The 230686-nt window shown below is 50.2% G+C and carries 218 protein-coding genes, 1 tRNA gene and 3 pseudogenes (2 of these 222 running past the window's edge); 104 read left to right on the forward strand and 118 right to left on the reverse strand.

All coding sequences use genetic code 11. From position 1 onward, the window contains the following. The 9 genes from grpE to fba all read left to right on the forward strand — a co-directional run. A protein-coding gene (gene grpE, locus NWAT_RS01360; RefSeq protein WP_013219357.1) for a nucleotide exchange factor GrpE crosses the window boundary here: on the forward strand, positions 1–257 show its end. 376 nt of this gene lie to the left of the window's left edge; 257 of the gene's 633 nt are visible here — the last part of the coding sequence; the start codon falls outside the window, past its left edge; the stop codon is at positions 255–257. 106 nt (positions 258–363) lie between these two features. Further along, on the forward strand, positions 364–2286 hold the full coding sequence (dnaK, locus tag NWAT_RS01365) for a molecular chaperone DnaK (protein ID WP_013219358.1): 1923 nt from the start codon (positions 364–366) through the stop codon (positions 2284–2286). Positions 2287–2449: 163 nt separating this feature from the next. After that, the gene (gene dnaJ, locus NWAT_RS01370) at positions 2450–3592 is read left to right on the forward strand and encodes a molecular chaperone DnaJ (protein ID WP_013219359.1); all 1143 of its coding nucleotides are present in this window, start codon (positions 2450–2452) and stop codon (positions 3590–3592) included. A gap of 112 nt (positions 3593–3704) precedes the next feature. Beyond that, the gene (dapB, locus tag NWAT_RS01375; RefSeq protein ID WP_013219360.1) at positions 3705–4520 is read left to right on the forward strand and encodes a 4-hydroxy-tetrahydrodipicolinate reductase; all 816 of its coding nucleotides are present in this window, start codon (positions 3705–3707) and stop codon (positions 4518–4520) included. Positions 4521–4711: 191 nt separating this feature from the next. Further along, positions 4712–6709 carry a transketolase gene (gene tkt, locus NWAT_RS01380; protein ID WP_013219361.1) on the forward strand — a complete coding sequence of 666 codons (1998 nt, stop codon included), beginning with the start codon at positions 4712–4714 and terminating at the stop codon, positions 6707–6709. Between the two features lie 100 nt (positions 6710–6809). Then, positions 6810–7823 carry a type I glyceraldehyde-3-phosphate dehydrogenase gene (gap, locus tag NWAT_RS01385; RefSeq protein WP_013219362.1) on the forward strand — a complete coding sequence of 338 codons (1014 nt, stop codon included), beginning with the start codon at positions 6810–6812 and terminating at the stop codon, positions 7821–7823. A 148-nt stretch (positions 7824–7971) separates the two neighbouring features. Beyond that, complete coding sequence (locus tag NWAT_RS01390; protein ID WP_013219363.1) at positions 7972–9150, forward strand: phosphoglycerate kinase; 1179 nt, start codon at positions 7972–7974, stop codon at positions 9148–9150. A gap of 75 nt (positions 9151–9225) precedes the next feature. Then, a complete protein-coding gene (gene pyk, locus NWAT_RS01395) occupies positions 9226–10677 on the forward strand; it encodes a pyruvate kinase (protein WP_013219364.1) in 1452 nt (483 codons plus the stop codon). A gap of 133 nt (positions 10678–10810) precedes the next feature. Continuing rightward, entirely contained in the window at positions 10811–11875 is a 1065-nt protein-coding gene (gene fba / locus NWAT_RS01400; RefSeq protein ID WP_013219365.1) for a class II fructose-bisphosphate aldolase, read from the forward strand. A gap of 108 nt (positions 11876–11983) precedes the next feature. Here the strand turns inward: fba and NWAT_RS01405 are convergent, their stop codons facing one another. Beyond that, positions 11984–13138 (reverse strand): MFS transporter, encoded by a 1155-nt coding sequence (locus NWAT_RS01405; protein ID WP_013219366.1) that lies wholly within the window; start codon positions 13136–13138, stop codon positions 11984–11986. Between the two features lie 195 nt (positions 13139–13333). On the opposite strand from NWAT_RS01405, the gene mdh reads away from it, so the two are divergent. Then, entirely contained in the window at positions 13334–14269 is a 936-nt protein-coding gene (gene mdh, locus NWAT_RS01410; protein WP_013219367.1) for a malate dehydrogenase, read from the forward strand. Between the two features lie 185 nt (positions 14270–14454). On the opposite strand, the gene mgtE is transcribed toward mdh, so the two are convergent. From mgtE to NWAT_RS01485, 15 genes are all read right to left on the reverse strand, one after another. Continuing rightward, complete coding sequence (mgtE, locus tag NWAT_RS01415; protein ID WP_013219368.1) at positions 14455–15813, reverse strand: magnesium transporter; 1359 nt, start codon at positions 15811–15813, stop codon at positions 14455–14457. Between the two features lie 169 nt (positions 15814–15982). Further along, positions 15983–17731 carry a phosphoenolpyruvate--protein phosphotransferase gene (gene ptsP, locus NWAT_RS01420; protein WP_013219369.1) on the reverse strand — a complete coding sequence of 583 codons (1749 nt, stop codon included), beginning with the start codon at positions 17729–17731 and terminating at the stop codon, positions 15983–15985. Positions 17732–17782: 51 nt separating this feature from the next. Continuing rightward, positions 17783–18052 carry an HPr family phosphocarrier protein gene (locus NWAT_RS01425; protein WP_013219370.1) on the reverse strand — a complete coding sequence of 90 codons (270 nt, stop codon included), beginning with the start codon at positions 18050–18052 and terminating at the stop codon, positions 17783–17785. Continuing rightward, positions 18039–18455: a PTS sugar transporter subunit IIA gene (locus NWAT_RS01430; protein WP_013219371.1), complete on the reverse strand. Its 417-nt coding sequence runs from the start codon at positions 18453–18455 to the stop codon at positions 18039–18041. Before NWAT_RS01430 ends, NWAT_RS01425 begins: the two co-directional genes overlap by 14 nt. After that, on the reverse strand, positions 18452–19297 hold the full coding sequence (gene rapZ, locus NWAT_RS01435; protein WP_013219372.1) for an RNase adapter RapZ: 846 nt from the start codon (positions 19295–19297) through the stop codon (positions 18452–18454). Before rapZ ends, NWAT_RS01430 begins: the two co-directional genes overlap by 4 nt. Positions 19298–19356: 59 nt before the next feature. Beyond that, positions 19357–19875 (reverse strand): HPr kinase/phosphorylase-related protein, encoded by a 519-nt coding sequence (locus tag NWAT_RS01440; RefSeq protein ID WP_232420176.1) that lies wholly within the window; start codon positions 19873–19875, stop codon positions 19357–19359. Between the two features lie 35 nt (positions 19876–19910). Continuing rightward, the gene (locus NWAT_RS01445) at positions 19911–20396 is read right to left on the reverse strand and encodes a PTS sugar transporter subunit IIA (protein WP_013219374.1); all 486 of its coding nucleotides are present in this window, start codon (positions 20394–20396) and stop codon (positions 19911–19913) included. A gap of 13 nt (positions 20397–20409) precedes the next feature. Beyond that, entirely contained in the window at positions 20410–20736 is a 327-nt protein-coding gene (gene hpf, locus NWAT_RS01450) for a ribosome hibernation-promoting factor, HPF/YfiA family (protein WP_013219375.1), read from the reverse strand. 29 nt (positions 20737–20765) lie between these two features. After that, positions 20766–22214, reverse strand: coding sequence for an RNA polymerase factor sigma-54 (locus tag NWAT_RS01455; protein WP_013219376.1), 1449 nt, complete (start codon positions 22212–22214; stop codon positions 20766–20768). Between the two features lie 77 nt (positions 22215–22291). Continuing rightward, complete coding sequence (gene lptB, locus NWAT_RS01460) at positions 22292–23017, reverse strand: LPS export ABC transporter ATP-binding protein (RefSeq protein ID WP_013219377.1); 726 nt, start codon at positions 23015–23017, stop codon at positions 22292–22294. Next, entirely contained in the window at positions 23014–23832 is an 819-nt protein-coding gene (gene lptA / locus NWAT_RS01465; protein WP_013219378.1) for a lipopolysaccharide transport periplasmic protein LptA, read from the reverse strand. Before lptA ends, lptB begins: the two co-directional genes overlap by 4 nt. Continuing rightward, positions 23810–24361, reverse strand: coding sequence for an LPS export ABC transporter periplasmic protein LptC (gene lptC / locus NWAT_RS01470; protein WP_013219379.1), 552 nt, complete (start codon positions 24359–24361; stop codon positions 23810–23812). The genes lptA and lptC overlap by 23 nt, the downstream gene beginning before the upstream one ends. 19 nt (positions 24362–24380) lie before the next feature. Further along, positions 24381–24902: a 3-deoxy-manno-octulosonate-8-phosphatase KdsC gene (gene kdsC / locus NWAT_RS01475; protein WP_013219380.1), complete on the reverse strand. Its 522-nt coding sequence runs from the start codon at positions 24900–24902 to the stop codon at positions 24381–24383. Positions 24903–24922: 20 nt separating this feature from the next. Then, positions 24923–25915 carry a KpsF/GutQ family sugar-phosphate isomerase gene (locus tag NWAT_RS01480; RefSeq protein ID WP_013219381.1) on the reverse strand — a complete coding sequence of 331 codons (993 nt, stop codon included), beginning with the start codon at positions 25913–25915 and terminating at the stop codon, positions 24923–24925. Positions 25916–26027: 112 nt separating this feature from the next. Continuing rightward, on the reverse strand, positions 26028–26855 hold the full coding sequence (locus tag NWAT_RS01485; protein ID WP_013219382.1) for an MlaA family lipoprotein: 828 nt from the start codon (positions 26853–26855) through the stop codon (positions 26028–26030). A 448-nt stretch (positions 26856–27303) separates the two neighbouring features. On the opposite strand from NWAT_RS01485, the gene NWAT_RS01490 reads away from it, so the two are divergent. The 10 genes from NWAT_RS01490 to hisC all read left to right on the forward strand — a co-directional run bounded on the left by NWAT_RS01490 (position 27304) and on the right by hisC (position 35339). After that, entirely contained in the window at positions 27304–28188 is an 885-nt protein-coding gene (locus tag NWAT_RS01490; protein ID WP_013219383.1) for an ABC transporter ATP-binding protein, read from the forward strand. Further along, on the forward strand, positions 28185–28967 hold the full coding sequence (mlaE, locus tag NWAT_RS01495; RefSeq protein WP_013219384.1) for a lipid asymmetry maintenance ABC transporter permease subunit MlaE: 783 nt from the start codon (positions 28185–28187) through the stop codon (positions 28965–28967). The genes NWAT_RS01490 and mlaE overlap by 4 nt, the downstream gene beginning before the upstream one ends. Positions 28968–28970: 3 nt before the next feature. After that, complete coding sequence (mlaD, locus tag NWAT_RS01500; RefSeq protein WP_013219385.1) at positions 28971–29438, forward strand: outer membrane lipid asymmetry maintenance protein MlaD; 468 nt, start codon at positions 28971–28973, stop codon at positions 29436–29438. 60 nt (positions 29439–29498) lie between these two features. Next, positions 29499–29870, forward strand: a complete 372-nt coding sequence (locus NWAT_RS01505; RefSeq protein WP_013219386.1) for an STAS domain-containing protein — start codon at positions 29499–29501, stop codon at positions 29868–29870. Positions 29871–29993: 123 nt separating this feature from the next. After that, positions 29994–30638 (forward strand): MlaC/ttg2D family ABC transporter substrate-binding protein, encoded by a 645-nt coding sequence (locus NWAT_RS01510; RefSeq protein WP_041350385.1) that lies wholly within the window; start codon positions 29994–29996, stop codon positions 30636–30638. Between the two features lie 98 nt (positions 30639–30736). Continuing rightward, entirely contained in the window at positions 30737–30964 is a 228-nt protein-coding gene (locus tag NWAT_RS01515) for a BolA family protein (protein ID WP_013219388.1), read from the forward strand. Positions 30965–31030: 66 nt separating this feature from the next. Beyond that, positions 31031–32326 (forward strand): UDP-N-acetylglucosamine 1-carboxyvinyltransferase, encoded by a 1296-nt coding sequence (murA, locus tag NWAT_RS01520; protein WP_013219389.1) that lies wholly within the window; start codon positions 31031–31033, stop codon positions 32324–32326. Further along, on the forward strand, positions 32319–32960 hold the full coding sequence (gene hisG / locus NWAT_RS01525) for an ATP phosphoribosyltransferase (protein WP_041350830.1): 642 nt from the start codon (positions 32319–32321) through the stop codon (positions 32958–32960). The genes murA and hisG overlap by 8 nt, the downstream gene beginning before the upstream one ends. Further along, the gene (gene hisD / locus NWAT_RS01530) at positions 32953–34254 is read left to right on the forward strand and encodes a histidinol dehydrogenase (protein WP_013219391.1); all 1302 of its coding nucleotides are present in this window, start codon (positions 32953–32955) and stop codon (positions 34252–34254) included. The genes hisG and hisD overlap by 8 nt, the downstream gene beginning before the upstream one ends. 2 nt (positions 34255–34256) lie before the next feature. Then, positions 34257–35339 (forward strand): histidinol-phosphate transaminase, encoded by a 1083-nt coding sequence (gene hisC / locus NWAT_RS01535; protein WP_013219392.1) that lies wholly within the window; start codon positions 34257–34259, stop codon positions 35337–35339. A gap of 16 nt (positions 35340–35355) precedes the next feature. Here hisC and NWAT_RS01540 read toward each other — a convergent pair whose 3' ends face one another. Then, entirely contained in the window at positions 35356–36234 is an 879-nt protein-coding gene (locus NWAT_RS01540) for an SDR family oxidoreductase (RefSeq protein WP_013219393.1), read from the reverse strand. Positions 36235–36258: 24 nt separating this feature from the next. Next, positions 36259–37428 carry a DesA family fatty acid desaturase gene (locus tag NWAT_RS01545; protein ID WP_013219394.1) on the reverse strand — a complete coding sequence of 390 codons (1170 nt, stop codon included), beginning with the start codon at positions 37426–37428 and terminating at the stop codon, positions 36259–36261. 294 nt (positions 37429–37722) lie between these two features. Here NWAT_RS01545 and NWAT_RS01550 point away from each other — a divergent pair, with 294 nt between their 5' ends. After that, complete coding sequence (locus tag NWAT_RS01550; protein WP_013219395.1) at positions 37723–39270, forward strand: bifunctional GNAT family N-acetyltransferase/carbon-nitrogen hydrolase family protein; 1548 nt, start codon at positions 37723–37725, stop codon at positions 39268–39270. Between the two features lie 252 nt (positions 39271–39522). Here the strand turns inward: NWAT_RS01550 and NWAT_RS01555 are convergent, their stop codons facing one another. Genes NWAT_RS01555 through NWAT_RS01570 form a run of 4 tightly spaced genes read right to left on the reverse strand, consistent with a single transcriptional unit; the run spans position 39523 to position 45671 of the window. After that, on the reverse strand, positions 39523–41196 hold the full coding sequence (locus tag NWAT_RS01555; RefSeq protein WP_013219396.1) for an ABC transporter ATP-binding protein: 1674 nt from the start codon (positions 41194–41196) through the stop codon (positions 39523–39525). 30 nt (positions 41197–41226) lie between these two features. Next, positions 41227–42414, reverse strand: coding sequence for an ABC transporter permease (locus NWAT_RS01560; protein ID WP_013219397.1), 1188 nt, complete (start codon positions 42412–42414; stop codon positions 41227–41229). A 3-nt stretch (positions 42415–42417) separates the two neighbouring features. Beyond that, positions 42418–43794, reverse strand: coding sequence for an ABC transporter permease (locus tag NWAT_RS01565; RefSeq protein ID WP_013219398.1), 1377 nt, complete (start codon positions 43792–43794; stop codon positions 42418–42420). Positions 43795–43811: 17 nt separating this feature from the next. Beyond that, positions 43812–45671 carry a peptide-binding protein gene (locus NWAT_RS01570; protein ID WP_013219399.1) on the reverse strand — a complete coding sequence of 620 codons (1860 nt, stop codon included), beginning with the start codon at positions 45669–45671 and terminating at the stop codon, positions 43812–43814. 524 nt (positions 45672–46195) lie between these two features. Here NWAT_RS01570 and NWAT_RS01580 point away from each other — a divergent pair. The 6 genes from NWAT_RS01580 (at position 46196) to NWAT_RS01605 (ending at position 54017) form a co-directional block, all read left to right on the forward strand. Further along, a complete protein-coding gene (locus NWAT_RS01580) occupies positions 46196–46870 on the forward strand; it encodes a hypothetical protein (RefSeq protein WP_013219401.1) in 675 nt (224 codons plus the stop codon). 12 nt (positions 46871–46882) lie between these two features. Continuing rightward, on the forward strand, positions 46883–48196 hold the full coding sequence (locus NWAT_RS01585) for a hypothetical protein (RefSeq protein WP_013219402.1): 1314 nt from the start codon (positions 46883–46885) through the stop codon (positions 48194–48196). A gap of 24 nt (positions 48197–48220) precedes the next feature. Continuing rightward, a complete protein-coding gene (locus NWAT_RS01590; RefSeq protein WP_013219403.1) occupies positions 48221–49882 on the forward strand; it encodes a hypothetical protein in 1662 nt (553 codons plus the stop codon). A 24-nt stretch (positions 49883–49906) separates the two neighbouring features. Then, a complete protein-coding gene (locus NWAT_RS01595; RefSeq protein WP_013219404.1) occupies positions 49907–51004 on the forward strand; it encodes an aminotransferase class I/II-fold pyridoxal phosphate-dependent enzyme in 1098 nt (365 codons plus the stop codon). Then, entirely contained in the window at positions 50988–53039 is a 2052-nt protein-coding gene (locus tag NWAT_RS15535) for a peptidoglycan-binding protein (RefSeq protein WP_013219405.1), read from the forward strand. The genes NWAT_RS01595 and NWAT_RS15535 overlap by 17 nt, the downstream gene beginning before the upstream one ends. A 168-nt stretch (positions 53040–53207) precedes the next feature. Then, complete coding sequence (locus NWAT_RS01605; RefSeq protein ID WP_013219406.1) at positions 53208–54017, forward strand: amidohydrolase family protein; 810 nt, start codon at positions 53208–53210, stop codon at positions 54015–54017. 34 nt (positions 54018–54051) lie between these two features. Here the strand turns inward: NWAT_RS01605 and NWAT_RS01610 are convergent, their stop codons facing one another. The 5 genes from NWAT_RS01610 to NWAT_RS01630 all read right to left on the reverse strand — a co-directional run bounded on the left by NWAT_RS01610 (position 54052) and on the right by NWAT_RS01630 (position 60129). Continuing rightward, the gene (locus tag NWAT_RS01610; protein WP_013219407.1) at positions 54052–55464 is read right to left on the reverse strand and encodes a sigma 54-interacting transcriptional regulator; all 1413 of its coding nucleotides are present in this window, start codon (positions 55462–55464) and stop codon (positions 54052–54054) included. A 411-nt stretch (positions 55465–55875) separates the two neighbouring features. Continuing rightward, positions 55876–56232 carry an RNA recognition motif domain-containing protein gene (locus tag NWAT_RS01615; protein WP_013219408.1) on the reverse strand — a complete coding sequence of 119 codons (357 nt, stop codon included), beginning with the start codon at positions 56230–56232 and terminating at the stop codon, positions 55876–55878. A gap of 206 nt (positions 56233–56438) precedes the next feature. Further along, entirely contained in the window at positions 56439–57425 is a 987-nt protein-coding gene (locus NWAT_RS01620) for a Kelch repeat-containing protein (protein WP_013219409.1), read from the reverse strand. A gap of 374 nt (positions 57426–57799) precedes the next feature. After that, positions 57800–58564 carry a hypothetical protein gene (locus NWAT_RS01625; RefSeq protein ID WP_013219410.1) on the reverse strand — a complete coding sequence of 255 codons (765 nt, stop codon included), beginning with the start codon at positions 58562–58564 and terminating at the stop codon, positions 57800–57802. 266 nt (positions 58565–58830) lie between these two features. Further along, positions 58831–60129 (reverse strand): hypothetical protein, encoded by a 1299-nt coding sequence (locus NWAT_RS01630; protein ID WP_013219411.1) that lies wholly within the window; start codon positions 60127–60129, stop codon positions 58831–58833. 175 nt (positions 60130–60304) lie between these two features. Between NWAT_RS01630 and lgt the strand changes: the two genes are divergently transcribed. The 3 genes from lgt to NWAT_RS01645 are packed head-to-tail and all read left to right on the forward strand — an operon-like array spanning position 60305 to position 62443. Beyond that, entirely contained in the window at positions 60305–61117 is an 813-nt protein-coding gene (gene lgt, locus NWAT_RS01635) for a prolipoprotein diacylglyceryl transferase (protein WP_041350388.1), read from the forward strand. A gap of 24 nt (positions 61118–61141) precedes the next feature. Beyond that, complete coding sequence (locus NWAT_RS01640; RefSeq protein WP_013219413.1) at positions 61142–61936, forward strand: thymidylate synthase; 795 nt, start codon at positions 61142–61144, stop codon at positions 61934–61936. Between the two features lie 9 nt (positions 61937–61945). Further along, positions 61946–62443, forward strand: a complete 498-nt coding sequence (locus tag NWAT_RS01645) for a dihydrofolate reductase (RefSeq protein WP_013219414.1) — start codon at positions 61946–61948, stop codon at positions 62441–62443. Between the two features lie 17 nt (positions 62444–62460). Here NWAT_RS01645 and radC read toward each other — a convergent pair whose 3' ends face one another. Further along, a complete protein-coding gene (gene radC, locus NWAT_RS01650; protein ID WP_013219415.1) occupies positions 62461–63135 on the reverse strand; it encodes a RadC family protein in 675 nt (224 codons plus the stop codon). 198 nt (positions 63136–63333) lie between these two features. Here radC and miaB point away from each other — a divergent pair, with 198 nt between their 5' ends. The 8 genes from miaB (at position 63334) to NWAT_RS01685 (ending at position 72203) form a co-directional block, all read left to right on the forward strand. Continuing rightward, the gene (gene miaB, locus NWAT_RS01655; protein ID WP_013219416.1) at positions 63334–64677 is read left to right on the forward strand and encodes a tRNA (N6-isopentenyl adenosine(37)-C2)-methylthiotransferase MiaB; all 1344 of its coding nucleotides are present in this window, start codon (positions 63334–63336) and stop codon (positions 64675–64677) included. A 282-nt stretch (positions 64678–64959) separates the two neighbouring features. Continuing rightward, positions 64960–65952 (forward strand): PhoH family protein, encoded by a 993-nt coding sequence (locus NWAT_RS01660; RefSeq protein WP_041350390.1) that lies wholly within the window; start codon positions 64960–64962, stop codon positions 65950–65952. After that, positions 65949–66410, forward strand: a complete 462-nt coding sequence (gene ybeY / locus NWAT_RS01665) for an rRNA maturation RNase YbeY (RefSeq protein WP_013219418.1) — start codon at positions 65949–65951, stop codon at positions 66408–66410. The genes NWAT_RS01660 and ybeY overlap by 4 nt, the downstream gene beginning before the upstream one ends. Before the next feature lie 9 nt (positions 66411–66419). Next, a complete protein-coding gene (locus tag NWAT_RS01670) occupies positions 66420–67295 on the forward strand; it encodes an HlyC/CorC family transporter (RefSeq protein WP_013219419.1) in 876 nt (291 codons plus the stop codon). Positions 67296–67375: 80 nt separating this feature from the next. After that, positions 67376–68941, forward strand: a complete 1566-nt coding sequence (lnt, locus tag NWAT_RS01675) for an apolipoprotein N-acyltransferase (protein ID WP_013219420.1) — start codon at positions 67376–67378, stop codon at positions 68939–68941. Positions 68942–68948: 7 nt separating this feature from the next. Next, the gene (locus tag NWAT_RS01680) at positions 68949–70400 is read left to right on the forward strand and encodes a TrkH family potassium uptake protein (RefSeq protein ID WP_013219421.1); all 1452 of its coding nucleotides are present in this window, start codon (positions 68949–68951) and stop codon (positions 70398–70400) included. A gap of 131 nt (positions 70401–70531) precedes the next feature. Next, on the forward strand, positions 70532–70738 hold the full coding sequence (rpmE, locus tag NWAT_RS15855) for a 50S ribosomal protein L31 (protein ID WP_011330273.1): 207 nt from the start codon (positions 70532–70534) through the stop codon (positions 70736–70738). Between the two features lie 259 nt (positions 70739–70997). After that, a complete protein-coding gene (locus tag NWAT_RS01685) occupies positions 70998–72203 on the forward strand; it encodes a malic enzyme-like NAD(P)-binding protein (RefSeq protein ID WP_041350834.1) in 1206 nt (401 codons plus the stop codon). Here NWAT_RS01685 and NWAT_RS01690 read toward each other — a convergent pair. After that, entirely contained in the window at positions 72200–72814 is a 615-nt protein-coding gene (locus NWAT_RS01690) for a hypothetical protein (protein ID WP_013219423.1), read from the reverse strand. The two genes, NWAT_RS01685 and NWAT_RS01690, sit on opposite strands and share 4 nt — an antisense overlap. A gap of 24 nt (positions 72815–72838) precedes the next feature. Next, positions 72839–75286 carry a penicillin-binding protein 1A gene (locus NWAT_RS01695; RefSeq protein WP_013219424.1) on the reverse strand — a complete coding sequence of 816 codons (2448 nt, stop codon included), beginning with the start codon at positions 75284–75286 and terminating at the stop codon, positions 72839–72841. 217 nt (positions 75287–75503) lie between these two features. Here NWAT_RS01695 and NWAT_RS01700 point away from each other — a divergent pair, with 217 nt between their 5' ends. From NWAT_RS01700 to aroB, 7 genes are all read left to right on the forward strand, one after another. Beyond that, complete coding sequence (locus tag NWAT_RS01700) at positions 75504–76622, forward strand: pilus assembly protein PilM (RefSeq protein WP_013219425.1); 1119 nt, start codon at positions 75504–75506, stop codon at positions 76620–76622. Beyond that, on the forward strand, positions 76622–77197 hold the full coding sequence (locus NWAT_RS01705; RefSeq protein ID WP_013219426.1) for a PilN domain-containing protein: 576 nt from the start codon (positions 76622–76624) through the stop codon (positions 77195–77197). Before NWAT_RS01700 ends, NWAT_RS01705 begins: the two co-directional genes overlap by 1 nt. Next, the gene (locus tag NWAT_RS01710) at positions 77197–77805 is read left to right on the forward strand and encodes a type IV pilus inner membrane component PilO (protein WP_013219427.1); all 609 of its coding nucleotides are present in this window, start codon (positions 77197–77199) and stop codon (positions 77803–77805) included. The genes NWAT_RS01705 and NWAT_RS01710 overlap by 1 nt, the downstream gene beginning before the upstream one ends. Then, positions 77802–78398, forward strand: a complete 597-nt coding sequence (locus tag NWAT_RS01715) for a pilus assembly protein PilP (RefSeq protein ID WP_232420177.1) — start codon at positions 77802–77804, stop codon at positions 78396–78398. Before NWAT_RS01710 ends, NWAT_RS01715 begins: the two co-directional genes overlap by 4 nt. Before the next feature lie 16 nt (positions 78399–78414). Continuing rightward, complete coding sequence (gene pilQ, locus NWAT_RS01720) at positions 78415–80514, forward strand: type IV pilus secretin PilQ (protein WP_013219429.1); 2100 nt, start codon at positions 78415–78417, stop codon at positions 80512–80514. Between the two features lie 328 nt (positions 80515–80842). After that, positions 80843–81412, forward strand: a complete 570-nt coding sequence (gene aroK / locus NWAT_RS01725) for a shikimate kinase AroK (protein WP_013219430.1) — start codon at positions 80843–80845, stop codon at positions 81410–81412. A 46-nt stretch (positions 81413–81458) separates the two neighbouring features. Then, positions 81459–82541 (forward strand): 3-dehydroquinate synthase, encoded by a 1083-nt coding sequence (gene aroB / locus NWAT_RS01730; protein ID WP_041350836.1) that lies wholly within the window; start codon positions 81459–81461, stop codon positions 82539–82541. 91 nt (positions 82542–82632) lie between these two features. On the opposite strand, the gene NWAT_RS01735 is transcribed toward aroB, so the two are convergent. From NWAT_RS01735 to NWAT_RS01750, 4 genes are read right to left on the reverse strand one after another with little or no spacing between them, the layout of a single operon-like run. Continuing rightward, entirely contained in the window at positions 82633–83241 is a 609-nt protein-coding gene (locus NWAT_RS01735; protein WP_013219432.1) for an amino acid kinase family protein, read from the reverse strand. Next, complete coding sequence (gene pabB / locus NWAT_RS01740) at positions 83242–84657, reverse strand: aminodeoxychorismate synthase component I (protein ID WP_013219433.1); 1416 nt, start codon at positions 84655–84657, stop codon at positions 83242–83244. A gap of 6 nt (positions 84658–84663) precedes the next feature. Next, positions 84664–85725 carry a hydantoinase/oxoprolinase family protein gene (locus tag NWAT_RS01745; protein ID WP_013219434.1) on the reverse strand — a complete coding sequence of 354 codons (1062 nt, stop codon included), beginning with the start codon at positions 85723–85725 and terminating at the stop codon, positions 84664–84666. After that, positions 85700–86740, reverse strand: a complete 1041-nt coding sequence (locus NWAT_RS01750; RefSeq protein ID WP_013219435.1) for an ATP-grasp domain-containing protein — start codon at positions 86738–86740, stop codon at positions 85700–85702. Before NWAT_RS01750 ends, NWAT_RS01745 begins: the two co-directional genes overlap by 26 nt. Positions 86741–86789: 49 nt before the next feature. Here NWAT_RS01750 and NWAT_RS01755 point away from each other — a divergent pair, with 49 nt between their 5' ends. Further along, the gene (locus NWAT_RS01755; protein WP_013219436.1) at positions 86790–87497 is read left to right on the forward strand and encodes a HisA/HisF-related TIM barrel protein; all 708 of its coding nucleotides are present in this window, start codon (positions 86790–86792) and stop codon (positions 87495–87497) included. Between the two features lie 120 nt (positions 87498–87617). Here the strand turns inward: NWAT_RS01755 and NWAT_RS01760 are convergent, their stop codons facing one another. The 8 genes from NWAT_RS01760 to NWAT_RS01795 form a co-directional block, all read right to left on the reverse strand. Next, entirely contained in the window at positions 87618–88457 is an 840-nt protein-coding gene (locus NWAT_RS01760; protein ID WP_013219437.1) for a hypothetical protein, read from the reverse strand. A gap of 14 nt (positions 88458–88471) precedes the next feature. Beyond that, the gene (locus NWAT_RS01765; RefSeq protein WP_157679778.1) at positions 88472–89038 is read right to left on the reverse strand and encodes a helix-turn-helix domain-containing protein; all 567 of its coding nucleotides are present in this window, start codon (positions 89036–89038) and stop codon (positions 88472–88474) included. Continuing rightward, a complete protein-coding gene (locus NWAT_RS01770; RefSeq protein WP_013219439.1) occupies positions 89038–89817 on the reverse strand; it encodes a TIGR04255 family protein in 780 nt (259 codons plus the stop codon). Before NWAT_RS01770 ends, NWAT_RS01765 begins: the two co-directional genes overlap by 1 nt. A 129-nt stretch (positions 89818–89946) precedes the next feature. Further along, positions 89947–90852 (reverse strand): ATP-grasp domain-containing protein, encoded by a 906-nt coding sequence (locus tag NWAT_RS01775; RefSeq protein ID WP_232420178.1) that lies wholly within the window; start codon positions 90850–90852, stop codon positions 89947–89949. 60 nt (positions 90853–90912) lie between these two features. After that, a complete protein-coding gene (locus NWAT_RS01780; protein ID WP_013219441.1) occupies positions 90913–92124 on the reverse strand; it encodes an ATP-grasp domain-containing protein in 1212 nt (403 codons plus the stop codon). A 249-nt stretch (positions 92125–92373) separates the two neighbouring features. Next, positions 92374–93822, reverse strand: coding sequence for a Re/Si-specific NAD(P)(+) transhydrogenase subunit beta (pntB, locus tag NWAT_RS01785; RefSeq protein WP_013219442.1), 1449 nt, complete (start codon positions 93820–93822; stop codon positions 92374–92376). 12 nt (positions 93823–93834) lie between these two features. Further along, the gene (locus NWAT_RS01790; protein ID WP_013219443.1) at positions 93835–95406 is read right to left on the reverse strand and encodes a Re/Si-specific NAD(P)(+) transhydrogenase subunit alpha; all 1572 of its coding nucleotides are present in this window, start codon (positions 95404–95406) and stop codon (positions 93835–93837) included. A gap of 247 nt (positions 95407–95653) precedes the next feature. Beyond that, positions 95654–96097, reverse strand: a complete 444-nt coding sequence (locus tag NWAT_RS01795) for a plastocyanin/azurin family copper-binding protein (protein WP_013219444.1) — start codon at positions 96095–96097, stop codon at positions 95654–95656. 320 nt (positions 96098–96417) lie between these two features. Between NWAT_RS01795 and gltX the strand changes: the two genes are divergently transcribed. The 3 genes from gltX (at position 96418) to NWAT_RS01810 (ending at position 99920) form a co-directional block, all read left to right on the forward strand. Further along, positions 96418–97827: a glutamate--tRNA ligase gene (gltX, locus tag NWAT_RS01800; RefSeq protein ID WP_013219445.1), complete on the forward strand. Its 1410-nt coding sequence runs from the start codon at positions 96418–96420 to the stop codon at positions 97825–97827. Positions 97828–98471: 644 nt separating this feature from the next. After that, the gene (locus tag NWAT_RS01805) at positions 98472–99179 is read left to right on the forward strand and encodes a hypothetical protein (protein WP_013219446.1); all 708 of its coding nucleotides are present in this window, start codon (positions 98472–98474) and stop codon (positions 99177–99179) included. A 42-nt stretch (positions 99180–99221) separates the two neighbouring features. After that, the gene (locus tag NWAT_RS01810) at positions 99222–99920 is read left to right on the forward strand and encodes an NfeD family protein (protein WP_013219447.1); all 699 of its coding nucleotides are present in this window, start codon (positions 99222–99224) and stop codon (positions 99918–99920) included. A gap of 103 nt (positions 99921–100023) precedes the next feature. On the opposite strand, the gene NWAT_RS17235 is transcribed toward NWAT_RS01810, so the two are convergent. The 3 genes from NWAT_RS17235 to NWAT_RS01840 all read right to left on the reverse strand — a co-directional run bounded on the left by NWAT_RS17235 (position 100024) and on the right by NWAT_RS01840 (position 104858). Continuing rightward, positions 100024–101211: an EF-hand domain-containing protein gene (locus tag NWAT_RS17235; protein ID WP_013219448.1), complete on the reverse strand. Its 1188-nt coding sequence runs from the start codon at positions 101209–101211 to the stop codon at positions 100024–100026. Positions 101212–101310: 99 nt separating this feature from the next. Next, positions 101311–104262 carry a transketolase gene (locus NWAT_RS15865; RefSeq protein ID WP_232420179.1) on the reverse strand — a complete coding sequence of 984 codons (2952 nt, stop codon included), beginning with the start codon at positions 104260–104262 and terminating at the stop codon, positions 101311–101313. After that, complete coding sequence (locus NWAT_RS01840; RefSeq protein WP_232420180.1) at positions 104259–104858, reverse strand: phosphatase PAP2 family protein; 600 nt, start codon at positions 104856–104858, stop codon at positions 104259–104261. Before NWAT_RS01840 ends, NWAT_RS15865 begins: the two co-directional genes overlap by 4 nt. Positions 104859–105158: 300 nt before the next feature. On the opposite strand from NWAT_RS01840, the gene NWAT_RS01845 reads away from it, so the two are divergent. Beyond that, positions 105159–105824, forward strand: coding sequence for a nicotinamidase (locus tag NWAT_RS01845; protein WP_013219451.1), 666 nt, complete (start codon positions 105159–105161; stop codon positions 105822–105824). 184 nt (positions 105825–106008) lie between these two features. Continuing rightward, positions 106009–107931, forward strand: coding sequence for an ATP-dependent zinc metalloprotease FtsH (ftsH, locus tag NWAT_RS01850; RefSeq protein ID WP_013219452.1), 1923 nt, complete (start codon positions 106009–106011; stop codon positions 107929–107931). Positions 107932–107948: 17 nt separating this feature from the next. Here the strand turns inward: ftsH and NWAT_RS01855 are convergent, their stop codons facing one another. Next, the gene (locus NWAT_RS01855) at positions 107949–108977 is read right to left on the reverse strand and encodes a sigma-54 interaction domain-containing protein (protein WP_013219453.1); all 1029 of its coding nucleotides are present in this window, start codon (positions 108975–108977) and stop codon (positions 107949–107951) included. Between the two features lie 347 nt (positions 108978–109324). Between NWAT_RS01855 and NWAT_RS01860 the strand changes: the two genes are divergently transcribed. From NWAT_RS01860 to NWAT_RS01870, 3 genes are all read left to right on the forward strand, one after another. Continuing rightward, positions 109325–109528, forward strand: a complete 204-nt coding sequence (locus NWAT_RS01860) for a CsbD family protein (RefSeq protein WP_013219454.1) — start codon at positions 109325–109327, stop codon at positions 109526–109528. A 440-nt stretch (positions 109529–109968) separates the two neighbouring features. After that, the gene (locus NWAT_RS01865) at positions 109969–110385 is read left to right on the forward strand and encodes a DUF2383 domain-containing protein (protein WP_232420181.1); all 417 of its coding nucleotides are present in this window, start codon (positions 109969–109971) and stop codon (positions 110383–110385) included. A 239-nt stretch (positions 110386–110624) separates the two neighbouring features. Continuing rightward, on the forward strand, positions 110625–111302 hold the full coding sequence (locus NWAT_RS01870; RefSeq protein ID WP_013219456.1) for a response regulator transcription factor: 678 nt from the start codon (positions 110625–110627) through the stop codon (positions 111300–111302). A gap of 177 nt (positions 111303–111479) precedes the next feature. On the opposite strand, the gene NWAT_RS01875 is transcribed toward NWAT_RS01870, so the two are convergent. Beyond that, on the reverse strand, positions 111480–112460 hold the full coding sequence (locus NWAT_RS01875) for a Vgb family protein (protein WP_013219457.1): 981 nt from the start codon (positions 112458–112460) through the stop codon (positions 111480–111482). A gap of 317 nt (positions 112461–112777) precedes the next feature. On the opposite strand from NWAT_RS01875, the gene NWAT_RS15870 reads away from it, so the two are divergent. Beyond that, positions 112778–112927, forward strand: a complete 150-nt coding sequence (locus NWAT_RS15870; protein ID WP_083781416.1) for a DUF1328 family protein — start codon at positions 112778–112780, stop codon at positions 112925–112927. Positions 112928–112989: 62 nt separating this feature from the next. Beyond that, positions 112990–113301 carry a BON domain-containing protein gene (locus NWAT_RS01885; RefSeq protein ID WP_013219459.1) on the forward strand — a complete coding sequence of 104 codons (312 nt, stop codon included), beginning with the start codon at positions 112990–112992 and terminating at the stop codon, positions 113299–113301. Positions 113302–113330: 29 nt separating this feature from the next. On the opposite strand, the gene NWAT_RS01890 is transcribed toward NWAT_RS01885, so the two are convergent. From NWAT_RS01890 to NWAT_RS01905, 4 genes are read right to left on the reverse strand one after another with little or no spacing between them, the layout of a single operon-like run. Further along, the gene (locus NWAT_RS01890; RefSeq protein ID WP_041350395.1) at positions 113331–114491 is read right to left on the reverse strand and encodes an ABC transporter ATP-binding protein; all 1161 of its coding nucleotides are present in this window, start codon (positions 114489–114491) and stop codon (positions 113331–113333) included. Between the two features lie 38 nt (positions 114492–114529). Beyond that, positions 114530–115375 (reverse strand): carbohydrate ABC transporter permease, encoded by an 846-nt coding sequence (locus NWAT_RS01895; protein WP_013219461.1) that lies wholly within the window; start codon positions 115373–115375, stop codon positions 114530–114532. Beyond that, on the reverse strand, positions 115375–116253 hold the full coding sequence (locus NWAT_RS01900) for a carbohydrate ABC transporter permease (RefSeq protein WP_013219462.1): 879 nt from the start codon (positions 116251–116253) through the stop codon (positions 115375–115377). The genes NWAT_RS01895 and NWAT_RS01900 overlap by 1 nt, the downstream gene beginning before the upstream one ends. Then, positions 116250–117521, reverse strand: coding sequence for an ABC transporter substrate-binding protein (locus NWAT_RS01905; RefSeq protein WP_013219463.1), 1272 nt, complete (start codon positions 117519–117521; stop codon positions 116250–116252). The genes NWAT_RS01900 and NWAT_RS01905 overlap by 4 nt, the downstream gene beginning before the upstream one ends. 18 nt (positions 117522–117539) lie before the next feature. Between NWAT_RS01905 and NWAT_RS15875 the strand changes: the two are divergent. Beyond that, positions 117540–117728 (forward strand): annotated as a pseudogene (locus NWAT_RS15875) (BrnT family toxin); the annotation flags it as partial. After that, a pseudogene (locus NWAT_RS15880) lies at positions 117719–117985 on the forward strand (BrnA antitoxin family protein). The pseudogenes NWAT_RS15875 and NWAT_RS15880, both read left to right, overlap by 10 nt. A 204-nt stretch (positions 117986–118189) precedes the next feature. On the opposite strand, the gene NWAT_RS01910 reads toward NWAT_RS15880, so the two are convergent. The 5 genes from NWAT_RS01910 to NWAT_RS01930 all read right to left on the reverse strand — a co-directional run bounded on the left by NWAT_RS01910 (position 118190) and on the right by NWAT_RS01930 (position 122742). Next, positions 118190–118753: a helix-turn-helix transcriptional regulator gene (locus tag NWAT_RS01910; RefSeq protein ID WP_013219464.1), complete on the reverse strand. Its 564-nt coding sequence runs from the start codon at positions 118751–118753 to the stop codon at positions 118190–118192. Between the two features lie 4 nt (positions 118754–118757). After that, a complete protein-coding gene (locus NWAT_RS01915) occupies positions 118758–119018 on the reverse strand; it encodes a hypothetical protein (protein WP_013219465.1) in 261 nt (86 codons plus the stop codon). Between the two features lie 61 nt (positions 119019–119079). Beyond that, positions 119080–120012 carry an SH3 domain-containing protein gene (locus tag NWAT_RS01920; RefSeq protein ID WP_013219466.1) on the reverse strand — a complete coding sequence of 311 codons (933 nt, stop codon included), beginning with the start codon at positions 120010–120012 and terminating at the stop codon, positions 119080–119082. Positions 120013–120798: 786 nt separating this feature from the next. Then, the gene (locus NWAT_RS01925; RefSeq protein ID WP_013219467.1) at positions 120799–121230 is read right to left on the reverse strand and encodes a DNA polymerase III subunit chi; all 432 of its coding nucleotides are present in this window, start codon (positions 121228–121230) and stop codon (positions 120799–120801) included. Between the two features lie 6 nt (positions 121231–121236). Then, on the reverse strand, positions 121237–122742 hold the full coding sequence (locus NWAT_RS01930) for a leucyl aminopeptidase (protein ID WP_013219468.1): 1506 nt from the start codon (positions 122740–122742) through the stop codon (positions 121237–121239). A gap of 161 nt (positions 122743–122903) precedes the next feature. On the opposite strand from NWAT_RS01930, the gene NWAT_RS17720 reads away from it, so the two are divergent. Further along, positions 122904–123035: a hypothetical protein gene (locus tag NWAT_RS17720; RefSeq protein ID WP_269724268.1), complete on the forward strand. Its 132-nt coding sequence runs from the start codon at positions 122904–122906 to the stop codon at positions 123033–123035. Positions 123036–123250: 215 nt separating this feature from the next. Here the strand turns inward: NWAT_RS17720 and NWAT_RS01935 are convergent, their stop codons facing one another. From NWAT_RS01935 to petA, 5 genes are all read right to left on the reverse strand, one after another. Beyond that, positions 123251–123655, reverse strand: coding sequence for a ClpXP protease specificity-enhancing factor (locus NWAT_RS01935; protein ID WP_013219469.1), 405 nt, complete (start codon positions 123653–123655; stop codon positions 123251–123253). Continuing rightward, positions 123645–124304: a glutathione S-transferase N-terminal domain-containing protein gene (locus NWAT_RS01940; protein ID WP_013219470.1), complete on the reverse strand. Its 660-nt coding sequence runs from the start codon at positions 124302–124304 to the stop codon at positions 123645–123647. The genes NWAT_RS01935 and NWAT_RS01940 overlap by 11 nt, the downstream gene beginning before the upstream one ends. A 167-nt stretch (positions 124305–124471) precedes the next feature. Continuing rightward, positions 124472–125194, reverse strand: coding sequence for a cytochrome c1 (locus tag NWAT_RS01945; protein ID WP_013219471.1), 723 nt, complete (start codon positions 125192–125194; stop codon positions 124472–124474). After that, positions 125191–126417, reverse strand: a complete 1227-nt coding sequence (locus tag NWAT_RS01950; protein ID WP_013219472.1) for a cytochrome b — start codon at positions 126415–126417, stop codon at positions 125191–125193. The genes NWAT_RS01945 and NWAT_RS01950 overlap by 4 nt, the downstream gene beginning before the upstream one ends. Continuing rightward, positions 126417–127022, reverse strand: coding sequence for a ubiquinol-cytochrome c reductase iron-sulfur subunit (gene petA, locus NWAT_RS01955; protein WP_013219473.1), 606 nt, complete (start codon positions 127020–127022; stop codon positions 126417–126419). Before petA ends, NWAT_RS01950 begins: the two co-directional genes overlap by 1 nt. Before the next feature lie 910 nt (positions 127023–127932). Between petA and NWAT_RS01960 the strand changes: the two genes are divergently transcribed. The 4 genes from NWAT_RS01960 (at position 127933) to NWAT_RS01975 (ending at position 131760) form a co-directional block, all read left to right on the forward strand. Then, on the forward strand, positions 127933–128259 hold the full coding sequence (locus NWAT_RS01960) for an FmdB family zinc ribbon protein (protein WP_013219474.1): 327 nt from the start codon (positions 127933–127935) through the stop codon (positions 128257–128259). Between the two features lie 178 nt (positions 128260–128437). Continuing rightward, on the forward strand, positions 128438–130225 hold the full coding sequence (gene aspS, locus NWAT_RS01965; RefSeq protein WP_013219475.1) for an aspartate--tRNA ligase: 1788 nt from the start codon (positions 128438–128440) through the stop codon (positions 130223–130225). A gap of 157 nt (positions 130226–130382) precedes the next feature. Beyond that, entirely contained in the window at positions 130383–131480 is a 1098-nt protein-coding gene (nadA, locus tag NWAT_RS01970) for a quinolinate synthase NadA (protein WP_013219476.1), read from the forward strand. 58 nt (positions 131481–131538) lie between these two features. After that, entirely contained in the window at positions 131539–131760 is a 222-nt protein-coding gene (locus tag NWAT_RS01975) for a zinc-finger domain-containing protein (RefSeq protein ID WP_013219477.1), read from the forward strand. A 72-nt stretch (positions 131761–131832) separates the two neighbouring features. On the opposite strand, the gene NWAT_RS01980 is transcribed toward NWAT_RS01975, so the two are convergent. Then, entirely contained in the window at positions 131833–132033 is a 201-nt protein-coding gene (locus NWAT_RS01980) for a DUF2905 domain-containing protein (protein WP_013219478.1), read from the reverse strand. 43 nt (positions 132034–132076) lie between these two features. Between NWAT_RS01980 and NWAT_RS01985 the strand changes: the two genes are divergently transcribed. Further along, entirely contained in the window at positions 132077–133030 is a 954-nt protein-coding gene (locus tag NWAT_RS01985; protein WP_013219479.1) for a Nudix family hydrolase, read from the forward strand. A gap of 7 nt (positions 133031–133037) precedes the next feature. On the opposite strand, the gene yacG is transcribed toward NWAT_RS01985, so the two are convergent. Genes yacG through pilB form a run of 5 tightly spaced genes read right to left on the reverse strand, consistent with a single transcriptional unit; the run spans position 133038 to position 137717 of the window. Beyond that, positions 133038–133226, reverse strand: coding sequence for a DNA gyrase inhibitor YacG (gene yacG / locus NWAT_RS01990; protein ID WP_013219480.1), 189 nt, complete (start codon positions 133224–133226; stop codon positions 133038–133040). A gap of 5 nt (positions 133227–133231) precedes the next feature. Next, on the reverse strand, positions 133232–133882 hold the full coding sequence (gene coaE / locus NWAT_RS01995; protein WP_013219481.1) for a dephospho-CoA kinase: 651 nt from the start codon (positions 133880–133882) through the stop codon (positions 133232–133234). Positions 133883–133890: 8 nt separating this feature from the next. Next, entirely contained in the window at positions 133891–134757 is an 867-nt protein-coding gene (locus tag NWAT_RS02000) for a prepilin peptidase (RefSeq protein ID WP_013219482.1), read from the reverse strand. 19 nt (positions 134758–134776) lie between these two features. Then, positions 134777–135997 carry a type II secretion system F family protein gene (locus NWAT_RS02005; RefSeq protein WP_013219483.1) on the reverse strand — a complete coding sequence of 407 codons (1221 nt, stop codon included), beginning with the start codon at positions 135995–135997 and terminating at the stop codon, positions 134777–134779. 4 nt (positions 135998–136001) lie between these two features. Continuing rightward, entirely contained in the window at positions 136002–137717 is a 1716-nt protein-coding gene (gene pilB, locus NWAT_RS02010; RefSeq protein ID WP_041350397.1) for a type IV-A pilus assembly ATPase PilB, read from the reverse strand. 152 nt (positions 137718–137869) lie between these two features. Here pilB and NWAT_RS18150 point away from each other — a divergent pair, with 152 nt between their 5' ends. From NWAT_RS18150 to NWAT_RS02040, 7 genes are all read left to right on the forward strand, one after another. Beyond that, positions 137870–138088, forward strand: coding sequence for a hypothetical protein (locus NWAT_RS18150; RefSeq protein ID WP_232420183.1), 219 nt, complete (start codon positions 137870–137872; stop codon positions 138086–138088). Further along, positions 138063–139313 carry a diaminopimelate decarboxylase gene (lysA, locus tag NWAT_RS02015; RefSeq protein ID WP_198342191.1) on the forward strand — a complete coding sequence of 417 codons (1251 nt, stop codon included), beginning with the start codon at positions 138063–138065 and terminating at the stop codon, positions 139311–139313. Before NWAT_RS18150 ends, lysA begins: the two co-directional genes overlap by 26 nt. Positions 139314–139363: 50 nt before the next feature. Beyond that, complete coding sequence (locus NWAT_RS02020) at positions 139364–140035, forward strand: class I SAM-dependent methyltransferase (RefSeq protein WP_013219486.1); 672 nt, start codon at positions 139364–139366, stop codon at positions 140033–140035. A 39-nt stretch (positions 140036–140074) separates the two neighbouring features. Next, positions 140075–140905 (forward strand): diaminopimelate epimerase, encoded by an 831-nt coding sequence (gene dapF, locus NWAT_RS02025; protein WP_013219487.1) that lies wholly within the window; start codon positions 140075–140077, stop codon positions 140903–140905. Beyond that, positions 140902–141633 carry a DUF484 family protein gene (locus tag NWAT_RS02030; RefSeq protein WP_013219488.1) on the forward strand — a complete coding sequence of 244 codons (732 nt, stop codon included), beginning with the start codon at positions 140902–140904 and terminating at the stop codon, positions 141631–141633. The genes dapF and NWAT_RS02030 overlap by 4 nt, the downstream gene beginning before the upstream one ends. Positions 141634–141640: 7 nt before the next feature. Next, positions 141641–142543, forward strand: coding sequence for a tyrosine recombinase XerC (gene xerC / locus NWAT_RS02035; RefSeq protein ID WP_013219489.1), 903 nt, complete (start codon positions 141641–141643; stop codon positions 142541–142543). A gap of 136 nt (positions 142544–142679) precedes the next feature. After that, positions 142680–144605 carry a diguanylate cyclase gene (locus NWAT_RS02040; RefSeq protein WP_013219490.1) on the forward strand — a complete coding sequence of 642 codons (1926 nt, stop codon included), beginning with the start codon at positions 142680–142682 and terminating at the stop codon, positions 144603–144605. A gap of 526 nt (positions 144606–145131) precedes the next feature. Here NWAT_RS02040 and NWAT_RS02045 read toward each other — a convergent pair. Both NWAT_RS02045 and NWAT_RS16930 read right to left on the reverse strand, forming a co-directional pair. Further along, entirely contained in the window at positions 145132–145665 is a 534-nt protein-coding gene (locus NWAT_RS02045; RefSeq protein WP_013219491.1) for a transposase, read from the reverse strand. A gap of 13 nt (positions 145666–145678) precedes the next feature. After that, a complete protein-coding gene (locus tag NWAT_RS16930) occupies positions 145679–145990 on the reverse strand; it encodes an IS630 transposase-related protein (RefSeq protein ID WP_013220071.1) in 312 nt (103 codons plus the stop codon). A 256-nt stretch (positions 145991–146246) separates the two neighbouring features. On the opposite strand from NWAT_RS16930, the pseudogene NWAT_RS15890 reads away from it, so the two are divergent. Both NWAT_RS15890 and NWAT_RS15895 read left to right on the forward strand, forming a co-directional pair. Further along, positions 146247–146932, forward strand: a pseudogene (locus NWAT_RS15890) (IS1 family transposase); the annotation flags it as partial. Positions 146933–147247: 315 nt separating this feature from the next. Continuing rightward, positions 147248–147448 (forward strand): DUF3565 domain-containing protein, encoded by a 201-nt coding sequence (locus NWAT_RS15895; RefSeq protein ID WP_013219493.1) that lies wholly within the window; start codon positions 147248–147250, stop codon positions 147446–147448. A 265-nt stretch (positions 147449–147713) separates the two neighbouring features. Here NWAT_RS15895 and NWAT_RS02060 read toward each other — a convergent pair whose 3' ends face one another. The 5 genes from NWAT_RS02060 to NWAT_RS02080 all read right to left on the reverse strand — a co-directional run bounded on the left by NWAT_RS02060 (position 147714) and on the right by NWAT_RS02080 (position 153391). Next, positions 147714–148868: a class I fructose-bisphosphate aldolase gene (locus tag NWAT_RS02060; RefSeq protein WP_157679780.1), complete on the reverse strand. Its 1155-nt coding sequence runs from the start codon at positions 148866–148868 to the stop codon at positions 147714–147716. Positions 148869–148989: 121 nt separating this feature from the next. Then, on the reverse strand, positions 148990–151302 hold the full coding sequence (locus tag NWAT_RS02065) for a nitric-oxide reductase large subunit (protein WP_013219495.1): 2313 nt from the start codon (positions 151300–151302) through the stop codon (positions 148990–148992). 54 nt (positions 151303–151356) lie between these two features. Further along, positions 151357–151962: an HAD family hydrolase gene (locus tag NWAT_RS02070; protein ID WP_198342174.1), complete on the reverse strand. Its 606-nt coding sequence runs from the start codon at positions 151960–151962 to the stop codon at positions 151357–151359. A 227-nt stretch (positions 151963–152189) separates the two neighbouring features. Then, the gene (locus NWAT_RS02075) at positions 152190–152576 is read right to left on the reverse strand and encodes a SpoIIAA family protein (protein ID WP_013219497.1); all 387 of its coding nucleotides are present in this window, start codon (positions 152574–152576) and stop codon (positions 152190–152192) included. A gap of 44 nt (positions 152577–152620) precedes the next feature. Beyond that, positions 152621–153391, reverse strand: a complete 771-nt coding sequence (locus NWAT_RS02080) for an SDR family NAD(P)-dependent oxidoreductase (protein ID WP_013219498.1) — start codon at positions 153389–153391, stop codon at positions 152621–152623. Positions 153392–153576: 185 nt separating this feature from the next. Here NWAT_RS02080 and NWAT_RS02085 point away from each other — a divergent pair, with 185 nt between their 5' ends. After that, entirely contained in the window at positions 153577–154794 is a 1218-nt protein-coding gene (locus tag NWAT_RS02085) for a hypothetical protein (protein ID WP_013219499.1), read from the forward strand. On the opposite strand, the gene NWAT_RS02090 is transcribed toward NWAT_RS02085, so the two are convergent. The 9 genes from NWAT_RS02090 to flgA all read right to left on the reverse strand — a co-directional run bounded on the left by NWAT_RS02090 (position 154791) and on the right by flgA (position 165711). Beyond that, complete coding sequence (locus tag NWAT_RS02090) at positions 154791–155651, reverse strand: nucleotidyltransferase domain-containing protein (protein WP_013219500.1); 861 nt, start codon at positions 155649–155651, stop codon at positions 154791–154793. The genes NWAT_RS02085 and NWAT_RS02090 overlap by 4 nt on opposite strands. Before the next feature lie 505 nt (positions 155652–156156). Beyond that, positions 156157–156855 carry an SDR family oxidoreductase gene (locus tag NWAT_RS02095; RefSeq protein WP_013219502.1) on the reverse strand — a complete coding sequence of 233 codons (699 nt, stop codon included), beginning with the start codon at positions 156853–156855 and terminating at the stop codon, positions 156157–156159. Between the two features lie 173 nt (positions 156856–157028). Then, positions 157029–160220, reverse strand: coding sequence for a type I restriction endonuclease subunit R (locus NWAT_RS02100; RefSeq protein ID WP_013219503.1), 3192 nt, complete (start codon positions 160218–160220; stop codon positions 157029–157031). Then, on the reverse strand, positions 160220–161668 hold the full coding sequence (locus NWAT_RS02105) for a restriction endonuclease subunit S (protein ID WP_013219504.1): 1449 nt from the start codon (positions 161666–161668) through the stop codon (positions 160220–160222). The genes NWAT_RS02100 and NWAT_RS02105 overlap by 1 nt, the downstream gene beginning before the upstream one ends. Further along, on the reverse strand, positions 161665–163650 hold the full coding sequence (locus NWAT_RS02110) for a type I restriction-modification system subunit M (RefSeq protein WP_041350400.1): 1986 nt from the start codon (positions 163648–163650) through the stop codon (positions 161665–161667). Before NWAT_RS02110 ends, NWAT_RS02105 begins: the two co-directional genes overlap by 4 nt. A gap of 286 nt (positions 163651–163936) precedes the next feature. Then, positions 163937–164012, reverse strand: a tRNA-Ala gene (locus NWAT_RS02115). Positions 164013–164106: 94 nt separating this feature from the next. Continuing rightward, positions 164107–164589, reverse strand: coding sequence for a flagellar protein FlgN (locus NWAT_RS02120; protein WP_013219506.1), 483 nt, complete (start codon positions 164587–164589; stop codon positions 164107–164109). Positions 164590–164596: 7 nt separating this feature from the next. Next, a complete protein-coding gene (gene flgM, locus NWAT_RS02125) occupies positions 164597–164923 on the reverse strand; it encodes a flagellar biosynthesis anti-sigma factor FlgM (RefSeq protein ID WP_013219507.1) in 327 nt (108 codons plus the stop codon). Positions 164924–165003: 80 nt separating this feature from the next. Beyond that, complete coding sequence (gene flgA, locus NWAT_RS02130; protein WP_013219508.1) at positions 165004–165711, reverse strand: flagellar basal body P-ring formation chaperone FlgA; 708 nt, start codon at positions 165709–165711, stop codon at positions 165004–165006. 412 nt (positions 165712–166123) lie between these two features. On the opposite strand from flgA, the gene NWAT_RS02135 reads away from it, so the two are divergent. Continuing rightward, positions 166124–167914 (forward strand): EAL domain-containing protein, encoded by a 1791-nt coding sequence (locus NWAT_RS02135; protein WP_013219509.1) that lies wholly within the window; start codon positions 166124–166126, stop codon positions 167912–167914. On the opposite strand, the gene gloA is transcribed toward NWAT_RS02135, so the two are convergent. The 10 genes from gloA to NWAT_RS02185 form a co-directional block, all read right to left on the reverse strand. Beyond that, on the reverse strand, positions 167898–168281 hold the full coding sequence (gene gloA, locus NWAT_RS02140; protein WP_013219510.1) for a lactoylglutathione lyase: 384 nt from the start codon (positions 168279–168281) through the stop codon (positions 167898–167900). The two genes, NWAT_RS02135 and gloA, sit on opposite strands and share 17 nt — an antisense overlap. A 7-nt stretch (positions 168282–168288) precedes the next feature. Then, positions 168289–169182, reverse strand: a complete 894-nt coding sequence (metF, locus tag NWAT_RS02145) for a methylenetetrahydrofolate reductase [NAD(P)H] (protein ID WP_013219511.1) — start codon at positions 169180–169182, stop codon at positions 168289–168291. A 140-nt stretch (positions 169183–169322) separates the two neighbouring features. Next, positions 169323–170636, reverse strand: a complete 1314-nt coding sequence (ahcY, locus tag NWAT_RS02150; RefSeq protein WP_013219512.1) for an adenosylhomocysteinase — start codon at positions 170634–170636, stop codon at positions 169323–169325. A gap of 78 nt (positions 170637–170714) precedes the next feature. Next, on the reverse strand, positions 170715–171926 hold the full coding sequence (gene metK, locus NWAT_RS02155; RefSeq protein ID WP_013219513.1) for a methionine adenosyltransferase: 1212 nt from the start codon (positions 171924–171926) through the stop codon (positions 170715–170717). A gap of 329 nt (positions 171927–172255) precedes the next feature. Then, entirely contained in the window at positions 172256–172435 is a 180-nt protein-coding gene (locus NWAT_RS02160) for a Trm112 family protein (RefSeq protein WP_013219514.1), read from the reverse strand. A 3-nt stretch (positions 172436–172438) separates the two neighbouring features. Beyond that, positions 172439–173458: a tetraacyldisaccharide 4'-kinase gene (lpxK, locus tag NWAT_RS02165; protein ID WP_013219515.1), complete on the reverse strand. Its 1020-nt coding sequence runs from the start codon at positions 173456–173458 to the stop codon at positions 172439–172441. Next, entirely contained in the window at positions 173445–175238 is a 1794-nt protein-coding gene (gene msbA / locus NWAT_RS02170) for a lipid A export permease/ATP-binding protein MsbA (RefSeq protein WP_013219516.1), read from the reverse strand. The genes lpxK and msbA overlap by 14 nt, the downstream gene beginning before the upstream one ends. Before the next feature lie 13 nt (positions 175239–175251). Further along, positions 175252–175677, reverse strand: coding sequence for an ExbD/TolR family protein (locus NWAT_RS02175; RefSeq protein ID WP_013219517.1), 426 nt, complete (start codon positions 175675–175677; stop codon positions 175252–175254). Beyond that, positions 175652–176353 (reverse strand): MotA/TolQ/ExbB proton channel family protein, encoded by a 702-nt coding sequence (locus tag NWAT_RS02180; protein ID WP_013219518.1) that lies wholly within the window; start codon positions 176351–176353, stop codon positions 175652–175654. Before NWAT_RS02180 ends, NWAT_RS02175 begins: the two co-directional genes overlap by 26 nt. Positions 176354–176449: 96 nt before the next feature. Then, positions 176450–178804, reverse strand: a complete 2355-nt coding sequence (locus NWAT_RS02185; RefSeq protein ID WP_013219519.1) for a DNA internalization-related competence protein ComEC/Rec2 — start codon at positions 178802–178804, stop codon at positions 176450–176452. 87 nt (positions 178805–178891) lie between these two features. Here NWAT_RS02185 and NWAT_RS02190 point away from each other — a divergent pair, with 87 nt between their 5' ends. After that, the gene (locus tag NWAT_RS02190) at positions 178892–179428 is read left to right on the forward strand and encodes a DUF2062 domain-containing protein (protein WP_013219520.1); all 537 of its coding nucleotides are present in this window, start codon (positions 178892–178894) and stop codon (positions 179426–179428) included. Between the two features lie 3 nt (positions 179429–179431). Here the strand turns inward: NWAT_RS02190 and lolD are convergent, their stop codons facing one another. Beyond that, a complete protein-coding gene (gene lolD / locus NWAT_RS02195; RefSeq protein WP_013219521.1) occupies positions 179432–180133 on the reverse strand; it encodes a lipoprotein-releasing ABC transporter ATP-binding protein LolD in 702 nt (233 codons plus the stop codon). Then, complete coding sequence (locus tag NWAT_RS02200; protein WP_013219522.1) at positions 180126–181373, reverse strand: lipoprotein-releasing ABC transporter permease subunit; 1248 nt, start codon at positions 181371–181373, stop codon at positions 180126–180128. The genes lolD and NWAT_RS02200 overlap by 8 nt, the downstream gene beginning before the upstream one ends. Positions 181374–181524: 151 nt before the next feature. On the opposite strand from NWAT_RS02200, the gene NWAT_RS02205 reads away from it, so the two are divergent. Next, positions 181525–181803 carry a PilZ domain-containing protein gene (locus tag NWAT_RS02205; protein WP_013219523.1) on the forward strand — a complete coding sequence of 93 codons (279 nt, stop codon included), beginning with the start codon at positions 181525–181527 and terminating at the stop codon, positions 181801–181803. Between the two features lie 29 nt (positions 181804–181832). On the opposite strand, the gene rpiA is transcribed toward NWAT_RS02205, so the two are convergent. Then, positions 181833–182495, reverse strand: a complete 663-nt coding sequence (rpiA, locus tag NWAT_RS02210) for a ribose-5-phosphate isomerase RpiA (RefSeq protein WP_013219524.1) — start codon at positions 182493–182495, stop codon at positions 181833–181835. Positions 182496–182601: 106 nt separating this feature from the next. Between rpiA and ilvA the strand changes: the two genes are divergently transcribed. The 15 genes from ilvA to glnA all read left to right on the forward strand — a co-directional run bounded on the left by ilvA (position 182602) and on the right by glnA (position 201121). Further along, positions 182602–184131 carry a threonine ammonia-lyase, biosynthetic gene (ilvA, locus tag NWAT_RS02215; protein WP_013219525.1) on the forward strand — a complete coding sequence of 510 codons (1530 nt, stop codon included), beginning with the start codon at positions 182602–182604 and terminating at the stop codon, positions 184129–184131. Between the two features lie 66 nt (positions 184132–184197). After that, on the forward strand, positions 184198–186657 hold the full coding sequence (gene leuS / locus NWAT_RS02220; RefSeq protein ID WP_013219526.1) for a leucine--tRNA ligase: 2460 nt from the start codon (positions 184198–184200) through the stop codon (positions 186655–186657). A gap of 4 nt (positions 186658–186661) precedes the next feature. Further along, positions 186662–187192: an LPS-assembly lipoprotein LptE gene (locus tag NWAT_RS02225; protein ID WP_232420184.1), complete on the forward strand. Its 531-nt coding sequence runs from the start codon at positions 186662–186664 to the stop codon at positions 187190–187192. Continuing rightward, positions 187182–188216 carry a DNA polymerase III subunit delta gene (holA, locus tag NWAT_RS02230; RefSeq protein ID WP_013219528.1) on the forward strand — a complete coding sequence of 345 codons (1035 nt, stop codon included), beginning with the start codon at positions 187182–187184 and terminating at the stop codon, positions 188214–188216. The genes NWAT_RS02225 and holA overlap by 11 nt, the downstream gene beginning before the upstream one ends. Positions 188217–188298: 82 nt before the next feature. Next, the gene (locus tag NWAT_RS02235; protein ID WP_013219529.1) at positions 188299–189555 is read left to right on the forward strand and encodes a glutamate-5-semialdehyde dehydrogenase; all 1257 of its coding nucleotides are present in this window, start codon (positions 188299–188301) and stop codon (positions 189553–189555) included. A gap of 6 nt (positions 189556–189561) precedes the next feature. After that, entirely contained in the window at positions 189562–190263 is a 702-nt protein-coding gene (gene nadD, locus NWAT_RS02240; RefSeq protein ID WP_013219530.1) for a nicotinate-nucleotide adenylyltransferase, read from the forward strand. Continuing rightward, positions 190263–190610, forward strand: coding sequence for a ribosome silencing factor (gene rsfS / locus NWAT_RS02245; protein WP_013219531.1), 348 nt, complete (start codon positions 190263–190265; stop codon positions 190608–190610). Before nadD ends, rsfS begins: the two co-directional genes overlap by 1 nt. 6 nt (positions 190611–190616) lie before the next feature. Beyond that, the gene (gene rlmH, locus NWAT_RS02250; protein ID WP_013219532.1) at positions 190617–191090 is read left to right on the forward strand and encodes a 23S rRNA (pseudouridine(1915)-N(3))-methyltransferase RlmH; all 474 of its coding nucleotides are present in this window, start codon (positions 190617–190619) and stop codon (positions 191088–191090) included. Positions 191091–191213: 123 nt separating this feature from the next. Beyond that, positions 191214–191810, forward strand: coding sequence for a Maf family protein (locus tag NWAT_RS02255; RefSeq protein ID WP_013219533.1), 597 nt, complete (start codon positions 191214–191216; stop codon positions 191808–191810). Next, positions 191807–193279, forward strand: coding sequence for a ribonuclease G (rng, locus tag NWAT_RS02260; RefSeq protein WP_013219534.1), 1473 nt, complete (start codon positions 191807–191809; stop codon positions 193277–193279). Before NWAT_RS02255 ends, rng begins: the two co-directional genes overlap by 4 nt. A gap of 23 nt (positions 193280–193302) precedes the next feature. Next, positions 193303–197172: a YhdP family protein gene (locus tag NWAT_RS02265; RefSeq protein WP_013219535.1), complete on the forward strand. Its 3870-nt coding sequence runs from the start codon at positions 193303–193305 to the stop codon at positions 197170–197172. Positions 197173–197301: 129 nt separating this feature from the next. Further along, positions 197302–198126 carry a carbon-nitrogen hydrolase family protein gene (locus tag NWAT_RS02270; RefSeq protein WP_013219536.1) on the forward strand — a complete coding sequence of 275 codons (825 nt, stop codon included), beginning with the start codon at positions 197302–197304 and terminating at the stop codon, positions 198124–198126. Between the two features lie 188 nt (positions 198127–198314). After that, on the forward strand, positions 198315–199358 hold the full coding sequence (locus tag NWAT_RS02275; RefSeq protein WP_013219538.1) for a tRNA (5-methylaminomethyl-2-thiouridylate)-methyltransferase: 1044 nt from the start codon (positions 198315–198317) through the stop codon (positions 199356–199358). A gap of 44 nt (positions 199359–199402) precedes the next feature. After that, a complete protein-coding gene (locus NWAT_RS02280; RefSeq protein WP_013219539.1) occupies positions 199403–199639 on the forward strand; it encodes a sulfurtransferase TusA family protein in 237 nt (78 codons plus the stop codon). Positions 199640–199711: 72 nt separating this feature from the next. Beyond that, complete coding sequence (gene glnA / locus NWAT_RS02285) at positions 199712–201121, forward strand: glutamate--ammonia ligase (RefSeq protein WP_013219540.1); 1410 nt, start codon at positions 199712–199714, stop codon at positions 201119–201121. A gap of 119 nt (positions 201122–201240) precedes the next feature. On the opposite strand, the gene NWAT_RS02290 is transcribed toward glnA, so the two are convergent. Then, positions 201241–201666 (reverse strand): hypothetical protein, encoded by a 426-nt coding sequence (locus NWAT_RS02290; RefSeq protein ID WP_232420185.1) that lies wholly within the window; start codon positions 201664–201666, stop codon positions 201241–201243. Between the two features lie 630 nt (positions 201667–202296). Here NWAT_RS02290 and NWAT_RS02295 point away from each other — a divergent pair. Further along, on the forward strand, positions 202297–202908 hold the full coding sequence (locus tag NWAT_RS02295; RefSeq protein WP_013219541.1) for a DUF4124 domain-containing protein: 612 nt from the start codon (positions 202297–202299) through the stop codon (positions 202906–202908). 4 nt (positions 202909–202912) lie between these two features. On the opposite strand, the gene NWAT_RS02300 is transcribed toward NWAT_RS02295, so the two are convergent. The 7 genes from NWAT_RS02300 to NWAT_RS02330 form a co-directional block, all read right to left on the reverse strand. Beyond that, complete coding sequence (locus NWAT_RS02300; RefSeq protein WP_013219542.1) at positions 202913–203110, reverse strand: hypothetical protein; 198 nt, start codon at positions 203108–203110, stop codon at positions 202913–202915. A 143-nt stretch (positions 203111–203253) separates the two neighbouring features. Beyond that, positions 203254–204069, reverse strand: coding sequence for a bifunctional DNA-formamidopyrimidine glycosylase/DNA-(apurinic or apyrimidinic site) lyase (gene mutM / locus NWAT_RS02305; RefSeq protein WP_013219543.1), 816 nt, complete (start codon positions 204067–204069; stop codon positions 203254–203256). A 51-nt stretch (positions 204070–204120) separates the two neighbouring features. Beyond that, positions 204121–205005 (reverse strand): DUF4340 domain-containing protein, encoded by an 885-nt coding sequence (locus tag NWAT_RS02310; RefSeq protein WP_013219544.1) that lies wholly within the window; start codon positions 205003–205005, stop codon positions 204121–204123. Positions 205006–205017: 12 nt separating this feature from the next. Then, positions 205018–206406: a GldG family protein gene (locus NWAT_RS02315; RefSeq protein ID WP_013219545.1), complete on the reverse strand. Its 1389-nt coding sequence runs from the start codon at positions 206404–206406 to the stop codon at positions 205018–205020. Between the two features lie 47 nt (positions 206407–206453). Continuing rightward, a complete protein-coding gene (locus NWAT_RS02320; protein ID WP_013219546.1) occupies positions 206454–207218 on the reverse strand; it encodes an ABC transporter permease in 765 nt (254 codons plus the stop codon). Continuing rightward, positions 207215–208165: an ABC transporter ATP-binding protein gene (locus tag NWAT_RS02325; RefSeq protein WP_013219547.1), complete on the reverse strand. Its 951-nt coding sequence runs from the start codon at positions 208163–208165 to the stop codon at positions 207215–207217. Before NWAT_RS02325 ends, NWAT_RS02320 begins: the two co-directional genes overlap by 4 nt. 246 nt (positions 208166–208411) lie before the next feature. Further along, the gene (locus NWAT_RS02330) at positions 208412–208861 is read right to left on the reverse strand and encodes an NUDIX domain-containing protein (RefSeq protein ID WP_013219548.1); all 450 of its coding nucleotides are present in this window, start codon (positions 208859–208861) and stop codon (positions 208412–208414) included. Between the two features lie 257 nt (positions 208862–209118). Here NWAT_RS02330 and NWAT_RS02335 point away from each other — a divergent pair, with 257 nt between their 5' ends. Then, a complete protein-coding gene (locus NWAT_RS02335; RefSeq protein ID WP_013219549.1) occupies positions 209119–210288 on the forward strand; it encodes a DesA family fatty acid desaturase in 1170 nt (389 codons plus the stop codon). 82 nt (positions 210289–210370) lie between these two features. Here the strand turns inward: NWAT_RS02335 and rpmG are convergent, their stop codons facing one another. From rpmG to gatC, 7 genes are all read right to left on the reverse strand, one after another. Beyond that, on the reverse strand, positions 210371–210526 hold the full coding sequence (gene rpmG / locus NWAT_RS02340) for a 50S ribosomal protein L33 (RefSeq protein ID WP_002812427.1): 156 nt from the start codon (positions 210524–210526) through the stop codon (positions 210371–210373). A 13-nt stretch (positions 210527–210539) separates the two neighbouring features. Then, positions 210540–210776, reverse strand: a complete 237-nt coding sequence (gene rpmB / locus NWAT_RS02345) for a 50S ribosomal protein L28 (protein WP_013219550.1) — start codon at positions 210774–210776, stop codon at positions 210540–210542. A gap of 99 nt (positions 210777–210875) precedes the next feature. After that, positions 210876–211745, reverse strand: a complete 870-nt coding sequence (locus NWAT_RS02350) for an endonuclease/exonuclease/phosphatase family protein (RefSeq protein ID WP_013219551.1) — start codon at positions 211743–211745, stop codon at positions 210876–210878. Positions 211746–211776: 31 nt separating this feature from the next. Next, a complete protein-coding gene (locus NWAT_RS02355) occupies positions 211777–212787 on the reverse strand; it encodes an NAD-dependent epimerase (RefSeq protein ID WP_013219552.1) in 1011 nt (336 codons plus the stop codon). A gap of 59 nt (positions 212788–212846) precedes the next feature. Beyond that, positions 212847–214124, reverse strand: coding sequence for a Vi polysaccharide biosynthesis UDP-N-acetylglucosamine C-6 dehydrogenase TviB (gene tviB, locus NWAT_RS02360; RefSeq protein WP_013219553.1), 1278 nt, complete (start codon positions 214122–214124; stop codon positions 212847–212849). Between the two features lie 106 nt (positions 214125–214230). Next, a complete protein-coding gene (gene gatA / locus NWAT_RS02365) occupies positions 214231–215682 on the reverse strand; it encodes an Asp-tRNA(Asn)/Glu-tRNA(Gln) amidotransferase subunit GatA (RefSeq protein ID WP_013219554.1) in 1452 nt (483 codons plus the stop codon). 27 nt (positions 215683–215709) lie between these two features. After that, positions 215710–215997, reverse strand: a complete 288-nt coding sequence (gatC, locus tag NWAT_RS02370; RefSeq protein ID WP_013219555.1) for an Asp-tRNA(Asn)/Glu-tRNA(Gln) amidotransferase subunit GatC — start codon at positions 215995–215997, stop codon at positions 215710–215712. A 464-nt stretch (positions 215998–216461) separates the two neighbouring features. Here gatC and mltB point away from each other — a divergent pair, with 464 nt between their 5' ends. From mltB to NWAT_RS02405, 7 genes are all read left to right on the forward strand, one after another. Further along, positions 216462–217451 (forward strand): lytic murein transglycosylase B, encoded by a 990-nt coding sequence (gene mltB / locus NWAT_RS02375; RefSeq protein WP_013219556.1) that lies wholly within the window; start codon positions 216462–216464, stop codon positions 217449–217451. A gap of 20 nt (positions 217452–217471) precedes the next feature. Then, on the forward strand, positions 217472–218218 hold the full coding sequence (locus NWAT_RS02380; protein WP_013219557.1) for a septal ring lytic transglycosylase RlpA family protein: 747 nt from the start codon (positions 217472–217474) through the stop codon (positions 218216–218218). Between the two features lie 86 nt (positions 218219–218304). Continuing rightward, positions 218305–219453: a D-alanyl-D-alanine carboxypeptidase family protein gene (locus tag NWAT_RS02385; protein WP_041350848.1), complete on the forward strand. Its 1149-nt coding sequence runs from the start codon at positions 218305–218307 to the stop codon at positions 219451–219453. Next, positions 219446–220327, forward strand: coding sequence for a D-amino-acid transaminase (gene dat / locus NWAT_RS02390; RefSeq protein ID WP_013219559.1), 882 nt, complete (start codon positions 219446–219448; stop codon positions 220325–220327). The genes NWAT_RS02385 and dat overlap by 8 nt, the downstream gene beginning before the upstream one ends. Before the next feature lie 4 nt (positions 220328–220331). After that, on the forward strand, positions 220332–221006 hold the full coding sequence (gene lipB / locus NWAT_RS02395; RefSeq protein WP_013219560.1) for a lipoyl(octanoyl) transferase LipB: 675 nt from the start codon (positions 220332–220334) through the stop codon (positions 221004–221006). Continuing rightward, positions 221003–221977 carry a lipoyl synthase gene (gene lipA, locus NWAT_RS02400; protein WP_013219561.1) on the forward strand — a complete coding sequence of 325 codons (975 nt, stop codon included), beginning with the start codon at positions 221003–221005 and terminating at the stop codon, positions 221975–221977. The genes lipB and lipA overlap by 4 nt, the downstream gene beginning before the upstream one ends. Before the next feature lie 166 nt (positions 221978–222143). Further along, complete coding sequence (locus NWAT_RS02405) at positions 222144–223304, forward strand: citrate synthase (protein ID WP_013219562.1); 1161 nt, start codon at positions 222144–222146, stop codon at positions 223302–223304. A 96-nt stretch (positions 223305–223400) separates the two neighbouring features. On the opposite strand, the gene epmB is transcribed toward NWAT_RS02405, so the two are convergent. After that, positions 223401–224408 carry an EF-P beta-lysylation protein EpmB gene (epmB, locus tag NWAT_RS02410; RefSeq protein WP_013219563.1) on the reverse strand — a complete coding sequence of 336 codons (1008 nt, stop codon included), beginning with the start codon at positions 224406–224408 and terminating at the stop codon, positions 223401–223403. Between the two features lie 32 nt (positions 224409–224440). Between epmB and efp the strand changes: the two genes are divergently transcribed. From efp to NWAT_RS02425, 3 genes are read left to right on the forward strand one after another with little or no spacing between them, the layout of a single operon-like run. After that, complete coding sequence (gene efp, locus NWAT_RS02415; protein ID WP_013219564.1) at positions 224441–225010, forward strand: elongation factor P; 570 nt, start codon at positions 224441–224443, stop codon at positions 225008–225010. Positions 225011–225059: 49 nt separating this feature from the next. After that, entirely contained in the window at positions 225060–226058 is a 999-nt protein-coding gene (epmA, locus tag NWAT_RS02420) for an EF-P lysine aminoacylase EpmA (RefSeq protein WP_013219565.1), read from the forward strand. Between the two features lie 46 nt (positions 226059–226104). Beyond that, positions 226105–226299: a PLD nuclease N-terminal domain-containing protein gene (locus NWAT_RS02425; protein WP_013219566.1), complete on the forward strand. Its 195-nt coding sequence runs from the start codon at positions 226105–226107 to the stop codon at positions 226297–226299. Between the two features lie 11 nt (positions 226300–226310). Here the strand turns inward: NWAT_RS02425 and pqqE are convergent, their stop codons facing one another. From pqqE to NWAT_RS02450, 6 genes are all read right to left on the reverse strand, one after another. Next, complete coding sequence (gene pqqE, locus NWAT_RS02430) at positions 226311–227468, reverse strand: pyrroloquinoline quinone biosynthesis protein PqqE (protein WP_041350410.1); 1158 nt, start codon at positions 227466–227468, stop codon at positions 226311–226313. Continuing rightward, the gene (pqqD, locus tag NWAT_RS02435) at positions 227443–227712 is read right to left on the reverse strand and encodes a pyrroloquinoline quinone biosynthesis peptide chaperone PqqD (protein WP_013219568.1); all 270 of its coding nucleotides are present in this window, start codon (positions 227710–227712) and stop codon (positions 227443–227445) included. The genes pqqE and pqqD overlap by 26 nt, the downstream gene beginning before the upstream one ends. 9 nt (positions 227713–227721) lie before the next feature. Then, on the reverse strand, positions 227722–228444 hold the full coding sequence (gene pqqC, locus NWAT_RS02440) for a pyrroloquinoline-quinone synthase PqqC (protein ID WP_013219569.1): 723 nt from the start codon (positions 228442–228444) through the stop codon (positions 227722–227724). Positions 228445–228461: 17 nt separating this feature from the next. Then, positions 228462–229391, reverse strand: a complete 930-nt coding sequence (pqqB, locus tag NWAT_RS02445; RefSeq protein ID WP_013219570.1) for a pyrroloquinoline quinone biosynthesis protein PqqB — start codon at positions 229389–229391, stop codon at positions 228462–228464. 73 nt (positions 229392–229464) lie between these two features. After that, entirely contained in the window at positions 229465–229536 is a 72-nt protein-coding gene (pqqA, locus tag NWAT_RS17725) for a pyrroloquinoline quinone precursor peptide PqqA (RefSeq protein WP_013219571.1), read from the reverse strand. A 154-nt stretch (positions 229537–229690) separates the two neighbouring features. Beyond that, positions 229691–230686, reverse strand: the 3' portion of a protein-coding gene (locus tag NWAT_RS02450) for a beta-barrel assembly-enhancing protease (RefSeq protein ID WP_013219572.1). Its footprint extends 444 nt past the window's final position; 996 of the gene's 1440 nt are visible here — the last part of the coding sequence; its start codon lies beyond the right edge, outside the window; it ends in the stop codon at positions 229691–229693.

The following is a 230686-nucleotide window of genomic DNA, read 5'->3' on the forward strand; positions in this document are numbered from 1 at the left end:
CCGAATTAATTCTTAAGATGTTCAATGAAGTTGTAGCCCGATTTGGCATCGAAACGATTGATCCCCAAGGCGAAGCCTTTAACCCTGACTTTCACCAGGCCATATCTACCCAGGAGAGCAGTGAGGCTGCTCCTGACACTGTGCTTACCGTTGTTCGTAAAGGCTATGCTTTAAATGGTCGCCTGTTACGTCCGGCCATGGTCGTAGTTTCCAAACCGGGTGAACAAACCACAGCAGGGGTAGATACTCAAGCTTGAAATTAGTGAGTATGCCCCAATAGTCAGACGTAGCGTACAGCATAAGGTGCCGGTGGGAGCAGCCGCCGGTGGAAAATGAATACCAAGTTTTTGGAGTAGAGTAATCATGGGAAAGATTATCGGCATTGATCTGGGGACCACCAACTCCTGCGTGGCGCTTATGGAAGGGAATAAACCCCGGGTGATTGAGAATGCGGAAGGCGACCGGACCACCCCCTCGGTAGTGGCCTTTACCAAAGAGGGTGAAACATTGGTGGGCCAGTCTGCTAAGCGGCAGGCAATCACTAATCCTCAAAATACGCTTTATGCGATTAAGCGCCTGATTGGCCGTCGCTTTGATGAGGAAGTGGTGCAGCGGGACATTAAAATGGTGCCCTATAAAATTGTTAAGGCCGACAATGGAGACGCTTGGGTGGAAGCCACGGGTAAAAAAATGGCCCCACCGGAAGTCTCGGCCAACGTGCTCCGCAAAATGAAGAAAACGGCGGAAGACTATTTGGGCGAAGAAGTGGAAGCAGCTGTTATTACGGTTCCCGCTTATTTTAATGATTCCCAGCGTCAAGCCACTAAGGATGCGGGCCGGATTGCCGGTCTTGAAGTCAAGCGCATTATTAATGAACCTACGGCGGCGGCTTTGGCCTATGGTCTGGATAAAAAGCGGGGCGATCAAAAAATCGCAGTCTATGACTTAGGCGGCGGCACTTTTGACGTTTCTATTATTGAGATCGCAGAGGTGGAAGGAGAGCATCAGTTTGAGGTGCTATCCACCAATGGGGATACCTTCCTTGGCGGCGAGGACTTCGATAAGCGGATTATCGACTATATCGCTGAAGAATTTAAGAAAGAGCAAAGTATCGACTTGCGGGGCGATCCGTTAGCGATGCAACGCCTTAAGGATGCGGCAGAAAAGGCTAAAATCGAACTTTCTTCTAGTCAACAAACGGAAGTTAATTTACCCTACGTCACGGCGGATGCCAGCGGTCCCAAGCATCTCAATGTCCGAATCACCAGGGCTAAGCTGGAATCGTTGGTGGAGGATCTGATTAACCGCACTATCGGACCTTGCAAAACCGCGCTTCAGGATGCCAAGCTCAGCGCCTCTGAAATCGACGAAGTCATCTTGGTAGGTGGCCAAACCCGGATGCCCAAGGTGCAGGAGGCAGCTAAAGAATTCTTTGGCAAGGAGCCTCGTAAAGATGTCAATCCCGATGAAGCAGTTGCCGTGGGTGCAGCCATTCAGGCAGGAGTCCTGGGGGGTGAGGTCAAGGAAGTGTTGTTGCTGGATGTGACGCCCCTGTCTCTGGGTATCGAGACTTTGGGAGGCGTCATGACCAAGCTAATTGAGAAGAATACCACCATCCCTACCCGGAAAACGCAAGTGTTTTCTACCGCGGAGGATAATCAAACGGCTGTAACTGTGCATGTGCTCCAGGGTGAGCGGGAGCAAGCAGTGGGTAATAAATCCCTCGGTCGTTTTGACCTAGTAGGCATTCCGCCTGCTCATCGCGGTATGCCCCAAATTGAGGTCACCTTCGATATCGATGCCAATGGCATCCTGAATGTTTCTGCCAAAGACAAGGCTACGGGTAAGGAGCAATCCATTGTTATTAAGGCCTCCAGCGGGTTGGCGGAAGATGAAATCGAGCGCATGGTTTCGGATGCCGAGGCTCATGTGGAAGAAGATCGCAAATTCCGGGAATTAGTTGATCTCCGTAACCAAGGCGATAACTTAATTCATGCTACGGAAAAATCCATGGAGGAATTGGGCGATAAGCTTGAGGCCAACGAGAAAAGCGAGATTGAGAAAACGATTGGAGAACTCAAGACCGCCATGAAGGAGGATAACAAAGAGGTTATTGAGGCTCGAATAAAGGATTTGACCGATGCTTCTGCTAAGATGGCCGAACGCCTTTATACGCAACAAGCCGAAGAGGAGCCCCAGCCTCAAAAAGAAGAAGGCAAGGCAGCGGAGGAGGTTGTAGACGCTGAGTTTGAAGAAGTCAAGGAAGATAAGAATAAGGCATCATAACTTAAGACGATACTCAATGAGGAGGGCTCAGGCTAATCTTAAGGGGGCCTGGGCCTTGGTATATTAGGCCATCCCAGGGCGGGTACGACGGTGCGCACTTGAGTGCAGGTTCGTGGTGCCAAGGTAAGTTGATGGCACAAAGGCGGATAGCTGAATTCGGAGAATGGCAAAGCGAGATTACTATGAGACTTTAGGGGTTGCGCGGAATACCTCTGACGCTGAAATTAAGAAGGCCTATCGGCGTCTGGCGATGAAATATCACCCGGATCGCAACCCTGATGACAAGGCGGCCGAGGAAAACTTTAAAGAGATTCAAGAGGCTTACGATGTTCTTTCTGACGCGAGAAAGCGTACAGCCTATGATCAGTTCGGGCACGCTGGCGTAGGGGCGGGTGCAGGCCCTGGCCCCGGGGGGCATGGTTTTGAGGGCGGCGCTAATTTTGGTGATATTTTTGGCGACGTTTTTAATGATATCTTTGGTGCTGCCGCAGGCCGTGGAAGTAGGCGGCAAGCCTACCGGGGGGCTGATCTTCGCTATAATTTAGATTTGACTTTGGAAGAAGCGGTTGCAGGTACCACGGCCAAGATCCGTATTCCCACTTATGTGGCTTGCAAGGTTTGTGAGGGGAGTGGCGCCAAGCCGGGAACCTCACCCATTACTTGTCCTACTTGTGGTGGGCACGGTCAGGTCCGAATGCAGCAGGGCTTTTTTTCTCTGCAACAGACTTGCCCACGCTGCCATGGCAATGGTCAGATTGTCGATTCTCCTTGCTCTACATGCCGTGGTGAAGGGCGAGTCCGGGAGCATAAAACGCTCTCGGTAAAGATTCCACCTGGAGTGGATACGGGAGATCGAATCCGTTTAACTGGCGAAGGAGAAGCCGGCGAAAGCGGTGGTCCACCGGGTGATCTGTATGTTCAGGTACAAACTAAAGCCCATTCAATTTTTTCCCGCGAGGGAGATTCTCTACACTGCGAAGTACCGGTTAGTTTCGTCGCTGCGGCTTTAGGCGGGGAGTTAGATGTACCGACTTTAACAGGCCGGGCAAAGCTAAAAATTCCTGCAGGAACCCAGTCAGGACAGGTTTTTCGTTTAAAAGGCAAGGGTGTATCGCCTGTTCGCGGCGGTTCGGTAGGCGATCTTCTATGTCGGGTCATGGTGGAAACGCCGGTGAATTTAAACCAAGAGCAAAAGGAGTTGCTGGAAAAATTCGAAGCCTCCATGAATCGGAATAAAAAGCATAGTCCTAAACATCATTCCTGGCTGGAAGGGGTAAAACGCTTCTTTGAAGACATGAAGTTTTGATACCCTTATCTTCACACCACTAAAGCAGGGTAAATCTTATCCCTGAGGCGGCTTAGAGTATTCCTTCCCCCTCGGGTTTGTTATTTTTAAAGAGTCACTAGGAGCAAGGGTCATGATCCGAGTAGCTATCAGCGGCGCTGCTGGGCGTATGGGACGCTCACTGATCCAGGCTGTTTGTCAATATGAAGGAATTACCTTGGGAGCGGCTAGTGAATGCCCCGATAGCCCCCTGATCGGCAGTGATGCAGGGGAAATAGGGAGGGTGGGCGTATTGCAAGTCCCCTTGGTGGATAATTTGGATAAGAGCAAGGAAGCATTTGATTTAATTATTGATTTTACGCGACCTGAAATCACTTTGGCAAACCTGGTGCTTTGCCGAGATCAAGGTAAGGCGATGGTCATCGGGACCACTGGTTTTACTCAGGAGCAGCGCCAGAAGATTACTAAAGCGGCTATTGAAATCCCTATTGTCCTAGCACCCAATATGAGCGTAGGCGTTAACCTCTGTTTAAAACTTTTAGAAACTGCTGCCCGTGTTTTGAAAGATGAAGTGGATATTGAGATTATTGAGGCCCACCATCGCCATAAAGTAGATTCTCCCTCAGGAACCGCTTTACGTATGGGGGAAGTGGTGGCTAAAACCTTGGGACGGGATCTTAATCAGTGCGCCGTTTATGGGCGGCAAGGAGTAAGCGGCGAACGACCAAGGGAGAGTATTGGATTTTCTTCCCTGCGCGCGGGTGATATTGTCGGCGAGCATACTGTGATATTCGCGGCCGAAGGCGAGCGGATAGAGATCAGTCATAAAGCGTCAAGCCGCATGACCTTTGCCTTGGGGGCTATGCGCGCTTCCCAGTGGGTAAGTGATAAACCCCCTGGACTTTATGATATGCAGGATGTACTCGGGCTTCTGAAAAAGGTAAACTAGGAGTTTTTTCGCGTTTTTGGCGCTTCTCTGCTAGAGTATCGCGCCCTGTTACGTTAAGGGCAAGGGCATTTTAGAAAGTTTAGGCTTATAGAATTCTTGAAACACTGCCTGGTAGGTGAGCGCAGTAGGGTAAATTCGCGTTGCCAGAGCAAGTTTTGAGACAAGGTTAATCAACAATTAGGAGGTAAATAATGCCTTCTCGCAGAGAACTGGCTAATGCTATCCGTGCGCTTAGTATGGACGCAGTGCAAAAGGCGAAATCCGGCCACCCTGGGGCACCTATGGGGATGGCAGACATCGCTGAAGTATTATGGAATAATTTTCTCACGCATAATCCTAACAACCCCCACTGGGTGAACCGGGATCGATTCGTGCTTTCCAATGGGCATGGTTCCATGCTGCTCTATTCCTTACTCCACTTGAGCGGTTATGACGTCAGTATGGAAGACCTCAAGCAGTTCCGGCAGCTTCATTCCAAGACGCCGGGCCATCCAGAATATGGGTATGCCCCCGGTATCGAGACGACCACTGGGCCTTTGGGTCAAGGTCTTAGTAATGCCGTTGGCATGGCCCTGGCTGAAAAAGTATTGGCAGGCCAGTTCAACCGCGATGGCCATGAAATCGTTGATCATTACACCTACGTATTTCTCGGAGACGGCTGCTTGATGGAAGGGATTTCTCATGAGTCCTGCGCCTTGGCGGGTACTTGGGGATTAGGGAAGCTGGTTGCATTCTATGACGACAATGGTATTTCCATTGATGGAGATGTAGCGGGATGGTTTACTGACGACACGCCAAAGCGTTTTGATGCCTACGGTTGGCACGTTATACGGGATGTAGATGGGCATGATTCAGAGGCCGTACGCCGAGCTACCGAAGAAGCACGCTCAGTTATCGATAAACCTACCCTTATTTGCTGTAAGACATTAATTGGCTACGGCGCTCCTAATTTGGCGGGAAGTGGTGATTGTCATGGAGCACCGCTTGGAGAGGACGAAATATTTGCTACCCGTGACAAATTAGGCTGGTCCTACCCTCCTTTTGAAATTCCAGAAGAGATTTATGAGGGTTGGGATGGGACTGAAAAAGGCAAAGCGGCAGAGGCAGCTTGGGATAAAAAGCTTGTTGCCTATCAAGCTGCTTATCCAGAATTGGCGGCGGAATTTAAGCGTCGTCTCCAGCATAAACTGCCTGAAAATTGGGAAGCCACTGTTGCTGAAGCTATTCAGGCGGCTGCTGTCAAGGCCGAAAAAATTGCTACTCGCAAGGCATCTCAAAACGCCCTTGAAGCCTATGCGCCAGTCTTGCCGGAGCTATTGGGCGGATCGGCTGATTTGACTGGTTCCAACCTGACCCATTGGTCCGGTTCAAAAGTGATCAGTAAAACTGCCCCGGAAGGTAATTACATCCACTATGGCGTGCGGGAGTTTGGGATGTCGGCCATTATGAATGGCATTGCCCTGCATGGCGGCTTTATTCCCTATGGCGGAACCTTTCTAATGTTCTCCGAGTATGCCCGTAACGCGGTGCGGATGGCGGCGCTCATGGGGGTGCAAAGTATTTTTGTTTATACCCATGATTCTATTGGCTTAGGCGAAGATGGACCTACTCATCAAGCGGTGGAGCAAGCGGCAACCTTGCGCTATATTCCCCGCATGTCAGTATGGCGCCCTTGTGATGCGGTAGAAAGCCTGGTTGCTTGGAGAGCGGCTATCGAGCGCCAAGAGGGGCCAACGTCCTTGCTGTTTTCCCGCCAGGGGTTGCCTCCCCAGAAGCGAACCCCCGAGCAAATTGAAAATATTCGCCGCGGCGGCTATATCCTGCGCGATACGGAGGATAAGCCCGATGTCATTATGGTGGCTACTGGTTCCGAAGTGGCGCTGGCGATGGAGGCGGCTGAAACTTTGGGGAGCAAGGGTATCCAGGCGCGGGTGGTTTCTATGCCTTGCACGGATGTCTTCGATGCTCAGAGTAAGGCCTACCGGGAAGCGATTCTGCCCTCTGAAGTGCGGGCTCGCGTGGCGGTGGAGGCGGGAATCACTGATTACTGGCGGAAGTATGTAGGGCTTGAGGGCAAAGTGTCAGGCATTGATACCTTTGGAGAATCGGCTCCAGCTGAGGATGTATACCGGCATTTTGGCCTAACTGCGGAGAACTTGGCTAAGATCGCCGAAGATATGGTTTCTTAAACGAGTGAGTTTTTTATTTAGTCATGCTGCTGTCTGGAAAAGTAGTTAGGTTATTTCCTGCAGCGCTGGCGTAATTTTTTGAAACAATGGAGATAGAACCATGGCGATTAAAGTCGCAATCAATGGTTATGGTCGTATTGGCCGCAATGTTTTGCGGGCTTTGTATGAGCATAACCGCAATAGCGAGATTCAGATTGTTGCCATTAACGATCTAGGAGATGCCAATACCAATGCCTATTTAACCCAGTATGATACCGTACACGGTAAATTTCCGGGAGAGGTTTCCGTCGATGGCGATTACCTGATCGTCAATGGCGACAAAATTCGTGTGTTGGCCGAAAGAGACCCGGCTAAATTACCCTGGGATCAGCTAGGGGTGGATGTAGTACACGAATGTACGGGGTTATTCACTAGCAAGGGAAAAGCCTCAGCTCACCTTCAAGCAGGAGCGAAAAAAGTAATTATCTCGGCCCCGGGGGGCGGGGATGTTGATGCCACTATTGTCTACGGCGTTAATCATGATTCTTTAAAAGCTTCCCATGCCGTCATTTCCAACGCTTCTTGTACCACCAATTGCTTGGCGCCCGTGGTAAAGGTGCTCCAGGATAACATTGGAGTTGAGCATGGTTTGATGACCACGATCCACTCCTACACCAACGATCAGGTACTTACGGACGTTTATCATACGGATCTCCGCCGGGCTCGGTCCGCCACTCAGTCAATGATCCCAACTAAAACAGGTGCAGCCGCAGCGGTCGGGTTGGTGTTGCCGGAACTTAATGGCAAGCTGGATGGATTCGCGATTCGAGTGCCAACTATTAACGTTTCCCTGGTTGATCTTACTTTTGTGGCTTCCCGTAATACCACTAAAGAAAACGTTGACGGAATGATGCGAGAGGCGGCTGAGGGTGACTTGCAGGGAGTGCTTGCCTACAATGACAAACCACTTGTCTCTATGGACTTCAATCATGATCCCTCGTCGTCTATTTATGAGGCTAGCTTGACCAAGGTAATGGGAGGTAATTTGGTCAAGGTTTTGGCATGGTATGATAATGAATGGGGCTTTTCCAATCGCATGCTGGATGCCACTGTGGCCCTTATGAATGCCAAGTAAAGCAAAATAGCCGGAATGCAGGGCCGCCTTGTTGGACGGGCGGCCTAACTTTTTTCATCCCATTGTAAAGCGAGAGGCGCCTGGGTTTAGCCTAGCTAGGCGGGCGGCTCGCCTTTAGATAAAAAGCTCTACCGAAGGAGTAAGTTCCATGCCTATTTTAAAGATGTCCGAGCTGGATCTTGCCGGGAAGCGTGTCCTTATCCGTGAAGACCTTAATGTACCCTTGAAAAATGGTGAAATTGCCGATGATACCCGTATCCGGGCATCGTTGCCCTCGATTCAACAGGCGATGGAGGCAGGGGCTAAGGTCATGGTGATGTCCCACCTTGGGCGCCCCACCGAGGGGGAATTCGATACCGCTTTTTCTCTGGCGCCAGTAGCGGAATATTTATCTCGCCTATTAAGCCAAGAGGTTCGTTTGGCCCGGGATTGGCTGGAGGGGATAACGGTTGAGAAGGGCCAGGTCGTGTTGTGCGAGAACGTCCGGTTTAACCGGGGAGAGAAAAAGAACGATGAGGCTCTGGCCAAAAAGATGGCCGCTCTTTGTGATGTTTATGTGATGGATGCCTTTGGCAGTGCTCACCGGGCTCAGGCCTCAACCCATGGGGTGGCAAAGTATGCTCCAGTTGCTTGCGCGGGACCTTTACTGGCGGGAGAATTGGAGGCTTTGGGTAAGGCTTTGGAGAATCCTGCCCGGCCTCTAGTGGCTATTGTAGGTGGTTCCAAAGTTTCCACTAAATTAACCGTACTGGAAAGCCTATCCCAAGTGGTGGATCAGTTGATTGTAGGCGGCGGCATCGCTAATACCTTTATTGCAGCCGCGGGTTACAATGTAGGTAAATCTCTTTATGAGGCAGATTTAGTGGGAACCGCCAAGCAGCTTAGAACTGCGGCGCAGGAAGGGGGAGGGGATATCCCACTGCCGGTGGATGTGGTTTGTGGCCAGGAATTTTCCGAGAGCGCAGAAGCTGCTCTTAAGCGGATTAGCAAGGTTACGGATGATGATATGATTTTCGATATCGGGCCTGAGACTTCGAAGCATTTTGCAGAAATATTGAAGAGTGCGGGGACGATTGTCTGGAATGGACCGGTAGGTGTATTTGAATTCGATCAATTTGGGGAAGGCACCAAGGCTCTGGCATTGGCAATTGCTGAAAGCCCCGCCTTTTCTATCGCCGGTGGCGGCGATACCTTAGCCGCTGTAGCGAAATATGGAGTAGGCGATCAGGTTTCTTATATTTCCACCGGTGGAGGGGCGTTTTTGGAGTTTCTGGAAGGAAAGCAACTGCCTGCGGTTGCCATTCTTGAAGAACGAGCCAGCCAATAACCAGCATGCTGTTTTTAGCACTCTCGAGGGTTTTGCTCGGTTGCGAACAGTATCGGGGAGGACCTCGCAAAAACTATGCAAAGACGAACTAAAATCGTCGCAACCCTAGGTCCGGCAACAGATGATCCAAAAGTCTTAGACCAGGTTATCGAAGCTGGAGTGGATGTGGTTCGTTTGAATTTTTCCCATGGTTCCCATGAATTACACCGGGAGCGAGCAGAGATTCTACGGAATCGGGCTCAAGCCTATGGGCGGCAGGTAGGCGTACTGGCCGATTTGCAAGGGCCAAAAATCCGTATCGCCAAGTTCAAAGCCGGTAAGGCAAACTTGGAGGATAAGGCCCATTTTATCCTAGACGTTAGCCTGCCGGAGACTGCGGGTGATGAAAACCAAGTAGGGGTTGCCTACAAAGCGCTGGTGAATGATGTCAATCGAGGCGATACTTTACTCCTAGACGATGGCCGGATTGTCCTGTGGGTTGAAGATGTCATAGGCTCGAAGATCGTTTGCCGCGTGGTGATTGGTGGTATTTTGTTAAACAACAAAGGTATTAACCGCCAAGGGGGGGGGCTTTCGGCCAAGGCACTGACTGCCAAGGATCGCCAAGATATCCAATGCGCTGCTGAGATGCAGGCAGATTACTTAGCAGTCTCTTTCCCTCGTAGTGCCGCCGACTTAAACGAGGCCCGGGAGTTATTTCAGGCTGCTGGTGGAAGGGGCGGAATTGTAGCGAAAATCGAGCGCGCCGAAGCCTTGGATACTTTGGAAGAGATGATTGCCGCCTCTGAGGCAGTTATGGTAGCACGGGGAGATCTTGGCGTTGAAATTGGAGATGCAGCTTTGCCTCCAGTGCAGAAAAACATCATTCAATTAGCACGGAAAATGAATCGGGTTGTGATTACGGCCACCCAGATGATGGAGACAATGATTACAAACCCCATCCCCACCCGGGCTGAAGTGTTTGATGTTGCCAATGCAGTTTTGGATGGCACGGATGCGGTGATGCTCTCGGCTGAAACAGCTTCAGGAGATTTTCCAGGTAAAGCGGTTGCAGCAATGGATCGGATTTGCCGTGAAGCGGAGAAGCAATACCAAATCACCGTCTCTAGTCATCGCATTAGTACCCATTTTAGCCGGGTGGATGAGGGGATTGCGATGGCTGCCATGTATTTGGCTAATCATTCTGATATTAAGGCAATCGCAGCACTTACCGAGTCCGGTTCTACCCCTCTATGGATGTCCCGTATCAGTTCCGCTATCCCTATTTATGCCTTGACGCGGCATGTGGAGACGCGTAGAAAGGTAACCCTGTATCGCGGTGTTTGCCCGGTAAGTTTTGCCATGGATTCTTCCGACCATGTGCTTATTCACCGCGAGGCAATCGGTGAATTAAAACGCCGAGGAGCGGTACGGGATGGAGATTGGGTCATCATTACCAAAGGGGATCTTACGGGTGTGCAGGGAGGCACTAACGCGCTGAAAGTTGTTCAGGTCGGTAATATGGTAGAACCTGGGGGCACGAATTAAAGAAAATGATAGCCTTCATGCTATCGGCGGTTAAAAATTATTCAAACTATCTATTAAGATAGTCCTTTAAAGAATATGAATAAAAATCGTCATTTAACATCAGATTATGTCGCTAACTGTATGAGGAAAAAATATGGCCTTAATAACCTTGCGTCAATTGCTTGATTATGCCGCAGAGCATAGCTTTGGTATTCCTGCCTTTAACGTCAATAATATGGAGCAGGTTCATTCAATCATGCAAGCGGCCGATGCCGTTGATAGCCCCGCCATCATGCAAGCTTCGGCGGGGGCTCGTTCCTATGCTGGCGAACCGTTCTTACGCCATTTGATTGAGGCGGCGGTAGAGCAATACCCTCACATTCCAATCTGCATGCACCAGGATCACGGGGCGGAGCCTGCGGTTTGCCTGCGTTCCATCCAGTCTGGTTTTAGTTCGGTAATGATGGATGGTTCGTTGATGGCAGATATGAAAACTCCGTCAAGTTACGAATACAATGTCAATGTAACCCGGCAAGTAGTGGATATGGCCCACAGCGGCGGGGTTTCCGTGGAAGGCGAGCTAGGTTGCTTGGGGTCTCTGGAAACGGGTATGGCGGGCGAGGAAGATGGATCGGGCGCTGAAGGCCAGCTTAGCCATGATCAATTACTTACTAATCCCGAGGAGGCTGCGGATTTTGTTAAAAAAACGAAGGTGGATGCTTTAGCTATCGCCATTGGTACTAGCCATGGAGCCTATAAATTTACCCGGCCTCCAACGGGCGATATTTTAGCCATTGAGCGAATTAAGGAAATCCATGCCCGTATTCCTGATACTCATCTGGTCATGCATGGTTCCAGCTCCGTGCCCCAGGACTGGTTGAAGATCATCCATGAGTTTGGCGGTGATATCGGTGAAACTTACGGCGTGCCCGTAAAAGAAATTCAAGAGGGAATTCGGCATGGAGTGCGAAAGGTTAATGTGGATACGGATCTGCGGCTTGCCTCAACCGGTGCTATCCGCAAGAATTTAGCTGAGAATCCGAAAAACTTCGATCCTCGTAAATACCTTAAGGCATCAACGGCGGCTATGAAGGATATCTGCCAGGCCCGTTTCGAAGCTTTTGGTTGTGCCGGGCATGCCTCTAAGATTAAACCGCTTTCCCTGGAAGCCATGTTTAAGCGTTATGCTAGCGGGGAACTGGACCCCAGGGTTAACTAAGCATTAATTAACCTTTATCCTTAATTTCTAAGGCATAGGGGATTTTGGATAGAAGTACTCAAGAAAAAAAGGGTGGGCTAAACTCCGCCCTTTTTTTATGGGCTCGACCTATCTTGGCGGACGGTTAATGATAGGATAGGCAAGGCAAAAGGCGGCAATCCCAATGGCAGCGGCAGTTAGATAGGCGCTGCGAGGTTCCACGGCCCATAGCTGACCGCTGTAAAAACTTCCAAAAGCTCCCCCTGCGCCAAAGCCAAGGCTGCTGTAAAGAGCTTGCCCTCGGCCTTGGTGGGCACCGGTAAAGCGGTGGTGAATCCAATCGATGGCCGCGGCGTGGAAAGAACCGAAAGTGGCGGCATGCAAGATTTGCGCAAAGACCATCAAGGAAAATTGGGTGGGGAATAAGCCCACTAGCAGCCAACGGAGGCTTGCAAGCAGCAAGCTCCCGAGCAGCATCCAGCGGACGCCTAATGTTAGCAGCAAACGGTGCATAATAAGAAATAATCCTACCTCGGCGATGACTCCTAGGGCCCATAAATAACCGATGAGGCTACGGCTGTAACCATATCCTTCCATATATAGGGTATAAAAGGTGTAATAGGGGCCATGGCTGGCTTGCATCAGAAAAGCCGCCGCGAAGAAGGTCAGAACTTCCGGTTTTTGCAACACTTCCCACAGGGAGCGGCAATCTTTGCGAGGGAGATTCATGTTACTTTCTGGCACCGTAAGGCTCACTAACCAAATACTAGCCATTAAGGTCAAAATTACGGTCGGCAAAAGATCTATACTCGCACGATCCAAGATAGCGCCAAGTAATGCCACGCTGAGGATAAAGCCCACCGAACCCCAGAGGCGAATCCGGCTGTAATGGTGGGTTTTCTTTCCAAGATGAGTTAGGGTAGTGACTTCAACTTGGGCTAATGTTCCATTCCAGAAGAAGCTAAAGACCACCATTATCCCTGCTAGAGTCCAATAATCGTGATTTAGGTACACGGCGCTGAAGGCAAGAGCGGCCAGCAAAGAGGCCATACGGACGATCAACATACGTTTGCCGCTATAATCGGCAATATAGCTCCAGATATTAGGCGCTAAAACCCTAGTCGCCATAAGTAGAGCCATGAGTTCGCCAATCTTCTGGGGAGCAAATCCTAGAGACTGCAGGTAGAGGCTCCAATAGGGGAGCAGCGCACCTAGCGTTGCAAAGTAGAACAAATAGAACCCGGAGAGGCGCCAGTAGGGAGGCGTAGGAGTTTTTATTTGCATGAGTTAGGAGAAAATCCAGCGGTTGGTGTGCTGGACTAAACAAAGATTAAACACCATGGAAAGGAAAGATCTACGCTATTTATAATGATGAGTTATTGTACCAATACAAAATCAGATCGGCATTTACTCGGACAGGAGCCTGTCCAGGGACTAGAATTTGATCTAATCTAACTAGCCGAAATGGAGGAGTAGACCATGGCGATAAAGAAAATCACCATTGTAGGCGCGGGTCGGGTAGGTGAAGCAACGGCTCAGTTCCTTGTCAAAAATGAGCTTTGCCAAGAATTGGTGTTACTTGATGTACAAGAGGGAGTCGCCCAAGGGGCTGCTCTGGATATTCAACAATCAGCACCCTTATTTGGTTTTGATGCTTGGGTAACGGGCTCAACTAACTATGAGTTAATTGCAGACTCGGATTTAGTTGTGATCACGGCGGGTAAGCCAAGAAAACCAGGGATGTCCCGTTCTGATGTTTTGGATTCTAATCTTCCCATTATTACCGACATCATGAATAACGTGATGCGTTTTGCCCCGCAATCTTTAGTGATGATTGTAACTAACCCTGTGGATGTACTGACCTATCATGCCTGGCGTCACTGCGGTTGGGATCGAGCGCGGGTATTTGGCCAAGCAGGCGTATTGGACTCGGCACGGATGGCCAGTTTTATTGCCGGCGAGACGGGTTTATCAGTTAAAGACATTTCGGCGATGGTACTAGGCGGGCATGGGGATACCATGCTGCCGCTTATTCGCTACACAACGATTGGTGGAATACCCTTGACTCATTTCCTTGAGCAAGAGGTCATTGAAAAAATTATCGATCGAACTCGCCATGGAGGCTTTGAAATTCTCCGCCTGCGGCAGACCAGCAGCGCCTACGATGCACCAGCAGCAGCTATTGCAGGGATGGTCGATGCAATTCGCCATAACCGCAAGCGTATCCTACCCTGCGTGGCGATCCTGGAAGGCGAGTATGGTGAAAACGAAGTGGCGATGGGAGTTCCCAGCATCCTGGGAGGGGACGGCTTAGAGCGTATTGTGGAATTACCCCTGACCGAAGAAGAACAAGGGCAATTTAAGCGCTCGGTAGAGGCTATTCGGTCTGATCTTACTCACCTTACAAGGACTTAAGGAGGGAACGGGGGATAGATAATGTCTCCTTTAAAACATTGATCGTTTGGTTTTCCTGGCCCTGAATGGCGCCATAAGCTTCGGACCGCCTTCAGACCAGGAAGGGGGCAAAAGGCCGGCAATAGGCAAGGACCAGAGTAGTTTTATAGCGCCATTATTTCCCTAACCCTAGATTAGGTTCTTAGTCAAACTAAAAAAAGCGTTGCAAACCCTAGAAAGGCCATGAAGCCCACTACATCGGTGATGGTGGTAAGGAGGACGCCTCCAGCCAGGGCCGGGTCAGCCCCTATCCGCCGTAAAAAAAGCGGAACAACAACCCCTGAAAGGGCAGCGAAAATTAGATTGATAATGATGGCGGACCCAATCAAAATACCTAATCCAATTCCTTCAAACCAGATAGCAGAGACTACGCCTATGACCGCTGCCCACAGGAGACCATTAAGGGCTCCCAAGGCTAGCTCTTTGCCTAGAAGCCAGCGGATATTGCTTTGATTAAGATAGCCAAGGGCAGTAGCGCGGATGATCAAGGTAAGCGTTTGACTGCCAGCAATGCCTCCCATGCTGGCCACGATGGGCATGAGTACCGCCAGGGCCACTTGCTTCTGGATAGTTGCCTCAAACAGTCCAATAACCCAGGCTGCGAGGAAGGCGGTCATCAGATTGATCCCCAACCAGAGGGAACGTCGCCGCAGGCTGATCAGCGCCGGGGCAAATGTATCCTCATCCTCAGTAAATCCCGCCATATTCATCAAGGAGCGATCCGCCTCGTCTCGAATCACGTCAACCACGTCATCAATAGTGATTCGGCCCAGTAATTTTCCCTTCTCATCCACAATAGGCGCCGAAATCAAGTCTTGTTTCTCAAAGCGTTGGGCTACCTCAGCAGCAGGCAGCAAGGCAGGAATGCTTTCTACGCCATGGGACATTACTTCCGTTACTGTCAGTTCCCGTTTTCGCGTTAGCAGCGTAGTAAGCTGTAATATTCCTTGGTATTTATCTTCCCGGTCCACGACGAACAAGCTGTCTGTGGCGTCGGGTAGCGTTCCTAGGAGACGCAGGTAGCGATGGACGACATCTAGGGTGACATCAGCGCGAACGGTGATGGTATCGGTATTCATGAGGCCGCCTGCGGTATCTTCCGGGTAGGAGAGTACGGTTTCCAAGCGGTGCCGATTCTGAGCATCCATAGTATGCAAAACCTGTTCGATTGCTGCTTCGGGCAGATCCCGAAGAATGCTAGCCAAATCGTCGGGGTCCAGGTCCTCTGTCAGCGAAGCCAGATCTGCTACCGCAATATTGTCCATGAGATCGGAACGCACCTCATCGCCAACATAGCTTAAAACTTCACCCCGATGGTCGGTGCTCACGAACCGCCAGGCTAAATGCCGGGTTGAGGGCGGCAGTGACTCTAGTAAATGAGCAACTTCAGCAGGATGCAGGCTGCTGAGCAGGCGCCGTAGGCGCACCATGCGGCCGCTTTCAAGTGCCGCTGCCAGGGCATTTAAGTGCTCGTTTCCCCTTCCTGGGGAGGTGGATTGCAGCATGAGTAACTCCTCGTATTGAATTAATGAGGATAGAGGAAACAGGTTTGAAGTATTTTATATTCTACAGAGGGATGGGAGGAGTTGGACACCATTATAGTTTAAGCAGAGTAAAAATTTGGAGAAGCGAGTTTAATGGATTAGAGGAAAAGGTGTTTGCTCTTAAGAGGAATTAATTGGGTAGGTCTTCATTAATTTGTTCTAATAGCACTTGCATTTCCGAGAGATCGCAGCATTCTAAAATCTGCTGAGTTAATTTCTTTAGCTTGCGTTGATCGCTTTCGGTAATCACCTGTTTGACCTCCAATAGGGAGGCGGGGTGCATACTAAAATCTCGCAATCCTAACGCTAACAGCAGTCGAGTATAGTGAATGTCTCCCGCCATTTCTCCGCAGAGGGAGACTGCCGTGCCTGTTTTTTCTCCGGCAGCGATGGTGTGATGGATGAGATGCAGGACTGCTGGATGCAAGGGACTATAGAGGTAGTTCACCTCATCATCAATACGGTCAATGGCAAGCGTATATTGAGTGAGATCATTGGTACCGATGGAAAGGAAATCCAGGTGGCGGGCGAAAGCCTCGGCACAAATAGCCGTAGCGGGAACTTCAATCATAGCGCCTACTGGCAAGGCGGGGTCATATTTCAGTCCTTGGTGTTTAAGTTCCCGTTTGCAGTCCTCTAATAATGCCATGACCTGGGTCAGTTCCTGGAGGGTGCAGATCATCGGTAATAGCAACCGCACGGGACCCTGTGCCGAGGCCCGGAGAATGGCCCGTAATTGGGGGCGAAATAGCCCTGGTTTTCGCAAGCATAGGCGAATAGCACGCAGTCCTAAGGCGGGGTTAGTGGCAATCGAGGCATTACTATGGCTTCCATCCACCGTCTTGTCAGCACCCAGATCGACCGTACGAATGTTTACCGGTCCTCCCTTCATGGCTTCCACCACCCGCGCATAGGCTTTTAGCTGTTCTTCTTCGTCGGGAAGAGTAGTACGATTCATGTATAAAAATTCAGTGCGGTAGAGGCCGATTCCCTCGGCGCCAGAATCAGCCACGAGAGGTAAATCTTCCGGCAATTCAATGTTAGCCTCCAGCGTAATGGGTTGTCCTTCAAGGGTAACCGCAGGCTGACTCCGAAATGCTGCTAGAGCTGCTAACCGGTGTTGTTGGTTGGCCCGTCTTTGCTGAAATTTCTTAATAAGGGAGTCATCGACTCCTGCAAGCAAGATTCCTTGTCCGCCATCGATGATGAGTAATTCATCATCTTGGATGTAACGGCGTGCGCTGCGTAGGCCAACGATAGCAGGAATACCCAAGCTACGAGCAAGAATACTGGTATGAGAATTAGCACCGCCACGTTCAGTGGCAAAACCACCTACTTGCTGTTGCTGCATCAGGACAATATCCGCCGGGGTTAAGTCGTCGGCTAATAAAATATATCCTTTAAGGCGGCCGCTAGGGGCTTCGTGGTAGGGGCTTTCCTGATTAGTGAGTGTGCGTAGAATGCGGTTAACGACATGATCTACATCGTTTTTGCGGGTACGAAGATAAGAATCGTCCATTTCATCAAAGACGCTGACCAGAGCGTCACGCTGTAGTTTAAGCGCCCATTCGGCATTGCAGTGCCTGGTTATTATAAGTTCCACAGGTACAGTAGCCAGTGCTTTGTCTTCGAGCATGAGCAGGTGGGTGCTGATAAAAGCAGCGATATCGGTCGAGATATTATTCGGAATTTGCTCTTGGATAGACTGTAGCTGCACCTTGGCAGTAGCCAGTGCCGCTTGGTACCGTTGAACTTCACTTTCGATAAGATTCGATGGCAGGATGTACTCACTGACTTCGGGTTGATCGCGGGAAAGCATATGGACTTTACCGATAGCAACGCCTCGGGAGACACCGATCCCATGCAGTTCAAGGGTCATTGCAAGACCCTAAAGCAATTTTGTCCCCTAATAAGAGGATGGGGCTTGCTATTATTCATGCTCTCCAAATCGCTTATTGACCAGCGCCTGTAACTGTTCTAGCGCTTCCTTCTCATCTGGCCCCGAGGCGACAATAGACAGGCGCGTTCCCTGAGAGGCGGCTAGCATCATTACCCCCATGATGCTTTTTCCATTGACTTCCTTTGTTCCCCGTTGAATACGTATCTCGCTTTTAAAGCGTGATGCTAGCGTGACGAATTTGGCTGCGGCGCGGGCATGTAGTCCCAGTTTATTAATAATAGTCACCTCATTTTGTGTCATCCTGTGTCCTCATTGTGGTGGGGCAGGCGCAAACTCCTTCACGCCCACCGCTTACTGCCTTTTCTGTCAGTTTAGTGAGGCTCAAACGAGGGTAATTTAGCACCCGTATTAGCATCGGTAAGTTCAGACCCGTAACGACCTGCACCTGCTGTTCATTCGCCACGTAGCAGGCGATATTGCTGGGGGTGGAACCGTACATATCGGTGAGCACCAAAACTCCTTGGCCCATGTTCAGGCAGTTTATCATCTCTTTTGCTTGCCGCTGTAAGGCATCGGGGTGAGAAGCACGGGTAACTCGGAGTATTTTGAGCTGGAGGGGACAGCTTCCCAGCATGTCATTGGCCGTATCTAATAAGGATGAGCCAATATTGCCGTGAGTGATGATCAGCACGCCAACGGTCATGATAACTCCCGGTGGCGGCAAAGTACTCGAGCATGCAAGGAGTGGAAATGGGCTTTGAGCTGCTCGGCTAAATAAACTGAACGATGCTGCCCCCCTGTGCATCCGATAGCCACAGTCAAGTAACTGCGATTGGTGTTTTGAAACCGCTGCAGCCAATGTTGTAGGAAGGTAATCAAGTCCCGCTGCATTTGGGTGACTGTCTTATGACGCTTGAGGTAGGCAATTACTTCTGAGTCACGACCACTTAAAGGACGCAAATGAGGTTCCCAGTGGGGGTTGGGAAGACAGCGAACATCAAACACAAAGTCAGCGTCGAGGGGAACCCCATGTTTGTAGCCAAAAGATTGGAATAGTAGCGACATCCCTGGACGTACGCTGTCGTCAATCCGCTCACTGATTAAGTCCCGGAGTTGATGTACTGTGGTACAGGTAGTGTCGATCCTGAGATCGGCCTTTTCAGCAATGGTTTCTAATAAGGCCCGCTCGCAGCGAATTGCCTCGGCTAGGGGAATATGGCTCAGTGGATGCTTGCGGCGAGTTTCGCTAAAGCGTTTAAGAAGCGTCGCATCACTGGCATCAAGGAAAATGATATGGCAGTGGATTCCCGCCTTTTCTATTTCCTCCAGAATCTGCGGAAACTGCTGTAATTCCTGAGGAAGATTGCGGGCATCAATACCGACGGCGGCACGGAGCTGGCGGGCGTCCTGCTGCATCTTCTTGGCAAAGGTGGGAAGGAGGTAAATAGGCAGGTTATCAATGCAGTAGTAATCCCGATCTTCTAAGGCGTGGAGGGCAATACTTTTGCCTGATCCTGATACACCACTGATAATAAGCAATTTCATGAGTACTTTGCCGGTTCTCCTTCATCAAATGATCAAATCCCTAAGGCGCTCTCCTGCTTTTACCTGGATGAGAGGGGGGTGAGTAGCTCTTGTTGCCGCTGCTGCAGCTCAAGTAATGCATCGTAACCTTTAATCCGCAGTTGATGGTCTTGGACCGCCGTTTCTATCACTGTGGCTGGCTGCATAGTACCCATTAGAGGCAGGGTGATCTCAGGTACTTTCACCTTTAACCGCTCCCACTGGCCTAGGTTGCGGGTGAGGGGTTCGATGGGTTTGCTAGGGATAAGGTGGATGACGAGATCAAGAAGGTGCTGCACGGCAATAGCTTGCTCGCCGTAGATAGCACGAATATTGATAGCCCCCAAACCAGGTACAGCTAGAAAATCCTGCAATAGATGGGGACAGCTACCCACTAATCGGGCCGCTGACGTGCGTTGAAAGAGAGGGGCATCGTCTGCTATTAAACGATGCCCCCGCCTGATTAATTCTAGAGCTAGGCTGCTTTTACCAACGCTGTTTTCTCCCGTTAATAGAACGCCACAGTCAAATATTATGAGCAGTACGCCGTGGCTTGTCATCTTATTTTCATTAGGGTTGCTCACGCCCTGCAATCTCACTTGGTAGCAACATTCGAGGGAGTGGAGTTCTGCTCCCATTCTTTCAGAGTTTCCAGGAGAACATTTGGGTCTTTAGCTTTCCGCAGGTAGGCACATAGCTCCGGATCACGAAACATTTCTGCTAACCGGGCGAGCAATTGCACGTGGATTTGCGTTGATTCTTCAGGTACCAGCAGAGCGCAGAATATATCCACCGGCTGCTGATCCATGGCATCGAAATCAATTCCCTGGTCTAGGCAGATTAAAGCCGCTAACGTGTGTTGATTGCCTTTCATGCGGGCATGGGGAATGGCGATTCCATGTCCTAAACCTGTGCTGCCAAGTCGTTCCCTAGCAAGCAGGCAATCAAAGATATCCGTTGAATTCAGGTTATCCGCGCCTCGGGCGAGCAGTTCACTAAGCTGTTCTAGAACCCGCTTTTTGCTGCTTGCAAGGGTGCCAGCAGCAACTTGATCGGGACCAAGGAGCTTGGTAATTTGCATAACCTTGGTTGGCCTATCCTTGCTGCTGTTTTTTTATTATGCCCTCGCTCCGGCGATGGTCGGTTAGCTTTTCCCGGTGTTTTTTTATTTGCCGATCTAGTTTGTCTGTCAGATCATCTATGGCTGCATACATATCCTCATCCTCAGCAGAGGCGAATACATTGGCGCCACTAAGATGCAGGGTTGCTTCCGCTTTCTGCCTCATTTTTTCTACACTGAGGACTATATGAAGGTGAATCAATTGGTCAAAGTGGCGTTCTAAACGCTCGCACTTATTTTCTATATAGTTGCGTAGTGCTTGCGTAATCTCAATGCGATTGCCAGTGATATTGACTTGCATGGGCTGCTCCCTATTTTGTTTGCCGTTATCTAGATCAAGCGTTTTCGCTCGTTGGAAGGGGGTATGCTTAGGTTTTCCCGATATTTGGCAATAGTACGCCGTGCCACTTTGATGCCTTGTTCGGCCAGGGTTTGGGCGATTTTACTATCGCTTAGAGGTTGGCGAGGTTTTTCCGCAGCGATTAATTTCTTGATAAGAGCACGGATAGCCGTTGCGGAGCACTCTCCCCCACTGCTGGTAGCCACATGGCTGGAAAAAAAGTATTTTAGCTCATAAATTCCCCGTGGAGTATGCATGTATTTGTTGGTGGTGACCCGAGAAACCGTAGATTCATGCATGGAGACCGCTTCCGCAATATCGTGTAACACTAAAGGACGCATGGCTTCTTCACCGTGCTCCAAAAAACCCTGCTGCCGCTCAACAATACAACAGGTGACTTTAAGTAAGGTTTCATTGCGGCTGTGCAGGCTTTTAAGAAACCAGCGGGCTTCTTGGAGTTGGTTTTTGAGATAGCTGTTAGCGAGACTATCGTCAGCCCGTTTAATAAGACTAGCATATTGAGCATTGACCCGTAAGCGCGGGGCGGTATCGGGATTAAGTTCGACTTGCCAACAGCCTTTGTGTTTAGTGACATAGATATCAGGTACGACGTATTCGGTTTTACTCGGCTGTATTTGATGACCCGGCCGCGGATTGAGCGATTGAATTAAATGGATAACTGCTTGTAGTTCTTGTTCCGATAATTTCATCACCCGCATCAATTGCATATAGTCCCGTTTCCCCAGTGTTATGAGATGTTGGGATAGGAGCAGTTTGGCTTCTTTTAGCCAAGGGGTAGTGGGAGGATACTGTTTCAGTTGTAGCAACAGACACTCAGCTAAGTCACGTGCGCCAACCCCAGAAGGCTCGAAATTCTGTATCTGGTGCAATATGGTTTTGATTTCATCAAGCTCGACCTCTATGTCCTTTCCTAGGCTTGCTTGTATTTCTTCGAAGGTACTGCATAGATAGCCTTCTTCATTAATCGAATCGATAATAGTGGCTGCGATGGCAAAATCTTTCTCGTTGGTGGTAGCCAAATGTGCCTGCCATAGCAAGTGTTCTTGCAAGGTTTCTCCCCCCTTGTCCTGATTTTCTAGATCGGGTGAGGATTCGCTTCCAGAGGTACCCGGCAACGGTGAGCTGTCATAGATATCGTTCCAGTTAGTGTCTACGGGTAATTCCTCTGGGATTGTCTCTTGGGCCAGTGAAGCTGTTAGCTCACTGCCTTCAGGATCAAGAACTTCGTTCTTTAAGCCATCGGTTTCTAAAGGCTCCTGCCTCTCTTCGTTTTGCTCAAGCAGTGGATTAGACTCTAATGCCTGTTGGATCTCAGTTTGCAGTTCCAAGGTTGAAAGCTGCAGCAAACGAATGGCTTGCTGCAACTGGGGCGTCATCGTTAGTTGCTGCCCAAGGCGTAATTGAAGAGATGTTTTCATGCCTGAGATTTGCCTGCCATTATACTGCAATCTATCTTACGATATATTATTTAGCAAGAAACATACCATAATAGAAGTTAAAGATAAAAATTGTACCCCAGATACACTTCCTTTACTCGCTCGTTATCAAGGATTTCCTGGGGCTTACCTTTAGCAATTACTTCACCTTCATTAACAATGTAAGCATATTGGCAAATTCCCAAGGTTTCCCGGACGTTGTGATCGGTAATCAAAACACCAATCTCTCGTTCTGTTAAGTGTCTAATAATACCCTGAATATCGAGCACTGAAATAGGATCAACACCAGCAAAAGGTTCGTCTAGCAGTATAAACTGTGGTTCCACCGCCAGCGCACGAGCAATTTCAACACGCCGCCGCTCTCCGCCTGAGAGGCTCATGCCCAAGGTATTTTTTATATGGGTGATATTGAGTTCGCGCAATAATTGGTCCACAAGGTGTTTGCGAGCCGATTTTGTAAGATCCCGTCGAGTTTCCGCGATGGCCATAATATTGTTGGCTACCGTCAACTTGCGGAAAACTGAGGCTTCTTGGGGAAGATAGCTGATCCCTAGTCGAGCACGGCGGTGAATGGGATAAGAGGTAATATCATGATGGTCTAGAGAAATAAGCCCCCTATCGGCTGGTATTAAGCCAACCAGCATGTAGAAACACGTCGTTTTACCCGCGCCGTTAGGGCCTAGCAGGCCTACGATCTGACTGCTTGAAATCTCTAACGAAACATCTTTGACTACCCAGCGGGATTGGTAGCACTTAGCAAGGCGATGGGCTGACAGCTTGCTCATGGGGCGATGCGGTTATCTTCACGCTCGACGGGCAATCGAATAAAATCTATATGGCTCCAGCCTTCGACCGATTCGCCCTTGATAAGGATAGCAATGTGTAACCATTTATCTTGCCGCCCTAAGATTGCCACCTGAGTTCGAGGCGGGAGAAGCGCTACTTTAGGGTACTCGGTACCGGGACCAGTACGCAGCTTGAGCCAAGTCGTGGTTCTCCCATCCGTGAATGGCTGGCGGTCATTCTTTTCATTTTCCGAGAGTGGGGTAGGGGTTGTATTTTCAGGAGTGGATTCGCTGGTTGGTGGGCCGTCATCGGCCGGATGTATCGTCACATGGATGCGCCCCACTCCCGTTTCGGAGCCTTCACCCCTCACAATATCACGTTCCGTATTATAGACGATGCGATCACCCGTGAACTCGTTTGTACCCTGCCAAATATGGGCTTTCTGCAGTAGATGGATGGTTGTAGTATCGGCATGGTATTCCATTCGCAGCGCCTTGGCCCGGATATCCTCCTTACTGTTGTCGGGCCGTTGCCGATACCAGGCGGGCTGCCCCTCGGCAACGGCCTTTTCAAGTTTTTTATCTAGCGTGTAGTAGATAGTAAGCGTATCAGAGTCAATTCGCAGGGTTCCTTGGGTGAGGTGGACATTGCCACTATAAACAGCAACTTGCTCGCGGTCATCAAGTTCCCCTCGATCAGCTTCAATATGAATGGGTTGCTCAGAATCGCTAGATAGGGCCAGGGCGGTTTCAATACTTAGGCTACCGATGATAAACCAAGCAGCCGTTAATTTAAGGCTTAGGCGCCAGATCATAGTTCCCTCTTACCTGCGATAATAATTCTATACGGCCCTCTTTTAGATAGACTCGAGCACCTATGGAGTGGGTTTTGCCGAAGCTATTGAGCAGGGTGACCGGTTGTTGGGTTTCGGCGTACTTTGCTTGTGGTTTAACCCGTACATTTCGGGTTAATATTTTCATATTAATGGTTTTTGAATCAGCTCCTAATTGGTGAATAATAACTTCTCCCAGAAGATCAATTTCATCACCTTGGCTATTGGTTAACCCTTGTTCGGCCACGACTTTCCAACGGGCTTTAGCCTGTTGATAAAAAACGGCATCTGGTGCCGTAATCTCTATAGTGTCGTTATCTAGGTAGTGGGCCATATGAGTACCTGCTAGCCGGTAAAGAGGTAGGCCTTGTGGGTCCATTAGCGTCGAGGTGAATTCCTCCATGAAGTAATCGGTGGTGCGTCTATTCAGATCGCCCCCAGGAGCATATGCGGATTCTTCCTGTAATAATTCCCAGGCTGTCACAGTAGCGATAAGCGTTAGTATCACCATTCCCCAAAAGCGGGTTAGTTTAATAATATTTCTCCAGCTGGGCTTTAAGCGTTCCTTGAGCCTCCATAATAAGCTCGCAGACATCACGCGCAGCACCTTTGCCACCGAGGTGGGGAGTAATCCAGTGAGCGTGTTGCTTGACGAGCGGATGAGCATCTTGGACCGCGATGGCAAGCCCCACTCGCCGCATAATAGCCAAATCTACGACATCATCGCCCACATAGGCAGTCTCATGGGGTTGAAGGTTAAGCTGTTCAAGCAGATGTTCGTAGGCGGGGAGCTTAATCTTTTGTCCTTGGTACACCAAAGTAATTCCAAGGTTTTCCATGCGGTATTCGACTACACGGGAAGTTCGGCCCGTAATGATTCCAATTTTAACGCCTGTATGTTGTAGCATTTTCATGCCATGGCCATCACGAGAATGAAAAACTTTGTACTCCTGACCATTATCGTCAAGATAAAGGCCGCCATCGGTGAGTACGCCATCCACATCGAAAAGAGCAAGTTTTATAGCCGAGGCTTTGGCAAATACCTCACGCATGGCGCTTATCCCATTATTTTTTACAAGACACCGGCTCGAAGTAAATCATGCATATTGAGAGCGCCGATTAAGCGTTGCTCAGTGTCTACTACAAGGAGGGCATTAATACGATAACGCTGCATTATTTGCAATGCTTCAGCGGCGAGTAGATTGGGGCCTAGGGTTTTGCAATTAGCAGTCATAATTTCGGTAATCGGGGTAGCATGGACATCAATCCCTTGGTCAAGGGCGCGGCGCAAATCACCGTCGGTAAAGATTCCTACGGCATGGTTTTGCGCGTTGACGACAGCCGTCATTCCTAGCCCTTTACGGGTCATTTCTAGCAAAGCGGCGCTTAGCAGTACATTCTCTAGAATGGCTGGTATTTCTTCACCTTTGTGCATGATATCGCTAATGCGAAGCAAAAGACGTCGCCCCAGGCGGCCACCTGGGTGGGAACGGGCAAAGTCTTCCGCTGTGAACCCTCGGCTTTCCAACAAGGCAATAGCTAGAGCATCGCCCATGACCAGGGTTGCCGTGCTGCTGGCCGTCGGCGCCAGTCCGAGGGGGCAGGCTTCTTTTTCGACACTAATATCAATGTGGACGTCAGCAACCCTTCCTAGAGTCGACTGGGGTTGACCAGTCAGGGCAATCAGTGGAACGCTTAGGCGTTTGATAAGAGGGAGAATAGTACAGATTTCTTCGGTCTCTCCGGAATTTGAAAGTGCTAGTACCACATCCTTTTCGGTAATCATGCCCAGATCCCCGTGGCTGGCCTCACCAGGGTGGACAAAAAAAGCTGGCGTACCCGTACTGGCAAGAGTAGCGGCAATTTTGCCGCCAATATGGCCTGATTTGCCCATTCCTAGAATAACGATACGGCCTTCGCAGGCCAGCATATATTTACAGGCGGCAGCAAAGTTTTCATTGATTCGAGTTCGTAGCGCTGCTACCGCCCGGGCCTCAGTGTCGATAACAGCGGCTCCTAGTTGAAGCAGCCGCTTATCCGTATCATCATTGTGGGCAATAGACATCAAGGGAGGTTATAGCTCTTGAGCGACAGCTAGGTTAACGTTAACGATAATCGTAGGTAGAAGCCGAGAATTTCCCCATTTCAAGGATCTAAAGCAGGCCCACCTATTCGACTTAGCGGTCTGGAAAATAAGGAGGCAGCGGGGAAGAAGGCCCTGCAGGTTCCTCAGGTATTTCTTCTTCCTCACCGAATTCATCGTCGAATTCGAATTCCTCTTCGGGTATTTCTTCCTTAGGTATTTTGCCATCATATACTAGGAATTTACGGCGCTGCAGAAAGGCTTCCCGGGTATAGACATAAGGATCTAAAGCGGCTTCCTTTAGAATATCGGTTGCTTCAAGTAAATCCGCCCGGAGATCTACCGTTCGTATCCCTGCTAGCCCTAACCTTGTCCCAAAATTTCCCATATAGCTAACAGGCCAGGTTAGCGCATCAACGCCTAGTCCTACTCCATCTCGAATATTACTGGCTCCGAGGAGGGGTAAAACCAGATAAGGACCGGTATTGAACCCCCAGACTCCCAGTGTTTGCCCAAAATCTTCGTCGTGTTTAACCATCCCGCCCGAGGTGGCTACATCAAACAGTCCTCCAATACCCACAGTGCTATTGGCTAGGAAGCGGGCAAAATCTGTTAACCCTTGCTGGAATTTACCTTGCAAGATGCCGTTTAAGCCAACGATCAAGTCATTAAGATTGCTGAAAACGTTAGTAATGCCTTTGTCAACAGGGGTGGGTACGACTTTATCATAACCCTTCGCAATGGGTTTCATAACATAGCGATCGGCAGCATCATTGAATTTGTAAATGGCGCGGTTAAAGCCTTCAAAAGGGTCATGGGAAGCATCATAGGTAGCGTTAGTTGCGCAGCCAGCTGATAAGCTGAGGAGTATTCCTAGTAGCGTGAGCTTGGCCCATAGTACCATTGCAGATGTATAGTTCATAACTCGCCTCAACTTAGCTTCAAATTGACTCTCTATGATTGATGCTTGCATTTATCGTCATATTCTAGGCTTAGATTAGAAGTGTCAAGAAAAGCAGTTTGAGTACCTAGCTGTGCTTCTTGTTGATTTAGAAGATTATTCACCTTATATTCTTCGCGCTCTGAGCAGAATTAATCATCGCATGCGGGGAAAAGGGGATCAACCCTTTAAAATATGGGATGGTTATGGGTTCCCATGGTGGCTTTCTCTAAGGGCATATTTAAAGTAGTAAGACAATGATATTTGACTTGGGAATGGACCTCAATGAAACTTAGAAGATTCTTATTAAGGATAAGGTCAGTAGGGAAATTTCATCCCCGTCATTATCTAAGGCTCGGTAATGGGCGGCGAGTCTAATGATCGTTGCGAGCCGCCATGAATAACCTTGAGAATTAACCGAAATCAGGATATGAGTGCAGAACTGGATACCTCGCTAGTCAAGATCCGAGGTCTACATTTTTCCCACGGAAGTCGCGCTATTTTCAAGGGGATAGATATTGATATCCAGCGAGGTAAGGTGACCACCATTATGGGGCCCAGCGGGACAGGTAAAACCACGCTCCTACGCTTGATTGGGGGGCAACTGTATCCTGATGGGGGGACAGTGGAAGTTGATGGCCATCAGGTTTCCGCCCTGTCCAGCGGGGAGCTTTACGCTTTGCGTCAACGTATAGGGATGTTGTTTCAAACGGGTGCTTTACTTACCGGTCTCTCGGTATTTGACAATGTCGCTTTCCCATTGCGAGAGCATACTCATTTATCTGAGGCTATGATCCATGATCTGGTGCTTATCAAGCTCCACGCCGTGGGGCTGCGTTGCGCCCGCCAACTCATGCCTAGCGAGCTTTCCGGGGGTATGGCTCGGCGGGTAGCATTAGCGCGGGCGATTGCATTAGATCCTATGATGATCATGTATGATGAGCCTTTTACGGGTCAAGATCCCATCTCCATGGGTACTCTGGTACAGCTTATTCGTTTACTCAATGATGCTCTTGGGTTAACGAGTATCATTGTTTCTCATGATGTCCAGGAGGCGACTTTTATATCGGATTATATTTACATCCTATCGGGGGGACGAGTGGTGGAGCATGGCACGCCTAGCAAGATTGATCGCTCTTGTTCCGCGGCTGTTAAGCAGTTTATGCGAGGCTTGCCTGATGGGCCAGTGCCATTTCACTACCCCGGCAGGGACTACGCTGAAGACCTATTGGATGTAGAGAAATCCGCCCCAGTCCGTTCTCTAGGGCGTTTAAAATATCTGTTGAGGCGGCATGCCTCACCGGAGGTATCGTGATTGAGGCCCTTCTCCGCCTAGGCCGTTGGGGGCTAGGAACTTTTGAACGTTTGGGTCGAGGCCACCTTTTTTTAGGACAACTCTTACTCAGTATTGCTGCCCTCTTACTACGTTTTCCCTTGCTAATTACCCAGGTGTATTCAGTAGGAGTCTTAACTCTGCCCATCATTGTGGTATCAGGAGCCTTTGTTGGTATGGTCTTAGGACTTCAAGGCTATAATACGCTTGTTGATTTTGGCGCCGAAGAATCACTGGGGGTGATTGTCTCGCTTTCCTTGGTTCGAGAGTTGGGGCCAGTGGTCAGTGCTTTGCTTTTTGCGGGGCGGGCGGGTTCCGCGCTCACTGCTGAAATTGGGCTTATGAAGGCAACGGAGCAGTTGTCAGGGATGGAGATGATGGCGGTTGATCCTGTGCGCCGAATAGCTGCTCCCCGCTTTTTTGCAGGTTGTTTTTCTATGCCGCTATTGGCGGCGATTTTCAGTGCTGTGGGGGTGTTGGGAGGATATTTCGTGGGAGTAGGGTTATTGGGCGTGGATGAAGGTGCTTTTTGGTCGCAGATGCAAGCCAGCACTGATTGGGAAGAAGACGTGCTCAACGGTGTTATTAAAAGTATTGTGTTTGGAATCGTAGTTACCTGGATAGCTGTTTTTGAGGGTTACGATACCGTCCCCACCTCTGACGGAGTCGGGCGCGCGACTACCCGCACCGTAGTTCATTCTGCTTTTGCGGTGCTAGCATTAGATTTTGTACTCACCGCTCTAATGTTTGGAGCCGAATAGGTAATGAGACAGTCTCGAACGGTAGAATTGATTGTGGGCCTATTTGTGGCTGCTGGTTTGGCGGCATTTTTTATGTTGGCCATGCGGGTAAGTAATTTAAGCTTAATGGCGCAAAAAAACACTTATTCCGTAGTGGCGGAATTCCAGAATATTGGGGGCCTTAAAGTGCGCTCTCCGGTGACTTTGGCTGGGGTCACTATCGGCCGGGTGGTCTCTATCCAAATAGATCCCCAAACTTATGGAGCTCAGGTAAAAATGCATATTGAAGCTCAGTATAACTATCTGCCTGAGGATACTTCGGCCAGCATCTATACTTCTGGGTTGTTGGGCGAGCAATATATTGCCTTGGAGCCAGGAGGAGCTGAGGCCTATCTTAAAGAAGGTGGTGAAATCACGCTTACCCAATCCGCTCTGGTGCTTGAGGAGCTTATTGGTCAATTTCTCTATAGTAAGGCTGCTGGAGATTCTTAGCCGTGCCAGGGTAAGCTGAGATGGGTCAAGGTTTATGTTCTCGTTGAGTGCAAATAGTGAATGATTTTCCATATTGAATCCCAGCAGAAGGGGCATTTTCGGATGGTAGGTGAATTGACCTTCAACACTGTGCCGGAAGTAGCTGTAAAGGGGTTAGCGCTATTTAAGGGGGCCGGGAAGGATCTCCGCATTGATTTGCGGGAAGTTTCTCGTACTGATAGCGCCGGTCTTGCTTTGTTGATTGCTTGGCTGCGCTACGCCAAGAAGGAAAATAAAAACCTCCGGTTTTTAAATATTCCAGCTCAGATGCTAGCGCTTGCTCAGATCAGTAGTCTGGACCAAATACTTCCTTTGAGCGAGAAACAAGCGCTGGGCGGGCCATCATTAACTTTAGGCCAAGCTAAAAAATTCATCTCTCCCTTGAACTCGTGATTTTTATGCGCCTATAGTTGCTGGGTATGGCAAAAGGACTGCGGACTATGTAAATTTTCCCATACAGAGCCGGAAGTGCAAAAGGGATTATGGAGGAGAGAAAGATTAATGTGGAGAAACGTGATGGATAAGTATCGTCGGCGGGATGTGGGTTTAGCTGCATTTTTGATATTAACGATTTTTGGCTTTAACTCCTCTTTCATCCAGGCTGATCCGCTACCTACCGCCTCAGCCCAGCAATTAGTGGAGAAAACCTCTGAACGCATGCTCCAGACCTTGCGGGAAAAAAGGGAAGAGCTGGAAGCTCATCCGGAGCAGATCTACGATTTGGTCAAAGAAATTCTTGTACCTCATTTTGATTTTCAACGTATTTCCCGGTTGGTGCTTGGAAAGTACTGGCGGCAAGCCTCAGTGGAGCAGCAGCAACGTTTTGTGGACGAGTTTCAAACCTTACTGGTTCGGACCTATTCTACAGCCTTGCTGAAATATAGTGACGAGAAGATTAATTATTTGCCATTGAGAGGGCCGAAAGAGGCTGAAAAGATTCCTGTTCGCATGGAGATTGAACAGGCCAGGGGGGGATCGCCCATTTCTATGGAAGTGGATTTGTATGAAAAAGAAAAAAGCTGGAAGGTCTATAACATAAGAATTGGTGGCGTAAGCTTGGTAACTAACCATCGGACTAATTTTGCTAATGAGATACGTCATGGGGGACTTGATCAGCTCATTGATAAGTTAAAGGAAAAAAATCAAAAAACCGGCGGCTAATTTACTGAGTATGTTAAGAAATTTAAACTATGGGGGTGACATGTCTAGACCAAGGGGGTATTCTCTGGCCCCATTATGCTTGAATTGGGATAACCCACATGAATGCTAGCGAAATCAAACGCATGATAGAAACCGGCTTACCCGAAGCAGAAGTTGCCGTGCATAGTGAAGATGGCCATCATTTTGAGGCCCTCGTTGTGTATGAGGGTTTCAGAGGTAAGAGCTTACTTGAGCGGCACCGCATGGTGTATGAAGCCTTGGGCGACAGTTTCAAATCCGCTTTGCACGCTTTAGCTATTCGTACCCGGCTTCCTGGAGAAAGCTAGGGAAAGGGTATTTTTCTCGCCTGTCGCATCCAGAGCGGACGATCACACCTTGGAAGCCGATGTTTTATGGATAAGCTCTTGATTAATGGTGGCATTTCTCTGGACGGAGAAATACGTATCTCGGGTGCTAAGAATGCTGCCTTACCCATACTCGCAGCAACGTTACTTGCGAGCGAACCCGTTAAAATCTGCAATATCCCCCACCTGCATGATATCACCACGACCATGGAGCTGCTTGGACGCATGGGGGCTCAGCTCATGGTGGATGAACACCTTAATATTGAGGTAGATACCCGGAATCTAAAGGAATTTTATGCCCCTTATGATCTAGTCAAAACGATGCGCGCTTCTATTCTGGTGTTAGGACCGCTATTGGCCCGTTATGGAAGAGCAGATGTATCCTTGCCCGGAGGTTGTGCTATTGGTTCCCGGCCAGTCAACCTTCATATCCATGGTTTACAGGCTATGGGCGCAACCATTACCGTGGAAGAAGGGTATATTTGCGCTCGTTCCCAGGGACGGCTAAGGGGCACACGGCTGTTTATGGATCGCGTGTCGGTAACGGGAACCGAGAACTTGATGATGGCGGCCACTTTAGCTGAAGGGACGACCTTTATAGAAAATGCCGCTCGTGAGCCGGAGGTAGTGGACTTGGCGCACTGCCTTAACCAGATGGGGGCTAGAATTAGTGGTATGGGTAGCGATACCTTGGTCATTGAGGGAGTTGATTCCCTGGGTGGCGCCTCTCATACGGTGCTTCCTGATCGTATCGAGACGGGTACCTACCTAGTGGCTGGAGCCTTGACGGGCGGGCGAGTGAAGCTTAAAAATACCAACCCTGGAAGTTTAGAGGCCGTATTGTTGAAGCTAGAGGAAGCTGGTGCTGAAATCAATACGGGGAAGGATTGGATTGTTTTAGATATGAAAGGGCGTCGGCCCCGTGCAGTGGATATCCGCACCGCTCCTTATCCTGCTTTTCCCACTGATATGCAGGCTCAATTTACTACCTTGAATATTGTTGCAGAGGGGAGTGGTACGATTACCGAAACCGTTTTTGAAAATCGTTTTATGCATGTCCAGGAACTACAGCGGATGGGAGCGGTTATTCGGTTGGAGGGTAATACTGCTTTCACCAACGGGGTAGAAACGCTGACCGGTGCTCCCGTGATGGCAACGGATCTGCGTGCTTCGGCCAGCTTGGTTTTGGCGGGACTAGTTGCTAAGGGAGTCACTGCGGTGGATCGTATTTACCACGTCGACCGCGGCTACGAGTGCATTGAGGAAAAACTGCAACAATTGGGAGCCAAGATTCGCCGCGTTTCGAGCTATGCTCCCGGCAAGATCTATGCTGCTTATGGTTGAACCACTTAAGCTGGCGCTTTCCAAGGGGCGAATCTTTCAAGAAATACTGCCTTTACTGGCGATTGCTGGTATCTATCCCCGCGATGATCCGAAAACTAGCCGTAAATTAGTGCTTGATACCAATCAGGCTGATCTTAAGCTAGTGATTATCCGTGCAGCCGATGTGCCTACCTACGTGGAGTATGGGGCTGCTGATTTTGGCGTAGCAGGTAAGGATGTCTTGCTGGAGCATCCGGGGAACGGGTTATACGAACCTTTGGATTTACGGATAGCCTGCTGCCGTATGATGGTTGCCGGTGAGCCTGAGGTAACTCCCCGCTCGGGGCGCCTGCGAATTGCCACTAAATATGTACATAGTACCCGCCGTTTTTATGCTGAGCGGGGGGAGCAGGTAGAAGTGATCAAGCTTTATGGCTCCATGGAATTAGCGCCGCTAGTGGGGCTTGCCGATCGCATTGTTGATTTGGTGGATACAGGCAATACCCTTAGGGCCAATGGTTTAGCCCCGTTAGAACATATTACCGATATCAGTTCACGTTTGGTGGTTAACAAGGCTTCCATGAAGATGAGACACCAGCGTATCAAGGAATTTATTTGCCTAATGGCTGAAGCTGTGGAGAAGCAGCATGGTTGAGATGGCGCGCTTAGACATTGTCCAGGGAGATTTTTGGCCCTGCCTGGAGCGGCGTTTGGCTTGGGAAGGAGTTGCGGATGAAACGGTGGTAGCTACCGTGAGGGAGATTCTCAAGGCGATCCGCTGCCGGGGGGATGAGGCCCTGCTAGAGTATACCCAACGTTTTGATGGCCTAGAAATAGCCCGGGCTCCAGAGCTTGAAATCCCAATCTCTCGTTTACAGGCGGCGTTAGTAGGCATTTCCAGGGAGCAGCGGGAAGCACTCCAGGTGGCGGCTGAACGCATCACCGCCTATCACCGCCATCAAAAGCAGGAATCTTGGAGTTATACCGAGCCAGATGGTACTTTGCTTGGCCAGCAGGTGAGGCCCCTGGATCGGGTGGGGCTTTATGTGCCTGGTGGTAAGGCGGCTTATCCTTCTTCCGTATTGATGAATGCCCTCCCGGCAAAGGTGGCAGGTGTTTCCGAACTGATTATGGTGGTGCCAACACCCAAGGGCGAGATGAACGATCTTGTGCTAGGAGCAGCGGCTATTGCGGGCGTGGATCGGGTGTTTACCGTGGGTGGCGCGCAGGCGGTTGCTGCCTTGGCTTTTGGTACTGAAAGCGTACCCCGGGTGGATAAAATTGTCGGTCCGGGTAATATGTATGTGGCCACGGCTAAAAGTATGGTTTTTGGCCAAGTGGGAATCGACATGATTGCCGGGCCTTCCGAGATCTTGGTGCTCTGCGATGGGAGAACAGAGCCGGAGTGGATTGCTATGGATTTATTCTCCCAGGCGGAGCATGATGAGACGGCCCAGGCCATTTTGCTCTCCCCCGACGGTGCTTTTTTGGATGAAGTCACGGAGGCCATAGCGCGGTTGCTACCTACCCTAGAGCGGCATGAGGTGATTGCGAATTCCCTGCGGTCTCGCGGTATCCTGATTAAGGTAGAGGATCTGGATCAAGCTTTAGAAGTTATCAACTTTATCGCTCCTGAGCACTTAGAGCTTTCGGTGGAAGATCCGCAAGCGTTAGCTTCCCGGGTCCGTCATGCCGGGGCTATCTTTATGGGACGGTATACTGCTGAAGCTATCGGCGATTACTGCGCCGGTCCTAACCATGTGCTGCCCACCTCACGCACTGCCCGCTTCAGCTCGCCCTTGGGCGTGTATGACTTTCAGAAGCGTTCCAGCTTGATTCAATGCTCGCCTCAGGGTAGCCAAACTTTGGGGCGCGTGGCTTCGGTGCTGGCGCGCGGCGAAGGGCTGACCGCCCATGCCCGCTCAGCGGAATACCGTTTAAAAGGGTAACCATGGCAAAAAACCGGGTTGCCCAATGGATTCGTCCAGAGATACAGCGACTCTCTGCCTATCGGGTCGCCGATGCAGCGGATTTAATCAAACTGGATGCCATGGAAAACCCCTATACTTGGTCGCCGGAATTAGTAGAGGCTTGGTTGGAGCGGTTGCGGCAAGTCAGCGTTAATCGTTATCCAGACCCGCAAGCTCGCACCCTCAAGCTCCGTCTCCGGCAGTATCTGGTTCTCCCGGAAGGTATGGAGATGGTTTTGGGGAATGGTTCCGATGAGTTGATCCAGATGGTGTTACTGGCCGTGGCGGGATCAGGGCGATCCGTGGTTGCCCCAGAACCCACTTTTGTCATGTACCGACAGATTGCTGCTCTGCTGGGGCTGCAATATCAGGGAGTAGCTTTGCGGGAGGATTTTTCTTTAGATTTGCCAGCAATGCTACAAGCTATTGGGGAGCGAGAGCCAGCAGTTGTTTTTATCGCCTATCCCAATAATCCCACCGGTAATCTTTTCTCCGCTAGGGACTTACAAGTCATTATTGAAGCTTCTCCTGGGCTTGTCATCGTGGATGAAGCCTATAGCGTGTTTGCAGGTAAAACCTTCATGCCCCGGTTAGAGGACTATGAGCACCTCTTAGTTATGCGAACGCTCTCTAAGATTGGCCTGGCGGGTCTCAGGCTGGGGATGCTGATGGGGAGTCCAGCTTGGATCAAGGAGCTAGAAAAAGTACGGTTACCCTATAATATTAATCAATTAACCCAAGTCAGCGCCGAATTTGCCTTGGAGCAGCCAGGGGGATTAGATGAGCAGGCCCGGCTCATCTGCGAGGCTCGGGCACAGTTGCAGAAGGCTTTGCAGCAGTTACCAGGAATTCAAGTTTATCCTAGTGATGCAAATTTTATTCTTTTCCGTACTCCCACCCATCGGGCCGAGGCAATTTTCACTGCTATCAAGGAGCGGGGGGTCTTAATTAAGAACCTTTCCGGCCAGGGTGGTCTGCTAACGGATTGCCTCCGGGTGACCGTAGGCACGGCAGATGAAAATAACGCCTTTTTGGAGGCGCTAAAAGCTGAGCAAAATAGCTAAACAGGGATCGTCCCGCTTATTTAGAAATCCCAAGCGCAGCGGGTAGCCCTGTGTCTAACGTTGGATAGCGCAGTTTTACGCCGAGTACCGTTTTCATCTTCTGATTGTTTAAGCGGCGGGATTCATTTAAGTACTCCAGCAGCTTCGGGGAGAAAATCCGTTGCGCTTTAGCCAAGCTGACGCAGGGTGGGCGGGGCAAGCCCGCAGCATCGGCTAGACGGTAGAGATAGTCCGTCATGCTGGTAGGCTCATCATCGCTGACGTTGTAGATGCCCCCAGGTGTGTCGCTTTGGCCTGCACGCACGGCGATGATAGCCAGATCATCGGCATGAATGCGATTGCTCCATGGCGCTTGCTCTGGACAGACGACCGGATTACCCTGGCGCAGACGTTCCAATGGCAGGCGGCCGGAGCCATAGATGCCGGGTACGCGCAGGATGATAAGAGGCAGGCTGTGGCGGCGAGCAAAGCCCATGAGCTGTCGTTCAGCATCGGTCCGGCGGCGGGAGCGATTATTACCGGGATGGACTGGGCGAGACTCATCAACCCAAGCGCCGCCACAGTCGCCATAAACACCCGAGGTGGAAATATAGACGATGCGCTGGGGAGGCGCCTTTTCCATGACTTTGAGTAGGTGGCTCGTCCGGTTATCGGAAACTCCGGAAGGAGCGGGTGGGGCAAAATGAAACAAAAGAGCCGGCTTTTGAGGCATGCTGTGCAAAGTTTCCGGATGGTCTAGATCGCCAAAAATAGCGCGGCACCCTACTATGTCGCGAGGGGTTCGGATTAGCGCGGTCACTTCGCTTCCATCGCGCTGCCACAAGGCTGCGACTCGCTGGCCTATGTTACCAAAGCCAACAATGAAGGCAGGAATTTTAGAAGGGGTGGCAGCCATTTGATGAAGAGCATCCAATAGTTTCTAAGCCTGCTGAAGGGAATAGCCGCGCAGGGAGAGGGCGAAATCCTGCAAGGCTTTGATGCCGGAGTCCTCAGCCTGACGGCACCACTCCTGCAGCGCGTCCAAGAGTGCCTCCTGGCTAGACCAGGCCTGGGACCAGAGGGCCTGAAGCTGCTGGCGGAAGCGATAGACCGTCTCCAGGCGCTGATTGTCCTTGAGCATAGCGCTAAGCTCTTGGCGAGCCTTGGCGTCCACCAGGGCCTCATGGCGTAGCAGCCAGCGCCGAGCCCGCCGATAGAGCGCATTGCCCGAGAAATAAGCCGCCTCCTCCTTGAGCACCGGGGCTATGACCTCCCGCCCATAGGCGGTCAGCAGGTGGAAGCGATGGGCCACCACGGCCCTGAGCGTATCCACATCCACCCACTGCTTGCCGGGCTGGATAAGCAGCTTGGGGGCGACCTTTTTCACCCGGGCCAGCTTCAACGCCGCCAACACCCGAATATACAGCCAGCCGATATCCAACTCATACCATTTGGAAGAGAGCTTGGCGGAGCTGCCATAGGCGTGGTGGTTATTGTGCAACTCCTCCCCCCCAATCAATATTCCCCAAGGAACAAGGTTGGTGGAGGCATCGGCCACCTCATAGTTCCGATAGCCCCAGTGATGACCCAGCCCATTAATCACCCCCGCCGCAAAGAAGGGAATCCAGAGCATCTGAACCGCCCATATCACCAAACCCGCTACACCCCACAAACCCAGGTTGATGAACAGCATCAGCACAATCCCCGCGTAGCTATGTTTCGTGTAGAGGTTGCGCTCAAGCCAATCATCCGGGGTACCATGGCCGTAGCGCTCGGTCACCTCCGGGTCTCGGGCCGCCACCCGGTAGAGCGAGGCGCCTTGCCATAATACCTTGTGGATACCCACCTCCCGTGGACTGTGGGGGTCTTCGGCCGTTTCGCATTTGGCATGGTGTTTCCGGTGCACCGCCGCCCATTCCTTGGTCACGATCCCGGTGGTCAACCACAGCCAGAAACGAAAACAGTGGCTCACTGCCGGATGCAGTTCTAGCGCCCGGTGGGCCTGGTGGCGGTGAAGATAAACGGTCACACTGATGATGGTCAGGTGGGTGAGCACCAGCGTGACCACAACATAGCCCCAAAAACTCACTTCTAAAACTCCTGAAAACATGAAATTTAATTCTCCGATTCGGCGTGAAAGTAATGATTGGACTGTTTTTGAGCAAGAAAAGTCAAAAATAATTCTAATTGTATTTTCAACGACACGGATAAGGTAGGTCTTACACTATATTTTATAGGATGGCCACTCAAGTGCTTTTACATTTTCTAATATTTTTCCAGCTAGGGCGAAAAAATAGATCAAATTTTTATGACTGTGAAGAAAAATTAGCCATGTTATAAACCTCGCCTATAGGTTATTGTCCTATTCAATTTTTTATTATTTTATATTTTCACTGTTTAGCCCATGAGTATTGAAATTCCTTCTGATCTTCATCTTAAGCTACGCAACCTCGTAGCAGACGATCTCCTTCAACTTGAGGAGTTGATGGAAAAAGTCTATGCGGATATCGGCGGTGCTTGGCCCCGAGAATCGCTTTTATCTTTGTTTAAAGAATTCCCGGAGGGCCAGATTTGTATCGAAGGCAACGGCCGGGTTATTGCGGTTGCTTTGACTGTGCGCTGCAATTATGAGCGTTTCAGCCGGGTTCATACTTACCAGGATTTAATTGGGCGGCGGGAGCGCATCCGCCATAATCCAAAGGGCGATGCCCTTTATGGCATGGATGTTTTTGTCGATCCGGATTACCGGGGTCTTCGGCTTGGCCGCCGCCTTTACGACGCCCGCAAGGAGTTATGCCGAAACTTAAACTTACGTGCGATCTTAGCTGGTGGGCGCATCGTTAACTACCATCGCTACACGGAAAAATTAACGGCTACGGAATACATTGAAGCGGTGCGTCGGCGGGAAGTCCATGATCCCATTTTAAGTTTTCAACTTGCTAATGACTTCGAAGTCAAGCGGTTAATGAAAGATTATTTACCCGAGGATGAGAAATCCCGTGGTTTTGCCACCTTGCTGGAATGGAACAATATTCTCTATGAGCCTGAAGGACTCGCGGCGGAAGAAATTCGCAAATCCGTAGTGCGAATCGGTATTGTCCAATGGCAGATGCGACTCACCAATTCTTTTCAAGCCTGGTTGGATCAGGTGGAGTTTTTTGTCGATTCCATGGCGGATTATCAAGCGGATTTCGTGCTTTTTCCAGAGTTCTTCAATGCGCCCCTTATGGCCATGGGCGATCAGGAAGATCAGTTTAGTGCCATTCGGTTTCTGGCCCGGTACGCTACCCCCAGCTTGGAAGCCCTCTCCCATTTCGCCGTCACCTACAATATCAACATTATCGCTGGCAGTCTTCCGGTCTTGCAAGACGATACGCTTTATAACAATGCTTACTTGTGCAGCCGCGATGGCACCGTGGATATGCAGCCCAAGATCCATATCACCCCCCACGAGCGCCGCGATTGGGTGATTCAAGGAGGAAATACCCTGCGGGTATTTGATACCGACGCGGGACGCATTGGTATTTTAATTTGCTATGACGTGGAATTCCCGGAATTAGCGCGGTTTCTTGGAGAGGAAGGCATGGAAATTCTTTTCGTGCCTTTTTGGACCGATACCAAAAACGGCTTTTTGCGGGTACAGCGATGTTCCCAGGCGCGGGCCATCGAGAACGAATGCTATGTGGCTATTGGTGGCAGCGTTGGCAACCTGCCCCAAGTAGAAAACGTTGATATTCAATATGCTCAATCAGCGATCTACTCACCTTCGGATTTTGCCTTTCCCCACGATGCCATCATCGCCGAAAGCACACCTAACACTGAAATGGCCTTGATAGCCGATTTAGATTTAGACAAATTAGTTCAGTTGCGGCACGAAGGCTCGGTCACCAATCGCAAGGATCGCCGCCCTGATCTCTATCAATTGCGCTGGCTGCCGAAAAATAAGAGTTGACAAAGCTATTACTAATGATAATAATTATCATTATAGTTGAATTTTGCTCGACCTCTAGTGCTTTTGAGCCAGCAAGCCACCTATTTGTGGCATTCTTCTCCACTTGGCGCTTGGCCCAGCTAGGTAACCTAGCTGGGCCGTTTTTTTAACGGGCTTTCCCTCTCCGCGCTTAGCTGGCCACCTTCAGGAAAGTTTTGATGTTTAAGGTGCTCCTATGATGAGCATAGCCAGCACTTTTGGCTTCGTTCAGTGCTACAGAGGGACCCGTGGCACCGCCGCTAGCAGTTTTTGTGTATAAGGGTGCGTGGGTGCTCGGCAGACTTGGTCGGTAGGGCCTTGTTCAACGATACGGCCATCACGCATCACCGCAATTTGGTTGCTAAGATATTCTACTACGGCGATGTTATGGGTAATAAATAGCAGGGTGAGGTGGCGTTCCCGCTGCAATTCCAATAGCAGTTGCAGAATTTCGGCCTGTACCGATACATCCAGGGCGCTGGTGATTTCATCACAGACGATAAACCGGGGTTCTAGCACCAGCGCCCGAGCAATGGCGATACGTTGGCGCTGACCGCCGGAGAACTCGTGGGGGTAGCGCCATAAATAATCGGCCTTAAGCTGGACTCGCTCTAGCACGGTGCTGGCCCGCTCGAGGCGTTCCTCGCGGGAACTTCCGATGCCGTGGATTCCCATGGGCTCGGTCAAGGTTGCAGCGATGGAAAGGCGTGGATTGAGGGAGGACATAGGGTCCTGAAAGATGATTTGCAGCGCTTGCCGGTAGCGGCGCAGTTCCCTGGGCTTCAATGCCGTCAGATCGGTGCCCGCGTAATAGACTTGGCCGCCGGTAGGCTCTACCAGGCGGAGTATGGCCCGTCCCAACGTGGTTTTGCCGCAGCCCGACTCGCCCACCAGTGCTAGAATTTGCCCTGCTGGAATAGCCATATCTACTCCATCCACGGCCCGGACATGATCCACGACCCGCCGCAGTACCCCTTTACGGATGGGAAAATGCACCTCCAGGCCGCGTAGCTCCAGTAAGGGTGATTGCCCGCCCATATCTGAGGGCTGCGGCGTGCCTTTGTTGCTCTTTCTCGCCGCGGCTTGTTGGCGCTTGAGATTCTCGGGCAGGGCAGCCAGGAGTTGGCGGGTGTAGGGGTGTTGAGGGCGGTGCAGGATCTCATCCAGGGGGCCAGACTCGACGATTTTCCCTAACCGCATCACCGCTAATCGGCGGGCCATCTGGGAGACTACTCCAAAGTCATGGGTAATGAACAGGATGCCCATATTTCGCCGTGCTTGCAGTTCGCGCATCAAGCGCAGAATTTCGGCCTGGACGGTAACGTCCAGGGCCGTAGTGGGTTCGTCGGCAATGAGCAGATCCGGCTCGCAGGCCATGGCCATGGCAATCATGACCCGCTGGCGCTGGCCGCCAGAGAGTCGATGGGGATATTCTTCAATGCGCAGTTCCGGGTTTAGAATTTGCACCTGGGCCAGGGCGGCCACGGCCCGCTCCCGCGCCTCGCTCTCTTCCATACCGGGGAAGTGGAGTTGTAAGGTTTCCATGATTTGCTCGCCCACCGTGAAAACGGGGTTGAGGGAGGTCATAGGCTCTTGGAAAATCATAGCGATGCGGGCGCCGCGGATGTTTTGCTTGCAGGTTTCTGGCAGGCGCAGCAGATCCACCGGCCCCTGGCGCTGTTTATCCCGTCGCCAATCGAGCAAGATGCGCCCTTCAGGATGGTGGCTGATATCCTTGGGTAATAACTGGATCACGGACAGGGCGGTGACTGATTTGCCACTACCCGATTCCCCGACCAAACAGAAGGTTTCCCCCCGCTCGATGGTAAAATTTATTCCATCTACCGCCTTAACGGTTTCATTACCGGCTTGGAGGTAAGTTTTCAGGTGTTCGACTTGGAGTAACACGGTACTTAGCTAGCTTTAGCATTCCAACAGTTATGATTTCTTCAGGTAGGGATCAAGGGCATCCCGGAGGGCCTCGCCAATCAAGTTATAAGCAAACACGGTCAAAAAGATAGCTCCTCCCGGGAAGGCCGCCATCCACCAGTTAAAGGTAGAGGATTTCACTGCCTGGTTGAGCATCTGCCCCCAGGAGGGATCGTCCACCAAGCCTAGCCCCAAAAAGCTCAGCACGGCTTCGGCGAGAATGGCGGAGGCTACGCCAAAACTGGCGGCCACCAAAATGGGGCCAATGCCATTAGGGAGCATATGCCGAAATAGAATAGAGCGCAGGGGTAGTCCACAAGCCAAGGCGGCCTGGACAAAATCCTGTTGCCGGAGACGGAGGAACTCGGCCCTTACATAGCGAGCGTAGCCTGACCAACTGGTCAGGCCAATGATCACCATGAGCAAGTATAGGCTGCGCTCAAAAAATGCAACGAAGGTAAGCAAGAGAAATAGGGTAGGGACTGCTTCGAAGATTTCCACCAGGCGCATACCAATAATATCCATCACCCCGGAAAAATAGCCCATTAGACCGCCAATAAGAATCCCCAGGAGCAAAGCGATACTGGTGGCGACAAAGCCAATCCCAAGGGCGATGCGGGAGGCATGGACCATGCGGGATAAGACATCAGCGCCATTCTCCTCGGTCCCAAACCAGTGATCCGCCTGGGGCGAGGTTAGGGGCGGTTGCAGCCCGGTTTCGCCCCGGTCACGCTGATAGTCTTTAGGGGAATAAGGGATAGGGGCGTATATGACCCAATCATAGCCCCCGGCTGCCTCCTGCTGCCGATACTGCTCATAGATAGCGAGCACTGGCGGCCGTATCAACGCGGCGCTCGTTACCCCGGCCAGGATCAATACGCTTCCCAGCCCCACCAACCAGGTGCGGAGCGAGGCCCGCGCCATGACTAGAATCAAGCCAGCGCAAAATAAAGCCAGTAAACTGGCATCGGCGGGAGTAAGGTAACGCAGCAGGGGACTGTCAAGTTGGCCGTCTTGACTGAGCAGCAGCGGATGGCTGCTGGCCAGAAACGGGGCGAATACGGCCAGCAAGCCCAACAGTCCGATCCAGGCCAATCCTAGTCGCGCCCCCCATTGGGCGAGTACCTGGCGCGCTACTTGGGCTGTATAGTTCTGGCTTTGCCGTGGCGGCGGCAGCGAAGAGGCGGGAGAACTCATGCTTCAGTCATAACTGACGCGAGGATCGGCAATCGCGTAACAAAGATCAGCGATGAGATAGCCGGCCAGGGTTAACAGACCACTGATAAGGGTAATAGACAGTACTAGTTCCCGGTCCCGGGTTTGGACGGCCTCTACCGCCAGTTTACCCATGCCTTCGATGGAAAAAATAGACTCTACAATGACTGAACCAGCCAGCAAACCAGGAAGCAGGGTAGCCGAAACGGTAATAAGGGGCAGGAGGCTGTTGCGGAAGACATGCTTCCAGAGCACCATGTTTTCGGCTAGTCCCTTGGCGCGGGCGGTGCGGGCATAGTCAGCCATGAGATTTTCCAGTACAGCGGTGCGGGTGAGTTTGGAAAGAAAGGCGAAACCGCTATAGGTCAGGCACAAGACTGGCAGCACCAGGTGCCAGAGCCGATCCAGCAAAAAACCGCGCGTAAACTCTCCGCTTCCCCATTGGGCACCGACAGCCAGGCCCAATCCGGCACCTAATAACCCGAGTAATCCCAGGCGCAGGCCAGCGTAATCCGTATAGCCGAGCCCGCCAATGCCCAGCGCGAGTAGCGCCCCGAGGGAAAGATTCATTCCCACGTGGGGGTGGGGCAGGCCAGTGCCCATCCAGAACCCCAGACCCATCCCCAGCCCGGCTAGCAGGCCAATCCGAAGCAGGCGGGGCGCTTGCGCCAGGCCGACGCCCGCGGCCGCGCCCGCCACGCCAGCGCCCAGTAGCAGAGCCACTTCCTTTAGGGAACCCCAGTGGGGTAGGAAGGGCATATCCAGGGCGGCGCGCGTGTTTAGGCCGGCCGTGGGAAACCAGTGCCAGTATTGATTGCTGGCGAAAAAGCCGATTAATAGCACTCCAGCCAGCATCACCGGGACGGACCATAGCCCTAACAACAGGGCGCTGGAGCCCATATCGAATAACTTGCCCCGCTCGGTAGCGGCGCGGACCCCAATGGCAATTGCCAAGGTATAGATAAGTGGCAGGGAAAGGAGGTTAAGCAGTAAGGTGATAGGCACCCGCTCCTCAATTAGCTCTAGTACCGGCCGGCCATAGCGGAAACTGGTGCCGAGATCGGAGCCCTTCCACAAGGAAAAGCTGCTAATGTTGTTTTCCTTATCAAAAGTAAACCCCGCGGGAGAGGCATTGTTCAACCACCGCAGATACTGGATGGCTGGCGGTGAATCCAGACCATACAGTTGATTGTAATAGTCTTCCAGCGCCTTTTTGGCCTGGGGCTCCAGATTTTGGCCCTCGATGAGGCTTTGGGCGCTGATGCCTCCAGGAGAGGCGGCCATGACGGTAAATACCACCAGGGTGATTCCCAGCAGAGTCGGAATCATCAGGAGCAGGCGGCGGATGACATAGGTGGACATCGCGGCAGCCCGTTCGCCTAGCGAGCGTACTTTTGCTCGGCCCCCGGAACGTACACCTCCACCGGAGTCATGCCCAGGTTCAGGCCCAAGGGGGTGACTTCCAGATTGCGCACCCGCTGGTCCACAAATACCAATGATTTACGCCGCATTAGAAAAGTATAGGGTTGGTCTTCATATAAAATACGCTCGCAGGCCCGCCATAGGGGCATGCGCTCGCTTTCATTCACGGTTGCCCGCGCTTTCTCGATAAGCTGGTCCAGCTCTGGATTTTGGTAAGTAATAAAATTATCGCCGCCAGCTAGGGTTTGGCTGCTGTGGAACATTTGGTAGATATCGATTTCGACTCCGCTCGTCCAGCCCAGCATAATGGCGTCGAAGTTCTTTTTGTTGATCCGATCCAGCATGACCGACCATTCGGTGGGCTTGGGCTCAAGCAAAATCCCGGCCCGGGCGTACAGATCCTTGAGAAACAGTACCAAGCGGCGAGTATCATCGGCATCCTGGAAAAACACCAACTCAAAGCGGAAAGGTTGGCCGCTGGCATCTTCCAGAACCCCGTCTCCGTCCCGGTCAGTGTAGCCCGCTTGCTCCAATAGAGACTTGGCTTTGGTTAGATCGAAGGGCCGGGGAGCGAGAGCGGGATCATGCTGGGGGCTGTCGGGATTGAACGGACTGACCGCCGGTTCCCCATGACCCAGCATGATCTGCTCGATCATGCTGGCGCGGTCAGTAAGAAAGGTCATGGCTTGGCGGACCCGCTGATCGGCAAAGCGGGTAGGCTTGCCGTTTCGCTCCTGGTTCCAGGCGATATAGCTATAGCCCGCGGCGGGGCTCCGATACTCAAAATGCTGGGTGCGCGCCGCCAACGCCTGATCTTCCAGCAGTTTTTGATACTCTAGCGGACGGGCGCTGTAGAGATCAATATCCCCATTGCGGAAGGTAGTCAGGCGGGCGCTGTCATTAACGATAACCTTCCATAGTAGCTTGTCGAAAGGAGGCTGCACCGGTCCCCAGTAACGGGGGTTACGTTCCAACTCCACCAGACCCTGATCCGGAGTCCAGCCTTTAGGATCTGGGAGGCGGTAAGGACCCGAGCCCAGCAATAGGCCCTTGGACTGGTTAAAGCTTTCCGGTTGTTCCAAATAAGGTTCGTAAAAATGCTGGGGCAAGATGGCTAGGCCGCCGGCCAGAGCCAGGCTATTAAAGTAAGGCTCCTTAAATTTGAACTCCACCTGGTAGGGATCAAGGGCGGCGACTCGCTCAATCTTTTCATAATAAGCCCGTTCCCGGGGCGCGGCAATGGCCGGATTCATGATAAAAGAGAAAGAGAAAGCCACGTCCTCGGCGGTAAGAGGCTGGCCATCGGAGAATGTGAGCCCTTTCCGCAGGCGGAAACGGAAAGTCAGCCCATCTTCGCTGATCTCCCAATCGCGGGCTAGCAAACCTTGCCATTCCAGAGTCTCTGGGTGACGCGTCAGCAGGGATTCCAACACGTAGCCCTGAACGTCAGCGGCATAGGCATCGGTGGAGACCAGGGGCGTCAAGGTCTTCAGCCCCGCGCCAAAAGCTTGCACGAACCAGTCGCCAGGATGGTAATCAGGCTGCTGGGTAGCGGCGTAGGCGCGCTGGAATGCCAGGGGAATAGTTTCTGCGTCTTGCTTCTCGGCGGGCGCCAAGGTAAGCCCGTTGCGGCCTGGGCTATGTAGCAGATCGCGCAGCCCGCGCAAATCCCGAGCCTGTTCGGTCAGAGTCTGCTCTATTTCGCTGAGCTTAAGCCATTGCCGATCAACCATGTACATGGCGAGCAGAATGAGCACAGCTAACAGGCTCAGGAATAGAAGCAGGAAAAAATCTTTGACCGTAAATCGTCGTGCCATGGGAGAATTCGAACGATAAGCCTCAAGTAGCCATGAGGCAGTCTGAATACGATATTGACACTATTGCTGCCTCATTGAATTTGAAAGTGTGTAATGATTAAAAGCCACCTAGCGCTCTCCTGCTCACGCTTTAGGCGAGAGGCTGCGCGTGCCCGTTTGGAAATTAATGAATACTAGCCTATTTCTAAACGTGATTGTGGCCTAATGCCATAAGGATGGCAAGAAGAAATAGGCGAGGAAGAGTAGGGTTATGGTGGTCGCGGCAATCTTCAAAGCCAGCCCGAAATACTAGCATTATTCTTAAATAGAGCTGAAAGAAAGCGCCAAGCAGGGCCTTTTGGTTATTTGCCGAAGCCCTCTTCGCCAAGCCAGCCATTCTTCTAGCTATCCCGAAGTCTACTTCGCATTTTCACTGGCAACGAGTCGATAAATGGGGACATTATAGCCGGGCATACTCCTTGCTATTCATTTAATTGTGAGAACAACTCACTTTTAATCGAGATAGGCTAAAAAAGGAGAACGCCATGCACGACATTGACCGCACCTTGGCTGAGTTTGAGCCTGAGATGGATGCCTATGAAACTGGACAGGAGGAATATGAATTTCAGGATGAGTATGAATTTGAGGGTCTGGATACTGAGGCCGTGTTCGATGAAGCAGAAGAAATGGAGCTCGCCGCCGAGCTGCTAGGGGTTACCGATGAGGCGGAGCTCGATCAATTCCTGGGCAACATATTTAAAAAAGTCGGGCGGACTGTTGGCAAATTCGTGAAGAGCCCCGTGGGTAGAGCCTTAGGGGGGGCGCTTAAAGGAATTGCTAAAAAGGCCCTCCCTGTGGTGGGCGGCACCCTCGGCTCTTTTGTTCCCGGCGTTGGTACAGCGATTGGCACCACCCTGGGCAAGGCAGCCTCTAATATGTTTGAAGTCGAGCTTGAGGGACTCAGTCCTGAGGATCAGGAATTTGAGGTGGCAAAGCGCGTTGTGCAGCTTGCCGGCGCAGCCGCTAAGAATGCCGCCCTGGCCCCATCGAGCGCCAATCCCCAGGCAGTAGCGAAGATGGCGCTAACCGCCGCCGCCAAAAAGCACGCGCCGGGGTTGTTGCGGGGAGGGGCTGCTTCCTCCCCCACTGCAGCCGCAGGCAGAGGACGGAGCGGCCGTTGGATACGCCGTGGCCGCAAGATTGTCTTGCTTGGCGTGTGAGGCTACAAAGCCATGAATTCCGCTGCTTCATGGATGCTGGCGCAGGAGGCGAAGGCACTGCTCGGCCGACTGGCGCGAATCAAGCCTTTTGCCTTGTACGAACCAATGGTGCCAGCAGCGGCGATATCGTTGCCCGCGCAAGCTGCCATTGAAAGCTATCTTGCCAATGGGCGCCGTGAACTGCGGGAACAAGTGCATACCTTTCTTGATTGGTTGCACGGATCGGGAGGTTGGCGGGCCACGCCTGCCGAGGCGCAGCGCCGGTTCACTTTGCTGCGGCTGAGGTTCAACGCGGTCCTGTCACAATTTGATATTTTCGCGGATGTGTTGACTCAGCGCAGCGAGCATGAGACCGGTATCTGGTTGTCCGGGCTCGATGTGGTGGCTGCGGATGCCCTGGCGTTGCCGGATTATTACCAAGCTCCCCCCGTGATTTGTTATTTGGATCGCGGCGCGGGCGCCGCTATTCGGCGCGCCCGCACCCGCTTGCCGGGTGGTGGTGATAATCCGGTGGCGATTATCCGCGTGCCCCGAGAACGCATGGTGGGCATCGGCGTTGCTTCTTCCTTGGTGCATGAAGTGGGACACCAAGCCGTTGCCTTACTCGATCTGGTGAAACCGCTACGGTTGGTGTTGCAGGGATTAGAGAAGGGCGGCCACCAGAAAAGTGGCGTTTGGTATTTCTGGGAACGCTGGATTTCGGAGGTGCTCGCGGACTTTTGGTCAATCGCACGGGTAGGGGTGGCGTCCACCCTAGGGCTAATAGGCGTGGTCAGCTTGCCCCAAGCTTTTGTGCACCGGGTGGGTTTGGATGATCCTCACCCGATCCCCTGGCTCCGGGTCAAGCTGAGCTGCGCCCTAGGAAAGGCTCTCTACCCCCATCCCCAGTGGGAAGAACTGAGCAAGCTCTGGGAATCTTTCTATCCTCTCGTTGGGTTGGAGGAAGAAAAGCGGTGGTTATTGACCCTGCTGGATAGAAGCATTCCGGATTTTCTTGAGGTCTTGCTCAACTATCGACCCCAGGCATTGGGCGGGGCCGCTCTTCCCGAGATCATGGAGATTGGAGAACGTCAACCCAGGCATCTTACCAAGTATTACCAAGCCTGGCGCAAGTCACCAGCGCAAATGGGCAAAGCGCCGCCCTCCCTGGTATTTGCCGCGGTTGGCCAGGCCAAGATAGAGGGAAAGCTGGGTCCGGAAGAGGAAAGCCAGATTCTGGCCAAGCTCCTGACTCAATGGGCGCTGCGCAGCACCCTGGATAGCGCTGCGAGCTGCGCCGCCGCTCTGCCCAGGACACGGGCTGTCGCGCCGGCAACCTATAACTGACTTTAATATATTAAGGAGATCGCCATGGCTAATAATGAAATTACGGGTGATGTTACCTATACGCCCCAAGAAGCGCCTAAAGAGGCACGCAGAGGGACATTAAGAGGAACAATAAATATTAGCGGGGATGCTGCAAGCATAATTCGGAATGCGGTGGAAGACTCTACTAAGGTCACCTTACAGCGAACCGCCGCCGCGCCGACTGAAGATCAACCCCTGTGGGTGGCGATTCGCAACCGCACTCAAGCGATTGGCTTCAACCGTTATCATAATTTTATTGATAGGGTCTTATGCGAGGGAGAACAGGCCAGCGGTCAGGAAGGCTATGGATCTCCTTCAGTTACAGATAACCGCGTGAGCCTCGCATCTCGGCCAACCATCCATGGGGTAGATGCCTACTCCCTACTCAAGTTGGCCACGGATGCTTTTCTCATTTTTGAGTGCGGTGTCAGGATTAGCAACGCTGAATCATTCAACGCTGCCGCCGAAAGCAACCGTTTAGAACAGCCTGTTACCATTGATAGCGTTCGGAATCAACTCAGTAACTTTTATCTTACCGGCGCCAATCAAAATGTATTACCTTATCTGGATCGTATTGTCAGGCAGATTGTCGGGCTTGATGCAACTCGGCAAGCAGAGCGCCTCCCTTACTGCGAAGCCATATTACAGCATCGGCTTACCTGCCCCAGCCTGCTGGAGCTGATTTGGTCCTATTGGCATGAAGAAGGCATGCTGGTGCAGACTCTAAACGCCATTGCCTTGCGTTTCCAGAATCGGCGCGGTCAGGCACGGGACCCCTTGATAAGTTTGGAATTGGATCCCCTGCGCCCCCTGAACAATCTGCTGTGGGGTTTTGTTCAGGACGAATATAACCGACTGAGCGTACGGCGGCGCGCCTATGAATATGACCACCACTATGGATTTGCGCTGGTGGGCAAGGCCGTTAGCGATTTTCATCCCGTTGATAGCCGCTCCAAGTTTCTGGAAGCCTTCCACAACTTGCTTTACCGCACTGCCCTGTTCTACAAGGACGATGACGATACTACCATCATTGCCGATGCCTTTGCGCTGCTTAACGCCCTGCGGGAAGTGCATCTCATTCTGGCCGAAGGCGCCCATAACCAGTTCGGAGATCTGCCCTGGACAGCCCGCCGGGAAATGTTGATTATGCAGTGGTTGCTGGCTCGGCCAGAAATCAAGGAATTCCTGCGAGGGCGCTATATGGTGCCCTATCAGGAGCCCTGGATGGGGGCGGTGGATGCCATGAAACGGCTGCAAGGCTGGAGCGATGTCACCGTTACCCATTTCCACGAGCTGGCGATTTATGGTGAACAAATCTTGCTCTCCATCCGCTATGGAGACTGGATTGATGTCAATGACCAGCAGCAGGCGCGCAATTGGGCCCGCTATTGGCGACCGGAGATTCAGCGCTACATCCATGCGTATCTGGCCACGACCGGCGTGGACCTGTCGGTGGAGATGACCGATACTCGGCAAGCGGCGGAGCGTTTTCTCCAACCTTCGGTTCATTTGCAAAAGCGCCTCGTGGCGCAACGGGGCAGGCATGCCTTGCCATCGGCAATGACGACCGCCAGAGTCCTGCCCTCCGAGGTTTTTGGCTATGCGGAGCTACCAGCGCCGGTTCATGGTCGTGGTCGCTTGCTCAAGCATAGAGCGGAGGATTAGCTTTTGAGCCGAGGGTCTTCTTCCATGCTTGACTTCACCTCTGTCCTCTATCTGGGACTGCGTCATTCCAGCGGGGTGCTGCGCCCGTGGACGCAGCTTACTTCCGGCAAGCCGGCGGCCCTGATTACGCCAGCAGCCCAGCACCGCGTAGCTGGGGCGCTGGCTGAATTGCAGGGCTGCGAGGAGGCTACTATCGGCCCTTCCACCTTGCATCTGTTCTGGGATCTCTTTGGCATTCTGGCGAAGCAGGGCATGGCGATCTACCTGGATGGAGGCACCTATCCCATTGCCCGCTGGGGGGTAGAACGGGCGGCGGCGCGAGGTATTCCGGTGCGGCGTTTTCCTCACCGTAACCCGGAGGCTTTGCGGCGGCGCTTGAAGCAGGATAGCTCACGCGGTCTTAGGCCCCTTGTGGTCGCGGATGGCTTTTGCCCCGGTTGCGGCAAGCCAATCCCCCTTCACGCCTACTTAGAAAGCGCACGGGACTGGGGCGGCTATTTGCTCCTCGATGATACCCAGGCACTAGGCATTCTTGGCTATTCGCCCAGCTTTAGAGCACCCTACGGGCGGGAAGGAGGCGGATCGCTTCCTTGGCACCATGCCGCTGGGTCCGACGTGCTCCTGGTCAGCTCCCTAGCCAAGGGTTTTGGCGTGCCAATGGCGGTGCTGGCAGGCAGTCATGCCTTGATACGATGGTTTAAGGATAAGAGCGAGACCCGTACCCACTGTAGCCCGCCTTCAATCGCCATCATCCATGCGGCCGAGCATGCTTTGAAGGTAAACAAAAGCTATGGGGATGGGCTGCGCCTACGTTTGGCGCGGCTCGTTCACTATTTCCGCAGCCGCCTGGCGCAGATCGGTTGGCCCACGGTAGGCGGATTGTTTCCCGTCCAAACCCTTATGCCTAAACCTACCCTTGATGCCAGGAAATTACACGAGCAACTTCTCCGGCAAGGAATCCAAACAGTCCTTCACCGCGGTCGCAAGGAGCTTGGTGCATGTCTTAGCTTTCTGATTACCGCCCGCCACAGCCGGGGTGATATCGACCGTGCGGCAAATGCCGTTGCGCGGTTTGCGGGGAAAAGAGACCCACAGGAGATTAGCCATGAATACTGCCTTTGATTTTGAAGAAGAGCCCCTGGAAGGGTTAATGGAATTCGGCCAGGAAATCTTTGATGCCGAACTCGCGGACCTTGAAGGGGAAGAAGAATTTTGGCGGGGCCGGCGTACTCCGGGCCATGTTTTAGCACGTCGCCAGCGCCCTCTACGCCTACGGCGGCCTCTTCCTTCACGGCCATCCAAAAGGTTTCCAGCACGGCCAGTAGCTACTCGCCCGCAACCGCCTAAGCGGCCTCCACCGCAGCCTCGATTTCCACATCGGCCAGCGATTATCAGGCGCAGAATAGTACCAGAGCCTGTGCCCTGCGTTTGCCCAGCCCATGGCACCGAGTTTATTCGTTGGGTGCAAAGTTCATTAAATCAAATTTTAGGCTCGCGCCTGCCAGTTAGTGGTGTTATGAATCGCGGCACGCGGGATGCGCTACGTCAGTTTCAGAAACAGCAAGGCTTACCGGTGGATGGTATTGCCGGGCCACCCACGGAGCGCGCACTGCTTGACGCTCTAGGTGGTGGTGTTCGCGATGACGCAGCCGGTATGGCCAAGCCGAGCGATGCTACTGAGTCGGCTGCGGATTCGGAACTGTTCGAGTATGACGCTGAAGAGCTTGAGGCGCCACTGGCGCGACCAATGCTAGGACGCGGTTCACGTGGCGCGTCGGTGATCGAGCTACAGAAGCGCTTGAGCGCTCTTGGATTCAATCCGGGCGCCGCGGACGGGATCTTCGGCTCACGCACCGAATCCGCCGTGAGGGCGTTCCAGCATTCGCAGCGCATCACGGTAGATGGAATCGTCGGTCCTCAAACATGGAGCCGCTTGTACGGCCCTACACCGTCCCCAGTACCCTCGCCTCCTTCAGGCACGACCAGCGTCACTTGGAAGCTGCCTCCCGAGATACGAGCCGCTGGCGACGCGCAGACGGTGCGTTACGACTCACCGCCGCCCTGGGCCAACGGTGCCAACTGCACCCGCTACACAGACGGCGCTGCTGAGCTGCGGCGCTACATCAAGGCGACTTTCCCCGGTGTTAGGTTGATCGGTGGTTATAGCTGCCGTGCTAACTCGGCCACCCCCTCAGAAACTTCGGTACATGGGGTGGGGCGCGCGCTCGACATCATGATTCCTACTGTTGGCGGGAGGGCAAATAGCGCAGTCGGCGATCCAATTGCCAATTGGCTGGTCCGAAACGCAACGGCGATCGGTGTCCAATACATCATCTGGAACCGCGTCCGCTGGAGCGGCAGCCGCACCCCACACGTGGCCGATTATGGTGGTCCCAACCCGCACATCGATCATATACACGTCGAGCTAAACCTCGATGGCGCGCGGCGCAGAACGGCGTGGTTTCAGGAGAGAGAGACCGTCACGGCATACTCTGAGCTTGCGGAAGAATTTGAATCCCTCTGGGAAAGCGAGATTAACCGAAGCAGTACCGACCATGTCCGCTGGATTCAACAATCACTCAACAAAATTATGGGATTGCGGCTAGCGGTAGATGGCATTTTGGGTCCAATGACCCGTAGTGCCGTCCGCAGTTTTCAAAGTCGCCATAGGCTGGCAGTAGATGGTATCGTTGGTCCACATACGGAACGCGCCTTAGTCGCCGCAGGTGCTGATTCACCGCCTTTCATTCCTGCGGCTGGGGGCGCGCAAGATATCGTCAACGTCCGAGGGATTCAAGTTGCGCGGCAGATTCAACCTCAGATAGCAGCATTGCTTGCAACCGCGGATGCAGATGGCATCCACCTAAGCGGTTCGGGTTATCGTTCATCCGCTCGACAGATTGGGCTTCGGCGCCAAAATTGTGGTCCCACCTATGACGATATTTGGAAAAAGTCGCCTTCTCAATGTAGGCCACCTACGGCGATTCCAGGCCGCTCCCTGCATGAAAAGGGCTTGGCTATTGATTTTAGGTACAATGGCCAAGGTATCACCTCACGAAGTAGTCCTGGATTTATCTGGCTGTCACAAAATGCCGGCCAATTTGGATTAAAAAATCTACCCAGTGAGCCGTGGCACTGGTCAACCACGGGGGCATGATCATCCCTCTTGCCGATCATCCTTCCAAAGGGGGAAGGAACAATTCCTTGGGCATTAGGAATCCCCTTTGCTGTCTGCAGACGAAGGCCGGACAGCGCCAGCGTGCCCGTTCTGCTTTAATGATGGCAAGGGCTGAATAGTGTAATATAGGCATAGGGATCTACCGTCATGATCATCGACTGCCATTGCCACGCCGGTAAAGGCGATGGTCTAACTGGCCCTTGGGATACCCGGGCTTCGCTGAAAAAATATCTGCGCCGGGCGGCCCAAGCGGGCATTAAGCAAACAGTGCTTTTAGCCGCTTTTCACTCGGATTATGAGGCGGCCAACCGGGAAGTGGCCCGAATCGTGGCTAGCCGTCCGCATCGCTTTTATGGCTTTGCCATGGTCCATTCCCTGCGGGATCGTGGGCGCATTTACACTTTAGTCAAGTTGGCCGTCGAGCGCTATGGCTTTGTGGGCATTAAGGTGCACCGTCATGACGGGCGGATTACCCGTGAGATCTGTGAAACGGCGCAAGCGTTTGCCCTCCCGGTGCTCTATGACGTGATGGGTGAGATTTCGGTATGCGAACTGCTTGCCCGAGAATATCCCAATGTCGCGTTTATTATCCCCCACCTGGGCAGCTTTGCCGATGATTGGCGGGCCCAGCTCGCCCTGATTGACCACCTGGCGCGTTACCCCAATATCTATACTGATACCTCCGGGGCACGCCGGTTTGATCTCCTGGAAGAAGCGGTACGGCGAGCCGGAGCGGAGAAAATTCTGTTTGGCTCCGACGGTCCGTGGTTGCATCCTGGGCTTGAATTGGCCAAAGTTCGCGCTTTGAGTTTGCCGTTGCCCAAGGAGCAATGGGTGCTAGGTGGTAATTTTTTGCGTCTCATCGCTCGCGTGCGAGCAGAGCCAAGGGGAGCCCCTCTTGTCTCGACTCATCCGCCGTTGCTCCAAGCGGAAGGATTATCCGATCCCTGGCTATAGAAACTTTCCGAAGAAAGTTACCGGGCCCTTCCTTTCAAGGGGGGGAAATTTTTTGCCCGGACACTAAGCTGTCCGGGGTTAGACGATGATTAGCCCGGCGAAGCTGCAAGGCTCGATCAGTGATGCACAGTTTGCGGGCCGCCCGTTGGAGATTGCCCTCCTCGTCTCGTAATGCGACGCGGATGGCGGTTTCTGTGGCAATGCGGCTGATCTCCTTGAGCCCTACGCCTAGATCAAGAGCGTGATGAATGGCCTGTTCAAAATGGACATCGTACCAATCACCTTGTTCCGATTCTTCAGTAGGCCTTTCATCCTGGGGGAGAGCGCCTAAAGTGATGGGACCCGGTCCCACATGACGGGAACCTAGAAGTACCGCCAGTTGTTTGAGTTCGCGAATATTGCCGGGATAATTGCGTCGCAAAAGATGTTGGCGTACGGGTTCGTCCAGTTCTATGGGCGCTTTATCAGGCCGCAGTTCGTTTAAAAAATGGTGTGTCAGGGGGAGGATGTCCTCCTTGCGTTCTCGTAGTGGGGGCAGCCGGCACACCCAGGCGGCAATGCGATAATATAAGTCAGAACGGAATTTGCCCTGTTCCACTGCCTGGGCCAGATCCTTGTTAGTCGCGCATACTAGGCGAAAATCGGTATGTTGCCAGGAGCTTCCTCCTACCCGTTTGTAAGTGCGTTCTTGGATCACGCGTAGCAATTGAACTTGAAGACCCAGGGGTAGTTCCCCGATTTCGTCCAGGAATAAGGTTCCTTCACTCGCTAGGGCAAAGGCTCCATCGCGAGGAGAGATGGCCCCAGTAAAGGCTCCCCGCTCATGGCCAAAGAACTCGCTGCCGGCAAGTTCGGGCACAATGGTACCGCAATCCAAAACTACTAGCTCCTTTTTCTTTTCCCGTGGATTTAGCGTGTGAATTAAGCGTGCTATTAACTCCTTTCCCGTTCCAGTCTCGCCCATGAGCAATACCGAGGCATCCGTAAAATGGGCTGCCTCAATGACTTGGCGTAATACGGAGCGCCAAGCTAGGCTCCGCCCAAGCAGGTTTTTTTGGACTAACGGGCTCTCCAAAATCTGGTCTACCGCCGCCCACCGTCTGAGGCGAGAAATAATTTGAGTGAGAGGCTCCGTAGAATGTTGCCAGCAAAAAACATCCGCGGCCCCCGCACGGAGCAAACGCCAAGCGTGACTATCCGCCATGGCAATGGGTGAAACAGCAATGGCCAGTACCTGTTCTTGACCGCGGTGGCTAACTTTACTTAGGAGTTCGCAAAGCTGTGGGGTAAATTTCTTGAAGAAAAGCACGCCTGTCCCCTTCGGGGCTTCAAGATTAAGTGTTCGCGATCGAATGCCCGCTTGCATCAATGCTTCAACTAACGCGGTTGGAATTTGGTTATCGTTTTGCGCTAACGAATGAACCCATACAGACATATCCCAAGCCATGCTGCTTCTCCTGCCTGCTTATCCAGGAAAATATTATAAGCGATAATGTTCCCGTCCTACGGAGAGTAGGGGAAGCAATAGCTTAGCGCTGTAATATTTTCCCGCTGCTTAGAGAGTAGTATTTCTATAGCGGGTAAGAAAAAAATATCCTAGCGACCCTCCCCAGGATGGGTACCGTGCCTAGCATCCTTGCGTAGGGCTTGTTGAGTTTTTAGCGACAATAGTTAAACTGAGCGCAGCCTGCGGGGGCTAACTTATTGATGTGGCTCTTCGACTTTGCTGGGGGTATTTAACTTGCGTGTTTGAAGGATATGCTGTTGATGTTCGAAGAGGGGCGCCTACAAAAACCCCCGCCTGCTGCCAGTACAGCAGGCGGGGGTTTTTTATTCTAGCTCGGTTAAAAACGTCTCGTTAGAAGCGTCTTTGACGGTCACCGAAGCCATCATTGCGGCGAAAGCCTCCGTTGTTGCTTTCGTTGCGGGGGCGCGCTTCGTTAACCACGATTTGCCGTCCCTTGATATCAGAATCATGCATCTCTTTAATAGCTGTTTCAGCGTCTTCTTTGCTCGCCATTTCGACAAAACCGAACCCTTTGGAACGGTTCGAAAATTTATCTACGATTACCTTAGCTGAGGAAACCTCACCATAGTTTTCAAAGGCTGCTCTTAGATCTTCATCCGTTACTTGATAGGAGAGATTTCCAACGTAAATATTCACTATAAAATGTTCCTGCAAGTCAAAAATCGTGCCATTTATCATGAATGCCATCGAAATCCTGACTAATGGCACGTAAATCAAGATTTGATGTGGGCAAGTAAAGTACTCCATTCGTCTCAAGCCCATAAACATATAGTAGTCTAAGATGGGAGGGTTGACAAAATAAATTTTATTATGAGTAGGAAATTTTCCTATGGATTTTAGCAAAAACCTATAGGAACCACTTATCTAATTGGGCGGAGGGTAGCTGGTGGGAATCAAGACGTGGTTTTATCTAGGATCGTAAGGAATGAGCCGAAGCTAAGGGCAGGTGGTGGGCCTGGCGTTTCTAGCAGGCGATAGACCCGGCCCCGGTTGATGCTGGCAGCCGCCTGTTCTGAGCCCCCCAGAATATACAAATGAGAGCCGGTGCTGATAGCGGGCATCCCGTGGAGCGCCATGGGCAAGGGAGGACCGGGTTGCCATTTTCCGGATAGATTTCCCAAGATTTCCGAGTTGCTCAAGGTTGTTCGTCCAGTCATGATGACCTCGCCGCCAAAAACATAGATTTTCCCTTGATGAACCGCTGCGCCATGTCCGCCCCGGGCGGTATTCAAGGGGGGGCCTTCTTGCCAAGTATCGGTTGCGGGATCATAAATTTCCACTGAGCGTAGTTCACCGACACCCTGATAACGGCCGCCAATGGCGGCGATCTTATCTTTGAAAACCACGCTGCGGATATGCTCCCGGCGCTGCTTCATCGCCTTTAGGAAAGTCCAGACGTCTCGTTGGGGGTCATAGCGGAGTAATCTTCCGCTGGGGCCTTTGCCGCCTACGACATAGATAAAATCCCCCATTGAGACGGCACCTCCCGCGTAACGAGGTTCAGGCAGGGGGGTTAAAGTTCGCCAACGATTGTTGGGGGGATCGTAGACCCAAGCAGTTGCCATTGGGGACCAGTCTGGATCGCCGCCCCCAAAAACATAGATTTTCCCCTGATGGGCTGTGGCCATGAGGTGATGGCGAGGGGCTGGCAGTGGCGCCAGTTGCTCCCAGCTATCAGTGGTAGCATCATATACTTCAAACTGGCGCTGACCACCTAAGCCTCCTGGTGCATATATTTTACCATCCAGATAGGCTGCTGCCATTTCCGAACGGTGGGTGGGCATGGGATGTAGTTGTTGCCATTGCTCTGAGGCGGAATAGGCTAGAAATGATAGGCTCAGCAAGAGAAGTGAGCTTAGGTGAATTTTATTAAATCTCATTTGGGCGCACCAATTGTGTGGATACATTTTTTAGTACATCAGTTTTGTATTCAAAACACCGCTGTAATCATGTGCGTGTGGCCCCGTTATTCTCATCTATCTTGATGAGTACTTGGACAGAACTTTAAGCGGTGGGCATCTGATGAGCAATAGGCCACTCCTGAATAATATATAGTCAGTTTATAGGAGCTTGGCCATATTGATTTAGGTTTGTCTTTGCTAACGAGTGCTCTCCCAGTTTAGGGATACGAGGAGGGTATATTTGCATTATCCATCAGGCTTTCTAGGTAGGATGGCTGTCGGCTCCCCTAGAATGGCTGCCTTAAGGGCCACTACCCAGCTGCAGCATTGAATGCGAGTAAGGACTTCATTGATCAGGTTTTTTGCATTCTCATTTCAACCAGGGGATAAATCATGTTGTTCCAAACCGCGCCGAGGGCTTGGCTTTTTTTTAGCCCTTCCCTAATTTTGGGCCAGTCTGGGTGGGTTGGATTGAGCGCCCCGTAAGCGCTGAACATGGATTTTAGCAGGGCATTGTTTTTCCTCCGGATCGCCCATTTCCGCCATAGCCATCCACCGGTTACCCCTATCCAGATCAGTGGTCCCATGGGTGAAGCCGGAGAGACGGCTGCAAATATAATGAACCAGGCGGCAATTTTAAGTAGCAATAAGGCTACCCTCCAGGCTTCGGCCAATACCCTAAGGCCGGTTTTGCCTGATTTGCTGGATTGATAACGGCTGAAGGGCATGGTGCGGGCGCGGATGGTATCCAGCGCCGCCAGATAATCCCCATAGACTAAAGTGTTCAATATCAGCCAGTCTAGTTCCCGGCAATGGAGCCAAGGAGCCCGCAAATAGCGTCTAGCGGCCTGGTGTAGCTCCTCTTGGACGAAATTTAAACTGCGCCAATCCGATTCTCGGTCATTTAGGGTGCGGTGATGCCAGCTAGTAAGGGAGTTTGAAGGAATTGCGGGGACCTTTTCGGCGTTTTTCCACCCAATGGAGCGAAAGATATCCTCGATAATCGCTTGGGCCTCGGTTTGAAGCTGTTTCTTGGCAGAGTCATTTAGATGGCGTTTATCGGCCTCTATGGATGCCTGCTGAGCGGCTTGGGTAAGGAGTTCTGTTTTGGTGACCATTGAAGTTTATCCCTTGGAGGGGGGTTGTCGCTAATCAACGAGGATCTTGTCATTATATTGGGATATTTTCTCTCAGGATGAAAAAGTTTTCCATGTGATAGTGGTAGTGACTTGGTGGCCGGGACCAAATAGCTTTAATGTGGGGATAGTTACTCTAGGTGCGCGATTATTGTAAGAAGACCGGTAGGAGAGGAGCTGATACCCTCCTGCCGGTCTATTTGAAAGAAGTTACAATTTCTCTTGGGTGCTGAGTGGGACAGTCCTTGTTAGGGATTGCCCGCCTCATTCATTGATGATGGAAGCTTAGTGCTGGTGACAGTGAAGTTGTATTGATGCCAGGGTGACTCAACCAGTAATGTTCTCTCATTGGGGTTAGGACAATCCTTGAGGGGCATGGCAGGATCAATGGAGCAGACATATTGCGCGCCGCCGCCTTCCTCAGCCAGCGCCGGGGCTACACCAATTTGTATAAAATACTTGCCTGGATCACGGATACCCAGATAATATTTTTGCTCCATGTCGGTCCGTCCAGTGAGTAGCATTCGTTCATTTTCATCGTATACGGTGACTTGCCAAGTGCTGTCTTCGCAGTCTTGGCTAGCGCAAAATTCTATACTAAGAATTTCATTGCCCGCCGTGTCATAGACAAACCAGTCTTCCTCGAAATTAAAACCTACCGATCCAAAGATAAGGGGGCCAGATATTAAGCCCTCCATGGTGACATTGGATGCGAGGGGAGTGGCAAAGGTTAATGGATTGGCTTCATCGCGGGAGTCATTGGGTTCCACTTCCGCATCAAAAAAGTTGACATCAAGGGGTTCTGTGGTGACTTGAGAATCTCCCAGAAAAGCAGCCAGACGATACTCGTGGGGCAAGTGTTCATAGATCAGGTCTGCTTCGCCACTTTGGTCCGAAGATCTCGTCTCTTCCTGAGCCTGCTTCAAGGATTTCACCACCACATAATAGGTACCCGCGCGGGATAGGATCGTCTGCAATAGGCTTTCTGGCCCGACATCAAACCCAGTATAGACTTCCGAGAAAATATTACCCCCGCTATCCCGAATGGAGAGATTCCATCCAGTAATATCGTTTAAGCCGGGAACATTAAAATTAACGGTGAGCATTTGATTGGATTCGGTCGTGGTAATACGGAACCAGTCCACATCTTCTGGGCTATAAAGCTGGCCTGCGTATTCAACGCCGAACTCCATGGCGTCGGCACCCATGGCATGGTTGTTGGGTTCGGTTTCGCCAAAGCCGCTGCTGTCTAGAAAACTGGATAAAGTCACGCCGCAACTTTTCGGATCAGCGGCGCATCCCGCTTTGGTTTCAGCAATGATTTCATCATTGTTTGCTGGGGCTGTTTCGCTGGTATCAGCCTCCGGTTCCGGGCTTGCGGTATTGCTAAAGTCCTGAGCGCTTTCTTGGCTGGTATTATTGCTGCTGATATTATTGTTATTATTTGAATCCAGGTCGGGGAAGATATTTAAGCCAGTCGCCCCGAGGGTTGGCGCAAGCAGTAAACCTAAAAGAATAAAACAGTGACGGGCTAAATTTTTTACCATGATTATTGCTTCCTAAATATTCTGAGCCCAATGTAATCTAAGCCCCGGCGCATAGTACGGCCTTTGAAAAGGCCCGCGGGGCTTTCTAACGACAGGCCATACTTCGCTGGGGATTAAACGCCTAAGCCAAGATAGCGGTAGGTTATTTGAAATTCTTGAGCCTTAAAGCAAAATTATGCTAATGAGTTATCCAAATATTGACCCAGTCGCCTTTTCCTTGGGTCCGCTCAAGGTCCATTGGTATGGCATCATGTATTTAATTGGCTTTTTGGGTGCCTGGTGGCTAGGTCGTTTTCGAGCCAAGCGTCCTGCTTCCGGTTGGCGACCGGAGCAGGTGGATGATCTGATTTTCTATGGTGCCCTGGGGGTTATTCTTGGTGGCCGGCTGGGATATGCTCTGTTCTACGATTTTGATCATATCCTGGCGGATCCTTTTGCTATCTTTAAAATTTGGCAAGGAGGGATGTCTTTCCACGGGGGGCTGCTCGGCGTTCTGGTCGCCATGGCGGTCTATGCCCGTAAAGCGGGCAAAGGGTTCTTTCAGGTGACGGATTTTGTCGCCCCCCTGGTTCCTATTGGGTTAGGCGCGGGCCGCATTGGCAATTTCATCAATGGGGAGTTGTGGGGTAAGGTGACGGAATTGCCCTGGGGCATGGTGTTCCCTGATCCCAGGGCTGGCGGTCTGCCCCGGCACCCCTCGCAACTGTACGAGGCAGCTCTGGAAGGAGTGGCCCTTTTTCTTATTTTGTGGTTTTTCTCCCGCCGGCCCCGCCCCACCATGGCGGTCTCGGGCCTGTTTCTATTTTGCTACGGGCTGTTTCGCTTTGCGGTGGAGTTTGTGCGCGTGCCGGATGCCCATCTGGGTTATTTGGCCCTGGATTGGCTGACCATGGGACAAATCCTAAGTCTGCCCATGGTTTTTATCGGCATGATTTTACTGGGATGGGCTTATCGGAAGCGTTCTTCTACCCATTCGATAAAATCTTAGCGGCCGCTAGTTACCCTTTTAGCAATGAAACCGTACCTGGATCTTATCCAAAAGATACTTGCTACCGGCGTTGAGCAAGATGATCGGACTGGCACCGGAACGTGGTCTATTTTCGGGCATCAGATGCGGTTTGACCTGCGACAGGGTTTTCCGCTGGTTACGACCAGAAAGCTTCATGTTCGCTCTATTTTTATTGAGTTACTATGGTTTCTCCGGGGTGAGACCAATGTGAAATATCTCCATGATCATGGAGTGACAATTTGGGATGAATGGGCCGATGAACAGGGGGAGCTAGGGCCTATCTACGGTTATCAATGGCGCTCGTGGCCTCTGCCTGATGGGGGATATTTAGACCAGATGGCGAAAGTGTCAACACAGATACGGCATTATCCCCATAGCCGACGCCATATCGTGGTGGCTTATAATCCGGCTTGCGTGGATGAAATGGCGCTGCCTCCCTGCCATGCGTTGTTTCAATTTTATGTAGCCCAGGGTCGTTTGTCTTGCCAACTTTATCAGCGCAGTGCCGATGTTTTCCTTGGAACTCCTTTCAACATTGCCTCCTATGCCTTGTTGACTCATCTGATGGCTCAACAATGCGGTTTAGGGGTGGGGGAATTCATTTGGACGGGAGGGGATGTTCATCTGTACCGGAATCACCTGGAAGCAGCGCGTTTGCAGCTCACTCGGGAACCGCTTCCGCTTCCTCGGCTCCAAATCAAGCGTCGACCTTCTTCTTTGTTTGAATATCAATACGATGATCTGGAGATTGTGGATTATCAAAGCTATCCCGCTATAAAGGCGGCCGTTTCAGTATAAAGCGAAAGGATGGTTATTGCCTTCATTGTCGCCATGGACGAGCATCGTTTGATTGGGGCTAATCGTCGTCTGCCTTGGCATTTACCGGCGGATCTCAAATATTTTCGCCGCATGACCATGGGTAGACCAATGCTCATGGGGCGGAGCACTCACGAAGCCATTGGACGTCCCCTGCCCCGGCGACATAATATTGTCGTGACCCATAACTCTGGCTATAAAGCGCCGGGATGCACCGTGGTCCATACTGTGGAAGCGGGCTTGCAGGCAGCGGGGGAAGCCGAGGAGATAATGGTGATTGGTGGGGCTTCCCTTTATCAGCAATTATTACCCCAGGCGCAACGCATCTACCTCACACTGGTGGGAGGGCATTTCCAAGGTGATACCTGGTTTCCAGTCTTTGATTCTGGCGCCTGGGTTGAGGTTTGGCGGGAGGATCATAATCCCGATCCTCAAAATCCCTATCCTTATAGTTTTATTCGTCTTGAGCGGAAGAAGGATAAAAATTAAGAGGTAAAATAGTCTTTTTAGATGAGCCCCCGCTCGGCAAAGGAAAAGGTTTCGCCATCTCCCACAATAATATGATCGAGAACCCGAATATCCACCAACGCCAACGCTTCCTTAAGACGTTGTGTGATGCACTCATCGGCTCGACTGGGTTCGGCTATCCCGGAGGGATGATTGTGAGCTAGAATGGCAGCTGCGGCGTTATGGGCAAGGGCGCGCTTGAGCACTTCGCGAGGATGTACACTAGCGCCATCAATAGTGCCTCGGAAAAGCTCTTCGAAGGCTAGTACTCGGTGCTGGTTGTCAAGAAAAAGACAAGAGAAGACTTCAAAAGGATAAGCTCGCAAGCGTGCCATGAGGTAGCGTTGGGTAGTTTGAGGATCGGTCAGAACGTCGCCCCGCTTGAGCGTGGCTTCCAGGTGGCGGCGTCCCATTTCCAGGCAGGCTTGCAGTTGCGTATACTTGGCTATTCCCAGCCCTGGAGCATGGCAGAACTGTTTAAGGTCAGCCTCAAGCAATGCTCGGAGGCTACCAAAGCTTTCCAGGAGCTCCCGTGCCAAGTCAACGGCGGTTTTCCCGGCGACCCCGGTGCGGAGAAAAATAGCTAAAAGTTCGGCATCGGATAAGGCATTTGGGCCTCGTTGAAGGAGTTTCTCGCGGGGCCTTTCGTGGATGGGCCAGTCGGTAATTGCCATGGATAGGGCGGTTCCAATAATTGTTGGCGCGGCTTTTTATATCAGTCTATATAAATTAACGGAATTAGTTTGTGTCCTGGTTCACTATTGCTGCGCGCATTGGCTAGATTTAAGCAGGGGCTGGAACTTCCAGGCAGGGCATAGTATCGTGAAGGCTGCGTTTAAAAATTTTGACGGGAGAAAGCGATAAGCATTTTCATGGCTAAGAAGCTTTATATTAAGACTCATGGCTGTCAGATGAATGAATACGACTCTAGCCGAATGGCGGATGTATTGCGGGAATCACACGGGCTAGAGCTGACTTCTGATCCTGAACAAGCGGAAGTGCTGTTACTTAATACCTGCTCCGTGCGGGAGAAAGCCCAAGAAAAAGTCTTTTCCCAGTTAGGCCGATGGCGGCAGCTAAAGCAATCGCGCCCTGAATTGATTATTGGGGTGGGTGGCTGTGTTGCTAGTCAAGAGGGTGAAACGATTCGCGTCCGGGCACCCTATGTGGATCTAGTGTTTGGACCCCAGACAATACACCGGTTACCGGCGATGCTAGCCCAAGCAAGAACACGTTCACAACCGGTAGTTGATCTTTCTTTTCCCGAAATTGAGAAATTCGACAAATTGCCCGAGCCCCGTGCCGAGGGTCCAACTGCTTTTGTCTCCGTGATGGAGGGATGCAGCAAGTACTGCTCCTTTTGTGTTGTGCCTTATACCCGGGGCGAGGAGATCAGCCGCCCCCTTGACGATGTCGTTGCCGAGATCGTGGGTCTAGCGGAGCAGGGTGTGCGGGAAATCACCCTTTTGGGTCAAAATGTAAATGCTTACCGAGGAGCCATGGGAGAAGGGGATGTTGCTGACCTTGCCTTGTTGATCAATTATGTGGCCTCCATTGAAGGCATTGAACGCATCCGTTTTACGACTTCACACCCAGTAGAGTTCTCCGATAGCCTCATCCAGGCTTTTGCCGAAGTGCCCGAGCTAGCAAGCCATTTGCACTTACCGGTGCAGAGCGGTTCGGATCGCATGCTGGGTTTAATGAAGCGGGGTCACACAGTGCTGGAGTATAAAGCGAAGTTGCGAAAATTGCGCCAGGTACGCCCTGATATCAGTATTTCAAGCGATTTCATCGTTGGCTTGCCCGGTGAGACTGAAGCTGATTTCCAGGCTACGCTAGCCTTAGTGGATGAGGTAGGTTTCGATCATTCTTTCAGTTTTGTGTATAGTCCACGGCCAGGAACACCAGCGGCCAGTCTTCCCGATCACACACCGATAGCCGTCAAGAAAGAGCGGCTTGCAATCCTGCAAGAGCGCCTCCGAGCTTTGGAAATTGCTATTAGTCAAGGGATGGTGGGTACCGTACAACAAGTGCTTGTTGAACGCCCTTCAAAAAAAGATCCCACCATGCTGGCGGGGCGTACGGCTAATAACCGGGTAGTAAATTTTTCTGCTCCTCAAGTTATGGTAGGTCAGTTTGTCAATATTAAAATCACAGAGGCCCTGCCCAACTCGCTGCGGGGTATCGTTCTTGATGATGAAAGACAGTGTGCTTAATTAGCAATAAGAGTTAATCCGTCATGTATTGCGGCGACCCTATGCCCCTATCCAGAGCCCAAAGTTGAAAAACGGGCTAAAATGAGCCAATATCTTAGATAATTCGAGTTATATTGGATTGAGTAAGTCTATAAGCGTAGCACTGAAACATTTTTATGCTAGTGTTTTCTAATTCCTGTTTTTTCTTGCATTTCAGTTTTGTCCGCGCCTTTGTTCCATCTCCGAGTTCGGCGCAAGGAATCAGGAATTTATAAGTATAGCGTTTGGGCTATTAGCATACCCTTGAACGAACACCCTCCTTCTGATCGTTCCGAGAGCAGCGATTTCGTCCTAGAACCGGCGGATAATCAGCGGTTAGCCAATCTTTGTGGGCAGATGGATGAGCATCTGCGCCAGATAGAAAGAGGGCTGGGGGTAGAAATCAATAATCGGGGCAATTTTTTTCAGGTGCTTGGTAACAGCCCTTCGGTAGAGGCCGCTGGTGAAGTGATAAGGCGCCTTTATGATGATGCCGATGAATCTCCGGTGACCCCTGCCCAGGTCCACCTTCTTTTGCGGGAAGCTGGAAACCAGGAAAATTTCCCTTTGGAAGAGCAGGAAGAAATCGTGATTCGGACCCGCCGAGGCGTGGTTAAAGGCCGCAACTCGCGACAAATTCGCTATTTACGCAATATTCTCACCCATGATATTAGCTTCGGTATCGGTCCAGCAGGGACGGGGAAAACCTATCTTGCTGTCGCTTGTGCCGTGGAAGCTTTAGAAAAAGATCAGGTGCGGCGCGTGCTTTTAGTGCGGCCTGCCGTAGAAGCCGGCGAGCGTTTAGGATTCCTGCCAGGCGATCTAGCCCAGAAAATCGATCCCTATCTGCGCCCTCTCTACGATGCCCTTTATGAAATGTTGGGCTTTGAGCGGGTTGCTAAGCTTATTGAGCGCCATGTGATTGAGGTGGCTCCTCTAGCGTATATGCGTGGCCGTACTTTAAACGAATCCTTTATCATTTTAGATGAGGCTCAAAATACGACAATCGAGCAGATGAAAATGTTTCTCACTCGTTTAGGGTATGGCTCAACGGCTGTTGTGACGGGCGATATCACCCAAATAGATCTGCCTAAAGGTCAGCCTTCAGGCTTGCGCCATGTCATTGAAGTATTGAAGGAAGTCAAAGGAATTAGCTTTAATTTTTTTCAGCCGCGGGATGTGGTGCGGCACCCACTGGTGCAACGGGTGGTGCAAGCCTATGAGCGTTTTGGCCGTAGTAGTGGGGTAGAGTCATGAGTATTGCCGTCCAAATTCAATATGCCGTGCCCAGGATCAACGCGCCCCTGCAAGCTGATTTTCAGCGCTGGGTGGAAGCAGCGCTGCTAAACCAGTCAAAAGCGGGGGAAGTCACTATCCGTGTTACCGATGAAAATGAGGCAGCGGAGCTTAACCGGCGCTACCGCCGCAAGGAAGGGGCAACCAATATCTTGTCTTTTCCTTTTGAGATTCCCTCCTGCGTGCCTTTTGATATTCCCTTGTTAGGAGATTTGATCATTTGTGCCCCGGTGGTTGCGCGCGAAGCCTTAGAACAGGCCAAGAAAGAGCAGGACCACTGGGCCCACCTAGTGGTCCATGGAGTGCTTCACTTACTAGGTTTTGATCACCAGCAAGAGGTGGAAGCGCAGCAGATGGAGGCCCTGGAAGTGACTATACTTGAATCATTAGGTTATTCCGATCCCTACGAGAGTATATAACGAGGACTTATGAACGAAGGCCGACCTAGTCATAATTTAGTATCCCGTTCTTGGCGAGAACGTCTGGGGCAGGTACTGCTGGGCGAACCCCAAGATCGAGAAAAAATTATCGAGATTTTACGTAATGCTTCCCAGCGCCGCCTCCTTGATCCGGAAACTCTGAGTATGATTGAAGGCGCTTTAGTGGTGGGGGAGATGCAGGTGCGCGATATTATGGTGCCGCGGTCGCAGATGGTAGTCGTGGAGCGGGATGCGCCGCCGGAAGATACTCTGGAGGTGATTACTCGATCCGCCCATTCCCGGTTTCCGGTGATAGGTGAGAGCCGGGATGGCATTGTCGGAATCCTATTGGCGAAGGATATGCTTCTCTATTGCCGGCAGCGAGAAGCGCGGACCTTCAATATTCGCGATATTCTGCGTCCAGTAGTATTTATTCCAGAGAGCAAGCGTCTGAATGTTTTGCTAAGGGAATTTCGTGCGAGCCGTAATCACATGGCGATCGTTGTGGATGAATATGGGGGAACGGCAGGGCTGGTGACCATCGAAGATGTCTTAGAGCAAATCGTAGGCGAGATTGAAGATGAACATGATGTTGCTGAAGACGCCTTCATCTTTCGCCGCAGGGAAGATAATTATACGGTTAAAGCACTCACTCCCATCGAAGATTTTAATGAGTATTTTGGGACCGATTTTAGTGATGAGGAATTCGATACCATTGGCGGTTTGGTGCTAAATGGATTCGGGCGAATGCCTGAACGGGGGGAAACTATTGTTATTGGCAGCTTTGAATTTAAGGTTTTGCGCGCCGATAGTCGGCGCCTCCATTTACTAGAATTGCGCCTGAAAACCAACGGCGTTGGAAACCCGGTGGCAGCGGGGGCTTGATTCCTTTATAGTAGCCTACACAAGGTGTTTTGCTGAGTTTCTGCTAGCGGCGCTGGTTAGGGATTGGTAGGAGAGGTCTCATGGGTTACACGCCTGAGCAGAAGCCATTTTATGAAAGGGTGTGCCAGAAAAAATACTTTTTCTCTAGCTCGGCAGGAGCAAACACCTGGTGTGGTGACGCCTTAGCCTTGGTAGCGGGGCTTCTCGGTCCCCTTGCCTTTTCTCCTTATGATGCCTACCCTTTAGCGGTTATTTCTCCCGCCTTGTTGTTTGCCGTATGCCGGAATTTGTCCGCTCGGCGGGCCTTCTGGCGTGGCTGGTTATTTGGAGTAGGATGGTTTGGCGCGGGCGTTTCCTGGATTTATGTTGCGATTCATGATTTTGGCTATGCCAGCGTACCGTTAGCGTTGGCGTTGACTGCAACGTTTGTGGCTTTTTTGGGTCTTTTTCCGGCGTTATTGACAGGAGGCGTTACTTTTTGGTTTCCCCAGGAAAATAGAGCTAAATATCTTTTGGTATGGCCAGCAGCCTGGGTGATGATAGAGTGGTTTCGAGGCTGGTTTCTGACGGGTTTCCCATGGCTAAACCTTGGCTACAGTCAAATAGAAAGCCCCCTTCGGGGGTTGGCGCCTATTTTTGGGGTTTATGGTGTTTCCTTGGCGGTAGCTTTTAGCGCAGGGCTGATCGTGGCTGCTTGGCGTTGGGCTCTGCGGGCGCGCCTGATAGCCCTTGGTGGCTTGGGAACTCTATGGGCTTCGGCACTACTGCTCTCCTTGGTGCCTTGGACGATGCCGGTAGGCAAGCCGCTACAGGTAAGCTTGATCCAGGGAAATATTCCTCAGGCTATTAAATGGCAGCCGGAGCAAATAAGGTCCACTTTAGAACGGTACTGGCAGTTGACTGCTAAACATTGGGAGAGCGATCTGATCGTTTGGCCGGAGAGCGCGCTTACTGTACTTTATCACCAGGTGGCTGATGGTTACCTGGCTGCCCTTGCTGCCGAGGCTCGGGCCTATAATACAGATTTGCTCATTGGCTTGCCGGTTTTCCATCAGGAAACAGGAAAATATTATAATAGCATGCTAAGCCTCGGTTCCCAGCAGGCATTCTATTATAAGCGGCATTTAGTCCCTTTCGGCGAATATATACCTTTTGAAGAATATCTTAGAGGACTCATCCACTTTTTCGATTTACCCATGTCCTCTTTCAGTGCTGGCCCCAAGGGGCAGCCCTTGCTGCAGGCGGCTGGCTACCCGGTAGCCACCTCCATTTGTTACGAAGATGCTTTTGGAGAAGAAATCATTGCAGCGTTGCCCGAAGCTAATTTATTGGTGAATGCTACCAATAATGCCTGGTATGGGGATTCCTTGGCGCCTCACCAGCATCTACAGATTTCCCGGATGCGCGCCCTGGAGACAGGGCGGGACCTAGCCCGAGCTACTACCAATGGTATCTCCGCTATTGTTGATGCTCAGGGTGCTTTGCTAGCCACTACTCCTCAGTTCCAAATGGCGGTACTCACAGGTAGCGTTCAACCCCGCGCCGGCGCGACGCCCTATATCCTCTGGGGTAATGGCGCTGTCCTAGGGTTATGTTTATGCTTATTTGCCATTGGAAGTTATTACCAGCGTAGCAAAGGAAGCTAGAGGCATTATGCAGTTTGCCGTGGTTCAGCGGATTTTAGGGTTGTTGTTGGCCCTATTTAGTACCGCTATGCTTCCGCCAGTCATAGTGTCCCTGTTTTACCAAGATGGCGCGGGGGCTGAGTTTCTAAGCGCCTTTGTTTTGATACTAGGTATTGGTTTGCTGTGTTGGCTACCGGTACGTAATTATCGGCAGGAGCTGCGGCTGCGTGATGGGTTTATAGTAGTAGTTATGTTCTGGGTGGTTTTAAGCCTTTCTGGAGCTTTACCCCTTTTTTTAACCGCTGAGCCTCGTTTGCCTTTTACTGATGCTGTCTTTGAGTCCGTTTCTGGCCTGACGACTACCGGAGCTACGGTAATTATCGGGCTCGACAACCTGCCTAAATCGGTGTTGTTTTATCGGCAAGAATTACAGTGGCTAGGGGGTATGGGCATTGTGGTTTTAGCGGTAGCTATTTTGCCCATGCTGGGTATTGGTGGCATGCAGCTTTATCGGGCGGAAATTCCGGGCCCCATGAAAACGACCAAGCTTACTCCCCGTATTGCAGAGACGGCTAAAGCCCTGTGGTTGATTTACTTAGGTTTGACGATAGCTTGCGCAACCGCTTATTGGATGGCAGGTATGACCTTGTTCGATGCCGTTGGTCACAGTTTTTCAACAATTGCTATTGGCGGTTTTTCTACCCATGATGCCAGCATGGGCTATTTTAATAGTCCACTTATTGAGATGATCGCGGTATTTTTTATGCTGCTTGCTGGCGTCAATTTTTCCCTCCATTTTCTTGCCTGGCGTCATCGGACGGTAGGCCATTACTGGCAAGATGAGGAATTTCGGACTTATCTATCGGTGCTTGCTGGAGTCGCAGCATTAACTTCCAGTTATCTCTGGCTAGCACATCGTTTCGACAGTCCACTTTTGGCCCTCCAGCACGGTATTTTTCATGCAGTCTCTATTGGTACTACCACCGGATTTACTTCTAGTGACTATTATGGCTGGCCCGGTTTTCTTCCTATTCTGCTATTGATGACCAGTTATATCGGTGGGTGTGCCGCTTCTACCGCTGGTGGTATGAAAGTTATTCGGATTTTATTGCTTTATAAGCAAGGGGCGCGGGAGATAAAGCGGTTGATTCACCCAAGCGCCATTATACCCATCAAAATTGGAAGCAAAAGCTTACCGGATAGGATCGTGGAGGGGGTAGGCGGGTTTATGGCGGTCTATGTGGCCTGTTTTATCGTGATGTATTTGCTGTTGCTAGCGACAGGGTTAGATATGATTACCTCATTTTCGGCGGTGACCGCATGTCTCAATAATTTAGGCCCTGGATTGGGTCAAGTGGGCGCTCATTACGAGGTTATTAATGCCGCCTCTAAATGGGTGTTGTGTTTTGCGATGCTGTTGGGCCGCTTAGAAATTTTTACCCTACTGGTTATTCTGAGCCCAACCTTTTGGCGTCGATAATATTGAAGGAAAAATAAATAGGTAACTACTATTAAAGGGAAAATTCTAGCTTTAAGACTGGAGCTTGCCGTGTAAAGGATGAACCGGTAAAATTTAAAGGTTTATAGAACGAAAATTTGAGAGCATTCCCTATGAGGCAGGATATTCATCCCAAGTACAGCGAAATTACGGTGACTTGTAGCTGCGGTAATAGTTTTAGTACCCGCTCGACTGCAGGTAAGGATTTTCATATAGAAGTTTGTTCTGCTTGCCACCCCTTCTATACTGGTAAGCAGAAGCTATTGGACACTGCGGGTCGGGTAGATAAATTCCGCCAGAGGTACAATTTAAAATCTTAGTAGCCTCATCCCCTATACCGGTTTGTTTAATCCGCCGCGATATCTAGGTGAGCGGCATTATTTAGGTTAATCTCTATTTTTAAAGAGTTCGGGTAGGCGAGTCCGGGGTTCATTTAAATGTCTTTATGCTCACTAAAATAGGTATGATATGCCTCTTCACTTGTTAAATCAGCCAGAGTCACTAGCTCCTAGTGGGGAATTGGAAACGCCTTCTGGAGAACTGGCGAAGGAAACAGAGCAAAAGCCAGCACAGGATTTAATGGCGACTGCCTTAGGCTATCATGCGGAGCCGCGGCCTGGAAAATTGGAGATCAGTATTACCAAGCCTTGCGCGACACAGCAGCAGTTGAGTTTAGCCTATAGCCCTGGAGTTTCTGTACCGGTGGGAGCTATCATAGCTGATCCTGAAGCTGTTTATCGTTATACCGCTAAGGGTAATCTGGTTGCAGTAATCACCGATGGCAGTGCTGTATTAGGGTTGGGAAATACGGGGCCTTTGGCCAGCAAGCCCGTGATGGAAGGCAAAGCGGTTTTGTTTAAGTCTTTCGCCGGGCTGGACGCTATCGATATTGAGGTAGAGGCAGAGTCTCCCGAGGCATTCGTGGATACAGTGGCCCGTATCTCGCCAACTTTCGGTGGAATCAATCTGGAAGATATTGCTGCACCTCACTGTTTTATGATTGAGCAAGCTCTTATTGAGCGCCTGGATATTCCGGTTCTGCATGATGACCAGCATGGTACGGCCATCACAATTGCAGCGGCGCTTCAAAATGCCCTCGAATTGCAAGGAAAAGTTTTATCAGAGATCCGTATCGTTTGTGTAGGTGCTGGGGCAGCTGGGATCGCAACACTTCGGCTGCTAGTTACCCTAGGCTTGGACCAGGAAAACATTTTGCTCGTTGATCGCCAAGGGGTCATTCGTGAAGAGAGCCAAGCGCCACATTCTTATTGCCGTCCTTTTATCTCTTCCTCACCAAGGGGTACCCTTGCAGAAGCAATAGAGGGGGCGGATGTCTTTATTGGCGTAGCGGCTCCTAATCTGTTGACTGTGGAGATGCTAAAATCCATGGCTTCACGTCCTATTGTCTTTGCGCTTTCTAACCCGGATCCGGAGATAGATCCACGTTTAGCCCATGCCACTCGTGATGATTTAATTTTGGCTACGGGTCGCACTGACTATCCTAACCAGGTGAATAATGTCTTAATTTTTCCTTTTCTGTTTCGCGCTGCCCTTAATGTTCGTGCCAGATGTATTAATGATGCAATGAAGCTCGCGGCAGTGCGAGCATTGGTTGAGCTGGCAAAGGAACCCGTTCCGGAACAAGTACTTGAAGCTTATGGCGAAAAAAAACTTGCTTTCGGAGCTAATTACATTCTCCCCAAGCCGCTGGATCCCCGTTTAAGAGAGTTTGTGACGATGGCTATTACTCAGGCAGCCATTGAATCGGGGATAGCACGAATTTAATCCGCAGCTTGGGTCTTTGCCTTCAGTAAAGATTGTACTTTCTTGCGCCCTGCCCGGCGCATGGGTTTTCCATCTATAGGGCTGAGCGGAGCGTGGCGAGTAGCTGCCGGAGGAAATACAGTTAGTTCTACGGCAACTTCTCCCGCTATGAAACGATAAACCGGGAAATTTTGAAATAGTTTAGAGGAAAAGGACAGTTGCTTAGATTTTAATTGGAAGGGAATTCCTGCTTCCGTGAGAAATAATGCAACTTCTTCCTCAGTATCGGCGAAGAGATGGAGGTTAATGTCGGAGTATTCAAAAGCCAGTCCGCTGAGCACTGAGCCAACGAGGTGTGGATTAAAGCGGGAAAAAAAATCCATTGCTTCTAATGCTGTTTGACGTAACCTTTCCACGGTAGCAGGTTGGGATTGTGATTTGAATAAGCGTAAATAGGCACCCACTGCTTGCTCTATTTCTTGGTTAGTAGGCAAATTTTTGGTATCTGCAGCACCTAAAAAGGTGGCTGCCTTGCGTTTAGCTTGGTAGTAATTTTTAATTCCATGTTCGACCATAAACCGAGCCGCCTCTGTAGCGATATATTCCCTCATTTGCTGATCTTTTTTAGGCATAAATTTTAATCCCCTGACTCCTGCTTAAAATAACTGTTCGGCAACGGGGGCATCTATTTTTGCGTTGCCGCCGCTGTTGCCCTCGCTATTTGAGCTAGCGTATCTGGTAGGGGCGTGTCCAGCAATAAAGGTTTCAAAAATAGCATCAGGAGCATTAGAGTCTGCAAGTAAACCTGTTTCTGGATCAATACGTACTGTTACCATGCCTGCAGGTGGAATAAAAGATTTTTCTGGCGTACCATCGAGTACGTTGCCCATATAGTTGATCCACATTGGAAGCGCTACCCGGGCGCCTGTTTCGAAACTTCCTAATGATTCAGGCTGATCAAAACCTACCCAGCAGACAGCAACGAGTTCGGAGTTAAAGCCAGAGAACCAAGCATCGTGTTGATCATTAGTTGTTCCTGTTTTGCCCGCTAGATCATTTCTCTCCAGCTTTTTAGCGCGCCGTCCCGTACCATAACGAATAACATCACGCAGCATGCTATTCATAAGATAGGCATTTTGTGCTGTGATTACCCGAGGGGCTGGACTGAATTGAGTAGATTCGATATTTTGTAGGGTAGCAGTGAGGGTTGGAGTATACGCTTGTGTTTGCTTCGACTTTATTTTTTCGCAGTGTTGGCAAACTTGGGTTGGGTACGCTCGAAAAATAATTTTTCCACTAGCATTCTCAATTCGCTTAATTAGATAAGGCTCGATGAGATAGCCCCCGTTGGCGAAAACGGCAAAACCACGGGCCATCTCTAGCGGAGAAGCGCTGCCGCTACCTAGGGCCAAGGATAAACTTTGGGGTAATTGTTCGGGTTTAAAACCGAAATGTTGTATATATTCGATGGCATAGTCAATGCCTATGGCCCGCAGCAATCGAATAGAGACCAAGTTTCTGGAATGGATCAAGGCTGTTCTAAGACGCGTAGGACCATGAAAACGTCCGCTATAATTTTCCGGTCGCCAGGCATTTTTTGGCCCGCCAGGCTCGTCCAAGACTATAGGGGAGTCATTAATAATACTTGCGGCAGTATAGCCTTTATTGAGGGCAGCGGAATAAAGAAATGGTTTGAAACTAGATCCTGGCTGCCGTTGAGATTGGGTAGCCCGATTAAATTTACTTTCATAAAAATCAAAGCCCCCACTAAGCGCGGTGATGCTTCCATTGTAAGGAGACAGTGACACAATGGCGCCTTCCACGCGGGGTCTTTGTGCTAGCTGCCACCCCCCCTTGGGTAGTGATTCTACCCAAATAAGATCCCCTGCTTTGAGAATATCAGTGGCCTGCTTTGGTTTTTCTCCGACTGTGTTAACGTCGAGGTAGGGTTGGGCCCAAGATAATCCCTCCCAGGTGAGCATAGTCTCACCGTCAGTTTTTGTGTAAATCCGGCTAGTTCGTTCGTCGATCGCTAGAACCAAGGCTGGCACGAGGCCATTGGCTAATCTACGCTGCGAGAGAATCTGCTGATAGAATCTCTCGTCGGCATCTACCGGTAATTCGATATGCTGTTCTGGTCCGCGAAAACCATGTCGTCGATCATAGTCAAGAAGAGCCTTTTGTAAGGCGTCATTTGCAGCCTTCTGATGCTCTGCTTTGATTGTGGTATAAACATTATACCCGCTCGTATAAATATCAGAGCCATACTTTTCAAGCATTTGGCTTCGCGCCATTTCTGCTACGAAAGGGGCATCTAGCTCGATAGGTAATTCATGAAACTTTGCTGTAATGGGCCGATCTATTGCGTCCTGGTAGGTTTCATGATCTATATACCCAACTTCACGCATACGCCGGAGTACATAATTTCTCCGTAGCAGAGCTCGTTTCTGGTTTGCTACCGGATTATAGCGGGAGGGTGCTTTCGGTAAACCAGCGATCATAGCGAGCTGCGGCAACTCAAGTTTATCCAGAGTCGTGCCGTAATATACTTGGGCAGCAGCCGCAACGCCATAAGCACGATTGCCAAGATAAATTTTGTTTAAATAGAGCTCGATGATGTCCTGTTTACTAAGTTCTCGTTCGATCTGAAGGGCAAGCAGTATTTCATTGAGTTTACGTAAGTAAGTTTTTTCTCTGCTTAAGAAAAAATTACGGGCAACTTGCATAGTAATAGTGCTGCCGCCTTGGACTTTTTTGCCTGTTTTTACCAGATATAAGGCGGCGCGGAGGATACCTTGATAATCAACACCCGGGTGCTCATAGAAACGATCATCTTCTGCTGCCAATGTAGCTTTGACCAGGAGATCTGGAAATTGTTCAAAAGCTAGCGGAATACGGCGTTTTTCTCCATATTGAGCAATAAGCTTTTGATCGTGGGAATAAATTCTGAGGGGAACTTGGAGATGAATATTCTTGAGAGATTCGGTAGAAGGTAGCTGAGGTAAAAGATAAAAGTAAGTTCCTACAATAACAATGATACCAAGTGTTGTGGTGGTAAGCAACAAGATCACGATCCAGCGTAGTAAGCGAAGGAGATATGCCATGAAAATTAATAGGTAAGTATGTGGTTTATACCTAAGTAGCAGAGTATACATAGTATAAAACGTATACCCAACTTAAGCTACAACCTTGATGCGGTATTTGAATTCAGCACAAAAAAATATGTGAACGCAGTCCGGTAATTTAGCAAGGATTTTCGTGGAATTCAGGTGAAGTAAAAGAATTGTTTCTGGATAGAGAAAGTATTGACGGGTGCACTTCATGCTTAACTCATTAGATCGTGTTAACAATAATTGGTTGAATTTTAGGGATAACTCCTTGAGTTATTTTTTTCGAAAACCCACTACTTTATTGGGGATAGATATAAGTTCTTCCGCTATTAAATTACTTGAGCTCAGCCGAAGGGGTGAGCGTATTTGTGTAGAAGATTATGCGATTGAAGCTTTGCCGCCTCATACTATCGTTGAGAATAAAATTGAAAATGTAGAAGTGCTGGGTGAGACAATTAAAAGGGCCGTTAAACGTTCGGGAATACGCGCTAAGAAGGCGGCTGCAGCCGTTACTGGATCAGCGGTAATTACTAAGATTATTTCGGTTCCAAACGCTCTTTCGGATAGGGAGTTGGAAAGCCATATTGAGCTAGAGGCAGGGCAATATATCCCCTACCCGCTAGAAGAAGTTAATCTAGACTTCGAAGTACTAGGTCCTTCAGAAAAAGATCCCGAAAGGGTAGATGTATTGCTTGCTGCTTGTCGTAGCGAAAATATTGAATCGCGAGTAGCGGCATTAGAGCTGGCAGGTTTAACAGCGGCAATAATCGATGTCGAAGCCTATGCTATGGAAAAGGTTTTTCCTCTGATCGCAAGTCAGATGCCAAGTCGGGGGAAGGGGCAAACGATCGCTGTTGTCGACGTGGGGGCAACACTAACCACTATTAATGTATTGCATGATTATAAAATCATCTATACCCGAGAGCAGATCTTTGGCGGTAATCAGCTCACGGAAGAAATACAAAGGCGGTATGGCTTGTCCTATGAAGAAGCTAATTTAGCGAAGCGCCAAGGAGGGCTACCAGATAATTATATTCCTGAGATTTTAGATCCTTTCAAAAAATCGATCGCACAGCAAATTAGCCGCGCTTTCCAGTTTTTCTTCTCTTCAACTCAGTATAACGATGTTGATCATGTGATATTAGCAGGTGGATGTGCTTCTATTCCAGGCGTGGATGAACTGATTGAGCATATGGTGGGTACTGCCACTTCAGTGGCCAATCCTTTTGCTGATATGGTGCTGGGATCTCAAGTGGAAGCTAAAGCGCTGCGTAATGATGCTCCCGCTTTAATGACTTCCTGTGGTTTAGCACTTAGGAGTTTCGACTAATGGCCCGTATCAACCTACTGCCCTGGCGAGAAGCTCAGCGCAAGGAACGTGAAAAACAGTTTCATCTTACTTTAGGACTCGCCACTATTCTTGCGGTCGGCACGGTTTTTTATATTAACTCCTATGTTAACGGTCTAATAGAAAGTCAAGCTCAGCGTAATGAATATTTGCAAGGGCAGATAGCTATTGTAGATAAACAAATACGCAAGATTAAGGACCTGGAAAAAGAGAAAAAGAAACTTCTTGCACGCATGGAAATAATCCAGCAGCTTCAGAGTAGCCGTCCTCAAATTGTCCATGTTTTCGATAAGATAGTACGAGCTCTGCCCGATGGTATTTATCTAGAGAGCATAAAACGCCAAGAACATACTAATATGCTAAATGGTGTGGCAACATCAAACGCGCGTGTTTCTGTCCTCATGCGTAATTTAGATGCTTCTCCAGTATTTAAAAATCCTAGGTTAGATGTCATCCAGAGAACGGGTAATAAACAACGATCAACACGTAAATTTACGCTTCGTGTAGATGAAAATCCGCAACTTTCGGATAGCAATGAAGACATGGGAGCGCCGTAATGAATTTGTCAAAATTTAATGAGCTTGATTTCAGCGAGATAGGCGATTGGCCGGCTGTGGCGAAGGCCATTGCAGTGCTATTGATTTTTGCTGCCGTGGTAGGCGGAGGTTATTGGTTTTTTACTAAGGATAAACTTTTGCAGCTCGAGGAGTTTGAGAAAAAGGAACCAGAATTAAAAACCACCTTTGAAGTTAAACAAGCAAAGGCAGAAAATTTAGAATCCTATAAAAAACAAATGGAAGAGATACAACTTTCTTTTGGCAGCATGTTACGGCAGTTACCTAGTAAAACAGAAGTCGCTGATCTGTTAGTCGATATTTCTCAAACAGGGTTATCCAGTGGGTTGGAGTTCGAATTTTTTAAGCCGGGTTCCGAATTACCCGCGGATTTTTATGCTGAACTGCCCATTCAGATTCGGGTTATTGGTAATTACCACCAGTTTGGAGAGTTTGTGAGCAAGGTGGCGGCTCTTCCCCGCATTGTGACTTTACATAATTTTGCTATCGAAAACCAGGATAAGGAGTCGGGAAAGCTGGCTATGGATATTACTGCCAAGACTTACCGTTACTTTAGCGAAGATGAAAATACGACCGCAACAAGGAATTGAAGGCGAAGAAAATAATGAGCTATACGAAGCATATTAAAAGATGGACGATATCGAATCGTCAGATAGGAATTGTAAGTTTGCTTGGTATTTTCTCTGTAATATTATCAGGCTGTAATGATGAAGAGATGATCGATCTGAAGCAATATGTGCAGCAGGTGAAATCTCGTCCTCGGGGGATTATTGAATCCTTACCAGAAATAAGGCCCCATGAAACTTTTACCTATCAAGCAGCGGAACTTCGCAACCCCTTTGTCTCCGCCGTCGTGGATCTTCCACCGGAAGCCATTGTACAGGCTAGTCCCAAGCTTAAGAATACCCTTAAACCTAACCTAAAGCGGCATAAAGAAGCGTTGGAGGAATATGCTATTGATTCTCTCAGGATGGTAGGCATGCTTGAACAGGGGATGGAAATTTGGGCCATTATACGCGCCTCCGATGGAATTTTATACCGTATCAAAAGAGGCAATCATATAGGCCAAAACTATGGAAAAGTTACGCATATTAATGAAGAAAAAATTGAATTCACCGAGATTGTTCCTGATGAACAAGGTGGTTGGTTAACACGCCAAAATATACTGGCATTAGCGGAATAATGATAAGGGGAAGCCAATGAAGCTGGCGCATAAAATCGTTCCATATAATTCGAAGAAAGCGTACAAAGAACGCTGCTTTCTGCCTACCTTAATAGGGTTGCTACTTTTGTGCTGGTTGCCCTGTATAACTTTTGCTGCTACTAAATTGCAGGGTATTGAATACTCATCTCTACCCGGTAAGAGTGTTCAACTTCGGTTGGAGTTCTCGGCGCCTGTTGCTAAGCCTACATTTTTTGCAATTGATGATCCTGCTCGCATCGTATTAGATTTCCCAGGGGTCAAAATTGGTACGGCGCGCCAGTCCCAGGTTATTGGGGCGGGGATGACGCGCAGTGTCACTATGGTGGAGGCAGCTGATCGCACCCGGGTTGTTGTTAATCTAATCCAGAGTGTACCTTTTGAAACTCGCGTAGATAAAAATTTTGTTTATGTTACCGTGAATGGTTCTCCTGCTGGCGCCTCGACTGAAGAGAGTGGTGCTGCTCATACTGGACGGCATTTAATCAAAAATATCGACTTTCGGCGAGGCGAGGCAGGTGAAGGCCGGGTTATTGTCTCCCTCTCAGATACCCAGGCCCCAGTGGATATTCGAGAGGAAGGGAAACGTATTATTGTTGATTTTATGAATACAACGCTACCCAATGAGCTTGAGCGCCGCCTCGATGTTGTGGACTTTGCAACGCCGGTTAAATTCATCGATACTTCTACCAAGAATCAAAACGTCCGTATGGTGATTGCTCCGGCGGATGTTGAACATGAGTATCTTTCTTATCAGTCTGACGATATGCTGGTTGTCGAGCTTAAACCGCTTACTAAAAAGGAAAAGGAGTTAGCTAGGAAAAAAGAATTCGGCTATGTGGGCGAAAAACTATCCTTGAATTTCCAGAGTATTGAAGTTCGATCCGTGCTGCAGTTGATTGCCGATTTTACGGGCCTTAACCTGGTGGCAAGCGATACGGTACAAGGGAGTGTGACGCTGCGGCTTAAAAATGTACCCTGGGATCAAGCCCTGGATATTATTTTGAAAACCAAAGGACTGGCTATGCGCCGTATGGGTAATGTTGTTTTGGTCGCACCGAGCGAAGAGATTGCCGCCCGTGAAAAGCTGGAACTGGAGACCAGAAAACAGGTGGAAGAACTAGCACCCCTAGGCTCTGAGTTTATTCAGGTTAACTTTGCCAAGGCCAGCAATCTTGCTGCGCTTATTCAGTCTGAGGAAAACTCCCTTTTGTCAGCACGAGGCCATGCGACGTTTGATGAACGGACCAATACTCTATTGGTTATGGATACGGCAGATAGGCTTGCTGCGCTTCGAAAGCTGGTTGCTAGCTTGGATATTCCGGTACGGCAGGTACTGATTGAATCTCGCGTGGTTATTGCAAGTAGTGATTTTAGTAGAGAATTAGGCGTTCGTTTTGGTTTGAGTAAACAAGATAAGGTTGGCGGGGCTTTTGATCAGGTCACGACTTCAGGTTCGTTGAATGGTACGACTCAGATTATCAATCAGGAAACCCTGGAGCTTCAAGATCGACTAAATGTTAATTTTCCGGTGACTAAGAAGGACGCAGCAAAGATTGCCCTTGCTTTGACGAATCTGCCTCTAGGCGCTTTACTGGAATTAGAGCTCTCCGCGCTTCAGGCGGAAGGACGTGGCGAAGTAATTTCCAACCCGCGGGTGATTACCTCTAATCAAAAAGAAGCCATAATTGAACAGGGTACCGAAATTCCCTATCAGCGGGCTTCCTCTAGCGGGGCTACCTCTGTATCTTTTAAAAAGGCGGTACTCAGCTTAAAGGTGACTCCTCAAATTACTCCTGATGACAGGATCATTATGGATCTCGGTGTCACTAAGGATAGCGTAGGCAAAGTGTTTGCCGGGGTGCCCAGTATTAATACCCGTGAGGTTTCCACTCAGGTGTTGGTAAATAACGGCCAAACCGTTGTGCTCGGCGGAATTTACGAGCAAGAGAAAAATCGAGCGGTCCGGCGGATACCTTTTCTTGGGGATTTACCCTATGCGGGAATCCTGTTTCGCGATAAAACAGAGTTTAACAACAAAAGAGAGCTTCTTATATTTGTGACTCCCAAGATTATCAAGGAGGGAGCAAGATTGTAATTTGCTGGAAATTTTGATGTTTAAATGAAAAAGCCGGATTTTTGTAAAAATCCGGCTTTTTCGTTTTTACCGTTGCTACGGTACAATGACTAACTCGGTTGTTATGTTTTTTACTAAAAAAGCGCTTAGGGTGGGGAGCGTTAGTTTCTCTACAAAATATCCCGATAAATTTTTGCCTTGGGCTCGGTATCGCTTTATACGAGCAGCCTATTTCACAGGCATATGGTTATTTCCATGGAAAGAGGGACGGTTCCTGCGAGCGGTGGCGCCGCGCCGGAAGGTAAACCCCTCTAAACAGGGGTGAAAAGAAGGGCTTTATTAAACGGTCATGTTTAATTTTAATATTTTCCTAGTGGGTCCCATGGGGTCCGGTAAAACGACCATTGGCCGGTATCTAGCTAGGATAACGGGTAAAAAATTCTATGATAGCGATCGTGAGATTGAATCCCGTACCGGAGTCAGCATTCCCGTTATTTTTGAGATTGAGGGGGAAAGCGGTTTTCGCCAACGCGAATGCAAGATTATTGCTGAGCTTGTCCAGCTCAGCAATATTGTCTTGGCGACCGGAGGAGGGGCTGTGCTTGCCGCCGAGAATCGGCGGGAATTATCTCAGCGGGGAACCGTCGTTTATTTATATGCGTCGCCAAGGCAACTGTATCGCCGCACCTCCCATGATAATAATCGCCCTTTATTGCAGACAGAAAAGCCGTTAGAACGCTTGAAGAGCTTGCTTAAGGAACGTGATCCCCTCTATCGGGAAGTAGCGGATGTTATCATTAAGACCGGTAAGCAGCCTGTTAAGGCAGTTGCTAATGAGGTACTCCGGCAACTTAAACGGTATGAAAGCGGTGCTCCCCAGAGAAAACCTTTCATGCACGTTAAAAGTAAAGGGGCTTGATAAAACTAGCTTTAGCTTTTTTATGGCTATGGAGCTTAGTCGTTTTATGATTACAGTACAAGTCGATCTTCAAGAGCGCAGTTATCCTATCTATATTGGTAGCGGCCTGCTAAAAGAAAATTCCCTTTTGGCAAAACATATCGTGGGATCTGAAGTCATGGTGGTCACTAATGAGACAGTGGCTCCCTTGTATTTAGAAAAGCTCTTGAAGAGCCTCAACGATTATCGATGTGCCGAAATTATTTTACCTGATGGCGAGCAGCATAAGACTTTGGCAGTGCTGCAGCAAATCTTTGATGATCTGCTTAAAATACCCTTCTCCCGGCATTGCACGGTGATCGCACTGGGTGGGGGAGTGATCGGTGATATGGCGGGTTTTGCCGCTGCTTGTTATCAGCGGGGAGTTGCTTATATTCAGATTCCTACCACCCTGTTAGCGCAGGTAGATTCCTCTGTTGGGGGAAAAACGGCGGTGAATCATCCTCTGGGCAAAAATATGATCGGAGCCTTTTACCAACCTCGTTGCGTTTTGGCGGATACGGATACCCTCGATACCCTTGATGAGCGGCAGCTGCGGGCGGGATTGGCTGAAGTCATAAAATACGGCCTCATCAGGGACATCGAATTCTTTACCTGGTTAGAGGAACATGTCAGTCAGGTGTTAGCGCGAGAGCCTTCGGCATTGATCCATGCCCTTGAACGATCTTGCCGTAATAAAGCCGAGATAGTCGCGGCGGATGAACGGGAATCAGGGGTGCGGGCGATTCTCAATCTAGGCCATACTTTTGGCCATGCCATTGAAACAGGGCTGGGCTATGGTAGCTGGTTACATGGCGAGGCCGTTGCGGCGGGGATGGCGATGGCGGCGGATTTATCGCGGCGGTTGGGATGGCTATCGGCCGCGGACGTAGGCCGAGTGCTCAATTTATTGGAGCAGGCGGGGCTTCCCCGGCATCCTCCCCAAGCCATCGATAAGGCTCGTTTCCTGGAATTGATGGCGGTAGATAAAAAAGTCATTGATGGATGCTTGCGCCTGGTCTTACTAAGACAGCTAGGGCAAGCTGTTGTGACCGATAGTTTTGATTCTGATTTGCTCGAAGCCACGATAGCTAAGGCCCCGTTTGATTAAAACTTGCTTGACCCTCCTATAAAAACAGGCTCCTTGGAGATAACTTATAAGTCCGCCTTACGCTCACCGGGTGCTTAGTTAGGCAGAGTTATTAATCGGGAAAGATACGGGTTCCCATATTAACGACGTTTTTCAGAGCTATTTGCGGGTAATTATCAGCGGTAATGCAATAACAAGGAACGGTAATAGAGTGAAGAAAATGAGGGAAAGCGGCGTCAACGATTCCCCGGGTGACAAGGGAATGGACGCTAATAACCGGTTCGGATAGCTGCACTTTTTTGATCAAGACTAGCCGGCTGGCTTTTAGCTTGCCGCTAAGCCAAACTGCCAGACTGTCAGAGGTCACCTCCCAATTCTTTGGAATCTCGGGCTGGTCTAATAATTCGGTTGCGGGCAGCCAGATGGGGGTTTGCCGCCGGCTTAGTATTGCTTTAATTTCTTTACGGCTAGCGGCGAGACAAAGCCTGGGTTCCAGGCCCTGCAGTAAATAACCGAACTGCTCCATGGCAAGTAAGGCCATGGCATGGGCGCAGGGATCGGATATTTCCCAACGGTTTTGAGCGTGACGTACTTGGTCAGCGAAGGGTCCGCCGCCTGGTACAATCACGGCTTTTCCTGCCTCCAAGGTGGCGAGCTGATGAAGCCAGCCAGGGAGGCAGTGGCTTTCATAGAGGCTGCCGCCAAGTTTAATCACCCACATTTATGGAACGCTATTAGATGCTGGAGTAGTATATTCACCCAAAGCCCGTAAAATAGCTGCCGCTTTATCTAGGGTTTCCTGGTATTCAACTTCTGCCACCGAGTCGGCAACGATTCCTCCGCCTGCCCAGAAGCGCAAATAGTTTTGGTTGTAAACCAGGGTGCGGATAGCAATGCTGGTATCCATATTGCCATCAAAACCAATGTAGCCCAAGCTACCGCAATAGACTCCACGGCGGTGGGGTTCTAATTCCTCGATGATTTCCATGGCGCGTACTTTGGGAGCACCAGTAACAGACCCCCCAGGAAAGCAAGCCTGGAGTAAATCAATGGAGTCTTGTCCAGGGGTAAGCCGGCCGCGTATGGTGCTTACTAGGTGGTGGACGGTAGCAAAGGACTCGATGGCACAGAGTCTGGGAACATGGATTGCGCCTGGGAGGCATACCCGGCCTAGATCGTTGCGCAGAAGATCAACGATCATCACATTTTCCGCCCGATCTTTAGGGCTGTTTTGAAGTTCCAGGGCAAGCTTCCGATCCGCTATCGGATCGGGATTTCGGGGCCGGGTGCCCTTGATAGGATGACTTTCCACTCCGCCTGCGTTGGTGCGTAAGAATCGTTCTGGCGAGGTGCTTAGCACGGCCCCTTCGGGGATAGTGAAGTAGGCGCTGAAGGGAGCAGCATTGAGCAGGCGTAAGCGACGATAGAGCGCCCAGGGATCGCCTTGGGCAAGGGCCTCAAAACGTTGTGCCAAGTTGACCTGATAGCAATCTCCCTCGCGAATATAATGTTGGATACTTGTAAACGCCTGTTGATAGTCCTTCTGCTTCAGATTGGACTCGATTGGTTCCCATAAGCGAAAAGTCGTTTGCGATGGTGGTGAGTCATGACACTGGCTAAGATGGGATTGTAGGGCTTCCCATCGTCCCCAAGTACGATAATCATAGCCCTGCCCTACTAACAGGCTGCGCTGCTGACGGTGGTCAACGACAATAACCCAATCATAAAGTCCAATCGCCATCTCTGGCATGCCTTCGATATCAAGTGCAAGGGTGGGTAACTGCTCTATACGCCGTCCTAGATCATAGCCAAAATAACCCATGGCGCCACCAGTTAAAGGGAGTTCGGGAAAAATAGAGGAGGTATTGCGAGTGTAGCGGCGAAGTTCGGACTGCAACAGGGTAAAGGGGTTTTCAAAGCTTGAAAAACTCTCATGGCGTTTGCGGATGGTGGTCTCAGATCCCCAGCAGCTGAAAGTCATGAAGGGATCTGCCGCAAGGATGTCGAACCGCCCCGATTGATTGGCAGGCCAGCCACTGTCCAAAAATATGGCCCAGGGTTCCTGTCGGATTGCCTCGAAAAGGGGAGTCGAATCTTCGGAATAGGGCAGTTCCGCGTAGCGGGGTGAGTGCTTCATTTTAAGCTAGTGGATTTTATCTCGCAGTTGCTCCCAGGCAAGCCGGGCAAGGGCAGCGGCTGGGGCGTGATCAGCACTCATGGGAATGCGCGGGCGAATATCTAAGGCTTCGGAAAAATCGGCATAGGGCCGGCGAAGCCGCCGGGCACATTCAGCAACGAGGAAACGCCCTATCCCCGCGCCGATTAGGGGAGCCTCTGGGGAAATATCTACTCGCGAAAGTACCTGAAAAACCGCGTCAGTAAGCTGCTGGCATTGTTGCTCGGCAAAATAGGCTGCTAGTCCTTGCCAGGTTTGCAGCGGCCAATGCTTGCTATCCGCCCCCACCATTCGAGCTAGGCGTCGGGCACAATCTCGTGGCTGTTTGCCCCGATTATCAGCGCTTGGATGAAGATCGTCACTTGGGGAGAGTCGGCCCAATAGATGGTAAACATCAGCCGTGGTTGCAAACCATTCCGCCGCTAGCCGTACCCACTGTCCCTCTAGGGGAGCCCGTCGTGCCAAGGCTATGAGGGGGGTGCGGGTTACCCCACTATAAAGTAACTCACCGCTTGCGAGGCGCTCCTGATCATTTCTGCCTCGAGGGCATGGAATGCTATTCTTACAGGGAATAAGGTCACTCGTAGTGCTGCCAATGTCCAGGAACAGCCCCTCCTTCCAGTGGCGCGCGGCTAGCTGGCTAGTGGCGAGATAGTTAGCGGAGGCGATAGCCTCAGTATATTTTGCTGCCTGTTCCAGGGAAATAAATCCCTGGGTTCCAGCAAACACATATATCGGTATATTCTGAAAGTGCTGGGAAGCGTACTCCAGTATTTTGATAACCCCCTCATCCCGGTCGTTAAACAAATCGGCCAGTTCTCCTGTCATGGTAATTGCGGCTAAACAATCCTTGTTTTTAAGTTCAAGCTGCATCTGACTAAAAGCTTGTTGTAACTTTTCTAGGCCCTGCCATAAGGGGCAGGGTAGCTGGAGGCAGGCTGCAATTCGGCCTTGAGAATCAGCCAGCGCGGCTTTGAGATGGGCGCCGCCGATGTCCCAGCCGCTAATGGCGAGTGGCTTGGATGGCATCTCCTTCCTCCGTTGCAACGGTCACCTTTTGACAGGGGCGAGGCGGTAATTCCACGGCTTTCATCCCTTTATTAAGCAGAGTAAGCAGCCAGGTAGCCGGATTTATTTCGTAAACTTCCCGCAGCCCTATATAGCTTGTTGTTAAGCGAGGATTGATTTCCATGATTATGGGTTGTGGACTCAGGACTAGATCTACACCAATGAAACCCCATAAACCAGGGAGGGCCGTGGCAATTATATCGGCAATTTCCTGGAAGGAGGGGGAATGGGCATCTTGGGAGTTTACCCCATTTACCGTAATCCCGGTCAGGTGGATTGCCCCTCCGGTAACCCGAAGCCATTGGCGATTCCCGCATAATAAGTGGGCTTCACCATCAGCACAAAGCAGACAAAGACTGGCGGCCATTCCTCGAATATAGGGTTGGACGATTTGCTTTTCCCAAACCCCCAGCGCTCTTTGCTGTTTCCAGGCATGCAGTGTGGCTGCATTTTCAAAATATAAAAGATCAGTACATCCCGCGCCATCATCTGGCTTGCAGATCAAGGCGCTCTCCGTGAAAGTATCAGGTTGCCAGTCCTTGAGCCAAACCGTGGGTACAGTGGCCAGTCCCGCCGCCGCTAAATGTCTGGCTGTCCGGGTTTTGCTGGTTACAATAGCGGTAGCCTCGGGGCGGCAGCCGAGTAAACGTTTGCCCGCCTTGAGCACCCAGGACTGGATCTCAGCCAATAAGCTATCGCTCTCGGGGGCAATGGGCAAGACCCCATCGACATCGTCTAAGGAAATGAGCCAGCAACGGCGAAAATCATTCAAGTTGCGAATATAATGGCAGCGGTGAACGTAAGGGGGCGTATCTAGGCGAAAATCTCGGAGAATCACGGACTGTACGCCTTGCGTTCTTGCTAAATCATAAAGTAAGGCTTGCAGTATGGCATCGCCTTCCCTGGCCAAGTGGCTGGGTAAGGATTCTGTACAGAACGCGCCGCTGGTAATATGTTCGTAGACGAGGATTTTCATTGTTCAGTGCCATTTTGAGTGGATATTTATTGTAAGAAGGATTTATAAAATGCAGCTCCTTCCGGTGCTTGATTTATGGGGTGGGGTCGTCGTTCATGCTAGGGGCGGGCAACGGGATGACTACTTGCCTTTAGCTTCCCCCTTAGCGCCCAATTCTTCGCCTTTACAGGTAGTGGCCGGATTGCTGCAATGGTGCCGCTTCCAGCAATTATATATTGCTGATTTAAACGCTATTATGGGGGATGGCAATAATCATTTCATGATAGCCGCTATTGCGCAAAGTTATCCTGATTTAGAATTATGGGTAGATGGGGGAACCGCCTGCCATGAAGCGGTCGCCCAGTTATTTGCGCTCGGGGTTGCCCGGCCCGTGGTAGGAACGGAAACCCTGCCTGATTTGGAAGCCTGGCAAGCGTTGCAAAGCGCGTGGCCGGAACGGCTAGCACTCTCTCTGGACCACCGGCGGGGAGCATTTCTTGGCCCCGCAGGATTGGATCGGCAACCAGAATTGTGGCCGGGGACCGTCATTGCCATGAGTCTGGATCAAGTAGGAAGCCAGCAAGGGCCGGATTGGCCCCTATTGGAACGGTTAAGGCAAAGATCTCTCCGCAAGGGAATGTCTTTGTTGGCAGCAGGGGGAGTCCGTTGCTTGGAGGATTTGAAGCAGCTCGCAGCATGGGGGGTCGAAGGGGTATTGTTGGCGAGCGCCTTGCATGATGGTAGCTTAAGTCCCGCGGAATTGCGGCAAATGTTATAAGCACCTGTTTAATCTCACTTAAGGTAACAGTGGTTCTTTTATTTCCGCAAAGGGAGATGTGGATGGACGAGGTAGAGGGGACAGCTGCCTCATCTATACCCCGGTGCTTACTTAGGAGTTCTATAATATGTTTTGCGTTTCCGGTGGCGGAGGGGTTTCTTCCTTCATGGACAGATCGTCATAGTAAAAACGTTTGAAACGCTTTATTACAGCTAATGATATCTGATCTTCGGTACGAACGGCAGATGTGACTTCCATTCCAGCATTGCGCAAGACTGTTGCATATGCATTTATTGTATTCTCGGCTTTGCTTGAATCTCCAGCAAACCCAGCGGGTAGTAAGCCGAGCAAATTCACATTGTAAGATGCATCATCTTTGATTTCAGCATCAGGAATTATTTCAACGTATATCCCCATAAGCTGTTCGTTGCTTTTTTTTACTTTACTTCTAAGTTTGTCCTTGGGGTCTGCGGCTCTAATTCGATTATTAAATGTTGTGGGCAGGGCTGGGCGAGAATACCTAGCTGCCAGCCAGGCAACGTAGCTTTTTAACTGCCTGTCTTCTAAAAGACTATCTGAATCAGGCTGTAAGCCTACAAGATTTTCCTTTAGGATGGCAGTCTTTTCAAAAGCCCTTAGCTCAAGGCATTCTTCAGTAGACACATTCTCATCGTTGGTTCGGCATATGATGTGCGTATGAAGAGTCCGAGGATTCTTGTTATGGGTTAAATGTCCCTTGGGTACTTCAATCTTCCTGGCAACTGACAGCTCAATATATGGATCTGTGTCAATATTGTTATTCGCTATATCGCATGACTGAGATGCTACTAAGAGCACCAGATTCTCCGTAAAAGATATATTATCTATAATGTCGATCAGTTGTTGAATATCCGCGGCGCTAACAACGGAACCTTGTCTCCAGCCGGCTTCTTCAAGTTGACTTCCAATCAAAGCTTGCACAGGCTCTATTTTACTTAAGCAAACGGATCTGAAAGCTCGTTTTTTGTGGGAGATGACATATTCAATCTTGAACCAGCAAAAAGAATACGTTCTTTATCAATTTTCGGCTGGCTTAAAAGATCAAATACACTTTGGTTGCCAAGCACGGGCTCATGTAGTTGCTCTTGATCAGCAGTAAAACCAGAACTAAGCCATGCTCTTGCAGTGACTAATAGATCAAAAATTCTGCTCATTGCAGATTTCCTAGGATTAGCCTCCTCATTGATCCAGTTATAAAGGGTCTTCCTACTCTGGACCTTACATACCCGCGCCAATTCTTCTTTGGTCAACCCAAACGCCAGGCAGATTTCATTTACTGCAGTTGCTAATTTATTTTGAAGTGCCACATGTACTTGAGTATTAGCGCCGCTGGGAGACATACTAAGCCGACTTGCAACCACACCGCCGGAACCTTGGTATAAAGAGAATACCTGGTTAAGCCCGTCGCCTTCTGGAAGCACCAAATGAATAGCCGGAGGATTGGTGTAATGGCTAAATGCTCCTGAGGCGTAATGTGTGTCAACCGGGAGATCCGTTGCCATCAGGCCCATTTCTGATTCCTCGCATAGTCTGTGGTTACTTTCCAAAACGCTTCCCTGGATGTTTCGTGCAAGGTAGCCAATCTTTCTATTACATCGTTTGTCTTAAAGCTAGCAGCTTCATCTTTCGCTTCCCAGTAGTGGTCAAAATCAAGAATAATCCGTTCGCTTGGTGTCGCGTCTGCGCTGATGGATATCGGCAAACCCTGAACATCAGGAAGGCAAGAGAGGTTGTGCTTGCCGTACAGGGTTCTTATTGCAAGCCCGCCCATGTCTGTACGTAAAAATGTATCGGTACTGTGTTGCCGGGCTACCCCAAGAGATTCTATACAGCTCGGCAATCCAAAATGCTCATTGACTAACTCGGTAATTTCCTCACCATCATCAATAGTTATCAGATCGCTGTATCTAAGCCCAATACGCAAAATCAAGCTTGGCTCGACAATATCCACCAAAGTCTCAATTGCTTGTTTGCAGGCGGCGGAAAAACCGTCAAATCTTGGGTATTCCGCCGTGATATAGACAAGACGCTCCTGGTTGATTTCGATAGCACTTTTCTTGTCTGCTGAAATGAACGCCCACCGATTTACGGTCGAAACGGCGATGCCGCCAGGCTGCACTTGGACTGTTTGTTCGCTTTGTGTTTTTTCTATTGGGTACTGTTTTCGTAATGCTTCTTGAATCTTGGGTATGTATTCGGCGATCTGCATTACAGGTGAGAAGCGGAATTCGGCAAGAACGAATTTAAGTGGTTGATTTTCTAGCTTTTTATAGCCGTCCACACCTATTCCTCCTCAGGCATTTGTTAAGCGCATCTAAAATTATACACCAAATTACACACATACTGCACGATTAAAAATGCGACTGCTACTGCTTAGCAAGGCTCAATCTATCATAAATAAAATCCTGCTCTACAGCTGCTCCAATAGAGTTTTTGCTAGCGCGCCAGCAATATTAACTTCCGTGGTTTGTTGCAGGGCTTTCCAGGAAGGGATGCTATTGACCTCGAGCACTTGAAACCCTTGTGCTGGTGTTTGGATGATGTCCACGCCGCCATAGTCAACCGCGACAGCTTGGGTTGCTTGACAGGCTAAGGTGCCTATTTCTCTCTCTAAAGGGGCAGGAAAATATTGAGCGCCCCGCGCTACGTTGGTGATCCAGTCTTGGCCACGGCGAACCATTGCGGCAATAGGGCGGTGACCGATTACAAAGACCCGCCAGTCCTGCCAAATATTAGGCTGAGCCGGCCGTATGAATTCTTGCAGATAGTAAAGATCTCCCGTCGCTTCGTAGGCGTCCAGATCGGCAGGCTTGCTTATGCGGATAATGCCTTGCCCTTGGCAACCAAATAACGGCTTAAGAACAAGTTCGCGCCTTTCCTGCTGCGCCTGGGCACTGAGATGGCGAGCCTGCGCTAAATCTTCGCACGCCCAGGCCCGTGGTGTAGGAACTCTTCTGTGGCGCAGGAGCAGCGAAGTCCGCGCTTTGTCCACTGTGCGTTCAATGGCGAAGGCAGTGTTCAATACGGGAATCCCAAATTCAGCCAAAGTGTGCAAGATATCTAACCGCAAGGTAATTTGTTCGAAGCTCCCAGCGGCAATACCACGGACTATTGCTGCATCCGGTAGGCCACTCCCAAGGCCAGGGATGTGGAGTCCAGAGGGCGAATCCAGATCAATTCGGCATTGGGCCAAAGTCGAACGAATAATAGCAACCCCTTGGGGCGCTAGGGCTGCTTCTAGCTGTTCGCTATGCCAACCGTGGCTATTGTTAAAGATGACAATCCGGAGCATGGGGAGATAGGCTGGTCTTATCACCTGCAAGCTTCCGCCGGTTTTTTTTGAAATCAACCATTAACATGCCGGAACACAAAAGCATTAGAACGATGAGGTCAACCATTCCAGCACTTGATTTTGACGCCGTCGAATCAACTGCTGACAGGTTTCGATGCTGGTTGCCATGGCATGGATGGAGCAAAGGGGTTCTTCCCGCTTAATTAGGGTATTTTCAGCCGGGAGGTCAATGCAAAAAGCTGGCCAGACTATATTAGGGGGCACTCGCCACGGATGAGGAGAATAGAGGATGGAAAAGGCCCGTGCAACAGCCATGGGGGCTATCCGTATGGGAAGAGGGGTGCCTAGGCAAGCTTCGACATGGGCGTCAAAGGGGTTAAAACGATCTTGATACAGATCCAGGGAAGCAGGGGGGCGAGGGTTAATTTCTAGAACCTGAATCCCCTGCGATCCATGGATAAAATCCAGACCGTTAAGACCACGCAGACCTGTGGCTGTCACAATTGCTTGTAGATAGTTTCGTAAAAGGGCGCCAGCAGATGGAGTCAAATTCAGGGGAGCAGCAATTCCGCCATAGCGGTAAGGCATGGCGGGAGTAGGGGCAAGCCATAGATAATGATAGCCGAGGATTTGTACTTCCTTGCCATTAGCAAGGAATAACACTGATCCCGGCTGCCCTTCCAGTTTACGCTGATAATAGTAAGGGACGGGGGCGGAAGTGGCCCATCCTTGGCGTATCCAAAGTTGTTGCCGACGGGTGCTTGGTACTGTAGCCGGGAATATATGATGACCACCCGTGCCGCCAATAGCCTTGCATAGCCATCCTAGAGGATTATCGGGGAGTTGAAGCTGGATTTCTGGTGCTGGAATCGCAAGCTTCCCAAGCAAGGGAAAAAAACGGCGAGGATCTTTGAGTAAGCGGACACAGTGAGGCGTATTCCCTAGCAATACTCCCCTACGGCTCAATTCTTCCATGATGTCAGGACGGTTTTCAAAGCCGCTGCCGAAGATTAGGCCCACTGGATATTTTTCCGCCTCAATAAACCGCACTATCTTTTGGCGCCAATGTTTCACATTAGCACCAGAAAAAATCCGTATCCAGGCAAGCGCGGCTTGGCGGGTTTCTCTATCCCCGTAGTTATCGGCAACCACTACCCGATATCCGCTTGCAGCTGCGGATTGAGCAAGCGCCCGCCCGTTATTGGCTAGAATGAGGATGGGGTGGAGTTGGCTCCACCCCCCTTGATTACAGCGAATTCCGAGCTTATTAGAAGGCGCTCGTTGGAGTTTCGCCATGACTGATAGCAATTCTGTTCCTACAAAATTTCATCCGTCTGACAAATTCGCGGTTCCTCGCAGTCTTCGGCGAAGGGGTGCCTTGGCCTCCGTTGGTTGGCTCCTCTCGCGCTTTCACTTCGCCTGTCTGCGCGCGGGCACGCTCGCTGGGGGTCGGAATACATCCCTGTATTCCGCCAAAGTTTGAATATCCTGTTATCACCAGGGCGGTTAGAATCCCTATGAAAGAGATTCCAGGATAGGGGAAATCTAGGTTGCAGCGGCCTGATAAGAAGCAGCCTCCCGGCTATCATTATGAAGATGGGAGAGCACGGCATCCAGGCTTTCCTTGGCGTCACCAAACAGCATCCGTGTGTTATCTTTATAAAATAATGGGTTGTCTACGCCAGCGTAACCTGTGGCCATGCCTCGTTTTAGGACGATGGTTGTTTTTGCCTTCCATACTTCAAGCACCGGCATGCCTGCAATAGGACTATCAGGGCTATCCTGAGCCGAAGGATTGACGATATCGTTGGCCCCAATCACTATCACCACATCTGTGTTGGGAAAATCCTGGTTAATTTCATCCATCTCTAGGACGATGTCATAGGGTACCTTGGCCTCGGCAAGCAGCACGTTCATGTGACCTGGCATGCGCCCGGCAACGGGGTGGATTGCAAACCGTACGTTGATATTTTGCTTGCGCAATAATTTGGTGATTTCATAAACGGTATGCTGAGCATGGGCTACCGCCATGCCGTAGCCCGGAACGATGATAATGTTTTTAGCAGCTTCCAAGAGATGGGTGGTCTCTTCAGCGGTAATGGCGTTGACTTCGCTCGTACCGCCAGCGACGGGGGCGGTAGCACTACCTCCTTCCGTGCCGAACCCTCCCATTATCACGCTAATGAAATTGCGATTCATTGCTCGGCACATGATATAACTTAGGATAGCGCCACTGCTGCCCACCAGCGCGCCTGTCACGATGAGCAAATCATTTGCAAGCATGAAGCCAGTGGCGGCCGCCGCCCATCCTGAATAACTGTTAAGCATGGAGATAACCACGGGCATGTCTGCCCCGCCAATAGTCATCACCATATGAACGCCAAACCCCAGGGCAATCACTGTCATAAGAAACAGGAAGAGTAGCCCGCTTCCCATCGATTCGGCCCCTACAAAGGCTTTACCTAGCCAGATTGCCAGAATCAGAAGCCCTAGATTCAACCAGTGGCGGGCAGGTAGCAACAACGGCTTGCCATTGATGCGTCCGCTCAGTTTACCAAACGCAATGACGGAACCGGAACAGGTGAGCGCGCCAATCAGTACGCCGAGATAAGTTTCAACGTCATGAATGGTTTTTTCAACACCCATAAGGTGATTATCCGCGGCAATGAAATTGGTATAGCCCACCAGCACGGCGGCAAGACCCACAAAACTATGCAGTATGGCAACCAGCTCCGGCATTTGAGTCATTTTGACCTGCTGGGCCACTTTAACCCCCACGACGGCACCCATAGCCATGGTGATAATCAATACTATATAGGCGCCGATGCCGACCACCGCCTCGCTGAGGATAGTAGCGAGAACAGCAATGGTCATACCGACCATCCCATAGATATTACCGCGCCGGGCCGTTTCTTGGTGGCTTAGGCCGCCCAAGCTTAAAATGAATAGGATAGCGGCGCCAATATAGGCCATAGTAACCAAACCTTGGGACATGATACTGGCCTCCTATTTCCTGAACATCCGCAGCATACGCTGGGTTACGAGAAAACCGCCAGCAATATTAATGCTGGTGATCAAGATGGCGATTCCGGCAAGGAGCGCGATCAGGATGCCGGATTTAGACACCTGAATTAATGCCCCAATGACGATAATGCTACTGATAGCGTTGGTGACGCTCATTAACGGTGTGTGCAAAGAGGGTGTTACATTCCAGATAACTTGATAGCCCACGAAGCACGCTAGTACGAATACGGTAAAATGGGACATAAAAGAGGGAGGGGCCACTGTCCCCAAGCCCCATAAACCAAGTCCGCCTAGGGCCATGATTAGGGCAATTCGCCACTCCTTGGGGAATTTCAATTTTCCTTTTACCTCTGCTGGGGAAGAAGGTGCCGGCTGCGTTTTAGCTGGTTGGGATGCAGGCGCGGCGGATATTTTAGGCGGTGGCGGAGGCCAGGTGATTTCCCCTTCTTTGATGACGGTAAGACCTCGGATGACTTCATCCTCCATATTCAAATGGATCGTGCCATCTTTCTCGGGACATAATTCTTCCAGTAAGTGGCGCAAGTTGGTCGCATATAATTGGCTCGATTGGGTCGAGAGGCGGCTGGGTAAATCCGTATAACCAATAATGGTCACGCCGTGTTTAACGACGACTTCATCAGGCGTTGTTAAAGCGCAATTGCCTCCCTGCTCGGCTGCCAGGTCAACGATAACACTGCCTTCTTTCATGGACTTCACCATCTCTTCGGTGATGAGTTCAGGCGCTTTTTTACCAGGGATTAAGGCGGTGGTGAGGATAATATCTACTTCTTTGGCTTGCTGAGTAAAGAGCTCCATTTCCGCTTGGATAAATTCCGGAGTCATTTCCTTGGCATAACCGCCTTCCCCAGCGCTTTCTTCCGCAAATTTGAGTTCTAGAAACTCGGCGCCCATGCTTTGGACTTGCTCCTTAACTTCAGGCCGGGTATCAAAGGCCCGCACTATGGCGCCTAATCCTGCGGCGGTGCCGATAGCTGAAAGTCCTGCCACGCCCGCGCCAATGACTAAAATCTTGGCTGGGGGGATTTTTCCGGCGGCGGTGATTTGCCCGGCGAAGAAGCGGCCAAAATGATGAGAAGCTTCGATAACGGCGCGGTAGCCCGCAATATTAGCCATTGAGCTAAGGGGGTCAAGTTTTTGTGCGCGAGAGATTCGCGGCACGCTGTCCATGGCCAGAACAGTGCTTTTTTTGGCCGCTAAGCGATCCAATAGCTCCTTGTTTTGGGCTGGCCAGATAAAGCTGATCAGGTAACCGCCTTCCTGCAATAGCTCTACTTCATCAACGCCTAATTCGGGATGTACCGCCGGGGCACGGACTTTGAGGATGATATCCGAGGTTGACCATAAAGAGCGGGTATCCTCAATGATTTCAGCCCCTGCTTCTCGGTAAGCGGCATCGGAAAAATTGGCATTGAGGCCAGCGCCTGATTCCAGGACAACCGAAAATCCTAGCTTTTGCAGGCGCTCAGCCGTATCTGGGGTAGTTGCTACCCGCTTCTCTCCCCTATGAATTTCTTTAGGAATTCCTATTCGCATTTTTATTACTCCTGCCTATCGGTAAAAAATTATCGCATACTTGCCAAACTTTGCAATTCTTGACTATCCCGCAAGGTATTTGCTAACGGTTCGGTTTTGCTAGCTAATAGCTCTAAATTCTAAAGCCGGAAATAGCTTATGATACAGAGTTTATTGCGCTGGAAATTGTCTACCATAAGGCAGGCTCTAAATGAGCTGTGAGAAGTCAAGGTGGTGAATGAATTCAGGTGAAAATATAAACTACTTCTTATTGCTGCCCAGTGGTACCAATAGCCTCCTTGGTCTTCCGGAAAACCCGCTGAATGGCACCATGGGTATGTTTGACCTTTTTGTCTAATTCGGTGAGATTTGTGGGTTTGCCAACCACGATGGCTCCCGCCATACCAAAACTGAGATGGGGGTTACATTCGTATAGGTAAATGCCTTCTTCTTCCAGGGTGATGCTAAAATCTTGCCCCATCTGGGATTGCCAAGGTTTAGCCGCTTGGGGGATAAGGCTATTGATGGATTTAGTATTATGAGCGGGCATATTGATCCAGGTAATGGTATCGCCAGGTTCAGCAAAGACTATTATCGGATTAAATGCCGTTCCTATTGACTTAATGATATGGGTCTCGGCAATGGCCATGACAGAGAAGGTTAAGGCCAAAATCAATGTTACACTTAATAAAGCGTTTTTGATGTTTACCATATAACTATTCCAATCTGCTTATTTGACTCAAACGGAGAGCCCAATCTTTATGAGGAGGATGATCCTACAGGTAATGTCCCTATACAGCCTAAGTTTTTGCGCTTTCAATTAAATAGAGGAGAGAGGTTTAGGTATCCTAAAAAGCCATTTTTCAAGTTAGAGCATTTACTAGCAAGGGTTGCGGCGTATCAGTTGATATTTTAGTTATCTCTGTCGAGGGAAAGTTCCTTATAAAATTTTCCAAGCGGGAGGGAAGGTCTCTTGTTAAAATACTCAGCTAGTTATTCGGTATTTAGTTCATAAAGCAGGTAATTTTTACGATGACAGTTTGTACCCGTTTTGCCCCTAGCCCGACTGGCTATTTGCATGTAGGGGGTGTCCGCACGGCCCTTTTCTCCTGGCTTTATGCACGCAAACATGGTGGTCGTTTTATCTTACGCATAGAGGATACGGACCGGGAGCGGTCCTCTATTGAGTCGGTTAATGCCATCCTTGAAGGAATGACCTGGCTAGGTTTGGAGTACGATGAGGGGCCTTTCTACCAAACTGATCGTTTCTCCCGCTACCGGGAAATTATTGAGCAATTACTAGCTTCCAGCCATGCTTACCTTTGTTATTGCAGCCGGGAAGAACTTGAGAGCATGCGTGCTGAGCAAATAGCGCGTAAGGAGAAACCTCGTTACGATGGACGGTGCCGGGAACGGCATTCTCCACGGGAAGGTGTTTCTCCCGTGGTGCGTTTCAAAGCTCCCCTGGAAGGGCGGGTTGTCGTGCGGGATCTCGTGCGTGGTACGGTGATTTTCCAGAATAATGAGTTGGATGACTTAGTACTTGCCCGGGCTGATGGTACCCCCACCTATAACTTAACCGTCGTCGTGGATGATATGGATATGGGGATTACCCAGGTCATTCGAGGTGATGATCACCTTAATAATACCCCCCGTCAGAGCAACATTTTTTATGCACTTGGCAAAGAGCCGCCGGTTTATGCCCATGTGCCTATGATCCTGGGGCCAGACAGACAGCGCCTATCAAAACGTCATGGCGCCGTCAGTGTTATGAATTACCGGGAGGCGGGATATCTACCCGAAGCATTACTGAACTATCTGGTGCGTTTGGGTTGGTCCCATGGAGATCAGGAAATTTTCAGCGTGGCTGAAATGATCAAATTATTTGACCTTGAAGATGTCAATCAGTCTGCTTCTGTTTTTAATCCCGAGAAGCTGCTTTGGCTTAATCAGCAATATATCAAAAATAGTACTCCCGAGCACATTGCTCATCATTTAAGTTGGCATCTAGGTCAGATGGGAATAGACCCATCTGAAGGACCGGAGCTAGCTGCCGTCGTCAAGGCTCAGCAAGAGCGATCAAAAACGCTACTGGAAATGGCTCATAACAGCGCGCCATTTTATCGTGAATTTGAAGTTTATGAGGAAACAGCGGCTAGTAAACATCTGAATGCTTCCGTGCGAGAGCCATTACGGGATCTGCGTGAGCGTTTTAAGAAAGCTCCATCCTGGGTAGCGCCTGCCCTTCACGAAATCCTCCTGGCTACAGTGGAGAGCCATGGTTTGAAATTGGGTAAATTAGCTCAGCCCTTACGGGTTGCAGTCATGGGACGCCCTATTTCACCACCGATTGATGTTACCCTTGAGTTAATGGGGCAAGCAACCACACTAGCTCGCATTGATCGGGCACTTGCCTGGATTAACCATGGTGGTAATACCTAAAAGGAAAGGCCGTGTTCCAGGAAGGGTACGCGCTCTATTCTAGTTTAATAGTGAATTTTCGCCTAACAAAGCCGCTCCCCTGCGATTGATGAACACAGCAGCCAGATAGTGCCCTTTTCCCCCAAAATGAATACCCATGCTTAATAATGCTGAACTGAACTTGTTAATTAAAGCGCATTCAATGCGCTTTACATCGTGCCGAAGTTTGAAGAAGCGCGGACGATTTTAAACCAGGCGATCAGGTACGGTTTGTACCCTGGTCTGGAGTGCCGACAGAATCATTATATTTGTAACCGGCGCAGCGTCAAATTTACCGTTACCTTACCTTCATCGTCGGAATGACGCATCCCATCGTAGGCTGTTGAAGCCGAAAAAAAGAATGCTTGCCCCTGCAGGAAATCACGTTGTTTTTTTGGCAAGTCTAATTTTTATGGAAGGAGGATCTTTTCTTAACCCGTTCGTGCTTTTCAATTTTTTGCTTGATAGGTAAAAGAATTAAGTATATTGGTTTGACAGCCTCTCCATCATGAACTAGGTATTAAACTAGATGTCCCTATTCCTTAGAGGCATTTACGAGTTGAACGTTATATTGTGTAACTAACTTACTCTAGTTTTGCAGCGTTAACCTGCGGGAGGTTACGGTTATGGTTACAACACCTACAGCTATCATTCATAGTCGAGAAAAACGATTAGAGAGAGCCCTTGTAGGAGGATCTATTACAGCGGCTGCCGGCGGGGTAGCCACGATTATTTTATCTATCCTTGGGTTAGTCCATATCGAACCATTGTTAATGGCTCCTATTGCGGCGATTGTCATGGGGACGGGTTTGTTGTCGGAATCTGGCGCTTTAGCGGCTGAGTATTCCGAAATTCTGTCCAAAACCCGACAAAACCGCTGGAGAAAGGTGGAATTTGGCAGCGGTTTCAGTGCGGAAATGCTGGCGGGAATTGCCGTCATCACGCTTGGGATTCTCTCCCTATTAAACCTAGAACCCTTGGTGCTTTTGCCCGTTTCGGTCATTGCCTTAGGTGTATGTTTGCTATTAAGTACGGGAACAAAAGCTTTGTTGAATTCCATGCGCCTTGAAATTCCGGAGAACCATAGGAAAGCGGAAATGGTGGCTCATACGACATTAAGAGGGGCCATCTGGGTGCAGCTTGTAGTTGGTTTGGTGGCTATTGTATTAGGTATTTTGGCACTGGCGGGATGGGTCCCCCCTATCTTAACTCTCGTGGCCATGCTTGCCATTGGTACTTCCATACTTCTAAGCGGCGCGGCGGTGAGCGCTAGAATGCTAAGTGCTTATAGTGCGCATACTCCACCCGAGGAAATTTCCAATAGATCGATATAGAGATAACCCTATTGATTGTGATTGTATGAAGGAGCAAGCAGCATGAACATTACCTCTGATCAAATGCCTATCGAGTCTCACGCGCAATCATCAATTTTATCGGAAAGGTTAAAACGAGGGCTAGTCGGCGGTGCCCTGATGGAAGCAATTACTGGAATAGGCGCCATTACGTTGACTATTATTGGCTTATCTGGCGTGGCGCCAATGACAATGGGCGCTATCGCGGTCATAGTCGTAGGTGTAGGTTTGCTGTCCGAATCGGGAACGTTGATGGCTGAATATCCTGCAATTATGTCCCGGACGCGAAAAAGGTTTAGAGATAGAATAGAATTTAGTACTGGTTTTGGCGCTGAGGCCATCACCGGTATCATTGCCATTGTGTTAGGTATTCTGGTTCTCCTGGGCGCTGAACCTCGGGTGCTTCTGCCTTACGCCGCCATTGTGCTGGGGATAGGTTTGGTGTTGGCCAGCGCGGCTATTTCATTTATCAATTCAGTCAATTTAAACTTCCTGTTAGAGGGCCATGAAGATAGCCATGAGGAACATATTGCTCATACGGCTTTAGGCACGGCCATGGGGGTCCAAGTCGTATTAGGGTTTGCGGTAATAGTGCTAGGAATTCTGGCCCTGGTGGGACTTCATCCAGACCTCACGTTAGTCGCTATCCTGGTAGCCAGTGTTGCGGCATTGATGGACGGAGTTGCTATTAGTGGTCGAGTAATTAGTGCTTCTACGGATTAATGAGAGTTTCCCCCTCATTTTATATCTAGCCACTTTAAATATTATGGGCGCGCTGTCGTTAAAAAACCGGCAGCGCGCCTCCTCATTTTTTATAAATCATTTATCATTGTTCTTGGCTTGTTGCGTTTTTATTTTGTTGCTTAGACATAGCGCCGTGCTCGCCATATTCTGTACCACTATCGCCGCCATGGTCGAAGCTGCGCATCTGCATGGCTTTAAAGTCACGGAATTCATCGGGGTCGATTTTATTATCTTTATTCCGGTCAAGTTGTTTGAAGTATAAGTCTAGATCTTCAAATGCTTGGGCTTCCTCCTTGCTGATGGAATTGTTGCCATCGGAGTCTAATTGAGAGAAGGAAGGCTGCTGCATTTCCATTCGCTCGCTTTTGCTCATCGTTTGCTTGCTATTATTATTGCTATCGCCGCTGCCTTGGGACGACTGTTCCGTTGAACCACTCTCTCCTGCGGAGGGTGATTCTTGGTTTTTCTCGCTTTTCTGTTGCTTAGACATAGCGCCGTGCTCGCCATATTCTGTACCACTATCGCCGCCATGGTCGAAGCTGCGCATCTGCATGGCTTTAAAGTCACGGAATTCATCGGGGTCGATTTTATTATCTTTATTCCGGTCAAGTTGTTTGAAGTATAAGTCTAGATCTTCAAATGCTTGGGCTTCCTCCTTGCTGATGGAATTGTTGCCATCGGAGTCTAATTGAGAGAAGGAAGGCTGCTGCATTTCCATTCGCTCGCTTTTGCTCATCGTTTGCTTGCTATTATTATTGCTATCGCCGCTGCCTTGGGACGACTGTTCCGTTGAACCACTCTCTCCTGCGGAGGGTGATTCTTGGTTTTTCTCGCTTTTCTGTTGCTTAGACATAGCGCCGTGCTCGCCATATTCTGTACCACTATCGCCGCCATGGTCGAAGCTGCGCATCTGCATGGCTTTAAAGTCACGGAATTCATCGGGGTCGATTTTATTATCTTTATTCCGGTCAAGTTGTTTGAAGTATAAGTCTAGATCTTCAAATGCTTGGGCTTCCTCCTTGCTGATGGAATTGTTGCCATCGGAGTCTAATTGAGAGAAGGAAGGCTGCTGCATTTCCATTCGCTCGCTTTTGCTCATCGTTTGCTTGCTATTATTATTGCTATCGCCGCTGCCTTGGGACGACTGTTCCGTTTGGACTGCCCTGTCGTTCTGGTTTGCTGGAGGTATTTGGCTCGAATCTCCACAGCCAACTATTAACAATAGCGAAAGGCTAGTCAGGATAGTGGCTTTCTCTAATTTTTTACTCATAATTTCTTCTCTCCTTCCCTATCATTTGGGTGTAAATCTGGAATTTAAATGAGCGAATTTATCCATAGCTAATGGATAGTTCTGTAAGGTATAGAAGATCTAATCCATGAGTTCCAGAATTTTCTGTACGATGGCTTGTCGCGAGATTCCATATCGCTCTAGCAATTCTTCCGGCTTTCCGGAGCGGGGCTCCGCAGTGATAGCAAGGCGATACACTGGTACCTGGCCGCAGACGGTAGCGGCCACCGCATCGCCAAGACCACCATCGAGCCAATGATCTTCGACGGTAAGGAGTCCTTGGGTTTCATGGGCAGCTTTGGCAAGTGTTTCTTCATCGAGGGGCTTGATGGAATAGGCGTCAATGATCCGGGTGAGGATTCCTCCCTTCTTAAGTTGCTCATAGGCGACAAGCGCTTCATGCACGGTAATGCCCGCCGCGATAATGGTGAATTGGTCCTCTTTTGAGGTACGTAACGTTTTGCTGCCGCCGATGGAGAATGGTTCGTCATTGTTATAAATCACTGGGGTTTTGCCCCGGGTCGTGCGAATATAGACAATACCTTGGGTTTTGGTTGCCTGTTGGGTCAAATGCTCGGCGCTAACTCCATCGCAAGGATACAAAATAGTGCTGCCAGAGACTGCCCGGAACATGGCTAAATCTTCCAGACCCATCTGGGAGGGACCATCTTCGCCAATGGAAACACCGGCATGGCTGCCGCAAAAAATGAGGTGGGCGGGTCGGCTATGGCCCGCCATCCGGATAAAATCATAGGCTCGAGTCAAGAAGCAGGCAAAACTAGTCGCACAGGCAATTTTGCCATAGGCTGCCAGCCCAAGGGCCGCGCCTGCCATATTCTGTTCAGCGATATAACTTTCAAAGAATCGATCGGGGTAGGCTTCAGCGAAATATTCCGTTCGGGTGGAGTTTTTGACATCTCCGTCCAAAACCACGAGTTCGGGAAGAAACTCGCCGAGTTTTTTTAGCGCACTGCCAAAGCCATCCCGGGTAGCAATCTGCTCCCCCAGAGAGTAATTAACAGGGAGCGGAGGCGCTGGCTTCGATTGGGGGGGAGGCGTGTAGTGGCCTACACGGCGAGAGTCCACAGGAGCGACAGCTTGGTCTTCGCCGAGCTCCGCCAGGGCTTTTTCCATTTCTTCCCGATTCAGGGGCTTGCCATGCCAGCCTTCTTTACCTTCTAGAAAGGAGACCCCTTTTCCTTTCTCGGTCTTGGCAATAATAGCCGTCGGTCCAGTTTTTTTAGCTTGCTCCAGGGCACTGAGAATAGCTCCCAGATCGTGGCCATCAACGGTGATGGCTTCCCAACCAAAGGATTGAAAACGGCGGCTAAATACGTCGGTATCATGTTGGTAGGGTGCGGGGTCGCTCTGAGCCAGGGCATTTACATCCACAATGGCCACCAGATTGGACAGGTGGTTTAAAGAGGCGAATTGAGCAGCCTCCCAAACGGAACCCTCCGAACATTCTCCATCACCAAGCAGACAGTAGATTCGGGCATCAACATCGTCCAAGCGATTGGCCAGCGCTATGCCATTGGCTGCCGCTAGACCCTGGCCCAACGAGCCAGTAGCTACCTTGACCCACGGGTTGTTGGGCGTGGGATGGCCTTCCAGGGAACTGCCCCATTTACGCAGGGAGAGGGGATCTTCATTGATGGCTTTCGCTTCCCACAGAGCGGCCCATAGGATAGGGGCGGCATGGCCTTTGGAGAGAATAAAGGCGTCCACATTACGGGCTTTGGGATCGCTAGGGTCCCAGCGCATTTCATGAAAAAACAAGGCAGTGACGATTTCCGCGCAGGAGAGACAGGAAGTGGGATGACCCGAGCCGGCTTCGGTGGTCATCCGGATAACCAGGCGGCGTAGTTGTTGGGCTGTCTCCTGGAGCGGTTTCATTGTTTGCCGGCTTTGGCGGTGCTCGCATTTGGCTTCCAACATTGCTAGCAGAGCGTCGTAGGGATCGATAAATTTCTGCACCCCCTCATTTTCCAGCTGGGCGGTGACTAAATTTAAATCAATGCCAATTTTTTCCAGATCGGCAAAAACTTTTCGAGATTCTTCAATATTTTCTTCTACCGTTTCTTTAACGATACCGTGGTCGGCAAAAGCTTTAATTGTTTTTTCCGGCAGGGTGTTGACGGTGTAAGGGCCAATGAGAGGTTCGACGTACATGACATCCCGGTAAGCCGGATTCTTGGTGCTAGTGCTGGCCCAGAGCATGCGCTGTACTTGGGCACCTTTGCCTGCAAGCGTTTTCCAGCGTTCACTTTGGAGAATTTCCTTGAAACGCTGGTAAGCTAATTTGGCGTTGGCAATGGCCACCTTGCCTCGTAGGTTTTCCGGATGAGGCGCTGAAGGGGATCTTCCCTCTGGTGGAATGCGGTGGCCTAGGAGTTGGTCGGCCAGTACGTCGATCCGGCTTAGAAAGAAGCTGGCTACCGAGGCGATGTTCTCTACAGCTTGGCCCGCCTCAAGGCGCCGTTCCAGTGCTCTGAGATAGGCTTCGGCCACGGCCTGGTAATGGTCGATGGAAAATAGCAGAGTAATGTTGATATTGATTCCCTCGAAGAGTAATTCTTCAATAGCGGGCACACCCGCGGTAGTGCCGGGAATTTTGATAAATAAATTGGGCCGATCCACCGTTTGCCATAGGCGCCGGGCTTCCTGAATAGACCCTTCGGTATCATGAGCAAGATAGGGTGAAACTTCAAGGCTGACAAAACCATCCTGGCCCTTTCGCTCTTTATAGACAGGATGGAGAATATCGCAGGCATCCTGGATATCAGTGGTGACCAGGGCTTCGTAAATTTCAATTTTAGAACGGCCCTCTCCGAGTAAGGTTTCAATCTGTGGGTCGTAATCATCGCTGTTAGCAATGGCTTTATGGAAAATACTGGGATTGGAGGTGACCCCGCCCAGACCTTGTTCTTCAACCCGGTGCTTTAATTCTCCGTTTTTTATCATCCGCCGGGTAAGGTTATCGATCCAGTAACTTTGTCCGAATTCCAGTAGCTTTAGAAGAGAATCCATCATTGACCTCCTGGTTTTTTAAGCGTTCCAATTCGAATGGTGGTTCGAATAAGGGCGTCTATGCTGAAAACCCATATCAAGGCAACTAAGCATCCTCCTAGGATGTCGGAAGGATAGTGGACTTGAAGGTATAGCCTTGATGTGGAGACACATAAAACGAGTACGGTTAATAGTATAGACGCTGGCCATTGCCAGCGCGGCCGGATTCGAGAAATGATCAGAAAAACGGAGAGGGCAAAGGCAGCTACCTGGGTTGTATGCCCGCTGGGGAAGGAGAATCCGCCATATATCTCTAGGGGTGGAAATAATATCGGTCGTTCTCGAACCATTAAAGTTTTTATCATCTTAGTCATAAGACTGGCGCCGCTGAAACCTATCCCCATAAGCAGCGCAGCCGGATAATAGCGGTAGCGAATCAGGACGACTGCAATGCCGGTACTGATGGGAAGAAGTACAAAGCTGGAGCCGGCCCAAGTGCTCCAAAGAAAAAAATTATCCAACAATAAAGTGCGGTGTTTAGCCAAGAAATTTAGGATCGGTGCATCGAACCAAAGTTCTCCATGTTGGTGGAGGTAGTGCGCAAGTATGATAAAAGACACAATGCCGCCTGCAATCACTATACTGTAGCGCAAGATGCTCATTAAGCAATTATATGGAACGGATTTATGCCAGAATTGAATTTGTTTTTTCACTACAATCTCGCTGTTTGATAAACATAATACCCAACCAATATTTTCCAGATTGGCAAGGTATTTTATTTTATTTTCGCTATGCTTAAGTTTTAACTGTAGTAAAAAATAGTGGCCAGTGCGTCCTGCCATAATTTTTCTGTTCGTTTTAACCATCGTAGAGAAAATAGGCTGTCAAAGTTTGAGGAGCTTTTTTGAGGAGTTTTAAGGATGGAAAGACCTGCTGTTACCTTTAATAGGGCACGCGCCGTATTATTATTGGTAGATATTCAACCGGATTTTCTGCCTGGAGGCGGACTTCCGGTAGCAGATGGCGACCAAATTATTGAGCCAGTGCGTTTCCTGATGGAATCCGATAAATTTTGTCATTACGTGGCGACTCAGGATTGGCATCCACCTGGTCATATCTCCTTTGCTAGCAGCCATCCAGGGGCTGAACCTATGGCTACCCTTGAAGTCAACGGTTACGCCCAGACCCTATGGCCCGATCACTGTATCCAGGGAACCTCAGGCGCTGAACTTCATGGAGACCTACCCTGGGAAAAGGTGGCGGCCATTATACGTAAGGGAACTGATCCAGAGAGCGATTCTTATAGCGGATTTCATAATAACTGGAATTCCGCGGGCGAGCGTCCTGCTACCGGATTAGCGGGTTATTTGCGGGAGCGGGGCGTGGAAGAATTATTTATCTGCGGCCTTGCCCGCGATGTTTGCATAAAATGGACCGCTGAAGATGGCGCGAATGCCGGTTTTAATGTTTACGTGCTATGGGATCTTACCCGCCCCGTGGAACCTTCTTCCGATGATCAGGTACGCCAGGAGCTTATAGCCCATGATGTTAAGATTGTTGGTTTGGAACAACTTGTTAAATGTTGATATAGAAGCATTATTTTCGGTAAAGGTGATTCTTAAGCATGCTTTCTCTTGCCGGTATTGAGCTAATTATGGGAATAAATGGGACTACAATATGTTAGTCTTTAATAAACAATAAAGCCGTAGCTTTTTGATACCATCTACATTGGTAATTTTAGTCTTGGTCCTAACTTGTTAGGAGTTGCTTATGGATAATGAAAAGCAGGCCTCTCCACCTCCGGCAGCGCCCGCCCTTAATTGGCGCTATCTACTCTGGATAATCCTCTTGGGTATTTTTCTAATGTCCTGGCTTGCCAATGGAGGCCGCCAGGCGGGAGATGAAATTACTTATACGGAATTTAAGCAAGCCTTACGTCAAGGAAAGATTGCAAAAGTTACCCTTGAGGGTCAGCATATTTCAGGTACCTATCATGAAGGCAGTGGAAATATCCAGCCAGAGAGCAAGGAATCTAAGGGATTTTCTACGATGCGTCCCCCCTTTGATGATCCAGAATTGATGAAATTGCTGGAGCAAAAAGGAGTAACCGTGCAAGCGGAGAGCCAGGAACCTTCCTTGTGGATGCAGGCTATCATTGGAATACTGCCTTGGTTCTTGATACTGGGTCTGCTTTTTTATGTCTCCTATAGGATGCAGCAACGCATGATGGGAGGAGGTCGTGGAGGTGGCCCTTTTGGTTTTGGTAAGGCACCGGTAAAGCGCTTTCGCGAGGGGAGTATAGGGGTTACTTTTGAAGACGTTGCCGGGGTGGAAAATGCAAAGCGCGATCTGCGGGAAATTGTCGATTATCTGAAGGAACCAGGACAGTTCAAAGCGGTAGGCGCCAAGATTCCCAAAGGTATTCTTTTGGTAGGCCGCCCTGGGACGGGAAAAACGCTCTTGGCCAGGGCAGTAGCCGGCGAAGCGGGAGTTCCTTTTTATAGTATTAGCGGTTCGGATTTTATAGAGATGTTTGTTGGCGTGGGAGCAGCTCGGGTGCGGGATATGTTTAAGGCTGCTAAGGAAGAAGCGCCTTCGATTTTATTTATTGATGAAATCGATTCCGTGGGACGAGCCCGGGGGACGGGACTTGGAGGTGGCCATGATGAACGGGAGCAGACTTTAAATCAAATCTTGGGCGAAATGGACGGTTTTGCGGCCCATGAGAATGTCGTGGTTTTAGCGGCGACTAACCGTCCTGACGTGCTTGATCCCGCTTTGCTTAGACCGGGAAGGTTTGACCGTAAAGTCGTTCTCGATCTTCCCGATAAAAAAGCCCGTCAACGGGTATTGGAAGTTCATACCAAGAACGTTCCCCTTGCTGCTGACGTGGATTTGGAGCAAGTCGCTAGGCGTACGGTGGGTTTTTCTGGGGCTGATCTTGCCAATTTGGTGAATGAAGCCGCCTTGCTGACTGGACGGGAGCGCAAAAAGCAGGTGGACATGGACATGTTCAACCTTGCCAGGGATAAAATCGTGCTGGGCGCTGAGCGGGAAACGATTTTAGGCGAGGAGGATAAAAAACTCGTGGCTTACCATGAATCGGGTCATGCCTTGATGGCTTGGTTATTACCCGAGGCTGACCCCCTGCATCAAGTCAGTATTATTCCTCGTGGTATGGCTTTAGGCGTGACGGAACAAACCCCAGAAGAAGAACGGCATAGTTTGTCGCGGGCTTATTTGCTTGCTCGGCTGGGGGTGATGCTCGGGGGGCGTGTCTCGGAGAAAATCATTTTTGGTGATGTGACCTCGGGGGCTGAATCCGATCTTAAACAGGCGACTCAATTGGCTCGCCGTATGGTTTGCCAATGGGGAATGAGCGATAAAATTGGGCCGGCTTTTTTCCCACGGGGTGAAGAGCATGTTTTTCTGGGCCGGGAATTAGCCCAACAGCGGGATTTTAGTGAGCAGACGGCTCAAGTTATTGATGATGAAATCCGGCGTATCCTGAGTGAAGTGGAAAAGAAGGCTGAGAATTTGCTTCAGAAACACCGGGCTAAGCTTGAGGCGCTAGCGGAAGCTCTTATCGAGGCCGAGACTCTTAGCTTGGAGGAAGTGCAAAGAATCTTCAAGAATGTTAAAGAACTCCCGCGGGAACGTCGTAATGAAACGGCTGCTACAGGTTCTGGGTGAAAATATTAAAACCGTTATTAATCGGACTCTCTAGCTAAAAAAGCATTAGAATTTTTGGTTGAAAAATTGACTACTTTATTTAAATCTTCCTTTCCATCTATTTCGCTAATGAGATTAAGGCGGTTGTAAAGTGTCTTTAAACTGATACCCAGACATTGCGCCGTTTGCTTTTTATCTCCTTTAAAGTGATCGAGCGTGGCGGGTATCAGATTTTTTTCTATATCTTCAATAGATAAACCCACAAGGGAATAGACTAGCTTGTCCTGATAGGAGGGGGTACTCTGCCACTGCCCCCTATGGAATTTCCTCTCATCTATCTCATCATTTGCCAGGATGAAAGCATGATGAATGGCATGGCGTAATTCCCGTACGTTTCCGGGCCAACTATTGTTAGAGATAAATTGCAAGGCATCGTTTGTGAATCGCTTGTTCTCTTCATAAGTTTCATTAAAGCTCTCTAGGAAATAGTGGGCCAGTAATATAGCATCTTCGTCCCGATCCCGAAGCGGAGCAAGATAGAGAGGGAATTCCGCTAATCGGAAAAACAGATCAGGGCGTAGTTTACCCCGCTCAACGGCTTGCCAAGGATCAATATTGGTTGTGGCAATCACTCGCGGATTTGTTTTTATTTCTTGATGACCCCCAACCCGCCTAAAGGTACCGGTTTCCAAGGCGCGCAGTAGATAGACCTGAAAACTTAATGGCATTTCAGTAATTTCATCCAGCAGAAGCGTTCCACCGTCCGCCTGTTCAAAATAACCCTGATGCTGGTAGATAGCGCCTGTGAAGCTGCCTTTCTCATGCCCAAATAATTCGGTGTTCAATAACTCCCGGGGCAAGGCACCACAATTTACCGAAATAAAGGGGCTTGTGCGGCGATTACTGAGGTCATGTATCATACGCGCCGCCAGTTCTTTTCCTGTACCGCTTTCACCGTATAGCAATACGGCTGCCTCCAAGGGTGCCACCTTTTGTATGGCGTTTTGCAGGTTGCGCGTTGCTTTTGAGAGGCCTACCATGTGACTGGTTTCGTTTAAATATTTCATCACCTTAGTAAATATTCTCCAAATGCTGAAAAGTTATAACCGCAGCTTCTTATCCTTTCCTAATAAAAAGAAGATCTAATCTATCTCATCATTTTAGGTAACCCACGAGGTAGTAGTAAATAAGGATTTACCCTAATTGCCGTTGGAAGGATTAATTTTTAACATTAGGGTATCTTGTACGCTTATGGAGGAATATTTGTGGCTGTTCAGGTTAGAGTTCGGTCGCTGAAAATATTTTCTAAAAACTTGAAAAATGATTATGGGTGGACTATAAATTTTTAAGCCTGCTCGTTAGGAAGCAGCTAAAAAGATTTTTATTATTGAGTAAATACAAAGGAGATAAAATTATGCCTGTTAATTGGGATCAAATTGAAGGTAATTGGAAACAATTCAAGGGCCACGTCAGACAGAAATGGGGCAAACTCACGGACGATGAGATTGATGAAGCTGCTGGTAATAAGGATATTCTGGCGGGTAAGATACAAGAACGTTACGGAATAGAAAGAGAAGAAGCAGAAAAAGAGGTAGAAGACTTTAAAAATAGTTTGTAGAGGAGATAAATTTTGTGGCGGCATGGTGGTATGCCGCCACTTTGTTAGTGTCATTTTTATAGGGCATCTTATCCAACTAAGCCATGCCCTTGATCGTATAAAGATGCCCGTCATTTAGGGCTGACAAGGTAGAAATCAGTAACCAGCATATTTCTGGATTTCTAGGGTAATAATGTTTGGTTCTACTTTTGTCATTCCCAGATGAGTTTATTATTCCTCGGGCTGTTGGTCCTAGGGATAGCTCCCCCGCGCTTATTTTCTAAGTTCGCTGTAAAAGTATTGCCTGCTCACCTGTGAATGCGAGCAACTTTTGCCCTATTTTTTTGTCTGCACGCATGCTTTATCTTCCACCGCAAAAAGGGTAACAGGATATAATTAATAGTCATAAACAGCACCGTATTGCGGAGGAACAAGCGATGTGGCTAGATGATAGAGAGGTTATGCTGGATGAAATTGTCCTTACATGTACGCATCTTGAGCGCGACTATCTAAGTTTGTTAAAACTTACCGAGGAGCCGATGCTAACTCACCTCTTTACTGAATTAGCAAATCAGCATGGAGACTGGGCAGAACAGTTGGAATCTCATATCCGTGAAATGGGAGAGCTACCGAGCGAACTCGATCCGGAAAGGCAGGCAGTAGAGGAGTTAATCACCTATGCCAAAGCAGCCCTATCCAGTCATGAACGGCATACTATTTTAAAAAATCAGAAAGAGAAAGAGGAAAAATTAAAACTACTGGCAAGAGGACTCCTGAAGCAGAAAACCCCTGATAGCACACAATTCCTACTACGCTATATTGAAAAGGGGGTAGAAAAAAACCAATCTCGCTTGCTAGCTGCCCGTTTCCGCTCTTAAAAATCCATTGCTGGTTATCGGCATACCGGCGTGGCTAATTCTTAGTTCTGCCCTTCAAATTATATCCACTAAAGCGTCTCTTATTAGAGACGCTTTAGTGGATATGCGATACCAGCTCGTTTTTATATTATTGTTTTATATATAACTAAATATATTTGGTATTTACCTTGCATTAATTAAATGGGTAGGTTGGGCAACCGTTATTACAAAAGTTTTTTTGTATTTGCTAGGAGGTTTTTATGAATAGGATGAATCAATGTTTCCCAAGCGCTCACGATCACTCTGGAAGCCAGCATAATTTTGAAGCGGCAAGAGTTTTTATCGTTAATAGTGACGAGAAGGCGCAGAGTTCGTTGTGCCGGATGATTGCTTCCGCGGGGTGGCGTACTCAATCCTATTTTTCGGCTGAGTCCTTTTTGGATAAATTTGACCCTACCCACCCAGGCTGCCTATTACTCGATAATCATGTCTCCGAGATGGGCGGCTTATCATTGCAGCAACGATTACGGGACCGGAATAGTTTAACTCCTATTCTTTTTACTTCTTCCCAGGGAACAGTGCCCGAGGCAGTGGAGGCTATCCATGGTGGGGCGGTTAACTTTTTTACCTGGCCCTTGCAAAAGCCATTATTAATAAAAGGTATCCGGGAAAGTATTGAGAAGAGTCAATATCTCCGGGAAGATAAAAAAAAACGGGAAGAAATTACCATAAGGATGATGCGCTTGACTCCACGGGAACGGGAAGTCATGGCGCTAGTATTGAAGGGGCGGCCTAATAAGCTAATTGCCTCCGATCTAGATATTAGTATCAAAACAGTCGAAATTCACCGGGGTCAAGTGATGAGAAAACTTCAAGTGCGGACTCAAGCTGATTTGATCCACTTGGCTTTTTCATACCCAAGTGAAATGGAGCATTGAAATCACTTCCCAATCCCTACTCCCCGCCCTCTGGGCGGGGATTCTTGGATCACCTCACGAACTTTCTGCCTTACTCAGAATCACCCAACTAGAAAGTTTAGTTTTTGGCCTAAAATTTGCTACCGTGAAGCCTTTATAATTAGATCTATTCTTTTATACGTTATTCAAAAGATTTATTTAAGGAATAATCGCCCGTCCTATCGTGTTTGTGTCGGCACCAAACCAGATTGCCCTTTCCGGCGGGTAATAATACATATTCCGAATAGTTTTACCTCCACTGGGTATCGTGGTTTCATTGATAAATTCTTTTGTTTTTGAATCAAATCCGGTGAGGAGGTTTGGACTTAATCCCGTCGCAACAAACCATATGCGATCCCGATCATCAACGCTCATACCGTAAGGCTGGGACTGCTCTCCACCCGGCATGGGCCATTCCTTTATTTTAGCCGTTTCTGGATTGTATTGGCCCAGATAACCACCTTTGTAATCGCCATACCAAACAGTATTATCGGAAGTTATAACCAACCGCCTGGGCAAAGTTTTCTTGCGGGGTAGTTCAATCTCTTCAATAGTAAAGGACTCCGGATCAACCGTAGCTAATTTATGGGTGCCGAATAGGGCAACCCAGGGCCGGTCGTTGGAATCTATGCCGATCCCGTAAGGGCGCGCTCCAGGCGTTAGTGATTCGACGGCTTTTACTTCCCCTGTTTTTACAAATAGTTTACCGATAATGTTACTGTGCTGGGCGGTAAACCATATATCGCCTTTGCTATCAAAGGCCAAGGTATGGGGATCGCGCACGTTATCTGGCATTAGATATTTTTTTGTCTCCCCCGTGGTGGGGTCCAACCGGCCAATATAGCCAAGCGTATTACCCGCATACCAGAGGGTGCCCTGATCATCAATAATTAGGTTATGGGGTCGTTCACCGTCTGTCATATCGATTTTCTTAAACTTGCCTGTAGCAGGATCTAGCATGGCGATGTATCCGTTAAGTTGTCCGCAAAACCAGACTTTTCCATCCGGGGCCACATAAGGATCACGGGGACGGGAATTTTCATAAGGCACTGGCCACTCTTTTATATCTACCGTCACAGATTCTGCTAAGGCGAGATCGTAAAAAAACACAAATAATATAAATGAGTGAGTTAATTTCATTCTGTCGAAACCTCTTGACGATATAATTACTGTTTAGAACAGGTAACGGTTTAATATACGCTCTATAATATAATAAGGTGTCAGGACTGGAATTCATCAGAATAAAATGAAGAAAAAATTTCAATTTCTGCCCCCACCAGCTTATCTGATCCATCGGCCTTTGTGATACCCACGCGAGATAAGGTAGTGAAATCGTGTTTGCAGTAGAATTCTTTATTGTTTGAGCTAAAATTCTAATAAATAGAGCGTTATTTATTGTTGGCTGTTAGTTTTCAACTGATGAATAAGGAGGTAAGGACGGGGTGTTATGGTGAGCGATGGTATTTCTTATTGTGGCCCTTATTGCTGGTATACTTGGTTTTGGAGAAAGCGCGGGCGCGGCGGCGCTGATCGCCAAGTTTTTGTTTTTCTTATTTTTAATAGCTTTTTTAATCTCCCTTGCTGCAGGGCGGAGACCCCGGATGTAATTATCCGCTACTTTCCGTAGCAAGGGTAAACGTTAATTTATGTTGTCTGGAGAAATAAAAAGATGAAGAATCCAATTAAATACATAGGATTTATGTTAATCGTTTTTATGGCCGTTTTAATGCTAGGCTGTGCCGACAGCCCTAAGCAGAGCGCGGGAGGATATGTTGACGATGCCTGGATTACCTCCAAGGTTAAGAGTTCCTTACTCTCCGATCCACTGGTTAGTGGCACTGATGTTGAGGTAAACACTTACCAAGGCGTGGTGCAGCTAAGCGGGTTTGTGGCAACCGAGGAACAATCAGAGGAAGCGGAAAAGATTGCCCGGAGCATTAAAGGAGTCAAGGACGTTGAGAACAGGATCACGGTGAAATAAGAGAATAAATATTTTTCATGGCGGAGAGGTCAGAAAATAAGATTTTCACCGCTCTGGATATTAAAAAGATGCAGCTTGCCTAGATCAAGCTGCATCTCTAATTCCTTTCCTTCCTTAGCGCGGCTTGCCCCATCTAGCCGGACAATGAGTTGCAGGGCGTTATCTTTGAATATCTCAATCGCTAGGTTTTTAGTTAAACTTTGCAGTCGCCCGCTGCTTTCCCCTGGCAGGTTAAAGTGGGCATAGACCTCTGCGCCCATCCACTCAATGACATCGACGGTTGCCTTAAAAGCAGGCAACATTGCTTGCTCCTCTTTCGTGGGATCGACCTCTTGAAAATGTTCAGGCCGAATACCAACAATGATGGCGCCTTGGAAGCTTGCAAGCCGCTCTTGCAGATTAGGCGGGAGTTTAAATTCCGCCATGGGCAACGTGAGTCGATCTTCTTCTACCCGACCGGGGAGAAAATTCATGGCTGGGGAACCCATAAAGCTAGCCACGAATACATTACGGGGAACCATGTAAAGCTCGCGGGGCGTGCCTACTTGTTGCACCTTTCCCTGATGGAGCAAGGCGACTCGGTCGCCTAGGGTCATGGCTTCGCTTTGATCATGAGTTACATAGATGGTGGTTGTATCCAGACGTTTTTGCAAACGTGCTAGTTCGGTACGCATTTGGACTCGGAGTTTAGCGTCCAGGTTCGATAAGGGCTCATCCATTAAGAATGCTTGGGGCTGGCGCACGATGGCCCGGCCCATGGCAACCCGCTGCCGCTGCCCCCCCGATAGGCTAGCGGGTTTACGGCCCAGAAGTTTGGTAAGTTCCAGCATGGCGGCTGCTTGCTTGACCTTTTGCTCAATCTCTTCCTTGGGCCTTTTAGCTAATTTCAGCGGGAAGGCCATGTTCTCCCGCACCGTCATGTGGGGGTAAAGGGCATAACTCTGGAAGACCATGGCCATATTCCGATCCTTGGGATCCAGGGCATTAATTACTCGTCCATCCACTCGAATTTCACCTTGGGTAATGTCCTCAAGTCCCACGATCATATTGAGTAAAGTGGATTTTCCACAGCCCGAGGGACCTACCAGAATAAAGAATTCCCCATCGTGGATAGTCAAGCTAACCTCGCTGAGCGCTTCAGTCCCATCGGAGAAGCGCTTAGTAACCTTGTCAATCATGATCTTTGCCATAATTAATTGCTTGCTGTAAACCTATGGCGTTTCATCAACTAGCCCTTAACCGCGCCTGCGGTGAGGCCGGCTACGATACGGCGCTGAAAAATTAATACGATCACCACGATGGGCAGCGTGACCACCACCGAGGCGGCCGCGATGGAACCGGTAGGCAGCTCAAAACGGGAAGTACCGGCGAAAAAGGCGATGGCCGCGGGCACGGTTCGGGCTTGTGTGGTCGAAGTGAGGGACATGGCGAATAAAAAATCATTCCAGGCGAAAATGAAAACCAAAATGGCCGCCGTGAAAACGCCGGGGGCCGCCAACGGCACGATCACCTTGCAAAAAGCTTGGAAGGGGGTGGCGCCATCAACACGAGCGGCTTTATCCAGATCCCAGGGAATTTCCCGAAAAAAGGTGGATAAAGTCCAGATGGCCAGGGGCAAGGTAAACGTCATATAGGGCAAAATTAACCCTAGCCAGGTATCGAAGAGACCGATTTGCCGCCATAAATTAAATAAAGGACCCATAATGGCAATGGGGGGAAACATGGCAACGGCCAGGGCGCCCGAGAGAATAAGCCGCTTACCGGGAAATTCCAGCCGAACAATGGCGTAAGCGGCAAACATGGCCAGAAGGACGGCGAGCAGGGTAGAAATAGCGCCAATGCCCACCGAATTCCAAAGGGCGGCCGGAAATTGAGGATCTTGGAAAATAGCCTGGTAATGCTCAAAACTGACGGTAGCGGGAAAGAAGCGATGGTCATTGAGATCAGCCCCTCTTTTGAGAGAAAGGGAAATAATCCAGGCGACGGGAATGAGGGCGTAGACCATGACGATAATGCTTCCGCTGTCCCAAAAAAGGCGCTCCGTCAGATTTTGGTTGAATCTTCGGTAAGCCATCACTTTTCACCCTCCTGCTGAACAATGGAGGCGCCAAAGCCCTTGATAAACAGCACGGCGATGATTACCACGGCAATAAAAATGAGGACCGAGACGGCTGAGCCGAGACCTAGATTAAGCCGGACAATTAGGGCATTGTAACCGGTCATGGAGACCGTTTCGGTCCCGTGAGCGCCTCGGGTTTGTATAAATACGGTATCAAAAATCCGAAAGGCGTCCAGGGTTCGGAATAGCAAGGCCACCAGTATGGTGGATTTCATCAGGGGCAGGGTAATTTTGAAAAATCGCTGCATTGCGGAAGCCCCATCTACCCGGGCGGCTTTGAGTAGATCCTCGGGTACCAGGGTCAGGCCGGCAAGGAGGAGTAAGGCCATAAAGGGCGTGGTTTTCCATATCTCGGTGAGGATAATGACGAAAAATGCCGACCAACGCTCTGTTAGCCAAGCGCCTTCCAAATTAAGGAGGGCGTTCACAAACCCCGTAGTAGGATCAAAGGCAAACTTCCAGGCCAAGGCCGCAACCACCGTGATCATCCCATAGGGGATAAGCAGGGTGGCCCGCACCAGGGAGCGGGCGAAAATGACCCGATGCATGACCAAAGCCAGGCAAAAACCAAGCACCAACTCCACGGATACCGATCCGGCGGTAATTATTAAAGTATTGCCGAGGGTTTGCCACCAGAGTTCCGAATTTAGTACGCTCCAGTAGTTGCTTAGGCCGACAAACGAGCGGTCGGCTGGGAAACGTAAATCATACCGGTGCAGGGACAGCCACAGGGCATAGAGAATAGGGTAGACGGTGACCGCCCCCATGGTGATGACCGCTGGCGCGCAGAGTAGCCACCCTAACCGGCGTTCCGCCTTGCCCCGAGAATTCATAGCAACCCCTTGGAGCGCAGAGCCCGGTTGATGTTTTTCTGCAGTCTGGCGGTATCTTTTTGAGGATCAATGGCTTTCATGGGATGCAAAGTCCGGCTGATGGCTAGGGAAATATCATTATAGAGAGGACTTGAAGGCCGTTGGGCCGCCTCCTTGAGGGTAGCACGCAGGGTGTCCGCAAAGGGGAGGGCCTCTCGAATTGAGGGGTCGGCATAGAGCTTTTCAAAGGTAGGTAACAATCCCCCCCGTATCGCCGCAAGCCGCTGTTGCTTTTGGGAGGCAATGCAGGTGGCCGCCTGAAAGGCCAAACGGGGATATTGCGAATAGGCGCCGACACTTAAATTAATGCCTCCCAGGGTGACCCGGCTCGGTTGACCCTCGATGACTGCTGGCCAGCGGGCCCATCCCATGAGGGCGGCAACCTGGGGGGCGTTTTGCTGGGCGCTGGGCCAAACATAAGTATAGTTGATCATAAAGGCGCTGCCCCCTTCAAAGGCAAGCCGGGACTCGTCCTCCCGGGCGATGGAAAGGGAGGGGCTAGTGGCCGGGGAAGTAGCAAGGCGCTTCATGATAGCAAGGGCTTTTTCAGTGGGCGCTTTTTCCAAGGAAATTACCTTGCCGGTTTGGTCGAGCACAGAGCCACCGGCGGAAGCCAACAAGGAATTAAACAAGACGGTCAAGCCTTCATAGCGCGCTCCTTGCACCTGTAGGGCGCTGGCTCCTAGAGCTTCGGCGCTTGCAATCAATTCATCCCAGGTCTGGGGTGGTTTCGCCACCTGATCGGTACGATACCAAAGCAGTTGAATGTTGCTGGTGAAGGGGATGCCCCAAAGTTGGTGGTCATAAGTGGCGCTTGCAATGATGGAGGATAGTCGACCTTGCCTGGCTTGGGCCGCCGCCTTGCCCGGCCAGGGTAAAATCCAGCCCGCCTCGGCGAACTCAGCGGTCCAGATGACATCCATGCCAATAAGGTCGATATCCGTGTCCTTGGCCGCCAGCCGCCGCGCAAGTTGCACCCGCTGCTCGCTAGCATCCGCGGGCAGCGCGGCGATTTCCACTTGATAGGCGCCCTTAGCCGCGGCCGAGCATTGTTCTGCTGCTGTTTTAAAGGCTCCGGAGGGCTCATTGAAAACGTACCATTTTAGGGTGGGGACAGGGTTAACATGAGAATCCGAGCAGGCAGCGGCAAGCAATAAAAAGAGCAGCCCTATTCCCGCCTTAAAGTGGGAGGCGAGGTTGAGGAAGTTTCCTTTTAGCCACTGTTTCATGCTTTAAACCCTCTTGAACCGTTGCTGGTGTTGCTAGACTCTAAGCATAGCCAACAAGAGCCACGTTACCACGCCCTCGGCATAACCGATATGGACCGGTTGCTTCACATCACCCTTACGCTTCGTGCTTCCGGGACTTTAATTCGCGTGATCTCAGCCCGCGATATGCACCGCAAGGAGAACATCTATTATGAGCGATTCAAATAAAGACATCACCTAATTTCGAGACCGAAGCCGAGGAGTGGGCCTTCAGGGAGAGTCATGATTCTAGTGATTATGTGGACTGAAAGCAGGCCCAAACGGCTTTATTCCCGAACCTGAAACCTTCCACCAAAACCATCTCGCTTCGGCTCCCGGAAGCGTTACTAGAACGTATTAAAATTGAGGCTAATAAGCGGGATATACCCTACCAATCCCTGATTAAGGTGTGGCTTTCTGAAGATGTTGACAGAAACCGGACTTAATGGGCCACTGAACATTCTTCCTGGGATGCCGAACGTTTGATTTGAGCGGCAGGTCTTGTAGCGAAAAAAGCAGAACGCGGGCAACAACTGCACGCCTCGTTAGGCTGCGAGGCTGGACACAGGTTGATAAGGTTTCCGCACGCGTCCTCAAAGAGCACAGAAGTGATGGGTCCCATGCTCTGTGGTTCACTGATCCCGCCCTCGCTAATTCAACGAGGCAACCACAGCTTCAAACTTGCCTGATGGTTGAAAGCTGACCAGATCTTCCTTCAATGGTGGCGGCATTGCTCGAAATGCTGTGTACATATTAATTTTCATATTTACCGCTGAAATTTCGTAAACGTTGTCTTGAAACCATCTTGGCTCGTGCTCCTGAAACCACCGTAGAATATGTAAAAGATGCCAGATTGACGGCTTTCCCTCGTGAACCGGTTGAGGGAAATTTGCCTCGTTCGTAACGATCAACTGCCGCATGTGCTGACGAGAAAAGCCAAATATTTCCGCAACGTCAGTTATACCCACGTAATCCGGTGTGGCTTCAACGAGTTTAGAGGCCGGAATGGCTTTCCGCACTGCCGAAATGGCGCTTGAAACAGCATCCACGGCCGACTCTGCAGACCGAGTGAAACTCAAAGCAATGCGACCATGCTGGCCAAGGCCAACCGCAGCATCACCGCATCCCATAGCTTCCAAAGCCGCTAGATGTACCTCAGGATTTTCAGTTGAACTTGCAAGCCGGAATTTTAATGTGAAGTCGTATTCTTGCATTGTCTTAGTCCTCACTATTCAGCGCCTCAAGGTTGATGCAACGATCTACTACCCGCCGAAGCTGGCGAGCATGGTTTGAGGAGTTTTTGGGAGTGCTCCAGATACTGGTGATACAAAATTCGCCACAACGACAATCTGCGTCATTAGCTGGGCAATACATCTTTCCCCAAGCATGGGAACCGCCAACTTCTATACGCCAGCCCTTCGACTCCGCATGTTGAAGCGCCCTTTCAATGACCTGCTTAGAATGTCGGGTTCTGGGCATTTTACCTCCATCCTATCGATCAGTAAGGATAAGCTCTAACTTATTAATTGTCAATTGACAATTAAAGGTGTCTAACGCCGCATTCAGCGGCTTGTCCGCTGCAATGCTTTGTTAGAGCGTTTCCTTCCTGAGCATCCGAGCTGATAACCAGCAAATATCGACTATGCGCCCAACCGACTACGTTTTCGTTGTTAATATGATCAAAATATTCAACCTTCGTCCAGTCGCGATCTTGTTCCAGCTCCATCAATTTCTGATTTTTAGAAATAATGCCTATGACATCATGATCCACACCTGGCCCAGATCGAAGATTCATAGTTCGATCTGCAACTAGGAAAAGTCGGTCTTTTTCAATTTCATGTAATTCGTTTAATTGAGTGGCGATTGCTTGTTTGAAGCTGTTCATTCTTTCTATTATTTTTTCTTCTGACTCTAAGGCGGATATTTGAGATATATAGAAAAGAAATAGTGCTAGGATCAGGTTTAAATAAAACTCTGCACTTAGCGGCCCAAGTGGTGCGCGGCTAGCCCTTTCTTGCACCTCATTAGCCAATACATCCAGAGGCTCTAAGTCTGACTGTTGATCGTACTCGCTAGCAAGAAGCTCATAGGCTTTTGAAAATGTCAGCGCCCCATAGCCATGATTTATTTGCTCTGCGATCCTTGAAAATCCTCCATTGCCCGGACTTTTTTCAAGCATACGCATAGCTCTTAAGGCTGGTGACTCTTGAAGTTTTTGAATAGCTTTAAAGGCTGATGACTCCTCAAGCCCCTTTATAGCCTTCAACGCAGGAGAATCCGCCATATCGCGCATCGTTCGAACTGCCGGGGAATCTTCAAATTGACGAATAACCTGCATTGCTGGTGATTCATTTAACTCACGCATCATTCTTATAGAGGGTGAGTCCTCTATGGCTCGAATTGCACGCATAGCAGGTGAATCATCTAATGCACGAATTGCGTTCAAAGCTGGACTGTCAAATAGATTATTCATAATTGTGTATTCACCGCTTTAACGATCAAGCTGTGCGGGACAAACGAAGCGCAGCGTGATTTGCATCCGAACGAGCGCCTTGTTATACGTTACTCCTCAACAATTAATAAATGAGGGTTCTTATTTAAGTACTCCCAAGCCCATGGCTGTATGCTAAATGGGAATGTCCAGCTTATTGCGCCAGCGCCTAATTGACCAACCCTAATTATAAACATTCATTTCTCAAGGCCCATAACCACACCCTTTTTCATTGATAAATTTGTTGATCTGGTTTTGCCTTTAATAAATATGTTCAGCTAGCCAATTCCCAAGAAAAATCTTCCATAATGTGTTTAATTTTGCTGCGATAAGAAACGTCATTGAAGGTACAAAAACTAAACCAAAAACCTACTATAGGTATTATTTAATTCCATTAGACTAAGTATTTCTAAAGCTTATGACGGCAAAAATATAGAGAAGCTAGTAAACAGCAACAGACCTAAAAGCGGGAAGATTCCTAGATTCAGACAACCTTTAACTTTATCTAACATTTATGACATAAATCCCTTCTACGTATAACATAGAGTAGATATAAAAATTCTACTTTATAATAGGAATTTTTTGCTTATAGTACACTTAACTATTAATGCAGTAGGGGTGAATCTATTTCAATAAAAATAAGAGGGACACTCCCTAAAAGGTGTTATGGGTAATTTTCCTTCCGGGGAGAAAGATATTCACTTTCCCATGGCCACCCGCTCGCAGATTCTGGCTGATTCCTTCGCCTTTCCTAAGCAAAGCAGTTCCTTAAAAATTTAACTCATGCGTTTCTAGTAAGCAGCCATGATCCCGATAATAACGATAACGTTGACGGCCAGCATGGCGATGATTCTCATCCTGGCCGATAATTTCTGCTACTCTTTGGAAACGGGAAAAAAAAGCAGGTACTTCCGCGCAAAGATTAATCAAGAGTTCCAGCTTTCCTTCCGGTTCTCTCTCATAACCAATGAGTACAGGGGATTCATCCGCTTCCTCGCTATTAATCAGGGCATGGGGCACAAAGCTACCCTGACGGAAGGTCCATAAGAGCTCATCCATTTCCTGGGCCTGGGCTTGGTTTTCCGTCTGGATATAAATCTGATGGCCAAGCCGGTAGGCTTTCTCGGTTAACTTGCAGGCAAACCGTTTGCTGGCTTGTGGCTGGTGGCTGGTCAACAGGTAGAAATCGACCTTGGTCATCAGCGGTTATGAAGCTTTCGCTTCTTGGGCGTGTTGAATAAGATACTGGGTGAGCAAAGGCACCGGACGCCCGGTTGCTCCTTTTTCCTTACCGCTGAGCCAGGCGGTGCCGGCAATGTCCAAGTGGGCCCAACGGAACTCTTCGGTAAAGCGGGCTAGGAAACAAGCCGCCGTAATGGAGCCGGCCTCCCGGCCACCGATGTTGGCCATATCCGCAAAATTACTGTCTAGTTGCTGCTGGTAATCGTCCCAGAGGGGAAGCTGCCAGGCGCGGTCACCACTGGTTTGCCCAGCAGCAAGCAAACAATCCGCTAAGGGTTGATCGTTGCTCAGCAAGCCGCTGGCGTGGGCACCCAGGGCAATCACGCAGGCCCCCGTAAGGGTTGCTACATCAATAACCACGTCGGGCCGGTAGCGTTTGCTGTAGGTCAGGGCATCGCAGAGAATCAAACGGCCCTCGGCATCCGTGTTCAGAACCTCGATGGTTTGGCCCGACAAGCTGGTGAGTACGTCTCCCGGTTTGTTAGCCGCGCCGTCGGGAAGATTTTCCGAACTGGGTACAACGGCGATCACGTTGAGGGGCAATTCCAGTTCGGCACATGCCTTCATCGTCCCTAAAACGCTTGCCCCGCCACACATATCGTATTTCATCTCGTCCATGCGTTCCCCTGGTTTGATGGAGATGCCGCCCGCATCGAACGTCAATCCCTTGCCTACCAGCACAATGGGTTTTTGCTTGCTAGGAGCGCCTTTATACTCCAGGATGATGAGCTTGGGCGGTTGTCGGCTGCCCCGGGATACGGCAAGCAGCGCCCCTAGGCCCAATTTTTCCATTTCGGCTTGCTCCAGAATTTTTGCTTTTAATGACTTGTATTCTTTAGCTAACCGGCGGGCTTCGTCGGCCAAATAAGTAGGTGTGCAGATATTCCCCGGCAGATTGCCCAAGTCTCGGGCCAAACTAACTCCTTTGGCAATGGCCTGACCCCACTGGATACCCTGTTCCGCTAGTGGCTGTTGGGACCGTTGCTCCAATAGTAAAGTGAGCTTGGCGAGTGGTTTTTTTAAGGATTCTTTTTTACTCTTAGTATGTTCGTAACGATACAAAGCCTGCTCGGCCGTTTCTACGATGAGCCGCGCCCATTGGGTAAGTTCCTCGTCCTTGGTCTTCGCTTCTAGCGGACAGACCATTGCCTCGGTGGCACCGCAGGTTTGCAGTGTTTTGACGGCGCTCGACCAGCTTTGGCGTAAATCCTTGGCCGTTACCTTGTCCTTCTGGCCGCAACCCATCAGTAGAACCCGCTCGGCTTTAACTCCGGGGAGATTAAAAAGCAGAAGAGTTTGCCCCTTTTTGCCGGCAAAATCCCCTTGCTTGATAAGTCGAGACACATAACCTTCACTAGCTTTATCAATTCGCTGGGCAGAGGGAGAGAGTTTTTCGTCTTCGTAGACGCCTACTACAAGGGCAGCAGTGCGTTGTTTTTCAGGTGTTCCACTGGTGGCGTGAAAATTCATAACGACTCCTAGATAAAGGTTATTATTCGTATTCTGTTTTCACAGGAATAGATATTCAGGATGGTAAGTCATTTTAAAGGGATTGACGACTCAAAACTCAAGCATTGATATTTCAATTTTTGGTGGAGCACGTTAGTTGGGCTTTATTTCATGTGGTGTAAATGAGTCGCTTTTGCTTGGAAGCTCAAATCGCGGATGCGGACACAGGACGCTTGCTCATTCTACGGCTGCTTGGTTTGAAACCGGAGGGTCCCGAGCGGCCCTTCCAAGTTTATCCAGCGCGGGAGGATTAGTAGGGAGGTCGATGAGGTAAGCTAGGTCCATATCCTTGGTGTTCGAGTTTTCCAATCCTCATATATCCGCATTTTGGCGCAGCGAGTTAAAAGTGAGTATCCATAAAAAAGGATACTCCTATAGGTTAAAATGGAATTTATTGAGGAGGAAGAGGATGGGAGCTAATCGAAGGCCATGCTGGTTCCCGTCCATCCATTAAAGTGCATAATTAGGGTTATTTCACGACTCGTAATGAGGGTTTGCGGCTTCCTTCATCTGGAGCAGGAGGAGGGGGCTCGCTGTCGTGATCGCCTTTCTGGAATGCCATCCCTTGCCCATTTTCTCGTGCATATATAGCAAGGGTAGCCTGGACCGGGAATAAGGCTTTGTAGGGAGTTCCAGAAAAGCGGGCAGAAAAGCTGATCCAATCGTTTTCTAGGCAGAGATTGCGAACTGAGTTTGGATGGATATTAAGAATAATTTTGCCCTCGGAGGCATGTTGTTGGGGAATCTGAACACCGGGTAGCGTGGTATCCACCAGCAGGTGAGGAGTTAAATCATTATCAACAATCCACTGGTATAAAGCCCGAATGAGGTAGGGACGGTTTGAAGTCATGGGGTGATTAGGGTTATCGGCCATTGCTAGATAGTGTGCTGGTGGCTTTGGTTTGCATTGCTCGTTCAGCGGCGCTCAGGCTTTGTTGAAATGAATTGCGGGCAAAAATACGATTAGCATAATCCCCCACAAGTTTGGCTTGGAGGGGGAGTTCAGTTTCCAGAGCGAGCAACCGCCATAGTAGAGGTGCCAAGGCGCAGTCTAATAGGGAAAATTCTTCATTCATGAAGAAGGGCGTTTTCTCGAAGGCCGGACTTAGTATGGTGAGATCTTCAATCAGCATTTTGCGCGTTTTAGACGATATATTAGGACGATGGGTTTTGGTACCGCCAAGTAAGCGGTACCAATCTTGATCGATACGGTGCAGCATGAGTCGAATTCGCGCTCTGGAAATTGGATCTACGGGCATGAGGGGGGGATGAGGGAATCGTTCGTCGAAATATTCCATAATGACTCTTGAATCGTACAGCACTAGATCCCGGGCTACTAATGTAGGAGCAGAATTATGAGGATTAAGTCGAACCAAATCCTCAGGCAAGTTAGCTGGATCTATATCAATAATATCTGCGGAAATATTCTTTTCCGCGATGACAATGCGAGTACGGTGACAAAACGGACACAAGGGATCCGAAAATAAGGCCGCTACAGAACGTTTACCAGGTGAAAGGGCCATAAAAGCTTATCTACCCTATTATTTCCGCGAACAACCCGATGAATTTTTGACGGAGAATTGCTCACGCCAAAGTGGAGATTCTGACGTGAGCTCTTCTTGTGTCCCCCAGAAAAATACTTTCAGCCTTGCCGACAGATAAGCGACTGAAGATTGTCTAGAGATTCCTCTCAATGAATATTTTTCCAGTATTCCTTTTTAAGGAAATAGGCGACACCACAAAATAGCGCAATATAAAGCAGAACCCAAGGACCGAGTTTTTCCCGCTCAAGCCGGGCAGGTTCACCCATATAGGTCATAAAGTTGACTAAATCATCCAGCATTTTCTCGTACTCGCTGGCACTTAGGGTACCCGCAACCGTCAATTCAAGCTTTGTACTGTGGGTTTTGCCGTCTTTATCCACGAGCTCTTGCCAGCCTTGCAGAGGCCACAAAACATGGGGCATGGCTGTATCCTTGAATACCAAATTATTGACGCCGTTAGGGCGGCTAGGATCCAGGTAAAAAGTTCGCAGATAAGTGTGCAGCCATTCAGGACCTCGGGAGCGAGCAACCAAAGTCAAATCCGGTGGGGTCACGCCAAACCAGCGTTCAGAGTCCTTGGGCTGCATTGCAATGGTCATGGGATCGTGGATCTTATTGGTGGTGAACATCAGGTTATCGGTGACCTCCTGCTCGGTCAGGCCGAGATCCTGCGCCATGCGGCTATAGCGCATATATTTGGCCGAGTGGCAGCTAAGGCAATAATTCACAAATACCTGAGCACCCCGTTGTAAAGAGGCCTTATCATTAACATTTATCTCCACGGTATCGAGAGGGTAGTTGCTTGATGAGGCCCAAGCCAAGGAGGTCGATGAGATAAAAAGGAGTAAACACGTCGTCATTCTTTTCATTTTGAGGTCACCCTTTCCGGAACGGGTTTGGTTTTATCCATCTTGGTATAGATTGGCATTAGCAAAAAGAAAGAGAAATAAAGTATTGAAAATACCCGGGCAAACATGGTCATTACCGGGGTGGCCGGTTGGGTACCCAGGTAGCCTAGTCCCAGAAAGCTAATGACGAAGATTCCGATGGCAGCCTTATAAAGCCATCCTCGATAACGGATGGACTTGACCGGGCTACGATCCAACCAAGGCAGAAAAAACCATAGAAAAATAGCGGCATCCATAGCGAGGACGCCTAGTAATTTATCGGGTACTGATCGCAATATGGAGTAGAAGGGGGTGAGGTACCACAGGGGCCTGATATGTTCAGGTGTGGCGAGTGGGTTAGCGGGTTCAAAGTTGTCATGTTCTAGAAACCAGCCACCAAAACCAGGAGCATAGAAAATGACCCAGGCAAATAGGAGTAGAAATACCCCAACCCCCCACAGATCCTTGACTGTGTAGTAAGGATGGAAGGGAATGCCGTCGAGAGGAACACCTTTGGGGTCCTTTTTCTCTTTGATTTCCACTCCGTCCGGATTATTGGAACCTGTTTGATGTAAGGCAATAATATGAGCGACAACCAACGCAAGCAGCAATAGAGGCATCAGAAACACATGGAAGGCGAAGAAACGGTTTAGGGTCGCATCGGAGACCACAAAATCGCCTCGGATCCATTCGGATAAGCCGTCACCAATGATCGGAAAAGCTCCAAAGAGGGAGATAGTAACTTGAGCGCCCCAGTACGACATTTGCCCCCAGGGCAGCAAGTAACCCATAAAAGCTTCTGCTATCAGGGTAAGGTAGATAAGCACACCAATAATCCATATTAATTCCCGGGGCTTTTTATGTGAACCGTAAATGACTCCCCGAAACATATGGAGGTAAATCAAAATGAAGAATGCCGAGGCCCCGGTAGAATGCATATAGCGGATCAACCAGCCCCATTCCACATCCCGCATAATATATTCAACGGAGCCGAAGGCGAGATCAGCCGCCGGCTTATAATGCATGGTCAGGAAGAGTCCGGTAAGTAACTGGATAACCAGCACCAGCATGGCCAAAGAGCCAAAAAAATACCAAACGTTGAAGTTTTTTGGTGCGTAATATTCCGATAAATGCTCTTTCCATGGCTTGGAAATGGGAAGGCGGGTATCAATCCAGGTAAAAATTTGATTTATTGTGTTTTTCATTAGGTTGCCTCACTTGGGGATTCGCCAATCCGCAGGCGGTTTTCAGCAAGAAAGCGATAGGGTGGCACCTCTAAATTGGTAGGGGCTGGAACTCCATCATAAACTCGCCCCGACAGATCAAAACGAGAGCCATGGCAAGGGCAGAAAAAGCCGCCTTGCCAATCAGGTCCTAAGTCCTCTGGGGCAACCTCTGGACGGAAGCTCGGGGAACACCCCAGGTGGGTGCAGATCCCGATAACCACTAAAAGTTCAGGTTTAATGGAACGGTAGATGTTTTCAGCGAAGGGGGGTTGTTGACTTTCTACTTCGCTTTGAGGGTCCCGGAGTATATCCTCTTCAGTTAGCGCTTCTATGCTTTCCAATTCTTCTGGGGTCCGGCGGAGGATCCAGACCGGTTTGCCACGCCATTCGACGGTCATGATATGGCCTGGCTCAAGGTTGCTAATATCGACTTCCACAGGGGCCCCCGCGGCTTGCGCCCGTTCGCTAGGCTGCATAGATTTAACGAACGGCACTGCTGTAAAGCCCATGCCTACACCTCCAACTACTGTAGTGGCCGCTGTTAAAAAGCGGCGTTTGCCCTGATCGACGCTATCTGTGCTCATACTTTTGCTCCCTTAACTAAAGCCAATGAATCAGAATGTTATGTAATATAGTTGTTTGAATGAGCGCCTTGGCAAAACTTTTAAGGGGTTTAATTGCTGATGCCCTCGTTTTATCTTGCTAGGCTGCTCTAAGAATATTATGCATAGATGTATAATAAGAAGTTCGGAGCGTCGTTTGCATCGCGCAATTCTAACACAAAGAACCTAAAAATTTCGTAGTGTTAATGATGGTGATTAAGAAGATTTAGGCTAGTGGAACGGCAATGATACCGCTAATGAAGATGTCGTCAAATGTCCCTTGTTGCCGATCAAAGTTATCGGCGTGCCCATTTGGCGGTATATTCTCAAGATGCAGGATATTCTCTCCTAAATAGAACGCCCGAGGTTCCGGCAATATAATAGGCTGGCGGTGCCCGGTACTCAGGAGTGTGCTCGCCTGCGCGTAAGCGCGGTGATAAAAATGGGCATTCCAGCCCTGTTCCAGGCACCAGTCGGTTACACAGGCTAACCAGGTAGCCCTAGAATCGGCTGGCTTAACTCCAGGCTATTATTTTGAAATAACATAGAGGGAGAAAGCTCCAGCTTTTCCATGGCTAGGGTCTAGGCACTGATCGGGTAGAAGAGTATTACCGCTGTATTGGAGTAAATTGAGTCTGGGGAAATTTCATTATTTAAAGCTTGAACCGTAACATCTGCCCTTTGATCGAAACGTTATTGAAATGAGGAGTGATTACCTCCATATTAGCCAAACGAGCTAATTAAGGGGTTAAAAATGTTTTATGTATTGAGCTTAATTTTTAGCCCCAAGGTATCTATTTTACAGGGCTCTCGGGTGGGAGAGTGTCGTTTCGCGCTACACTCTTCCGAGAAAATATTAAACATTAGTTTAATTCCAAGGAAGTTTTGTACCATGCCGATCTATGAATATCGCTGCCAAGCCTGTGGCCATAAAATGGAGTTGCTACAAAAGATAACTGAAGAGCCATTACTTCGGTGTCCCTCTTGTGGTAAGGAACAATTGCGTAAGCTGGTATCCGCTGCCGGATTTCGGTTCAAAGGGGGCGGTTGGTACGAAACTGATTTTAAAAGCGGCAATAAGCGAAACTTGGCTGCTTCCAGTGACGACTCTAAGGAAAGTTCAAACAAGAAGGAAGGTCCCAGCCAGGGGAAGGATAAGCAGGAAAAAACTTCCGGGACTGATTCCAAGTCTACAGGCGATGCCGCCGCTACCGGCTAAGGTCTCTAGCCTAAATAGGCTGCTGTCCTTGAGGGATTGTTGGGATGATTCCTTAACCAGCTTTGGAATCTAGATCTTAAAAAATTAAGTCGTTGAATTTAATTTATATTTAGATTGACTGCAATTCAATAAATGAGTAACTTTCAAAGCTTTTCCAATAGTCTCTAAGGATTTTTTCATGCGTAGCCACTATTGCGGCGAACTTTCCGAGGACCATCTTGAGCAGAGCGTCACTTTATGCGGCTGGGTAAACCGCCGCCGAGACCATGGTGGGGTAATTTTTATTGATCTTCGTGATCGGGAAGGTCTCATTCAATTGGTTTTTGATCCAGAGTATTCTCCGGAAAGCTTTAGGCATGCCGAACAGATACGGAGTGAATATGTGCTTCAGGTCAAGGGCCGGGTACAGCACCGGCCGGAGGGCACTGAAAACCCAGATCTCAAGACGGGCCAAGTGGAAGTATTAGGCCAGGAGCTCATTTTACTTAATGCTTCGGAAACGCCGCCTTTTCCAGTGGATGAAAAATTAGAAGTGGGCGAAGACATCCGGCTGCGCTATCGTTATATTGACCTCCGACGGCCAGAAAGCCTGCAGCGTCTGCGGCTTCGTTCCGCCATTATTCGGCAATTGCGCAAGTTTCTGGATGAGCGAGGTTTTCTTGACATTGATACGCCCATTCTTACACAGTCAACTCCCGAGGGTGCCCGGGATTTTTTGGTGCCAAGCCGTACTCATCCCGGCCAGTTTTTTGCCCTGCCTCAGTCCCCCCAGTTATTTAAACAGCTCCTCATGGTTGCTGGGGTGGATCGCTACTACCAAGTGGTACGCTGTTTTCGCGATGAAGATCTGCGGGCCGATCGCCAACCGGAGTTTACGCAACTTGACATAGAGGCATCCTTTCTTCACGAGGAAGCCCTTATGGCGTTAATGGAAGAGATGTTCAAGGAGCTGTTTGCCACGGTATTAGAGACACCCCTCCATACCCCGTTTATTCGGATGCCCTATGCCGAAGCTTTGGCCTGTTTTGGTTTGGACAAGCCGGACTTACGTATTCCCCTGCGATTGGTGGAAGTGGGGGATTTGATGAAAACGGTGGATTTTAAGGTTTTTGCCCAGCCAGCCCAGAATCGGGATGGGCGAGTCGCCGCATTGAGATTGCCCGGCGGCGGCAAGCTTAGCCGTAAAGAAATTGAAGATTATACTCAATTCGTGGCTATCTATGGTGCCAAGGGTTTGGCTTATATTAAAGTGATTGAGCGCAGCCGCGGGCGAGAGGGATTACAGTCCCCTATCCTCAAGTTCTTGCCTGATGAAGTGATTGGAGCCATGTTGGAACGAATAGGCGCCGAAAATGGAGATATTGTATTTTTTGGTGCTGATAAAGCGTCCATCGTTAATGAATCCCTTGGGGCCTTGCGGGTGAAATTAGGCCATGATCATGGCTTGGTAGAGCATGGCTGGAGTCCGCTATGGATCATAGATTTTCCTATGTTCGAGTGGAATGAGGATGACGACCGTTGGCATGCCTTGCATCACCCTTTTACTGCTCCCAAGGAAGAAGATCTCTCCTTGCTGGAGCAGAATCCGGGGGCTTGCCGCTCCCGTGCCTATGATTTAGTACTCAATGGTACCGAGGTGGGCGGAGGATCTATCCGTATTTCCCAGGCCCAAGTGCAGAGTCAAGTGTTTCGCTTGCTAGGTATTGGTGATGAGGAGGCCCAGGATAAGTTTGGGTTTCTTTTGGACGCGCTGAAATATGGCTGCCCGCCCCATGGTGGGATTGCGTTTGGTTTGGATCGGCTGGTCATGCTGATGACTGGAAGCGCCTCGATCCGGGAGGTCATCCCGTTTCCCAAGACCCAGACAGCGGCTTGCCCGCTTACCGGCGCACCAGGTCAGGTTGCGGAAGCGCAGTTGCGAGAGCTGGGGATTGGGGTACGCAGGCCGCCTTCTGATAAAACCTAACTCATTGAATGTTATTAACCTATCATTGAAGAGCCACAATTTTTAATCCAAGGGGAAACCTCTTGTAGTAAGGTAGGGGCTACCCAGCAGCTATAATTCTTTAGTAAAATAGTAAAGTATTTATTACTTACTGCTTTTATAGCGAGGACTATGAGAGATGGCCGAAGCAGCAGTCATTCAGAGCTATATTGATCTGCGCGATAGTGAATGTGAAGCGCGGGTTGCCAAAGCCAAGGCGGCTTTAGGCGCTCAGGTCGTTATTCTTGGACACCATTATCAACGGGAAGAAGTGTTCCGGTTTACTGATTATGCTGGTGATTCCCTGAAATTATCGCGCCAGGCCGCTGCTTCAGAAGCTAAATATATCGTTTTTTGTGGTGTTCATTTTATGGCCGAAGTGGCAGATATTCTATCCCGCCCCGAGCAAATCGCTATTCTCCCCGATATGGCGGCAGGCTGTGCCATGGCTGATATGGCCGATCTTGCTAAAGTGGAGCGGGCCTGGCGGGAGCTAGGCCAGATTTTGGAGCCCGAGCAGGAGGTGACCCCGGTTACCTATATCAACTCTGCTGCTAACCTCAAGGCTTTTTGCGGCCGTCACGGAGGCATCGTCTGTACTTCAAGCAATGCTGAGGCCGTGCTAAATTGGGCCTTTGACCGCCGTGAGAAGGTGTTGTTTTTTCCTGATCAGCACTTGGGGCGCAATACCGCCTACCGTATGGGCATTCCCCTAGAGGAAATGGTGGTTTGGAATTTTAATCGGCCCAATGGGGGGTTGACGCGGGAGCAAATCCAGGAAGCACGGATCATTCTATGGCAAGGGTTTTGTTCAGTGCATCAAATGTTCCAGCCAGAGCATATTGATCGTTTTCTGGCCCGTTACCCGGATGCGAAAGTTATTTCTCATCCTGAAAATAGTTTCGAGGTCTGCCAGAAATCCCATTACGTTGGCTCGACTGAATACATTATTAAAACTATCCGGGAGGCAGAACCAGGTACCCGCTGGTTGGTGGGAACCGAGCTTAATTTAGTGAATCGCCTCCATGAGCGTTACAAAACCGAAGGTAAATCCATCCACTTTATGTCACCGACGGTATGTATGTGTTCCACTATGTTTCGGATTGACCCCCAGCATTTAGCCTGGAGCTTGGAAAATCTGCTCTCTGGCCAGGTGGTGAATCAAATTAAGGTGCCAGAAGTTGAGGCGGAGTTTGCTCGTTTGGCTTTAAGTCGTATGCTGGAGGTCTCTCCCTAAAGCAGGTAATATCCTTTTTACTTTATATGTAATTGTGAAAACAAGCTTATAGGACTATATGGTCGTGAGCGAAACAACAGCCCCGAACACCGCCTCTTCTTCTATTCCAGCTAACGAAGCCTGCCGTTATGAAGTGACGCGGGCGGATTTACCTTTGTCTTGCCCCATGCCCTCTATGGTGCTATGGAACTCCCATCCCCGAGTTTATCTCCCCATTGAAGAAACGGGATGGGAGCGTTGCCCTTATTGTGGGGCGGTTTATGTACTCAAGGAGGAGTAGAAAGCCGTTTTAAATATGTTTAAACATGCCCCGGCGCCGGCAGCCTTGAGGGCTATGGAGAAACAGATCTAGTTAGCGGCGAAATAGCCAAAACAGCAAGGAGAGAAGCAAACTAATAAGGATGGAAGTGGTAATTGGAAAATGAAAACGAAAATTTTCCCGCTCGATGACAATATCGCCAGGAAGGCGACCCAATCCTAGCTTGGCGAGCCAGGGCCAGAGCACGCCTACCACCACCAAAATAAGTCCTAATATGATAAGCAGCCGCGACATTCTCTGAAACCTTAAAGCTTGAGTTCTAAAAAATAGTCCCTCCATGGTACTCCAGGTAGCGGCCGGTGCAATCTTTAATAGGGAGGGACAGGTATTGTTATCTAAACGTCCGCCCCATGTCCATCAAGGCAATTTGTGGGAATTTCCCGGGGGTAAGTTGCAGCCAGGGGAGGAGATTCGCCAGGCTCTTTCCAGAGAGTTATGGGAGGAGCTAGGAATCCAGGTTCTCCAGGCCCGCCCCTTGTTGCAGGTGCGTCATGATTATCCAGATCGGTCCGTACTGCTCCATGTTTGGCGAGTGGAGCGTTTCTCGGGCATGCCCAAGGGGCAAGAAGGACAGCCTGTGGTATGGGTTCAGCCCGAAAATTTAAGCGCCTATCCCTTGCCCGCGGCCAACAGCCCTATTGTGACCGCGGTGTGTTTACCGCCAACTTATTTGATTACTAAGGAGCCGGCCGGAAACCAGATAGTATTTCTGAGTAGTTTGCGCCGATCATTACAAGCTGGGGTACGGCTGGTTCAGCTACGCGCTAAAAAGCTCAGTTCTGAGCACTACCAAGATTTGACATGGAAGGTTCAGCGCTTGTGCTTTGAATATAAGGCCATCTTATTAGTCAATACGGTGCCTGCTCAGGCCGCTGAGTGGGGCGCTGATGGGGTCCATCTGACGGGCAACCATTTAATGCATCTTTCCCAGCGACCATTGCCAGCCGATAAATGGGTGGCCGCTTCTTGTCACAATGCCGAGCAGTTGGCCCATGCTGCTAGCATTGGAGTGGATTTTGCCGTACTAGGGCCTGTCTGTCATACCTCCACGCATCCTCAAGCATTACCCTTGGGGTGGGAACGGTTTCAAACGCTCATCGCGCAAATTCCCTTTCCCGTCTATGCCTTAGGGGGGCTGGGGCCGGAGCATGTAAAGGAAGCCTGGAGCCGAGGGGCTCAAGGTATTGCTGCTATCCGGGGCTTATGGGGAGATAGGGGGAGTAGAGATTAAAATTTTTTTATTTTTCCGAGGAAGGGGTGGAATGTTCCTCCTCGCCTGGGATTCGGTGATTTTCCGCCGCCCAGTCGCTGAGATCAATTAGGCGGCAGCGCTCGCTACAAAAGGGGCGCCAGGGATTTTCCTCGGACCAGAGGGTTTCCCGGCCACAAGTAGGACAATTAACATAGCGTTTTCTCTCTTTGTTCATAAAAATTAGCTCCGTTGCTGGGAAGTCAAGAAGAGATACTTTTGATGGTAATGCTCTACTTGGCGCTGCAAGGTTGCCAGATCGGTATCATTGACAATGATATCATCTGCGGCCGCAAGTCGGGCGGCCCGTCGAGATTGGGTCTGCAGAATGGCATCGATTTCGGTATCTGAAAGCCGGTCGCGGGCCTTTACTCGCTGGCGCTGGATGGCATCGGGGATATCAATAACCAGGGTTCGGTCAACGATATCTTTTTGGCCGGTTTCCACCAGCAGTGGAATAACCAGAACGCAGTAGGGTGTAGTAAGCCGAGTAGCCCGGCGTTCCATCTCCTGAAGTATGCGTGGGTGCAGTATCGCTTCCAGGCGGGTTTTTAACGCTTCGCTGGTAAATACGAGGCGCCGCAGGCAGGATCGATCCAACCCTCCCTGGGGATTTAATATTTCCCTGCCAAAAGTGGCGACAATCTCGGCAAGTGCCGGCTGGCCAGGTTCGACCAGCTCTCGGGCAATGATATCGGCATCAATAACAGGAACGCCTAATTCGGAAAAACTCCTGGCTGCCGTGGATTTGCCGCTACCGATACCACCCGTGAGCCCAACTTTGTAAGGCGTTTTGCTTGGGATTTTAGGGGGACTGAATTCAACTTTGTCCATGCAAGATTTTATCTTCCGGTGAGGGAAAGATAAAATTGGTTGATATCCTGCCCCCACATCAAGGCAAGCCAGCCTGCGGCGGCGAGGTAAGGGCCGAATGGGATAGGAGTCTCCCGGTGCTGGCTGGAAAGATAAAGCCATGCGGTTCCTAGCAGGGCGCCTACGATCGAGGAAAGCAAAATAATGGCAGGCAGCATCGTCCAGCCTAGCCAAGCGCCGAGGAGTGCTAAAAGTTTAAAATCGCCGTACCCCATGCCCTCTTTTTTGGTCAGGAGGCGAAACAGATGGTAAACCAGCCATAGGGAAAGATAACCGGTTATCGCACCAATAAGACTGGTTCGGGCATCCGTGAACACTTCAAATAAACCTAGCCCTAGACCAAACCAAAGAAAAGGGAGCGTAATATTGTCGGGCAGCAGTTGATGATCGAAATCAATAAAGGTGAGCGTAATCAGCGCATAGCTTAAGAGCAATGCCGCCATTGTTTCCCAACTGACGCCAAAGCGCCAAGCTACGGCAATAGAAAGGATGCCGGTTAGTAGTTCTACCAGAGGATAGCGGAGAGAGATAGGCGCCTTGCAGTAACGGCAGTGTCCCCTAAGCAAGAGGTAGCTGAATAAAGGTATGTTCTCCCAGGCCCCGATTTTGTGGCGGCAGGCAGGGCAGTGGGAGCGGGGGAGAGATAGCGTTAACGGTTCCCGCTCCGGCAGTGGCTTGCCGTGTAGTTCTGCGCACTGATCTTCCCATTGTCTTTCCATCATGAGAGGAAGACGGTAAATAACGACATTGAGGAAACTGCCGACGGCTAAGCCCAGCAAAAAAACCGATGCCATAAAGACAGCGGGATAACTCTCGAAAAACACAATAGCTTCCATTAATTCCAACTAAATCTAGTTAAACCACCGAGCCCATTTTGAAGATGGGTAAGTACATGGCAATAACAAGGCCGCCTACCAGAACGCCTAGTATCGCCATGATCAGAGGTTCTAGCAAGCTGCTCAGGGCGTCAACGGCATTATCGACTTCTTCCTCGTAGAAATCCGCCACTTTGCCCAGCATCTGATCGATGGAACCTGCCTCTTCCCCGATAGCCACCATTTGCACCACCATGTTAGGAAATAATTGACTACTGCGCATGGCCGCTTGCAGCTGGGTGCCGGTGGAGACCTCATCGCGTATGCGGAGGATGGCCTGGGTATAGACAGAATTACCCGCAGCACCAGCCACGGAAACCATGGCTTCAACCAAGGGGACGCCAGCCGCAAACATGGTGGAGAGGGTACGGGCGTACCGGGCGATAGTGGCCTTATTCAGGATTTCGCCGATCACCGGCAATTTGAGTAGTAGTTTATCGAAGAGATGGTTAATCTTTTGCGAGCGCCGTTTAGCCTCTATAAGACCGTAGACAGCGCCTCCCATAGCTCCGAAAATAGCCCACCACCATTCCTGAAAAAGAGCGGAAAGCTTGAGGACCAGCAAGGTAAGCGCGGGCAGATCAGCGCCGAAATTCTGGAACAAAGCCTCAAATTGGGGAATAACAAAGATGAGCAAAATAGCAGTAATGATAAAAGCGACCACCACCACGGCAGTAGGATAAAATAATGCTTTTTTTATCTTTCCCTTGATGGCTTCTGTCTTTTCTTTATACATGGCAATTTTATCCAGCAGGGTCTCCAGGGTGCCGGATTGCTCTCCCGCATGGACCAGATTGCAGAAAAGCGGGTCAAACTGCCGTGGATGTTGTTTAAGTGCTTCGGCCAGGGTACCACCACCTTCCACTTCTCCCTTGATTTTTAGGACCATCTCTTGCATGGAAGCACTTTCATGGCCACGGCCTATAATTTCAAAGGCTTGAACCAGGGGCACGCCCGCAGCCATCATGGTTGCAAGCTGGCGGCTAAATATCGCGATCTCCTTCGGGGTGATTTTCTTCTTGCGCTGACCAAGCAAGGGTCTAGGCTTTTTGCGTACCTTGAGAGGTGCAATACCCTGGCGTCGTAGATCCGCTTTCACCATACTGAGGTTTTTACCGCCCACTTCGCCTTTAATTTTCTGTCCTTGCCGGTTAGCGCCTTCCCATATAAAAATCTGCTGTTTTGTTGCCGCTTGTGCCATCTGATTACTCCTTCGTTACACGGTTAATTTCTTCTATACTGGTCATGCCATCAATAATTTTTTTAAGCCCCGATTGGCGGAGATCGGCGACGCCTTCTTTTTTTGACTGCTCCGCAAGTTCCATGGAATTGCCTCCCGCCATAATAATGCGGCCCATCTCCTCTGATACAGGCATGACCTGATAGATACCCACGCGGCCTTTATAGCCTTTGGTGCAGTGCTCGCAGCCTACTGCCTTATAAAGGGTGGGCGTGGTTTCCAATTGAGCTTGGGTAAAACCTTCTTCTAGCAGGGCTTCGTGGGGTATCTTTTCGGGTGTTTTGCAGCGGGAGCAGAGGCGCCGGGCCAGGCGTTGGGCGATGATCAAAGAAACTGCCGAGGCGATGTTGTAGGACGCCACCCCCATGTTTAATAGCCGGGTCAGGGTTTGGGGCGCGTCGTTGGTATGAAGGGTGGAAAGCACCATATGGCCGGTTTGGGCAGCTTTAATGGCAATTTCAGCCGTTTCCAGATCCCGAATTTCCCCCACCATGATGACATCGGGGTCCTGACGCAAGAAGGCTTTAAGGGCGCCGGCGAAAGTCAAACCGACTTTGGGGTAGACATTGACTTGGTTAATACCAGGCAGATTGATTTCCGCTGGGTCTTCGGCAGTGGAGATATTACGGTCCGCGGTATTAAGAATATTAAGCGCAGTATAAAGAGAGACCGTTTTACCACTGCCCGTGGGGCCGGTAACGAGCACCATCCCATAAGGGCGGTGAATGGTTTCTAGAAAGAGTTGTTGTTGTCTTTCTTCATAACCTAGCGCCTCGATTCCCATTTGCGCGCTGGAGGGGTCCAGGATACGCAATACGATTTTCTCGCCGAATAAAGTGGGGCAACTATTTACCCGAAAATCAATGGCGCGATTTTTGGAAATATTCATTTTCATGCGCCCATCTTGAGGTACCCTCCGTTCGGAAATATCCAAGCGGGACATGACTTTGAGGCGGGCTGCCAACCGACCGGACAGGGCAATAGGAGGGGTGGCGACTTCCCGCAACACCCCATCTTGCCGGTATCTGATCCGATAGATTTTTTCATAGGGCTCAAAATGAATATCCGAGGCTCCCTGATGAATGGCGTCCAACAGAACTTTATTAATAAAACGAACTACCGGGGTATCATCAGCCTCCGATTCAGCAGAATTTTCCGGAGGCTCATTTTCACCTCCAGAGATGTCAAGGTCATCTAGCGCCGTATCGTTTAGGTCTGCCAGGGAAGTGTCTTGGGCCTCCATGGCCCGCTCGATCATGCGTGCTAGCTTGTCTTCTTCAACGAGGATAGCTTCGGTATTAATTCCCGTATGGAACTTGATTTCGTCTAATGCTTGCAGGTTGGTGGGATCGGCCACGGCAACGAAGAGACGATTTCCACGCTTGAATAAGGGTAGTGCCTGATGTTGGCGAACCAATTTTTCTTCCACGAGTCCTTTGGGAAGATAATCCAAATCCAAGGCATTGATATCGAAGAGAGGGACGCCGAATTCTTGGGAGGCTGCTTGACCAATATCCAGGCTTTTAAGTAGCTTTTGCTGTACCAGGTAAGTCACCAAAGGAGTGCCGCTTTTACGGGAATGCTCGTGGGCTTGCCGGGCATTGGCTTCACTAAGCAATCCATCCTCTACCAAACGGCGGACCAGACCGCTCATTATGATCTGTACTCCAGGAGTGGCCATATACTTTAATTTACCTCCAGCAGGCGGGATATTCCGTAGCGACGATCTCAATCATGGAAAAGCCATGGAAGCGAATTTCCTTCATAACTTTAAAGATATCGCAAGATTGCGCTGATTCTTGAGGAATACGAAATGGGAAATGGAATCAGGGGGTGAAAATCATAGCCAGAAAACCGCTACAATGGGAATTTAAAATTTTTAGGAGAAAGCAGAGTGCTGCGAAATTGGGGATTATGGGGATTGATGGCATTATTGCTTATAGGACTATTCGCAACAGGATGCGGCCAGAAAGGCCCGCTTTACTTACCAAAGGAAAACGGGATGGTGCAAAAGGTAAAGTGAATGATGGAATATTTTCATTACTGCAATAACGTTTTATGGGCGGAAGAGATTCCCTTGCCGGAGATTGCAAGCCGCTTTGGTATGCCCTGTTATATTTATTCCCGTGCCGCGATTGAGCATCAGTGGCGGGCATTTGATCAAGCTTTTGAGGAACATCCTCACCAAATATGCTATGCGGTGAAAGCAAACTCTAATCTGGCGGTTTTGGATATTTTAGCCCGTTTGGGGTCGGGCTTTGATATCGTGTCGGTGGGCGAGTTGGAACGGGTGCTGGCGGCAGGGGGCGATCCTGGACGGATTGTGTTCTCTGGGGTGGGTAAGCGTACTGACGAGATGGAGCGAGCCCTTGCTGTCGGTATTGCTTGCTTCAATGTGGAATCCGAGGCCGAATTGCTTCGTTTGAATGAGATTGCTGGCAAATTGGGGCAGCGGGCGCCAGTGTCTTTGCGGGTAAATCCGGATGTGGATGCACGCACCCACCCTTATATTGCGACCGGGTTGCGTGATAATAAATTCGGCATAGAAATTGATCAGGCCCTAGCGGTGTATGCTCGTGCGGTTACCTTGCCTCACATCGATATCCTTGGCGTGGATTGTCATATTGGCTCTCAGCTTACTTCTTTATCTCCTTTTCTGGCTGCTCTAGAACGGGTACTAGCGTTAGTAGACCAGCTCGCTAAGAGGGGGATTGAAGTTCGCCATATTGATCTTGGAGGTGGTTTGGGAATCATCTATCGGGATGAGGCGCCTCCAAGCCCTCAACAGTATGCTGCCGCTTTACGGGAGAAACTAGCGGGGAGAGACTTGGAAATATGGATCGAACCCGGTCGGGCCATTGTCGGCAATGGAGGCGTGCTGCTAACTCGGATCGAGTATCTTAAACAGGCGCCCCAGAAAAATTTCGCCATTGTGGATGCAGCGATGAATGATTTGCTTCGCCCAGCGCTCTACGATGCCTGGCAGGAGATTATCCCGGTGACCGTGGACGCCACAAGGGAAGCGCTCTTGTTTGATGTGGTGGGGCCCGTGTGCGAGACCGGTGATTTTCTTGGTAAGCAGCGCCAGCTCGCCATTGAGGCAGGAGATTTGTTGGTAGTGCGCGCTGCGGGGGCCTACGGTTTTACCATGAGTTCCAATTATAATTCCCGGCCCCGGGCCGCTGAAATAATGGTGGACGGTGCCGAAGCCCATTTAGTACGGGAGCGGGAAACCGTGGAGTCCCTCTATGAGGGTGAATCGACCTTGCCTAGGTAGGGTGCTGGCCAGTATCAGCAAGGCCAAGAAAATAACAGGTGGTAGCAGCCTTGGAGCGTATTCCTGAGCCTGAGTTAATGGATGATAAGACCCAAGCACGGGCCTATGCTGAGGCTGATTTTTCCGAACCTAACAGCCATTTTATTGAACTGCTCCGGGGCGCTTTTCCTGCTGATGCCTTGAGTGGTTATGTGCTTGATCTGGGCTGTGGTCCGGGAGATATTACCTTACGGGTGGCGCGGGCCTGGCCTTCCTGTATCGTCCATGGCGTGGACGGTGCTGCGGCGATGCTGCATTACGGGCAACAAGCGGTTAGCAAAACCAGGTTGAAGGCGCGGGTAAAGTTCGTGCATGGCCGGCTGCCGGCAGTGCGTTTGCCTAGAAAACAGTACGATGTGCTGATTAGCAATAGCCTGCTTCACCATCTCCTTGAACCGGCCATTTTATGGAATTGCCTAAAGCGTTACGGTGTTAGGGGCGCGCCGGTCTTTATTATGGATCTGTGCCGCCCGGCAACCCGTAGTGAGGCAGTAGCCTTAGTGGATCAATATGCCGCGGATGAGCCGGAGATATTGCAGCGAGATTTTTTCAACTCACTGTTGGCGGCCTTTAAGCCTGAAGAACTCCAGGAGCAACTAGCCCAGGCAGGACTGGATTCCCTGGAGGTAGTGGTAGTGAGCGATAGGCATTTGGTCATTTCGGGGTTTTTAGCTTTTTCCTGATGAGATTGATATTTTTTGTCCTTGGGTTAAGTAAGCACAATGCGTATTGCTTTTACTAAAATGCAGGGTTTGGGCAATGATTTCGTAGTCATCGACGCCTTTTCCCAGCCACTGTTCTTAACTGCCTCCCAGGTACGCTGGATTGCTAATCGCCGCTTGGGCATAGGCTGTGACCAAGTATTGCTAGTAACGCCCGCTTCCTCGCCAGCGATTGACTTTGGTTATCGGATTTTTAATGCTGATGGCGGTGAGGTAGAGCAATGTGGTAATGGGGCCCGGTGCTTTGCCCGCTTTGTACGTGAGCGGAAGCTCACCGACAAAAATACGCTACGGGTCCAGACTGCAGGCGGCATTATTCAGCTGCAATTAGAGCCCGATGGGCAGATCACGGTAGACATGGGTGTGCCCCGTTTTGCTCCCCAGCAAATCCCGTTTAAGGTAGACCATGAGGCAGACTATTATTCACTGGAGCTCGATGGGCAGCAGCTGGAAATTGGAGTCGTATCCCTGGGTAACCCCCACTGCGTGTTGCGGGTACCCGCTGTTGATGCCGCCCCTGTAGCCCATTGGGGACCCTTGCTGGAAAATCATCCTTGCTTTCCTCAACGGGTGAATGTGGGGTTTGCGCAAATTGTTTCCCCTAGCCATCTCCGGTTGCGAGTTTATGAACGGGGTGCTGGAGAGACTCCCGCTTGTGGAACTGGAGCCTGCGCCGCCGTGGTGATAGGCAAGCGGCGGGGCTGGTTGAGTGGGCAAGTTAAGGTGGATCTGCCTGGCGGGCGCTTAGGTATTCGCTGGGAAGGTGATGGTCAATCTGTTTGGATGAGCGGACCGGCAGAAACCGTATTCGAGGGGAGTTTTGATCTATGAAAAAGAAAGCAAAAGAGAAAGAAATACAGAAAACCTCGCCAGAGGAAGCGCAGGAGCGGGAGCAGTCCATAGCAGAATATCTGTGGACTCATTCAGATTTTTTTGCTCGCCATCCGGATCTTTTAAGGAAATTGACTATTCCCCATCCCAGCGGCGCTGCAATTAGCCTGGTGGAACGGCAATTAGCACTATTACGGGAACAGAATAGGGAATTAAAGCAGCAGTTGCACGATTTGATTGAAAATGCCGTAGTCAATGACGATTTAAGCAAAAAAGTGCATCAATTAGCCTTGGGGGTGTTGACAGCGGCTACTCCCCAGGCGGCGATTGAAGTTTTATTTTCTTCTTTACAGACTGGTTTTGACGTAGATGTTATCGCCTTAAGGTTATTCTTCGATGGTGAATCTTTGCCCCCTTCCTTGCCGGATCATTTTAATGTGGTGCTCGTTTCTCGACATGCTCCTGAGCTTGAAGTGCTCGCCAGTGTTTTGAAAAGTTCCCAACCTATTTGTGGTCGGCTTACTGGGGAACAGAGGGATTATTTATTTGGAGAAGAGGTGGAACGGGCGGTTTCTTGCGCTTTGATTCCCTTGGGCAGAGATCAGCGCCGGGGGGTGCTTGCCATGGGCAGCCAAGAACCGGACCGGTTCAGGGCTGATCTAGGGACCATGTTCCTGGATTATTTAGGGGTCATGGTGGAGCAGGTCCTCCATCGCCATTGGCCATAACTGAATCATGGGAGAGGAACGGCAAATTTGGATACAAAAATTCCTTCTTCATCTTCAGTATGAGCGAGGGTTATCGCCGCAGACGGTTGTTAGTTATCGTCGTGACCTTGCAAAAGTCATGGCCTTTTGCGGCCGCAATGGGATCGGGAACTGGCAAGCACTGGATGCCCAAAAAGTGCGGGCGCTGGTGGCCGCTTATCACCAGACGGGGCTTTCCGGAAGGAGTATTCAACGTCTTTTGTCGGCCCTCCGTAGCTTCTATGTCTACCTGCAGCGTGAAAACATCGTGGATCATAATCCAGCTCAAGGAATTTCCGCTCCCAGAGGAAAACGTGCGCTGCCCCCTACCCTCGATGTGGATCAAGCTGCCCAATTATTGAATACTAAACCTTGTGGCGATCTCTTGCTTCGCGATCAAGCCATCCTGGAACTCTTCTATTCTTCCGGACTGCGGTTGGCTGAACTGGTTGGCTTAAACCTAAGTGCGTTGGACTTGGATACCGCTTTAGTACGGGTCGTTGGCAAAGGCGCCAAAACCCGGGAAGTCCCTCTTGGCAGGCGAGCTAAAGCAGCCCTTTTAGCATGGCTCCCAATACGGGCGGGGTGGATCAGCCAGAGCCAAGAGGCCGTCTTCGTGACTCGCCGCGGCCGCCGTCTCTCTCCCCGCGCGGTGCAAAAACGGCTGCGTCTCTGGGGGTTGCGGCAAGGCTTCGATGTGGCCATCCATCCCCATCGTCTGCGGCATGCTTTTGCCTCCCATTTGCTGGAATCTAGCGGTGATTTGCGGGCAGTGCAGGAATTGCTAGGCCATGCCGATATCAGTACGACGCAAATTTATACCCATTTGGATTTTCAGCATCTCGCTAAAATTTATGACCAAACTCATCCTCGGGCCAGAAAAAAGCGCTAACTGATCACATTCTGGCGCTGGAATCTGAAAAAAAAGAGACAGCGGTCGATATCAATTAAATAAAGTCGGGTGAGATTTTAGAAGTATGCAAAGCTGATAGCCGCCTGTTGTATTTTTTAGTTAAAGAGTCCACGAGATGTCGTTTGCTACTCGATTTGATGAACTTAAAGCCATGGGTGATTTACCCTCCCCTTCCGGGGTTGCCCTGGAAATTATGCGCCTTACCCAGCGCGAGGAAACCTCCATCCAGGATTTAGCCAGGGTCATCCAGGCCGATCCGGCACTTGCGGGAAGGTTGCTTAAGTTTGCTAATTCTGCCTCCGTGGGTGTCCGTCGCCCAGTGGTTGCCATCGAAGACGTGGTAAAATTGCTAGGTATCGCTGCTATCCGTCAGTTTGTCCTGGGGATTTCCGTCCTTTCAAATTATAGCCATGGCCGCTGTGAAGGGTTCGACTACCCTGGTTTTTGGTCTCATTCTTTAGCGACAGCGCTTGCTGCCCAGGCGCTTGCGGGCTTGGAGCGCGTTATTGCGCCAGAGGAGGCGTTTACCTGCGGTTTGCTTGCGCGCGTGGGTCAGTTGGGTTTAGCCGCTATTTATCCTGATAGCTATACCGCCGTTTTACTATCATGCAGCCACGCAGATGAGCAAGCCTTGCTCGCTCGCGAGCATGAGAAATTTGTTACCAATCATAGGGAAATGACTATAGCACTGCTGGAAGACTGGGGTTTACCCGCTGTTCATCTGGAGGGAATCGCAGCTAGCTATCAGCCTGGGCCAGGAGAGTTGGAGGGTGCTTCGCGGGTCCAGCGAATAGCTCGGCAACTCTATTTTTCCGGCCATATTGCCAGGTTTTGTGTGGCCCAGGCCGCTGAGCAGTCTGAGCGGTTGGCAAATCTGGAAGAGCTTGCTTTCTCCTTTGAATTGGATGAAGCATCCTTGGAGCGGTTGCTTAAAAAAATTACGCAAGCGTGGATTGAATGGGGACGGTTATTGGCAGTGCCTACCCAGGAAGTGCCTTCTCTAGTTAATCTTAAAGAGGAGCTACAAGAGAAAATGGAGCGGCAAACCTCTGCTTCAGAGGCTAGCAATTTTACTCCGCTTAGGATATTGCTGGTTAGCGATGATGAATTGAATTGCAAACGCTTTACGGGTTGGCTTGAGAGCATGGGACATTCGGTGAATGTTGCCCGCGAGGGGAGGGAGGGACTCTCTCTGGTTTTGGAAAACCAATGCCAGCTTGTCATTTATGAGCACCGCTTATCAGGAGCGAGTTCCATGAAATTCTGCCGGAGCTTGCGGGAAATGAAGCGCGGCCAACAGGTTTACCTTATTGTGCTAACCGGTCCGATGAGCGGAGATGAGGCCATTCGGATCTTCGAGGCGGGGGCCGATGATCATATCGCCAAACCTTTTAACTATGAAGTGTTACAAGCTCGTGTTGGAGGTGGGGAACGTTTGATTCGTCTCCGGGAAGAGGCAGAACAGGAGCGGGAAGCGACTCGTGGTTACCTGGCGGATTTAGCCGTGGCTAATCGTCGTCTTGGGCAAATGGCGATGACCGATTCGCTGACGGGGCTTCCTAATCGCCGTTATGCAATGGAGCGGATGGAACAAGCCTGGGCCGAGTATGAACGCAATCAAAATCCTTTCTCCTGTTTGGTGATAGATTTGGATTACTTTAAACAGGTCAATGATCAGTATGGTCATGAGGCTGGCGATGGCGTCTTGCGGGAGATCGCCAATGTGTTCCGCAGCTCGGCCCGGAGCAGCGATATAATTTGCCGTTTAGGCGGCGAGGAATTTTTGGCTGTTTGCCCTGACACCGCCTCTGCCGAAGCATTTCATGTGGCTGAACGATTACGGCGTGCCGTGGAAGAGCATCGCTGGACCTCGCTGAATTCCACTGGCGCATTAAGTATCAGTATAGGTTTGGCGACAAGTTTAGAGGAAATGCAGCACTGGAATGATCTTTACCGGTTGGCCGACCAAGCGCTTTATCAAGCAAAGCGTAGTGGCCGGAACCGGGTTTGTATGGCGTCTTCTCCAGACAGGAAAAACTAAACAACCTCCCTCGTCCATCATCCCGCACGGGTCCATGAAAACAACCTTCCGTTTATCTCGAACCGTCTCAGGCCCCCTTTTTAAGGCACTAGGCGAAATCCGAACCTCCCCCGCGGCGTGAGCCGTTTTACTCCCGTCATTATCCCGGTAAAGTTTTTGAGAAGCATGGAGCGGTTTCGCGCTGCTCAATGGCTCTTGCGAGTGGCTCCTCCATTCACACAGGAGGGCGACTACGAGGCGGCAGGTATAGTGATTTCTTTGGCGTGTTTAGCTCGGGATGATCGACGGATGGTTCGACCTTCAACCTGCCTGAAACTGGCAAGCAGCACGAAGCCGAACTCAAGCTCGAAGCTTTTGATGGACGATTGTTCTCGACTCTGGCTTTTTATAGTAATTTGCGTTAATAATGTGCCATTATGAGTTACTCGAATGTTGTTACAGGTGGCATAGATTTCCTTTTTCGGTAGTCCTGCATTGTGAGTGATAATCAGGATCGGTTTGTTGGGCAAAGGGTCGCATTATATAGTCATTTCATTGAATTATAAGACAATATAAGTTGGTCGATTGTTGTGTTTTGAGGGATGGATTTTCTCCTTTTTTTCATGGCGCCGAATGTTTTTTCTATGGGGTTAAAGTCTGGCGAGTAAGGCGGCAATGGTATGACCATGTGATAAGCCGGCGCCACGAACTTCTGAATACGTTTATGCTTGTGGAAGCTGGCGTTATCCATGACGATGATGGTGGGTTCATCCAGCTTTTTCATCAGGCATCGCTCAATCCATGTTTCCACAAGAGCTGCTGTACATGAGCCTTCAAAAAGGATGGGAGCCAGCCATTTTTTCTGACGTCCCGATGCATTGTGACGTTGCGCCATGATCAGATTGGTTCTGCGCTTGCGTTTTCCGCTCACAAGACCAAGAATTTTTTGCCCCTTTGTTACCCAGCCCATATCTCTATAGCAAGGCGCATCAAAGCCAGTCTCATCAATGTAAATCAGGTTCTTAAAGCCCCTCATGCGATGCTCGGCGCGGAGCTTTTCCAAATACTCCTGCCTTTTCATAGTACAGCGCTCGCTATACCCGCGCTCTTTTTTTTACGATGCCCAAGCGCTTGAGCGCATAGTGCATTCCGCTCACAGCAACGCCAAAAATCTCAGCACGCTCATGCAAGAACATATCGGGATGGTCCTTAACATGTTTCTTTAAAGCCTCTTTATCAATCTTGCGATCTCTCGAACCATGAATTTTCGGGGTTAAATCTTCCATATCAAGCCATCTGTATAGAGTAGAGCGGGAAAAACCAAAAAGACGGGATGCTTCAACCTTACTGCCGCCGTTTTTTATGTACGAGAGCGCGGCCTCTCTCAAATCAAGTGAATAAGTCATGCTAAAGCATAACATGTCCCATAATTAAATGAAATAACTATATCATCGAAAACAACCTATCCTTGAGCCGTGGCGACGACCTGACTTCGCTCATCCTCCCCAATCAGTCGCGGGGTAATACGCTCGCCTCGTAGGTAGCGGTTGATGGCATCATGGCTAAATCGTTCACAGCGATCCGCAAAATTCGTTGGTAGTGCTGCATACCGAGTGATTATACGCTATATATTAAGGATCTGTTTTTCTAAAGGAGAGCCCGATGAATTGTCCCCGATGTGGTGGATTTTCTATGGTTAAAAACGGGTGCAACGGAGCAGGTACCCGCAAGTTTTTATGCAAAGCGTGTGGTCGGCAATTGGTAGAAAAACCCAAAAATAGCCCCCTCACTGATGAGACGAAGAGCTGGATGGATAAATGACTTTTAGAGCGAATACCGCCTGCCGGTATTGACCGGGTCACGGGCGTTTCAGCGCGGTGGCTGCAATATTATGTCAATGATAAATATGCGCGTATACCACGGCGAGTGGAGATAAAAAAAGTCCAGAGCTCGTTTAACCCTTGAGTGCGATGAGCTTGGGTCATTTGTCGTTAAAAAGGCTTACGAACAAGGGGGTTGGTTGGCACTCGATCGGGATACCCAAGACATTGTGGGCATTTATATGGGTGAGCGGAGTCCAACAGGAGCGCAAAGATTATGGCAGTCTTTATCGGCAGTGTGCCCTGTGTTACTCGGATTTTTGGGAAGGCTATCACGCCATCTTCCCAACTCAACGCCATCGAGCCGTCGGTAAAAAAACAGGGCAAACCCATCACATTGAGCGCTTTAATGGTACGCTTAGGCAGCGCGTGTCACGTTTAGTGAGGAAAACGTTATCTTTCTCCAAAAAGTTGGACAATCACATCGGCGCCATTGGGTATTTTATTCACCATTACAATGCAACCCTTCGACCAACAACCCCAGCCCGATTATTACTCAACTTGCAGCACTACCAATTCGTCAACGTGCAGTTGATCTGGCTGACCAGCAGGTATTGGCAATAATCTAAACGCCTGACCAATGTTTTCATGCTATCAACTACTAACCTTTTACTCAGGAAACGACCCTTTAAGGCGCTTTTGCGTAAGTCCTGAGATGATATCTTTTTATGGTTGATTGTTATCTTAACATTCCCGGGGCGGGAGAATTATGAAAACGTGGTATGTTAATGGGGATTGATGTAAAGGCTATTTACTCATTTAAAAATTTAGATAGAGTTGTCCATGAAACGCAAAATAGTTGATTATCACCAAGATGAGCACGGCGACTGGGTGGCGGATCTAGAATGTACTCATGGCCAGCATGTCCGGCATCAACCGCCATTTATCAATCGACCGTGGGTGGAGACTGTTGCAGGACGCCAGTCAATGGTAGGGCGAGTCCTCAACTGTGTTAAGTGTGATTCTGTTGAGATCCCGCTTTGAGTGGAATTTTAAAGCGAGTACAATATTTACCTAAGTATTTACCGTACATTTTGAAAGAAAGCTAACATAATTTTTGGGATAGGCAGGCGTAATGCCGTGCATAATGGCGAGAAAGATGCAGGTGTTTGCAGTCTCTCGGGCTTAATCGGCGCTTTTTCCGTCAACCAAGCTAGTTTCAAAAACACCGGCGTGCCTGAAAAGGTAGCTTAAAGTAGGGCGGAGAGAGTTTTCTCCTCATTGGAGGTGGGAGAATGATAATCGGAGATCATGCAGCCGTATATTTGCCACGGCGTGCCGCCCGGTTGCAGTCGGCGCGATGAAGCAACGCTTGCTGGGCTGCTGTCACGTGGGCATCCTGGCCTGACCAAATTTCCATTGCTGGCTGTTGAATGGCGCGGGCGAACGAGAAGGCCAATGCCCAAGGAAGTTGCGACTGCCAGCGAGCATTCATGGCGTTTAAGCGGGCCGAGGCCAGTTCGGGGGATTGGCCGCCCGACAGGAAGGTAATGCCGGGAACGGCAGCGGGAACGGCCCGCAGGAAACAGCCTACCGTGGCATCGGCGACTTCATCCACCCCTTCTTGTTGAGGGCAGTCCAATCCTGGAAGCACCATGTTGGGCTTCAAGATCACACCCTCCAGCATCACCCGTTGGCGGTAAAGCTGGTTGAACACTGTTCGTAGAACTTCCTCCGTGACCTTGCGGCATCGCTCTAGGGTATGGGTGCCGTCCATGAGCACCTCCGGCTCGACGATGGGAACCAGCGCGGCTTCCTGGCACAATGCCCCATAACGGGCCAGGGCCTGTCCATTGGCTTCGATGCAACCCCGGCTGGGAATGTCTTTGCCAATAGTGATCACTGCGCGCCACTTGGCAAAACGGAGGCCCATTTGGGCATATTCCGCCAGGCGATCACGCAGTCCATCCAGCCCTTCGGTTATTTTCTCGCCGGGATGGCCCGCCATTTCCTTGGCGCCGGCGTCAACCTTGATGCCGGGGATGATTCCCGCATCCATGACGGCCTTAACAAAGGGGATGCCTTCATTTGTTTGCTGCCGGACCGTCTCGTCATAAAGAATCGCGCCACTGATGCTCCGCCCAAGCCCAGGCGTGGTTACGATTAATTCCCGCCAGGCGCGCCGAGCCTCTTTGGTTTGGGGAATTCCCAGCTTGGCAAAACGTTTATTGCAGGTTGGGTTACTTTCATCCATCGCCAACACGCCCTTGTCATCGGCAACCAATTTCCTCGCGGTGTCTATCAGTGCTTGTGTTTTCATTGGGGGGCTCCATTTCCAGTTACGAATTTCCGGCATGTCTTGGCCATGTTTGGCAATATACTGCTTGTGCTCGATCAACTTATTTCTGAGTCGTTGCTTTAGGTAGACGCCTTTTTCACCAATTTGGGGGGTGATCAATAACATCCATTACCAAGTGATGGCGGCCGAGGTCGCTCAGATGTTTCCATGGAGCTTCCGGCAGGAAATCCTTGTTGGAGGATGATCGCTTTTGCCGGCATATTCGCAAACGCCTGCCAGCCCCAGTTTAATGCGCTGTTTCCCGCCGCATGCCCAGCCAGGCCTTAATCGTGGCGATCACCAGCGGCGCCGCGCCGAAGATGATGAACACTAGATCTGCTGGCAGCCGCAGCCACTCGATAATGTGGGAGCGCGTGCTGCCCACGTAGTCGATGCTGCGCGCGTGCCAGTAGCCGTGCTCGATCACGTCCCATACCTGCAGCACCCCGCCGGGGAACAGGTTCAATGCCATCATCAGCAGTAGGCCCAGGTTGGTGCCCCAGAACGACACTTTAACGTACTTCTCGATGCCGGCCCAGCGCTCGTCGCTGCTGGTCTGGCGCAATACCAGCACCATCATTGCGATGGCCAGCATGCCAAACACGCCCATCAGCGCGGTATGGCCGTGGTTGGGGGTAAGGATGGTGCCCACCTCGTAGTAGCTGACGATCGGCAGGTTGATCAGGAAGCCGAACATACCGGCGCCGAGGAAGTTCCAAAACCCCACCGCCATCAGGAAGTAGAACGTCCACTTATGGGGGATCGCGATTGATTCGCCGCAGATCTCGCATTCGCTGCGGGTAGTGCGTACAAAGTGCCACGCATCCAGCGTTAGCAGGGTCAGTGGCACCACTTCCAGCGCCGAGAACATGGCCGAGACGGCCATGTTGAGGCCGGTTTGCCCATTGAAGTACCAGTGGTGGCCAGTGCCCAGCAGGCCGCCTAGAAAATACAAGATGGCATCGAGATAAATCACCCGCAGGGCGGTGTTGCGCGGAGTCAGGCCGAGCTGGAAGAAGGTCAGCGCCACCACCGTGGTAGCGAAGAACTCAAAGAAGCCTTCCACCCACAGGTGAATGATCCAAAAGCGCCAGGTATCGACTACGGTGAAATTGGTGTGCGTGCCATAGAACAGCGCCGGCAGGTAGAACACCGGAATGGCCAGCGCTGCCCACAGAAACATGCGCGTCAGCGGACGCACCTGTGGGTTGTCGTTGTGGCGGGGCCGCGCCACCCACAGCAGCAGTGCAAACCACGCAAATAGGCCGACCACCAGCAAGATCTGCCAGAGGCGGCCGATCTCCATGTATTCCCAGCCCTGGTTGGCCAGCCAGAACCACCATTTGCCGAGTAGTTGCGACATGCCCACCCATTCGCCCAGCAGGCTCGCGCCTATCACCACCACAAAGGCGCCGAACAGCAGGTGTATCCACAGGGCGAATCCTTTCGGCTCGTCGCTACGCAGCGAGCGCCCGAGGAACAGGGCGGTCGCCACGTAGGCGGTGGCGATCCAGAAGATTGCCGTCTGCAGATGCCAGGTGCGCAGCAGGTTGCTAGGGAACACATCCTCCAGGCGGAAGCCGTAGAAGCTGCCCGGATCGGCGCGAAAGTGCGCGGTACCGCCGCCTACTAGCGTTTGCATCAGAAACAGCAGTGCTACCACCACGAAGAATTTCACCAAGGCGCGCTGGCCCGGTCCCGCCTGCCCCGGCAGCAGTTGCGGATGCACATGACGGCCCGCACTTACCCAGCCCAGGTAGTCGAATTTGCCGAAGGCCAGCAGCGCCACTCCAATGCCGCCCAGCAGCATGAGCAGGCTCAGGGCGCTCCATAGCAGCGCTGGTCCGATGGGTACGTTGCCCACGCTCGGATCGTAGGGGAAATTGTTAGTGTAGGAGTAGTCCTTGCCAGGCCGGTTGGTGACCGAGGCCCACGCGGCCCAGGTGACGAACGCGGCAAACTGGCGCAATTCCTGTGGATCAGTGATCAGGCCGGGCTTTAAACCGCCGTTGGTATCCGGGTGCTGGAAGTAATCCGTCCAGTACGCGATTTGCTGGCGGTAGATTTGCGCGGCGGCCGGCGCCAGCGTTAGCACACCGGTGGTTGCATCGTAGCGATTGGTTTTCAGCAGATCCGCTACCTGTACCTGCACTGCATCGCGTTGGTGCCGAGCGAGTGCCGATAACGGCCTCTTGTATTGCAGCATCGCCAGGGCGCGGGCGCTGTCCTGGCCAATCTGGTGCAGCGCCTCGGCGGAATAGTCCAGGCCGAGGTAGCCGCCGTGTCCCCAGATCGAGCCATTGTCCATCAATCCGTACTTCAGGAATACGCCCTGGCCGGCACGAATGTCGTCGCCAGTGAACACGATGGCGCCGCTCGCGTCCACCACCTGCTCGGGTATCGGCGGCGCATTTCGGTAGGCCAGCACGGTGATCGCCAGCAGGGCGGCCAGGCCCAGCACCAGCACGGCCAGCACCCAGCGGAGCCACCATGGCGACAGCGGCGGGTCAGCGGTATCAATCAAGCTGTTTTCGATGGCGTTGGTCCCATGTATTTCCATAGCGTCAGCACTTTAGTATGGATAAGCTGGAAACTAAGTTTATGGCTGGCTTCTTTAATCATTGAGCAAATTGAATGAAGCTAGCTGAGCGCGTGTGGAATCATAATCCGTATGAAGGATGCTTCGAATTCCCAATCCTGCCGCGATCTGGACGAACATGGGCGTATTTTCAATATAAACTACCTGCTGGGACGGCTCCTGGGCGATGTCGAGTGCGAGCCTAAAGATCTCTTCATCAGGCTTGCGGAGGCGAACAAAGCAGGAGGAGATAAAGAAATCCACCACCTCGCCCAGCTTGAATTTGCGAATCCGATAGGCATTTAGCTCGCGCGCTTCGTTGCTAACCACGGCGATTTTCAATCCGTATTTCGCCTTGAGCTTACGGACCAACTCGATCATCTCGGGGTAGGGTTGCGACTGCGCGAACATAAACTCCCGGAATTGATCCCGCGTGAATGAGCGATCCTCGTGGAAAACTGTCCGGCTCAAATATTCCTCCAGGGTCAGCTTTCCCTCCTCGTAGGTAGAAAAATTCAGACGATGCCGATTCTCCATCTCAGCCCATTCCAGTTTGAAGTGCTTCGCCGCCCATTCGCGAGCATGGTGATCCCACCCATTGGTAAGCAAAACACCCCCGATATCCAGAAACAAGGTTGTCATTGGGGTAGCATTTTTCATCACGTTTCGCGCAAGTTTTAGGCTGTGGAGGAGAATATATTTATCTGTGTGCTGCCTTAAAACCAAGCTCAGGCTTTAATACTTACGTATAGACTACCTGTATGAGAGTGCAAGCAGTTTTAACCTACGCTGGCGGACGACATTTGGTGTTAACAGAAGGGGCTAAGCCCGGGTGCCATATAACGGCTCAAAGCGCCTTTAAACCCATATTAGCATTGGCGGCGCTCCGTTGGTCTATTGCGCAGCCATTCACGGGCTTGCTCAAGTTCCTCTAGCTTGAATAACTTGATCTCCGCTTTGAAAAGAGGGTTTAGCACTTTAACCCAAGCGGATATCCAGCTTTGATCCGCAACTACAGCCACATGGGTCATGTCGCTAAGGTGCTCAAAACCAAATTTGATGTCATCCCAAAACTTTGACCATGGGATTGGCGGCGTATCTAGATCGCCGATGCGTTCAAGAACTTTTATCGATCCGTGCTCCCTAATGGCGGCGTTGAATGTTCGTAGCGCTTGGTCGAATTCCTCGGCGGTAGCTGAACCCTCGAAAGACATTTCGACAATATTCGTACCAGGAATTGGCTCTACTTTAATCATTGGGATCTCCTTTGTGCTTGGCTTATTGTAAGGCGCCCATAATTTTATTGAGCAGTGTAACCGCCATCTATCACTAACTCGCTGCCAGTCATAAATTTAGATTCATTGGATGCTAGGAATAGCACGCCATAGGCAATATCATCGGGTTCTCCGATCTGGCCTAGGGGATGGAGGCTATCTAGTTGTTCTCTAAACGTCTTAGCTCCTTCCGGCGATCTGCTTCCTAGTTCTTCTACCAGGGGCGTCCAGATAAAGCCAGGATGTAATGAATTCACTCTAATATTATCTCGTGCGTAAAGCAGCGCATCATTCTTGCTCATCAGCCGAACAGCGCCTTTGGAGGCATGGTAGGGTGGAATGTCCGCGGCACCTACAAGGCCATAAATAGAAGACATATTGATAATGCTGCCGCCACCAGCTTTTTTCATATACGGAATTACATGTTTAGTGCAGAAAAATACGCCTTTAACATTAACGCTGATAACTTTATCCCATTCTTCTTCTGTTATTTCATGAGTAGGTTTATCTACCCCGGAGATACCCGCATTATTGACAAGGATATCTATTGAGCCAAACTCATTGGCGGCATGAGTTAATACGCTGCTAACATTTTCTTCCTTAGAAGTATCGAGATGCCAGTATTTTGCAATTCCACCGGATTCTTTGATTTCATCTATTGTTTTTTGTCCTTCTTTATCTTTTATGCCGGTTACAGCGACTTTTGCTCCTTCTCTGGCCAATAATAGAGCAGTTGCCTTCCCTATTCCGGAGGTACCCCCCGTTATAATAGCCACCTTTCCTTCAACTCTTCCCATATTGTTACTCCTCTTTCCTTCTACTGTCTTTCTTTATGATACCCTCAATATTGGCTTTTAGGTTTTCTAACCTCATAATTTCAGTATGGATCAAAAATCAAGTATTCCTATACCGCCAGATTATTTTCTTTAAGAGAAAGTATTTTTTTATATTATCCGGAAGAGAGAGCAAGAGCTTTTAACCCATGCCAACCCAAAAAGAGCAATTATTTGCTGCCCTCGAAAAGGCAGGAGTCCCTCCTGTCCCCCATGAATTTTCGGTGGTGCCTTGGCACCAATTTATCTCCTCTAAGACGATGGCGGAGATCAGGAACTTTATTAAAGTTTTTGAACGTGTTACCACCCGGTTGGAGTGGCAAAAATCTGTAACTACTGTTGCTCCGGAGATCGCCCGGCATCAGCGGGCTGAGGTTTGTTTTTTCAGCGCCTGGGATTTTCATTTGCCGCCGGATCAAGACTGGCAAGTGATCGAGTTCAACGATAATGGCTCGGGCCTTCTCTTCGCAGGGTTAATGAATGATCTTTACTACCAAATATTTAATTTATCTCAAGATACCGCTCTACAACTTCCTCCCACGTATATTGAATTGATAGGACAAATTATTCGTTATGTAAAGCAGGAGGCAAAAGAATTTTTTGAACATTGGCCCCAAGGATTATTTCTGATTCTGGAGGAGGTGGAAGCGCTGCAAAAGGGAAAATTTCGCAATGAACTGTTTCTGCTGCGAGATATTTTTTGTCACCAAGGTTGGAAGGCGGCAATCGCTTCCCCCGAGCAATTGTACTGGGACGGGAGGCGATTACACTGGGAGGGACAAGAAGTCTCTTTTATCGTAAATCGATCCACCGATTTTCTCTGGCAGGGGAAAATTTTCTCTCCGCTGCGGGCTGCCTACGAGGCAGATCAAGTCTATGTGGCGCCTAATCCCTTCACCTATGCCACCCGCAGTGATAAGCGTTTGCTGGAACGGCTTTCCTTATCTGTTTGGGACCAGGAATTGGGCATTCAACCTGAAGAGCGAGCGGTTCTCAGCTCTCATATCCCGGAAACCCATTGGCTGCGGCCGGAAAATGTTGAAGAGTTGGCCCACAGAAAAGAAGAATTCATATTCAAGCCAGCGCAGGGGTTTGCGGCGAGAGGATTGCTGGCCAGTACTCAGGTGGGCCGCTCGCGCCTGCGCCGGTTACTCAAGGAAGGGGCAGGGTATGTGGCCCAGAAAAAAATCCCCAAAAGCCGTTTGCGTGGAGAAAATCCTGAAAACAGCGAATTGTGGACTGATTTGCGAGTTTGGGCTTATCGAGGGGAAATTCTCCTGTTGTCAGGTCGGGCTTCAAGCTCTCCTGATAAGCTTGATTTATCGCCGCCCGGTGGCTGGCTTCCCACTTATGTCCAGCAAGTTTAGCGGAGTGGGTAAAGAGTATTTTGGGGCATTGTTAGAGACGGTCTGATATTTTCCCGCCACTGAATGAGCTGGGTTGTAAGGGAGCGTTCACCATATAAACGCATACGCTCAATATAGATGGTTATGAAATTATGATAGAGCTTGATGAGTCCCTTATTAAGCTGTTCGGTAACAAGGTCGCTATCTTCAGGGAGGGAATGAAGTCTCCACTGGTAGCCATAACGTACAAGCTCGGCATCCTTACCATTGAAATGGTCGGCATAGTATTGGCAAGAAGCCTCATTGCCGGCTATTTCTCCGGTTCTTTCAAGGTATATGAATCGGGCTGGAAAGAGGATGGTTTTAGTGACATACACAGTCCCTTTTTGGGTGATGCGCGCGCAGTCGAAGAATTCCTCTATTCTTTCCTTGTGACCAAGAGAGTTAAGAGCAAACTCGGCCCCAGAGATCTCCAGTTCTTTTTGGGTAGGTTTGATTAATTCACTTCGAATATCCGTTCCCGTTAGAAGTAATGCGTGGTCTATCAGATCGAGTCGATCAAAGGGAGGATAGCGACCAGCGTCAATAATACCGTTAATAGAGTCTACAGAACCCCAGAAGATAGAAACGTTATTTTTTATTGCCGGGTTTTTATTTCGAGCGATAGATCGGATTTTATCAATGTTGAATTTATCGTCCTCTTGGAGCGGGCTAGCAAGGATAATTCCGATGTCAATATCGCTGGCAACTTCACTAAAACCACCTCTGGCTAGACTGCCCATAAGATAGATAGCGATACATCTATTTTTAAAGATATCTTGCGCCGCTAGTGCTACATTAGTTACTAATAATTTTATTGCGTGGTTGTCCTTTTTCACACCATTTCTCTTGAAGGGGAATTATCGTGTTTTATCCCAGCTTACAGAACAGGGCTAAAAGACTGTGGAAAGCCATACCTGATGGTGCTATTGATTTATTTTATAATTCCTTTGCATAGGTTTCTTTTGTCATCATCTTTAATGAGATTGCATCTTGAATTTTTATCGGTAATTAATGCAACGCAGAAGAATTTATAATCCTTATTCTGTATTAAATAGCACCAAGAAACTTGAGATGCAGATATTGCCTGACAGAAATGTTTGGTATCCATATCTTGAATGAGATTGCAGTTGGCTTTTACTGAAGTCATCATCAGATTAGCTAAAACTGCAAGCAGTAAACCTAGATTTCTCACCGCCAGATGATCAAGAATACGCCAAAATTTATGTGTGCTGCCAATCGCAGCGGTGCGATTTTTTTATGATGGTTAGAGATGGCATTGAATCACCGGCTATCAGTCATCATAAAAGGGCAGGGTTATGCGTCCAGGAAACGCCTGCTTCATTACCAAGGAATTTCCTTGCCATCATAGGCGTAAAATCCTCCACTTTGCTGGGAAGTAAGTTGCTCAATAACTCGGCGCATGCCTGCCACACTTTGCTGCGTAGTGATCAGCGCATTAGGTCCCCCCATATCGGTCTGTACCCAGCCTGGATGCAACGCTGCGGCAAGGATACCTCGTGGCGCCAAATCAATGGAAAGACTTTTTACCACCATATTCAGGGCCGCTTTACTTGAGCGGTAAAGATAACAGCCACCGCTGGTATTATCAGCGATACTACCCATTTTACTACTGATGCAAATAATTTTTTTTTGCTGGCTTTGGGCAATTTGACTGGCGAATGTTTCTGCCATTTTCAGCGGTGCTGTCGTGTTCACGCAAAAGGCGCGCGACCATGCCTGGTAATCGGTAGCGCCGAAACCGCCTCTGAAAGTATCAGCATAGATGCCTGCATTGTTGACCAGCAAATCGATTTCTTCTCCGGCGAGTTCCGCGGCTAGTCCCTCGATTTGATCAAAGTCAGCCACATCCAAGGCATGCAAACTGAGCGAACCGGGATGCTGCGCCGCGAGCTGCTTGAGTGCATCGGCCTTGCCAGGGTGGCGGCAGCAAGCAAATACTCGCCAGCCTGCTTCGGCATATTGCTTGCTAAATTCCAATCCAATACCCCGATTAGTGCCGGTAATCAGTAGATTTGGCATGTCATAGCCCTCCTAGAGATATTTAAGGATAAAATTATTTTATAGTATTTTCTATTTAGGCGGATACCGTGGTGAGGGTATTTGAAAGACCAAGTTGGCGGACGTTCCCTGTCTCGCGGATCACGAAGGCTACGAGGCAATGTCCTGTATAGGGTTTGCGACTGCTCAGGCTGTTACGAAAAGCTCGTATGCTGAGTGAGCATTTTTAGGATGACCAGCGCAAAGTCCCGGCTCTTGGTTTTGTTGTCCAGCACTTCCAGGGACAGCTTTTCGTGGTCGGTCATGGCGTCCAGTACGGTATCCAGCACCCGCTTGGGAAACAGACCGTGCATGACCTGGTCCACTGAATGGCTATTAACCTGGGCCATCACATCCTCTTGGCGGCTGATACGCTGGGCGATACCGGTGAGAAATTGCAATTGGTCCTCATCACTGACCTCGGCACCAAAAATCTCATTCAGCGCCTCGATGATTTCCGACAGGCGTTTCTTTTCCGGGTCGTGGGGCTGGCCGCTGCCGATATCGCTGCCGGGCTTGAGGGTGTATTCCGCGGCCTCCTCATTCAACCGCAACTGCTGTTCGGCTCGCTTGCTCAGGCGGTAGTGGGTCAGCTGCAGCTCACCGATATCTACCTCCTCCTGGAGGCGATCCACGCGCAGCAGCGGGTGCAGGTGCTTGGCGAACACACATAATTGTTCCAGCTCGCGGTCCTCATAGGGCACGATTTGCGAGAGGAACTCATAGAGGCGCACAAAGCTCTGCAGGTTCTTGCGGAACAGGTCCAGCCGGTCAATCTGCTCACCGGCTTCCTTGAGCGCGTGCTCGGCCTTCTTTAGGCCGGTATTATCACCATTGACCTCGGCGGTGCGTTTGAACCCCAGCGCCTGCTGGCGGGAGTCCAGGCTGAAGGCATAGCGCCTGGCGAAGCGCTCGCGGGCCGGTTGGCAGTGATAGCTGAGTTTGCTGGCCACCGCCTTGGGATCGAAGAAGGCCAGCGCAAAGGCTTCAACCTCGTTCCAGTAATAAATGCCTTCCTCATCCAGCGTTCTCTGCAAGTCGTAGATGACCTGTGGATGGGTGACATCGGTCAGCTCGGCCCGGGTATAATAGGGCAAAAAAGCATCGAGAATATCCTGTGGCTCGTTGAAGAAGTCAAGGATAAAGGTCTGCTTGCCCTCGCCGAACTTCCTGTTCAAGCGCGACAAGGTCTGCACGCAGTCCACCCCTTGCAGCTTCTTGTCCACGTACATGGCGCACAGTTTTGGCTGGTCGAAGCCGGTCTGGTACTTGTTGGCGGCGATGAGTACGTTGAAATCGTGAGTGTCGAAAGCCTCGGCCAGGTCGCGGCCATGGAGGTCCGGGTTGAGCAGGCCGCTGGTTTCGGTGACTTCTTCCGGGATCACCTCATCAGGCAACACGCTGCCGGAAAACGCCACCAGCGGATGCACATCCCTGTAGCCCATCCGCCTGACATAGCTCTTTACCGCCAACTGGTAGCGCACCGCCTCCTGGCGGCCACTGGTCACCACCATAGCCTTGGCTTGGCCGTTCAATAGATGGCGGATGTTGGCGCGGAAGTGTTCGACGATGACCTCGACCTTCTGGCTAATATTGTACGGATGCAGCCGCACCCAGCGCGCCAGCTTGATGCGCGCTTTCTTTGAGTCAACCTCCTCATCCTCGCCTTCCGGGTGGGCGATCTTCCATGCGGTACTGTAGCTGAGGTAGTTCTGCAGCACATCAAGAATAAAACCCTCCTCGATGGCCTGGCGCATGGAATACAGATGAAAAGCCTCGGGCTTGTTGTCGGCGCTGGGCGGCACGCTCGGCTCCGGCGGGCGGCCAAACAGCTCCAGGGTCTTGGCCTTGGGCGTGGCGGTAAAAGCGTAGTAGCTGATGCGTTCATTGGGCTGGCGGGCCTGGACAGCGGCATCGAGCAGGTCTTCGGCGCTGATCTCTTTCGGCTCTTGATGATCAGCGTCCACTTGTTCGGAACTCAAAATAGCCTTGAGCTTGCTGGCCGAGGAGCCAGTTTGCGAAGAGTGGGCCTCGTCGGCGATGACCGCATAGCGGCCACTGGCCAGGCTGGGGTATTTATCCAGCGCCTCGAACAGGGCCGGAAAGGTCTGAATGGTGACGATGATGATGCGGGTCTGTTCAGTCAGGGCCTCGGCCAATTGCTGGGACTTGCTCTGGTTGCCGATATCCCGGGTGATGGGTCGCACTACGCCGTGGGCGTGCTCGAACTGGTAGATAGTATTCTGTAACTGGCGGTCCAGCACCGTGCGGTCGGTTACCACGATCACCGAGTTGAACAGCTTCTGCCCCGCGTCGTCATACAGCGCGGCCAGTTGGTGCGCCGTCCAGGCGATGGAGTTGGACTTGCCCGAGCCGGCGCTGTGCTGAATGAGGTAGCGCTTGCCTGGCCCTTCACTGCGGGTGGTTTCAATCAGCTGATTGACCACCTCCCACTGGTGATAGCGGGGGAAGATCATGGTCTCTTTGGTGCTGAGCTGGCCGTCAAAGCCCTCAACGGTTTTCTTCTCCAGGTGCAGGAAGCGCCCCAGCACCTTGAGCCAGGCAGCGGGCTGGAACAGCCGTTGCCATAGGTAACCGGTGGCGTACTGGCCGCCGTCCGCCGGCTGGGGATTACCGGCGCCGCCGTCTTCACTTCCAAGGTTGAAGGGCAGGAAGCAGGTGTCCTTGCCGGCCAGCCGGGTGGTCATGGCCACTTCGTCCTGGCTCACGGCAAAATGCACCAGTGCCCCGCGCTTGAAGGTGAGCAAGGGCTCGGGTTTGCGGCTCAGCGGGTCTTTGACCGGGCGGTCATGGCGGTACTGGCGCTTGGCGTTTTCCACCGACTGCTTGAACTGGCTTTTCAGTTCCAGGGTGGCGGTGGGCAGGCCGTTGACGAACAGCACCAGATCCAGCCGCGGATTGTAGCCGCCGCCCTGCCTCGTGGCATCGCGGGCATGGGGCGAGTAGGCCACCTCCGGCACCACCCGCAGACGGTTGCACTGGTAGCGCTTGAGCGTGTCCGGGTTCATGCTGTGGTCGGGCTTGAAGCTGCACAACTCCACTTTTACCGCCGGTAGCTTGAAACCATGGCGCAGCACCTCCAGGGTGCCGTGCTGCTCCAGCTCGCGCACCAGCTTCTGCACCAGCACGCTTGCCGGGTTATTGGGGTTGGCCTTGGCGAACTTGTCCCAGCGCTCCGGCCAGGCATCCTTGAAGTAGCCCAGGAAATCCTCGGTATACAGGGCGGCGCGGCGGTCATAGCCCCTGGCCGTGCCCACCCGCCAGCCCTGGGCGGCGAGGGCGTTGATGATGTCCTGCTGGAATTGGGCTTCCTTGCTATCCGCCATTACACGGTCTCGTTTTCCAATTCGGGAGATGGCACGCTGGCCGGTGGCTGCCAGCCCCGCACGTCAATTTTTCCGGTGACAGCAGCGGAGATTAGGGCGGAGCGGCGTTCTTGGAGCAATCTGATTCCAGAGCAAGCATCCAACATGAGGCAATCAAACTTATCTATTAGCGTTTCAATATACTCAAGAATCCTCCTTAACTCTTCAGCAGGAGGTATCGGAATACTTATTGACTCAATACCTTCGCTCGCGATATTTGGCTGATTTGTGATAGTTAAGTTATTCTTAAATTGGCTCAAAAACGATTCTGATTGCGATGAGACAAGCAAGTAGCGAGACAATGCTTCATCATTAATACTGATGAACCCAACTCGCTGATTGATCAGAGGCCGTAAGTCCTTTTCTAGTCTCGCTATCTTGATGCCTCCTGAAATTACAGGGCGAGTCATTGCGAAAATTAAAGACCCTTTTGGTGCGATAAACTCACTATGTCTTACCGTAAAGCTTTCGGGGAGGTAAGATGCATCATTCCACTCAAAACCAAGATGCCCTACATTTGATATTTTAATGACCAAATGCCCCTCATCACTGAAGTCGGTGCTTTTAAAAGCAAAGCCACCGATAACGCGGCCATAATGCTTAATTTTTTTTACCTCCCAATGCGCAGGGACTTCCCCCAACCACTCCACGCCGGAGTCTTTCATTGGCACGGTGGGGTCCAGGCCCTTGGTGACGGCGTGGGAGATGACGGCCTGACGCTTCTCCTTGAGCAGTTCAATCAGACGCTGCTGCTCTGCAATCAGCGCGTCGATGCGAGCGGTTTCGTGGTCGAGAAAGCGGGCGATTTGGGTTTGTTCGTTTCTATCGGGTATAGCCACAGTGAAGCCATCGATCACTTCGCCAGGAACCCGCTTGAGACCGCCTGCACCGATCATAGATGCGGTGCAAATGCTCATAAAAACGCCTTCTTGCAAGCGGTAATACAGGAAACCCACATCAATTTTAAATGGCCTAATCACATTGATTTCGCTTGACCCAAAGCCGACCCCGTTTGTCAGCCCATCAGCTATGGCGATGTTTCCATTCTCGAAGCACGGCGTCACCTTTGCTTGTAAAACATCTCCATCTTCAAAATAGGTGTATCCAGTAATCACATCAGCAATGGTTCGCACTTCATCCAGCTGAATTGCGCCAGTTTTCAACTTTTCCATCGGTATAAAGCTGCACAGCTGGCCTTGATCGCCACGATAGTCTGATTTTTTTGGATTCAGCTCAGCGAAATATTTTAGAGAGGTAGTGGTCCAATGCTCCGGCACCTCTCCCAGCCACTCCACACCCGAATCCTTGTACGCCGGATACCTCGGAAATTTACTCTGGCTACTCTTAGCCTCGCCCTGCCGGCCAACCGCTGCGTACGTCTCCAGATTTTCTCCCGACATATCCGTCATGCCGACAGTTCCTCAATCATCTGCTTGATGCGATCAGTGCAGGCTTTCAGGTCGCGGTCGATGGCTTCCAGTGGGCGTGGTGGCTGGAATACATAAAAGTGGCGGTTGAAGGGGATCTCGAAGCCGACGATGCCGACCTCGCCGTCCAGCGCATCACGCTTGCTCTCGTTGATCCAGGCGTCGGGCACGTGGGGGATGACTTCGCGCTGGAAGTAGTCGTACACGGATTCACCCAGGGGCACGTTCTCGTTGTCCCGCAGGCCGGTGTCCGGCTCGGGCTTGCCCTTGGTTGTGCAGATATCCGCCTCGGGGTCGCGCTCGCCGAGGCCGTTCAATAGGGCCTTTTGCTCCGGGGTGCTGAGGCTGACGCCGTGGGCGGTCAGGGTCTTTTTCAGGAGCTTGGCGAACTGCTCGCGGTTGCGATACAGCGGGCTTGGGTCCATGGCCCCCAGGGCGTCGGCGAGTTGCTGGCGGGCGGTGTCATCCAGCTTCTGGATGGCTTTTTCCCGCAGCACGTTGTCAATGCGCGCGGCGCTGGCCTGGAAGTTGAGCCGCAGGGGGCGCTCGACGGTGATGCGGCGGTAGCCGAAGGCGTTGATGGGGAAGATTTTGCTCTGGGGGGTTTCCTCGAAGGCGCCATAGAGGCGTACCAGCTCGTTGATCTGCTCGGCGGTGACGTACTGGCGCTTGCTGCCCAGGGATTTGCGCATCTTGGCAAAGTGCTGGCTGCCGTCGATGAGCTGCACCTTGCCCCTGCGCTCGGCGGGCTTGTGGTTGGACAGTAGCCACACATAGGTGGCGATGCCGGTGTTGTAGAACATGTCGGTGGGCAGGGCGATGATGGCCTCGACCAGATCGTGCTGCAGCAGGTAGCGGCGGATCTCGGATTCGCCGGAGCCAGCGCCGCCGGTGAACAGGGGCGAGCCGTTCAAGATAATACCGATGCGCGAACCGCCGTCGCGAGGGTCGCGCATTTTGCTGACCAGGTGCAGTAGGAACAGCAATGAGCCGTCGGGCACCCGTGGCAGGCCGGGGCCGAAGCGGCCGTTGAAGCCCTTGTGCTTGTGCTCGCCGCTGATCTGCTTCTGGACCTTTTTCCATTCCACGCCGAAGGGTGGATTGGAGAGCATGAAGTCGAAGCGGTGTTCCGGGCCGGTTAGCTGGTCGTTGGACAGGGTGTTGCCCAGCTTGATATTGGCCACATCCTGGCCCTTGATTAGCATGTCGGCCTTGCAGATGGCGTAGGACTCGGGGTTGAGTTCCTGGCCGTGGAGGGATACCGAGACCTTTTCGCTGATGGACTGGATATATTCATCACCTTCGGAGAGAAAGCCGCCCGTGCCTGCGGTGGGATCATAAATGGTGACGATGCGGTTGGGCGCCAGCTTGTCGTCCTGGCCGGTGATCACCAGCGAGGTGGTCAGGTGGACGATATCCCGCGGGGTGAAGTGCTCCCCGGCGGTTTCATTGGAGCTTTCAGCGAAGCGGCGTATCAACTCCTCGAAGATGATGCCCATGCCAAAATTGCTAATGCGCGCCGGGCTGAGATCGGTGGCGGCGAAGCGTTGCACCACCTGGTACAGCAGGTTGGCGCTGCTAAGCTGCTGGACGAAGTTCTCGAACTCGAAATGCTCAAAGATTTCGCAAGCGTCGGTGCTGAAAGACTGCGCGTAGCTCATCAGGTCGGCAGCGGTCTGGGTGTCGGACAGGGTGCCCAGGGTCAGCGGCGAAGCGTTGAAGAATTGCAGACCACTGGCGGCGCGCCGCAGCAGCATCTCACGCACATGGTCGGGCTTGTGCTGATGCACCGTCGCCTGCTGGACGACCTTGGCTTTGGTGGGTTCGAGCACGCACTCCATGCGCCGCAGCAGGGTGAACGGCAGGATGATGCGGCCATACTGGGACTGCTTGAAGTCACCGCGCAGCAGATCGGCTATGGACCATAGGAAAGCAGCCGTCTGGGAATGATTCTCGGTGTTCACCACATCTTTCAGCGCGGAAGCCCTACCGTTTAGGGAGGGGAGGAAACGCTGCCTCTTTGTGTTTTTAAATGTATTATCTTCGTGACATGATAGATCAATTGGTCAGGCTAGCCAGGTGAGGATGGACCGAAACCGCAGCGAGTCATGGCGAAACTCCAAATTATCCACGGTAGGCTAGATATGGACTTTGGATCAGGAAAGATAATTGACATCCTCCCCGCTTAAACCTAAAGGACGGGGCTTTACGCACTGTCCGGTAAGTCAATGTTTTCTTAGTAAAAAACATTGGTGGAGCCGAGGAGGATCGAACTCCCGACCTTCGCATTGCGAACGCGACGCTCTCCCAGCTGAGCTACGGCCCCAAAAGACACAGCATAAATTTTACCCTGAAAAGGCCAGGGTGTCATCCTGTGGGATAAAGAAGACGAGGAGCCGTAAGTACTCCATCCTGGCAGTTCACACTCGCCCAAGGAGTGAACGGGAGGTCGATGCCGGGGACAGCAGATCGCCTTCAGGGCCATAGGCGGCAGATTTAAGCTCCTGCCCATTTAGTATTGCCAGGGTCCGCAGAGTATGATGGCGGCTGCGATTCATTAAATTACCGTTGAATTGGTTTTGCTCACGGCATTGCCGTAGCCGTCCCTGCCATTGCTCCCAAAGCGTTGCAAGGGGGGAGTGCTTCTCAGCGGCGCAAGCTCTGATATGGGCTCTGATTTTTTCAGGAGCAGAAGGTAACCCCGATATTCTAAGCCGTTCCTCATGATCATGGAAAATAGCTTCTAGGCTCGTTATCGCTGCTTGCTTCTTTTCGGCCGCGCTCTCAATTGCTAGCGCCTGTTTTTGGCAGAGGGCAAGATATTCTTCTTGCAATGCTTGTCCGAGGCGTTCAAGGCCGTTTAGCTCCTCCTGCAGGAGCCCTCTCAGAACTTGCGTTGACATACAATTGCTATTTACTCAGATCTTTTTCCAGGGCAATTAGCTTATCGGCAATACGCTCGGAATTAATTTGATAGCTGCCTTCTAGAATTGATTGCTTGATTCGTTCAACTTTTTGATTATCCACGACGGAAATACCAGCTAGGGATGCCTCCGTTTCTCTAAGCTGAGCAGCGGTGTTGGTCAAGGTAACTGTTTCCACTGCGGGCTGCCCCGTATGAGAATCTCCTGCCGACTTAGGATAGGAAGAGGTTGGGTTGGTCGTTGTTGATTCTGGCGATTTTTGCACAGAGGCTTTACTATTATAGCCAGATAGCCCATTGATTTCTGAGGACATTTCGGCTTTCTCCTTAGATGGTTTACCCATAGTTATCGGTGTTTTAGCGTTTAACTTTAAGTTGACTGGCATCCTGCCTATTACATTTGCACCTGTACCAAACCGGCCGCGGTTACCGTTCCTTCGACAATACGTTGGGAGGATGTGTTCCTGACACGAATATGTTCCCCCGCACCAGCATCTTCAAGGGCCTGGCCTTTCATGTTGACTCGCAGCCCTGGTACTTTGGCCATTAAAATGACCTGTTGTCCCCGTCGGATAAGTTTGGGGGTTTCTAACATCCCAGGAGTAATAATGGCGCCTAATCCCACTGGCCGCTTAAGGCGTTTTCCTACTGCTTGTGCTGGCTCATTGAGATAACCTTGTCTTAGCTCGCTTAAATCCCGGCGCTCCAGACGCATGTCGGCTAGGTTCAAGGGAAAACCTGAGCTTATCGAATGCGTTGCAACTAGAACTTTACCATAGACAGCCATCTTGACGGACAGGTACACGGTCCAGGGTGTTTCTCCAGTACAGCGAACTCCCACGGTAGTATTGCCCCCAGGACGGCTGCCGCTGGGAAAAAAAGCCTTTAAAGGATGAGAGCATTTTGGAAGGCGTAAGCGCCTATCTAAAGAGCCTGGTGTCACTTCGATATTCCCTGGGAGGGAGCTGACCTGCTTAAGTACAAAATTGTGAGCTACTTCCTGGATCTCGGCTAAGGATTGGTTATCCTTAGTTAATCCTAATCCATAGCTAGGAAGTAGGGCTAACAAGAAAAACCAAAATAAATAATAGAAAAAATACATAAAAAGGCTACGCCTAGATTCTGACTTCAAGAGGGCAATTTTGCTGCTAAAATAGCATATGCCCTATTCTAGCAACCCCAAAAACACTTCAATAGCATATCGGCATTAATAAGGTATCTTTGAGTCATGCGCTCTAAACCCAGGCTTCTGAAGTGAATGTCCCGTGGCCCATCGGAGAAATAGTTCCCCGCTTCTTGTATTTGCTGATTCCAAAAATGCAGGATAGCCCCTGGCATAGGGAATGCTTGATACGGTATTGAGGTACGTACCGATGCCAGCAAAATCTTCTTGGAAGCGGTAAAAAATGTTTATTTTTATTCTTGGAATTTGGACTTAATGGGGGTTGTTCCATGGCTTCCCTATGAAATAGCTAGCGGTTTTTTCCCTTTGATGGTGAGGACTAGGGACTATCATGAGTTTTGTTCATATTTTTTTTCGGAGCCTCGCCTATTTTCAAAAGATAATGGGGGGGCAGAAGGTCCAAGAAGCTTTGTTCTTAGAGCATCAACGGGCGCGGATGACCCTGGAGTCAATTGGTGATGCGGTGATCACCGTTAATTGCAGGGGGCAAGTCGACTATCTCAATCCCTTAGCTGAAGAGTTAATTGACACTACCGCCAGTCAGGCGCGCGGTAAATCCTTGGAGGAGGTGGTGTGTCTTCTCAATGAGGAGAACTACTCTCATGTGATTGATGATATTGCTACTTGGTTAGCGAAAGATCCTGTTGAGGGCCGCTCCTGTACGGCTTTATTGCGGGACGCACAGAATAGGGAATTAATCGTGCAAATATCGATTGCTCCCCTGTGTAATATCCAGAATCGCATTTTCGGCGCCGTCTTGGTACTGCGGGATATTAGTCCTTTGCGGGCACTAGCAAGCCAGCTCAGTCATCAAGCAACTCATGATGCCTTGACTGGCCTCATTAACCGGCGTGAGTTTGAAGTTCGGTTGCGTAAGGCCTTGGATGATGTCCGCCAAAATGATACCTGCCATGTCTTGTGTTATTTGGATTTGGACCAATTTAAGGTCGTTAATGATACCTGTGGGCATTTAGCCGGCGATAAGCTGCTTCGTCAGCTTGCAGCCTTGTTGCAGGATAAAATTCGGGAGGCAGATTGCTTGGCTCGATTGGGAGGTGATGAGTTTGGCGTGCTTTTGCTAGGGTGCGATTTAGCTCATGCGCGAGAGGTTGCGGAAAGTTTGCGGATTCTGATTCGTAATTTTCGTTTTAATTGTAAAGGGAAAACTTTTCCATTGGGTGCCAGCATTGGTTTGGTTGCTATTACGCAAGGAAGTGGTGGGTTGGAAGAAGTGCTTAGCGCTGCGGATACTGCCTGCTATGTTGCTAAGGCCCAGGGGCGAGATCGTATTCATATCTACTGTTTAGATGACCATAACATTGAACGTCACTATGGTGAGATACAGTGGGTGACTCGCATCCAGCAAGCTTTTGAGAGGAGCAGGTTTATGCTTTATCATCAGCCTATCCAAGCATTAAATGGCGATGAGCATATTCGCCACTGTGAGCTATTGTTACGTATGAAAAGCGAGGACGAAAGCCTTATACCGCCTATGGCTTTTATCCCAGCCGCGGAACGGTATCGTTTAATGCCGGCCTTGGATCGTTGGGTTATAAATAACGCTTTCCTTTCCTTAGAGGAGTACTCAATAGAGCAAGGGCTGATAGGTATTAATCTTTCCGGGCAATCAATATCGGATGAATTATTTTTGAATTTTGTAGTGGAGCAATTGCATCAGACCTCGGTTAACCCCGAGGTAATCTGTTTTGAGATCACGGAAACAGCAGCGATTGCCAATTTTGATGGTGCTATTCGATTTATTAGGAAGCTTAAGGAGATGGGCTGCCGTTTTGCATTGGACGATTTTGGGAGCGGCTTATCATCATTTAATTACCTGAAAAATCTACCCGTTGATTATCTAAAAATTGATGGTGGTTTTGTTAAAGAAATGGTGAATGATCCGGTGGATCACGCCATGGTAGAGGCCATTCATAGGGTAGGTAAAGTGATGGGGTTGAAGACTATTGCTGAGTTTGTGGAAAATGAAGCCGTCTTTGAAAAACTCCGCGCCATTGGGGTTGATTATGCCCAAGGTTTTGCTATTGGCCGCCCTCAGCCATTTTCTAGAATATCCATGGCGGATAAGGAGCCGAAAGGGAAAACGATTACTTTCGTTCGATAAGTTCGATTTTATAACCGTCCGGATCTTCTACAAATGCAATGACGGTAGTCCCGTGTTTCATGGGGCCAGCTTCCCGCACCACTTTACCGCCACGCTTTTTGATTTCAGCGCAAGCCGCCGCCGCATCCGCCACCGCAATGGCAATATGGCCAAAGCCGTCGCCTAAGTCATAATGTTCCGTATCCCAATTATGGGTGAGTTCCAGGACAGTATGGGCGGTTTCATCGCCATAGCCAACAAAGGCGAGAGTAAATCTGCCTTCCGGATAATCTTTTTGCCGTAGTAACTGCATACCAAGCACGTCAGTGTAAAACTTGAGAGAGCGTTCCAGATTTCCGACCCGAAGCATGGTATGTAAAATCCGCATAAGGCACCTATATTTTGGTAACCGCCGATAAATTGGCAGGTTGGGTCTCCAACCCTAGGTTATCCCAAATAGCAAGGGTAGGGTCGGCTCGGTTTAAAGTATAGAAATGCAATCCTGGCGCGCCAGCTTCCAGCAGCCGGTAGCAAAGATCGCTGACCACATCAATGGCAAAGGCACTCATCGTTGCCGGATCGGGAAAGTCTTCCAACCGCTTGCGCAGCCAGCGTGGGATCTCTGCACCGCAGACATCGGAGAAGCGGGCTAATTGTACGTAATTGTTAATCGGCATGATTCCAGGGACGATAGGGAGATCAATGCCTACGTTTTTACAACGTTCCATAAAGCGAAGATAAGCGTCTACATTATAGAAATACTGGGTGATTGCACCGTCTGCGCCTGCTTCTACCTTACGCTTGAAATTGATGAGATCCGCTTGCGCCGAGTGTGCTTGGGGATGCACCTCTGGGTATGCGGCTACTTCAATGTGGAAATGATCCCCTGTTTCGGCGCGAATGAATTCAATTAATTGGCTTGCGTAATGGAAATCTCCGGGATCAACCATGCCCGACGGCAGATCGCCGCGGAGAGTAACTAGGCGCTTAACGCCTTGGTGCTGATATGCTTGCAATACTTCCCGGATGCTTGTTCGGCTGGAACCCACGCAAGAAAGATGAGGGGCCGCTTCAATACCGGTCTCTTTGGCGTCTGCCTGGATGTCTGAAATGGTCTCAAAGGTTCGGTCGCGGGTAGAACCCCCTGCGCCAAAAGTTACCGAATAGTAATGCGGATGGATACGTGCAAGTTTTTGACGGACCCGGCGCAATTTAGAAGCGCTTTCTTTATCCTTTGGAGGAAAGAACTCGCAGCTAAAAATTAAAGGGCTGTTCTGTTGATGTTGCATGATAGCATAGCAAAGTTATGGGCAAATAACTGCCGGCGGCATTGTTCCTTTAGCCGGTTACCGAACCCGCCTGAAGATCGTTCCCAGTAGGAGCGTACCGTTATGGGTCCGCTCTCTTCCGGTATTTTCCTGCAATTGCTTTAATATCGATAATGATCTGGCTTATAAGGTCCCTCCATAGGGACGCCAATGTATTTAGCCTGCTCTTCCGTGAGGGTAGTTAATTGCGCGCCGATTTTTTGTAGGTGCAGGTGGGCTACACGTTCATCTAGTTTCTTCGGTAAGACATAAACCCGCTTTTCATACTTCCCCGGGTTGTTCCATAATTCGATCTGGGCCAGCACTTGGTTGGTAAATGAGCTAGACATGACGAAGCTTGGATGGCCCGTAGCACAACCCAGATTGACGAGCCGGCCTTCGGCGAGGAGGATGATGCGCTTTCCATCCGGAAAAATAATGTGGTCCACTTGAGGTTTAATGTTTTCCCAAGGATATTGCTCTAGGCTAGCAACATCGATCTCGTTATCAAAGTGGCCAATGTTGCAAACGATGGCCTGATTTTTCATCGCTTGCATATGTTCGAAGGTAATGACGTGGTAATTGCCGGTAGCTGTGACAAAAATATCCCCCTTGCCCGCTGCTTCTTCCATGGTGACGACCCGATAGCCTTCCATCGCCGCTTGCAGAGCGCAAATGGGATCAATCTCAGCCACCCATACCGTGGCCCCTTGGCCGCGCAGTGATTGGGCACACCCCTTGCCTACATCGCCATAGCCTAGGATCACCGTGATTTTACCTGCAATCATAACATCGGTGGCTCGCTTGATACCGTCTAGGAGCGATTCTCGGCAACCGTACAGGTTATCGAATTTGGATTTGGTCACCGAGTCATTGACGTTAAAGACGGGGACTTTGAGCGTTCCTCGTGCCATCATCTCGTACAGGCGATGAACGCCAGTAGTGGTTTCCTCGGAAAGGCCACGGACCTCATTTAGAAGTTCGGGATATTGGTTATGCATGACGGCAGTGAGATCACCGCCATCGTCCAGCAGCATATTGGGGTGCCAGCCATCAGGCCCATGGATAGTTTGCTCAACGCACCACCAGTACTCTTCCTCGGTTTCTCCTTTCCATGCAAAAACCGGAATTCCTTTAGAGGCGACAGCCGCGGCAGCGTGATCTTGGGTGGAGAAAATATTACAAGATGACCAACGCACCTCGGCGCCAAGGTCGACTAGCGTGTCGATAAGGACGGCTGTTTGAATGGTCATATGCAGACAGCCCGCAATCCGGGCGCCCGCCAGGGGTTTTTTCCCTTGGTATTCTTCTCGTAGGGCCATGAGGCCAGGCATCTCGGTTTCAGCGATGGCAATCTCTTTATGGCCCCAGTCAGCAAGCTTGATATCGGCCACCTTATAATCGGAAGTGAGATTTTCCGCGGTCTGTGTGCTCATAGGTTCTCCCAAATTATTGTGTTCGGGCCCGGCCCGGTATAGCAAAATCTATTCCCTGAATTTTCTTTAATTTTTTAGCTAATACCTTTCAGACCGAGCATGGATGATTTCGGCGGTGGCAGGGCCTAAGCCCGCTGCATCCCGGAGCGCTTCCGCTTTATCAGTTTGCTCCCAAGTGAATTCAGGCTCTTCCCGGCCAAAGTGGCCGTACGCTGCAGTCTTTTGGTAGATGGGGCGAATCAGATCCAGCATTTGCCGAAGCCCCACCGGCCGCAAATCAAAATGTGCCCGGATTAGCTCCACCAGGCGTGATTCCGCGATTCTACCCGTACCAAAGGTATCTATACTCACTGATGTGGGTTCGGCTACCCCAATGGCGTATGAAATTTGAACCTCACAGCGCTCGGCTAGACCCGCAGCCACGAGATTTTTAGCAACATAGCGGCCAGCATAGGCAGCAGAGCGATCGACCTTGGAAGGGTCCTTGCCCGAAAAAGCGCCGCCTCCATGGCGCGCCATGCCTCCATAGGTATCTACGATGATTTTACGTCCCGTGAGTCCACAATCCCCCATGGGACCACCGATGATGAAATTGCCAGTAGGATTAACATGGATGTTTTCAGAGCGGCAATGGGCAAACCAGTCGGCGGGTAGCACGGGTTTAATAATAGTCTCGATAACCGCCTCGCGCAGGGTGGCTTGGCTGATCTCGGGGCTGTGTTGGGTGGATAGGACGATGGCGTCAATGGCTACCGGCACGTCATCTTCGTACAGCAAGGTGACCTGACTTTTGGCATCTGGGCGCAACCAAGGCAGTTCGCCATTTCGCCGTATTTCGGCTTGGCGCTGTACCAGGCGATGAGCATAAGTGATGGGCGCGGGCATCAAAACGTCGGTTTCATTGCTGGCATAGCCAAACATCATCCCTTGATCGCCCGCGCCTTGCTCCTCTTCCAATTCTCGATCGACCCCTTGGGCAATGTCAGGTGATTGCTTACCGATAGCATTCACAACCGCGCAGGTGGCTCCATCAAATCCAATGTCTGAGTGATTATAGCCAATCTCAGTGATAGTTTTGCGGATAATTTGTTCATAATCGATATAAGCCTGGGTGGTAATTTCACCTGCCACTAGCACCATACCGGTTTTTACGAGGGTCTCACATGCTACTCGCGCTCTTCTATCCTGGGCTAAAATAGCATCAAGAATAACGTCCGAGATTTGATCTGCAACCTTGTCTGGGTGGCCCTCGGAGACCGACTCTGAAGTAAATTGTCTAATTTCCTTCATAATGGATATATTTATCCCCTTCTTAAGAATTTTGGCAAACTTTAGCGATACTATGGTAAGAGTACAAGGGAAGATTAGGTAGAGAGACGCGTGCCGTAGCCTACTTAAACCTTAAACTTACGATTTTAGATAAATATGATTTCTGATGAACAGCATTAAGCATGCTATTGAATCTGTTAGAAATTTTATTCCACCTTAGCCTGCTGGCGCTTACGCATTTGCTCTTTAAAAAAAGCGCAAAGGAATTCTTCTCCGATAAGATCCTCAAGAGTATGCCAGCTATTTAGAGAACTGCAAGCTTTTTGATCGTGAATGTTATTTTGGCGGAGCTAGATTTCCTCTTTGGAATCGAGCTGCCGCGCTTGCTCTTCGAGCATGACCGGGATGTCATCCCGGATAGGGTAGGCCAAGCGGCAAGCCTTACAAATAAGTTCTTGGTCTGCTTTCTTATAGATCAATGAACTTTTACATACGGGGCAAGCAAGTATCTCGAGTAATTTTTTATCCATGAATCATCCTGTTGTCTCTATGTTTAGCTTTTTTTTGGCGGCCTGTTGCAGGAGGCTGAGTACGTGAGCCCCAAAGGATGCTGGCAGAGAAACATCCATAGGAACGTACCAATAGTTATCGCGGGCAAAACGGGTACATTTTACCGCATCTTTTTCGGTCATGAGCACCGGCTGCCGATCTGCAAAAGCCAAGTCTTCGGATTGGAAACCGTAGTGGTCGGGGAAAGGGTGTGGCTGGACAGTAAGCTCTAGGGCCCGCAACTGGCTAAAGAAACGTTCTGGGTTTCCGATTCCAGCGACGCTATGGGGCTTAGCGTGGCGGAATTTCTTTAGCGGGCGGAGGGTACCATCTTTGATATGGCAGGCATCTTGAAGCTGCGAATGCATGGTGAATTCGCCTCCTTGGGGTGTTCCTCCATTAGTGACTACTAAGTCCACGGTCCGAAGACGGCTTAAGGGTTCTCGCAAGGGGCCGGCGGGCAGGCAGTGAGCATTGCCAAAACGGCGTATCCCATCTACTACAAGGATTTCGATATCCCGGCCCAACGCATAATGTTGCAGTCCATCGTCTGAAAGCAGCACATTGCAATCAAAATGAGCCAAAAGGGCGTGGGAGGCTGCGACTCGATCAGGTCCTACCACCAGCGGGCAGCCGGTGCGCCGGGCCAGGAGGACGGCCTCATCGCCGACTAAATGGGGATCACTGTCAGGATAGACCCGTTGAGGGTAATTTTGAGCGTGGCCTCCATAGCCACGACTGATAAGTCCTGGTCGATAGCCATGCTGCCTGAGAAATTGGGCTAGCCAGATAACTAACGGCGTTTTTCCTGTTCCTCCCAAGGTCAGGTTGCCAATGACCAGCACGGGCAGAGGGAATATTTGAGTATGGAGCAAGCCTTGGGTATAGGCCCATTGGCGTATTTTGACTGCTAGTTGGAAGAGACCACTCAGGGGGGTGAGCAACCAGCGGGAAGGCTGATTACTATACCAATAGCGAAGCATTAAGGAGCTATAATCCGACATTTGCGCTCAGGGGTGGAACGTGCTCATGGCCATGGCGAAATTGTAAACGGTAGAGTCCAGCATAGTGACTTTCGCGGGCAAGAAGCTGGCTATGGGTTCCTCTTTCTATAATCTGGCCTTGATGAAGCACGATGATTTGATCGGCGTTTTCTACGGTGGATAGTCGATGGGCGATAACCAGCGTTGTCCGCTGGTGCATCAGGGTTTCTAGGGCTGCTTGGATATGCCGTTCAGCCTCGGTGTCTAGGGAAGCGGTGGCTTCGTCTAAAATGAGGATGGGAGCATCTTTGAGCAGGGCCCGGGCAATCGCGAGACGTTGCCGCTGGCCGCCGGAAAGCAAAACCCCTTTTTCGCCAATCATCGTATCTAAACCGTTGGGCAAGCGGTCGATAAATTCCATGGCATGGGCGGCTTCGGCGGCGCGGATGATGTCTTGTTTGCTGGTTTGTTGGTAGCTGCCATAGGCAATGTTATGGGCGATGGTGTCATTGAATAAGATGATTTGCTGGCTGACGAGGGCAATTTGCCGGCGTAGTTCAGTCAGGCGAAGTGTTTGGATATCCATCTCATCAATGAAGATATGCCCAGCAGTAGTTTCGTAGAAACGAGCGAGTAAGCCCACTAAAGTGGATTTACCGCTACCTGAATGGCCTACTAGGGCAATGGTTTGGTAGGGTTTGATTTCCAGGTCAATGTTTTCAAGCACTGGACCTTTGGCGGGTTCATAGTAAAAGGTTAAGTGTTCAAAGCGGATTGCTCCCCGGGCACGTGCCAGAGATTGCCGCCCGCGATCCACCTCGGGTGTTTCTGTTAATAGGCCGAAGATGCTTTGAGCAGCGGCAATACCTCGCTGTAAAATTCCGTTGATCTTAGTCAGGCGCTTAACGGGGCCAAGTAGCAGCATCATGGCGGTGATAAAGGAAATAAAGGTGCCCACGCTAATTTGAGCTAGCATGGATTCGCGAGTAGCTAGGTGAATGACACCGGCTAATCCCAGCACGGCGATAAGTTGAACGACGGGCTGACTGATGGCGTCAGTAGCCGCCATTTTCATGGTTTGTTGGCGGTTTTGCTCATTAACTTGGTCGAAACGTTTGGCTTCATAGGTTTGCCCACCGAATATCTTGACTTCCCGATGACCTTCAATGGCTTCCTGGGCCACTTGGCTGACATCGCCCATGGAATTTTGAATCTTGCGGCTAATACGGCGGAAGCGACGGCTAACCCACCAAATGATAAGGGCAATCAGAGGCACCGTGACTAAAATGATAAGGGTAAGCAAACCATTTAAATAGGTCATCCAGGCAAGTAGCCCTAGGATGGTTAGGGAGTCGCGGACGATGGTGATAATGGCATCCGTGGCTGCATTGGAAACCTGTTCCACATCGTAAATAAGCTTGGCGAGTAGCTGACCGGAAGCTTTTTGGTCATAGTAACGTGCCGGGAGGGCAAGGAGGTGGCAAAACATCTGCTCTCGTAGGTCTCTCACAACGCGACGAGCCACCCATTTTAGGCCATATTGGGTGATAAAGTTGGCGCCGCCCCGGATCACAAAGAGCCCGATTAAGAGGAGAGGAATCATCTGGATAGTAGCCGGATCACGCTCAATGAAGCTTCCGTCCATTAAGGGTTTCATGAGGGCCGCTAGGCCCGTTTCAGTGGCTGCATAAACGGCCATTGTGATGATTGAGGCAGCAAATATCCAGCGGTAAGGCCGCGTGTAACCAAGTAGGCGGCGATAAACCGCAAGCCCGGAGTCCAGGGCAGGAGGAAACGTCATCGGTATGGAAAAATCAGGGATTGTTTTGCTTTCGGGCAGTGGCTAGGCTTAAACGTTTAAAGCCGAGTTGCTGAACTACATCCATGGCAGTAACAATGGATTGGTAATCGGTTTTGGCATCAGCGCTGATAATAACTTGGGGCTGTTTACGATTCCCTGCCGCCGCTTTCATAGCCGTCATGAGTGTGGCAGGTTGGTTATTGATAAGGCGTTTACCATTAATAGCAATTTTATCCTTCTTATCGATTTCTATGTGGAGAGGTGTGTCGTTCCGCCGCTCGGCAGAGTGGGTTGCCGCCTCGGGCAAATCTACTTTTAGTGCCGATTCGCGGCTAAAGCTAGTTGAGACCATAAAGAAAATAAGCAGTAAGAACACCACATCAATTAGCGGGGTCAGATTGATTTCTGGTTGGTTATGTCGGGCCGGGTGTATATTCATGATGCTCCACGTCAGATTTCAAAGAAGATTCAACGGAGACTCGCGCAGCCGGATTGTCAATTGGGTCAAGTTCCCGATCCCCATGCATGACTTCCACTAGTTTAATGGCCTGTTCTTCCATGTCTACTACCAATCTCATAACTTTACCGTGAAAATAGCGGTAAAACATCAGACTGGGGATAGCGACCGCAAGACCTGCCGCCGTCGTGATGAGAGCCTCGGAGATTCCACCTGCCAGCACTGCCGGGTTATCGACGCCTTGGGCGGTAATGACGGTAAAGACTTTGATCATCCCAATGACGGTCCCCAGCAATCCAAGCAACGGCGTAATAGCTGCAATGGTTCCCAAGGTATTCAGGAAGCGTTCCAGTTCCAGGGTGACATGGCGGCCCACATCTTCGATACTCTCTTTCATAATTTCCCGGGAGCGGTTTCGGTTCACCAGCCCCGCAGCTAGTATTCGGCCTAGGGGAGAGCTTTCTCGTACTGATTTTATATGAATTTTATCGAGCTGATTGCGATATTGCCATTGCCAAATCTGACTGGCGATATGCTTGGGTACGACCCGTTGCCGGCGCAAAAACCAGAAACGTTCAATAATAATCCCAATAGCGATGATGGAGCAGGCGAGGATCGGTAACATTAACCAGCCGCCAGCTTTAATGATTTCAAGCACGGTGCGTAAATATTCCTCTGCTGTGGTTAGATATTTTTCAAGCGTGCATAGCTTCGGCAATAATACTGTAACCGGCAGGTAGTCCCAAACCCTGCTTTAATTCCCGGTCCAGTAATGGCGGTTGGATTGTCTAAAGGTCTCTGGTTTACCGAGAGAACTTTGATCCAAATGAAAGGTAATGGCCCCGTGCTGGGCCGTGCTCCATAATTTTGCACCCTGCTGAAGATAACGTTGCATGATAGCCGGTTTCGGGAAGCCCCAGCGATTGCGATAGCCTGCCGAAAACAGGGCGTGCTTGGGATTAACCGCGGCTATAAAGGGCGGGCTTGAAGAAGTCAGGCTGCCATGGTGAGGGACCACTAAAATAGTTGCGGCGAGTCCGTCGCTATTTGTCGCGAGCAGGGTTTGCTCTGCGGAACGTTCGATATCGGCGGCAATAAGGATGCGTTGCGTTCCGCTTGTGATGAGCAGTACGCAGGAATGGTTATTACCGCGGCCTACGGTGGATGGGGGATGAAGAATGTGAAAGTCAACCCCATCCCAACGCCATTGCTGACCACGAATACAGGACTTGGGATGGGTCCAAGGTAGCTGTTCGGGGGCGCTAGTAAGAATCTGTTTAGCTGGGAGATGGCGCAAAAGTCCTGCCACGCCGCCTAGATGATCATTATCGCCATGGCTGATCACCAGCGTGTCGATAGTATTAATATTTTGGCTACGTAGAAAGGGCGCAACGACGCCTTCACCGGTATTAAACCGCTCGCTATAGCGGGGCCCGGCATCGAATACTAAGGCGTGATGGCGGGTGCGGGCAACTGCCGCAAGTCCTTGCCCCACATCCAGTAGGGTGAACCATAGCGCTCCCTGAGCCGGTCGAGGCGGAGGCGCTAACAATAAGGGGAGGAGGGCAAGCAGTCCCAGCCAGCGGCCGGGTAATCCCCGTGGAGCCAGTAGCAGCAGGCTTCCAAGGATAGCTGGCAGGAACAGCCAGAGGGGAGGGCTGGTGTGCTCCCATTGGGCGGCGGGCGGCTCTGCACACCAGACGAGGACGCTCCATAGCAGAGCAAGCAGGTAATCGGACAGATTAATAAGGGCCTTTCCTAAAAGCGGGAATGGAATAAGTAATAGGGCGCCCAAAAGGAGGGGAGGCACCACCAGGAAACCCATCCAGGGGACGGCGACTAGGTTGGTGACAGGGGCTATTAAGGAAAGACGCTGAAAGTAGTATAAAAGAAAGGGCGCTAGTCCAATAGCGACTATCCACTGGGCTTTACCCCATTGTCGCCAAAGATGCCCAAGGTAATAGGGGACGATACTGAACCCTAGGGTTTTAGCGTGGGGTAAAGGACGCAGCCCGGTCATTCCCATCATCAAGACTGCAACGGCGCCAAAGGACAACCAAAAACCTGGGGCAAGTGCGGAAAGGGGATCCCAGATCAACACTAGTATCAGGGCAAAAGCGAGGGTACGGAGAGGATGGACGGGGCGTTTTACTAAGACTGCAAGCATAACGACGCCGACCATAATCAGGGCTCGTTGGGTAGGAATGGAGAAACCTGCCAGGGCGGCGTACAAAAGGGCGCTGATAATCGCGCCAATGGCTGCTGCCTGGGGGGCTGGCAAAGTGAGTGTATTGGTTGCCTGGAGGGACCAGAGACGCCGTCCCAAAAAATAGGCGAGTCCTGCTAGTAACCCGATGTGGAGCCCTGAAATCGCCACCAGATGATTGGTTCCGGTACGTTCCAGAACTTGCCATTGCTGAGGGGTAATGGCGCCGCGCTCGCCTAGGGTGAGTGCTTGCACTAGTCCTCGCTGGGGGCTATCGGCAAGGAGGGGAGTCATGTGCTCAAGCAGATATTGACGGGCGCGATCAAGAGGATGATGATACCAGTGTGATTCGATAAGGCGGTTAGCCGTTGCCGAGCGGACATAACCGGTTGCCCGAAAACCTTGGCGGAAAAGCCAGCCTTCATAATCGAAGCCGCCTGGATTCATAAACCCTCGTGGACGTTTGAGGCGAACTAGCAGTTGCCACCGATCGCCTGCTTTGAGTTTTAGTGAGGGGGGACGATACCAACTTAAGCGTATCCGTTGAGGACCCTGCCAAGTTTGGCTCTTGAAAATTATGCGCTGCGGCGCAAAGGCAAAACGTAGGCTATGATCAAGAATCTCTGGAATGGAATCTACCGTGCCTTCTAGTAATATATCCTGGCCCTCTAATGCCAAGGGGAGTTCTTGGGAGAGCAATACATCAGCGCGAAATAAAGCCCAGAGGAAGCCGATGACAAACAGCAATAGTGGCCGTAAGCGTTGCTGGAAGAGAACCCATGGGATCAAGATTAATAATAGTAAGGACCATGTGGGGTCGGGTAGCAGCGGTAGTTGTTGTAGAATAACTATCCCTGTGAGGAAGGCGAGCGCATTGAGCAGCATATTTGGGATCCCGATCATGGATATTTGACCTCATGCGTTTAGGCTTCTGATCATAGCTATGGATTAATCATGACAATGTGAAATTGCTTGAGGTTTGCTTACACTATGCCGCGCCGAATTATTAAACGCTATTTACCCCAACCTCATCAGCTCCAGGAGCATAAACATTTGCGGCATCTTGGAGAATGGTTTTTTGCCTCCGATCTTTGGCATCTCAGCCGCCGTTCCACTGCGGGGGCAGTAGGTATTGGGTTGTTTATCGCTTTTCTACCGCTGCCTGGCCAGATGTTGATAGCGGCGATAGCTGCTGCGTGGGCTCGGGTGAATCTGCCCGTTGCTATTTTGATGGTTTGGGTGACCAACCCTTTAACCATGGGACCGATGTTCTTTTTTGCCTATAAGGTTGGGACATGGCTGCTAGGAAGCCCCGTCTATGGACCGGAGCTGGATTTCACTTGGCAGCATTGGCTGCAGACCCGGCTGGCGGCTACTTGGGAACCGTTTTTATTGGGTTGTCTTGTGGTAGGTATGGTAGCAGGCATTACTGGCGGGCTGCTCACGCTGGGTTTATGGCGGTTGGAAGTGTCGCGGCGCTGGCGGAATCGTAAACGGCGGAAAGCGATATCGCAAATGGAGAAATAGGCGCTAGGGTAATGACTCTTGCACTAAGCGCCCATCGACCAAGGTAAGCACCCGATCGGTTTGTGCCGCTAAATGGATATCATGGGTGACTATCACCAGCGCGGTACCTAGCTCATGATTGAGCTCCAGCATGAGTTTAAAGACTTGTTCAGCGTTTTTTCGATCCAGGTTGCCTGTTGGCTCGTCGGCTAGTACGCAGCGAGGATTGGTGACCAAGGCACGGGCCACGGCAGCCCGCTGGCGCTCCCCCCCTGATAGTTCTCCCGGCTTATGGTTAAAACGGGCCTCTAGGCCGACTCGTTGTAACAATGCCATGGCTTTCTTCTGGGCGCTGGCTGTGCTAGCACCGGCGATGAGTAAGGGTAGCGCGGTATTTTCCAGGGCCGTAAATTCAGGAAGTAAGTGATGGAGTTGGTAGATAAAACCTAGGGCGCGGTTACGCAACCGGCCCCGTTCTGTGTCGTTAAGCTGGGCTAGATTTTGGCCCGCGATCCAGACTTGGCCTTGGGTCGGACGATCCAATCCCCCGAGTAAATGAAGCAAGGTGCTTTTGCCCGAGCCTGAAGCGCCAATAATAGCAATGCATTCTCTAGGGGCAATGGATAAATTTACTTCCCGCAGCACTTCTACCGACAGATAGCCATCGGTAAATTTCCGGGCTAAATCGCGGCACCATAGCACCCTTTCTTGCTCCGTATTATTCATAGCGCAGGGCCTCGGCAGGGTGGGTACGGGCGGCTTGCCAAGCGGGATAGAGGGTTACCAGAAGGCAGAGCAGGAAAGCCGTGCTGCAAATGGTAGTGACATCACTCCAGTTTAATTCTGAGGGAAGTTTGCTGATGTAATAGACATCCGCGGGTAGAAATTGGACGCCAAACAAGGCTTCAATTTGGGGTACTACCGTTTCTACATTAAACGCCAGGACAATCCCCCCCATCATGCCCAGAATGGTGCCGATAAAGCCAATAACCGTGCCTTGAACCATAAAGATTCCCATAATGCTCGCTGGCGGTGCCCCTAAGGTGCGCAAAATGGCAATATCGGCTTGTTTATCCGTCACTACCATGACCAAGGTGGAGACGATGTTAAAGGCGGCTACCGCGACGATCAGAAATAAAATGACAAACATGACCGTTTTCTCCGTTTTCAAGGCACGAAAAAAATTGGCATGCTGGTAGGTCCAGTCTGCTGTTCGGTAGTTGCTGGGCAAAGTTTCGCGCAGCTCATGGGCGAGACGGGGGGCGCTAAATAAATTATCGAGCTTAAGTCGAAGTCCGCTGACTTTCCCCGGAATGCGAAAGAGAACTGCCGCATCCTCCAGGTTCATGATGGCGAGGGCGCTGTCATACTCGTACATCCCCACTTGGAAGACACCTGCCACCGTGAGACGCTTAAGGCGAGGGATAATTCCCGCTGGCGTGGTTGTTGCGTGAGGAGTAACCAGGGTAATTTTATCGCCGATAAAAACGCCTAGGGTGCGGGCCAAATCCATGCCCAATACGATTTGGAAGCTTCCGGGCCGTAGAGCATCCAAGCTGCCTGCCACCATCTTGTCGTGGATATCAAGCACTTGATGCTCTTGCTGAGGGAGTATTCCGCGCACCAGTGTGCCCTGTACTTGGTTGCGGTGAGTTACCATGCCTTGCCCTTCAATAAAAGGGGCTATGCCGGCAATCTTAGCGTTTTTTTCCAGTTGAGTCTTAAGGGCCTGCCAGTGCTCAAGGGTTCCATCGGGGCCAGTAACAATGACATGGGCAACCATTCCCAGGATGCGGGTACGAAGTTCCTTCTCAAAACCATTCATCACGGAAAGTACGGTAATTAAAGCAGCTACGCCTAGCGCCACGCCAAGCATGGAGGTCAAGGAAATGAATGAAATAAAATAATTACGCCGCTTGGCGCGTGTATAACGCAGGCCAATATAAAGAGGTAAGGGCTTAAACATGGGCAACGATCATGCTTAATTTCGAGGATTTATTCAATCCGCTAGGCAGTAAGGGCTTTATGCTATTGCTACTCATGCCATGGGGAAATGGTCGATATAGTAAGTTAAGGTTCAAAAAGTTTACCCTTCCGCAACGCCTTCAGGAGATCTTATGGTTGAGAAGCGAGAATCAGAACGTCTGCCGGTTACCGTAGAGGTCCGGGTTAAATGGCAATCTCCCCCGGAAGAGCCCCTCACCTTTAAAACCCATGATCTCAGCAATAATGGAGTTTTTCTCAGCACTGATGATGGACAGGAACTTCCGCCAGTGGGGGAGCGGGTCACCGTGCAGCTTAAAGACCTTCTTGCCAACGGCGAAACCCCGCCCCTTCTTACAGCGGAAGTGATCCGGCAAGATAGCAGAGGAATGGGGCTCAGGTTCCTAGATTAGCTCAAAAAAATGGGCCGCTTTGCTTTTGTTTATTTAGGATAGATAGTTTTGGCGCCCTCTGGAGAACCCAGGATAAGCACATCCGCAGGATGTATGGCGAACAGACCGTTAGTGACTACTCCGGGGATATTATTGATCTGCCCTTCCAGTTTAGCAGGCTCCATAATGGAAAGTCCGTGGGTATCCAAAATTTGATTACCATTATCAGTGATAAAACCTTCCCGGTAAACGGGTTCTCCGCCCAGCTTAACGATTTGTCGTGCCACATAGCTTCGCGCCATAGGGATAACTTCCACGGGGAGGGGGAAGTTGCCCAATATATCAACGAGCTTGGATTGATCAGCAATACAGACAAACTTCTTGCTGGCAGCGGCGATGATTTTTTCTCGGGTTAGTGCCCCGCCTCCCCCTTTAATGAGCTGTAGATAATGATTGGATTCGTCGGCGCCATCAATATAGAGGGGAATTTCTCCTACCGCATTTAACTCGTAAACGGGAATATTGAGGGCTTTAAGCCGCGCGGTGGAAGCCTCGGAACTGGAGACAGCACCTTCGATCTTGCTTTTAATGGTTCCCAGTAAATCAATAAAATGGTTAACGGTAGAGCCTGTGCCCATACCGACGATGATACCTGGTTCTACGTGCTCAAGGGCGGCTTTAGCGGCCAGCTTTTTCATTTCATCGGGACTCATAACTATCCTGCTCCTTATGGTATGGTCCATTCTCCACGCAAATTAATTATAAGGGAAATAGGAAGTCGCTGACACCGTTGCTGATTGTTGTTAATGTATATAGGCTATGTTGTACAGCTACCTAGAACGCATTCTCAAGGCCCGTGTATATGAAGTTGCCAGGGAAACTCCGCTGGAATCCATGGGGCGTCTGTCTGGGCGATTGGGAAACGCCATACTGCTAAAGCGGGAAGATCTGCAACCCGTTTTTTCCTTTAAGTTGCGGGGAGCTCATAACAAGCTCCTCCAGTTATCGGAGGAGGCACGCCAACGGGGAGTAATTGCCGCTTCGGCGGGCAACCATGCCCAAGGCGTTGCGCTTTCTGCCCGTAAGCTGGGGATACGCGCTCGAATCGTAATGCCTCGGACAACACCGCCAATCAAAATCGAAGCAGTGCGTGATCTGGGTGCTGAGATTAATTTGGTGGGCAATAATTACGATGAAGCCTACCAATATGCGCTGGGTTTGGCTGAAAAGCAGGCGTGTGCTTTTATCCATCCCTATGACGATCCTGAAGTCATTGCTGGTCAAGGAACCGTGGCGATGGAGATTCTGCGCCAATATCCAGATCCGTTGCATGCCATATTTGTACCGGTAGGTGGCGGTGGGCTTATTGCCGGGGTGGCTGCCTATGTTAAAGCCCTTTCGCCGGAAATCCGTGTTATCGGGGTAGAACCTGACGATGCCCCTAGCCTTTATCGGGCTTTGCAAGCAGGAGAGCGGGTAGTGCTTGATCAGGTGGGTATTTTTGCAGATGGTGCGGCGGTTCGCCAGGTAGGCAAGGAACCCTTTCGCATTGCGCGGGAAGCCGTGGATGAAGTGCTGCTGGTGGATAGCGATGCTATTTGTGCCGCTATTATGGATATTTTCGAGGATACCCGTTCTATCGCTGAGCCGGCAGGGGCTTTGGCTGTTGCCGGGTTAAAGCAGTATGTGGAGCGGGAAGAACTCCGGGGACAGAGTTTGGTAGCCATTGACAGTGGGGCCAATATCAATTTTGACCGGCTGCGCCATGTGGCCGAGCGGGCTGAATTAGGTGAGCGGCGGGAGGCTTTATTTTGTGTCACAATCCCCGAGCAGCGGGGTAGTTTTCTTGCATTTTGCGAGGCTATTGGTAAACGGGGCATTACCGAGTTTAATTACCGCTATGGCGATTCCGGTGAGGCCCATGTGTTTGTGGGAATTCAGACGCGCAACGGCAGTCATGTCAAGGATCAGTTACTCCATGATCTTCACCAGAGGGGCTATTCCGTGGTGGATATGAGCGATAACGAAATGGCCAAACTCCACGTGCGTTATATGGTAGGCGGACAAGCATCAAAGTTAAAGGATGAGGTGCTTTACCGGTTTGAGTTTCCCGAACGCCCGGGTGCTCTACTGCGTTTTTTAACCCGCATGGGCAGCCGTTGGAATATTAGCTTGTTCCATTACCGTAATCATGGGGCGGCTTATGGTCGAGTATTGGCAGGCATGCAAGTGCCTCCCGCCGAAAAAATAGAATTTCAGACTTTTTTAGATGAACTTGCCTATACCTACCAGGAGGAGACCGATAATCCCGCTTACCGGTTATTTCTTGGTTCACCGCCAGCCTCGTGATTCCATAGTGGATACTAGCTATTCCTTAGAGTTAAGTCATTTTATCCAGTGAACCTATCAATGTCGATGGACGAACATTACCGCGCCGCTCAGATTGAAGCCGAGGCTCAAGCCTATTGGGAACAGCATCAAAGCTTTCGGGTTAGTGAAGATCCGGGTAAGGAAAAATTCTACTGCTTGTCCATGTTTCCTTACCCTAGTGGACGACTGCATATGGGCCATGTGCGGAATTATACGATTGGTGATGTCATCAGCCGTTATCAGCGCATGAAGGGCAAAAATGTGCTTCAACCCATGGGTTGGGACGCCTTTGGCTTGCCGGCTGAGAATGCCGCTATTCAAAATCGGGTGCCGCCAGCTCAATGGACTTATGAAAACATTGGCCATATGCGAAAGCAATTAAAACGGCTCGGCTTTGCTTATGATTGGTCCCGTGAATTGGCTACCTGCCAGCCTGATTATTACCATTGGGAACAGTGGCTATTTACAAAACTGTTTGCTAAGGGATTAGTGTATAAAAAAACCGCTTTGGTTAATTGGGACCCGGTAGATCAAACGGTTTTGGCGAATGAACAGGTCATTGATGGCCGCGGCTGGCGTTCAGGAGCCCTCGTAGAACGGCGGGAGATACCCCAATGGTTTTTGAAAATCACGGCCTATGGGGAGGAATTGCTTACTTCCTTGGATGAGCTCACCGGTTGGCCGGAGCAGGTCCGTGCCATGCAGCGTAATTGGATTGGCCGCTCTGAGGGAGTAGAAGTGCAGTTTCAGGTGGAGGGAAAGGAGGCTCTAGCTGTATTCACTACCCGCCCGGACACATTGATGGGCGTTACCTTTGTTTCGGTAGCGGCGGAGCATCCCCTGGCCCGGGAGGCGGCAGAAACTAATCCGGCATTAGCGGCTTTCCTTGCACAGTGCCAGCGTACAGCAACCTCGGAAGCAATACTAGAAACTTTGGAAAAAGAGGGGATGGATACGGGCTTTAAAGCAATTCATCCTATTACCGGGGAAGCGGTGCCCATTTGGATCGCCAATTTTGTGCTCATGGGCTATGGTACCGGGGCAGTCATGGCTGTTCCTGCCCATGACCAGCGGGATTATGAATTTGCCAAGGTATATGGGTTGCCTATTCGACAGGTGATTGCCCCAAAGGATGATCAAGCTAGCTGCAATTTAGAGCAGTCGGCTTTTGTAGAAAAAGGCCTACTCATCAACTCAGGTGACTTTACTGGCCTGGATTTTGACCAAGCGTTTACGGCCATTGCAGAGCATTTGGAGCGTGGCGGCAAGGGGCAGCGGCGGGTGAATTATCGGTTGCGGGATTGGGGCGTGTCCCGTCAACGCTACTGGGGAGCCCCCATCCCGATCATCCATTGCGCCCGTTGTGGCGCGATACCGGTACCCGAGGAAGATTTGCCGGTAGTGCTTCCGGAAAGGATTCAGTTTGATGGAGTCCGCTCGCCGCTTAAGGAATTACCTGAGTTTTACCAGACATCCTGTCCCCAATGTGGGGGCCAGGCCAAGAGGGAAACCGATACCTTTGATACCTTTTTTGAATCCTCTTGGTATTATGCCCGCTACTGCTGTCCGGATAATAATGCCACTATGGTGGATGAGCGGGGAGATTATTGGCTTCCCGTGGACCAATATATTGGTGGCATTGAACATGCCGTGCTGCACCTGCTCTATGCGCGCTTTTTCCATAAGGTGATGAGGGATATGGGCTTGGTACGGAGCGATGAACCTTTCACCCATCTATTGACTCAAGGGATGGTGCTCAAAGACGGCGCCAAGATGTCTAAATCCAAGGGCAATACGGTGGATCCACAAGCGCTTATTGAGCACTATGGAGCGGATACGGCCCGCTTGTTTATTATGTTTACCGCACCGCCAGAACAGTCCTTGGAGTGGTCCGAGAGTGGCGTAGAAGGTGCCCACCGCTTTCTTAAACGGCTTTGGCGGACAGTTGCTGTCCATGTTGTCGAAGTGTCAGGAGTGGTTCCCGTCCTGAAAGTGAACAGCCTGAATACGGAACAAAGACTTGTCCGGACCAAAGTTCACGAAACTATTACTAAGGCTAGCGACGATATTGGTCGGCGTTATACTTTTAATACGGCAATTGCAGCGGTCATGGAGTTGATGAACGCGTTAGCAAAGTTTGAGGGTCTTTCTCCCCAAGGACAAGCGGTGCGGCAGGAGGCGCTAGAAGCCGTGGTGCTATTACTCTCGCCGATTACTCCCCATATTTGTCATCGGTTATGGCGGGAATTGGGACATCGTGAAGCCATCATTGATGTGCCGTGGCCAGAAGCTGATCCGGATGCCCTCGCTAAGGAAAGGATTGAATTAGTCGTGCAGGTGAATGGTAAACGGCGTGGGCAAATTACGGTGGCGGCTCAAGCGCCACGGGAAGAGATTGAAGGTCAGGCTCAAGCCGAACCCAATGTGCAGCGGTTTATTGAAGGTAAGACGGTACAAAAGGTGATCATCGTTCCCAATCGTCTCGTCAATTTGGTGGTTAGTTGATTCCTTGAAATTTTCTGTAATGGTGAGCCAATGGCTGGGGAGAGCTCTCTTGCTCTCGCTAGTATTTTTGGTAGGTTGTGGTTTTCATTTACGGGGCGATACCCAACTTTCACCCTTATTGAATCAAACTTACTTGCAAGGAATCGCGCCTTATAGTCCGCTGGGTATCGGCCTTAAGCGCCGCCTTGAGGCCCATGGTATTACCATCACTTCGGTTCCTGAAGAGGCCACAGCCCTATTAAGCATTACCTATAACCAGCTGCAACGGCAAGTACTCTCGGTGGAATCCACGGGTAAAGTACAGGAATATGCACTTAAATATGTATTGCAGTTCCAAGTTATCAATCCTAAGGGAGAAGTTTTGCTACCTTCCCAACGGTTGGAGTTGATGCGGCAATATCTGTTTGACCAGAGTAGCGTCATTTCAGCCGGAGAGCAGGAAAAGCTGCTGCGCGAAACATTAGAGAATGATATGGTGCAGCAGATTCTTTGGCGCCTAGAAGCATTGCCGCCTTCTCACGTGGATGAGGGTTAAATTAGAACAACTTGCCGCTCATCTAGAGCGAGGCACACTAGCGCCTGTTTATCTGCTCTTCGGCGATGAACCGTTGCTCATCGAGGAAGGGGCTGATCTCATCCGTTCTCGGGCTCAATCCCAGGGTTTTTATGAGCGTGAGGTCATGCATATTGAGCGCGGATTTGATTGGGCGCAACTGCAATGGGCCACCAAGGGTCTTTCTTTGTTTGCCGCCCGCCGCCTTATTGAGTTGCGCCTACCGAAAAATGCGGTTAGTGAAGCTGGGACTAAGGTATTACGCACTTATGGAGAAAACCCAAGCCCGGATACACTCTTGTTAATTATTAGCGATAAATTGGAGCGCCGGCATCAGGTAAGTCGATGGTTCTCGGCCTTGGAGCAAACCGGGGTTGTGGTCCAGATTTTTAAAGTTGATATTTCATCCTTGTCCCGGTGGATTGAACACCGTTTGCGTAGCAGAAGCTTGTCCCTTACTCAAGAGGCCGTGGCCGTGTTGGTTGAGCGCCTGGAAGGCAATCTTCTCGCCTGCGCCCAAGAAATTGATAGACTGGCTCTGTTGTTTCCAAAAGAGACTATCGATGCCAGCAGAGTAGAAGAGATTGTCGCCGATAATGCCCGTTATGATGTTTTTCGTCTTATGGAAAGTGCATTAGCCGGCGATGTAGTCCAGATAGCGCGAATCTGGCGCGGGTTACAGGCTGAAGGAGTGGAGCCCGTTATTGTGGTAGGAGCTTTAGCCTGGGAGTTACGGCGATTAGCCCGCATGGCTAGAGCTTGTGCCCAGGGAAAGCCGGTAGATCAGACTTTGCGAGAGCAGCGGGTATGGGAGCGGCGTAAGATCATGACCAAAAAGGCATTATCCCGTCATTCGGTGCATCGCTGGCTGCTTTTCTTGCAACAGTTAGGGAAAATTGATTGTATGGTTAAGGGTGCAGTGAGGGGCCGCCCTTGGGAGGCCATTCTGCAGTTGTGTTTGGCGATTGCGGGGGCCGAGCTGTTTCCTCCCTCGTTGGAGAATTAGGCTCTGGCCAGAGGGTATGCCAAGCGCTTCCTTAAGGATATATAGAGACATATGCTTATATTAAGACGCTGTTAGAGCAAGAATGGATATCAAAGATTATATGCAGAATCTTGGCTGTCAGGCTCGTAAAGTAAGCCGAATATTGGCGCGGGCCGGCGCAGAGGAGAAAAACCAAGCCCTGGAGATGGCAGCCTCTTTTATAGAGAAAGAAAGTCAAGCTTTAGTCAAGGCTAATCATAAGGATTTGGCTACGGGGAGACACGCAGGATTGGATGAGGCTTTGCTGGATCGGCTGACGTTAACAGAGGCAAGAATTGCTGTAATGGCCGAAGGGCTGCGCCAAATTGCGTCTCTGCCCGATCCCGTGGGCGCGATTAGCGACCTTAACTACCGGCCTTCGGGTATTCAGGTAGGGAGGATGCGGGTACCCCTTGGTGTGATTGGAATTATCTATGAATCCCGTCCTAATGTGACTGCGGATGCTGCCGGTTTATGTTTAAAGGCAGGTAATGCGGTTATTCTTCGTGGTGGTTCCGAGGCTTTTCATTCTAATCAAGCCATTGCCCGTTGCATTCATCAGGGATTAGAGCAGGCAGGATTGCCACGGGAAGCAGTGCAAGTGGTTGAAACTATCGATCGCTCGGCGGTCGGGGCGTTGATTACTCAGCAAGAGCATGTGGATGTGATTATTCCCCGGGGAGGTAAGAGTCTTATTGAGCGGATTAGCCAGGAGGCAACGATTCCTGTTATTAAGCATCTGGATGGGATCTGCCATGTCTATATTGATGACCGGGCTGATCTGGACAAGGCGGTGGCGATTGCGGTTAATGCAAAATGCCAACGTTATGGGGTCTGCAACGCCATGGAGACGTTATTGGTAGCCCGCGAGATTGCCGCTGAGATATTGCCAATGATGGGGGAACATTATCGTGGTGCTGGGGTGGAATTGCGCGGTTGCCCGGAAACCCAAGGCTTATTACCCTATATCGGGTCCGCGACTGAAGAAGACTGGCATACTGAATATTTAGCTCCGCTCCTCTCTATCCGGATAGTGGCGGGTCTTGAGGAAGCGATTGAACATATTACCCACTATGGTTCCCACCATACCGAGACGATTGTGACCGAGGATTTTACCCGGGCGCGGCGTTTCCTTACCGAAGTGGATTCCAGCTCAGTAATGGTGAATGCTTCGACCCGCTTTGCCGATGGTTTTGAGTACGGCCTGGGCGCTGAAATTGGAATTTCTACCGATAAGCTCCATGCCCGTGGGCCAGTAGGTCTGGAGGGATTAACCTCACAGAAATGGATCGTGTTAGGGAACGGACATATCAGGGAATAAGATTTTTTGACTTTGCATTCACAAGTGTTGGCTGCCCAATCTAATTGTTCTGCGGCTCCCATAGGAATTTTCGGCGGTACTTTCGACCCAGTCCATTTTGGTCATTTGCGTCCTGCGTTGGATCTGCTTGAGCGGCTTTCCCTAGCGGAGATACGATTCATTCCTTGCCGGCATCCTCCTCACCGCCAATGGCCAGTAGCTAGTTCAGAGCAACGTTTAACGATGTTACGGCTTGCCATCGCTGGAGAATCCCGGTTTAGGGTCGATGAGCGGGAGTTGGCCCGGGCTGGCCCTTCCTATATGGTTGATACGCTGGCTTCACTACGTGCAGAGCAGGGAAACGTGCCCTTATGTTTGATAATGGGGACCGATGCTTTTCAGAGTCTCCCTAAATGGCACCGGTGGACGGAGCTTATGGAATTGGCTCATTTGCTGGTGATGAGGCGCCCAGGTGAACCGCTTCCTCGGGAGAGTGAGCTAGGAGATTTTTTTGAGGCGCGGCGTATCCACGATCCAGTCCAATTGGCGCAACAGCCCATGGGTTTTATTTTGCCTTTGGAAGTCACCCCCTTGGGGATATCCGCTACGCGAATCCGGACTTTGATTGAAGCCGGAGGGAGTGCCCGCTACCTTCTGCCTAATGTTGTTTGGGACTATATTCAAAAGGAATGTTTATATCTCCCTTCTCTTTCTACGCCGGAGAAATAATGTCAACTGTGGAACTTAAAGAATGCGTGGTAAGCGCCCTAGAAGCGTTAAAGGGGCATGATATCCAAGTTTTAGATGTGCGGGAACTTACTACCGTAGCGGATTACATGGTGATTGCTAGCGGGGCCTCTAATCGCCAAGTCAAGGCTTTAGCTAATGAAGTTATCGAAAGATGCAAAGCAGCAGGGCATCGAACTCTAGGCGTGGAAGGCGAGTCCTATGGAGAATGGGTATTGGTGGATATGGGAGATGTGGTTGCCCATATTATGCTACCTCAAGTACGCGCTTTTTATAATTTGGAGAAGCTTTGGAATATTTCTTCCGCTCAGGGAACTCAAGAGCGGTAGGTAAAAATGAATATCTACGTTATCGCTGTGGGGCAGCGTTTGCCCCGCTGGATTGGAGAAGGTTATCAGGAGTATGCGCGACGCCTACCGCAGCAGTGCTCCCTTCAGTTGGTGGAAATTGCCCCTGCCCGGCGCGGTAAAAGTGGGCACTATACTCAGTGGCAGCAAGATGAGGGCCGCCGTTTGTTAGCCGCTGTTCCGCCTAACAGCACAGTGCTTGCTTGCGATGAACGTGGCCAATCCTGGAGTACCGAAGAAGTAGCCAGGCGCTTACAAATATGGATGAATGAAGGCCAGGATGTGGTGTTATTAATTGGTGGGCCAGATGGGTTGGCTCCCCTTTGCCTAGAACGGGCTGCAGGGTTATGGTCCTTATCTTCTCTTACCCTGCCCCATGGGTTGGTGCGTGTGATTTTGGCAGAACAAATTTATCGGGCTTTCAGCTTACTTAACCATCACCCTTACCACCGGGCTAGCTGATCCTGGTATTTGCTCAGCGTGAGTTTTCCCCTAATTTAAAGGGGCTAATATCCTTATAATTAAGGATTAGGCCCGGTTAGCGCCTCTATTTAGACAGGCACATTTGAAAGGAATTTAAAAATCGTGCGCGGCCTATTTCCCCCTATTGCACTTGCCTCTACTTCGCCACGCCGTCAAGCGCTATTAACCCAGATTGGGGTTGAGTTTAGGCGCCTTGATATTAAGGTAGACGAGAGGCTTCGGCCTGCGGAACGGCCCACTAGCTATGTGCATCGTTTGGCGTTGGCTAAAGCCAGAGCAGGCTGGGGGCAACAGCCGCCCCGAGGACGGTTGCCCGTTCTGGGTGCCGATACGGCAGTAGTGGTAGAAAATGAAATTCTGGGTAAACCTGTAGATCGTGCCCAGGCGGGGGTTATGCTAGCGCGGCTCTCGGGCCGTAGTCATCAGGTGCTGACGGCTGTAGCCTTAACCGATGGCTATAAGGCGCAAGAGCGGTTAAGTGTTAGTACCGTAACTTTCAAACGGCTTACAAAGGACGAATACGAGGCTTATCTTGCTTCTGGTGAAGGGCTCGATAAGGCCGGAGCCTATGCCATACAAGGCTGGGCGGCGCTGTTTATCTCTCGCCTTGAAGGCAGTTATTCTGGAGTCATGGGCCTGCCTCTGTACGAGACGGGAGAACTGCTGGGGAATCTTCAACAAAGGAAAAATAGACCATGAGTGAGGAGATCCTCATCAATGTGACACCCAGTGAGACCCGAGTCGCCGTCGTTGAAAATGGCGTGGTGCAGGAGCTGTATATTGAGCGGAGTAGCCGCCGGGGGTGGGTGGGTAATATCTATAAAGGACAGGTAAACCGGATTTTGCCCGGTATGCAAGCAGCCTTTGTGAATATTGGCTTAGAGCGGGCTGCCTTTCTCCATGCTTCCGATATTAGGTTGCCGCCGGGCCAGATGGGAGATTTGGAAAGCGAGGCAGGGGTTCCGTCTATCACTTCGCTGCTCTCGGAGGGGCAGGAGGTGTTGGTGCAAGTCATTAAAGATCCCATTGGGACCAAGGGGGCGCGCTTGACCACCCAAATTTCCATTGCCTCCCGTTATTTGGTTTATATGCCAGAGATGTCAGGCATCGGGGTTTCGTTGAAAATAGAAGACCCGGAGGAGCGCCAGCGGCTTAAAAATTTACTGGCATCAGTATTGCTCGAAGATGACCGTGGGGGATATATCATTCGCACGGTAGCGGAAGGCGCTGTTGAAGAAGATCTGTGCACTGACATGGAGTTTCTCCATAAGCTCTGGCGAACTATTAAAGAGCGCAGTCAAACCGTTAAAGCCGGTAGTGTCGTTCACAAAGATCTCTCTTTGGTGATGCGGACGATGCGGGATTTCGTGCATGAGCGGGTAGAGCGGGTTCGCATTGATTCCCGCGAAACCTATCACAAATTAGTTGATTTTGCCGAGCGTTTTATCCCTGATCTTTTGACCACCTTGGAATGTTATCAAGGAGAGCGGCCGATTTTTGACCTCTACGGTATTGAGGATGAAATTCAAAAATCCCTGGGCCGTAAAGTGCAGCTCAAATCCGGAGGGTATCTGATTATTGATCAAACAGAGGCGATGGCTACCATTGACATTAATACGGGTGCGTTTGTGGGCCATCGCAATCTGGAAGAGACTATTTTCAAAACAAACTTGGAGGCGGCGCAGGCTATTTGTAGACAGCTAAGATTGCGTAACCTCGGGGGCATTATCATCATCGATTTTATCGATATGGAGGAGGAGGATCACAAACGCCAGGTATTGCGGGCCTTAGAAAAGGGGTTGGAGAAAGACCATGCCAAGACTCACATTAGTGAGGTCTCTTCTCTAGGGCTGGTAGAAATGACTCGCAAGCGCACCCGCGAGAGTTTGGAACAAATTCTCTGTGAACCTTGCCCTACCTGTAACGGTCGAGCAACCGTCAAAACGGTAGAAACCGTATGCTATGAAATTCTACGCGAGATTTTACGGGAGGCTCGTCAATTCGAGGCAAGTCAGTACTTGGTGATTGCAGCGCAAGAAGTGGTGGATCGCTTGATGGATGAAGAATCTGCCAGTGTTGCCGAGTTAGAGTCCTTTATTGGCAAGCCTCTGAAATTCCAGACGGAATTGCTTTATATGCGCGAGCAATTCGACGTCGTGATGATGTAACGGGCTGCATAAGGTTGGTGTTTATGGCCTTTCTTCGTCTTCTTCCTCGCTATTTTTATCTGTCCTTGGGGATATTGGTGTGCTGCATTGTGCTCGCTTTTGGGGCTTTGTGGGCTCTATGGACAGTGGTGGAGGATGAGCCGGCTACTATTTCCCGTTGGCTTAGCACGGCTCTTGGTCGGGAAGTGCACGTTAGCGAGATAGGGTTAAGCTGGCGAGGGGGAGAACCTAGATTACACTTGACGGGGGTACGAATTATAGACCCCCAAACCGAGCGGCCGTTGCTGAATGTTAGGGAAATTTACCTCGACGCAGCGCCTTCTCGTACTTCTGTGGAAGAAGAGTGGATACTGCGGCATCTAACGATTATTGGTGGAGAGCTAACGGTTGAGCGGAAACCAGCAGGCTGTATTCGCGTTTATGGTTTGCAAGACCTTGAATCCCCTTGTCCCCATCCGCCCCGTTTGCCAGCGTGGGTGCTTAATCTCACCCAGTTGACGCTAGTAGATATGGCAATCCGTTGGCTTGATCCTGTTTTGGAAAGGAAGCCCCTGGAGTTACAGGTGAGGGAATTACAGCTAAGAAATGAGGAAGATCGTCATTGGGTTGAGGGGAGGGCAACCTTAGCAGAAAAATTTGGCAGCGAGATTGTTGTCAAAGCGAAATTTACCGGTGGGGGAATTCGAGATCCAAAGAGTCAGGGAATTCTCTATTTAAAAGGGGAAGGCTTGCAATTAGCTTCTTGGCAAGCTTTTGACTTTCTTGCAGGACTGTATTTCACTCATGGCAAGGGCGATTTAGAATTAGGTCTGCGTTGGGAAAAAGCCGTTTTGCATCAGGTTCTAGCCAAGTTTGATTGGGAGAACCTGAAAATTACCGGTAATACCCAAACGACGGAGGTCCCTAGCTTAATCTCTTTCCAACGATTAGCCGGCACTGCCTATTATCATCCATTGGCGCAGGGATGGTCTCTGAAGATACCGCGGTTGGTGGTGATCCGAGATGGGAGGGCATGGCCAGCCACCACGGCGCTACAAGTGAAAATGGAAAGAGAACCGGTCCCTGAACTACAAGGTCAGTTGACATTTCTTCAGTTACAGGATGTTGTCCCTCTCTTACAACTTAGCGATCAGTTAGATCCTCAATTACGTCTCTTTCTCGCAAAAATGCAACCGACAGGGGAGTTGCGAAATATCAGGGCAGTTTTACCGCTTGAGGAGGAAGAAGCAAAGAATTGGAAATTTTCTGCTACCGGGGCGCGATTTGGAACCCAACCTTGGCGGCACCGGCCAGGTTGTCAAGGTTTATCCTTCGAATTACAGTTAATGAATAGGGGCGGACAGCTGTGGCTCAACAGCCATAATGCCCAGATTTTAAGCAGCTATTTAGAGAAGCCGGTCGCTGTGGATGTACTTGGAGGGAAGCTTTCCTGGGCGCGGAAAGGGAAGGATTGGCAGGTTCGCGCTGACGGTATTAAATTACAGAACCAGGATCTAGCTTTGACGGGCGGGTTGCGGCTCAAAGCTTTGTCTAAGGCAGATACCCCCCAGCTAGATTTATCTTTAATGCTTACAAAAATAGATCTTGCCACCTTACCTCAGTATCTTCCTTTGCGTGTTATGAAACCCGGCCTAGTACGGTGGTTGAAGCAAGCCTTTCCCCAGGGAGGGGCAGCAGAAGGCAGTCTCGTTTTTCAGGGGCCTTGGAGTCATTTTCCCTCCTCCCGGGATGGAAGCCAGTTTACCGTGGAGCTGGATATTCGTGGAGCTGTGCTGAATTACGCTCGAGGATGGCCAGTACTGGAGCGGGTTGCTGGCCATCTTCATAGTGATGGCGGGCAGATGGCTGTCCAGGTGACCGAAGGCCAGATGTTTAATGCCCAAGTAACGGAAGCGACGATTCAAATGAGCGATCTTGGCGCTGCGGTAGTTCCACTAACCATGACCGGCCGCGCTCAAGGAGGGGCAGAAGATGCCTGGCGTTTTGTTCAGCAAAGTCCCCTGCGGAAAAAATATGGAGAGTTTTTGGAAGGAATAAAAGTTAGCGGTGATACGGACCTGAAGCTGAAGCTGACGATGCCTCTGAGACATAAGAGAAAGCAGCCGAAGGTGGAGGGAGAATTAATTTTTACCCATGCCTATTTACGCCAACAGAACGATCCCTTCTTAGAATTTACCGCTATTAAAGGTAGCTTACACTTTACCCCGGCGGGGCTTAAATCGGAAAATTTAGTGGCCCGGCTGTTAGAGCAGCCTGTAAAAGCCGAACTTCGCAGTTTACCCCATTCACAGGGAGGAGTGGAGGTTCAGCTAAGTCTCAAGGGCCACTTGGAGGCGCGGCAGCTTGCGGAAAAATGGTTCCCTTCCCTGTCAACCTGGACCCAGGGTGCCGCCGATTTTATCGCCGATGTTACCTTTAAAAAAGCTAGGCCAGATGAAGATAAGGTCACGATAGCTCGCGTTAACTCCGATCTGAAGGGAATTAAAGTGGCTTTACCGCCGCCGCTAGCAAAGCCAGCCGACCAGAGGCGGAAGCTGTTGTGGGAATTTCGTGGTGCCGATAGAGATAAAAGACAAGTGACCCTTGTCTATGGAGATCGGTTACAGGGGATATTTGAGATGACGGGAGGGGAGAAGTCATCTCGTTTGCTAAGAGGGGAAGTACGCGTTGGAAATAATGGTCATCCACCCGTACTGTCTAGACCAGGAGTTCGGCTTGTGGGCACCCTGCCTAAACTCTCGATAGGTGCCTGGTGGGAAACGCTTAAAAGGACTCGCCAGGGTGCTTCTAGCCAACTAATGCAACTCAATCATATTGCCTTGCAAATTGAGCAAATGGAATTATTTGGGGGGTATTTTGAGGATGTTATGATAGAGGCAAACCGGACGCTTTCCCGCTGGCAAGCCCAAGTGACGGGGCCTTCTTTGAAAGGGTCGATAAAGATACCTGGAGAGGGGTCGAAGGAACCCCTGGCGATTGACCTAGAACATTTGTATTTGCACTCGATAGCCTCTGGTAGCAGCTTTTCATCGGTTAATCCTCAAACATGGCCCGCATTAGATTTAATATGCCGTCAGTGCCGCTACCATTATTATGATTTGGGCGTTGTTAAGGCATACGCTAGTCCCTATGCTGAGGGTTTCCGCCTAGAAGAGTTGGAAATTGTATCGCCGACTCTGCAGCTTAAAGCCAGCGGAGATTGGACGATACATGGGGAAACCCAATGGTCTTATTTGGATATCAAGGCTTATAGCCCGAAGCTAAGTCAATTACTGGCCGATGCGGGTTACCAGGCTAATATAGTTGGTGGAGAGACAGAGATAGAGATCATCGCTGGCTGGCCTGGGCCGCCCACTTTATTTTCCTTAGAACGGCTAGAGGGTAGTATGCGGCTAACCATGGATAAAGGCCGTCTATTAGATGTGGAACCTGGGGCAGGGCGGCTGTTTGGACTACTCAGCATTACAACGCTTCCGCGGCGGCTGGCACTAGATTTCAGTGATATTTTTGGTAAGGGCTTTACATTTGATCGCATTAAAGGCACTTTCTCCATCCGCGAAGGGAATGCTTATTCCAAGAATTTGATTATAAAGGGCCCTACCGCTCGAATCCAAGCTAGCGGAAGGATTGGTTTTGCAACGCAAGATTATGACCAGATCATAGCGGTAACCCCTCAGGTATCTTCAAGCTTGCCTTTAGCCGGAGCGATGGCGGGTGGGCCGGTGGGTTTGGGTGTCGGTACTGCTATTATGTTAGCGAATGAATTAGCGGGTAAAATATTCAATACCGGGATGGGGCGGCTGCTAACTTATTATTACTCGGTTTCTGGACCCTGGAAAAAACCAGTCGTAACCCGTACAAAGCACATTTTCTCCTTTAAAGAACGCGAGTAATAATGCATCAAATAAGGCTGTGAAAGCATTTAAAATCAATTGGGATGGGAACCCCAGGAAGCGGTGCTTATCCCATGTTGATATATATTTTATCTGTATCCGATAAACATAGAAAATAGGAGAGCATCTGTGAGCGTTGTCGCGGCGATTCAAATGGCATCAGGACCGAATGTTGGAGCCAACTTGCTAGAGGCGGAACGGCTTATCGCCCAAGCGGCTGCTAAAGGAGCAGAGCTAGTCATACTGCCTGAAAATTTTGCCCTTATGGGAGAGAAGGATGGTGCTTTACTGAGTATTGTTGAAGAGGAGGGGGATGGACCTCTGCAGGGATTCCTGGCGCAACAAGCTATTAGGCATAAAGTTTGGTTAGTAGGCGGTACCGTTCCTTTGCAAGCCTCTGAATCGGGTAAGGTCCGGGCTGCATGTCTGCTCTTTGATGCTGGTGGCCGAGTGGTGGCACGCTACGATAAGCTCCACCTGTTTGATGTGTCTCTTCCCGGCGGAGAAGAGAGATATTGTGAGTCTCTGACCATCGAATCCGGACAGGATGTGGTTGTCGCTGATACTCCTTTTGGAAAGCTGGGGCTTGCCGTCTGCTATGATTTACGTTTCCCAGAGTTATTTCGCTGTCTGGTGGAACGGGGGATGGAAATTCTGGTTTTGCCATCGGCTTTTACCGCACTTACGGGTAAGGCGCACTGGGAACCCCTCGTGCGGGCCCGAGCTATTGAAAATCTATGCTACGTGGTAGCCGCAGGCCAGGGAGGTTTTCATGCCAGTGGGCGCACCACTCATGGTGACAGTATGATTATTGATCCATGGGGGGTTATCTTAGCGCGCTTGCCCCGTGGCTCTGGCGTAATCACTGCTGAGCTAGATCCCGAACGCTTACGCAGTACACGTCGTAATTTTCCAACCATTGAACATAGGCGCCTTAGCTGCAAGCTATCATGAGCAATAGGGCAGAGATCATCGGACTTGGCAAGATGGCTCCTAGTGAAGTTTTAGGGGCGATTGAGAAGCATTTTCAAACTGAGCAGCCAGGTGCTGGAACAAGATCTCTCCTCGAGTTAGGCGCGTAGAAACTGGATACCGACTCTTACTTTAGCTACTTTGATACAAAAATCAGTGATAGAGAGGTTATGGGAAGACAATATAAAGCGATAGCCCTAGTTTCCGGAGGGCTGGATTCCATGCTTGCCGTCAAGGTAATACAGGAGCAAGGCATTCATGTAGAGGGAATCAATTTTTTTACGGGCTTCTGCGTCGAGGGACATACCCATGCCATCCGCAATAAGGATAAAAATAAAGCTAAGCGCAATAATGCCCTATGGGTGGCTGAGCAGCTAGGAATCAAACTGCACATGATAGAAGTGATTGAGGAATACAAGAACGTAGTGCTCAATCCAAAATATGGTTATGGGGCTAATCTCAATCCATGTCTCGATTGTAAAAGCTTTATGGTGGGTAAGGCGCTAGCATGGATGAAAGAAAATAATTTTGATTTCATTATTACCGGCGAGGTTGTAGGACAGCGTCCTAAATCCCAACGAGCCAAGACAATGCCGGTGGTAGCCCGCGAGTCAGGCGCTCATGATCTATTATTACGGCCTCTTTGCGCCAAGAATCTTCCTCTTACTCTGCCAGAGCGTGAAGGTTGGGTGGAGCGGGATGGGCTTTATGATTTTAGTGGCCGTTCCCGTAAGCCACAAATGGCTTTAGCGGCCCACTTTGGAATCGAAGGTTATGCTCAGCCGGCAGGTGGCTGCTGTTTTCTTACCGATGCTAACTACTCGGCTAAGCTGGCTGATTTATGGCAGGCCCGTAGTACTCGGGATTATGAACTGGACGATATCATGCTGCTCAAGGTGGGGCGTCATCTGCGGCCACGCCCCCATTTTAAGCTTATTGTCGCGCGGGATTTGGGAGAAAATAATTACCTGGAAGGCTATGCCAAGGCATTTACTCACTTACGGACGGTAAGCCATAAAGGTCCATTAACGCTGGTGGATGGTGCTTTGGAGAAGGACGATATGGTGTTGGCAAGCCAACTAGTGGCCCGCTTTAGTCAAGGCAGGGAGGCACCACAGGTGCAGGTGAAAGTTGCCCGCCCCGGTGGGGAAGCCCATATTCTAGCGGTTGCTCCGCTCTCTAATGAAGACATCCCCAAGGAGTGGTATGTATGATTAGGGATTACTGCCCTTAGATGCTCTAACTTGAGGAGAGTTGGATGAATGTGCGGAGATTGGATGTTCGCCATTTGCTTTGCCCGCTACCTGTGATCCGGACTCAGCAAACAGTCAAGGAACTAATCTCGGGAGATGTTTTAGAAGTCATCAGCACCGATCCGGGGGCGCTGAACGATATCCCCGCTTGGTGCCGGGTCAATGGCCATCGCGTGCTTGAAGTTACCGAACGGGGCAGGGAGGTGGTGGTGCGTTTGGAAGTCAGTAAAACATCTCAGTAAATTATCAAAGTGCCGCCATGCACGCTAGAATAATTTTTTGTATTAAATGGGCCTAGAGCGGAGGAGACTTCGATGGCTGTTGAAGATGTATTAAGAATAATCGAAGAAGAAAAAATAAAGTTCGTCGATTTCCGTTTTACGGATACTCGGGGAAAAGAGCAGCATGTCTCCATGCCTGCCTATAGGGCGGATGAAGAGAGCTTCAGGGAAGGCAAGATGTTTGATGGCTCTTCCATTGCCGGTTGGAAGGCGATTCAAGAGTCAGATATGATTCTGATGCCAGACCCAGAGACGGCAGTGCTTGATCCTTTCATGGAGGAAAAGACCTTGGTGTTGCGCTGCGACATCGTAGAGCCGACTACCCTGCAGGGTTATGAACGGGATCCCCGCTCTATTGCCAAGCGTGCCGAAACCTATCTAAAGTCCACAGGTATTGCGGATACTGCCTATTTCGGTCCAGAGCCTGAATTTTTTGTATTGGATGATGTTCGTTGGGGAACCAGTATTTCCGGCTCTTTCTATAAGATTGACGCCGAGGAATCTCACTGGAATTCTGAGCGGGTTTATGAGACTGGCAATATTGGGCACCGGCCTACTATTAAAGGGGGTTATTTTCCTGTGCCCCCGGTCGATTCCTTGCAAGATCTTCGTTCCGCCATGTGTTTAATTTTGGAGCAAATGGGGGTGCCTGTGGAGGTTCACCACCATGAAGTGGCAACGGCAGGGCAGTGCGAGATCGGCACTCAGTTTGATACCTTGGTGCGCCGGGCCGATGGACTACAGATTCTTAAGTATGTGGTGCTTAATGTGGCCCACTCTTTTGGTAAAACCGCCACCTTTATGCCTAAACCCTTAGTAGGAGATAATGGTAGCGGCATGCATGTCCACCAGTCCCTAGCAAAAGAGGGAGCAAATATTTTTGCTGGCGATAAATATGGGGGTTTGTCCGAGACTGCTCTGTATTATATCGGGGGTACTATTAAACATGCTCGGGCCCTTAATGCTTTCACGAATGCTTCGACCAATTCCTATAAGCGTTTAGTTCCAGGCTTTGAGGCGCCAGTCTTATTGGCCTATTCTGCCCGCAACCGTTCCGCATCTATTCGGGTGCCCTATGTAACCAGCCCCAAGGCGCGGCGTATTGAAGTTCGATTTCCGGATTCCACCGCTAATCCTTATTTTGCCTTTACCGCTATGCTAATGGCCGGGCTTGATGGTATTCAAAACCGAATTCATCCTGGCGATGCCATGGATAAGAACCTTTATGACTTACCACCCGAGGAGATAAAAGATATTCCCACGGTTTGTTTTTCCCTCGAACAGGCCCTAGAAGAGCTGGATCGGGATCGGGAATTCCTTAAGGCGGGAGGGGTTTTTACCGATGACGCTATTGATGCTTATATTGCGTTAAAGATGGAAGATGTCACTCGCCTGCGGATGACTACCCACCCCATCGAGTTTGATATGTATTATAGTCTTTGAAAGAGTGCCCAGGATATGGCAAGAAGCTGTTATTTGCTTTTTTGGCTTCCCGAATGAATAAGCCAGGTCTTGGTTGTTGCTGACCAAGACCTGGGATTACGTACGCCTAACAGAAAGCGTTATTGAGGGAGGACTGCTACCGGGCCGATGCTAAACATTTGGCAGTAGTCAGGCTGGGGGCCTATTTTAGAATCCTTCGTAGCCTCGTATATAGTGGTCAAATTTTCCTGCCGGATGCGTTTGGCGTTGGCGATGGCGTCTTCCTCATTCTTTCCCTGGACGACAACAAAGAATCCCTGCCCGAGCTTACCCATGTAGTGGGCTCTCAGTACCTTTCCCTTGTTCGCGTAGGTCTGAAGCCGTTTTGTAATCTCTGGGAATATTTTATTGAATACCTCTTCTGGATATTTGTCTGCCTCCGGGGGGCGCTCACAATGAAGCAAGACATCGCTTTCATCGAATTCTGTGTTAAGCGCGGCATTTACACTTGTGCTGGCAAACAATGCGAGAAAAGCGATTAAATATAAGTAATTTATTTTATTCATAAATTTTATTCCATACTTAATTAGGGGAAATCCTATGTGATAGATGCACATAATTGCAGCAAACTCCACATCGATTCATGCGCTTGGTTAGATTAAGCTCATCAAACCCGAATCGACTTAAAGGTTCATCTTAAAAGGTACTACATTTGCAGGTATTGAGGCAATCATTTCATGGCTTTTTACCAATCTCTTTAGGAGTTAAGTCCCTCGGCGAAGAATTTAAGGCATCTTCAGCTATACTGGCCGTTATTGTCTGGAAACATGATCGTGACCAAACGGAGCAAGATCGTGCTTGCCTGATCCCATACCGGTTTTATCGCATGCTCGATAACTCCAGAAGCATGGAGAGGGGCTGACCCGCCTGATTTTTTCTCAGAACCTATCCAGGAGATTGAAGCATCCGCCACCCGAGTACCTCAATTAGGCGCAGCTTAATCGGCAGTTTCCTCCTTACCGCCTTGGTGCGGTTTTGCTTCCATAGTCTTACACTCACTTCGGGGGGAATTCATGAAGGTTGTTACCGGGTTAAAGATAAACAGTTTTTTTAAATTAAAGCGGATGACTGCCGAGTATATTTGCAGGTAAAGCGTTATTTTACCTTTTCCTTCATTTTTAGTTTATTTCTAAAATATGCGTATACTGCTTCTTTTATGCGGTTTAATACCAGTTATTACCCTAGGTGGCATCTATAAGTATGTCACTCCGGATGGGAAGGTTGAGTATTCCGATCAGCCGCGGGAAGGCGCCGTGGAACTTACAACAATGCCCTTACAGACCTATTCGCCGCCACCGTTGCCTAAAAACATGGAAGCAGCCGATCAAACTAAAGCAAACGCAATGGTTTCCCATCGGCTGAGCATCCTTGCCCCTCAGGATGATGCAACCGTGCGAGAGAATACCGGTAAAGTTGAGGTGGCGCTCCAAGTAGAACCGCCCCTGGAAGTTGACTCAGATTATAGGCTGCAGCTTTTATTGGATGGCCAGTCAGTAGGCAAAACTAAAACCAACCTTAGATATACTTTGACTAATGTGGATCGAGGCAGCCATACGCTACAGGCAAAATTACTTGATCGAGCGGGAACACCCGTTGCCCATTCCGAAACCATCACTTTCCATATGCGGCGTATGTCGATCTTGTTTCACGGTAAAGGCCAGCCTGGTGGCGTGCAAAGGGCCCCTAGAGCGCCGCAGATGCCAAGAATGCCAGGGCCGCCTAATCCTGGTGGCGCCCCTACTCCTTAAAAAGTTAGGCGTTCATCTGACGGTTTGCGGTAGGAGCCAAAATAGAGTGCTCATTGTTCAGTTGCCCATAGGTCTGCATGGGTGAAAGGGAACCTCGGTAATCTGGATTGGACTTATAATTATCAGGCTTAGTTAACCAGCCGATAAGATTAATTAATACAAAAATAATGGCGATGATAATAAGAACTTTAGGTGCGTTCATCGGGTTTTACCTCCAAAATAACGTGGGATCCATCAAGTGAGCAGTTTTAATCCATCTTTCAACTATCCATGGTTTGCGTAGTATATATGCGAGGAGCTAGATTCGACGAGTCGAGTCGAGTCAAGCAGGGTAGCACACTTTGGTTAATGCTGACAGCGGGGACAGTAATAGCTTGCCCGTTGGCCAATGCGTTCAAGGCGAATAGGAGTTCCGCAAACCGGGCAAGGATGGGCGTTACGATTGTAAATTTGGAGCTGATGAACGAAATAGCCGGGTTTACCATCGCTAGTTAAAAAGTTCCGCAATGTAGTTCCTCCCGCCTGAATTGCATTATCTAGCACTGTCTTAATAGTGTCTGCTAGCCGTTGGTAGCGGGCTAAACCGATGCGGCCAGCGGATCGCCGGGGATGAATCCCTGCCAGAAACAGTGCTTCATTAGCATAAATATTTCCAATCCCAACTACTATCCGGTGGTTCATGATAAAGACTTTAACCGGGGCTCGCCTATGGCGGGAGTGTTTAAAAAGATAATGTCCATCAAATAGAGATTCTAAGGGTTCTGGCCCAAGTATCTCCAGCAGAGGGTGATGCACGGGGTTCGCTTGAGTCCAGGATACTGATCCAAATCGGCGGGGATCGTTGAAACGCAAACAACGGCCGCTATTCAATAGGATATCAAGATGATCATGTTTTGCAGGCGGTGTATTATTTGTGACCAGGCGTAGACTTCCAGACATACCGAGGTGAAAAATAATCGTACCCTGGGTACAATTCAAAAGGAGGTATTTGCCACGGCGTCCTACAGCGAGAAAGGACTGGCCAATAAGATTCTGGGTTAAGAAGAGCGGAATTGGCCAGCGTAGACGGGACTCTCGGACAATAACTGTATGTATTTGGCGGCCTACGAGGTGTGGTTCGATGCCGCGACGAACGGTTTCAACCTCTGGTAATTCGGGCACTGGATTGGTCCGCTATGGGTGATTTGCCAAGTTTCTCTTTAAGCTTGTAGGTTAGTTCCGTGGTAACTGAAATAGGGTATTCCAGGCCGAGACGGATAAATGGTATTCGACTCCAAAATCTGAGCGGGCCAATATTAAACGGGGTAGGGTTGCGAGGAGCTCAAGCTGAATGGGGGGAACTCCTTCCCTTTGTACTTCAATAGTAACCAGTGTTGCCCTGTTTCCTTTCAGTTCGACCTGCTGGGCGGTATGTTGCTGCCAAGCCTTGACTAGCTTTGCAATCGCCTCGCTGGTCGGCTTGCCATTGGTGCCTTCAGCGCTCCAGGTCTCTTGAGTTCGGCGTAGTACAATGGTGCGTTTAGGGCTGACCTTTGGATTACCTGCCTCGATCGTGACCTGGGGGAGCCGTAGTTCGGTGATGGCGTAGTCACCAGGAAACAAGGCTGGATCGACAAAATCGGCGGTGCCCGAAGCAACGGCCTGAAAAGCGTTGTCGCTAATGAGATGAACCCTATCTTTCACCAAAACATAACGGCGTTGGTGTAGCGGTTCCGTGGTGCCAAAGGCGAGTGCTAGGCCATCTAGAGTTAGGCGGGCTTCAGGAGGTTCTAGATTTAAGTTGCTAAGGTTTATATTTTGGACCGGGTAATGGCTATAGCTTGGGGTTTTCGCAATACTTAGCAGCGTTTCGACCATAGGTGTGTTAGCCGGTGCTTGGATAGGAGCCGTAACGAACCAATTTCCTTGCTTTCGCTCCAGCTGGATCGCTTGGCGGGATTTATGGGCCAAACGGATTGTCTGGATGCGCTCAGCATTGATGGACGTGAGCGGACTTAGAACGGGTTCGGGCTTGATTCCCGGTTCATAAAAAACGGCCCAAGCCAGGAGTCCAGCAATAGCCAGGAGGGCAAAATTAAGCAAGGTACGTGTGTTCATGGAAGTTTTACTTCAACGTTGCCGCCGCCGCCACCAGATGAGTAACCCAAGGCTTAGTAATGCCGCGGGTAATACTAATAAAAATCCTAGGCCGATTGCCCAAGAAGCTGTGGAAGAAAGCTGGAGAAAGGTATCGGGGCGTGTCCGTGCTGGAGTGACGATAAAGCGATCCTCATGGGTAAGCCAGTTAATAAGATTAAGGCCCAAATCCAAATTAGCCCCCCCACCAAGATAAGCGTTGGAGAGAAAATCCCCATCGCCAATAACGGCTACGCGCTGGGTACGGGTCTCAGGCGCGCTTTTTTCTTCACTGGTCATCGCCTTCTTGGAGGGAGGTGGCCCTCGATTTAGAGCGAATCCAATGGTAAAAGGACCGGCGGTATCTTTTCCTTGATCAAACTCGATTTTTTCCTCCAACCCGGAACTTTCTACCCAGGTCCGGGCTAAGGTAGCAAGTACTGCTTGGGCCTTCCAGCCGTTCTTTTTTTTATTCTCCAACGCAGCCGCCCGGGGAAATAAAGTAACCGATGTGAGGTGCTCGGTAATGGCATGATTATCGTATTCCGAGACCAGAGCAAAGGTAATGTTGCCACGGCCAAGTAATAGCCGAGCGCTAGGGTCGATGATGGTCCCCGGTAGTAGCGTGATACCGAGATCCTTCGCCAGGGGTTCTAATCCATGCAAAGGCCCGGGTTCGGCCAGCCAGAGCAGGTGACCACCATTTTTAACATAGGCCTGGATAAGTTCTACCTCGCCCGGCAAGAGATCAGTCTGGGGGCTGGCAACGACTAAGCACTGGATGTTATCTGGAATTTGAGATTGAGTTGCCAGATTTAATAACTGAATATGAAACCCTTTAGTTTCCAGGTATTGGGTAAAATTCTCGAGATCAAAACCAGTATGGCCATGGGGGTCCCGTTCGCCATGGCCCGTTAGGAAAACAATTTTTGTCTCGCCGCTGCGAGCAACCCGATTTAGGGCATTAGTCAAGCCTTCCTCAGACAAATTTCGCAGTTTTTCCTGCCGGCCATCTTTTTTAATCACCAGATCCGTTTCAAGGGTAACTCCCAACTCCCGGACTTGAGTGGGCGCCATTTCCGGGTTGATATACTTTAATTCCAGATCCGGTTTGTATTGCTGATAGCGTTCAATCAGTTGGGTAATTTGCTGCTTGTAATGGGGATCTTGAGCAAAACTGATGATGGTAACCGGACCTTCAAGCTGTTCCAGAAGCGATTGACTCGCCTGGGAGAGAGTATTGCGGCCGCTAGCAGTCCAGTCAGCCTGGTAGTTATACCGTAGGCTAAGGACAGCGATCAGACCTACAATAGTGAAGAATAAGAGGGTGAAAAAAAGATTTTGTAGTCTGATTTGCCGATGAGTTTTTCGAGTGACGCGCATATGCTGTCCCGGTTGGCTCCTTAATACCGATACAATTAAATTATGAATTAATGAGGTAGCCGGTCAGCATCGAGCCGGCGGATACTCAGCACTAGAAAAGTTATTATAATCAATAAGTAATAAATAATATCACTGCTATTGAATTGACCTTCTAGTAAGGTTTGGTAGTGCCGAAACAGGGAGAGATAGCTGAATACCTCATCACCCCCTTCTTTTAAAATACCGCTATTGCCGGCCCAATCGATAATCCAGAGTAACAGTAGTACGCCAAAGGAGCCAATAGCGGCTACCGTAGTCTGCTGGGTTAGGGAGGAAAGAAATAACCCAATGGCGATAAAACTTGCAATCAGTAGTACTAACCCGAGCAATCCCGTTGCCAAGAGCCCAAAATCCAGGGTACCCCCTAGGAGCAGGGAAAGGGGCATCAAAGCAAGCAAGAGAGTCATAATGATAAAGAAGGCTAGCGTACCTAAGTATTTACCGAGCACAATTTCGGTCATGGAGAGAGGAGCTGAGAATAGCAGGGCGAGAGTACGGCTGCGCCTTTCATCGGCCACCAGGCGCATGGTCATCAAAGGGACTATCAAAAGCATAATCACGGCGGCATTTTGAAATAGGGGGAGAGCTACGATTTCAGTGATCCCAGGCGCTTCGGGAAGACCCATAAGGCGGGGTTGGAATTGCAAGAAATAGGCAACTTGAGTGAAAAACATATAGCCAAAAAGAATTTGGGTGACTGCTAGAGTGGCCCAGGCTAAGGGTGAGAGGAACAAACGGCGTAGCTCGTGTAGCGCCAAGGTAAAAACCATCATAGCGCCGACTCCTGCGAGGCTTCCGTCTGAGTAATAGCGACGAAAATTTCTTCTAGCGTACGCCGCTCCGGGGTGAGTTCCCGCAGATACCACCCTTCATCAACGGCGCGGCGAACCAATTCTTCCACGGGATCTTGCTTATCAGGTTGAGAATGAAGCCGGAATCGCCCGTCTTTCTCCCTTTCTACACTTGTCACGCCCTTTATGGACATTAGCGCATCGGCTGTGGGGGGGGCGCCAAACCTTACCAAGGTGCTGGTAGCCTCCATCCGCTGACTTAGCCCCGCGATAGTATCGGTAAGCACTAATTTTCCTTGGTTAATAATCTGGACCCGATCACAGATAGCCTGGACTTCCGGCAGGATGTGGGTGGAAAGGATGACGCTATGTTCTTGGGCTAGATCACGAATAAGTTCGCGAATCTCCCGGATTTGGATGGGGTCTAAACCTACTGTCGGCTCATCCAGGATAATCACGGAGGGAGAGTGAATGATGGCTTGTGCAATTCCCACTCGCTGCTGATAGCCCTTGGAAAGATTGCCAATCAACCGTTTGCTCACTTCTTTTAAACCGCAGCGATTGATAGCCGAGGTAATGGCCCCTGCCTGTTGGTTTCTTGGTATACGGTTGAGGCGGGCGCAGAAAGCAAGATATTCGGTCACGGTAAGTTCCCGATAAAGGGGAGGGGTTTCGGGTAAGTAGCCGAGGCCTTGTTTAGCCCGCTTGGGTTTATCTAGCAAGTCGAAATCATTAATCCTCACTTGCCCGGAACTCGGCGCCAGGCTGCCTGCCAGGATTTGCATGGTAGTGGTTTTCCCGGCACCGTTAGGGCCAAGAAAACCCAATATCTCGCCCCTTCGAACATCGAAGCTAACGTTTTTAACAGCGCAGTGCCCGCTATAATATCGGTATAGTTGTTCCACGCGTATTAGAATATCTTGCGTCATGGGTCGTTTATTAAGTTCCTCGGCAAAGAAAGCTTTGAGGTATTACTGCCCTTCGCAGCCTAACTCGTTTTTTCCCTGAAAAATTTGATGCACGCTCTTTGGGGTTATTCTTCAATATAGGGCTTTTCTTGCTCCTTGGCTCTGGCCCTACACTATCCCCTTATTTATTCATAGGTGCTTATATTTATTTGTATTGCTTGCTATTGACAGCTAACCAGATAAACGCCATTTTGGCATATTATTCCTTTAACTTGAACCCACTTGGTGGATTGGCGCAAGCGTTCCAGAGGAGCGATAGCGGGCGTAATCGGTTAAGATTTGGTGGTGGTCAAAGACTAAGTTTTCAGGAAGTTTATCCAGCAAAAATAAGGCTACTTCAGCCGCATCGTCGGCGGCTTTAGGGACCCCGGAAGCGCTGGCTGCGTAGACCGCGCTGATGGTATGGCCACGAGGATCTCGTGCTGGATCAGAGTAACAACCTAACAGGGCTTCAAGACTAACCCTAAGCCCGGTTTCCTCTTGGGCTTCCCGTATTGCCGCTTGCTCCAGCATCTCGCCAACGTCCACAAAGCCACCCGGTAGGGCCCATCCGAGGGGAGGGTTACGGCGTTTAATGAGGATAATAGGTTGATTAGAGCGATCTTTTAGAGTGATGATGATGTCGACTGCCAGTAGAGGGGTGATAGGTTTAGGCATGGTATTGTCCTGGATAAGAGACTGTCAAGCATGAGATATATGGAGGCAATGTCTCTTTTATAGACCCTGATTACCGCATCGGCTAGTATGCGGTTTCCGCTGGGAGAATGACGTATCTATAAAAATAATCGGATATTTGTTTGAGATAATAAAAACAAAGCCGGTAAGCGGGGTTTTCCCCCGGGCAATATCCAAAAATTTATAATTTATAAAGATACTTAATTCTGGCATAACATAACATCGGAGAATTAAATTTCATGTTTTCAGGAGTTTTAGAAGTGAGTTTTTGGGGCTATGTTGTAGTCACGCTGGTGCTCACCCACCTGACTATTATCAGTGTGACCGTTTATCTTCACCGCCACCAGGCCCACCGGGCGCTGGAACTGCATCCGGCAGTGAGCCACTGTTTTCGTTTCTGGCTGTGGCTGACCACGGGGATTGTGACCAAGGAATGGGCGGCGGTGCACCGGAAACACCATGCCAAATGCGAGACAGCCGAAGACCCCCACAGTCCGCGGGAGGTGGGTATCCACAAGGTATTATGGCAAGGGGCCTCGCTCTACCGGGTGGCGGCCCGAGACCCGCAGGTGACGGAGAACTATGGCCATGGTACCCCGGATGATTGGCTTGAGCGCAACCTCTACACGAAACATAGCTACGCGGGGATTGTGCTGATGCTGTTCATCAACCTGGGTTTGTGGGGTGTAGCGGGTTTGGTGATATGGGCGGTTCAGATGCTCTGGATTCCTTTCTTTGCGGCGGGGGTGATTAACGGGCTGGGTCATCACTGGGGCTATCGGAACTATGAGGTGGCCGATGCCTCCACCAATCTTCTCCCCTGGGGGATATTGATTGGGGGGGAGGAGTTGCACAATAACCACCACGCCTATGGCAGCTCCGCCAAGCTCTCTTCCAAGTGGTATGAGTTGGATATCGGCTGGCTCTACATTCAGGTGTTGGCGGCGTTGAAGCTGGCCCGGGTGAAAAAGGTGGCCCCTAAGCTGCTTATCCAGCCCGGCAAGCAGTGGGTGGATGTGGATACGCTCAGGGCCGTGGTGGCCCATCGCTTCCACCTGCTGACCGCCTATGGGCGGGAGGTCATAGCCCCGGTGCTCAAGGAGGAGGCGGCTTATTTCTCGGGCAATGCGCTCTATCGGCGGGCTCGGCGCTGGCTGCTACGCCATGAGGCCCTGGTGGACGCCAAGGCTCGCCAAGAGCTTAGCGCTATGCTCAAGGACAATCAGCGCCTGGAGACGGTCTATCGCTTCCGCCAGCAGCTTCAGGCTCTCTGGTCCCAGGCCTGGTCTAGCCAGGAGGCACTCTTGGACGCCCTGCAGGAGTGGTGCCGTCAGGCCGAGGACTCCGGCATCAAAGCCTTGCAGGATTTCGCCCTCTCCCTGCGCGGCTATTCCCTTCAGCAGGTTTGAATGGATAAATAATTTTATGATGCCCTCTAAAAACCCGCCAGGAAAGACGGGTTTTTAGAGGAAATTCAAGCAGAATTAATAGTTACTTAATTTTAGCTTCTTTATAAAGAACATGCTTGCGTACTACTGGATCGTATTTTTTCTTTTCTAGCTTTTCCGGTGTGGTACGTTTGTTCTTTGTCGTCGTGTAATAATGGCCGGTACCTGCACTGGATACCAACTTGATTTTATCGCGCATACTTTCTCTCTCCTTATATTTTTTCGCCTCGGGCTCGCATATCCGCCAAGACTCGATCAATACCTAGTTTATCGATCATTCGGAGTCCTTTGCCACTTACTTTAAGTTTTACCCAACGATTTTCACCTTCAACCCAGAACCGATGGGTATGGAGGTTAGGCAGAAACCGGCGCCTAGTTTTGTTATGGGCGTGGGAAACATTATTACCGCTCGCGGGGCGTTTGCCCGTTACCTGACATACTTTGGACATTATTGATTACTCCTAGATAAGCGCCTGGAGAACCCAGGGGACGTTATGAATGTAAAAAAGCGGGTTATACCAAATCTTGGGTAAATTTTATAGAAGCCTTTATATCCAGGCAACTTTTTGTCCAGGTTTTGGGGTGTTTTCGGCAGGTAGCGCGGGATTTTTATCATCCCATAACCCTATTTCCACCGGAACCAAAATTTCCGTAGCTAATGGAAGATGATCAGAGACGGCATGGGCTAATGCGCAAACTTGAATGACCTCTAACGAGGGGCTTACTAGGATATGATCAATATGCCGTTTTGGGCGCCAGCTAGGATAGGTTGGGATTTTAGTGACTGGTGCCTTCAGTCCAGTTTTTCGCAATAAGGCACGCAATTCAGGGCTGTGAATCTGGCAATTTAAATCCCCCATGACCACGACGTACGGATGATTGTGGACTAAGTTACTGATGAAATCTAATTGCTGGGTTCGCGAGCGGCGGCCTAGAGCAAGGTGAATCATAAGGACGATTAGGGGATTTTTGGGATTACCAAAGTGGGCCAAGATAGCCCCTCGGCCGGGTACTAGACCTGGCAGCCGATAGGTACGAAGATAGCTTGGCTGTATTCGGCTAAGGAGGGCATTGCTTTGCTGAGCGATATTAGCAAAGCGGCGCGTGGCTTGCTGGTGCAAATAGGTAAAATCGCAAAGTTCCGCAAGTAGTTTTGCTTGGTTCACAAAGCCGGTGCGCAGGCTACCACTATCTGCTTCTTGCAACCCCACAATATCGAAATCCGATATTACTTGGGCAATGCTGGCTAGGGTTTGATGGCGGCGCCCATCGGGCAGAATATGCTTCCAGCTCCGGGTAAGGTAATGATGATAACGGGTAGTGGTAACGCCTGCTTGAATATTATAGCTTAACAGGCGCAGGCTGTGTTGTTCCTGAGCAGAAGAAGTTGACGGTGAACAAAGGGCTAAGTCAGGCATTCTAACCTTTCCTTAAAGTTAATCTTCTTGCTTATCTTACCTTATGGTAATTTTTATACCAGGCTACGAAGCGGGCGATCCCTTCTTCGATAGGTGTAGCGGGGTGGAACTCCATGTCCTGGATTAAATCATCCACATCCGCATAGGTGGCAGGGACATCTCCAGGTTGTAGAGGGAGTAAATTCTTTTTTGCTTCGCGGCCCAGACATTCTTCTAGTATTTTAATAAATTTACCGAGTTCTACCGGTTGGTGATTACCTATGTTGTAAATTCGGTAGGGTGCGGAACTTGTATTTGGCTCGGGGGTAGCCCCATTCCAGTTGGTGTTGGGAGTCGGGAGTCGATCCAGTGTGCGTGTCACTCCCTCTACGATATCGTCAATATAGGTAAAGTCCCGTTGATGACGCCCGTAATTATAGATCTCAATAGGTTTGCCTGCCAGGATATTACGGGTAAACTTAAAAAGAGCCATGTCTGGTCGCCCCCAAGGGCCATAGACGGTGAAAAAACGCAATCCAGTCGTTGGAAGTCGATATAGGTGGCTATAAGTATGGGCCATTAATTCATTAGCCTTTTTTGAAGCCGCATACAAACTCAAGGGATGATCCACATTATCTTGGACTGCGTAGGGCATTTTGGTGTTAGCGCCATAAACAGAGCTACTGGAGGCAAAAACGAGATGTTCTACTTGGTAATGGCGGCAGTTCTCTAAGATGTTCAGGAAGCCATATAGATTGCTATCCATATAGGCATAGGGATTTTCCAAAGAGTAACGAACGCCAGCTTGAGCCGCCAGATTAACTACCCGTTGGGGCTGGTATTTAGCAAATATAGCCTGCAAAGCTTCGCGATTCTCCAGCCCGATAGGCACTTCGGTAAAAGCGGAGTCATTTTGAAAGCGAGCCAGCCGGGCTCGTTTCAGATCAACATCGTAATAGTCATTGAGATTATCAACGCCAATGACTTCATCACCCCGCTTTAGTAGTTTTTCGGTCAATGCCGCGCCGATAAAACCGGCGCTTCCCGTCACCATAATTTTCATTTAGACGTTTCCTGGACTTTGCCTTAGGGCATTATTATGTAGGCCAAATTTAGAATAGCTTAAAGGCGGCCATCTACCGCCTCCTTAGGGAGAAGATGTTTGACGTCGTAGAGAATGCTTTTTGGTTTCCCTAAGGCGCGAATGCCTGTGGCGTTCAGCTCAGTAAATTGCTGGTGAGCTACCGCCACGATGATAGCATCGTAATAACCGTCTCTTAAATTAGTGACAAGAGCAATTCCATACTCTTGTCTAGCCTCCTTAGCGTCTACCCAAGGATCGTAAATATCAATTTGAGCATGGTAGTTTTTGAGCTCGGCGATAATATCCATCACCCGGGTATTGCGCAAATCGGGGCAGTTTTCCTTGAAAGCGAGCCCTAGAATTAATATTCTGCTATCTACTACATGGATGCGGCGCTGGGTCATGAGTTTAACTATTTGGCTAGCAACGTAGCTTCCCATGCCATCGTTAACGCGACGGCCGGCGAGGATCATTTCCGGTTGGAAACCGATGGCTTGCGCCTTATGGGTGAGGTAGTATGGGTCGATGCCAATACAGTGCCCGCCAACCAGTCCGGGGCGAAATGGCAAGAAATTCCACTTGGTCGCTGCTGCATCCAAGACCTCCTGGGTATCAATACCAAGTCGGTTAAAGAGCATTGCCAACTCATTGATGAGGGCAATATTGACATCCCGTTGGGTATTTTCGATTACTTTGGCCGCTTCAGCCACACGGATGCTATTTGCTTTATGGGTGCCTGCGGTAATAATACTGGCATAAATCTGATCAACCAATTCCGTGGCTTCAACAGTAGAGGCCGATATAACCTTGCAGATAGAAGCTACTCTATGCTCTTTATCTCCTGGATTGATTCGCTCGGGGCTATAACCTGCAAAGAATTCTTGATTATAGGTGAGTCCTGATTCGCGTTCCAGAATGGGAACACAAACCTCCTCGGTAGCTCCTGGATAAACGGTAGATTCGAAAATAGCGATATCCCCCCGTTTAAGTACTTTGCCTACCGTACGGCTCGCGCTTTCCAAGGGGCGGAGATCAGGGCGTTTATGTTCGTCAATAGGCGTAGGAACGGTGATAATGTAGACATTGCAAGCAATTAAATCTTGTGGTTGGTGGGTATAATGGAGTTGGGTGGCTTCTGCCAGTAATTCAGGTTCTACTTCTAGAGTACTATCATGTCCTTCTTTTAACTCCGCAATACGTTTTGGATTGATATCAAACCCCATAGTAGGAAACTTTTTGCCGAATTCCACCGCCAGGGGGAGCCCCACATAACCTAGCCCGAGAATTCCCACTCGTATTTCTGTTAATGTTAGCACCGCATGTTTCTCCCTTATGTTAGCAATTCGGTACGATGTATTGGTTTATTTAGGTGAATATAGGAGGGTAATTGCTTGCGAGGCTATCGGTCTAGTAGCTAAATTCTTAATAGCCTGGAGGAATGTGGTCATGCCAGTCCGTGACTTGTTGGTAGCGGTGGGCAAGGTTAAGGAGGCGCGCCTCGCTGAAATAATTGCCGATGATTTGCAAGCCGATGGGCAGCCCTTGGGCAAAGCCTGCCGGAATGGAAAGCGCGGGCAATCCAGCCAGGTTAACGTTGATGGTATAAATATCAGCTAAGTACATAGCAACCGGATCATCGCTTTTCTCTCCGAGTTGAAAAGCGGGTGTTGGTGAAGTAGGGCCCATAATGATATCTACCTCGGTAAAGGCTTGTTTAAAATCATTGCTGATAAGTCGCCGTAACTTCTGGGCTTTGAGATAATAGGCATCGTAGTAGCCTGCCGAGAGCACATAAGTGCCTATTAAAATCCGGCGCTTGACTTCAGGGCCAAAGCTTTCCCCCCGAGAGCGGCAATAAAGATCCAGGAGATCCTTGGGATTATCGCAACGATAACCAAAACGAGCACCATCATAGCGGGAAAGGTTAGAAGAACACTCTGCTGGGGCAACCACATAATAGGTGGGGACAGCTAGCTCGGTGTTAGGCAAGCTGATTTCATGGATCTGAGCGCCGAGGCGTTCAAATTCTTTGATAGCGGCTTCAATGGGGATGGCGATATTCGGGTTTAGGTTTTCAGCGAAATATTCTTTGGGCAGGCCGATTTTAATCCCCTCGATACTCTCTTCAAGAGAAAGGGTGTAGTCGGGAACATCTTGCTCTACAGAAGTGGAGTCCCGCTCGTCGAAACCCGCCATGGTATTAAGTAAAAGAGCTGCATCCTGGGCAGTGCGAGCCATAGGACCGCCCTGGTCGAGGCTGGAGGCAAAAGCAATCATTCCGTATCGGGAAACCCGGCCATAAGTAGGCTTTAGCCCCGTGATTCCACATAAAGCTGATGGTTGACGGATAGAACCACCGGTATCTGTTCCGGTTGCCGCAGGAGTCAATCTTGCAGCTACTGCCGCCGCCGATCCCCCCGAGGAACCACCGGGAACTCGGTCGTGAGCCCAGGGATTTTTCGCTGGACCATAGAAACTGGTCTCATTGCTGGAACCCATGGCAAATTCGTCCATGTTGGTCTTGCCAAGCATTACGGCGCCGGCGGTTTTGAAGCGAGAGACTACGGTAGCATCATAGGGCGCGGTAAAGTTGTCGAGCATTTTCGAGCCGCAGCTCGTTTTAACGCCGCTAGTGCAAAAAATATCCTTGTGAGCTAAAGGGATACCCGTTATCGGGCTTCCTTCCCCAGATTGTAAGATGGCATCGGCGGCTTTAGCCTGTTTAAGGGCTTCTTCAGTAGAGACGGTAATAAAGCTATTGAGATTTTCATTCAGCTGCTCTATACGTTTGAGATAGTGTTGGGTGAGTTCTTCGCTTGAAAATTCGCGGGCTTTTAGGGCGCTGGCCAGTTCGGCTAAGGACTTTTGATGCATGGATTATTTCTCAAAAACTGTGTTAGCTTAATCAATAACTTTAGGGATTAAGTAGACGCCTGCCTCAACTTGGGGAGCAATAGCCTGAAAGGTCCTCCACTGATCGTTTTCAGTAACTTCGTCAGGACGTAGTCGCTGGATGGCGTCTAAAGGGTGGGCCATGGGCTCGATATTGGTAGTGTCAACTTTATTCATTTGTCCTACGAATTCGAGGATTCGGCTTAAATCGTGTCTGTAATGTGGAATGGCCTCCGAGTCGATGGCAAGGCGAGCCAAGTGGGCGATATATTCAACATCCGCCGTTTTTAATGTCATAATTTTTCCTCTAGCAGGATTATGGTATACGGGATTTTGACACACTTCTTGGCTTGCTCAAAAGGCTCCGCCATTGCTAAAGTACGGTGCTTTCTATATTAGAGAGACCGTTTCAGTAATACCCTTTAATGCCGATACGGTATCGAGAGCTGTTTTGTTGTTTTGTAAGGTCCCTATGCAAGCACTTATACTACTACAGGCATCCTCAAGCGTGCCTTATTAGGGCTCGGCCCAAAGTTACTATATCCTGCCCTTAGGTTATGTAGGTGAATAGGCTGATTCATTTGTATTTTACTACAGAATGGGGCCGGCTTTTTTAGTATGGTACAGAGGGTGGTATTGCTGCGTTTGGTGAGTGGAGGTTTGACAGCTTAAGGTATTTTTCAATGGTTGGTAGATGACTATCGTCCCGAAGTCACTGCCAGTTGCTTCTTGGGTAGCAGAGGTTGCCGCGGAACAAGCTCATGAGAAAGATAATCACTTTTTGGGTCTATGCCTTTTTGCCCCTGGTAGTAGCTGCTGCCGACAGCGATTTACCTGGTATCGATGATTTTATCGATGAGATGGTTGCCCAGCATGGTTTTGATAAGCCCGAACTCAAGCAATTGTTTGCCGAGGTCGAAGTTAAAACGAACATCCTCCAGGTGATTTCACGACCGGCAGAAAAGAGTAAACCCTGGTATGAGTATCAGCGTATTTTTCTTACTCCTGAGCATATTCAGAGGGGAGTCGCTTTTTGGGAAACCAACCAACGCAGTCTTGCGCGGGCTCAAGAGGTATTTGGGGTACTCCCTGAGGTCATTGTTGCCATCCTGGGGGTAGAAACTCGTTATGGCCGCCATATGGGCCGCTACCGAGTCATTGACTCTCTTGCTACTTTGGCTTTTCGTTACCCACCGCGCAGCCGGTTTTTTCGTCAGCAGCTGATTGAGTTTTTATTGCTCGCGCGCGAAGAAAGAAAAGATCCGCGCAGTTTTACAGGTTCCTATGCGGGAGCGATGGGACTTGCCCAGTTTATGCCCGATAGTTTTCGTCATTACGCCGTGGATTTTGATCAGGATGGTTGGCGAGATATTTGGGAAATTCCGGAAGATGCGATTGGCAGCATTGCCAATTTTCTGAAAAAGAAGGGTGGTTGGCAAGCAAATGCTCCTGTAGCCAGTTTAGCGGAAGTCAATGGGGTTGATTATCATCAATGGCTAAAGCGGGGGCTTAAACCATCGATACCCGTGAGTCAGCTGCTTCAGGAGGGGATTCAAGTAGCAGATTCTATCTCTAAAGACCAGCTTGCCTCCGTGTTTGTGCTGGAACAGGAAAAGGGTCCTGAGGTTTGGCTAGGGTTTAATAATTTTTATGCTCTGATTCGTTATAATCCTAGCCCTCTATACGCCATGGCGGTTTATCAGTTGGCCAAGGCCATTAAAGCGCGGCGTGAAGGCCAAAGCAGCTTATGAAGTGGGGAGTGTTATCTCTCATGTTTTTTCTGGCGGTGCCATTGAATATGGCTTGTAGCCGTTTTCCAGTAACCCAGGAGAATAAGCTGCTAGCGGATGATAAGCCCAATGATTCCGCCCCCCACCTGGAACCGCTTAGCAAGTATGGTAATCCCCCTTTCTACGAAGTCAACGGGCAGCGTTACTACACCCGCCGCAGTAGCGGCGGTTATAAGGAAAAGGGGATAGCCTCTTGGTATGGATCAAAGTTTCACGGCCGCCGCACTTCCAGTGGCGAAATTTACGATATGCATGGGATGACTGCGGCTCACCGTAGCCTGCCTTTACCCTGTTATGTGACAGTGACTAATTTAAGCAATAAGCGTCAAGTCATTGTGCGCGTCAATGATCGGGGGCCATTTCACTCCAACAGGATTATCGATCTTTCCTATGCAGCCGCCGTAAAGCTAGGTTTGGATAGACAAGGTACAGGGCTAGTGGAGGTACGGGCTATAGAGCCAAAACCCGCTCTGAATAGGACGGTAGGTATTTCTGAAAACGAATTTTATCTTCAGGTCGGTGCTTTCCAAAACCCCCGCGGTGCAGAACAGTTACAACAGCAACTACGGTCAGCCATTAGTGCAGAAGTGAAAGTGAGTCCCCTGCCAACGCAGCAGGCTCCTTTCTACCGGGTGCGCGTTGGTCCTTTATCGAGTGTGGAAAAGCTGGATAATATTACCAAGCGTCTTGCCGAACTGGGTTTCCCCCACCCTATTGTTGTTCACTAAACGGCTACCGCTGTGCTATCGTAGCCAAGATAGTAGCTTACCTAGTTGGCCTGATATGGCCGCTCATGCAGCCTAAAATAAATGCGATGAAATCATGTAGTTTTCTTCTCCCTTGGTATTGTTCTCTCTTACTGTTTTTGGGGGGTGAAGCGTGGGGGCAGTCTCTGCCTATTCCGGCGCCACCATCTCTCAGTGCCAAAGCGTACCTCCTACAGGACTTTGCCACCGGCCGAGTTCTTGCCGAGCACCAGGCCGATGAGCGGATTGAACCCGCCAGTATCACCAAGCTCATGACCGCCTATGTGGTGTTTAAGGAACTGAAGCAGGGTCGCATCCATCTTGCGGATGAGGTGCTTATTAGCGAGAAGGCATGGCGTACGGGGGGATCGCGAACTTTTATCGAGGTGAACACCCGGGTACCTGTGGAAACTCTAATAAAGGGCATGATCATTCAATCGGGCAACGATGCCAGTGTAGCCCTGGCTGAATATGTGGGCGGTACTGAAGAAATTTTCGCGGCGTTGATGAACCAACAGGCGCAGCTCCTGGGTATGACGGGCTCTCACTTCGTCAATAGCACAGGGCTGCCCCATGAAAATCACTATATGACGGCACGGGATATCGCTACCTTGGGAAGGGCTATTATTCTGGATTTTCCTAAGTATTACGATTGGTATTCCGAACAAGCATTTACTTATAACGGAATTACTCAGTATAACCGTAATCTTTTGCTAAGACGCGATTCCAGCGTTGATGGTTTTAAGACGGGGCACACAAACTCAGCTGGTTATTGCCTAGCTTCTTCTGCCATGCGGGATGGGATGCGCTTGATTGCGGTTGTCATGGGAACAGGGAGCCCTAAAATCCGCATGCAGGAATCCTTGGCTTTGCTGAACTACGGCTTTCGCTTCTATGATACTCGCAGCATTTATGCTGCTAAAGAGGCGGTTACTAAGGTACGCGTTTGGCAAGGGGCAAACAAGGAATTACCGCTAGGGCTGACGGATGATCTCTCGGTGACTTTGCAGCGGGGACGCTGGGAGGAGTTGTCATCGTCAGTGCGAGTGCAAAACACAATCACGGCCCCTGTTAGCGAAGGGCAGAACCTCGGGATCGTCACGGTTAGGCTGGGTGACAAAGTCTTGCTCAAACGGCCCTTGCTCGCGTTGACAGCAGTTCCAGAAGGGAGCTGGTGGCAACGGCTGATTGATTGGGTATTGTCCTTTTTTGCCTAAAGAAATACTGTTGGCCACGGCTTATCTCAATGGTGAGTTTTTGCCTTTAGGGCAGGCGAAGGTTTCCGTTTTGGATCGGGGATTTTTGTTTGGCGATGGAGTCTATGAGGTGATCCCGGTTTATGGTGGGCACTTTTTCCGCTTGGCCTTACACCTGCAACGCCTTGCACAAAGCCTTGAAGCTGTTCGTTTAGAAAATCCCTTCTCGGAAAATCAATGGCAGAACATGCTCCAAGAATTAGTCGAGCGTAATGAGAGTGTAGATCAAACTGTTTACCTGCAAGTGACCCGAGGGGCTGCCATTCGAAATCATGCCTTTCCTGATCGGGTTGAGCCCACGGTTTTTGCCATGAGCAGCCCCCTCGAGCCGCTATCGGCGGAGCTACGGATAAAAGGAGTTAGCGCCGTGACGCGAGAGGATATTCGTTGGAAGTGCTGTCACATCAAGTCCATTGCTTTGTTGGCTAATGTCTTATTACGCCAGGAAGCAATTGACGCAGGAGCACAAGAAGCAATTTTGCTGCACGAGGAACAGCTAACCGAAGGGGCGGCCAGCAATGTGTTCATCGTTCGCGAAGGCGTACTGGTTACCCCCCCTAAAGGTTCATTTTTATTATCCGGGATTACCCGGGATCTGATACTGGAACTAGCGAAAGAAAACGGAATTCCTTGCCAGGAGCGGGCAATTCTTGCCCAGGAATTGACTCAGGCGGACGAGATTTGGTTAACCAGTTCCACCCGGGAAATTATCCCCGTAACCCGGATCGATGGAATCCGGATCGGCAATGGCGCGCCCGGTCTCCTATGGCAGCGAATGGATAAGCTGTATCAAGCCTACAAGATGAAGGTGCGAGCGGGTCTTTGCGAGAATTAAAGCCATGAATAAGAAGATCCCAGTGGGCGTTGATACGCTGCGGATACGAAACCTTGGCCTTCATGATTACAATACCGTATGGCAGGCGATGCGGGATTTTACCGCTCGTCGCGACAATGCCACCGTGGATGAATTGTGGTGGGTGGAACATCCCCCGGTTTTTACCCTAGGGTTAAATGGCCAAGAGTGCCATTTGCGGGATGTAGGTGGCATTCCTGTAGTGCGCTGTGATCGGGGGGGGCAGGTCACCTATCATGGGCCAGGGCAAAGCATCGTTTATATTTTGGTTGATCTGCGCCGCCGGGCTTTGGGGGTGCGGCAATTAGTGGATGCGTTAGAATTATCCGTAGTGGATTTGCTACAATCCTATGAAATCGAGGCAGAACGCCGGGCAAAGGCTCCAGGCGTGTATGTTCAAGGCGGGAAGATTGCCTCCCTGGGCCTGCGGGTGCGGGGAGGTTGCTGCTATCATGGGCTAAGTTTAAATGTGGCTATGGATTTGTCGCCCTTCTATCGTATTGATCCGTGCGGCTATTCAGGCATGGAAGTTATTGACCTCAAACGTTTAGGTAAGGTGCTTCCACTGGCGGTTGTTCAACAGAATTTATCTCGCTATCTGATGCGGCGGTTGGGATATTTAGCCCCGTTCTATGAAGAAGAAAACAGGATGATTAAATGAGCCAAAAAACCCCATCTCCACCTGGTGAATTAAAGCGGGATATCCGGGCTTTGAAGGGGGCCTCTAAAGTTGCTCGAATTCCGGTGAAGGTTGAACCTACCACGGAGCGTCAACGTAAGCCCCACTGGATTCGTGCTAAGGCGCCCATAGGTCCCGAGGTATTACGGCTTAAGGGATTGTTGCGCGAGCATCGATTGCATACGGTTTGTGAAGAGGCCGCTTGCCCTAATCTTGGTGAGTGTTTTGGGCACGGTACGGCGACTTTTCTTATCATGGGTAATATTTGTACCCGCCGTTGTCCTTTTTGCGATGTTGCCCATGGACGGCCAGATCCTTTGGATACTGAGGAGCCTATGCATTTAGCCCAGGCTATTGGGGCGATGGGGCTCCGCCACGTAGTGGTGACCTCGGTTGATCGGGACGATTTACGCGATGGTGGCGCGACTCATTTTGTGCGCTGTATTCAGGCAATTCGTGCTCAGTCGCCCCGGACCTGTATCGAGGTTTTGGTGCCGGATTTCCGAGGACGCATGGATCGGGCATTGGAGGCATTGGTGGCTGGGCCGCCTGATATTTTTAACCATAATTTGGAGACAGTGCCTCGTCTCTACAAGGCGGTTCGTCCTGGCGCGGATTATCTGTGGTCGTTGCGTTTATTGGCGCGTTTTAAGGAGGAGCATCCAGCAGTTCCCACTAAATCCGGTTTGATGCTGGGTTTAGGAGAAGAGTTAGCGGAAGTGGAACAGGTGATGAAAGATCTTCGTGCTCATGGCTGCGATATGCTGACTTTAGGGCAATACTTACAACCTAGTCTTTATCATCTGCCGGTGCGGCGTTTTGTGACTCCGGAGGAGTTTGATGGGTTAGGGGATAAAGCACGGGAGATGGGTTTTACCCATGTTGCCAGTGGCCCCATGGTACGTTCCTCCTATCATGCCGATCGCCAGGCTGCCGGCGAATCCGTCGCTTAGCGTTTTTTGCTATCATATATAAAGTATCCTAGCCTTGTATGGGGAGGAGGGGATTCGTGCTTTTGTCTGTTTTAGTGGATATGGCAAGAGAGTTGTTCTAAACAAATTTACAATAACGGTGTTTAGGGTGTAGACACTACGAATGCTTCCAAGTGAGGAGGTCCACATGAGTGAATATTTACCCGGTCTTGAAGGAGTTCCCGCGACTCAGTCCAATATCTCGGATGTGGATGGTGAACGTGGTATTTTATCTTATCGGGGTTATCCCATTGAAGATTTAGCTGAACGCAGCACCTTTGAAGAGACCACCTTGCTATTGTTGGACGGTGAATTGCCAACAGCTCGGCGTCTTGAAGAATTTACCCAGGAACTACGTCAGAATTATCGGGTAAAATATAATATTCGAACCCTGATGACCGCGTTGCCGAGCACGGGGTCTCCCATGGAAATGCTCCAGGCGGGTGTTTCTGCGCTGGGGATGTTTTATCCGGGTAATGAATGCTTGACTGACTCCGATTCGTGTACTGATCGTGACTACGTTGATAATATGACGGTCAAGATTATTGCCCGCATGCCTGCTCTAGTTGCTATGTGGGAGCATATCCGTAATGGTTATGATCCCATTCCTCCTCGCCCTGATCTGCCCATTGCCGATAATTTATTGTATATGTTTTATGGCGAGGAACCGGACCCACTCTTGGCAAAGATCATGGACACCTGCCTGATACTCCACGCCGAGCATACTACCAATGCTTCTACGTTTGCCACACTAGTGACGGCCTCCACCTTGGCTAGCCCCTACGCAGTAATTTCAGGTGCAATTGGCACCTTATCAGGGCCTTTGCATGGGGGCGCTAATGAACGTGTGGTTGAGATGCTGCGGGAGATCGGCCGGCCGGAAAATGTAAAAACATGGCTTGATAAGCAATTGGACCGCAAGCAAAAAATCTGGGGTTTTGGGCACCGGGTTTATAAAGTTAAAGACCCACGGGCTAAGATCTTGCAGAAATTGATGGAACGACTGCCAGCCGAACGGGGAGGGCAGCTCAGCCCGTTATTTGAAACAGCCATCGCCTTGGAAGAAGCCGCCACGGAGCGATTGGGGCACAAGGGCATTTATGCCAATGTGGATTTTTATTCAGGTATCCTTTATATGGAATTAGGAATACCCATCGACCAGTTTACACCCTTATTTGCTGTCTCTCGCTCTGCTGGCTGGCTGGCTCATTGGCACGAGCAGCTTTCTGATAATCGTATTTTCCGTCCTACTCAAGTGTATGTTGGTGAGCCTCTGCGGCGGTATGTTCCGTTGAAGGAGCGTAGCTAGCTGAGTTTCTGGCAGGGCGGTATTATTGATTTCTGTCCTAGGGCAAAAGATTTCCCTATTAGTCCGGCTCGCTAGGCGCAGGTTATCCAAGCTGATTTAGCTCCGAGGCAGTTTACTAGGGGCGCCGGCTTGTTCTTGGACTAACAGGGGCACTAAATAGCCGGGCAGGCGGGCCCGCAGGGTTCGATGCAGACGCTGGGCGCTCATGAGATCCACTTCAAAATGCGCTGCCCCTTGGACTTTGTCTAACAGATGGAGGTAATAGGGGAGTACCCCTGCATCGAACAAGCCTTCGCTCAAATCACTCAGGGCGCCGACTTTATCATTAATCCCCCGCAACAGCACGGTCTGATTGAAGAGTCGGCACCCTACATGGGAAAGGTCGTTAAGCGCAGCGGCTACCCTGTCGTCAAGTTCGTTAACATGATTAGCATGGATAACCACTACTTTCTGGAGGGAAGTCTCTTCAAGCCACTGGAGCAAATGGTTGTCTACCCGTTCTGGTAATACCACGGGTAGGCGAGTGTGAATACGTAGCCGCTTAACATGGGAAATAGTGGCTAGCGTTTGGGCCAGCTCGGCTAGGCGGTTATCAGCGAGGGTTAAGGGATCACCGCCGCTCAAAATGACCTCCCGAATGCTCTGGTTCTGGGCAATATATTGCAGTGCTCGCTTCCAATGTTCTTGGGCCGGATTATGGTCTCCGTAAGGGAAATGACGGCGAAAGCAATAACGGCAGTGGATGGCACAGGCGCCTGTGGCGACTAAAAGTACTCTTCCAGTATATTTCTGGAGAACGCCCGGCGCAGGCATCGCCGCCAAATCCCCTACAGGATCAGTGTTAAAACCGGGTGAAATTTGATCTTCAGCGTGTAAAGGAAAGACTTGCCGGAACAGGGGATCGTTAGGATCGCCTTTTTTCATACGGGCGATGTAACTTCGGGGCACCCGCAGGGGAAATTGCCGGCGAGTAGTCTCGCTGGCAATTTGGGGGTGGGTATCCAAGCCCGTTAGTACAAGTAGTTCTTGGGGGTTGCGCACAGCCTGGGAGAGTGCTGTTTGCCAAACGGGTTTCTGCAGAAGATGGGATGATTGCGTTATCATAGCCAATTTTTTGTAATCAGAGGGAGGCCCACATGGCAGGCTATAGTACCAGCGAATTTAAATCCGGTCTCAAGGTAATGATGGATGGAGATCCCTATACCATCATGGAAAATGAATTTGTTAAGCCCGGTAAGGGGCAAGCTTTCAATCGGGTAAAGCTGCGCAATTTGAAAACTGGCCGGGTGATTGACCGCACCTTTAAATCCGGTGATTCCTTGGAAGCGGCGGATGTAATCGAGACCCAATTACAGTACCTTTATTCAGATGGCGAGTTTTGGCATCTTATGTCGCCAGAAACTTATGAGCAGTATTCAGCCGATACCGCCGCTGTTGGAGATTCGACCAAGTGGCTTAAGGAGCAAGATACTTGTACCGTTACTCTGTGGAATGGGGCCCCCCTTTTAGTATCACCGCCTAATTTCGTCACCCTTAAGGTGACCGAAACCGATCCAGGCATTCGTGGTGATACCTCGGGGGGGGGTAGCAAGCCAGCTACCTTAGAGACGGGTGCGGTGGTTCGGGTTCCTTTATTCATTGATGTAGATGAGGTGCTTAAGATCGATACCCGCACTGGCGAGTATGTGGAACGAGCCAAGGAATGAGTGGGAAACATTGCTTTCTGGCTGTTATTCTTCGGTATTGTTGGCCAACATGGTTAAAACAGAGGTGCCCTGGCGTCCCCGGGTCGATAAAAAGGTATTGGAGGCTAGAGCTCGCCTTCTGGCTAACATTCGCCATTTCTTCGCGCGACGTGGAGTCTTAGAAGTAGAAACCCCCATACTTTCCACCGCGGCAGCAACCGCTCCTCACCTTCATAGTCTGGTGACCGCCTATCAGGGGCCTCAGGCCCCTAAAGAAGGCCAGCAGCTTTTTTTGCAGACTTCCCCCGAACATGCCATGAAACGTCTGTTGGCGGCAGGGAGTGGTCCAATTTACCAGGTTGCGCGGGTTTTTCGCAATGGGGAGAACGGGCGGCGGCACAATCCCGAATTTACCCTGCTGGAGTGGTATCGGCCCGGCTTTGACCACTTAGCCCTGATGGCAGAAGTGGATAGTTTGCTATCCTTGCTTTTGGGAACCCCCGTGGGAGAACGTCTTAGTTATAGGGAAGTTTTTCACCGCTATTTAGAGATAGATGTTTTTACCGCCAGTGATAAGACTTTGGCCCGGCTTGCAAATGCGCAAGGTTTTCGAGATGGGGTGGCCCGTGGAGGGCAAGCGCGACAAATTTATCTGGATTTTTTGCTAGCTACCATTATTGAACCCCGGCTGGGAGGGGAGCGGCCCTGTTTTATTTACGACTATCCTGCCTCCGAAGCCCAATTGGCCCGCATTCGTCCCCCATCGGAGAGTTGTCCTAGACCTTTGGCTGAGCGCTTTGAGGTTTACCTCAAAGGCATGGAGTTGGCTAATGGTTACCATGAGCTGTGTGATGCAGTGGAACAACGGCAACGTTTTGAAGCAGATCTAATCCAACGGAGGAGAAGAGGACTTTCGGAAGTCCCCCTAGATGAGTTTTTGTTGGCTGCCTTGGAGCAGGGACTGCCAGAGTGTGCCGGGGTGGCGCTAGGGGTAGATCGGCTGCTCATGCTGCAGCTAAACAGTGCCCGTATTGAGGAAGTTTTGGCATTTCCTCTTATGCGGATTTAAATTTAGGGTAATATTAGCCTAAATTTTTTACCATAGGATTTAAGCCATGAGTATCGAAGTCGGGGGCCTTTTCGGTTTATTGCTATTGATTGCGGATGTTTGGGCGATTTTGAATATTTTTCAAAGCGGTGCCTCTACGGGCGCAAAAACATTGTGGATCGTATTAGTGCTTATACTGCCTTTAGTTGGTTTTATCCTTTGGTTTTTGCTGGGCCCGAGGGCATCTTCATTCAAGAGGTAGGGTGGGAGGTATCAGCCGCAGAATTTTTTAGAATTTCGTGGATGACGGAATATGAGTGGTTTGTTCTTGTTTGCCGGTAAAGGTGTTTGTTGGTGAGCTGCGGTAATAGTGTCTACTACGGTCGGATGGTGGGGCGACAGGTCACAGACGGGATCGGTATTACGGGCATCGCCCGTCAATAAATAGGCTTGGCAGCGGCATCCTCCAAAGTCCTTGAAACGCTCGGGACAGCTTCGGCAAGGTTCCTTCATCCATCCTTGGCCCCGGAATACATTAAAGTCTGGTGATTCATGCCAGATCCACTCAATACTATGGTTTTTTACATTGGGTAAGGTGAGGCCGGGTAGCTGGCGGGCAGCGTGGCAGGGAAGGGCGGTTCCATCCGGAGCGATGGTGAGAAAAATATTTCCCCAACCATTCATGCAGGGCTTGGGGCGGTTCTCGTAATAATCCGGCACCACATAATAAATCTTCATTTTCCCCCCCATGCGGGCTTGGTATTGGTGGGCTAGAGCTTCGGCCCGTTTTAGCTGTTCGCGGGTGGGGAGTAAGCGGTTTCGGTTATGCCAGGCCCAGCCATAATACTGGGTAGTGGCTAATTCCACGTAGTCGGCCTTGAGTTCGATGGCAAGATCCAGAATTTCTCCTATCTGGTCGATGTTATAGCGATGGAGAACAAAGCATAGCACCATGGGATAGCCGTGTTTTTTCACGGCCCGGGCCATGGCCAGTTTATGTTGAAAAACATCCGCGCTGGCAAGTTGGTTATTGAGGTTTTCGGAAGCAGCCTGGAAACTAATCTGGATATGGTCAAGACGAGCAGTTTTAAAAGCCGCAATCCGGTCTTCGTCCATGCCAACGCCAGAGGTAATGAGATTAGTGTAATAACCAAGTTTACGGGCTTCGGTGATGAGTACTTCTAGATCACGCCGCGCTAGAGGTTCGCCACCAGAAAATCCTAGCTGAGCGGCTCCCATGGCCCGGGCCTCGTGAAATACCCGCAACCAATCTTCAGTAGAGAGTTCGTACTTGTGTTTAGCAAAGTCTAAGGGATTAGAACAGTAAGGACATTGCAGAGGGCAGGCGTAGGTGAGTCCCGCTAGCAGCCATAGAGGCTGTGTTCTTGTATTGTCATTAAAACGATTAATTTTCGGTGGAGAGCCAGCCATTACCATAAGCAGTCTCTAAAAATTCGCGCACATCATTTGCTAAGTTTGCTTGCGGGTATTGTTCCTGTAGCAACGCAATAATAGCGTTGATGCTTAGCTTGCCGTTGCAATGTTTGAGTATTTCCCCGGCGCTGAGGTTCAGTTTAATCATGCCTTCTGGATAGAGGAGAACATAACAATCCTGTGCCTCTTCCCATTGGAAGCGGTAGGGAGGTGCGATGGTAGGGATGTCGTTATCATGCATGGATCTAGGTTAAAACTCCGTGTGATAGGGAGGACGATTTTCAATGTACGCCATCCAGAGGGCATCCAGCAGAGTCCATAGTACATCCAGCTTAAACTGTAAGATGGCTAGTGCCCGTTCCTGTTGGGCGCGGCTTTGAAAGTAATCTAGGGTCGTTTCTAGGCCGTGTCGGACATCCCGCCGGGCCTCGCTGAGACGCTTGCGAAAATAATGGTAGCCTTTCGCTTTAATCCAGGGGTAATAGCGGGGCCAGTTGTCTAATCGTTGTTGATGGAGGGAAGGGGCAAATAGCTCCGTAAGAGAAGAGCAGACGGCTTCCTGCCAGGTAGCGTGGCGGGCAAAGTTGACATAAGCGTCAACGGCAAAGCGTACTCCGGGCAGAACTTGCCGCTGGGATTCCAGCGTTTCCCGGCTTAAGCCCACGGCATCGCCTAGCTGAAGCCAGGCTTCGATGCCTCCTACGTCTTCGCCATAACCATCATGATCCAGAATTCGCTGTACCCATTGGCGCCGCACTGATCGCTGGGAGCAATTGGCCAGGATGGCAGCATCCTTGAGAGGGATGCAGGTATGGTAATAAAAGCGGTTGGCTACCCATCCTTGAACCTGATACTGGTTCAGCTTGCCGCTATTCATTAATACCTGGAAGGGGTGGTGAATGTGGTAGAAGCATTCTTTTTCCCGCAGCTTCTGCTCGAATTCCTCGCGGCTCCAGGGGGGTTGTTCCGTCACGCCTCTCTCCTTTTTACCTAGAGGGTAATTTCCATACCGTCAAAGGCCACTTGGATGCCGGCCGCTTCCAATTGGGTTCGTTCAGGCGATTTTTCATCGAGGATCGGGTTGGTGTTATTAATATGAATGAGTATCTTCCGGAGATTAGTAAGGGGAGCCAGGACGCTCATCATGCCTCCCGGGCCAGATTGGGGAAGATGGCCCATCTCGGTGGCGCGTTTCTGGGTAATGCCGGCCTGTTCCATCTCATCCTCGGTCCAAAAAGTGCCATCTATCAGTAGGCAATCGGCTTTTTCCATCAGAGAGAGGACATGATCTTCGATTTGCCCTAGACCTGGCGCATAAAATAAGTTTTTCTGGGTAGCTGGATCTTCAAGCCGCAGGCCGATGGTATCTCCTACATGATAATTGTGACGATGGGGGGAGTAAGGGGGCGCTTCGCTGCGCAGGGGCACCGGCGTTAAGCGTAACCCTGCAATGCCCTCCACCTGAAAGTCCTCGCCTGGAGCATCTCCCTGTGGCAGCCGAATGGGATGCCAGTTTACTGTGCAGTAATGATCCAGCACTTTGAACAGAGGATTACCGGTAGTGAGATCCTGATGGACGGATTCAGTGCAGTATACATCTAAAGGCCGGTGATGTTCCCGCAGCATCAGCAGCCCCGTGGTATGATCGATCTGGCTATCCAGCAGCACAATACCGCGAATGCCAGTATCCCGTAGTGCCCGACCCGGCTGAATAGCAGGAAAATGCTGGAGCTGTCCTAAAATATCCGGGGAGGTATTAAAAAGTACCCAGTCAGTGCCATTGGTGCTGGCTGCAATCGAGGATTGGGTCCGTGCCTGCCCCTTGAATTTGCCTTTGCGCAGGCGATTGCAGTTGTGGCAATTGCAGTTCCACTGGGGAAAACCTCCCCCCGCACCTGATCCTAGAACATGGATTAACATTGCTTTGTTGGTTGAGGAAGCGAAAAGTCTCGCTTGGAATAGGGCTTCCAAGCGAGACTTTACTTCTACTTGGTTACCGTTGGTAAATATACATGGTAACTTCGAAGCCAAAGCGCAGTTCACAATATGCAGGTTTTATCCACATAATTTCATCTCCTTTACTAGCACCCAGCTAATATCATAGTTATATTTTCAGTGAAATTCACTAGCGCTTGCATCATGGACCTTTATCGTTGCTCGTAGGCGAACGAACAAGCAGCGCAAATGACAGTGAGAGAGGTTTTGGCTGGTAAAGCGAATCAAGTATTTTCCCCGGCATCGATTTCCCTTTGTAGCTGCCGCAGGCGAGCTTCGATTTTGGAGCGCTGATAGAAATTATCATTTGCTGTTTTGTTAGCTAATTGTAACTGTTTAATTGCCCTTTCAGTCTGCCCATTGTAATAGTAGTATTCCGCTAGCCAGCGGTGAGACTCTGCCTGGCTGCCAGCATCCCCTTCTGCTTGGGCAAGTAAGTGGTAAAGGCGTCCTGTGGCGGCGCCTAATTGCACCTGGCGTCTTAGTAAGTCCCGTGCGGTTTGGGGACGATGGCCCTGCAATAAAGCGCTGGCGTAGTTGACTACGACAGCGTAGTCGTCTGGGTATAATTTTTGGGCGCTCTCATAGATTTCGAAGGCGGTTTTAAAACGGCCGGCGGCCACCTCCACCTGGGCGAGAGCGAGTCGGTAGGTCCGATTATCACCGTTTTTTTCAAGTAACTTTAGAATTTGTTGCCGCGCCTTGCGAGGTTCTCCATTTTCTACTAAGGCAAGGGCGTAACCATAACGGGTGGCTGCTTCGTTTACGTAACGGCCGGTTTCTAAGGCCTGGCTAAACTGGTGTGCCGTCTGCGCGTAATTATCACTGGTTAGCACCTGGAGTTTAGCGCGCGCGAGGTGAAACTGGGGATACTCCTTGACGGGTTGAGGACTTAGAGTTTGGGCCCGGCCCATTGCATCGGCAATACGGTTGGTAGTCACCGGGTGGGTGCTAAGGAATTCCGGCGGCCGGGTCCCATAGTAACGACTTGCCTGCTGAAGACGCTCGAAGAAAGCAGGCATAGCGAAAGGGTCGAAGCCAGACCGTACCAGGGTTTGCATGCCGACTCGATCTGCCTCTTTTTCATTGGATCGGGTGAAGTTAATTTGAAGCTGAGCAGCACCTGCTTGGACAGCGGCCAGTCCAGCAAGGCCGGCATTAGGATTTTCGATCCCCAAGATAAGGGCGGCTACTAACGCGGCTGTCATGGGTAGACTTAA

The organism is Nitrosococcus watsonii C-113 (genome assembly GCF_000143085.1).
Lineage (GTDB): Bacteria > Pseudomonadota > Gammaproteobacteria > Nitrosococcales > Nitrosococcaceae > Nitrosococcus > Nitrosococcus watsonii.

Coding starts and splice junctions, on each gene's coding strand:
- dnaK (WP_013219358.1), top strand. CDS start 364: ATGGGAAAGATTATCGGCATTGATCTGGGGACCACCAACTCCTGCGTG.
- dnaJ (WP_013219359.1), top strand. CDS start 2,450: ATGGCAAAGCGAGATTACTATGAGACTTTAGGGGTTGCGCGGAATACC.
- dapB (WP_013219360.1), top strand. CDS start 3,705: ATGATCCGAGTAGCTATCAGCGGCGCTGCTGGGCGTATGGGACGCTCA.
- tkt (WP_013219361.1), top strand. CDS start 4,712: ATGCCTTCTCGCAGAGAACTGGCTAATGCTATCCGTGCGCTTAGTATG.
- gap (WP_013219362.1), top strand. CDS start 6,810: ATGGCGATTAAAGTCGCAATCAATGGTTATGGTCGTATTGGCCGCAAT.
- NWAT_RS01390 (WP_013219363.1), top strand. CDS start 7,972: ATGCCTATTTTAAAGATGTCCGAGCTGGATCTTGCCGGGAAGCGTGTC.
- pyk (WP_013219364.1), top strand. CDS start 9,226: ATGCAAAGACGAACTAAAATCGTCGCAACCCTAGGTCCGGCAACAGAT.
- fba (WP_013219365.1), top strand. CDS start 10,811: ATGGCCTTAATAACCTTGCGTCAATTGCTTGATTATGCCGCAGAGCAT.
- NWAT_RS01405 (WP_013219366.1), bottom strand. CDS start 13,138: ATGCAAATAAAAACTCCTACGCCTCCCTACTGGCGCCTCTCCGGGTTC.
- mdh (WP_013219367.1), top strand. CDS start 13,334: ATGGCGATAAAGAAAATCACCATTGTAGGCGCGGGTCGGGTAGGTGAA.
- mgtE (WP_013219368.1), bottom strand. CDS start 15,813: ATGCTGCAATCCACCTCCCCAGGAAGGGGAAACGAGCACTTAAATGCC.
- ptsP (WP_013219369.1), bottom strand. CDS start 17,731: ATGACCCTTGAACTGCATGGGATCGGTGTCTCCCGAGGCGTTGCTATC.
- NWAT_RS01425 (WP_013219370.1), bottom strand. CDS start 18,052: ATGACACAAAATGAGGTGACTATTATTAATAAACTGGGACTACATGCC.
- NWAT_RS01430 (WP_013219371.1), bottom strand. CDS start 18,455: ATGACCGTTGGCGTGCTGATCATCACTCACGGCAATATTGGCTCATCC.
- rapZ (WP_013219372.1), bottom strand. CDS start 19,297: ATGAAATTGCTTATTATCAGTGGTGTATCAGGATCAGGCAAAAGTATT.
- NWAT_RS01440 (WP_232420176.1), bottom strand. CDS start 19,875: ATGACAAGCCACGGCGTACTGCTCATAATATTTGACTGTGGCGTTCTA.
- NWAT_RS01445 (WP_013219374.1), bottom strand. CDS start 20,396: ATGCAAATTACCAAGCTCCTTGGTCCCGATCAAGTTGCTGCTGGCACC.
- hpf (WP_013219375.1), bottom strand. CDS start 20,736: ATGCAAGTCAATATCACTGGCAATCGCATTGAGATTACGCAAGCACTA.
- NWAT_RS01455 (WP_013219376.1), bottom strand. CDS start 22,214: ATGAAAACATCTCTTCAATTACGCCTTGGGCAGCAACTAACGATGACG.
- lptB (WP_013219377.1), bottom strand. CDS start 23,017: ATGAGCAAGCTGTCAGCCCATCGCCTTGCTAAGTGCTACCAATCCCGC.
- lptA (WP_013219378.1), bottom strand. CDS start 23,832: ATGATCTGGCGCCTAAGCCTTAAATTAACGGCTGCTTGGTTTATCATC.
- lptC (WP_013219379.1), bottom strand. CDS start 24,361: ATGGTGATACTAACGCTTATCGCTACTGTGACAGCCTGGGAATTATTA.
- kdsC (WP_013219380.1), bottom strand. CDS start 24,902: ATGCGTGAGGTATTTGCCAAAGCCTCGGCTATAAAACTTGCTCTTTTC.
- NWAT_RS01480 (WP_013219381.1), bottom strand. CDS start 25,915: ATGTCTATTGCCCACAATGATGATACGGATAAGCGGCTGCTTCAACTA.
- NWAT_RS01485 (WP_013219382.1), bottom strand. CDS start 26,855: ATGAACTATACATCTGCAATGGTACTATGGGCCAAGCTCACGCTACTA.
- NWAT_RS01490 (WP_013219383.1), top strand. CDS start 27,304: ATGAGTGCAGAACTGGATACCTCGCTAGTCAAGATCCGAGGTCTACAT.
- mlaD (WP_013219385.1), top strand. CDS start 28,971: ATGAGACAGTCTCGAACGGTAGAATTGATTGTGGGCCTATTTGTGGCT.
- NWAT_RS01505 (WP_013219386.1), top strand. CDS start 29,499: ATGATTTTCCATATTGAATCCCAGCAGAAGGGGCATTTTCGGATGGTA.
- NWAT_RS01510 (WP_041350385.1), top strand. CDS start 29,994: ATGGATAAGTATCGTCGGCGGGATGTGGGTTTAGCTGCATTTTTGATA.
- NWAT_RS01515 (WP_013219388.1), top strand. CDS start 30,737: ATGAATGCTAGCGAAATCAAACGCATGATAGAAACCGGCTTACCCGAA.
- murA (WP_013219389.1), top strand. CDS start 31,031: ATGGATAAGCTCTTGATTAATGGTGGCATTTCTCTGGACGGAGAAATA.
- hisG (WP_041350830.1), top strand. CDS start 32,319: ATGGTTGAACCACTTAAGCTGGCGCTTTCCAAGGGGCGAATCTTTCAA.
- hisD (WP_013219391.1), top strand. CDS start 32,953: ATGGTTGAGATGGCGCGCTTAGACATTGTCCAGGGAGATTTTTGGCCC.
- hisC (WP_013219392.1), top strand. CDS start 34,257: ATGGCAAAAAACCGGGTTGCCCAATGGATTCGTCCAGAGATACAGCGA.
- NWAT_RS01540 (WP_013219393.1), bottom strand. CDS start 36,234: ATGGCTGCCACCCCTTCTAAAATTCCTGCCTTCATTGTTGGCTTTGGT.
- NWAT_RS01545 (WP_013219394.1), bottom strand. CDS start 37,428: ATGTTTTCAGGAGTTTTAGAAGTGAGTTTTTGGGGCTATGTTGTGGTC.
- NWAT_RS01550 (WP_013219395.1), top strand. CDS start 37,723: ATGAGTATTGAAATTCCTTCTGATCTTCATCTTAAGCTACGCAACCTC.
- NWAT_RS01560 (WP_013219397.1), bottom strand. CDS start 42,414: ATGAGTTCTCCCGCCTCTTCGCTGCCGCCGCCACGGCAAAGCCAGAAC.
- NWAT_RS01565 (WP_013219398.1), bottom strand. CDS start 43,794: ATGTCCACCTATGTCATCCGCCGCCTGCTCCTGATGATTCCGACTCTG.
- NWAT_RS01570 (WP_013219399.1), bottom strand. CDS start 45,671: ATGGCACGACGATTTACGGTCAAAGATTTTTTCCTGCTTCTATTCCTG.
- NWAT_RS01580 (WP_013219401.1), top strand. CDS start 46,196: ATGCACGACATTGACCGCACCTTGGCTGAGTTTGAGCCTGAGATGGAT.
- NWAT_RS01585 (WP_013219402.1), top strand. CDS start 46,883: ATGAATTCCGCTGCTTCATGGATGCTGGCGCAGGAGGCGAAGGCACTG.
- NWAT_RS01590 (WP_013219403.1), top strand. CDS start 48,221: ATGGCTAATAATGAAATTACGGGTGATGTTACCTATACGCCCCAAGAA.
- NWAT_RS01595 (WP_013219404.1), top strand. CDS start 49,907: ATGCTTGACTTCACCTCTGTCCTCTATCTGGGACTGCGTCATTCCAGC.
- NWAT_RS15535 (WP_013219405.1), top strand. CDS start 50,988: ATGAATACTGCCTTTGATTTTGAAGAAGAGCCCCTGGAAGGGTTAATG.
- NWAT_RS01605 (WP_013219406.1), top strand. CDS start 53,208: ATGATCATCGACTGCCATTGCCACGCCGGTAAAGGCGATGGTCTAACT.
- NWAT_RS01610 (WP_013219407.1), bottom strand. CDS start 55,464: ATGGCTTGGGATATGTCTGTATGGGTTCATTCGTTAGCGCAAAACGAT.
- NWAT_RS01615 (WP_013219408.1), bottom strand. CDS start 56,232: ATGGCATTCATGATAAATGGCACGATTTTTGACTTGCAGGAACATTTT.
- NWAT_RS01620 (WP_013219409.1), bottom strand. CDS start 57,425: ATGAGATTTAATAAAATTCACCTAAGCTCACTTCTCTTGCTGAGCCTA.
- NWAT_RS01625 (WP_013219410.1), bottom strand. CDS start 58,564: ATGGTCACCAAAACAGAACTCCTTACCCAAGCCGCTCAGCAGGCATCC.
- NWAT_RS01630 (WP_013219411.1), bottom strand. CDS start 60,129: ATGGTAAAAAATTTAGCCCGTCACTGTTTTATTCTTTTAGGTTTACTG.
- lgt (WP_041350388.1), top strand. CDS start 60,305: ATGCTAATGAGTTATCCAAATATTGACCCAGTCGCCTTTTCCTTGGGT.
- NWAT_RS01640 (WP_013219413.1), top strand. CDS start 61,142: ATGAAACCGTACCTGGATCTTATCCAAAAGATACTTGCTACCGGCGTT.
- NWAT_RS01645 (WP_013219414.1), top strand. CDS start 61,946: ATGGTTATTGCCTTCATTGTCGCCATGGACGAGCATCGTTTGATTGGG.
- radC (WP_013219415.1), bottom strand. CDS start 63,135: ATGGCAATTACCGACTGGCCCATCCACGAAAGGCCCCGCGAGAAACTC.
- miaB (WP_013219416.1), top strand. CDS start 63,334: ATGGCTAAGAAGCTTTATATTAAGACTCATGGCTGTCAGATGAATGAA.
- ybeY (WP_013219418.1), top strand. CDS start 65,949: ATGAGTATTGCCGTCCAAATTCAATATGCCGTGCCCAGGATCAACGCG.
- NWAT_RS01670 (WP_013219419.1), top strand. CDS start 66,420: ATGAACGAAGGCCGACCTAGTCATAATTTAGTATCCCGTTCTTGGCGA.
- lnt (WP_013219420.1), top strand. CDS start 67,376: ATGGGTTACACGCCTGAGCAGAAGCCATTTTATGAAAGGGTGTGCCAG.
- NWAT_RS01680 (WP_013219421.1), top strand. CDS start 68,949: ATGCAGTTTGCCGTGGTTCAGCGGATTTTAGGGTTGTTGTTGGCCCTA.
- rpmE (WP_011330273.1), top strand. CDS start 70,532: ATGAGGCAGGATATTCATCCCAAGTACAGCGAAATTACGGTGACTTGT.
- NWAT_RS01685 (WP_041350834.1), top strand. CDS start 70,998: ATGGCGACTGCCTTAGGCTATCATGCGGAGCCGCGGCCTGGAAAATTG.
- NWAT_RS01690 (WP_013219423.1), bottom strand. CDS start 72,814: ATGCCTAAAAAAGATCAGCAAATGAGGGAATATATCGCTACAGAGGCG.
- NWAT_RS01695 (WP_013219424.1), bottom strand. CDS start 75,286: ATGGCATATCTCCTTCGCTTACTACGCTGGATCGTGATCTTGTTGCTT.
- NWAT_RS01700 (WP_013219425.1), top strand. CDS start 75,504: ATGCTTAACTCATTAGATCGTGTTAACAATAATTGGTTGAATTTTAGG.
- NWAT_RS01705 (WP_013219426.1), top strand. CDS start 76,622: ATGGCCCGTATCAACCTACTGCCCTGGCGAGAAGCTCAGCGCAAGGAA.
- NWAT_RS01710 (WP_013219427.1), top strand. CDS start 77,197: ATGAATTTGTCAAAATTTAATGAGCTTGATTTCAGCGAGATAGGCGAT.
- pilQ (WP_013219429.1), top strand. CDS start 78,415: ATGAAGCTGGCGCATAAAATCGTTCCATATAATTCGAAGAAAGCGTAC.
- aroK (WP_013219430.1), top strand. CDS start 80,843: ATGTTTAATTTTAATATTTTCCTAGTGGGTCCCATGGGGTCCGGTAAA.
- aroB (WP_041350836.1), top strand. CDS start 81,459: ATGATTACAGTACAAGTCGATCTTCAAGAGCGCAGTTATCCTATCTAT.
- NWAT_RS01735 (WP_013219432.1), bottom strand. CDS start 83,241: ATGTGGGTGATTAAACTTGGCGGCAGCCTCTATGAAAGCCACTGCCTC.
- pabB (WP_013219433.1), bottom strand. CDS start 84,657: ATGAAGCACTCACCCCGCTACGCGGAACTGCCCTATTCCGAAGATTCG.
- NWAT_RS01745 (WP_013219434.1), bottom strand. CDS start 85,725: ATGCCATCCAAGCCACTCGCCATTAGCGGCTGGGACATCGGCGGCGCC.
- NWAT_RS01750 (WP_013219435.1), bottom strand. CDS start 86,740: ATGAAAATCCTCGTCTACGAACATATTACCAGCGGCGCGTTCTGTACA.
- NWAT_RS01755 (WP_013219436.1), top strand. CDS start 86,790: ATGCAGCTCCTTCCGGTGCTTGATTTATGGGGTGGGGTCGTCGTTCAT.
- NWAT_RS01765 (WP_157679778.1), bottom strand. CDS start 89,038: ATGGCAACGGATCTCCCGGTTGACACACATTACGCCTCAGGAGCATTT.
- NWAT_RS01780 (WP_013219441.1), bottom strand. CDS start 92,124: ATGGCGAAACTCCAACGAGCGCCTTCTAATAAGCTCGGAATTCGCTGT.
- pntB (WP_013219442.1), bottom strand. CDS start 93,822: ATGTCCCAAGGTTTGGTTACTATGGCCTATATTGGCGCCGCTATCCTA.
- NWAT_RS01790 (WP_013219443.1), bottom strand. CDS start 95,406: ATGCGAATAGGAATTCCTAAAGAAATTCATAGGGGAGAGAAGCGGGTA.
- NWAT_RS01795 (WP_013219444.1), bottom strand. CDS start 96,097: ATGGTAAACATCAAAAACGCTTTATTAAGTGTAACATTGATTTTGGCC.
- gltX (WP_013219445.1), top strand. CDS start 96,418: ATGACAGTTTGTACCCGTTTTGCCCCTAGCCCGACTGGCTATTTGCAT.
- NWAT_RS01805 (WP_013219446.1), top strand. CDS start 98,472: ATGGTTACAACACCTACAGCTATCATTCATAGTCGAGAAAAACGATTA.
- NWAT_RS01810 (WP_013219447.1), top strand. CDS start 99,222: ATGAACATTACCTCTGATCAAATGCCTATCGAGTCTCACGCGCAATCA.
- NWAT_RS17235 (WP_013219448.1), bottom strand. CDS start 101,211: ATGAGTAAAAAATTAGAGAAAGCCACTATCCTGACTAGCCTTTCGCTA.
- NWAT_RS15865 (WP_232420179.1), bottom strand. CDS start 104,262: ATGATGGATTCTCTTCTAAAGCTACTGGAATTCGGACAAAGTTACTGG.
- NWAT_RS01845 (WP_013219451.1), top strand. CDS start 105,159: ATGGAAAGACCTGCTGTTACCTTTAATAGGGCACGCGCCGTATTATTA.
- ftsH (WP_013219452.1), top strand. CDS start 106,009: ATGGATAATGAAAAGCAGGCCTCTCCACCTCCGGCAGCGCCCGCCCTT.
- NWAT_RS01855 (WP_013219453.1), bottom strand. CDS start 108,977: ATGAAATATTTAAACGAAACCAGTCACATGGTAGGCCTCTCAAAAGCA.
- NWAT_RS01860 (WP_013219454.1), top strand. CDS start 109,325: ATGCCTGTTAATTGGGATCAAATTGAAGGTAATTGGAAACAATTCAAG.
- NWAT_RS01865 (WP_232420181.1), top strand. CDS start 109,969: ATGCTGGATGAAATTGTCCTTACATGTACGCATCTTGAGCGCGACTAT.
- NWAT_RS01870 (WP_013219456.1), top strand. CDS start 110,625: ATGAATAGGATGAATCAATGTTTCCCAAGCGCTCACGATCACTCTGGA.
- NWAT_RS01875 (WP_013219457.1), bottom strand. CDS start 112,460: ATGAAATTAACTCACTCATTTATATTATTTGTGTTTTTTTACGATCTC.
- NWAT_RS15870 (WP_083781416.1), top strand. CDS start 112,778: ATGGTATTTCTTATTGTGGCCCTTATTGCTGGTATACTTGGTTTTGGA.
- NWAT_RS01885 (WP_013219459.1), top strand. CDS start 112,990: ATGAAGAATCCAATTAAATACATAGGATTTATGTTAATCGTTTTTATG.
- NWAT_RS01890 (WP_041350395.1), bottom strand. CDS start 114,491: ATGGCAAAGATCATGATTGACAAGGTTACTAAGCGCTTCTCCGATGGG.
- NWAT_RS01895 (WP_013219461.1), bottom strand. CDS start 115,375: ATGGCTTACCGAAGATTCAACCAAAATCTGACGGAGCGCCTTTTTTGG.
- NWAT_RS01900 (WP_013219462.1), bottom strand. CDS start 116,253: ATGAATTCTCGGGGCAAGGCGGAACGCCGGTTAGGGTGGCTACTCTGC.
- NWAT_RS01905 (WP_013219463.1), bottom strand. CDS start 117,521: ATGAAACAGTGGCTAAAAGGAAACTTCCTCAACCTCGCCTCCCACTTT.
- NWAT_RS01910 (WP_013219464.1), bottom strand. CDS start 118,753: ATGCAAGAATACGACTTCACATTAAAATTCCGGCTTGCAAGTTCAACT.
- NWAT_RS01915 (WP_013219465.1), bottom strand. CDS start 119,018: ATGCCCAGAACCCGACATTCTAAGCAGGTCATTGAAAGGGCGCTTCAA.
- NWAT_RS01920 (WP_013219466.1), bottom strand. CDS start 120,012: ATGAATAATCTATTTGACAGTCCAGCTTTGAACGCAATTCGTGCATTA.
- NWAT_RS01925 (WP_013219467.1), bottom strand. CDS start 121,230: ATGACCAAGGTCGATTTCTACCTGTTGACCAGCCACCAGCCACAAGCC.
- NWAT_RS01930 (WP_013219468.1), bottom strand. CDS start 122,742: ATGAATTTTCACGCCACCAGTGGAACACCTGAAAAACAACGCACTGCT.
- NWAT_RS17720 (WP_269724268.1), top strand. CDS start 122,904: ATGAGTCGCTTTTGCTTGGAAGCTCAAATCGCGGATGCGGACACAGGA.
- NWAT_RS01935 (WP_013219469.1), bottom strand. CDS start 123,655: ATGGCCGATAACCCTAATCACCCCATGACTTCAAACCGTCCCTACCTC.
- NWAT_RS01940 (WP_013219470.1), bottom strand. CDS start 124,304: ATGGCCCTTTCACCTGGTAAACGTTCTGTAGCGGCCTTATTTTCGGAT.
- NWAT_RS01945 (WP_013219471.1), bottom strand. CDS start 125,194: ATGAAAAGAATGACGACGTGTTTACTCCTTTTTATCTCATCGACCTCC.
- NWAT_RS01950 (WP_013219472.1), bottom strand. CDS start 126,417: ATGAAAAACACAATAAATCAAATTTTTACCTGGATTGATACCCGCCTT.
- petA (WP_013219473.1), bottom strand. CDS start 127,022: ATGAGCACAGATAGCGTCGATCAGGGCAAACGCCGCTTTTTAACAGCG.
- NWAT_RS01960 (WP_013219474.1), top strand. CDS start 127,933: ATGCCGATCTATGAATATCGCTGCCAAGCCTGTGGCCATAAAATGGAG.
- aspS (WP_013219475.1), top strand. CDS start 128,438: ATGCGTAGCCACTATTGCGGCGAACTTTCCGAGGACCATCTTGAGCAG.
- nadA (WP_013219476.1), top strand. CDS start 130,383: ATGGCCGAAGCAGCAGTCATTCAGAGCTATATTGATCTGCGCGATAGT.
- NWAT_RS01975 (WP_013219477.1), top strand. CDS start 131,539: ATGGTCGTGAGCGAAACAACAGCCCCGAACACCGCCTCTTCTTCTATT.
- NWAT_RS01980 (WP_013219478.1), bottom strand. CDS start 132,033: ATGTCGCGGCTGCTTATCATATTAGGACTTATTTTGGTGGTGGTAGGC.
- NWAT_RS01985 (WP_013219479.1), top strand. CDS start 132,077: ATGGTACTCCAGGTAGCGGCCGGTGCAATCTTTAATAGGGAGGGACAG.
- yacG (WP_013219480.1), bottom strand. CDS start 133,226: ATGAACAAAGAGAGAAAACGCTATGTTAATTGTCCTACTTGTGGCCGG.
- coaE (WP_013219481.1), bottom strand. CDS start 133,882: ATGGACAAAGTTGAATTCAGTCCCCCTAAAATCCCAAGCAAAACGCCT.
- NWAT_RS02000 (WP_013219482.1), bottom strand. CDS start 134,757: ATGGAAGCTATTGTGTTTTTCGAGAGTTATCCCGCTGTCTTTATGGCA.
- NWAT_RS02005 (WP_013219483.1), bottom strand. CDS start 135,997: ATGGCACAAGCGGCAACAAAACAGCAGATTTTTATATGGGAAGGCGCT.
- pilB (WP_041350397.1), bottom strand. CDS start 137,717: ATGGCCACTCCTGGAGTACAGATCATAATGAGCGGTCTGGTCCGCCGT.
- lysA (WP_198342191.1), top strand. CDS start 138,063: ATGGAATATTTTCATTACTGCAATAACGTTTTATGGGCGGAAGAGATT.
- dapF (WP_013219487.1), top strand. CDS start 140,075: ATGCGTATTGCTTTTACTAAAATGCAGGGTTTGGGCAATGATTTCGTA.
- NWAT_RS02030 (WP_013219488.1), top strand. CDS start 140,902: ATGAAAAAGAAAGCAAAAGAGAAAGAAATACAGAAAACCTCGCCAGAG.
- xerC (WP_013219489.1), top strand. CDS start 141,641: ATGGGAGAGGAACGGCAAATTTGGATACAAAAATTCCTTCTTCATCTT.
- NWAT_RS02040 (WP_013219490.1), top strand. CDS start 142,680: ATGTCGTTTGCTACTCGATTTGATGAACTTAAAGCCATGGGTGATTTA.
- NWAT_RS02045 (WP_013219491.1), bottom strand. CDS start 145,665: ATGAAAAGGCAGGAGTATTTGGAAAAGCTCCGCGCCGAGCATCGCATG.
- NWAT_RS16930 (WP_013220071.1), bottom strand. CDS start 145,990: ATGACTTATTCACTTGATTTGAGAGAGGCCGCGCTCTCGTACATAAAA.
- NWAT_RS15895 (WP_013219493.1), top strand. CDS start 147,248: ATGAAACGCAAAATAGTTGATTATCACCAAGATGAGCACGGCGACTGG.
- NWAT_RS02060 (WP_157679780.1), bottom strand. CDS start 148,868: ATGTTATTGATCACCCCCCAAATTGGTGAAAAAGGCGTCTACCTAAAG.
- NWAT_RS02065 (WP_013219495.1), bottom strand. CDS start 151,302: ATGGAAATACATGGGACCAACGCCATCGAAAACAGCTTGATTGATACC.
- NWAT_RS02070 (WP_198342174.1), bottom strand. CDS start 151,962: ATGACAACCTTGTTTCTGGATATCGGGGGTGTTTTGCTTACCAATGGG.
- NWAT_RS02075 (WP_013219497.1), bottom strand. CDS start 152,576: ATGATTAAAGTAGAGCCAATTCCTGGTACGAATATTGTCGAAATGTCT.
- NWAT_RS02080 (WP_013219498.1), bottom strand. CDS start 153,391: ATGGGAAGAGTTGAAGGAAAGGTGGCTATTATAACGGGGGGTACCTCC.
- NWAT_RS02085 (WP_013219499.1), top strand. CDS start 153,577: ATGCCAACCCAAAAAGAGCAATTATTTGCTGCCCTCGAAAAGGCAGGA.
- NWAT_RS02095 (WP_013219502.1), bottom strand. CDS start 156,855: ATGCCAAATCTACTGATTACCGGCACTAATCGGGGTATTGGATTGGAA.
- NWAT_RS02100 (WP_013219503.1), bottom strand. CDS start 160,220: ATGGCGGATAGCAAGGAAGCCCAATTCCAGCAGGACATCATCAACGCC.
- NWAT_RS02105 (WP_013219504.1), bottom strand. CDS start 161,668: ATGACGGATATGTCGGGAGAAAATCTGGAGACGTACGCAGCGGTTGGC.
- NWAT_RS02120 (WP_013219506.1), bottom strand. CDS start 164,589: ATGTCAACGCAAGTTCTGAGAGGGCTCCTGCAGGAGGAGCTAAACGGC.
- flgM (WP_013219507.1), bottom strand. CDS start 164,923: ATGTCCTCAGAAATCAATGGGCTATCTGGCTATAATAGTAAAGCCTCT.
- flgA (WP_013219508.1), bottom strand. CDS start 165,711: ATGTATTTTTTCTATTATTTATTTTGGTTTTTCTTGTTAGCCCTACTT.
- NWAT_RS02135 (WP_013219509.1), top strand. CDS start 166,124: ATGAGTTTTGTTCATATTTTTTTTCGGAGCCTCGCCTATTTTCAAAAG.
- gloA (WP_013219510.1), bottom strand. CDS start 168,281: ATGCGGATTTTACATACCATGCTTCGGGTCGGAAATCTGGAACGCTCT.
- metF (WP_013219511.1), bottom strand. CDS start 169,182: ATGCAACATCAACAGAACAGCCCTTTAATTTTTAGCTGCGAGTTCTTT.
- ahcY (WP_013219512.1), bottom strand. CDS start 170,636: ATGAGCACACAGACCGCGGAAAATCTCACTTCCGATTATAAGGTGGCC.
- metK (WP_013219513.1), bottom strand. CDS start 171,926: ATGAAGGAAATTAGACAATTTACTTCAGAGTCGGTCTCCGAGGGCCAC.
- NWAT_RS02160 (WP_013219514.1), bottom strand. CDS start 172,435: ATGGATAAAAAATTACTCGAGATACTTGCTTGCCCCGTATGTAAAAGT.
- lpxK (WP_013219515.1), bottom strand. CDS start 173,458: ATGTCGGATTATAGCTCCTTAATGCTTCGCTATTGGTATAGTAATCAG.
- msbA (WP_013219516.1), bottom strand. CDS start 175,238: ATGACGTTTCCTCCTGCCCTGGACTCCGGGCTTGCGGTTTATCGCCGC.
- NWAT_RS02175 (WP_013219517.1), bottom strand. CDS start 175,677: ATGAATATACACCCGGCCCGACATAACCAACCAGAAATCAATCTGACC.
- NWAT_RS02185 (WP_013219519.1), bottom strand. CDS start 178,804: ATGATCGGGATCCCAAATATGCTGCTCAATGCGCTCGCCTTCCTCACA.
- NWAT_RS02190 (WP_013219520.1), top strand. CDS start 178,892: ATGCCGCGCCGAATTATTAAACGCTATTTACCCCAACCTCATCAGCTC.
- lolD (WP_013219521.1), bottom strand. CDS start 180,133: ATGAATAATACGGAGCAAGAAAGGGTGCTATGGTGCCGCGATTTAGCC.
- NWAT_RS02200 (WP_013219522.1), bottom strand. CDS start 181,373: ATGTTTAAGCCCTTACCTCTTTATATTGGCCTGCGTTATACACGCGCC.
- NWAT_RS02205 (WP_013219523.1), top strand. CDS start 181,525: ATGGTTGAGAAGCGAGAATCAGAACGTCTGCCGGTTACCGTAGAGGTC.
- rpiA (WP_013219524.1), bottom strand. CDS start 182,495: ATGAGTCCCGATGAAATGAAAAAGCTGGCCGCTAAAGCCGCCCTTGAG.
- ilvA (WP_013219525.1), top strand. CDS start 182,602: ATGTTGTACAGCTACCTAGAACGCATTCTCAAGGCCCGTGTATATGAA.
- leuS (WP_013219526.1), top strand. CDS start 184,198: ATGGACGAACATTACCGCGCCGCTCAGATTGAAGCCGAGGCTCAAGCC.
- holA (WP_013219528.1), top strand. CDS start 187,182: ATGAGGGTTAAATTAGAACAACTTGCCGCTCATCTAGAGCGAGGCACA.
- NWAT_RS02235 (WP_013219529.1), top strand. CDS start 188,299: ATGGATATCAAAGATTATATGCAGAATCTTGGCTGTCAGGCTCGTAAA.
- rsfS (WP_013219531.1), top strand. CDS start 190,263: ATGTCAACTGTGGAACTTAAAGAATGCGTGGTAAGCGCCCTAGAAGCG.
- rlmH (WP_013219532.1), top strand. CDS start 190,617: ATGAATATCTACGTTATCGCTGTGGGGCAGCGTTTGCCCCGCTGGATT.
- rng (WP_013219534.1), top strand. CDS start 191,807: ATGAGTGAGGAGATCCTCATCAATGTGACACCCAGTGAGACCCGAGTC.
- NWAT_RS02265 (WP_013219535.1), top strand. CDS start 193,303: ATGGCCTTTCTTCGTCTTCTTCCTCGCTATTTTTATCTGTCCTTGGGG.
- NWAT_RS02275 (WP_013219538.1), top strand. CDS start 198,315: ATGGGAAGACAATATAAAGCGATAGCCCTAGTTTCCGGAGGGCTGGAT.
- NWAT_RS02280 (WP_013219539.1), top strand. CDS start 199,403: ATGAATGTGCGGAGATTGGATGTTCGCCATTTGCTTTGCCCGCTACCT.
- glnA (WP_013219540.1), top strand. CDS start 199,712: ATGGCTGTTGAAGATGTATTAAGAATAATCGAAGAAGAAAAAATAAAG.
- NWAT_RS02290 (WP_232420185.1), bottom strand. CDS start 201,666: ATGAATAAAATAAATTACTTATATTTAATCGCTTTTCTCGCATTGTTT.
- NWAT_RS02295 (WP_013219541.1), top strand. CDS start 202,297: ATGCGTATACTGCTTCTTTTATGCGGTTTAATACCAGTTATTACCCTA.
- NWAT_RS02300 (WP_013219542.1), bottom strand. CDS start 203,110: ATGAACGCACCTAAAGTTCTTATTATCATCGCCATTATTTTTGTATTA.
- NWAT_RS02310 (WP_013219544.1), bottom strand. CDS start 205,005: ATGAACACACGTACCTTGCTTAATTTTGCCCTCCTGGCTATTGCTGGA.
- NWAT_RS02315 (WP_013219545.1), bottom strand. CDS start 206,406: ATGCGCGTCACTCGAAAAACTCATCGGCAAATCAGACTACAAAATCTT.
- NWAT_RS02320 (WP_013219546.1), bottom strand. CDS start 207,218: ATGATGGTTTTTACCTTGGCGCTACACGAGCTACGCCGTTTGTTCCTC.
- NWAT_RS02325 (WP_013219547.1), bottom strand. CDS start 208,165: ATGACGCAAGATATTCTAATACGCGTGGAACAACTATACCGATATTAT.
- NWAT_RS02330 (WP_013219548.1), bottom strand. CDS start 208,861: ATGCCTAAACCTATCACCCCTCTACTGGCAGTCGACATCATCATCACT.
- NWAT_RS02335 (WP_013219549.1), top strand. CDS start 209,119: ATGTTTTCAGGAGTTTTAGAAGTGAGTTTTTGGGGCTATGTTGTAGTC.
- rpmG (WP_002812427.1), bottom strand. CDS start 210,526: ATGCGCGATAAAATCAAGTTGGTATCCAGTGCAGGTACCGGCCATTAT.
- rpmB (WP_013219550.1), bottom strand. CDS start 210,776: ATGTCCAAAGTATGTCAGGTAACGGGCAAACGCCCCGCGAGCGGTAAT.
- NWAT_RS02350 (WP_013219551.1), bottom strand. CDS start 211,745: ATGCCTGACTTAGCCCTTTGTTCACCGTCAACTTCTTCTGCTCAGGAA.
- NWAT_RS02355 (WP_013219552.1), bottom strand. CDS start 212,787: ATGAAAATTATGGTGACGGGAAGCGCCGGTTTTATCGGCGCGGCATTG.
- gatA (WP_013219554.1), bottom strand. CDS start 215,682: ATGCATCAAAAGTCCTTAGCCGAACTGGCCAGCGCCCTAAAAGCCCGC.
- gatC (WP_013219555.1), bottom strand. CDS start 215,997: ATGACATTAAAAACGGCGGATGTTGAATATATCGCCCACTTGGCTCGC.
- mltB (WP_013219556.1), top strand. CDS start 216,462: ATGAGAAAGATAATCACTTTTTGGGTCTATGCCTTTTTGCCCCTGGTA.
- NWAT_RS02380 (WP_013219557.1), top strand. CDS start 217,472: ATGTTTTTTCTGGCGGTGCCATTGAATATGGCTTGTAGCCGTTTTCCA.
- NWAT_RS02385 (WP_041350848.1), top strand. CDS start 218,305: ATGAAATCATGTAGTTTTCTTCTCCCTTGGTATTGTTCTCTCTTACTG.
- lipB (WP_013219560.1), top strand. CDS start 220,332: ATGAATAAGAAGATCCCAGTGGGCGTTGATACGCTGCGGATACGAAAC.
- lipA (WP_013219561.1), top strand. CDS start 221,003: ATGAGCCAAAAAACCCCATCTCCACCTGGTGAATTAAAGCGGGATATC.
- NWAT_RS02405 (WP_013219562.1), top strand. CDS start 222,144: ATGAGTGAATATTTACCCGGTCTTGAAGGAGTTCCCGCGACTCAGTCC.
- epmB (WP_013219563.1), bottom strand. CDS start 224,408: ATGATAACGCAATCATCCCATCTTCTGCAGAAACCCGTTTGGCAAACA.
- efp (WP_013219564.1), top strand. CDS start 224,441: ATGGCAGGCTATAGTACCAGCGAATTTAAATCCGGTCTCAAGGTAATG.
- epmA (WP_013219565.1), top strand. CDS start 225,060: ATGGTTAAAACAGAGGTGCCCTGGCGTCCCCGGGTCGATAAAAAGGTA.
- NWAT_RS02425 (WP_013219566.1), top strand. CDS start 226,105: ATGAGTATCGAAGTCGGGGGCCTTTTCGGTTTATTGCTATTGATTGCG.
- pqqE (WP_041350410.1), bottom strand. CDS start 227,468: ATGGCTGGCTCTCCACCGAAAATTAATCGTTTTAATGACAATACAAGA.
- pqqD (WP_013219568.1), bottom strand. CDS start 227,712: ATGCATGATAACGACATCCCTACCATCGCACCTCCCTACCGCTTCCAA.
- pqqB (WP_013219570.1), bottom strand. CDS start 229,391: ATGTTAATCCATGTTCTAGGATCAGGTGCGGGGGGAGGTTTTCCCCAG.